We start from the raw sequence: 230,686 nt of genomic DNA on the forward strand, positions 1-230,686 counted from the left end.
GGTCGACCGCGCCGACCGGCGCCGGTCGCGCCCACCCCGCTGAGCGAACTTCCCGCTAGGAGCTGCTGTGCACACTCTCGACGACCTGCTCGCGGCCGGAGTGGCCGGCCGTACCGTGCTGGTCCGGGCCGACCTCAACGTGCCCCTCGACGGCTCGGTCATCACCGACGACGGGCGCATCCGCGCGTCGCTGCCCACCCTGCAGGCGCTGCGCCAGGCCGGTGCCCGCGTCGTCGTCACCGCCCACCTCGGTCGCCCGAAGGGCGCCCCGGAGGCCAAGTACTCGCTCGCCCCGGCGGCCGAGCGGCTCGCTGAGCTGCTCGAAATCGACGTCCCGCTCGCCGACGACCTGGTGGGCCCGTCCGCCCGGTCCACCGTGGCCGCGCTGCAGGACGGCGACATCGCGCTGCTGGAGAACGTCCGCTTCGACGCCCGCGAGACCAGCAAGGACGCGGCCGAGCGTGCCGCCCTGGCCGATGACCTCGTCGCCGTGGTCGGGGCGGATGCCGCGTTCGTCTCGGACGGGTTCGGCGTGGTCCACCGCAAGCAGGCCTCGGTCTACGAGATCGCGCAGAAGCTCCCGCACTTCGCCGGCTACCTGGTCTCCAACGAGACCGCCGTCCTGAAGAAGCTGACCGTCGACCCCGAGCGGCCCTACGTGGTGATCCTCGGCGGGTCCAAGGTCTCCGACAAGCTCGGTGTCATCACCTCGCTGCTGCCGCAGGTCGACCAGCTGCTCATCGGCGGCGGCATGGCCTACACCTTTCTGGCCGCCCAGGGCCACGACGTGGGGCAGTCGCTGCTGCAGGAAGACCAAATCCCGACCTGCCGCGATCTGCTGGCCGAACATGGCGACAAGATCGTGCTGCCCAGCGATTTCGTGGTGGCCGACAAGTTCGCCGCCGACGCGGAGACCAAGATCGTGTCCGCCGACGCCATTCCGTCCGAGTGGATGGGCCTGGACGTCGGACCGGACACCGCGGCCCGGTTCGCCGAGATCGCCGCGGGAGCGGCCACCGTGTTCTGGAACGGTCCGGTGGGCGTCTTCGAGATGACGGCGTTCGCCAACGGAACCCGTACGGTCGCCGAAGGCATCGCGGGTGCGTCCTCGTTCTCCGTGGTCGGTGGCGGTGATTCCGCCGCGGCCGTCCGGACGCTGGGCGTCGACGAAGCCGGTTTCACCCACATCTCGACCGGTGGAGGTGCCTCCCTCGAATACCTCGAGGGCAAGGAGCTCCCCGGCCTGGCCGTCCTGGAGGACTGACCGATCATGTCGCGTACGCCGCTCATCGCCGGCAACTGGAAGATGAACCTGAACCATCTGGAGGGCATCGCGCTCGTCCAGAAGATCGCGTTCACCCTGCCGGAGAAGTACTACTCCCACGTCGAGGTGGCGGTCTTCCCACCGTTCACCGCGCTGCGTTCGGTGCAGACCCTCATTGAGGGCGACAAGTTGGCCGTCAAGCACGGCGCCCAGGACCTGTCGCCCGAGGCGTCCGGTGCCTACACCGGTGACATCGCGGGCTCCATGCTGGCCAAGCTCGGCTGCACCTACGTGCTGGTCGGCCACTCCGAGCGGCGCGAGTACCACGGCGAGACCGACGAGCTGCTGTCCCGCAAGGTGGCGGCGGCGTTCGCCAACGGCATCATCCCGATGCTCTGCGTCGGCGAGGGCCTGGAGGTCCGCGAGGCCGGCAATCAGGTCCAGCACACCGTCGACCAGGTGCTGGCGGGCATGTCCACCGTCACCCCGGAGCAGGCCGAGACCATCGTGCTGGCCTACGAGCCGGTGTGGGCCATCGGTACCGGACGGGTCGCCACCCCGGCCGACGCCCAGGAGGTCTGCGGGGCGATCCGCGCCGCGCTGGCCGGCAAGTACGGCCAGGAGACGGCCGACAAGATCCGCATCCTCTACGGCGGCTCGGTGAAGTCGGGCAACGTCGCGGAGATCTGCGGCCAGCCGGACGTCGACGGTGCGCTGGTCGGTGGCGCGTCCCTGGACGGCACCGAATTCGCGACCCTGGCTGCCAACGCGGTCGGCGTCCTGCCGTAACGACGCCGTTCGTGAGCCGGGCTGGCTCGATCACGGTCGGCGTCCTGCCGTAACCACGCCGTTCGTGGGCCCGTCGGCCCGGTCACGTCAGGGGCGCACCGCCGCTGCTGACCGGGTCCGGCGGAGCCTACGGGGTAGACTCGCCGGGCCCGACGGACCGCCGAACATCCAAGGTTGACATGACTCTCGTTCTCCAGATCCTGCTGCTGATCACCAGCCTGGCCCTGATGGCGTTGATCCTGCTGCACCGGGGCAAGGGTGGCGGTCTGTCGTCGCTGTTCGGCGGAACGATGCAGTCGTCCTTGTCCGGCTCGTCGGTCGTGGAGAAGAATCTCGATCGGCTCACCCTGTTCGTCGCGGCGATCTGGGTCATCTCCATCGTTGGTGTCGGTCTGCTCATCAAGGTCGGCGCCTGATCGAACGGGAGCGGCGGCCGTCCACCGCCGGCTCCCGGTGCACGTATCCACCCCAGTGACGAGGTAGGTCAGCATGGCGGGCGGCAATCCGATTCGCGGTACCCGGGTGGGGGCCGGACGTATGGGCGAGGCCGAACGGGGTGAGTCGGCTCCCCGGGTTCGTCTGCAGTTCTTCTGCGGCAACGCGCACACGACGACCCTGGCCTTCGCAAGTGACGCCGAGATCCCCGAGACCTGGGACTGCCCCCGGTGCGGTCTGCCGGCGGGCCGCGATCGTGACGAGCCGCCACCACCGATCCGTAACGAACCGTTCAAGTCGCACCTGGCCTACGTCAAGGAGCGGCGCAGCGACGCCGACGGCGAGGCACTGCTGGCCGAGGCGCTCGAACGCATCCATGCGCGGCGGAGCCCGTCGGCCGCCGAGAGCGACTGACTCGCCGCTGCCGGCCGGGGCGGCCGGGCTCCACGTCCTGAGTACTGTGATCTGCCGTGACCCCACAGCCGACCGAACAGTCGCCGACGACTCCGTCGTCGGCCGATCGCCTTCCGCCCACCGTCGCCGCGCCGACGGTGCGACGGGCCCGGGTCACCGATGTCCGTGCCATCAAGCGCGTCGTCGACGTCTACGCGGGTCCGATCCTGCTGGAAAAGACCCTGGCCAACCTGTTCGAGGACGTCACCGAGTTCTGGGTGGCCGAGGTGGACGGCCGGGTGGTCGGGTGCGGGGCCCTGCACGTCCTCTGGGAGGACCTCGGCGAGATCCGCACCATCGCCGCCCTCCCCGAGGTCCGCGGGCAGGGGGTGGGCGCCGCGGTCTGCCGCCGTTTGATCGCCGAGGCCCGCGACCTGGGTCTGCAGCGGCTGTTCTGCCTGACCTTCGAGGTGGACTTCTTCGCCTCGCTCGGTTTCCAGGCCGTGCAGGAGCTCAATCTGGGCCCCGAGGCCTACGCCGAGCTGCGCCGGTCCTACGACCGTGGGGTGGCCGAGTTCCTGGACCTGCCGTACGTCAAACCCAACACCCTGGGCAACACCCGAATGCTGCTGCCGCTGTGAGCGCGCTGGCGGTGGCTTCGGGGACCCGTCCGCGGGCATTACTGTGAGGAGCGTGTCAACGGTGGCGAACGCGGTCAAGGTCACCGTGACGACGTTGGGTTGTGCCCGCAACGAGGTCGACTCCTCGGAGATCGCGGCCCGCCTGTCGACGGGCGGTTACGAGCTGGTCGCAGACCAGCAGGACGCCGACGTCGTCGTGGTGAACACCTGCGCGTTCGTCGCGGACGCCAAGAAGGACTCCATCGACACCCTGCTCGCCGCCGCCGAGACGGGGGCGAAGGTCGTCGCGGTCGGTTGTCTGGCCGAGCGGTACGGCCAGGAGCTGGCCGAGGCCCTGCCCGAGGCGGACGCCGTCCTCGGTTTCGACGCCTACCCCGACCTGGCCGGGCTGGTCGGTTCCGTCGTCCACGGTGAGCGGCCCGCCGCCCACGTCCCGGTCGACCGCCGCACACTGCTGCCCATCAGCCCGGTGTCCCGCGGGGTGGCGGCCGGGGCGGTCTCGGTCCCCGGGCATTCCCAGGTCGGAGCGGCCGGCGTCCCCGGAGCCTCCGAGATCGCCCAGGGACCGGTGCTGCTGCGGCGCCTGCTGCAGACCGGCCCGGTGGCCCCCCTGAAGATCGCCTCCGGGTGCGATCGCCGCTGCACGTTCTGTGCGATCCCGTCGTTCCGGGGGGCGTTCGTCTCCCGGTCGCCCGAGGAGATCGTGGCCGAGGCGGCCTGGCTCGCCGAGCAGGGCATCCGGGAGATCGTGCTGGTCAGCGAGAACTCGACGTCCTACGGCAAGGACCTGGCCGGTCGCGACCCGCTCGAGCGGTTGATGGCGCAGCTGTCCGGTCTGACCACCACCCGGCCCGACGGTGCCCCGGGGCGCCTCGTCCGGGTCCGGCTGTCCTACCTGCAGCCCGCCGAGACGCGGCCGACCCTGGTCACTGCGATCGCGAACCTGCCCGGTGTGGCCGACTATTACGACATGTCGTTCCAGCACGCCTCCGAGCCGGTTCTGCGGCGGATGAAGCGGTTCGGCTCGCGCGAGTCCTTCCTGGCGCTGACCGATCAGATCCGCGCCGCTGCACCGGAGGCCGGTATCCGCTCGAACGTCATCGTCGGTTTCCCGGGGGAGACCGAGCACGACATCGCCGAGCTGGAGGCGTTCCTCGTCGGTGCACGGATGGACGCGGTCGGTGTGTTCGGCTATTCCGACGAGGACGGCACCGCAGCCGCCGACCTGGACGGCAAGCTGGACGACGATGAGATCGCCGCCCGGGTCGCCCGGATCACCGATCTGGTCGAGGAGTTGACCGCGCAGCGGGCCGAGGATCGCATCGGCACCGAGGTGCTCGTCCTCGTCGACGAACAGGACCCCGAGGACATCGCGGCGGGCCGGACGCAGACCGAGCTGGTCGGCCGGGCCGAGCACCAGGCTCCCGAGGTCGACGGCGTCACCACCCTGACCGGCGCCGGTGGGCTGCGGCCCGGTGACCTGGTCCGGGCCCGGGTCGTCGGGACCGAGGGCATCGACCTGAGGGCCGATGTCCTCGAGGTGGTCGACCCCGCCGGGTCGCGATGAACGGGTACCCGCGATGACCGATCGGCCGGCGCCGGTGCCGCTGATGAACCTGCCCAACGCCCTGACGGTGTTGCGGCTGATCCTGGTCCCGGTCTTCCTGCTCACGCTCTTCGCCGAGGGTGGTCACGATCCGACGTGGCGCTGGGTGGCGTTCGTGATCTTCGCGCTGGCCGCCCTGACCGATCGGTACGACGGGCACATCGCCCGCAAACGCGGCCAGATCACCGACTTCGGCAAGATCGCCGACCCGATCGCCGACAAGGCGCTGACCGGCTCGGCCCTGGTCGCCCTGTCGATGCTCGGTGACCTGGCCTGGTGGATCACCCTGGTCATCCTGGTCCGCGAGATCGGCATCACGCTGCTGCGGTTCGCGGTCATCCGGTACGGCGTCATCGCCGCCAGCCCGGGTGGCAAGGCCAAGACCCTGCTGCAGATCTTCGCGATCGGCCTTTACCTCATGCCGCTGCCGGACGCCATCGACTGGGTACGGGTGGTCGTGATGGCCGGCGCGGTGGTGCTGACGGTGGGCACCGGCGTGGACTACGTGATCCGCGCCGCGGGCCTGGTCGGCCGGGCCCGGTCCCGCCCCCTGTCGTGACGGACCCCGGCACGAAGCCCGGCTCACTGGCCGCCCTGGTCGGGACGTCGGTGGCCGACGTCCGGCGCGTCGTCGTCGGATTGACCGAACGCGGCTGGACGGTCGCGGCGGCCGAATCCCTCACCGGCGGGTTGCTGACCGCCGTGCTCACCGAGGTCCCCGGCTCCAGCGCCGTCGTGCGCGGCGGGTTCGTCGTCTACGCCACCGATCTCAAGCACGCCCTGGCCGGGGTCGACGCGTCGCTGCTGGCCGCCGAGGGGGCCGTCCATCCCCGGGTGGCCGCCGAGCTGGCCGTCGGCGCCCGGGAACGCTGCGGCGCCGTCCTGGGACTCGGCCTGACCGGTGTGGCCGGCCCGGACCCGCAGGACGGTCGACCGCCGGGCACGTTCCACGTCGCCCTCGCGGGCCCGGACCCCGAAGCGGCCCCGGTCGTGGTCACCGGCGTCGCCGACGCGTCCGCTCCAGTCGACGACGACCCGGTGGTCTCACGCGCGCGTGTCCGGGCCCGCGCGGTGCGCGCCGCCCTGGATCTGCTCGCCGCCGCGATGGGTGCCGATCCGGTCGTTGGTCCGATTCGATCCTGACCGGTGGGGCGATCGTCGACGGGACGAGCTTCGCAACCAGCCCGTCATCGGACGGGAACCCGTCGGCAACGCCGATCGCGGAACATCGGGACCAGCATCGACGTTGGACACGTCGGTGGCACTGCCCGGGTGGGAAATGGGTCCGCACAGCTTGGCCGGGTAGCGTTGTCGAACCGGGGCCCGTCGCCCACCAGCAGACCCCCCGGTGAGGTCCACGACCGGCCGGGTGCACCCCACCATCAACGGGGAACCCACCCGGTGGTGATACCGATGGAACAACGGTCGGTGGCTGAAACGAAACGCTGTCGGTGCTGCGGAGCAGAATCGGGAACGTAGGCCACGACGGACGGGAGGAGGTGCGACGTGCTGTTGCGAAATGCTGTGGGGGAAACGCTGCGCGACGCGCGGACCAGACAGAACCGCACACTGCGGGACGTGTCCACTGCGGCCAACGTCTCGCTGGGGTATCTGTCCGAGGTCGAGCGTGGTCGCAAGGAAGCGTCCAGCGAGTTGCTCGCCTCCATCTGTGACGCCCTCGAGCTCGAGGTGTCGGACCTGCTGGACACCGTGAGCCGGACCATGCGGGTCGAGCAGACCGCCGGCAAGGGCGTGCTGGCCAACGCCACCAAGAACGGACTGCCGGCCACGGCGGCGGGCAACCGTTCGGCGAAGCTGGACATCGACCCGAGCCTGCGGATCGTCGTGCCCTACACCCGGGCCCCGGTGGGTTGATCGTCCGCCGGCCCGGGGAGACCCGGGCCGGCCCCGTCAGGCCCGTCGTTCGTACCGAACGTAGCGGCAGCCGTCGCCCGCCTCGTCCGACACTCGCGCCCAGTCTCGCCCGTCGATGGCCGGAAACGTGGTGTCCCCGGCGACCTCCAGGTCGATCTCGGTGATCTCGAGTGCCGCTGCGTCCCCGATCGTCTGCCGGTAGATCTCTCCGCCACCGACCACGCTGACCCGCTCGGCCCCGGCCAGCAGCGCCAGCGCGTCGGCGACCGAGTGTGTGACCTCCACGCCGTCGGCCCCCCACAGCGGGTCCCGGGTGATGACCACGGTGCGACGGCCCGGCAGCGGTCGGCCGATCGCATCGAAGGTCCGACGCCCCATGATCATCGGCGCGCCCATCGTCAACCGCTTGAACCGGCGCAGATCGTCCGGCAGGTGCCACGGCATCCCGCCGTCCGCGCCGATGACGCCGTTGCGGGCGACGGCGGCGACGAGGGTCATCGGAGGCAGCGGGCCCGCGGCCGCGCCGACCATCTCGTGCTTGCTCATACGGCGATCGGCGCCTTGATGCCCGGGTGCGACACGTAGTCGCGGATCACGATGTCCTCGTAGCGGAAACCGTCGATCTCGTGGACGTCCGGGTTCAGTTCTAGCCGGGGGAGCGGCAGCGGTGTCCGGGTCAGCTGGAGGCGGGCCTGTTCGAAGTGGTTGGAGTACAGGTGCGCGTCACCCAGGGTGTGGACGAAATCACCCGGCCGCAGCCCGACGACCTGGGCCATCATCTGCGTCAGCAGCGCATAGGAGGCGATGTTGAACGGCACCCCGAGGAAGACGTCGGCGGACCGCTGGTACAGCTGGCAGCTCAGGCGCCCGTCGGCGACGTAGAACTGGAACAGGGCGTGGCACGGCGGCAACGCCATGTCGCCCACCTCGGCGACGTTCCAGGCCGAGACGATGTGCCGCCGCGAATCCGGGTTATCCCGCAGCGACCGCACCACGGCGGCGATCTGGTCGATGTGCCGGCCGTCGGGGGTGGGCCAGGAGCGCCACTGGTGCCCGTAGACCGGGCCCAGGTCGCCGTCGGGACCGGCCCACTCGTCCCAGATGGTGACGCCGCGTTCCTGCAGCCACCGCACGTTTGTCGACCCCTGGAGGAACCACAGCAGTTCGACCACGATCGACCGCAGATGCAGCTTCTTCGTGGTCACCACCGGGAAGCCGTCGGCCAGGTCGAAACGCATCTGGTGACCGAAGACGCTGCGGGTGCCCGTCCCGGTGCGGTCGGACTTGTCGGAGCCGGTGGCCAGGATGCGCTCGAGGAGCTCGTGATACTGCTGCACCCGAACAGGCTAGGCCCCGGGGAACCGGCGGGGTACCGCCACGCCGGGGGCCGCGGACCGCGCGCGACACGGCGCTGACTACCGTGGGTCCCATGGCCGACCTCGCACCGACCACCGTGCAGACCCGTCCCGACCAGTCCGACACCGAACTCGCCGAGTATCTCGTCCGCACCGCCGGTGATCTAGCCGCGCGGATGCGGACGGCGGGGCTGACCGTCGACCAGAAGACCAGCATCAGCGACGTCGTCTCGGACGCCGACAAGGCGGCCGAGGCGATGATCGTCGCCGAGCTCGCCCACTCCCGGCCGGCCGACGGGCTGCTCGGTGAGGAGGGCGCGTCGGCGCCCGGCGACCGCACCTGGGTGATCGACCCGGTGGACGGCACCTTCAACTTCGTGTCGAACCTGCCGGCCTGGTGTTCGGCCCTGGCGCTGGTCGACGACGAGGTCCCGCTGCTCGGGGCCATCTACCAGCCCAACACCGACGAGATGTGGATCGGCGGGGTCGATCACCCGACGACCCTGAACGGGGTCCCGATCCCGCAGCTGGTCGACCGTCCACTGCACGAGCTGGCGATCTCCACCTACCTCAGCCCGGAACGTCTGCACGAACCGGAGCTGCGCGAGAGCCTGCTGCGGGCCATCACCGGGTCCGCGTCGATCCGCATCATCGGCTCGGGGTCCATCGAGCTGGCCGCCGTGGCCTCCGGCCGGCTGGGCGTCTGGTTGCACGCCGACACGCTGCCGTGGGACTGGATGCCCGGTCGAGCGATCATCGAGGCGGCCGGCGGGGTGACCGAGGTCTTCGAGCACGGCGGCCACCGCTGGCACGTCGCCGGCCCGCCCACCGCGGTGGCGCAGGCCAAGCAGACGGTCGTCGGCGCCGGCTGACTCGTCCGTCCGCGTCGGCGGGCGGCTCCCGTCCGCTGGCAGCGGACATCGTGGGTCCGGGGGCGTCCGGTGAGGGACGATGCGGGCATGTCCGCCATCTCCGTCGCGCTCACCGTCGTCGCACTGGTGGCCGTGGGCACCGCGGTGAGCGTCCTGGCCCGCCGGGTGAACGTGCCGGCCCCGCTGCTGCTGGTGGCGATCGGTATCGGGGCGTCGTACCTGCCGTTCGTCCCGGCCATCGAGCTCACTCCTGAACTGGTGCTGCTGGGGTTGTTGCCGCCGCTGTTGTACTCGGCGGCCATCCGCACCCCGTTAACCGATCTGCGGGCCAACCGTCGGGTGATCGGGCTGCTCGCCGTCGGGTTGGTGCTGTTCACGACACTCGTCGTCGGTCTGGTGACCTGGTGGATCCTGCCGGTCCCGTTCGCCGCCGCCCTGGCGTTCGGGGCCGTCGTCGCCCCGCCCGACGCGGTGGCGGCCACCGCCGTGGCCCGGCGGATCGGTCTGCCCCGCCGGATCGTGACGGTCCTGGAGGGCGAGTCGCTGCTGAACGACGCCACGGCACTGGTCGCGTTGCGGACGGCGATCGCGGCCGTCGGCGGCACGGTGAGCGTGTGGAGCAGCGGGCTGGACTTCGCTTGGGCGGCCGCCGGCGGGGTGCTCATCGGCCTGGTGATCGCGGCCGTGGTGGCGTTCGTGCGGCGGCGCATCCAGGACTCGGTCGTGGACACCGCAGTCTCGCTGCTGGCCCCGTTCCTGGCCTATCTGCCGGCCGAGGAGGTCCACGCGTCCGGGGTGCTGGCCGTCGTGACCACCGGGCTGGTGCTGGGGCACAAGGCGCCGGTGCTGCAGAACGCGACGTCGCGGATGAACGAGCGCATCAACTGGTCGACCATCGAGTTCCTGCTGGAGAACGCGGTCTTCCTGCTCATCGGTCTGCAGGTGCATGCCATCGCCGACGGCCTGCGGGAGTCCGACCTGAGCCCCCTGGTGATCGCCGGGTTCTGTCTGGCCGCGCTGGTCGCGGTGATCGTGTCCCGGCCGCTGTGGGTGTTCCCGGTCCGCTATCTGCTGCTGCGTCCCCGGATGGCCGACGGGACCGCGGTGCCGTGGGCCAACACGGCGATCGTGGCGTGGGCCGGGATGCGGGGGGTCGTGACCCTGGCGGCCGCGTTCGTGTTGCCGAGCACCCTGCCCGAGGTGCAGGTGCTGATCCTCGGCGCATTCGTGGTCACGGCGGGAACGTTGTTGCTGCAGGGGTTGTCGTTGCCGTGGTTGGCCCGCCGGTTGCGGGTCCGCGGTCCCGACCCCCGACAGGACGCGTTGGCCGAGGCCGACATCACGGCGGCGGCGACGACGGCCGGGCTCGCCGAGTTGGATCGGCTGGCCCGCGAGGAGGACGACCCGGAGCTGCTGGCCAAACTGCGTCGCCGCTCGGAGGCCCGGGCCAACGCGGTGTGGGAACGGCTGGGACGCCCGGAGGCGGGGGAGACGCCCAGTGAGGCCCACCGCCGGTTGCGGCTGGGCATGCTGGCCGCCGAACGGGCCGCGGTGCTCAAGATCCGGGACACCGGCGGTGTGGACAGTGAGGTGCTCTCGTCCGTGCTGGCCGACCTGGACGTCGAGGAATCGATGATCGAGCAGGCCACCGAACGGGCCCCGTCGTGGGCGGACAAGCCGCTCACCACGCCGCTGCGGGCCACCTCCTCGTGCGCGGAACTGGACGCCGCGGGTGACTGGGCCGAGCCGCAGACCACCCAGGGGTGTGTGGACTGCCTGGTCGAGGGCACGCGCTGGGTGCATCTGCGGCTGTGTCTGCGGTGCGGGTTCGTCGGCTGCTGCGACTCGTCGGTCGGCCGACACGCCGAGCGTCACTTCCACCGCACCGGGCATCCGGTCATCCGCAGCTTCGAGCCGGGGGAAGCGTGGCGCTGGTGCTACGTGCACGACCTGCTGGGCTGAGCCGCCGGCCCGGTCAGTTCGTGCTGTAGGGCAGTCGACCCAGCTCCACCGCCGGGCGGGTGGCCAGCGTGCTGAGCTGCGCCGATTCCCGTCGGAGCAGCTCCATCTCCCGCTCCAGGCGGTTGCCCGCCGTCTCCGCGGTGAGCAGCCGCTGCTTGTCCGGCAGGTCCACCACGACGGCCGCTGCCACCAGGTAGGACAGCAGCACCGGGTCGGCGGGCAGGTCGGACGCCGGTTCGGCAACCTGGCCCTGCGCCCGGTACATGGCGTCCCGGTAGTCCAGGAACTGGCGGGTGACCTGCGGAGCCAGATCGGCGGCGTGGGCCGAGGTCAGCTCCGGCAGGAGTTCCAGGGTGCCGGTGAGCGGTTCGTCCGGGTCGTCGACCGGGTCGACGTCGACCAGGCGGAAGCGCCGGGTGCCGGCGACCACGATGTCCCAGCGGCCGTCGGCGTAGGACTGCGCGGCGCGCAGGCCCGCCAGGCAACCGACGGAGTACAGCGTCGGCCCCGTCTCGTCGGCGTCGGCGGCGGTCCGGGCGGCGACCTCGCGCCCGGCCCGGATGGCCACCACGCCGAACTGGCGTTGGTCGGGAGCCCGTTCCTGCAGGCCGGCGACCAGGCGCCGGTAGCGGGTCTCGAAGATGTGGAGCGGGAGCAGGGCACCGGGGAAGAGCACCGTTCCGAGCGGGAACAGTGGAACACCGGTGAGCAGTCCGGTCATGCCGACGAATCTACGGATTCTCCGGCCGGGCGGTCGGGCTCGACCCGCGCAACGTGCGATCAGGTCTGCCGACGACGCGCCCGAAACGCGGCGACGTTGGTGCGGTTGGAGCAACCGGTGCTGCAGAACCGGCGGGACCGGTTCTTGGTGAGATCGACGAGCACGTCGTCGCAGTCGTCGGCCGCGCACACCTGCAACCGGGCGATCTCGTCAGCGCGGATGACGTCGACCATCGCCATGGCCGCTTCGACGGCCATCCGGTCGGCGAGCGGCGCGTCCGGAGGCGTGGCGTGCAGGTGGTAGTCCCATCCGTCGTGCCGGATCAGCTGAGGCAGGGCGTGGGTGCGGCGCAGCACGTCGTTGACCCGGTCGACGAGTTCGTCGCGGTCGCACCGCCACCACGCCTCGAGTTCCGGTCGCAGTCGGCGGACGGCGGCGAGTTCGGCGTCGTCGCCGGTGACCGCGCCGCTCCACTGCCATTCGCGGACGAAGTCGGCCAGCCCGTCGGCGGCGGCGAGCTGGTCGTCGCCGTGCGCGGTGTTGACCAGGGCGGCGGCCGAGGCCAGGGCGACCTCGGTGTCATGAGCAAAGACCACGTTGACTCCTTACGGGCCGCCGATTAGGCTCGGGCTGTCGGTAATGACTGTAGCTTGTTTAGCTCATGACAGATCGGGGTGTGTGATGTCGCGTTCGGCAGGGACGACGATCGGCGGTGGACGGGGCCTGACGACGGCCCTGCTGTCGGCGTTGTTCTTCGGCACCTCCGGCACCCTCGCCGCCGCGTTGCTGACGTCCGGCTGGTCGGCCGGGGCCGCGGTGACCCTGCGGGTCGGCGGCGCCGCGCTGGTGTTGACCCCGTTCGCCCTCTGGCAGCTGCGCGGCCGCTGGGGCCTGCTGCGGCGGAACCTGCCGATGATCGTGGTCTTCGGACTGCTGGCCGTGGCCGGTTGTCAGTGGTTCTACTTCAACGCGGTCGCCCGACTCTCGGTCGGCGTGGCCCTGCTGCTGGAGTACCTGGGCATCCTGGTCGTCGTGGCCTGGATGTGGCTGCGGCACCACCAGCGGCCCCGCCGACTGACCGTGGGCGGGGCCGTCGCCGCCCTGCTGGGCCTGGTCCTCGTGCTCGACGTGACCGGGTCGGCGCGCATCGACATCGTCGGCGTGCTCTGGGGTCTCGCGGCCGCCGTCGGACTCGCCGCCTACTTCGTGCTCTCCGCCCGCACCGAGGACACGCTGCCCCCGCTGGTCACCGCGTGGGGAGCCATGGTCACCGGGGCCGTGGGGCTCGGCGTGCTGGGGGCCACCGGACTGGTGCCCTTCGACCTGCGGACCGACGCGGTCCGGCTGCTCGGCACCGAGATGCCCTGGTACGTGGCCATCGCCGCCCTGGTGTTCGTCTCGACGGTGCTGGCCTACGTCACCGGCATCGCCGCGGCGCGCGCACTCGGAGCCCGGATGGCGTCCTTCGTCGGTCTGACCGAGGTGCTGTTCGCGGTCCTGTTCGCCGCCGTGCTGCTCGGTCAGGTCCCGGGCGGCATGCAACTGGCCGGCGGTCTGCTCATCCTGCTGGGAGTCACCGCCGTCCGCGTCGACGAGCTGAGCGGTGACCGGTCGTCCCCGGCGGGCGCACCCGATCCCGGCACGGTGATCGGCGCCGACCCGGTCGTCCCCGGTTCCCCGGGCGCGCCCGCGGGTGTCCGAACGTCGACGACCGGCCGTTGACCGACCGGGTCACCCGTGCTGCGGTCGGCGGTCTGCCCCGGGCAGGAGGGCGGATAACCCCCCTACCCGACCACGTCCCCGCCGGAAACACTGCGTGCGCATGGTTCGGACGGCCACGATCACCCGCTGATCGCGGTGCCCGACGACTCCCTCGCCGCACAAGCTCTCCACCGCTTTCAGTCGGCGCTCGGTGATCGTTCAGTCGCCCGGGTTGTGCTGTACGTGGCACGACAGCCGGTCGATCCCAGGTGGGATCGACCGGCCCGACGGAAGCGGAGAACCCGATGAGCACCCCGATGACCACCCGCGGCTGGAGCACCACCGAGCTGACCCTGGCCTTGCGGGCCACCGTGCGCGGCGACGTCGTCACCGCCGAGGACCCGAGCTTCGCCGCGGCCGCGTTCGGGGTCGACACCACCCCGGGTCGGGCTCCCGAGGTCGTCGTCGTCGCCGCCGACGCCCAGGATGTCGCCGCGGTGGCCCGGCTGGCCCCGGCCATCGGCCGCCGGGTCCGGACGCTGGCCAGTGCAACGGTCGGCCGACACGCGGCCGGACCCCTCGCCGTGCCGCCGGGCACCATCCTGGTCGTCACCCGGCTGCTCACCCGCGTGAACGTGGACTCGACCCGCCGCGAGGTCACCGCCGGGGTCGGCGCCGGCTGGCGCGAGGTGGTCCGCGCCCTGGCGCCGCTCGGCCTGCAGGTGGCCGTCGACGCCGACCGCCCGGCCGGTACCGCGGTCGTCCCGGATCCGACCCGCTCGGGCATCGTCGGGGTCGAGGTGGTGACCGCCGAGGGGTCCTTGCGGCGACTGCGGTCCGGCGAGGGGCCGACCGACGACCGGGACCGGTTCGCGGCCCTGATCGCCGGAGCGACCTGCTTCGGGGTGGTCACCGCCATCACCCTGCGGCTGGCCCCGCTGGCGCCCGCCGCGCCGGTCCGGCCGTTCGTCGACGCCCGCCCTAGAAACGGCCGGGCACTGGAACTCTGCGCGGCGGAACCGACCCGGGCCTGACGGATCCCCGGCGGGTCCTACCCTGGCTTCATGACCGACCTGTGGGACGACGCCCGCCGCCATCTCATCCGCTACGGCGGGACCTTCACGCCGGAGATCATCGCCGGCGCCGAGGGCAGCTACGTGATCACCGAGGACGGCCGGCGCATCCTCGATTTCACCTCCGGCCAGATGAGCTCGATCCTCGGCCACGCCCACCCGGACGTGGTGGCCACGGTGCAGCGGCAGGTCGCAACCCTGGACCACCTGTTCAGCGGGATGCTGTCCCGCCCGGTCATCGACCTCGCCCGCCGGCTGGCCGAATCACTGCCCGACCCGCTCGAGCGGGCGCTGCTGCTGACCACCGGTGCCGAGTCCAACGAGGCGGCGCTCCGGTTGGCCAAGCTCGTCACCGGCGGCCATGAGGTCGTCTCGTTCGCCCGGTCCTGGCACGGCATGACGCAGGGCGCGGCGGCCGCCACCTACAGCGCGGGCCGCAAGGGGTACGGTCCGGCGCCATCGGGGTCCTTCGCCATTCCGGTCCCCAACGCCTACCGTCCCGACATCGTCGACGGCGACGGGGATCTCGACTGGCGTCGGCAGCTCGACCTGGCCTTCGACCTGATCGACGCCCAGTCGGTCGGCGCGCTGGCCGCCTGCCTCGTCGAGCCGATCCTGTCCTCCGGCGGCATCATCGACCTGCCCCCGGGCTACCTCGCGGCCCTGCGGGTCAAGTGCGACGAGCGCGGCATGCTCCTCATCCTCGACGAGGCGCAGACGGGGCTCTGTCGCACCGGAACCTGGTACGCGTTCGAACGGGACGGGGTGGTCCCGGACATCCTGACGCTGTCCAAGACCCTCGGCGCGGGGCTGCCGCTGGCCGCCGTGATCACCAGCGCCGAGATCGAGGAACGCGCCCACGAACGCGGTTTCCTGTTCTTCACCACCCATGTCTCGGACCCGCTGGTCGCGGCCGTCGGCAACACCGTGCTGGACGTGGCGCAGCGGGAGCACCTCGACGAGCGGGCCACCCACCTGGGGGGTCTGCTGCGCAAGGGTTTCGACGAGCTCGCGCTTCGGTATCCGGTGATCGGGGACGTCCGGGGCCGGGGGTTGCTGCAGGGTCTGGAACTGGTGGCCGACCCGGTGACCAAGGAACCGTCGGATGCTCTGGGGGCGGCGGTGACCCGACGCTGCTTCGAGCTCGGCCTGCACATGAACGTCGTACAGATGCCCGGGATGGGCGGCACCTTCCGTATCGCCCCGCCGCTGACCATCGCCGAGGCCGATCTCGACCGCGGTCTGGCCATCCTCGACCAGGCCCTGCAGGACGTGACCGCCGGACGGCCGGCGGTCTGATGCACGGCGGGGACCCGGCGCCCGAGGCGTCGGGACCGGTCGCCCGGCCGCGGCGGCCGGGTCGGGCCGAGCAGCAGATCCGCGACGCCATCGCCCGGGGCGAATTCGACGATCTGCCGGGCGCCGGGAAACCTCTGCCGGCCGAGTTGCTCTCGCGGGACGAGCACTGGTGGATCCGCCAGTTCGCCGAACGGGAGCAGACGCCGGGGTCGGCGTTCCTGCCGGCCGCGCTGCAGATCCGCAAGGAGGTGCAGACGCTGGCCGAGCGGGTGGCGGTGATGACCACCGAGGCCTCGGTGCGCCGCACCGTGCTCGACCTGAACGCCCGCATCCGGGCTGAGATCCTGCTACCCACCTCGTCGATCGTGCTCGGCGTCGGGGAACAGGACGAGCAGGATGTGGTCGACGGGTGGCATCGGGCGGTCGCCGCCCGCCGCGCGGCCACCGTCCGCGAGGCCGCCGACCGCGCCGCCGCGGTCCCGGCACCGCGGCGCGGCTGGCGTCGGTGGTTGTGGGGGCCGGGTCAGGGGTGAGGACGCGACCCGGCCGACGGCTCCGCTCCGTCCGGCCGACTCGCGGCCGACCCGTGCGGGTCGGCGTCCGGTGCGTCCCGCAGCGGATGGGCCCGCTCGTCGGCCCCGAGTCGGGCCACCGCCAGGGTCACCACGGCGACCACGGCGGGAGCCAGGCCGGCGACGAGGAACGTCGGCGCCAGACCGATGGCCTCACCCACCGGCCCGGCCAACGCCATCGACACCGGCATCAGCGCCAGCGAGACGAAGAAGTCCAGGCTGGACACCCGGCCGAGCATGGCCGGCGGGACCCGTCGCTGCAGCAACGTGCCCCAGACGACCTGCGCACTGGAGAAGCAGAACCCGGCCACGAACAGGGCCACGGCCATCAGCCACAGCTGCGACGTCAGCCCGATGACCGCGATCGGCACGCTGCCCACGCCCCAGCCCAGCAGCATGAAGGTCAGATAGCGCCGGGGGAGCGGCACCGAGGCGACGACCAACGACCCGATGGCTCCGCCGGCGCCGAAGACGGCCAGCGCCAGCGCGAAGGCCCCGGCCCCGCCACCGGTCTGGTTCTTCACCGCGAACGGGAGCAGCACCTCCACGGGACCCATCACCGCCAGCACGGCGAGGACGGCGAACAGCAGGGTCGCGAGCAGCCACCGGGTCCGCACCATGTAGGCGAAGCCGTCCCGGATGTCGGCCACCGCGGCCCGCAGCGGGTGGCGCGACCGGTCCACCTCCCGACGCACCGGCGTGCTGCGCATCCCGGCCACCACGACCACGGCCGCGACCTGGACGGCGGCGATGACGGCGAAGGCCAGTCCGGTCGGGCCCACGGCGATGAGCAGACTGGCCAGCGCCGGCCCGGCGGCCTGCATCACGGTCGGCCGCAGCATGCCCTCCAACCCGTTGGCGGCCAGCAGTTCCTCGGGTGCGAGCAGGGAGGGCAACCAGGCCGAGTACGCCGGGAAGAAGAACCCGTCGGCCATGCCGAGCACGAGGGCCAGTGCCGCGAGCTGCCAGACCTGGATGAGGCCGGTCAGGGACAGGGCCGCGGCGGTGGCGTAGCAGGCGGCCCGCAGACTCTCGACGACGAGCAGGATCGACCGCTGAGGGACGCGGTCCGCGACGGCGCCACCGACCAGGACGGTGGACACCAGGCCGACGGCCGCGGCGGTGGCCACCAGGGACAGATCGCTCGGGTCGCCCCCCAGTTGCACGACCTGCCACACCGATGCCACGAGCCAGACCCCGACGCTGAGCAGCGAGGCGACCAGGGCGCCGGCCAGCCGCCGGAACTGGTCGTCGACCAGGGGCCGCAGGGCGCGCGGCACGCCGCGCCGGGCTTGCGCGGGCTGCGCGGAGGAGGACATGACCGGGACGCTCCGACGGGCCGACGATGGAAAAGGGACCTCAGCCTGCAATGTCGCACGCCCCACCGACAACGCATTTCCGACCGGCGGAGTCCCGCGATCTCCGGCGACGGGGAACAGGTTCCGGCCGTGGCGGGTTGTAGCGAAGGCCGGTGATCGCGCCGGCTGTCGAGCAGTGCAGGAGTGCCGATCGTGTCAGCCGCCCCGTCGTTCGCCCCGCCACACCCCGCCCCGTCCACCGCGTCGAACGGCACCACGTCCGGGGTCGGTCCGTTGACCCTGACCCGTCCGACGGACGGCGGCCGGGTTCGGTTGTCGGTGCTCGACCTGGCCGGCGTCGGCGACGGGGTGACCGTCAGTGAGGCGCTGGCGGCCACCACCGAGTTGGCCGTCACCACGGAACGTCTGGGCTACCACCGGTTCTGGGTCGCCGAGCACCACGGCATGCCTGCGGTGGCGTCGGCCGCCCCGCCCGTGCTGCTGGCCCACCTGGCCGCGCACACCACCTCGATCCGGCTGGGCTCGGGCGGGGTGATGCTCCCCAACCACGCACCGCTCGCGGTGGCCGAGCAGTTCGGCACCCTCGCCGCGTTGCACCCGGGCCGCATCGATCTCGGACTGGGGCGGGCCCCCGGCAGCGACCAGCTGACCGCTCATGCCTTGCGCCGCCGGATGGCCGGCACCGACGGCGACGACTTCGCCGCCCAGGTCGCCGAGCTCCGCCACTTCCTGCAGGACTCGTTCCCGCCGTCGCACCCCTACGCCCGCATCCTGACCACCCCACGGGCCGACGTGCCGCTGTACATCCTGGGCTCGTCGGATTACGGGGCACGGCTCGCGGCCAAGCTCGGCCTGCCCTATGCCTTCGCCTACCACTTCGCGGGGGCGAACGGCGGCGCCGAACTCGCGCTCGAGCTCTACCGTTCGCAGTTCCGTCCGTCGGCGACCCTGGCCGAGCCGTACTCGATGATCGGCGTCACCGCTCTGGCGGCCGAGACCGACGAGCAGGCCCAGTACGAGGCACGGGCCGGGGCGCTGTCGATGCTCCTGCTGCGCTCCGGTCGCCTGCAGGCCATCCCCACCCCCGAGCAGGCCGCCGAGTACCCCTACCGCCCCGAGGAGCTGCAGCTGCTGGCGGCGATGAGCGGTACCGAGATCGTCGGCACGGCCGACACGGTCGCCGACGAGCTGGCCGACGTCGCCGGCCGGCTCGGAGCCGACGAACTGCTGATCACCAGCCGGGTACACGGAGCGGCGACCCGGCGGCGCTCGTTCGAGCTGTTGGCCGCGCAGGTCCGCGCCGGGAGCTGACCGACCGGCGGCGGACAGAGTGGCGCGGTCGGGGTGCCCGAAAGCGGGCACAATCCGCGTCGATGAGTACGCCGCCTGGTCCCGACCCTTCCCCGACCCCCGCGCTCCCGGTCGTGCCCCGCCGGTCCCGGGCGGCGGTCAGCCTGCTCTTCGCCCTGATGGGCGTGACCATGGGCAGCTGGGCGGCGCGCATCCCCGGCGTCCGCGCCCAGGTCGGGGTGGACGACGTCCAATGGGGCCTCATCATCCTGGCCGCGCCGGCCGGGAGCCTGATCACCCTGCTGATCGTGACCCGGTTGATCGGGACCGTCGGGGCCCGCCGCCTCGTGCTCCCGGGAGCGGTGGCGGTGCTGGTGGTGGTTCCGGTGACCGCGGCATCGGGTCGGATCGACGTTCTGCTGGTCGCGGTGTTCCTCCAGGGGGCGGCCACCGGGTTGCTGGCCACCCCGATGAACGCGCTGGCCGTGCTCGTGGAACGGGACTACCGGCGACCGATCATGTCCGGTTTCCACGCCGTGTTCAGCCTGGGCCAGCTCACCGGTGGTCTGGCCGGTGCGGTGGCGGCCGACCTGGGGATCTCGCCGGCCCGCCAGTTGTCCGGTTCCGGGGTGCTGCTCGGTGCTGCGCTGCTGGCCGTGGCGCGCTGGGTGCCGAGGGACCATCCGGCCCTGACGGGGCCGTCCTCGCCGGCGGCGAAGGGGGAGACCCGTCGGGGACGCCGGGTCATCACCCCGCAACTGTTGCTGCTGGCCGCCATCGCCCTGCTGTCGTCGATCAACGAGGGCGCGGCCGTGCAGTGGAGCGCGCAGTACGGCGCGGTCGCCGGCGCGGCCGGGGCCAGTGTCGGCGCCCTGGTGTTCTCCACGTTCTCGGTGGCGATGACGGCGGCCCGGTTGCGGGGTGACCGGCTGGCCGGACGCTGGGGGCGGGTGCGGTTCGTCCGACTGTCGGCGCTGCTGGCCGGGGTGGGGATGGCGGCGGGCCTGGTCTGGGGTGGCACCGCGGGCGCGTTCCTGGCCTTCGCCCTGCTCGGGGTGGGAAGCGGTTGCATCATCCCGACGGTGATGGCACTGGCCGGCAACCAGCCGGGGATCGCCGCGGGCCAGGGCGTCGCGGTGGCCTCGCTGGGGCAGTGGCCTGCCTTCCTGCTCGGCCCGCCAGTCATCGGGGCGCTGGCCGGGGTCGTCGGTCTGCGGTGGGGCCTGGGCCTGGTGGTGGTCAGCGCCCTGCTCATCTCCGCCCTGGCCGGTCGCCTGCGGGACCCGGGGCAACCGGAACGCCAGGTGCTCCGCACCCCCTGAGACGCCGTTCGGGCGGCGTCCCAGGGCGAGCGGGCGGCGTCCGGTCAGAAATCGGGTCGCTGGGCCCGCGCCTCCGCGGGCGATCCGGCGTCCGCCGGTCCGGTGTCGTCGCCGTGTTCGACCGGACCCTTGATCGCGGGATCGGTCGCGCCGTCCGGGTCGGTCAGGGGGGAGGACTGCCAGGACTCGGTGACGTCGGCCATCCGGTCGGTGGAGTCGGTGGTGGCCTCGTCGTCCGGGGGTGGGGTGGCAGCGGTCATGGCGTCCTCCTGAGCGGATGGCGGATCTGTGCCGAACTGTTTACCCAGCCCTGACGCCCACGACACCCACCGGACCATGCCGACCGGAGCCAGATTCTACCCGCGGCCCGCCGTCGAGACCGCTTCCGGCGGACCGATTTCGCGCTCCGCGCAGCGACGGTCCCGGTGTCGGTGCCGCGGCGTACGTTGACCGCCATGAGCGAGAGTGCCGTCCCCGTCGTCCCCGAACAGCCGGCCGGTCTGCCGACCACGGTCGGTGAGCTGCGCGCCTCGGGGGCCGTCGCCCGGAGCGTGAAGACCGAGCTGCGGGACAACCTGCTGGACGCCCTGCGGTCGGGGCGCGACCCGTGGCCCGGCATCGTCGGTTTCGACGCGACCGTGCTGCCCCAACTGGAACGCGCGATCATCGCCGGCCATGACCTGGTGCTGTTGGGGGAACGCGGCCAGGGCAAGACCAGACTGTTGCGCACCCTGGTTGGACTGCTCGACGAATGGTCGCCGGTGATCGTCGGGTCCGAGATCGGCGAGCATCCGCTCGACCCCGTGACCGTCGGGTCCCGCCGGGCGGCGGCCGAGCAGGGTGACGCGTTGCCCGTCGGGTGGCGGCACCGCAGCGAGCGGTACACCGAGAAGCTCGCCACCCCGGACACCGCGGTCGCCGACCTGATCGGCGACATCGACCCGGTCAAGGTGGCCGAGGGCCGGTCGCTGGGCGATCCGGAGACCATCCACTTCGGTCTGGTGCCGCGGGCCCACCGCGGCATCATGGCCATCAACGAGCTCCCCGATCTGGCCGAGCGGATCCAGGTCTCGTTGCTGAACGTCATGGAGGAACGGGACATCCAGGTCCGCGGCTACAGCGTGCGGCTCCCGCTGGACGTGCTGCTGGTCGCCTCGGCCAACCCGGAGGACTACACCAACCGCGGCCGCATCATCACCCCGCTCAAGGACCGCTTCGGGGCCGAGATCCGCACCCACTACCCGCTGGAGCTGGCCGACGAGGTGGCGGTCATCGAGCAGGAGGCGCAGCTGCCGGCCGCGGTACCGGCCCACCTGCTGGAGATCATCGCGCGGTTCGTGCGTCATCTGCGGGAGTCCTCGGCCATCGACCAGGGTTCCGGGGTGTCGGCGCGGTTCGCGGTGGCCGCCGCCGAGACGGTCGCCGCCGCTGCCCTCCGCCGGGCCGCCCTGACCGGCGAGGAGGGCGCCACCGCCCGCCCGGTCGATCTGGAGTCGGTGTTGCCCGTGCTCCGGGGGAAGCTGGAGTTCGCCACCGGCCAGGAGGGTCGCGAGAGCGAACTGCTCGAGCATCTGCTGCGCCGGGCGACCGCCGAGACCGCCCGGCACCGGCTGCGCGGACTCGACCTGTCGCCGCTGGTCGACGCCGTGACCTCGCATCCGCTGCGGACCGGCGACCGGGTCCCGGCGGCCGCGGTGGTCGACGCTGCCCCGAACCTGGAGGTCGTCGGGCAGCTCGCCGAACGGCTCGGGGCGGCGGGGACCGAGGACCCGGGGCCGTTCGCCGCGGCGGTCGAGCTGGCGCTGGAGCTCCTGTTCCTGACGCGCAAGATCACCAAGGAACCCGACGCGGACGACGCCACCGGCACGGCGGTCAGCTATGGCTAGGGCCGGGTCTTCTGCGGCGCACGGGGGGCGCGACCGATGAGTTCCGCTGACGACACGGCCAACGAGGCCGGACGCCGCGCCCGGGCCGCCCGCCGCCGCCAGTGGTCGTACGGCGCCTACCGGGAAGGGCCGGACCCGTTGGCGCCGCCGTTCGACATCGACGCAGCGATCGACCGGATCGGCCGGGACGTCATGGAGGGGAGTTCGCCCCGCCAGGCGATGCGAGAGCTGTTGCGGCAGGGCATGTCCGGCCGCAGTGGTCTGGACGAGCTGACCCGTCGGCTGCGGGAGCGGCGGCGGGAGCTGCAACGGGACAACCGCATCGACGGCACCCTGCAGGAGGTGCGGGAGCTGCTCGACAAGGCCCTGACCGCCGAACGGCAGACATTGGCCCGGCAGGACTCCGAGGACGCCCGGTTCCGTGAGATGGACCTGGACACGTTGCCGGACAACACCGGTCGCGCGGTGCGGGCGTTGCAGCCGTACCAGTGGCAGTCGCCGGAGGCGCGTGCTGCGTACGAGGAGATCCAGAACCTGCTCGGCCGGGAGATGCTCGACCAGCGCTTCGCCGGCATGAAGGAGGCGCTGCAGCAGGCGACTCCGCAGGACGCCGAGGACGTCCGACGGATGCTCGACGATCTGAACAAGCTGCTGGACGCGCACGCCGCCGCGCCGGACAGCCCGTCGGTGCAGGCCCAGTTCGATCAGTTCATGGCCGAGCACGGGCGCTTCTTCCCGGAGCAGCCCGAGTCGGTCGACGAGCTGGTCGACCTGCTGGCCGCGCGGTCGGCCGCGGCGCAGCGGATGATGCAGTCGCTCTCGCCCCAGCAGCGTGCCGAATTGGCCGAGCTGAGTCAGCAGGCGTTCGGCGATCCGCGGCTGGCCCAGTCGCTGGCCGAACTGGACGGCCGGTTGCAGGGCCTGCGACCGGGGGAGGACTGGTCCGGGCCGGGCCAGGGCCGGCAACCCCGGTTCCGGGGCGACAACCCCATGGGCCTGGGGGAGGCGACCCGGGCCATGGAGGAACTGGGTCGCATCGACGAGCTCACCGACCGCCTCGGCCAGAGTTACCCGGGGGCCGAGCTGGCGGATATCGATCCCGACGAGCTGGCCGCCGCACTGGGCGAGGATGCCCGCGTCGATCTGCAGGCGCTGCGCGACCTGGAACGCGAACTACAGGAGCAGGGTGTCTTCGAGCGAGCCCCGGACGGGTCGCTGCAGCTGTCGCCGCGAGCGTTGCGCCGGCTGGGGGAGTCGGCCCTTCGAGAAGTGGTCGACCGGATCGCCGGGCGCCGGGGCGAGCGGGCGACCCGCCGTTCCGGGGCGGCCGGTGAGCCGACCGGGGCCAGTCGGCCGTGGGCGTTCGGCGACACCGAGGCCTGGAACGTGCCCCGGACGCTGCTGAACGCCCAGCTCCGCCGGGCCGCCGGGGACGATCGCCCGCTCGACGTGGCCGACGTCGAGGTGGTCGACACCGAACGGCGCCGGCAGGCCGCGGTCGCGTTGTGCGTCGACACGTCGTGGTCGATGGTGCAGGACGGCCGGTGGGTGCCGATGAAACGCACCGCACTGGCCCTGCACCACCTCATCTCGACCCGCTTCCGGACGGACGCACTGCAGCTGGTGACGTTCGGCCGGGCGGCGTCGAAGGTCGGGCTGGGCGAGCTGGTCGAGTTGGAGGGCGCCTGGGTGCAGGGCACCAACCTGCACCACGCCCTGCTGCTGGCCGGCGAACATCTGCGCCGCCACCCGGACGCCATCCCGGTGGTGCTGGTGGTCACCGACGGCGAACCGACCGCCCACCTGGAACCCGATGGGCATCCGGTGTTCTCGTACCCGCCCACCGAGCTGACCCTGGGATTGACGATCGCCGAGCTGGACCGGTTGACCGTCCGGCGCGCGGCGGTCACCTTCTTCGTCCTGGGTGACGACCCGGGGCTGGCCCACCTGGTCGACTCGCTGGCCCGCCGGTGCGGTGGACGGGTGGTGGCCCCGGACCTGGACGGGTTGGGGGCCGAGGTGGTGGCCGACTACCTGCGGACGCGTCGTTGAGCAGGCGACCGGCGTTCGGCCATGACCGGACGGGACGTCGTTCCGTGGCTGCACCGGCGTGAGTCGGCAGCCGGTCGGGAACTCAGCTGCCATGACGATGACCCCGCAGTCCCCCGAGAACGCCGGCGATCAGCCCGATATCGCCCCAGCCGCTCCCACCACCCCCACCCCGGACGCGCAGGACAAGCCGGCCCAGGTCCAGGAGGACAACGACCCGGACGTGCAGGTCGCCCGCGGCGACGACGCGGAAGGCGCCGTCGGCCAGGGCTGAGGTCGACCATATCGGTCACCAGGGACGACTGCGGGGCCCGGGCGGTGTGCCCGGGCCCCGCAGTCGTGCGGCCGTGACGCCGGCCCGAAGCCTGGTCAGTGGCCGCGGCGCGCGTTCTGCTCGCTCTCGGCGTCGCTGCGCCCACTGGCGCCGCCGTGGCGGCGGTCCACGATGATCCCGGCGATGAGCACGACGACCGCCAGCGCGACCGACAGCAGCAGCTGCACCCGCTGATCGGGCAGCGTGATCATGACGATCATGACGAACACGATGAAGGCGATGGCCAGGTAGGTCAGCCACGGGTAGAGCCACATGCGGACCGCGGGGCGGGCGCCCTCGGCGTCGAGTTTGCGGCGGGACACCAGCTGGCTCAGGGCGATGACCAGGTAGACGAACAGCGCGACGGCGCCGGTGGTCGCCAGCAGGTAGCCGAAGAGGTCCTCGGGCAGCACGTAGTTGCCGACGATGCCCGCGAAGCCCAGCACCATCGACGCCAGGACGGCGTTGCGGGGGACACCGCTCGGGGTGATCCGACGCAGCGCCCGGGGCGCGTCACCGCGGACGGACAGCGAGAAGATCATGCGCGACGCGGTGTAGAGGCCGGAGTTCAGGCACGAGGCCACCGCGGTCAGCACCACCACGTTCATGATCTGGTCCGCGTGCGGGATTCCCATGACCTGCAGGGCCGACTGGTAGCTGCCGACCGCCGGGTCCAGGGTGTTCCACGGCACCAGGCAGACGACGATGAAGATCGACCCCAGGTAGAACAGGCCGATCCGCCAGATCACCGAGTTGGTGGCGCGGGTGATGCCCTTCTCCGGGTTGGCCGACTCGGCCGCCGCGATGGTCACGATCTCGGTCCCCATGAACGAGAACATCGTGGTCAGCATGGCGGCGATGACGGCCCCGAAACCCAGTGGCATGAAGCCACCCTCGGCGGTCAGCAGGGAGATGCCGGACTGCTCCGAACTGGGCAGCCAGCCCAGGATGGCGGCCAGACCCAGGGCGATGAACGCGACGATGGCGACGACCTTGATGAGCGCGAACCAGAACTCGAACTCGCCGTAGTTGCCGACGCTGATGAGGTTGGTCGCCGTCAGCAACAACGTGATCACGGCGGCCCAGATCCACTGCTCGCCGCCGAGCCAGTTGTGCAGGATGAGCGCGCCGGCGGTGGCCTCGACCGGGATGACGAGCACCCAGAACCACCAGTAGAGCCAGCCGACGGAGAATCCGGCCCAGCGTCCGAGGGACCGGTCGGCGTAGGTGGAGAACGAGCCGGTGTCCGGATGGGCGGTGGCCATCTCGCCGAGCATGCGCATCACCAGGACGACGAGTGTCCCGGCGAACAGGTAGGACAGCAGCACCGCCGGTCCGGCCAGGTTGATCGCCGTGGCGGACCCGACGAACAGCCCGGCGCCGATGACCCCGGCGATCGAGATCATGGTGACGTGACGCGGTTTCAGACTCGTACCGAGGCCGTGTCCGGCGGACTGCTCCGGACCGGCCGGCGATCGATCGATGGTGGCCAAGAGGGACCTCCTGAGGTTGGGCCCGGGCGGCGACTGACCGGACGCCGGGAACTGCGGATCGATCATGCTCCGGCTCCGTTCGCACGGCGAAGCGAAACGCCCATTTGCCGCAGGGGTGGCGAAGTGCCGGTTCGTGCCGAAGGCCGGGGGGCCGCGAGTCGCGGTGCGTATCGTGCAGGGCAGGGGTCGCGCAGGGCAGGGGTCTGCGGCGCAGGCGGCACCCGAGGAGGTCCGATGGTGGAACCCAGCGATGGCCGCCGCCGCGTCCGGGCCGGGCACGGGGACCGGGAACGGGCCGTTCGCCTGCTGGCCGACCATTTCACCGAGGGGCGGCTCGATCCCGAGGAATTCGACCGCCGCGCCACCGACGCGTACGCGGCGGTCTACGTCGATCAATTGCGGGTCCTGTTCGACGACCTACCAGGCTTCGGTGCCGTGTTCGGGCCGGACGTCGTCGACGGGACACCGGCCACGGGTGGCGGCGACGCCCGTCGCCCGGGACCGGTGCCGGCCTACCGCGCCGACACCCGGTGGGCGCCGCCCCCGACCTCGCACAGCCGGTACCGGGCGCCCGCGACCGGGCCGACGCCCACCCCGGCGGTCGCGGGCGTCGTCCTCACCGTGGCGATCGTGATCCTCGTGGCCGTCCTGGTCGTCGTCACCAGGGGGATCGCGGTCCTGCCGCTGATCTTCATCGCCCTGCCGTTCTTCGTCGGCGGAGCCCGCCGCCGCCGTCCGCCCGGCTGAGCGTCCACCTCGGCACCGATCCACCCGGCGACCCCGGTGGGCCCGGGCCCGACCCGTTGGCGGGACATGTCCGGTGTTCCCCTGGGCGCGGGCCGGGCGGGTCCTAGGGTTCAGCCATGACACAGGCGGCGCCGCACGATCATCTGGGGGTGGCGTTCGCGCCCGAGCACGTCGGTCCCGGCCGCGCCGACCGCCGCCTGGTCGGACGCAAGGCCCTCGGGCACTGGGATCCGGCCACCCGCGGTCACGATCCGCTGCAGACCATCCTCGGTCAGGAGAACGTCCGGCTGCCCGGCCTGCTGCCCCTGCGCCACGGCCGCATGGCGTCCTCGCCGTGGGCCTACTACCGGGGCGCGGCGGCGGTGATGGCGGCCGACCTGGCCTCGACCCCGCACACCGAGATCATGGTCCAGCTCTGCGGTGACGCCCATGTCCTGAACTTCGGTCTCTGGAACACCCCGGAGCGCACCCTGGCGTTCGACCTCCGCGACTTCGACGAGACCCTGCCCGGGCCGTTCGAATGGGATCTGAAGCGTTTCCTGGCCAGCGTGCCCGTGCTCGCCCGGGAGAACGGGGTGAGCCAGGAGCTGGCCGTGCAGGCCGTCCGATCGGGATACCGGGAGTACCGGGGATGGATGCGCCGGTACGCGACCTCGACGATCCTGCAGGTCTGGTCGGACACCGTCGACGCCGCATCCCTGGTGCACTTCCTCTCCGGCGCGGAGGACAGCGGCCTGGACCAGCTCATCGAGAAGCAGGCCCGCAAGCGGACCAGCCGGGGGGCGGCCAGGAAGTTGGTGATGGTCTCCGACGGCCGGCGACGCATCTCCGAGGATCCGCCCTACCGCTCGCACGACCTGCGCCAGTTCGCCGGGACCCTGCAGGAGGCCATCGACAACTACCTGCACTCGGTGCCGGCCCAATTGTCCAGCCTGCTGTCCCGGTTCGACATCGTCGACGTCGTCCAGCAGGTCGTCGGGGTGGGCAGTGTCGGCATGCGGATCGGTCTGATGCTGGCCGAGGAGCGCGCGTCGGGCGACCCGCTCTTCTTCCAGATCAAGGAAGCGACGGCGTCGGTGTACGAGCCGTTCCTGGCGCCGGCCAGGCAGGACAACCACGGCGCCCGGGTGGTCCAGGGCCAGCGACTCATCCAGTCGGCCGGTGACATGTTCCTGGGGTGGACGTCAGTGGGGGTCGGCGACGACCGGACGGATTTTTACGTGCGCCAGTTCCGCGACGGCAAGGTGATCCCGCGGGGCGACGTCATCGCTCCGTACCTCGGCCAGTTCGCCGGCGCGTGTGGCCGCGTCCTGGCCCGGGCCCACGCCCGCAGTGGCGACGCCGCCGCGATCGCCGACTACCTCGGCACGAACGACAAGGCCGAGGAGGCGCTGGTGCGTTTCGCACTGGCCTACGCCGATCAGACCGAACGGGACCACGCCCAGCTCGCCGCCGCGGCGGCGGACGGCACCATCTCCTCGACCGAGGGGTGGCCGGGCAAGTCCTGACCCGGTGCGGCCCCGGGCCCGGCGACCGCGATACTGGGGCGCGACGTCGTCGTCACCCCGGAGGTCTGCCTGTGTCCACCCTGCTCGCCCGTCACGCCACCGTCCTGGTCACCATGGACGAACAGCGCCGGGAGATCCCCGACGGCGGTCTCTTCGTCCGCGACGGCGTCATCGAGCAGGTCGGGCCCACTACGGAGCTTCCCGAGACCGCCGACCAGGTCATCGATCTCACCGATCAGCTGCTGCTGCCCGGGCTGGTCAACGGGCATCACCACCTCGACCAGGTGCTGACCCGCAACCTGCCCGCCGGGCAGAACACCAATCTCTTCCCGTGGTTGCGGGCCCACTACGAGATCTGGGGTTCCCGCACCCCGGAGGCTGCCCGGACCGCCACCCTCGTCGGCGGTGCGGAGCTCGCCCTGTCCGGGTGCACCACGCTGTTCGACCACGCCTACGTCTTCCAGAACGGCTGCCGGGTCGACGACCAGATCGGCGCGGCCGCCGAGCTGGGTATCCGGTTCGCGGTGTCCCGCGGGAGCATGTCGCTGGGGGAGTCGCAGGGCGGCCTGCCGCCGGACTCCTGCGTGGAGGACGAGGACGCGATCCTGGCCGACTGCGAACGGGTCATCGCCGCGCACCACGACCCGCGGCCGGGGTCGATGACGCAGATCGTGCTGGCCCCGTGCTCGCCGTTCTCGGTGACCTCGCAGCTGATGCGGGACTCGGCCGAGCTCGCCCGCCGGCACGGGGTGCGGCTGCACACCCACCTGGCCGAGACCCTCGACGAGGAACTGTTCACCCTGCAGCACCACGGCCTGCGGCCGGTGGCCTACATGCAGGAGCTCGACTGGGTGGGCGACGACGTCTGGTACGCGCATGCCATCCACGTCGACGACACCGAGATCGCCCTGTTCGCGGCGACCGGGACGGGCGCCTGCCACTGCCCGTCGTCCAACATGCGGCTCGCGTCGGGCATCGCGCCGGTGAAGAAGTACCTGGACGCCGGAGTGCCGGTCGGCCTGGGCGTCGACGGTTCGGCCAGCAACGACAGTTCCAACATGCTGGCCGAAGTGCGGCAGGCCATGTTGCTGGCGCGGCTGCGGATGGGTCTGCGCCCACCGGAGGGCCCGGCGAGTCTGCTGCCCACCTCGCACCCGCTGCGGGCGCACGAATGGGTCACCGCCCGGCAGGTGCTCGAACTGGGGACGCTGGGCGGTGCGCGACTGCTGGGACGCACCGACATCGGCGCCCTGACGGTCGGCAAGCGGGCCGACTTCTTCACGCTCGACCTGAACACCATCGACTTCGCCGGTGGCCTGGCCGACCCGGTGGCCGCCGCGGTGTTCTGCGCGCCCCAGCGGGCGAACTGGACGGTGGTCGACGGCCGGGTGCTGGTGCAGGAGGGCCGGGTGGTCACCGTCGACATGGAGCCGGTCGTGGCCGAGCACAACCGGCACGCCGCGCGCATGGCCGGGATCGGCTGAGCCGAAGAGGGCGGCGCTGCCCGAGAGTGCTCCACCGCCCGGCAGGGAAGGTCATGGACCCAAAGCCAGCGCCTGGGATGCAGATACCCGCGGCAGGGCGGGCGAAACACCACGGCGTGCAGACCCTCTCGGTATATCGATGATCATCCGGTCACTCGGTCGATGAGGGCGGGCGTATTCCCGCCGGCCGTCCACCACCCGAGGCGAGATGTCGGTCAGCGTGGTCTGTCTCACGCTGACGGGGGCCACAGATGTTTGACCGCATCGCAGCGGTGATCTACCTTGATCGCAGGTCACGAGTTCCAGCGCACAGCCCCGGCTTGTTGGACGGCAACCCTCCCATCGCGGCGGGGTGCTCCGGGTGAGGACCTGGTCGGCATCGACGAGATGCCGGCAAGCGCGCGGCCCGTTCCACCGGGCCCCTCAGGGAAGAACCGAACGCATGACGACCACGAACGACCAGCCGGCGCAGCGCCGGGTCGTGTCCGTGCTGTCCGTGCAGCGACGTCACGTCGATCTGCAGCGCGTCTCCAGCGCGCTCTGTTGTCGCTGACCACGACCTCGGTTCCCGGCACCCACTGATCCGTCGCCGCCCGGCCGCTGTCGGCCGCTGACGGTCCCTCCCGCGTCCCCGACGGTGGTCCGCTCCGCGGATCGCTGATCAACGCGCGGCCCGGTCGGCATCGACGTCCCCTCGCGCAGAGTGCGTCCCCGGCGCACATCGCCGCCGCGGCCGGCCATCTGGGCGGGGCGGCCGCATCCGGGACGCCGCGCACCTCCGGTCCGACCTTCCCGCAGGACCGTCACCGTCGACGGACCACCGCACCGGCCATCGCCGTCGGTGTTTTCCCCTCGCCTCGGCGACGCCCGAGCACCTCGACCCTCGGGCGACAATTCTTCGAAAGGCCCTCCCATGACCAGACGCTCGCTCCGGCGGCGCCTCGCCTCCACCACCGCGGCCACCGCCGCCGCACTGGGTCTGGTGATGACCCTGGCCGCCTGCGGTGGCGGCAGCATTGCCGCGACGGGATCGACCACGTCGGCTCCGTCGGCGACCGTCGCCGGCACGGGCACCGACCTGTCCGCGGTCACGCTGCGGGTCGGGGAGACCGGCTGGAAGCAGCAGGAGCTGCTGCTGCAGAGCGCCGGACTGGCCGACACCCCGTATCGCACCGAGTTCAGCCTGTTCCAGGGCGGCAACCTGCAGTTGGAGGCGCTGGGGGCCGACGCCATCGATCTGGCCAGCGCCAGCGAGATCCCGCCGATCTTCGCCGCCCAGTCCGGTGGTCCCGGCTCGCTGACCATCTCGGCCGTGCGGCAGGGCAACACCCTGACCCAGGAGGTGGTGGTTCCCGAGGGGAGCACCATCGCCTCGGTCGAGCAGCTCAAGGGCCGCAAGGTCGCGTACGTCCAGAACACCACCGCGCACTACTTCCTGTACCAGTCGGTCGCCGCCGCCGGGCTGCAGTGGTCGGACATCGAGGCCGTCCCGCTGTCCACCAGCGACGGTCTGGCCGCGCTGCTGTCCGGGCAGGTCGATGCGCTCGCCTCCTACGGCAACGCGGTCATCACGGCCCACGCCAAGGGCGCCACCACGCTGGTCGACGCGCGCGACATCCTGTCCGGCAACTTCCTGTACGTCACCCGGCCGGCCACCAACGCCGACCCGGCGACCAAGGCGGCGATCCTGGACTTCTACGACCGACTCGAGAAGGGCTTCGCCTGGGCCCGGTCCCACCCTGACGACTGGGCCGCGGTGATCGCCCGGGAGACCAAGCAGCCCGTCGAGCAGGCTCGGCAGGTCTTCGTGGACGGGGAACAGCAACGCCCCAGCCACTTCGTCCCGACCTCGGCGCAGGCCATCGCCTCCCAGCGGAAGATCGTCGACACCTTCGTACAGGCCGGCATTCTCACCGCCACCGTCGACATCGGCCAGTACTGGACCACCGAGTACGACCAGGGCCTTCAGGCGATTCAGGCGGCCTCCGATGCCGGCTGACGCGATTGTGCGGCCGGTCACCGGACAGGTCGGCGCCGGTGTCATCACCGCGCAACGGCCGGCCGAGCCGGCTTCCGGGCCGGCACGGACGGTGGCCACCACGGTGGTCGCCGGCCACACCCGTCGCCGGGGCGGCCGCCCCGCCGTGCCGCGCTGGGTGGTCAAGACGATCAGCCCCCTGGTGCTGGTGATCGGCTGGGCGGTGGCCAGTGCGTCCGGCCTGCTGCCGCGGACCACCCTGGCCGCACCGCAGGACGTGCTGGTCAAGGCCCGCGAGCTGTGGTCCTCCGGCGAGCTGCCCCGGGCCATCGCCGCGTCGGCCGAACGGGTCGGACTGGGACTGGCCATCGGCGTCACCGCCGCCGTCGTCATCGCCCTGCTGTCGGGCCTGTTCCGGCTGGGTGAGGACATTCTCGACGCCCCGATCCAGATGCTCCGCACCGTCCCGGTCATCGGGCTCATCCCGCTGCTGATCATCTGGTTCGGCATCGGCGACGAACCGAAACTGATCCTCATCGCTCTCGGTGTGTTCTTCCCGCTCTACCTCAACCTGTTCGCTGGGATCCGCGGCACCGACCCCGCCCTCATCGAGGCGGGCCGCACCGTCGGGCTGCGCCGCTTCGGCCTGATCCGGCACGTCATCCTGCCGTCCGCGGTGCCGTCCGGCCTGGTCGGTCTGCGGTATTCGATCGGGGTGTCCTGGCTGATCCTCGTCTTCGCCGAGACCATCAACGCCACCACGGGTATCGGCTTCCTCATCAACAACGCCCGCGAGTTCTTCGAGACCGACACCATCGTGCTGTGCCTCGTGCTGTACGCGGTCCTCGGGCTGCTCGCGGACGTCTTCGTCCGCCTTCTGGAAAGGGTGTTGCTGGCATGGCGACCGACCTTCACCGGAGCCTGAGCGCCGCCCGGGTCACCGGCCTGACCAAGACGTTCGGTGACCGCCGGGTGATCGACGACCTGCACCTGGACATCGCGCCGGGGGAGTTCGTCGCCCTGCTGGGGGCCAGCGGCTGCGGCAAGAGCACCCTGCTGCGGGTGCTGGCCGGCCTGGACACCGAGATCAGCGGTCGAGTCGAGGTCGCGGACCGGCGGGCCGTCGCGTTCCAGGCGCCCCGGCTGCTGCCGTGGAAGAAGGTCTGGCGCAACGTCGTCCTCGGCCTGCCCGGCCGGCCGGACCGCGCCCGGGCTGAGGCGGCCCTGGCCGAGGTCGGTCTGAGCCACCGCAGCGACGTCTGGCCCAAGGTGCTGTCCGGGGGTGAGGCGCAGCGGGCGTCACTGGCCCGCGCGCTGGTCCGCGAACCCGACCTGCTGCTGCTCGACGAACCGTTCTCGGCGCTCGACGCCCTGACCCGGCTCACCGCCCAGGCGCTGGTCGCCGACCTGTGGACCGTTCACCGCTGCGCCGTGCTGCTGGTCACGCACGACGTCGAGGAGTCGGTCCGGCTCGCCGACCGGGTCCTGGTGATGCGGGACGGCGTCATCGCCCATGAGGTCGTCGTCGACCTCCCCCGCCCGCGGGACGTGGCCGACCCCCGGGTCGTCGCGCTGCGGGCCGAACTGCTGGCCCACTTGGGGGTGCATTCCTGATGAGCGTGTCCATCCTGGATCACCGGTCGTCGGCCCGGCCCGCCGACCGTGACGCCCACCGGGCGCACCTGTTGACCCGGCTGCGCGACGAGCTGTCCGACGGTGAGGTCTTCACCGGCGACGATGATCTCGATCGCGTCGCCACCGACCGGTCCGGTCACCGATTGCCCGGCCGGCCACTCGCCCTGGTCCGACCGTGGACGACCGCCGGCGTCGCCGCGACCCTGCGGCTCGCGTCGGCCACCGGCACCGTGGTGGTGCCCCGGGGCGCCGGCACCGGCCTCTCCGGAGGGGCCAGCGCACCCGACGGCTCCCTCGTGCTGTCCACCGAGCGGTTGAACCGGATCCTGCAGATCGACCCGGCCGACCAGGTCGCGGTCGTGCAGGCCGGGGTGGTGACCGCCGACCTGGACGCCGCCGCGGCCGAGCACGGGCTGACCTACGCCCCCGACCCGGCCAGCTGGCGGCAATCGACCATCGGCGGCAACATCGCGACCAACGCCGGCGGTCTGCACTGCGTGAAGTACGGCGTGACCCGCGAGTCGGTGCTGGCCCTGACGGCGGTCCTGGCCGACGGCACCGTGCTGCCGGTCGGTCACCGCACCATCAAGGGCGTGGCCGGCTTCGATCTGACCGGGCTGTTCGTCGGCTCGGAGGGCACCCTCGGCGTGGTCGTCGAGGCCACCGTGCGGCTGCGTCCCCGGCCCGCCCGCACCCGCACGCTGGCCGCCTGGTTCCCGTCCGCCGCGGCGGCCGCCGCGGGTGTGCTCGTCGCCCTGGCCCAGGGCGTCACGCCGAGCGTGCTCGAACTGCTGGACGCCGGCACGCTGCGAGCCATCGACGAGGGCCAGGGCACCGACCTGGCCGAGTACGGATCGGCGCTGCTGCTGGTGCAGACCGACGGCCTCGGTGCCGATGCCGAGATCGCCGCGCTGGCCGGGGCTCTCGTCGACCTGGGCGCCGATGTCGACCTGCCCGAGGGGGCCGAGGCCGATCGGTACTTCGAGCTGCGCCGCAGCGGACGGGTGCTGGACGAGCGGTTGTGGTTCGTCGGCGAGGACGTCGCCGTGCCCCGATCGGCGATGGGCCCGTTGCTCGAGCGGATCGAACGGATCGGCGCCGCGCACGGCGTGAGCACGTCGGTCGTCGCGCACGCCGGCGACGGGAACCTGCACCCGGCGTTCACGCTGCCCCGCGTCACGGGGGAGTCCGAGCCGCCACTCGCGCTGGAGCGGGCCGCGGACGACCTGGTCCGCGCGGCCCTGGCCCTGGGCGGCACCATCACCGGCGAACACGGGGTCGGCATCACCAAACGCCGCTGGCTGGAACAGGAACTCGGGGCGCCGGTGGTGGACCTGCAGCGACGTCTCAAATCCGTCTTCGACCCGGCCGGTGTGCTGAACCCGCACACGTGGCTCGCAAAGGAGCCATCGTGGCCCGCATCCTGAGCATCTCCGCCAGCCCGCAACCCGGCTCGAGCACGTTCGCCGTCCTGAGCACGGTCAACCGCCGGCTGACCGGCGCCGGGCACCGGGTCGACACGCTCCGGTTGCGTGATCTGCCGCCGTCGGCGCTGCTGGCCGCGGACGTCACCGACCCGGCCATCTCCGTCGCGCTGGAACAGGTCCGGGAGGCCGACGCGTTGGTGGTGGCCACGCCGATCTACCAGGCGTCGTACGCCGGCTTGCTCAAGGTGTTCCTCGATGTCGTCCCGCAGTTCGGGCTGCGGGGCAAGGCGGTGTTGCCGATCGCCACCGGCGGGTCCACGGCGCACGTGCTGTCGGTCGACTACGCGCTGCGGCCGGTGCTGTCGGTGCTCGGCGCGTCGGTGGCTCCGGGCTGGTTCGTGCCATCGCCCCATGTCCGCCACTGGCCGGACGGGGGAGTGCTGGTCGACGCGGCGTCCGCCGGCCCTCTGGCCCAGGTCGTCACCGAGTTCCTGGCCACGCTCACACCACCAGCCGGGGGGCCGGCCCTGGCGGCCGAGGTGCCCATCCGGGTGGATCGACCGGCCGGGCCGCCGGTGTCGCCGGTGGCCGGATCGGGTGACCTGACGGTCCTGACCCTGGATCCCGACGATCCCCGGCTCGCCCCGCTGCTGACCGACCTGCGCGTCGAGTACGGCTCCCGTTACGGCCGGGACACCCCGAACTCGTTGCTCACCGAGGTGCCGGTCAGCGACTTCCGTTCGCCCCACGGCGCTTTCCTGCTGTTGCTGGAGAACGGTGTCCCGGTCGCCGGTGGGGCGCTGCGCCGCCGCGACGCCGACACCGCCGAGGTCAAGCGCATGTGGACCGCCTCCGGGCACCGACGGCGCGGACTGGGCCGGCGGGTCCTCGCCGAACTGGACCGTACCGCCGGATCGCTCGGCTACCGGCAGCTCTACCTGACGACGGGACCCCGCCAGCCGGAGGCCCGCGCGCTCTACCTGGCCGCCGGCTTCACCCCGTTGTTCGACGTCGCCGCCGACCCCGAGACCATCGGCCCGCTGCCGTTCGTCAAGCCGGTCCGCGACGTGCCGGCCCGGCCGGTGGCCGACCTGGCGCCGGTGACGGTGGCCGTCGGCCCGGGCGAGGCATGCGAGCGTGAAACGACTCTCGTCGGCTGCCGTCAGGGTGGCCCGGACCGCTCCCGCGACCTGGCGGTGGCCCAGGTGCGACGTCAGGTGCACAGCCGACTGATCGACCAGAGCGGACCGACGCCATGACGGTGCGCTCCGACGCGGCCCGGATCGACCGTCGAGGCGGCCGGCCCGCCGATGCCACCCCCCGCCACCGCCGCCTCGTCGTCGTCGGCGGCGGGCCGCGGGCGTTCGGAGTGCTCGAGCGGATCGCGGCCAACGCCCAGAGGTGGCCTGCGGCGGCCGAGCTGGAGATCGTGGTCGTCGACCCGCACCCGGCGGGAGCCGGCCGGATCTGGCGCGACGACCAGTCCGGTCTGCTGTGGATGAACTCGGTGGCCCGGGACGTCACGGTTTTCCCCGACACCTCGGTGACCATGGCCGGACCGGTGGTCGCCGGACCCGCACTGCACGAATGGATGGCCGGTGAGGGCCGACCCGGGCTCGCCGCCGCGGGACTGCTGGATGAGGCCGACGTGACCGGTCCGGACGGGTTCGCCTCCCGCCGCATCCAGTCCCGGTACCTGGACTGGGCGTGGCGGCGGGTGCTGGCCGCCCTGCCGCCCGCGATCCGGGTGACCCAGCACACCACCACCGCGCTCGCGGTCACCGACACCGGATCCGCCCGTCAGCAGGTCGATCTGGCCGACGGGACCACGCTGACCGCCGATGCGGTGGTGCTGGCCCAGGGCTATCTGGATCGCAGCCTGTCGGACGCGGACCAGGCGTTCGCGCGAGCCGCCGAACGTCATGCTCTGACCTACATCCCGCCCGGTCCCACCGCCGACCTCGACCTGTCGGCGCTGGGCGCCGGCGAATCCGTCGTCGTCCGGGGGATGGGCCTGGCCTTCGTCGACCTCGTCGTGCTGCTCACCCAGGGACGGGGCGGACGGTTCCACGAAGAGGACGGACGACTGCGCTACGAGGCGTCGGGGGCCGAGCCCGTGCTGTACGTCGGTTCGCGCCGCGGGGTTCCTTACCACGCCAAGCTCGGTTACCGGCGGTCGGTCACCGGGCCGGCGACCACCCGCTACCTGACTGCAGCGGCCGTCGCGGCGCTGCCACGCAACGACCGGGGACACCTCGACTTCCGCAAGGATGTGTGGCCGCTGGTGGTCCGCGAGCTGGCGGTCGCCCACTACGAGGAGTTGTTCTCGCGGCACCCGGACCGCACGACGGTGCCGTGGAGCGAGTTCCTCCACCGGTTCGAGAACGGCTTTGTCGTCGACACTCTCGAGCACTCGTCGTTCGGTCGCTACCTGACCGCAGCCGTCCCGGCGGCGGCCGACCACTTCGATCTGCCCCGCATCGACCGCCCGTTCGCCGGCCATCGGTTCGCCGACGCGCACGCGGTGGACCGCGCGGTGGCCGATCACGTCGCCGAGGATCTCCGCCGCCGCGCCGACCCGTCCTTCTCGCCCGACGCCGCCGTGTTCGACGCGCTGCTGGCCGTTTTCGGTGCCCTGGCCGGGGCCCTGCGTTCCGGATCGATCGGCCCGGCGGACCGGGTCCGGTGGGTGGAGAACCGCTTCCACGGGCTGTTCTCGTTCCTCGCCAGCGGGCCGCCCCCTCGTCGGCTGGTCGAGCTGCTGGCCCTGCAGGAGGCCGGCCTCGTCCACTTCCTCGGGCCGGACATCACCGTGCAGCTTCGCGGCGGCCGGTTCGTCGCGTCCTCACCGGCCGCTCCCGGGACGGTCACCACCCGGGCCCTGGTGGACGCCCGGCTGACCCGGCCCGACGTCCTGGCGGCCACCGACCCGATCATCCGTGGGCTGCTGGCGACCGGCCAACTGGCGGCCGAGGACATCGTCGACGACGACGGAGTCGCGCTCGGCGGCGGACAGCTGCTGGCCGACGCGTCCGGTCGGGCGATCCGGGCCGACGGCTCGGTGCATCTCCGGCGCTTCCTGCTCGGCCCGTCGGTCTCCGGCTCGGCCGGGTCGGCCGGTTTCGCCCGGCCCGGCTTCAACGGTCCGGGTTTCCGGCAGAACGACGCGGTGGCCCGCGACCTGCTGGAGCTGCTGAGCGCCGACGTCCACAGTGGCTCAGCCGCCGGACCCCACACCCGCGACCCGCGGCGCCCGACTCTGCCCGCCGACCACCCACCGGGGCACCGCGCCACCGTCGACCACCACCTGCCCTCCGATCGAAAGGTCGCCGTTCGATGACGCTCACGACCACCCACCCACGAGGCCATTCCGGACCGGTCGCACCGCCGGCCGAACCCGGGGCCGGATCCGAGGAGGCGATCGCGTCCTGGCGGGCCTGGCGGGCCACCCGGTCCGCCGAGTTGCGCCGCCCGCACGGTTGGCTCAGCCTGGCCGGCTTCGCCTGGTTGACCCCGGACGCGATCGACGTGCCCGGGCTGCCGGGACGCTGGTCCGCGGACGACGAGACGGTCACCCTCGCCGCCCGCACCTCCGACGCGCTGTACCCGGTCGGCGAATCGCGGCGCACCGACACCGTCGATGTGCCGGCCGATCCCTTCGCCGTCCCGTCGAGCGGGTCGCTGGCCGGAACCGTGCGGTTTCCGGTGCCGGACGGCGCGTCGGTGCTGGCGGTCCGGCACGGCGACCGCCAGGTCGAGCTGCTGCGCCGGGCCGGCCGGCCGGCCCTGCGCATCCGGGACCCGCACGCCGCCACCCGAACCGGGTTCCGGGGCATCCCCACCTTCGACTGGACCGACACGTGGCTGCTCACGGCCCGTTTCGTCCCGACGCCGGAGCCCGTGGCCGAGGTGGTGCTGACCGCCCGTCCCGACCTGCTCACCACCGCGGTCACCCACGGCCGGGTCGATTTCTCGGTGGCGGGGACCCCGGTGTCGTTGGCCGCGACGGTCGGCGGCGACGGGGGACTGACCGTCGCCTTCCGCGACCTCACCAACGGCGTCCTGACGGCGCCGTGGCGCGTGCTGAGCACGGCGGCACCGGACGAGCGGCATCAGGTGCTGCTGGACTTCAACCGGGCGGTCAACCCGCCGTTCGCGTTCACGGCCCACGGCACCTGCCCGGCCCCCGTCGCCGCCAACCGAGTCCCGGTGGCCGTCACCGCCGGCGAACAGGCTCCGCTGGTCCCGGGGAGCGCGCGATGACCGCCATCGTCGCCGTCCGCGACCCGCGGGTCGTCGTGCTGGTCGGCAACCCCAAAGCCGGGTCGAGGACCCGCCAGCTCGCCGAGCGCACCGCGGACGCCATCGTCCCGGGGGCCGACGCGACGACCGTCGACATCGCCACGCTGGCCGGGGGGCTGCTCGTCCCGTGGCAGCTGTCGGCCGAAGCTGCGGCCGCCGTCGACGCGGTACTCGCCGCCGATCTGGTCGTGCTGGGAACCCCGACCTACAAGGCGTCCTACCCCGGGGTCCTCAAGCTGTTCCTCGACGCGTTCGCCGCCGGCTCGCTGACGCGCACGATCGTCCAGCCGGTGATCACGGCCGGAGGTGAGGTGCATCGACACCTGGTCGACATCCACCTTCGCCCGGTGCTCACCGAGCTCGGCGCGCTGACACCGGTGCCCTCCCTGATCATCACCGAGTCCGAGATCGGCCGGTTCTCCGAGCTGCTGGACGAGCACGTCCTTCAGCACGGCCCCGCCCTGCGTGCCGTCCTCGATGCGGTGGCCGGTCGACCCACCACCACCCCCACTGCGGAGGCTCTGCGATGACCACCACGCCCCTGTTGATCGGCGTCGCCCTGGACGGAGCCGGCTGGCACCCCGCCGCCTGGCGGGAGCCGACCGCCCATCCGGCCGCCCTCTTCGCCAGCCGCACGTGGGTCGAACTGGCCCGGACCGCGGACACCGGCGGGCTCGACTTCCTCACCCTCGAGGACGTCTTCGCCCCGGCGGCCGACGGGAGTGCCCCGGTCCGGCTGGACGCCACGCTGCTGGCCGCCCGGCTCGCCCCGGTCACCACCGCGATCGGTCTGCTGCCCTCGGTCGCGGCCCAGCAGACCGAGCCGTTCCACGCGGCCAAGGCCATCGCCACCCTCGACTACGCGGCGACCGGACGGGCCGGCGTCCTGGTGCGCGCGTCCACCTCGCCCGCCGAATACGCCCACCTCGGTCGTCGTACCGGACCGGCCCCGGCGGCCGAACGCTACGGCGAGGTGGCCGACTACGTCGAGGTGCTGCGACGGCTGTGGGACAGCTGGGAGGACGACGCCGAGATCCGCGACGCCGCGACCGGCCGGTTCGTCGACATCGACAAGCTGCACTACATCGACTTCGCCGGGCCGCACTTCTCGGTCAAGGGGCCGTCCATCACGCCCCGTCCGCCGCAGGGGCAGCCGCCGGTCGCGGTGACGGTCGACGCGTCCGCCCTCACCGACCCGACGGCGCTGCGGGCCGCGGTGCGTGGGGCCGACCTGGTGCTGGCGCCGGCGGCCGACGTCGGGGAATTCGGGGTCGCTGCGGACCGCATCCGCGCGAGCGCTCCGACGCCGGACCAGGGTCCGGCGATCGTCGCCGAGATCGCTGTCGCGCTGGACCGTCCCGGGGATCCGGCCGATCGGCGTCTGGCCCGGCTGGACGGCCGGCAGTCCTGGTCGTCCCCGACCGCGGTCGTCGGCGGTTCGGCCGACGCGGTCGCCGACACCATCGGGCGCTGGCAGGCGGCCGGGGCGGACGGTGTCCGGCTGCGCCCGGCGGTCCTGCCCGACGACCTGCACGCCATCACCGACGACCTGCTGCCCGCCCTGCGCGCCCGTGGGCTGACCCGCCCGGCCGAGAACGCGGCCGCCACCTTCCGGGACAGGCTGGGTCTGGCCCGTCCCGAGAACCGTTACGCCACCTCAGGAGTCAGCGCATGACCAGCCCCCGTCCCCGCAAGCAGGTCCACCTCGCCGCGCACTTCCCGGGGGTCAACAACACCACGGTGTGGAGCGACCCCCGGTCGGGCAGCCACATCGAGTTCGACTCCTTCGTGCGTTTCGCGCAGATCGCCGAACGGGCCAAGTTCGACTTCCTGTTCCTGGCCGAGGGGCTGCGGCTGCGCGAACAGAACGGCCGGATCTACGACCTCGACGTCGTCGGCCGCCCGGACACGTTCACCGTGCTGGCCGCCCTGGCCGCGGTCACCGACCGGCTGGGTCTGACCGGCACCATCAACTCGACGTTCAACGAGCCGTTCGAGGTGGCCAGCCAGTTCGCCTCCCTCGACCATCTGTCGGACGGCCGGGCCGCCTGGAACGTCGTCACTTCCTGGGACGCGTTCACCGGTGAGAACTTCCGCCGCGGCGGGTATCTCCCGGAGTCGGACCGGTACGAGAGGGCGCAGGCGTTCCTCGACGCGGCCACCACGCTGTTCGACTCCTGGGACGGGGTCGACGTGGTCGCCGACGCCGAGTCCGGCCGGCTGTTCTCCGCCGACGAACCCGGCACCTACGCGATCCGCGACGACTTCTTCGACATCGCCGGACGTTTCCCGGTGCCGACCAGCCCCCAGGGCCGGCCGGTGATCTTCCAGGCCGGCGATTCCAAGCGCGGCCGGGAGTTCGCGGCCGCGTCGGCCGACGCGATCTTCACCCGGCACGGGACGCTCGACGCCGGCCAGGCGTTCTACGCCGACGTCAAGGGGCGCCTGTCCCGCTACGGACGCACGCACGACGAACTGCTGGTCCTGCCGGCCGCGACGTTCGCGCTGGCCGACACCGACGAGCAGGCGGCGGAACTCGCGGCCGAGATCCGCCGCCAGCAGGTCAGCCCGCAGACCGCCCTGCGGTTCGCCGAGCAACTGTGGAACCGCAACCTCTCCGACTACGACCCGGACGGCCCGGTCCCGGAGTTCGACCCGGTCGAGGGCGAGCACACCATCGCGCGGGGCCGGGCCAGCGTCCGCCAGCACGGCGACCGGCTCACCGAAGCCCAGCGGTGGCGCCGGCTGGGCGCCGAGAAGGGCCTGTCCCTGCGGGAGGTGGTCATCGAGGTCACCGGCCGGCAGAACTTCATCGGCTCCCCGGAGACGATCGCCGCCACCATCGACCGGTACGTGCAGGCCGACGCCAGCGACGGCTTCATCCTCGTCCCGCACATCACCCCGGACGGGTTGGCCGAGTTCGCCGACCGGGTGGTGCCGCTCCTGCAGGAGCGGGGCGTGTTCCGGACCGAGTACACCGGGACCACCCTGCGGGACCACCTCGGCCTGCGGGTGCCGACCCCACGGTCGCTGGCCGGCGCCCGATGACCGGCACGCTGCCCGTCCCGGATCTCGGCCTGCCCGCCGATCCGACTCTCGGCGACCCGGTGCTGGACCAGCCGGTCTGGGCCTCACTGCTCGGCGTGCACGGTCGGCTGGCCGAGCGGCACCGCCGGGCCGCCCGCTACCACCCCGACGTCGCCGGTTTCGTGGCCCTGTCGGACCCCGACGACCCGGCAGCCTGGGCCGATCTGGCCGCCCTGGTCGGGCCGGGGGTCACCGTGGCGCTGTCCGGCGTTACCGCGCCACCGCCACCCGGCTGGCGGATCGGCGAGGACCTGCCCGGCGTACAGATGGTCGACGTCTCCGTGGACAAACGACCCGACCCGGAGGCGATACGGCTGACCCGGGAGGACGTCCCGGAAATCCTGGACCTCGTCGACCGGACCCGGCCGGGCCCGTTCCGCCCGGGGACCATCGAGCTCGGCACCTACCTGGGCATCCGGCGGGGTGGACGACTGGTCGCAATGGCCGGCGAGCGTCTGCACCCACCGGGATGGACCGAGATCAGCGCCGTGTGCACCGATCCCGGATACCGGGGCCAGGGTCTGGCGACCCGCTTGGTGTCCGCGGTCGGCGCCGGTATCGCGGCCCGCGGCGAACGGGCGCTGCTGCACGCCTGGGCCGGCAACGTCTCGGCCATCCGGCTGTACGAATCGCTGGGCTTCCGACTGCGCCGCACGACCCGGTTCGCCCAGTACACGACCCCGGAGGATGCCTCATGACGGCGGTGCTCGGGGCGGTCGAGCCGACGGGCCTGGCCCGGCCGACGGTGAGTCTCGAGACCGCCCGTCGGCTCACCGCTCTCACCGCCGGGTTCCCGCTGCAACCGGTGGGACCGGGCAGCATCCCGTTGAGTGGTGGGATTCCCGCCCCGGACGTCCTGCCGGTGGCCGAACTGGCCGAGAGTTTCGCGACCGTCCTGACCGACCCGGCCGCCGCCACCGTGTCCCTGCCCTACGCGCGGCCCGAGGGCGTGGCCGAGCTCAGGGCGTGGCTGGCCGACCGGGAGGGCGTCGCCGACCCGGACCGCATCCAGGTGACCGACGGGGCGCTGCACGCCATCTCGCTGATCATGCAGGCCGTGCTGGATCCCGGTGACCTGGTGCTGGTCGAGAGCCCCACCTTCCCGCTGGCCCTGCGCCTGCTGCAGTATCACGGGGCCCGGTGGGAACCGGTGCCGGTCGACGCGCACGGACTGGACGTCGACGAACTGGAACGGCGGCTGCGGGCCGGGGTGCGCCCCCGAATGCTCTACCTGATCCCGGACTTCCAGAACCCGACCGCGGTGACCCTCTCGGCCCAGCGCCGCACCCGGTTGGTCGAGCTGGCCGAGCGGTACGGTTTCGTCGTCCTGGCCGACAACCCCTACCAGGAGCTGACTTTCGGTGGTAATCCGCTGCCCGGGTTGGACGTCGGCTCCGATCGGGTCGTCCGGGCGAACACGTTCTCCAAGACGCTGGGCCCGGGGTTGCGGACCGGCTGGCTGGTGCTGCCCCGGTGGTTGCGGGAACCGGTCACGGTGGTCAGGGCCAACACCGACCAGTTCACCTCCCTGGTCACCCAGCGGGCCATCGCCGACCTGGTGACCCGGCCGGGCCGATTCGAGCAGATCGTGCAGCGGGCGCGGGTCGCGTACGCCCGCCGGGCCGCGACCCTGCGCGCCGCTCTGCTGGCCGAGACCGACGGGGCCCTGGCGGTTCCCGACGTCGACGGCGGCATCTTCCTGTGGGCCCGGATCACCCGGCCCGGTCTGGACGCCGATCAGGTCCTGGAACGGGCGCTGCTGGAGGGGACGAACTTCCAGCCGGGTCGGCACTTCGACGCGGCCAGCAGCGACGGCTCCGGCCCGGCGTACCGCCGGCACCTGCGGCTGGGGTTCTCCGCAGTCGCCGAGGACGACCTCGTCGAGGCGGCCCGACGGTTGGGCCGTGCGGTCCGTGCGCAGTAGCCGCTAGCGGCTGCTGAGAGCGAGCTTCACGCCGAATCCGGCGATGACGGTGCCCGTCACTCCATCCATGACCCGCCGCGTCCTCGGGCGCTGCAGGATCGATCGGACTCGGCGGGCGACGAGCACGAGGGCCGCTGACCACACCACGCCCAGGGCGACATGGACGCCGGCCAGCAGCACGCCGAAGGGCAACGGCGAGGCACCGGCGGGGATGAACTGGGGGAGCAGGGCGACGTAGAAGGCGCCCATCTTGGGGTTCAGCAGATTGGTGGCGGCACCGCGCCGCCAGCCAGCGCGAAAGGCGCCCCGTTCGTCGCCTTTGTCGACCTCCACGCCGTCAGTGCCAGCCGGGGACACCGGGCTCCCCTGCGGTGCGCCACCCGCATCGCGGCGCGCGGCCCACAGCATCCTCAGGCCCATCCAGACCAGGTACGCCGCGCCGGTCCAGCGCAGCACCTCGTAGGCCAGGGTGGAGGCGGTGACCACGGCGGTGATGCCCAGCGATGTAGCGACCCCCCAGATCAGGGTGCCGGTCTGAATGCCGGTGACGACGCCCCAGGCGCGCCGCGGGTGTCCGGTTGCCGCCGTGCGCACGATCAGGGCGGTGTCCAACCCTGGGGTGACGGTCAGCAGGCCCACAACGAGGATGAACGACCACACGGCACTCAGTGTTGTCACCCGCGGCAAACTACCCGGCGCTGGTTCGTTCCGGAAGCAACCGCCGACACCGCCGACCCGGCCCGCGAGGGGCTGGACCGGCGGTGTCCTTGCACGGCGCCTGGGGGTTCAGCCGGTCTTGGGCAGACCCGGCGGGTTGATCTCGGACTTGTCGACGGCCTCGCTGCCGAGCTGCCAACGGTCGAGAACCTGCTGATAGGTCCCGTTCTCGATGGTGTGGTTGATCGCGGCGGCGTACGCCTGCGCCAGCCCGTTGCCCTTGAGGGACAGCACGGCGATCTCGCCCTGCAGGGCGTCTCCGGCACCGGAGAAGGTGCCGATCACCGTGGTCTCGCCGGTGCTGGCCGCGTGGAACTGCGCGGTCGGGTTCGGCCCGAGATACCCGTCGATGCGGCCCGACGACAGGGCCAGGTAGTAGTCGGTCGAGTTCTGGAAGTACTTGATGTCGATCGGCGCGAGACCGTCCGCCACGTTCGCCTCGTTCCAGTCGACCAGCAGCTTCTCCTGGTTGGTGCCCGATCCGACGGCGATCACCTTGCCGGCGAGGTCCTTGCGACCGGACACCGTCCACGGATCGTCCGCGCGGCTTTCCAGACCGAGGGTGTCCTGCCGGTAGGTGGCGAAGTCGTACTTCTCCTTGCGTTCCTCGGTGACGGTGACATTGGAGATGAAGGCGTCCGCCTCACCGGAGTCGATGCGGACGAAGTTCTGCGCCCAGTCGGCGGTCCCTTCCTCCACCTGCAGGCCCAGGACGTCGGAGAACAATTCGGCCAAGTCGACCTCGGAGCCGATCAGGGTGGTGTCGTCGTCGGCGTAGAAACGCAGGGGCGGAGCGGTTCCGGCCGATCCGGTGATGCGGATCGTGCCCCGGTCCCGGATCTCCTGGGGGACGAGAGCGGCGATGGCGTCGACCTTCTCGGTGCGGATGCGGTTCTGGTCCGGCGTCAGGTTGAACGTCGCCGCCGAGCCGGTCTGCGCGGCGGCCGGCGACGCGGTGCCGTCACTGGTGCTCGCGGCCGGGGAAGTCGACGAGCCGCCGCCGCAGGCGGCCAGCATCAGAGCCGCGGCCATGACGGCCGAGGTCACAGCGGCGCCGCGACGGAGTCGGGTGAGCATGGTGGATCCTTTCGTTGGGGTGGAGCGGCGGGTGACAGGGATTGCCGAGGACCGGGGGCGGCGCAGGTGCGCGCCCCCGGGTGCGGGAGAGGAAGTCGAGAGGGGGCGCCGGGCTGGCGCCCGGATCAAAGGACGGCCTGCAGGAAGGCGCGGGTCCGGTCCTGGGCGGGACGGTCGAGAACCTGGGCGGGCGGCCCTTCCTCGACGACGACACCCTGATCCATGAAGACGATCCGGTCGGCGGTCTCCCGGGCGAAGGCGATCTCGTGGGTGACGATGACCAGGGTCCGGCCCTGGGCGGCGAGATCCCGGATCACGGCGAGGACCTCGCCGACCAGTTCCGGATCCAGGGCCGAGGTCGGTTCGTCGAAGAGCAGGACCTCGGGCTCCAGAGCCAGCGCCCGGGCGATGGCCACCCGCTGCTGCTGGCCGCCGGACAGCTGCCGGGGATAGGCGTCGGCCTTGTCGGCCACCCCCACCGCGGCGAGCAACTCCCTGGCCCGGTCGAGCACCTCCTCCCGGGGACGGCGTTGCGCGGAGCCCGGCGCCTCGACGACGTTCTGCAGCACCGTCAGATGCGGGAAGAGGTTGAAGTTCTGGAACACGAAGCCCACTTTGACGCGTTGACGCAGGATGTCCCGCTCGGAGAGTTCGTGCAGCCGGGTGCCCTGCAGGCGGTAGCCGATGGGTTCGGCACCCACCAGGATCAGACCCTGGTCGACCTTCTCGAGGTGGTTGATACAGCGGAGCAGGGTGGACTTGCCCGAGCCGGACGGTCCGATGATGGCGACCACCTCGCCCCGTCGAACCCGCAAGTCGATGCCGTCCAGCACGGTGAGCTTGCCGTAGGACTTGTGCACACCGAAGATCTCCAGGGCGTCCGCCGAGTCGGCCGGTGCCGGGGCTCCGGAGCGGCGGCCGCGCAGCCGGTCGAACAGGCCGCTCATCGGGCGTCTCCGTTCACCCGAGCGCGCAGGCGCTGCCAGGGAGTCGGCGGCAGGGTGCGCACGGCCCCCTTGGCGTAGTGCCGCTCCACGTAGTACTGGACGACCGACAGGGCCGTGGTCAGCACGATGTACCAGACGGTGGCGACCATGAGCAGCGGGACGACCCGCCCGTTGCGGCCGTAGATGACCTGCACCTGGTAGAAGAGCTCGGCGATCGCCATGGTGGAGACGATGGACGTGCCCTTGAACAGGCTGATCACCTCGTTGGCGGCGTTCGGCAGGATGCCGCGCATGGCCTGGGGCAGCACGATGCGGAAGAACTGCCGCCGGCGGGGCAGGCCCAACGCGGCCGCCGCCTCCAGTTGACCGGGGTCGACCGAGAGGATGCCGCCGCGGATGATCTCGGCGGAGTAGGCGGCCTGGTGCAGCCCGAGACCGATGACGGCGGCGGCCATCCCACTGATCGTGGAGTTGACGTCGACGCTGAACAGGCCGGGTCCGAACGGCACCCCGATCGAGATGCTCTGGTAGAGGTAGGCGATGTTGAACCAGAACAGCAGTTGCACGATCAACGGGATCGAGCGGAAGGCCCAGACGTAGGTCCACGAGATCGTCTGCAGCACCGGGTTCTTCGACAGGCGGGCGGCTGCCAGTGCGATACCGAGCGCGAAACCGAGCACGGTGCCGTAGATGGTGAGCTGCACCGTCAGCCACAGGGCCCGCAGCACCGCGGGAGCGGTGAAGTAGTCGGCGAACGCGGGCCAGTCCCAGCCGGGGTTGGTGATGAGACCGTTGACGAACTGGGCGACCAGGACGAGCGCGCCGGCGGCCGCGGCCCACCGCCAGGGGTGGCGGGACCGGACGACGGTCAGGCTCGACGGGTCGAGGGACGATGAGCGCGGGTCGGCATCGGGATGCGACGCCCCCGGATGCTCGATGAGCGAAGAGGACATGACGGCTTTCGGGCCGGGCCCCGTAAGGGGTGCGACGGACAGGCATCGGGTCGGGTGGCGGACGCGATGACCGGGACACGGGTCGCTGCCGTGGTGGTCGCCGGCGACGACCACCACGGGAGGACGCAAGATCAGCGCGCCGAGAAGACCGGCAGCGCAACAGAAGTGGTCGCCGAAGGGACCGGTTCAGCGCAGAGCTGGGTCAGCCGGCCGGACACAGGGCGCTGGACACGCGCTGCAGGTCGATGTGCCGGCGGCAGGAGCGGTCGCTGGCCGCGGCCAGGAAGCAGGCGCACAGGCCGGCGAACACGCGTGGTGTCGCGTCGATACGCGTCATGGTGGATTGAGCCCTCCCGTCGTCCGGTAGGGGCTCCGTCGCGGAGCCCGTGCTTGCCGGCATCATTCGACCGGCCAGGTCCTCACCCGGAGCACCCCACCACGGACGGAGGGTTGCCGATCAGCAAGCCGGGGCTGTGCGCTGATACTCGTGACCTGCCGCGACCATAAGACATGGCGGCGGGTCGGTCAACCTGGTGCTCGAAGCTCGAAGCATGACGACCGCCACCGTCAGACGCATTCCGTCGCAACGATTTCCGGCCAGCCGCCTGATCCGCGACGGTCGGGGGTGGTGTTGCCCACGATCTGCTGTCCGGAGTTGAACATCGGTCAAATCAGCCCGTACCGTCGCCGGGTGCGTGCTGGTGCCCCGATCGACCGACCCCGTGAACCACGGGTGTCGCAGTTGACGCCGCCGGCCCTGTTCTCCCACGCCGTGACGCCCGGCCGGCTCTGTACCGGCGACTGAACAGGCGCACTGCACTTCCGCGACGGACATCAGCGGCGACCAGTCTTCCGCACCCCTCGGGTGTGTCGGAGATGACGTGGTGACGCCCGCAGTCAGTCGAACTCGCCGCTTCCCATCCTGACCCGACCGGGCGATCGCGCCCGGCGCTCCCGAGAGGTACCCGCATGTCCACCGGATCCGACACCCCCGACCAGCCCTCACTCCCGCCGCGGCTGCCTGATCGCCGTCAGTCCCGTCGCGGCCTGCTCGTCGGCGCCGCCGTCTCAGCGGTGGCCGTCGTCGTCGCCGCCACCCTGCTGATCGTCAACCTCACCAAGTCGGGCGACGACAAGGCGGTGGTGCGCGTCGGCACCACCGAGGCCAGCGCCGACTACTGGCCGATCCTGAAGAACCTGGCCAGCCAGAACGGCATCGACCTGCAGACCGTGAATTTCGGCGACTACACCCAGGCCAACCCGGCGCTCGCCCAGGGGCAGATCGACCTGAACCTGTTCCAGCACCTGCTGTTCCTCGCCAACTACAACGTCTCGGCCGGTCAGACCCTCACCCCGATCGGTTCGACCGTCGTCGTGCCCCTGGGGCTGTACTCGAACCGATACACCGCGCTTGACCAGATCCCGGCCGGGGGTCAGGTGGCCATCCCTAACGACCCGACCAACCAGGCCCGGGCGCTGCTCGTGCTCCAGCAGGCCGGTCTCATCTCGCTGACCGGGGGCGGCACCGTGCTGTCGACCCCGGCCGACGTCGACACCGCCGCCTCCAAGGTGACGGTGGTCCCGGTGGACGCCCAGCAGACGGTGACCTCGTTGTCCTCGGTCGACGCCGCGGTCGTCAACAACAACTTCGCGCTGGACGCCAAGCTCGATCCGTCCAAGGCGCTGTACAACGACGATCCGTCCAAGCCGGCCGCGGAGCCATACATCAACGCGTTCGTCGCCCGCGACGCGGACAAGGCCAACCCCACGTACCTCAAGCTCGTCGAGCTCTACCACGACCCATCGGTGACCGATGCCGTCGTGAAGGCCTCGCAGGGCACGGCCGTGATCGTCGATCGTCCCGAGGCCGACCTGCAGACCATCCTGGGCCAGCTCCAGGACACCGTCCGCAGCGCGCAGTGACCCGGCTCTCGGCAGACGGGGAGGCACCATGACCACAACACCACTGATCCAGTTCCGCGACGTGGGCAAGACCTTCGGCACCGGTCCGGCAACTGTCACTGCCCTGCAATCCATCTCGCTCGACATCGACGCCGGCGAGATCTTCGCCATCATCGGCGGATCGGGCGCCGGCAAGAGCACGCTGGTGCGGCTGATCAACGCCCTGGAGAAGGTCACGTCGGGTTCGCTGCAGGTGCAGGGAACGGACATCACCACGTTGTCCGAACGCGAACTGCGAACGGTCCGCTCCGGCATGGGCATGGTCTTCCAGCAGTTCAACCTGCTGCGCTCGCGCACCGTCTTCGGGAACGTCGCCTATCCGCTGAAGGTCGCCGGGTGGTCGAAGGAGAGGCAGAAGGAGCGGGTGACCGAGCTCCTGCATTTCGTCGGCCTCCTCGAGAAGGCCTGGGCCTACCCGGACCAGCTCTCCGGTGGCCAGAAGCAACGGGTCGGCATCGCCCGCGCGCTGGCCACCAACCCGGCCATTCTGCTGGCCGACGAGGCCACCAGCGCGCTGGACCCGGAGACCACCCAGGACGTGCTCCGGCTCCTGGCCCGGGTCAATTCCGAGCTGGGGATCACCGTCGTGGTCATCACCCACGAGATGGACGTGGTGCGCGCGATCGCCGACCGCGTCGCCGTGCTCGAGAAGGGCCGACTCATCGAGGTGGGCACCGTGTACGACGTGTTCTCCGCGCCGAAAGCGGCGACCACCCGGGCGTTCGTGGAATCGGCCCTGCGGGATCGTCCGCAACCCGAGGACATCGAGCGCCTCCGGCAGAGCTACCCCGGCCGGCTGGTGTCGGTCGACGTCACCGCCGGCGACCAGCTGGGCCGGGTGCTGACCGCCCGGGCCAGGGTCAGCGACCTCGAGTTCGACGTCGTCTTCGGCGGCATCACATCCTTGCGGGACGGCTCGTTCGGCAACATCACGCTGGCGTTGTCGGGATCGGACGCCGCGGTCGACGCGACGGTGGCCGAGCTGCGGACCGTCACCACCGTGGAGGAGGTGACCGGATGAACGAGGACTGGAGCGTCCTCGGACCGGTCTTTGCGACGTCCATCGTCCAGACCCTGGTGATGGTCACCGTCACCATGCTGCTGGGCGGGTTCTTCGGCCTGGTGCTCGGCGTCCTGCTGTACACCACCCGACGGGGCGGCCTGCTGGCCAACCGGCCCGCGTCCGCCATCCTGAACGTGCTGGTCAACATCGTCCGGCCGATCCCGTTCATCATCTTCATCACCGCGGTGGGGCCGCTGACGCTGGCCGCGATGGGGACGACGATCGGCACGGCGGCGGCGATCTTCCCGCTCACGCTGGCCGCCTCGTTCGGCATCTCCCGGATCGTCGAGCAGAACCTGGTGACCATCGACCCGGGCGTGATCGAAGCGGCCCGGGCCATGGGCGCCGGTCCGTGGCGGATCATCACCACCCTGCTCATCCCGGAGGCCCTCGGGCCGCTGATCCTCGGCTACACGTTCGTCTTCGTGGCCGTGGTCGACATGACGGCGGTGGCCGGCGCGGTCGGCGGCGGGGGCCTGGGCAACTTCGCCATCACCTACGGCTACCAGCGCTTCAACTGGGTGGTCACCTGGATCGCGGTGCTGGCCATCATCGTGCTGGTCCAGCTGGCCCAGTTCCTCGGCAACGCGCTGGCCGCCCGGGCGTTGCGTCGTTGAACCGGCGCGAGGGTGACCCGGCGGGTCAGTCCGCCGGGTGTCCCTCGCGCAGTTCCCGGACCAACGCGGCGACGACGGCCTTGAGGCTGCCCTCGTTGGCGCGGGCCACGGCCAGCTGCCGCTGGTAGCTGGCTCCGTGTTCGACGATGTGCAGGATGTCCTGCAGCTCGTTCACGCAGTCCAGGTCGGCGGCGACCGGTTCCAGCACGCCGATCAGCCGGCGCAGGTCGTCACCGACAAGAAGCTCGTCGCCGGAACGGTTCTGGATGATGATGGCGTCCATCCCGTACCGGGCGGCGCGCCACTTGTTCTCCCGGACGAACCACGGGGGCAGGGTCGGGATCTCGCGACCGGCGTCCAGTTCGCGGGACAGGTACTCGACCAGGCACTGGGTGAGCGCGGCGATCGACCCGATCTCGCTGGCCGTCGAGATGCCGTCGAAGGTACGGATCTCGATCGTGCCCCACTTCGGGGACGGGCGGATGTCGAACCGCAGCTCGCTGAACACGTCGATGACCCCGGTGTGCAGCAGGTCGTCCACCATCGCCTCGTACTGGGTCCAGTCCGACAGTTGCGGGGGGAGTCCGGCGGTCGGCAACTGCTGGAACATCAGCGCGCGGTTCGAGGCGTAGCCGGTGGTCTCGCCGGACCAGAACGGGCTCGAGGCGCTGAGGGCCTGGAAGTGCGGGACGTAGGTGAGCAGTCCGTCGATGATCGGCAGCACCTTGTCGCGGTCCTCGATACCGACGTGCACGTGCACGCCCCAGATCATCATCTGCCGGCCCCACCAGCGGGTCCGGTCGATGAGGGTGTCGTAACGGTGGTTGCCCGGGGTGACCTGCTGGCCGAACCACTGACTGAACGGGTGGGTGCCCGAGGACATGAGCTGCACCCCCATCGGCTCGGCGAACCGGTAGACCCGGTCGACCATGGCGGTCAGGTCGGCCACCGCGTGGCCGACGCGGTGGTGCGGGGCGCTGACGATCTCGACGGTGTTGGTGAGCAGCTCGCCGGTGACGTGCGGAAAACCCTCCGCCGCACCGAGCCGGGCGAGCAGTTCGGGGGCGGCGGGGGAGAGTTCGCCACTGCGCCGGTCGACGCAGGCGATCTCCCACTCGAGACCGACCCGGGACCGCTCGGACGCGGCGAAATCGATGGTGCCCATGGGCCAATCCAAACAGCCCGGGCGGGCACCTTCCGCACCGCATCGGTGCCGGGCTTCGCCGTCCGTCCGCACGGCGGAAGATTGACCGGTCGTCGGCCCCGATTCCTCCGGCCGTTCGGTGGCGACGTCGGCCCACCGCTGTTCCTCCCGCTTGCGATCCGCGGCACGTTCCCTCAGCCGCGCCCCTAGACCCACCGAACAGGTCAGGCCCAGACCCGGGGCCGGCATCGCCGGGTATCGCGGGAGGGTCGGCCCCGTGGGCTCCCGGATCGGCTTGTCAGGGCCGTGGCGCACGCCGGAGCGGGGGAAGATGAAGCGTGACCACCACCGGGATGGACAGTTGGGACCGCGTTCTGGGCCGCACCAAGCCGGCCAAGGGGGAGCGCGCGGCGACCGCGCAGTACGTCGGCGGCGACGAGAGCGTGGTGTCCCGGTCGACCGCCGGCCGGGTCCGGCAATCCGACGACGACCGTGAGGTGATGGCCGGGAACGTGACCGCCCTGGTCACCGACCGGCGCCTGATCCTGCTGCACAGCACCGGTGGCTTTCGGCCCAAGTGGAGCGCGATCACCCTGCCGTTCGGTCACCTCGAACCGGTCGGCGCCGCGGCTGCGGGCGCGCCGGTCGACGTTCTGGTGCCGACGTCCGGGCGCCGCGGGTACCTGGTGACCCTGGACACCGCCGAGGCGGCGGAGGGATTGCGGGCCGCGCTGTTCGGGGCGTTGACCGCCTACCGACGAGACCGCATGGGCCTGCCGGACTGATCGCGACCGGCCCGTCCGCGTCCAGGTCCCCGGGGGTGACCAGGCGGATCGATACGATGACGGTCGGGGGTTCTTCCCCGTCCGGGGCCTGCTGACACCCCGGGGTCCGTCGAGGTGGGGAGCCGGAGATTTCGCGCGAGAGGGGCCATTCGACGCCGTCCGGTGTCGTTCGCCGTCGTCTCTGGCTCGTGGCGGTTTTCGCCGTCGTCTCCGTCCTGCTCCTGCTGCCCGTGACGGGGCCGTCGGGTGGCGGTGGGGAACCGGCCGAGGTGTCGACCGTGGCGCTGCTCGACCCGTCTGCGGTCATGGACGAGCGGCCCATCCCTGGCCGTGACGAGGCTCCGCTTCCCGCCTCGCCGCCCGCGGTGCTGGTGGTCGTTCTCGTCGCCGTGGGCCTGGTGCGGCGGTCAGCCCGGACCGATCAGCATCGGATCCCGGTCGGCCGGCCGGGGCGGATACCGCAACCGCTTTCGACCCTCGGATGGGGCGCGACACCGGGTCTGCTGCGCGTGTAGCCCGGCCCGGGCTGCCTCGACCCCTCCTGCGCGGACCCGTCGTGGTCCGCACTCCCGACGAAAGGCCCTGGCGTCATGCGCCTGTCCACACCACTCTGCGCTGCACCGTCCGCGGACGGAGGAACCAGCCGTGCGTAAATACCTGCTCGTCGGGCTGGCCGTCGTGCTGGCCGCCACCACCGGCGTCCTCATCTACCAGGGCAGCAGCGGCGGCCCGGGCGCTGCTGCCGGTGCTGACGTGACGGTCACCCAGACCACCACGGTCGGCGGTGGCCCGGCCTCCTCCGACCCGGCGTCCTCCTCGGACCCGGCCGGCTCGTCGAGCCCGTCCGGTCCGCCGCCCACCATCGAGGGTCGGGCCGCCACCAACATCCCGATGACCAAGCTGGCCCCTGGCGAGAAGGCCCCGCAGTTCGTCATCTTCTCGTTCGACGGTGCCGGTTCGCACACCAAGTGGCAGGAGTTCATGGCGGCCGCGCAGCCGACGAACTCCCGCATCAACGGCTTCCTGACCGGTCTGTACCTGCTGGCCGACGAGAACAAGAGCAAGTACACCGGCCCCGGTCACTCGCCCGGGAAGTCGTCCGTCGGTTTCGGCGGCACCACCGACGAGATCGCCACCTTGATCGGCGACCTCAACGCCGCCTACGCCGCCGGCCACGAGATCGGCACCCACTACAACGGCCACTTCTGCGCCGGGTCCGAGCCGAGCGGCAACAACTGGACGACCGCGGACTGGTCGAACGAGCTGGACCAGTTCTTCGGGTTCCTGGAGAACTACCAGGCCAACAACCCGGGAGCGAACCTGCCCACGCTGAACGTGCCGGCCGATGCCATCAAGGGCGGCCGCACGCAGTGCCTGGAAGGCACCCTGCCCACCCTCGTCCCGGCCTGGAAGGAGCACGGCCTGACCTACGACTCGTCCATGCCGGCCCCGGCCAAGGGCGTGTACTGGCCGCAGAAGGTCGACGGGATCTGGGAGTTCTACATGCCGTTCGTCTACTCGCCGGCCTTCGAGGGGTCGGTCATGTTGATGGACTACAACATGTGGATCAAGTTCAACAAGGGGGAGAACCAGCCGGAGACCGCGCCGCAGTTGCGGCAGATCGTGTACGACACGTACACGCACCTGTACGACGAGGCGCTGAGCGGGAACCGGGCGCCGCTGCTGATCGCGAACCACTTCAACAACTGGAACGGGAACTCGTTCAACGAGCCCACGCTGCGGTTCATGACCGACTACTGCGGCAAGCCCGACACCTACTGCGCGACCTACCAGGACGTCATCGCGTGGATGGAAATGCAGGACCCGGCCGTGCTGCAGCAGCTGCTGGACCAGGCGCCGGTGGCGGCGGCCTGACCGGCTGGACCGCCGTGGGTTCGCTGACCGGGGCTCCCGGGTCGGTCCGGCTGCCGCTGCGTTCCGCGCCGATCCCGGCAACGACGACGCACAGCAGCCCGACCGCCGGGAGCACCCCGGGCACCTGACCGAGCAGCACCAGCCCGATCACCAGGGCCAGCGCCGGTTCGAGGCTCATGAGCGTGCCGAATGCGGCTGCGGTCAACCGGCGCAGGGCCAGCATCTCGAGGGCGAACGGAACGACCGGCACCAGCAGTGCGAGGCCGATCCCGATGACCAGCAGCTCCGGGGTGAGGCGCGGGAGCGTCACGGGTCCGGCGACCAGCGTCGCGACGACACCCGCCACGGGCATCGAGACGGCGAGTCCGCGGATTCCGCTGACCCGGTCGCCGACGCGCTGGGTGAGCAGGATGTAGGCCGCCCAGCAGGCCGCCGCGCCCAGCGCGTACAGGACGCCGACCGCGTCGGTGGTGCCCCGCCAGGGTTCGGTCAGCAGCAGCACCCCGGCCGCGGCTGGCAGCACCCAGATCCGGGCCGGACCGCGTCCCCGCCAGGCGGCCACCAACAGTGGGCCGAGGAACTCCAGAGCGCTGGCCGTCCCGAGCGGTAGCCGACTGGCCGCCGCCATGAAGAGCATGGTCAGTGCGGCGGTGACGACTCCCAGCACGACGCAGGTCAGCAGGTCGGAGCGGGTGTACCAGGACCGGCGAGGGCGAACGAAGACCAGCAGGAGCACGCCGGCCCAGGCCAGCCGGAGCCAGGCGGCGCCCTCGGCTCCCAGGCGGTCGAACAGTCCGACGGACGCGGCCAGACCCAACTGGATCAGGGCCATCGAGGCGACGGCCAGGACGACGCCCTGGCGGGCGGGTGCGAGGTTCACGTACCCGATCAGACCAGCCGTCGACCGTTCACGTCCACGTGGCGATCTCGAACAAACTGTTCACTGTGGATGATGAGTGGTCCATACTGGGCGGGTGGACCCCCGCCGGTTGCGGCTACTACGTGAGCTGGCCCGGCTCGGCTCCATGCAACTGGTCGCCGACGAACTCGGCGTGACCACCTCGACCGTCTCCCAGCAGATCGCCGCGTTGGCCAAGGACGTCGGGCTCGCGCTCATCGAGCCGGACGGTCGTCGGGTGCGGTTGACGCCGGCCGGCCGCCGACTGGCCGACCACGCCGCGACGATCCTCGCCGCGATCGACACCGCGCGGGCCGACCTGCAGCCCGGCGACCCGGCGGGCACCGTCCGGGTCGCCGGGTTCGCCACCGCCATCCGCCGGGCCCTGCTGCCGGCCATCCGCGACCTGTCCCGCGACCATCCGAGGATCACCCTGCGGGTCCGGGAACACGAGCCACCGGAGGCGCTTGACCTGTTGGCCGCCGGCGCCGTCGACCTGGCCCTGGTCTACGACTTCACGGTCGCGCCCCGGGTGCTGGACGAGTCCCTCGAGGTGCTGCCGCTCTGGACGGCGTCGTGGTCGATGGGGGTCCCGGACGATCCGGGGATCGGCCGGTGCGGGGCGGACGCCGAGGGTCTGACCGCCCCCGAAGTGTTGGGCCGCCTCCGAGAGCGGTTGTGCATCGTCAACTCCCGGGACACCGCCGACGAGACCGTGCTGCGTCTGCTGGGTTCGCTGGCCGGTTTCACGCCGCTCATCGCCCATCGGGCCGACAGTCTCGAGCTGGTCGTCGATCTCATCACCGGCGGGCAGGGTGTCGGCCTGCTGCCACAGGCCTGGCCGCCGACCCCCGGCGTCAGACTGCTCCCGCTGCACGATCCGGACGTGGTGCAACGGGCCTTCGTGGTGACCCGACGCGGCCATACGCAGTGGGCTCCGCTGGGCATCGTGCGCCGACTGCTGACCGACCGGGCATCCGCCGACACCGGCGTCCGCGCCACCGCCGCGGACCGGTGACTCGATCAGTCGTCGGGGAGCCGCCCACCGCGCTGCTTCTTCAGTTGTCCCCGCTGCTTCTTGGCGCTGATCCGTCGTTCCTGCGACCCGCGCGTGGGCCTGGTCCTCCTGCGCGGCGGGGCGGGCAAGGCGATCGCCTGCCGGATCGCCGTGGCCAGCCGGGCGCGGGCCGCTTCCCGGTTGCGCAGCTGCTGACGGAATTCGCTGGCCGCGATCGTCAGGACGCCGTCGACCAGCCGCGGACCGAGCCGCTCGGCCAGCCGAGCCCGCTGGAGGCCGGTCAGTCCCGGGATCTCCAGCACCCGCACCGACAGCTCGGCCCGGCTGTCCGCGGTGTTGACGCCCTGGCCGCCGGGTCCGGAGGAGCGGCTGAACCGCCAGTCGAGCATCGCCGCGGGCACGACGAGCCGGTCGGTGACCGGCAGATCGCCGGACGGGTCGTCGGTGGGCACCGGCGGAGTGTGCCGCACCCCGGCGCGCTCAGGCGCGTTCGGCGCGGTAGCGATGGGCCCAGGCCGCGACCTCGCCGCTCTCGATCGCGCACGCCAGGAGATCGGGGAAGGCGTCCGGGGTGCAGGCGAACGCCGGCACCCCGATGGCTTCCAGAGCGGCGGCATGGTCCCGGTCGTAGGCGGGCGCGCCGTTGTCGGAGAGCGCCAACAGGGCCACGACCTGCACGCCGGCCAGTTTCATCGCGTTCATCCGGCGGATGAGCTCGCCGTGGATACCGCCCTCGTACAGGTCGGAGATCAGCACGAAGATGCTGTCGTTCGGAGCGGTGATGAGCTCCTGGCAGTGCGCGACGGCCTTGTTGATGTCGGTGCCACCACCGAGTTGCACCCCGAACAGCACATCCACCGGGTCGGTCAGCTGGTCGGTGAGGTCCACGACGCGGGTGTCGAAGACGACCAGCGACGTCCGCAACGACTTCAGCGAGGCCAGCACCGCGCCGAAAACCGCGGCGTACACGACCGACTCGGCCATGGAACCGGATTGGTCGATGGCGACGACGACGTGCCGCTGCACCTGGTTCTCACGCCGCCCGTAACCGATCAACCGCTCCGGGACGACCGTTCGCCGTTCCGGGATCCAGTGCCGCAGGTTGGCGGCAATCGTCCGCGGCCAGTCGATGTCGGCGGTCCGGCGGGGCCGGCGGCTACGGGACGACCGTTGCAGCGCCCCGCGGATCGACGAGCGGGTCCGCTCGGCCAGCCGCTCCTCGATCTGCCGCACCACCCGACCGACCACCAACCGGGCGGTGGCCCGGGACGTCTCCGGCAGCAACCGGCTCAGCCCCATGATGGTCGCCACCAGTTCGACATCCGGTTCCACCGCCTCGAGCAGTTCCGGTTCGAGCAACAACTGGTGCAGTTGCAGCCGCTCCACCGCATCCCGCTGCAGCACCTGCACCACCGAGGACGGGAAGTAGGTGCGGATGTCTTCGAGCCAACCGACCACCCGCGGCGCGGAGGAACCCAGGCCGGCGCTGCGCTTGCCGCCGCCGGTACCGCCCGGTCCGGTCCGGTCGTAGACCGCACCCAACGCACCGTCCACCCGACGGTCATCGGCGGACAGCGAGACGCCGCTGTCCGCATCGTCCGCGGGCGGCCCGACGAGCAGCCGCCACCGTCGCATCCGTTCGGTCTCGTCGGTCATCGGCCGCGCACCTCGCCCAGGAGAAGCCGGGCGGTGGCGAGCACCGGGGCCGCGACCCGCAGGTCAACCCCGGCGAGCGCGCCTGGATCGGCCACCCGGGCCGAGTCGGAACCGCCCAGAGCACGGGCGGCGGTGAGCAGGTTGCCCCGTTCGGCCGGTTCGAACTGGCCGAACCCCCGACGCAGCAGCGGCGCCACGAGCAGGAACTCGTCGGCGTCCAGGCCGGCCACCCAGCGGTCCAGCACGGACAGCAACGCCCGGTCGTGGATGAGCAGCAGCGCACCGCCGGCGGTGAAACCCTCCACCCACCATGCCTTATCGGTGGTGTCGCGGCCGACGGACAGGGCGGCGTGCAGCCGGTCGGCCGCGGCTTGCCGGTCCATCCGATCGGCGTCCATGAGCAGGCGGACCAGGCGACCACCCAGCAGAGCCGGCAGGTCCCGGCGGTCGGCGGCTTCGGCGAGCGCGCCGTACCACCCATCGCGGGCGGCGCCGGCCGGCAGCAGCGGCACGGCCTCGTGTGCGGCCTCCAGGTGGGGTCGCAGGTCCCGGGCGGCGTCGTCGTTCAGTCCGCCGATCGCCGCCGGCAGTCCGGCGCACAGGCGGGTCAGCACGGCCTGCGCGACATCGGCCAGCGCCCCGGTGTCCACCCCGCGGACCGACCCGTACCGCTGAGCCCGGACCAGCGCGGGCAGGGCCTGCAGCAGGCCGGTGATGTCCGCGCTCGCGGCGGCGAAACGGTCCAGCCGACCGGTCAGATCCCCCAGGACATCGGGGAGTTCGGCGGTGATGGCATCGGCGATGGCGCTGGCGCAGCCGGCCAGGCTGTCCGCGCCATCGACCAGGCGGTGGCCGGCGGCGGACGCCACCGTGGTGCCCCACAGGGACGCCTCGACCAGGCGGACCTCCAGCTCCGGTCGCCAGGCGACGGTCCAGCCCTCCTTGAACGTGCCGGTGCCCGTCACCTGTTCTGGGCGGGCCCAGTCGACCCGCAGGATCCGCAGCCGCCACCACAGCTGCGAGCGGCGCCGGTCGTTGCGGGTGCGCAGGTCCAGCACCACCTCCCGGGGCTTGGGGTCGAACTTGATGCGCAACGACCGGGCGGTGGCCCGGACGTCCGCGGTGAGCGGGACGGTCGGCGCGGCGTCGGGCACACTGCCCAGCTGTTCGCCGACGACCGCCTCGCGCACGACGAACCCGAGGGACAGATCGCTGCCGTCGCACAGCACGGCCCGGGTGGCGTCGAGCACCTCGGTCAGTCCCGGTTCGGGTCGCTCGCGCACGGCGGCCAAGGTGCGGGCCAGGCGGACGGCCTCGATGACGTTCGCCGTGGAAGTGGGAAGGTCGTGGTCTCGCAGTACCCGCGCGGTCGCAGACAGCCAGTGTTCCAACGGGTGGTCGGTGGCGGTGAACAGGTGCCCGTACCAGCCGGGGGAATCCACGCCGGCGCCGTATCCGGACGAGGAAGCCAGCCGGGAGTGGGTCCAAGGCACCCAGGTCGCGGTCACCTTCGCCGCCTGGGTCGTGGCGGTCAGCTGCCGCAGGACGGCGTTGTCGGCGGTCGCCGTGGGGGGTTTGCCGGGTAGCGTGCCGGCCAGTGCGGGGGCATGCCAGGCGCCGCAGACCACCGCGACCCGCTCGGCCCCGGCCTTGACGGCGGCCCGCAGCTGTTTGCGCATCTGCGCCTCGCGCTGCAGGGTGCGCTCGTCGTGCTCGGGATGGGCGGTGCGGACGGCGGTCATCGCCTCGGTGACGGCGTCGAAGGAATCGAGAGGGTCATCCGGGGAACGGTTCTCGACGACGTCCTCCCACCAGCGTTCCGGGTCGTCGTGTCCGGCGGCGCCGGCCAGCAACGCGATCGGGTCGGTCCGCAGCCGCGTCGCCGCGTCATCGGTGTCCGTCGCCGCCTCGGCTTCCGTGTCCGTGTCCGTGTCCGTGTCGGTATGCGGCTCGGTGGGCGCCTGCTCAGCGGGGTCGTCGTCCTTGGGGCGGCCGAGGACCAGGGCCGCCGGCAGATCCATGAACGAGACCGGCACGTCGCGCTCGACGGCCCAGTGCAGGGCCTGCCACTCTGGTGAGAACACAGCGAACGGCCAGAACGCGGCCGCCGCCGGGTCGTCGTTGCGGTAGGCGAGCACGGCGACGGGCGGCCGGAGCTCCGGTTCGGCGACGAGGCCGACCAGCGCGTCGGCCTCCGGAGGCCCCTCGATGAGCAGACGGTCCGGGGAGTACCGCTCCAGGGCGGCGCGGACGGCGCGGGCCGACCCGGGACCGTGGTGCCGCACCCCGAACACCCGGGTGGTGCTCACTCGATGACCTGCCGGCAGGCCCGGTAGAAGTCGCGCCAGTCGCTGCGCTGCCGGACCACGGTCTCCAGGTACTCGGTCCAGGCGACCCGGTCGGCGACGGGGTCCTTGACGACCGCGCCCGTGATGCCGCCGGCGACGTCGGCGGCGCGCAGCACCCCGTCACCGAAGTGGGCGGCCAACGCCCAGCCGCCGGTGACGACCGAGATCGCCTCCGCGGTGGACAGGCTGCCGCTCGGCACCTTCAGCGCGGTCCGACCGTCGGTGGTCACCCCTGCGCGGAGCTCGCGGAAAACGGTGACCACGCGGCGGATCTCGTCGCTCGCCTCCGTGGTGGGCAGGTCCAGGGTGCGGCCCAGTTCGGCGACCCGGGTGGCGACGCTGCCGACTTCCTCCTCGATGCCGGCCGGCAGCGGGAGCACCACGGTGTTGAAGCGGCGCCGTAGCGCCGCGGACAGGTCGTTGACCCCGCGGTCGCGGTCGTTGGCGGTGGCGATGACGTTGAACCCCCGGCGGGCGGCCACCTCGGTCCCGATCTCCGGGATGGGCAGCGTCTTCTCGCTGAGCACCGTGATCAACGCGTCCTGCACGTCCGACGGCATCCGGGTCAGTTCCTCGATGCGGGCGATGGCGCCGGTCCGCATCGCGGTGAGCACGGGCGACGGGACCAGCGCGGCCTCGCTCGGGCCCTCGGCGAGCAGTCGCGCGTAGTTCCACCCGTACCGGATCGACTCCTCACCGGTGCCGGCGGTGCCCTGGATGAGCAGCGTGGAGTCCCCACTGATGGCCGCGGCCAGATGCTCGGACACCCACGATTTCGCGGTCCCCGGCACACCGAGTAACAGCAGGGCACGATCGGTGGCGACGGTGGCCACAGCCACTTCCATCAGCCGCCGCGACCCGACGTACTTGGGACTGATGACCGTGTCGCCGGCGGTCCCACCCAGCAGGTAGGTGACCACCGCCCACGGTGACAGACGCCAGCTCTCCGGGCGGGGCCGGTCATCCACGGCCGCCAGCGCTGTCAGTTCAGTGGCGAACTGCTGCTCGGCGTGGGGCCGCAGGATGGTGGGGGCATCGGTCACTGCGTCGGTCACTGCGTCGGTCATCGAGAACCTTCCGGGCGGGGGAGCGCACCGTGCAGGACGGCCCGCAGGGTGAGGATTCGGACGGCGGGGGAGGCGCGGGAGACCAGGGCGCTGGCGTTCTCACCGGACGCGCGCTCGATGATCTGCCGGGCCAGGCCGGCGATCTCGGGGCAGTCGGCGAGGGCGGTGCGTTCGGCCCAGGCGTCCCACAGTGGTCGCGCGGCCGGGATGCCGACGGCGCCGGAGGTGGCGAGCCAGGGGCCCAGCCGGCGGCTCACCCCGATCGGCCAGGGCCGCTCGAGCGCGTCCAGCAGCGGGCTGAGATGGCCGGGCCGCACCCGCGGGTCGGCCAGCAGCCGTTCGAAACAGGCCGTCAGCGCGTCCGGGGCCAGGACCGCCCACAGGCCGGCATCGACGACGGGGGTGGGCCCGGCGTCCGCGGCGACGTCGAGTTGCTGGCGGACCAGGACGAAGGCCAGGTCGGCGTGGCGGAAGGTCACGGCGGCGCGCCGGAAACCGGGGCGCAGCGGCCGTAGTTCGGGCGCGCCGACCAGCGGCAGGAGATCGGCGCCGAAGACGGTCGGCCAGTCGACGGGGTCGATGCGGCTCAGGACCGTGGTCCACGGGTCGTGGTCGGGGGCCGGCCAGGGGGCGAACTCCTGGGGCGTCGGGTCGGTCAGGGTGATCACCGGCGGGCGCAGCAGCCGACGGCGCACCACGAGGTGCCGGGCGGCCAGGGTCTGCATGTCGCGGCGGAGCGGCGACTGCGGGATCCGGGTGAGCAGATCGAGCGCGGCCATGACGACGGCGCGGCTCCGGTCGCCGACCGCGGCCAGCAGCAGGTCCTGGTCGGCCGGGCCGAGGTTGACGGACAGGGCGGCCAGCAGCTCCACCCGGCTCGCCGCCGGTTCCCGGGTGAAACCGTCCGCCAGCAGCGCCCGAGCTCCGTCCGGATCGACGCGGCGGCGGGCCCGCAGCCAGCGGGTGCGATCGAGCAACGTGCCGTCGTCCCAGACCCGCGGGTCGTCCGGATCGGGGCCGCCGGCCGCGGCCCAGCGCGGGTTCAGGACCGTCAGCAGGCCACCGATCGCTCCGCCGACCGGCCCGGCCGCGGCCGACCGCACGGCCGTGCGCGGGTCGTCCAGCAGCACCGGGACCAGGTCGGGCGGCAGTCGCAGCCCGGCCCGGTCGATCGCGGTGATGGCTTCGACGAGAACCGCCTCGTGTGTGCGCATGCGGACCAGTTCCTGGCGGACGGCGTCCGGTATCTCGGGCCGGGTCTCCGCGGGGGCGGTAGCCGCCGCGGACGGATCCGCTGGGGACGACGGTCGGGGGGTGCACCGTCGGGCGACGGCCGACAGGGCGGCGGCATCGAGGAGCGCGACCGCCGGCTCGTCGGCCGGCCCGGCCGGGCGCAGTTCGTCGGGGAGTCGGTCGAGGTCGAGTCCGCGACGGGCGGTGCCGACCGTGGCGGCGACGACGAGATCGCCGGTCACCAGACCGCTCCCAGCCGGGTGATGGCACCGTCGCGGGTCACGGCGGCGGGCCGGAGACCGTCGGGGTTCCATTCCCCGGCGATGTCGACGACGGTGCCGGCGGTCATCGCGAACAGTCGCCACAGTTCGAGGTCCTCACCGACGAGGGTGACCGTCCGGCCGGTGGGGTCGGTGAGCACCCATCCGGCGGGCAGCGGGTCCACCCGGCCACGGATGACGACGGCGATCTGCCGTTGCCAGGGGTCGGCCGCCAGCGCGGTGGTCCACCGGGTAGCCGCCTCCTCGACGGTGTCCACCGGCGGTCGCCACCCGGTCACGGGCACGGGGTCGGTGTGCACGGCGCCGACGGCGGCGCGCAGGCCGGCCCGCCCGGGATAGAAGTGCAGGTCGGCGTCGATGACGGTGCCCGGGATCAGTGAGGTGTCGGGGGCGGCGTTGCCCGTGGTGAAGAACAGCACCTGCGCCCAACGGCCCCGGTCCCGTCCGTGCAACCACACCCGGCGGGTGCTGACGGTCTCACTGTCGAGGTCGCGCAGGGCGACGACCGTCCAGGTGTCCCGCTCCGCCGGTCGGGCCAGGACGTCGGCCTTGGGCACCGTGAAACCGATGTGTTCGCGGACGGTGTCGACCAGGTCGGGCGGTAGATCGGATCGGCCGGCCCACCCCCGGTTCAGCAGGTGCAGCAGGGCCAGTTCGTCCAGCAGCCGGGCCGGCCAGTCGGGGCCGCCGGCGCTGACCAACGGCGGGAGCCGCCGCAGCCACGCCGCCACCCCCGGGGCCTGGGCGTCCACCATCCGGGCGGCGGTCGGTTCGGCCCATGCCCACGGATCGGCAGCCACCCGGGCCAGGCCGGCGGCGACCTGATCGGCCAGCCAGCGGTCCAGCTCGGCCAGGCCGTCGTCGACCCGGCGCTCCCGTTCGGCGGCGCGGTCGGCGGTGGCGGCCAGCTGCGCCGCGGTGCGTTCGGGCGGGGCGTCCGTGGCAGCAGCGGCCTTGGTCCGCGCGCCGGCAGCGAAAGCCGCCGCCCTGGCGGTGATCTCACCGGACTCACCGATCGCACCCGCCGCCCACAGGAACAGCAGACCGAGGGCGTGCTTGCAGGGGAACTTCCGGGATGGGCACGAACACTGGTAGCGGCGGCCGGCGGTGTCGACAGTGACTTCGTAGGGGGTGCGTCCGCTGCCCTGGCACTGACCCCACACCAGCCCCTCGGCCGACCCCACCGACGACCACGGCCCGGGGGTGGCCAGCCGCCGGCCGGCGACCTGCGCGGCCGAGTCCGGCGCAGCCGCCATCACCTGCTCGACACTCCACCTCGTCCCGACCACCCGGTCACTGTAGGCAGCCATGATCGGGGCGCGGACCCAGGCCTGACCGGCGCCGGTCGACGGCGCAGGACCGACCGGCTCCGTCGCGCATGTTCCTCGAAGCCTTGACCAGTCCGAGTGTGGCGTTCACTCTCGGGTCGCCCATCCGACGCGACTGTCGAGTTCTTCCTCGTCCGGCCTCTCCTCGGCCGCCGACGAGCACGTCTAGCGGCTCACCATCACCAGCTCACCGGTCGAGCGGGTCATGGCGACGTACCGGTCGACGGCCCGGGCCCGGTGATGCTCGGGGTCGGCGACCAGTGGCTCGTCGGGATCGACCAGGACGACGAGATCGAACTCCAGGCCCTTGACGGTGAGCGGGTCGAGCGACCGCACCCGGGTCGAAGGTGGTGAGTAGTCGGCCGCACCGATGACACAGGCCACCCCGTCGTCGTTCTCGCGCAGCCAGTCCCGGACGACCTGGTCGAGCTCAGCCAGCCGAGCGCAGTGGACCGGCCGCCCACTGCGGCGGACGGACACGGGGACGGTCGCATCCGGGACGGCGGCGAGGATGACCGGGGCGGCCATCTCCATCACTTCCTCCGGGGTGCGGTAGTTGATGGTCAGGGTGTGTTCCCGGACCTGTCGGAACCCGGCCGCCGTCAGCCGGTGGGTCCACGGGCCATCGGTGTCGACCCGCGATTGCGCCCGGTCACCGGCGATGGTGAAACTCTGACTGGGGCAGCGGGCCAGCAGCATCTGCCACTCGGCGCGGGTGAGTTCCTGGGCCTCGTCGACGACGACGTGGGCGAAGGGCCCGGCGAACCGGTCCCGCGGGCTGTCGTCGGGGTCGTCCTCGATGAGCGCCGCACGCATGTCGTCGATCCGGAACATCGACATCACCTGCAGTTCCGTGTCGTCCGACGCCATCAGATGGTCGACCACATCGCTCATCGCTCGTTCGCGCGATTGTTCGTCCGCGGCTCGTCGTCGACGCCGGTCCGCGATCTGACTGTCGCCGAGGCGGCGGCAGGCCGCGTCCAGCCACGGCAGGTCGGCGACCGTCCATGCGGTCGGTTCCCGTCGCTGCAGGGCGTCGACACGAGCGTTGTCCCAGTCGGGGGCGCAGCGCCGCAGGTAGGCCCGAACGGTCCACAGGTCGCCGATCAGGTCGGTGGCTTCGATCATCGGCCAGGCGCGGTGCAGCGTCGCGCGCAGGTCCCGGTGCCGACGGAGAGCTCGCCGCTGCTCGCCGACCTCCACGTCCCCGCCGTCGACATCGTCCTTCGGTAAGAGGATGTCGACGATCTCGTTGAGGATCGGTTCCCGAGCCTCGTTGTGCGGCACCCCGGTCTCTCGGACAGCCGCGGAGGCGGCGGCCCAGTCGGCAGCGGTGACGACGTGGTCCCGCCAGTCGGTCTCGATCACCAGGTCGTCGGTGGGCGGGTCCTCGTGGAATCGCACCGCCGCGTCCACGATGGCGCTCACGTCGGCGTCCCCCTTCCAGCGGGCCACCTGCGGGTCGGTCTCGGCCTGCGCGCGGACGCCCTCGGGGACGAGGTCGCGCAGGGTCGTGGTCAGCACCCCTTCCTCCCCGAGACTGGGCAGGACGTCACCGACGTAGGACAGGTACTGGCGGTGCGGGCCGATGAACAGCACGCCACCCCGGCGGTGCCCCAGGCGGGGATCGGCGTAGAGCAGGTATGCGGTGCGGTGCAGGGCGACCACCGTCTTGCCGGTGCCGGGTCCACCGTCGACGACCAGCGCGCCGGCGGAGTCGGCCCGGATGATCGCGTCCTGGTCGGCGGCGATGGTGCCCAGCACGTCCCGCATCTTGTCGGTCCGGCTTGCGCCGAGGCTGGCCAAGAATGCCGATTGATCATCAAAGGCAGCCTGTTCTGCCTGCTGACCGGAGGCCGAGTCCAGCAACTCCCGGTCGAACACCTCGTCCCAGTAGTCAGTGATGCGCCCGGCCGTCCAGTGATAGCGACGACGACTGCGCAGACCACGCGGATCGCCGTGGGTGGCGGCGAAGAAGGGCTCGGCGCCGGGGGAGCGCCAGTCGACCAGCAGGGTGCGGCCGTCAGCGGTCGAGACGCCGCGACGGCCGATGTACCGCGGCGCACCGCCACCGAGCGGGATGACGCGGCCCAGGCACAGGTCGAGGCCGTAGCGCTGCAGGTCCCGGTGCCGGGCGGTGAGCCGGTGGATCTCCTGGTCGCGTTCCATCGCCACCGGGCCCTCTCTGTCCAGCACATCCCGGCCCTGTTGGCCGGCCTCCCGCCGGGTGGTCGCCAGACGGCTGTCCACGGCGGCCATCTCGGCGGCCAGGCACTCCCGCAGCTCGGTGAAGAACCGTTCGTCCTCCGCGACCAGGACCGCGGCGGCCTTGGCCGACCGGCAGGCCGGCAACGCGAACACGGTGGCGCGGGGGTCGGTCGGCGGATGGGTCGATGACACGTCGGCAGCTCCAGACCGGCGCACTCCCGAGGAGTTTCCCCAGGTGGGCACCTACGGCTGACGAGTGTGCGACCGACCCGGGGTCTTGCCGCAAGACCGGGGGTGCGCTATAGCTTGGAGTGGGAGAGAAGACCATTCGGCGTGATCGGGACGGATGGCCGACCTCATGGCACTGGCCTGCTGCCCCGTGCCTACGGAGTTCCAAGACGAAGTCGCATTTGAGACCTTCGCGGCGATGCGAGTGCTCGGCCGATCGTGCGCGTGGGGCCGCAAGGCCAGCCGACGCTCACGTGCTGAGCGCGGTTGCCGGGCCCGCGCGGGAACCCTTCGCCCGGATCCGTGTCCGGTTCGCGCGACATGTCGCGACTACTGGCAACGGTGCGTGAACCGAGGGTCGCCCGGCTGGGTGAGGTCACGAAAAGGTCACAGCAACATCTCGACAAGATCACAGCGAGGGGTAGCGTCTTCCGTCAGTTGCGTGTCCCGATCCAATGAGGAGGACCCCCGCATGACGAACATCAAGACCCGCATCGCTGCCGGAATCGGCGCCCTAGGCATCGCTCTCGGCGCCGCCGTCGCCCTGCCCGGTACCGCGTCCGCCGCCGCGGACTGCCAGGGCAGCAGCTACTCCGGCCACTGCGTCGACACGACGAACGTGGTGAGCGGCGAGATCATTCTCGACACCGTTCCACTGCAGAACAACTCGCCCTACACCGCGACCATGACCTGTTCGTTCGGACAGGCGGCCACCGCCGAACTATCGGCCACCGCGACGATCTCGGGTGAGGTCTCCGGACAGATCGTCGGCGCCGTCAAGGCCACCGCGGGCGTTTCGGCGTCGGTTTCGGTGACGGCGTCGGCATCGGCGAGCACCGAGGCCGCCGGTTCCATCGAACTCGGACCCGGCCAGTCGGTCGTCTGCCAGCGGTTCGCCAGCGTCTACACGACCGACGTCCACGAGTACGACTACTCGCCGTCCGGTACGTCCAACGAACGGAACTACTCGGCCACCGTGCCGTCCACGATCGGCGCCCGCATCTCCTGACGGACGACCGACCCGAACCACGGTGGTCGGGTGGCGCCCCGCCGCCCGGCCACCGTCAGTCGGCCTGACACGACGGACACCAGAACAGGTTCCGCGCCACCATCACCTCGGTCCGCACCGCAGTGCCACAGATCCGGCAAGGCAACCCGGCCCGGCGGTAGACGTAATGGGCGTCCAGTCGCCGGGCCTGGCCGGTGCGACGCGCCCGGTCCTCGGGGCGGGTGGTCACGATCCGCCCGGCCCGCACACCCGCCTTCATCAGCGTGACGGTGTCCTCCCATAGCGGTTCCCACTCGTCGACGGTGATCGCCTTGCCCGGCCGGAACGGCGAGATCCTTTGCCGGAACAGCACTTCCGCCCGGTAGACGTTGCCGATACCGGCCAGCACGGACTGATCCATCAACAGCGCCCCGATCGACGTCCGGGACCGGGAGATCCGGGCGAACGCCCGCTCCGAATCGGCCCGCCCCGCGGCGCCGCGCTTGGCGCGCAACGGGTCCGGGCCGAGCCGGTCGAGGATGCTCTGCACCTCACCGTCGTCCAGCAACTCGCAGGCGGTCGCCCCGCGCAGGTCGGTCCACACCCCCGCACCGTCCTCACCAGGACCCTCCCAGCGCATGCGCAGCGCACCCCGCGGCTCCGGCGGCTCACCGGTACCCGTCGTGTACTTGCCGTACAGGCCCAGGTGCACGTGCACGGTGTCCGCGCCGAAGTGCGCGAACAGGTGCTTGCCGTAGGAGGTGACGTCGTCCAGGACCCGGCCGTCGATCAGGGCGGCCTCGCGGGCGAACCGGCCCTGCGGGCTGGAGACGCGCACCTCCCGCCCGGCGAAGGCGGCGTCCTGCTCACGAGCGAGGCGGAAGAGGGTATGTCCTTCGGGCACCGAGCCATTGTTCCCAGCGGGAAGATCGCTGACGCGACGTGCGGTTCGTTGCGCACGCTCTGGCCAGGTCGCAGTGAGGGGTGCGGCGGGCGACGGTGCGAAGAGGTCAGGCTCTAGTGTTCGGCGTGATCGAGAGGCCACGTCGGGGGACAGATGATCACTGAGCAGGCCAGCCGGACGCCGGTCGGATCGTGGACGGTCCATGCGGTGACCGTGAGCCCGGAAGCGGGAGCGCCGGAAGGGCGTCCCACGGTGGTCATGGTCCACGGGCTGGGCATGTCCGCCCGGTCGCTACTGCCGACCGCCCGCCTGCTGGCCCGGGACTTCCGGGTGGTCCTTCCCGAACTGCCCGGCAACGGCCGGAGCACACGGCCGGCTGACGTCCTCGACGTCCCCGCCCTGGCCGACGCACTGGTCGATTGGATGGACAGGGTCGGTTTGCCGTCAGCCGTGCTCGTCGGACATTCGCTGGGCTCGCAGGTGGCCGTGCATGCCGCCGGTCGTCATCCGGACCGGGTCACCGCCCTGGTCCTGGTCAGCCCGAGCCGCGACCCGCTCATCAACACCCCCTGGAAGAAGGCCTTGCGACTCCTGCTCGACGGGCCCCGCGAGTCCCCGAAGCTCCTGCCGGTCGCCGTCGTCGACTACCTCCGAGCCGGCCCCATCCGCATGTGGCGCACCCTACGGGCCTCGCTGGAGACCGATCCAATCCGCACCCTCGGCCGCGTCCGGCAACCCACCCTGGTGGTACGCGGGGACCGGGACCTGCTGGTCTCCCCGTGGTGGGCGCGGACCATCTGCGCGGTGGTCGGTGACGGGCGCGTCGCCACCGTGACCGATGGCCCGCACGGTCTGCCGTTCAGCACTCCAGCAGATCTCACGCGGGCGATCATGCCCTTCCTCCGCGACTACCCCGGCCTTTTGTCATAGACCTCGGGCGACGACCCCGGCTTCCCTGTGGCGAGTCATCGGAGTCCGTCCGGACCGCCGGGAAGCGGCCCGAGATCGCCGAGTCGATACCCGTCGGGATAGACGTCACCCGCGGGTTGTCCCGGGACGAACCAGGGACCGGTCGACGGCCGCCGCCACCGGATCGCGAGGTTCCGCAATCGATAGCAGACATCCACCAGGCAACAGGCCATCCGACCGACCCGGGGGAGTCCCAGCGCCTCGGAGAGCGGCGGCTCCCCCAGCAGAGCGCTGATCGCCCACGGTGTCCTTCGACGCAGCACACGGGGAAGACGCCCGGCGACGACGCGATGGGTGGCCGACATCAGCTGGCCCGCAGCCGGACTCGGAGCGCGGTGACGGGCCTCGAAGGCGTCGAGCATCTCCGCCGCCTCGGCGTAGGAGCGCGGCAGGTGCCGGATACCCATCCGTCGACCCAGCTCGCGATAGAACCGCGCGCCCGCCTCCCGCTCCGCCGGCAGCAGCGGTCGCCATCCCCGCCGTTCGATCCACCGCATCGGAACCACGATGAAAGCGCACAGCACGTAGGTGAAATCCTCCTGGGCAATCGGCCAGGGCCGGTGCACCTCCCCGAGGAACCGCACCATCTCGCGACCACGTGGATGGTCGAAACCCTGGGCGATCAGCTCGGAGATGACCAGACCGGTGTCGTAGGCCCGCTTGACGGGCCGTCCGGTCATCTCACCGGTGCCCACCAACAGATCGGCGATACGGGGGATCGAGAACACCCGGTAGAACGCCATATTCGCCCCGAGCTTGGCGTCGGCCGGGAAGTCGTACAGCATCGTGAACTGGTGGATGCGTAGATAGTCGGATTGTGGATCCAGGACGTGGATCTCCCCACGGTGGTCCCCACGGCCCGGCTGCGGACGACCACGTTTCACCGTTCCATTCTTGCGCGACAAGGAGTGCGATGACCCGCTACGCCACCATCGGCACCAGTTCCATCGTCGACCGTTGCCTGCAGGCCGGCGCACAGGTGCCCGGCTTCGAGCACACCGTCGTCTACTCCCGCGACGCCGGCCGGGGGCGTGAGTTCGCCGCGCGGCACGGGTCGGCCCGGGTGGTGACCAGCCTCGACGCCCTGGCGGCCGCGCCGGACGTCGACGTCGTCTACCTCGCCAGCCCGAACACGTTCCACCACCAGCAGGCCGCCCGGATGCTGGATGCCGGCAAACACGTGCTCGTCGAGAAAGCGGCCACCGCGACCGCGGCCGAGTTCGCCGACCTGCGGGCCAGGGCCGTCGCGAACGGACGGGTCGTCGTCGAGTCGATCCGCAGCCTGTTCGACCCCAGCCGCGCCGTGATCGAGAGCCTGCTGCCGAAGCTCGGCACCATCCGCCGGGTCAGCTTCCGTTACTGCCAGCGCTCCAGCCGGTACGACCGTTTCCGGGCGGGGGAGACGGTCAACATCTTCGATCCCCGCATGGCGGCCGGCGCGTTGATGGACATCGGGACGTACTGCGTGAACCCGCTGATCGCCTGGTTCGGCGAACCCCGGTCGGTGCAGTCGTCCTCGGTCCTGCTCGACAACGGGATCGACGGCGCCGGAACGATCGTTGCCGACTATCCGGGCATGATCGCCGAGATCGTCTACAGCAAGATCACCGGCAGCGACACGCCCAGTGAGATCCAGGGTGAGCAGGCCACTCTCGTCATCGACGTCGTGCACAACCCGCGGCGTCTGCGACTGCTGCACGCCGACGGTTCGCAAGAGGACTTCACTGTCGACAAGCCCCGGCCGCAACAGGCTGACGTCCTGCAGGCCATGGACCGACTGATCGCCGAACCCGCGTTGGCCACCCCCTACAACGACACCTCGCTGGCGGCTCTGCGGCTCATGGACGCCGTCCGGCTATCTGCTGGGGTGCGTTTCCCGAACGACGGTTGATTGTTGCCGCGACGGGGGGATGATCGCGGCGTGACCGGCGGGGAGATGAGGAGGTGGGGGATGGCCGCGCGCGATGATCGGCAGGAGGCCGCCGACACCGACCCCCGCGCGACCGCCCGGTGGAGAGCGAGCTGCGCGAGCAGATTCGTTCTCGCTGGCAGACCTCGTGGCCGGCCGGGCCCCTCACGACGACATCCGTCGGTGGGCCCGGCGGCAGTTGGAAGGGTCGGTCGCCGACAACGAACTCGACATCCATCTCACCGAGGATGACGTCACCCTGGTCCTGCACTCGGTGACGAAATGACGAAAAGGCGGCGAAAGACACCGCAGGAGAAGGAGCAGCTCAGTCTCGAACGGGACCGGCGTAACTCCTACGGCGAGAACGACAAAGCGTCCCGCAAGAACATCCCGCGGGCCAAGGCACGGGCCCGCCGAGCCAATCGCCACGCTGCGACAACGGCGTTGAGTCGCACTGTGGGGGAACCCGACGCAGATCTCAATACGGCGGTCGACGACGTCGTCATGGGCCGTCGGGACAAGACGTGGGACAAGCGGCCGGATCAACCGTTGGCACAACACCTGGCGAAGCGTCGAATCCGACCCGTTGGTCCCGAAACGTCACAGTGACGTATCGGGACCAACGGGCGGCGCCGAACAGTGGCAGCCCGTGTGGGGTCTACTCGGTCGGGAAGTCCTCGACGTCTTCCTTGACCTCTTCGGGTTCGACCGGCAGCTTGTCGTCGATCAGCGCCTCCTTGTGGTCCTCGGAGACGGCAGTGGTCGTGGTGTCGTCGCTCATGGGATGTCCTCCGTGCGGTGTGGGCTCAAAGACGTGTGGTGGACCTTCGGGTACCCACATGCAGGGCGAGACAGTCAGTGTGGCCACTCCGGGGAGGGTCGATCTTCGATCTAGTCGACATAATGTTCCTTATCGGCGATACGTCGTGTGCGGGAAAGAGGGGCCAAACGTGCACCGCTGGTCGCCCTGTTACCTCCCCGCGGCGATCGCTCGGTCACGACCGCGCTGGACTCCCGCCCGGTCCGACGCACACCTGGCAATCCACGAGCGTCGACCTCCCGAATGGCCGACACCTGTGCCGAGCGCGACGGCGTGGCGTGGTTGTCGGCGCCGTTCCAAGCCGTACGCCGATGGTGATGCGAGAGAGCTTTGCCGCCCCGCCTCGCGGGCGTGTCTTTCGTCACCCGTGACGCATCACCCACCGAGTTCGAGGATCGGTGACCTCAGCCTCGTCGTAGAACCTGTGGTGTGGCCGCGAACCCTCTTTCGTCACGCGTGACGTTAATGTGTGGTGGTGCCGCAGACCTGGTCATCGCCGGCCGATGTATCCAGCCAGGTGCTGACCGGTCAGAGTCGTGGCGTCGGCCACCAGTTCGGCCGGAGTGCCCTGGAAGACGACCAACCCGCCGTCGTGACCGGCTCCCGGCCCGAGGTCGATGATCCAGTCGGCGTGCGCCATCACCGCCTGGTGGTGCTCGATGACGACGACCGATTTCCCGGAATCGACGAGACGGTCCAGTAACGCCAAGAGGTTCTCGACATCGGCCAGATGCAGACCGGTGGTGGGCTCGTCGAGCACGAAGATCCCGCCCTTCTCCCCCAGGTGCGTCGCCAGCTTCAGGCGCTGCCGCTCTCCGCCCGACAGGGTGGTCAACGGTTGCCCGAGCGTTACGTAACCGAGCCCCACGTCCTCCAGGGCCGACAGGATCCGATGGGCGGCCGGCAGTTTCGCCTCCCCGGCAGCAAAGAACTCGGCTGCCTCGGTGACCGGCATGCCGAGCACCTCGCTGATGTCGCGGCCACCGAAGGTGTAGTCGAGAACGGCCGCCTGGAAACGCTTGCCCTCACACACCTCGCACGGGATGGCCGTCCCGGCCACCACCCCGAGGTCGCTGTAGATCACCCCGGCGCCCTTGCAGTTCGGGCAGGCACCTTCGGAGTTGGCGCTGAACAGTGCGGGTTTCACCCCGTTCGCCTTGGCGAACGCCTTGCGGATCGGTTCGAGCAGACCGGTGTAGGTGGCCGGGTTGCTGCGCCGCGATCCCTTGATGGCTCCCTGATCGACCGTCACCACGCCGTCCCGACGAGCCAGCGCGCCGTGGATCAGTGAGCTCTTGCCCGATCCGGCGACGCCGGTGACGACGACGAGCTGACCGAGTGGGATGTCGACGTCGACGTTGCGTAGGTTGTTGGTGTCCGCGCTGCGGATCTCGACGGCGCCGGTGGGCGGGCGGGTGGTGGGCTTCAGTTCGGCCCGGTCGTCCAGGTGTCGACCGGTCAGGGTGCCGCTGGTGCGCAATTCCGCGACCGTGCCCTCGAACATGATCCGCCCGCCGGCCGATCCGGCGCCCGGTCCGAGATCGACCACGTGGTCGGCGATTTCGATCGTCTCCGGTTTGTGTTCGACGACCAGCACGGTGTTGCCCTTGTCGCAAAGCTGCTGCAGCAGGGTGTTCATGCGGCGGATGTCGTGGGGGTGCAGTCCGATGGTCGGTTCGTCGAAGACGTAGGTGACGTCCGTCAGGGCCGAGGCGAGATGACGGATCATCTTCGTACGCTGCGACTCGCCGCCGGACAGGGTGCCGGACGGACGGTCCAGGGACAGGTACCCGAGCCCGATGTCGACGAAGGAGTCCAGGGTCTCCCCCAGCGCCGTCAGCAACGGCGCCACGGACGGTTCGTCGAGCTCGTCGACCCAGGCGGCGAGGTCGCTGATTTGCAGGGCGCACAGATCGGCGATGTTGCGGCCCCGGATACGGGACGACCGGGCGCCCTCGTTGAGCCGGGTGCCGTCGCAGTCGGGACAGACGGTGAAGGTGACGACCCGTTCGACGAACGCCCGGATGTGCGGTTGCATTGCCTCGACGTCCTTGGAAAGGAACGACTTCTGGATTTGCGGGATGACGCCGCTGTAGGTGAGGTTGATGCCGTCGACCTTGATCTTGACCGGGTCGCGGTATAGCAGGTCGTGCAGTTCCTTCTTGCTGTAGTCCTTGATGGGTTTGTCGGGGGCGAAGAAGCCGCAGCCGCGGAAGATCCGGCCGTACCAGCCGTCCATGCTGTAGCCGGGGAGGATGAGGGCCCCCTCGTTCAGCGACTTCTCCGCGTCGTAGAGCGCGGTCAGGTCGAAGTCGTTGATTTTGCCCATGCCCTCGCAGCGCGGGCACATGCCGCCGGTGATGGAGAACTCGCGGCGTTCCTTCGTGGTCTGGCCGCCGCGTTCCATGGTGACCGCGCCGGCGCCGCTGATCGACGCGACGTTGAACGAGAACGCCTGGGGTGAGCCGATCCGGGGTTGACCGAGGCGGCTGAAGAGGATGCGCAGCAGCGCGTTGGCATCGGTCGCCGTCCCGACGGTGGAGCGCGGATTGGCGCCCATCCGTTCCTGGTCGACGATGATGGCCGTCGTCAGTCCCTCGAGGATGTCGACGTCGGGGCGGGCCTGGTTGGGCATGAAACCCTGCAGGAACGCCGGGTAGGTCTCGTTGATCAGGCGCTGGGACTCAGCGGCGATGGTGCCGAAGACCAGCGAGCTCTTGCCTGATCCCGACACCCCGGTGAAGACCGTGAGCCGGCGCTTCGGCAGGTCGACGGTGACGTCCTGCAGATTGTTCTCGCGGGCCCCGCGGACGCGGATCAGATCGTGGGTGTCGGCGCTGTGCATGCGGCGGGCCTTCCTTCGACGGGTCCGATGACCGGTGGTGCGGCGCGCGACCCGTCGGCCGGGTCAGACGGCCTGGTTGATGCGGAGCAGATTGCCGGTGGGGTCCCGGACGGCGCAGTCGCGGACACCGTAGAACTGATCGGCCGGTTCCTGCACGATGTCGACGCCGGCCGCCACGAGGCGATCGAACAGTCCGTCCAGGTCGGTCGTGGACAAGGTGAGCATGCCGTAGCTGCCTTTGGCGATCAGTTCGAGGACGACCCGACGCTCGTCGTCGGTCAGACCGGGGTCGACCGCCGGTGGGCTCAGCACGATCGACGTCGATTGGCCGGGCGGTGCGACGGTCAGCCAGCGGAGGCCGTGGTGGCCGACGTCGTTGCGGACCTCGAAACCGAGCAGGTCACGGTAGAAGCCGAGCGCCGCTTCCGGGTCGGTCTGCGGGAGGAACGCCGAAGAGATCGTGATGTCCATGGCGGTCACGCTAGATGCCGTCCCCGGACGGCGACTTCTCGATTTCTGACCGGTGGAGCGTCGACCGGTGGCTCGGGGCGGTGCGGCGGATCGGCCGGGTGACCAGCTTGGTGACGCACGTGGGCAACTCGGCTCCGGCCGTCCGGGCGAGGTCCCGGTAGGCGCCCGGTGACATGCCGACGAGCTCGGTGAAGCGGGTGGTGAAGGTCCCCAGCGACGAGGCGCCGACGGTGAAGCAGACGTCGGTGACCGACAGCTCTGCGCGGCGCAGCAGGGCCATCGCACGTTCGATGCGGCGGGTCATCAGGTACGAGTAGGGCGATTCGCCGTAGGCCCGCTTGAACTCGCGGCTGAGGTGGCCGGACGACCAGTGCACTCCGCGGGCGAGCGCCTCGACATCGAGCGGCCGGGCGAACTCGCGGTCGATCCGGTCGCGGACCCTGCGCAACCGCGCGAGGTCGTCCAACCGCTGGATCTGCCGCTCGTCCACGCCCGCATCGTGGCACGCTCGCCGCGCGGAATGCGCGACGGGAGGTACCGGGCCCCACTGGTCGGGACCCGGTACGTCCTGGGTCAGCCGGCAGCGAGTAGGCCCTGCATCTCGGCGATCTCGGCCGTCTGGTTGTCGATGATGTCCTGGGCCAGGGCGAGGGCCTGGGGATTGCGTCCGGCGGACAGCTGCGTGCGGGACATGTCCACGGCGCCCTCGTGGTGGACGATCATCATCTCGAGGAAGATCCGGTCGAAGTCCGCGCCCCGGGCAGCGGTCAACGTCGCCATCTCCCCCGCCGACATCATGCCCATCGCCGTGTGCTCGACGCTTGCGGAGTCCGGTGACGCGGTGGCGGCGGTACCCGTGTCCCCGGACATCGAGTGACCGGACATGTCGTGGGCGGTGGCGGTCGTCGACGACGACGCCGGGTCGGCTCCCGGGATCGACCAGGTCTGCAGCCAACCGGTCATCCGGTCGATCTCGGGCTGTTGGGCCGCGCTGATGCGAGCGGCCAATCCTCGGACGGCGTCGCTGCCCGCCCGGTCGGCCGCCAACGCCGCCATCTCCACGGCGCCGCGGTGGTGAACGATCATGCCGTCGGCGAACGCGACGTCGGCGTCGTTGTGGTCGATGTCCGCCGTGAGCGAGGACGACGGCGAGGCGGACGGGGCGGTGGAAGCGGTGGCCGATCCACCCTCGGCGTGGCCGGCGCCGTGACCGCCGCCGGAACTGCAGGCGGTCGCGACCAGGGTGAGGGTGACCGTCGCGGCGATGACGGCGGCAGTGCGGGCCGTCGTGCGGTGACCGGGCGCGGGCACGGTGGGACGAAGGGGCAGGTTCATGAATGGGCTCCAGTGACGGGTCTGGGGGTGAGGAGAACCGGGTGGGCTCCGCGCTTCGTGGTGCGCGCGAAGTGACCAGCGGGTCGACCTACACCTGCAGGACCGTCAATTGGTGGAGCCGTTGTCGGCCGTGCGGCGCCCGGGGCGCCCGCCCCGGGCCTGGCATCCTGCGGGAGACGGCCGCCGTGTCGGCCGCCGCACGCCGGAACCGCAGCAGACCGATCACCAGGATGAGGCCCGCGGACAGCAGCAGCCAGCACATCAACATCTCGGCCGCGGTGATCGGGGTCGGGGCGCCCATCGAGACGGGTGCGACCAGGGCGCCGGGTGGCTGGCTCGTGATCGAGCCGGGATTCCCCGGAGGTGAGTCAGGAGCTGGTGGGGAGTCGCTGATGGTGTGGACCGGCGCAGCGTGATGAGCGCCGCCGTGTGAGGTCGAGAGCCCCAGTGCGGCGCTCAGTGATGTCGGCCCCTGGTGATGCGAGGAACCGTGCGCGGTCACCACGTGGAGGGTGAAGAGGCCGAACAGGACGACGAGGGCGAGCAGACGGACGCCCATGCCCCGTGTCCTGCTGCTCCCCATCGGCTCAGCTTGGCATGACGGCCGTCGAGGACGGGGATGCCGGCCGGATCCGCTGACGAATCGGCCGGCATCCACCCGGGTGGGGCTGGTCAGCTGCCCGACTCACCCCGACCGGTGGACTGCTGCAGTCGGTCGATGTGTTCGGAGGCCTGTGCCTTGGTCAGGTCGGCCGGGAGTTCCTCGCCGGCCTCGCGAGCGAGGGTGTCGAGGTAGCTGCGCTGGGGGCCGGTCATCGGTTCGTCGCCGGTCACCCAGTCGGCCGGGTCCTTGCTGGCGGAGTTGTCCGGGTCGGGGCCGGCGCCGCCGATGACGTCGTCGGAGTGGGAACCCTTGGCATCGGGAGAAGAGGTGCTCATGGCTCGGATCGTAGGGGCGGGCTCCGACAACGGGTTTCCCGTCGCTACGCGCAGCGGCTTGCCGATGCCGGGTGGGTGCACCCGTCCGGCTCGCTGCTGAACCGGACGGGCGGGGCACGGGCGGATGTCGCAGCCGCGGTCGGCCTCCGTGCAGCAGCGGGCCGACCGCGACTGCGTACCGCCTCACCCGTGCGGTCTGTACCCGGTCCGCGGGGGTAGATGCATCTCGAATCGGTGGGGTTCACCATCGTTCGACGGTCCTGTGAGGTGACACCCGGCGTCGTGAGGCAGAGATGAGGGCTGGGTCGGGACGGAGCGACACGTCCTGTGACCGACGATGAGCCATACGGCGGAGGTGGACAACCTATCGAGTACTTGTCGGCGAAAATTCGTCACCGACGGTTGAAATGCCCGACTTTGGCTGCCTAGGCTGATTCGGTATAGCGCCGGACGGCGCCGGATGCTCCCGGGGGCCGGCATGGAATCCAGTGAACGCCGAAGGACCGCTCGGCTCATCGACGAGCTCATCGATGGCGCTCATCGACGATGTTCGAACCACCCCTTCCGGTTGCTGCTGCCCACCGGCGAGGTCATGAACATCCCTCCGCACGACCCACTGGTGCGCTGCGCGACGCTGGGACACGCCGGCTACTTCCTCACTCAGGTGGCTCCCTCCCTGGGGGCCTGGCCCGTGCCGACGCCGGCGCCGCCGCACGCCGACCTGCGGTGCTGGATGTCCCCGATGCCCGAGTGGACGGTGTTCACCACCGCTGACGGCGCGAGGAAACCCGTTCCGCGGCCCCACTCGTGCACCCCGCTGTGGGCCGACCTCGCTCCCGACCGTCCGCGCCGTGCGGCCGGGCTGCCGTGGTCCCGGCTGACCAGGGACTGAGCGATCGGCGTCCCCCGTCCGCGACCCGGCAGTCCCGCCTCCGGCGGCAGCCACCCGTGAGTTCGACGGCCCGCCGTCACCGTCCGACCGACGGCGCCCGGTCGGTACATTGCGCCCATCAACCCTGATCGACCGATCACGGCGAAGGGCGGAACGCGGTCATGACGGCCATCGACCGGCTGCATTCCTGGTTCGACGCCCACGACCCGGGTGGCGTAGCGCGGGCCAAGGGCGTCAAGGCCGCGGTCGTCGTCACCGTCGGGTTGGCCACCGGTATCCTGCTCGACCAGACCGACATCGCCACGTTCGCCGCCTTCGGCGGTATCGCGCTGCTGCTGCTCACCGACCTCCCGGGCAACCGGTCCGCCCGGCTCGGTTCCTACCTTCTCCTCGCTGCGGTCGGGACGGTGTTGATCACCGTCGGCACCCTGGCCTCGACCACCGGTTGGCTGGCCGTCGTCAGCATGCTGGTCGTGGGCTTCGGTGTCCTGTTCAGCGGCGTGGTCAGTGCGGCCATCAACGGGGCCGGGCGAGCCGCCCTGCTGACCTACATCCTGCCGGTGTGCCTGACCGCCCCGCCGTCGGCCATCGGAGGGCGATTGACCGGTTGGGCACTGGCGGCGGCCCTGGCCATCCCGGCGGCCGTCTTCTGGTGGCCGCCCCGACAGCACGAGGCGCTGCGGACGGCGGCGGCCGACGCCTGCCGCGACCTGGGTCGCCGCATCCTGCGGACCGCGGGCGGCGGGAGCGGACCCGCCCCGTCCGCTCCCCCGTTCGCCGCGCCGGGAACGGAGCGGGACGAGCCGGACCCGGCGGCAGCGATCCGCCGTCTGCGGGAGACCTTCGGCCGCTCCGAGTCCCGGCCGGTCGGCCTGACCACGGGAAGTCGACTGCTCGGCCTGCTCGTCGACCGTCTGGCCTGGTTGAACACCGTGGTGGCAAGCCTGCCCGCGGATGTCGCACCGGGGAACCGTCCCGAGTGGGCGCGCCGCCTGGAACGGCGCTGTGGACAGGTCCTCCTGGCCTGCGACGACACCCTGGTCGCGGCGGGTACGCCCCGGGGCCCGGACGCCGTGGCCGCGCTGGACGCGGCCATCGAGAGCCTGGAGCAGGATCGGGTGGCCGCGGCGGCGTCCCGGCAGCTCCTGGCGATCGCCGCGCGTACCACGGAACGGTCGCCGGCCCTGCTGCACGAGCTCGCCCACACCTGCCTGCTGGCCGGGGCCACGGTGGCGGCGGCGGGTCGCGCCGATGCGCGCCCGACGTGGGACCGCATCCTCGGGCGCAACAATCCGCCGGCGACCCTCACCCGGCGGGAGGCGGCTGGTCATCTGGCCCGGGGCCATCTCAGCGTCCGGTCGGTGTGGTTCCAGAACAGCCTGCGCGGTGCCCTCGGCCTGGCGCTGGCCGTGCTGCTGGCCGAGGTCACCCATGTCTCACACGGCTTCTGGGTCGTGCTCGGAGCGTTGACCGTGCTGCGGACGACCGCGGTCAACACCGGCTCGACGGCCGTGCGCGCCCTGGGGGGCACGGTCCTGGGCTTCCTGCTGGGCACCGCGGTGCTGGTGGTGATCGGGAGCCATCCGGTGGGCCTGTGGATCCTGTTGCCGGTCACCATCGCCCTCGCCGGGTGCCTGCCCACCATGGTGTCGTTCGTCGCTGGCCAGACCGCGTTCACGGTGCTGGTGATGGTGCTGTTCAACATCGTGGTGCCGGTCGGGTGGTCGATCGGTCTGGTCCGCATCGAGGACGTGCTGATCGGCGCGGCCGCGGCGGTGGTCTGCGCACTTCTGTGGCCGCACGGCGCCGCGGGTGAAGTGCGTCGGTCGCTCGCCGACGCCTATCGCACGGCGGCGGCGGCCCTGATGGCGGCGGTGCAGACGATGGGGGCGCCGCCCGACCTGGCGCGGACCGTTCGGAACGGGTCGATCGCGCCGGTGCCGTGGACACCCGAGCAGACGCTGGCGGCGGAAGCGGCTGCGCGCCTGGACGACGCCGTCCGCCAGTACCTCGGCGACCACGGTGCGCGACGTCTGCCGGTCGAGCAGGTCACCCTGGCGGCCAACGCCGCCAACCGGTTGCGGTTGACCGCCGGCGCGATCCTCAGCGGAGCCGATCATCCGGGCGTGCGGCCCCTGCCGGAGGTCGTCCGCCCCCTGTGGGCCACCCTCCGGGACATCGCCGACAGCCAGCGTCAGTGGTTCGAGGACCGGGCGGCGGACATCGCGGGGGGCCCGCACGCGCGTCGGACAGCGGCCGGGGACGCTCTGCCACCCGTGGCCGACGCGATGCCGGCCCGGGCCGAACGGACGGTGCTGTCGGCGGTCCGTCGTCATCCCGCCCTGCTGGACGACGAGACGCTGTGGCGCCCGGTGTGTGGGTTGTGGTGGACGGCGCTGTTCCTGGACGACGCATCGCGCCTGCAGGACAGGCTCGGGGGGAACCGGCCGGGGCTCGTCAGCTCCGACGGATCCGTTCGGCGGCCCGCGCCGCAGCGATGAGTTCCCCGACCAGCAGATGCATCTCGGACACCGATGCCTTCTCCGCGAGGGCGGTGGCTACATCCTCGGCGGCACACCGCACCTGGAAGAGCCGGTCGGCCAGGTCGTCGCGTTCGGCCGCGCTCAGGACCACGGCGTCGGTCGGCAGACCACCCCGCTGCAACGCCGACCGGTGCTCGTAGGCGCGTTGCCGGCAGGACTGCGCGCAGTACATGCGGGGCCGCCCCACGCCGCCGTGGCCGTTGCCGAGTTCCCGGCCGCACCACTGGCACCGGACCGGGGCACGGCCGTTCACACCGGTGCGGGTCACCGGCCCGCCGTCGGCCGTCACCCCGGTGGGGGCCGGGGGGCTGATCGTGGCGGTCTGGGCCATGGCCGGACCCTAACGTGTACGGCCGATCGAGGGGCGGGGGCACGCCGACCCCGTCCGGGAGAGGCGGGCAACGGTGGTCGCGGTCGGTCATCGGCGCTCTGGCAGACTGCGCCGCAGGAGCGCGGGACGCAGTGGCGTCCTGTCGGGGAGCGGGGGACGTCCGTGAAGTACCTGGAGGGACATCGTCCCCGGGCCATCGCGCACCGGGGTTGGCACATCGGTGACCTCGCGGGCCGGGAGAACACCCTGGCCGCGTTCCAGCGGGCTTGGGACGAGGGCTACCGCTACCTGGAGACCGACGTCCACGCCACCGCGGACGGCGTCCTGGTGGCCTTCCACGACGCCACCCTGGACCGGGTCACCGACGGGTCGGGGCCGATCGCCCGACGCCGTTTCGACGAGCTCCGCGACGTGCGGGTGCGGGGCGTGGACCCGTTGCCGCGGATGGACGAGCTGCTGGCGGCGTTGCCGGACGCGCGGTTCCTCATCGACGCGAAGGCGCCCGGGGCGGTGGGGCCGCTGCTGGACCTCCTCCGCGACGCCGACGCCGGGTCGCGGGTGTGCGTCGGCTCGTTCTCCGATCGGCGGCTCGCCGCCCTGCGGGCCGCCCTCGGCCCGGACGTCGCCAGCTGCCTGTCCCCGCGGGAGGTCTTCGCGCTCGCCCGGGCCGCGGCGGTCGGGCGCTCGATCAGCACCCTGGCGGTGTCCGCGCAGGTGCCGCCGTCGGTGCGGGGCATCCCGGTGATCACCCCACGGTTCGTGGAAGCCGCGCACGCCGGCGGTCTCGAGGTGCACGCGTGGACGATCGACGACCCGGCGGCGATGGGCAACCTGCTGGACATCGGCGTGGACGGCATCATGACCGACCGTCCGGAGGTGTTGCGGGATCTGCTGCAACAGCGGGGCAGCTGGCGGTGACCGTCGCGGTGGTGCGTCGCGGATGACGAGGCGGCGACGGGGGGACGGGTCGGTCCGGTTCTTCCACGGACCGATGAACTGCGGCAAGTCGACGATGGCCCTACAGGTGGACTACAACCAGCGACTCCAGGGCCGGCGGGGGGTGCTGCTGACCCGGCTGGACCGGTCCGGTGGCCCGCAGGTGACCTCGCGGCTGGGTCTGGACCGCCCCGCGGTGGAGGTCGGCGACGACGACGACCTGCGGCAGCTCGTCCCCGACGTCGTGCGGCGTGAGGGCCCCGGCTCGGGGACGGGGGGACCCGACGGTGCGGACTACGTGGTGGTCGACGAAGCCCAGTTCTTCTCCCCCGCGCACATCGACCAGCTCGCCGAGCTGGCCGACCGGCACGGCACCGACTGCCACGTCTTCGGTCTGGCGACCGATTTCCGGGGTCTGCTGTTCCCGGCGTCGGCGCGGCTGTTCGAGATCGCCGACGCGGTGACCGCCATCCCGGTCGAGGTGTTGTGCTGGTGCGGTCGCCCGGCCCGGTTCAATGCGCGTGTCGTTGATCACCGTCGGGTGTTGACCGGCAGCACCGTCGTCCTGGGCGACACCACGGACGAGCCGGCCGATGCCGGGCTCTTCGACGGCGAGGACGTGTCCGGTCCGGTGGCGTCCGGGGGCCACTACCAGGTGCTCTGCCGTCGTCACCACCGCGACGGGCGTCTCGGACCCGACGCCGACCCACCGACCTGACCTTCACGCACGGGAGACCGGGGCGGCGCCGGCCCTGCATCCACCCGGCCGGGTGGCGCGGTACCGCAGACGTGTTCGGACCTGTCACACTACGAGCGGTGCCGCACAGGGGTGGGGAGCGGCATCCGGACCCTGCTTGTCGGGACCGCGGACGGGGAACTTCTCGGTGGAGGCCACCAGAGCCTCACTCGTGCGTCTGTTCTGCTGCGTCGCCGGGCCTGCGCTCCTCCCGGGGAGCGGACAGGCCGGGCCGTCGCCGGGAACGAATGGCATGGTCCCAGCGTTACTCACCGGTAGCGGTACCTACGGTTCCGCGCGCCGGTCGGCATCAGACCGGCATCACCCGCTTCGTGCGGGATGTACCGCAACAGAGGAAGGAACGACATGGCTGACCGTGTCCTGCGCGGCAGCCGCCTCGGCGCCACCAGCTACGAGGCGGATCGCAATCATGACCTGGCGCCCCGCCGGTCCGCGACCTACCGCTGCCCGCGTGATCATGAATTCGTCGTGCCGATGGCGGACGACGCCGAGGTGCCCGCGGTGTGGGATTGCCGTATGCATGGCCAGCAGTCGACGCTCGTCGACGGTTCCGCGCCCGAGGGCAAGGCGGTCAAGCCGCCGCGCACGCACTGGGACATGCTGCTCGAGCGTCGCTCCATCGAGGAACTCGAGGAGATCCTCAATGAGCGGCTGAACGAGCTCAAGAGCCGCCGCACCGCCAGCTGACACCAGCTGCTCGGCCCGCGAACAACGACCGCCCCCGGACCCGTCAGGGTTCCGGGGGCGGCGGCGTTCATGGGCCGTTTCGATCAGTGGGTGGCGGACCGCTGGTCGCTGTCCGGAGCCGCGATCGGCTGCGAGCGACGGCCGACCAGCGAGCGCATCTGGCTCCACCGCTTCTGCGCACCCCAGACCGTGACCTTCAGCAGCGCCTCGCGCACGATGTTGCCGCTCATCTTCGAGGTGCCGATCTCGCGCTCGGTGAACGTGATGGGGACCTCGACGACCCGGAAGCCCTTGTTCAAGGCCCGCCAGGCCAGGTCGACCTGGAAGCAGTAGCCGTGCGATTCGACTGCGGCCAGGTCGAAGCTGCGGAGCACCTCGGCGCGGAAAGCGCGGTATCCACCGGTGATGTCGTGCACGTGGACGCCCAGGGCCAGCCGCGAGTAGATGTTGCCGCCGCGGGAGAGCACCTCACGATGCTTGGGCCAGTTGACGACCGACCCGCCGGGGACGTACCGCGATCCGAGGACGAGGTCGGCGTGGTCCAGGGCCCCGAGCAGGCGGGGCAGCTGCTCGGGGGCGTGCGAGCCGTCGGCGTCCATCTCGACCAGGACGTCGTAGCCGCGCTCCAGCCCCCAGCCGAAGCCGGCCACGTAGGCCGCGCCCAGCCCGGCCTTCTCGGTGCGGTGCAGCACGTGGATGCGCTCGTCGGCGGCGGAGCGTTCGTCGGCGTAGGCACCGGTGCCGTCCGGGCTGCCGTCGTCGACGACGAGGACCGAGGTGGTGGGCACGGCGGCGAGGAGCCGGTCCAGGATCCGGGGCAGGTTCTCGCGCTCCTGGTAGGTCGGGATGATCACCAGGACCTTGCGGTCCGCGGCGGTGTCGGCGGACCGACCCGCGGTGTGCTCGGACGTCACTACTGCTCCTTCGTCGTTCTCGCGGCATCCGTCGTCGTCACGGCGCTCGTCGTCCGGTCACCGGTCGACTGCTTCCGTGCGGAGGACGGTGTCCTCCCGGCGGGACGGGCGGCGGACCGCGCCATCGCGAATCCGAGCAACAGAACCACCGCGGCGCTGACGGTCAGGCTCCACTCCACCCCGTTCCCGAGCACCGTACCGGGTGTGGTGCGGGTCAGTAACGGAACGGTGGGTGTGAGATAACCGGGTGTGAACAGACCGATGGTGGATTCGACCGATCCGTCCGGTCTGATGACGGCCGATACCCCACTCGTGGCGACGACGAGCACTTCGCGTCCATGTTCGACGGCGCGGATCCGGCTCATCGCCTGCTGCTGGTAGGTCTCGTCGGTGTAGCCGAAGGTCGCGTTGTTGGTCTGCACGACGAGCACCTGGGCGCCGCCGTCGACGACGTCGCGGACGAGGTCGTCGTAGACCACCTCGAAGCAGATGACGTCCCCGACCGGGACGCCGGCGACGTCGAGGTTGCCGGGCCGGTCCCCCGGCAGGAAGTAGCCGGCCCGGTCGACCCAGGCGCTGAAGATGCGGAAGAACGAGCGGTACGGCATGTACTCGGCGAACGGCACGGGATGCCGCTTGTCGTAGAAGGCGCCGGGACCGGTCACCGGGTCCCAGACGATGCCGCGGTTGTAAAAACCGTCGGTCGCCTTGGTCCCATTCTGCACCACCGCGCCGACCAGGATCGGCACACCGATGTCGCGGGCGGCCGAGGAGATCATCTCCGCGGCGATCGGGTCGCGGTAGGGATCGATGTCGGAGGAGTTCTCGGGCCACAGGACGAGCCGCGGCGCCGGTGACGTGCCGGCCCGGACGGCGGCGGCCAGTTCGTGGGTGCGTTCGGCGTGCATGCTCGTGACCTGCCGGCGGGTCGCGTTGAAGTCCAGGCCCGGCTCGGGGACGTTGCCCTGGACGACGGCGATGACGTCCTGCGGGGCAGCGGCGATCTCGGCGGCGTCGACCATCGTCAGCCGTCCGGCCAGACCCACCGACCCGACCAGCACCAGCAGCACCGATCCGGCGACGACGCGCCGGCGCAGCAGGCACCAGGCCGCCGAACGATCGACGCCCGGCCCGAACAGCGCGGACGCGGCGACCAGGGGAACGGTCAGCGCGAAACCGGCCAGCGCGGTCAGGAAGGCCAGGCCGGCCGATCCGAGCAGGGACGCCGACGGCAGCAGCGGGCCATCGGCCTGCGTGAACGCCAGCCCGGCCCAGGGGAAACCACCGAACGGGAACCGGCCCCGCAGCGTCTCACCGGCCACCCACAGCGCGGCCGCGAGCACCGGGTACAGCCAGGCCCGTAGTGGCCCCGGCGTCAGGGGGCCCACCGGGTCCAGGACGCGCCGGGACAGGTGCAGCCGGGACGCGACGGCCAGCGCGCCACCGACCAGCGCCGTCAGCAGCGCCTCGGCGATCGACAGGGCGTAGGAGATGGGTCCGACGTAGACCCCGGTCCACGACAGCAGCGGCACGTAGAAGAACAACCCGAAGACCAGACCCAGCCCTAGCCCCGGTCCGAGCCGGCGACCCCAGGTGACCAGCCCGAACAGCGCCAAGCCCAGGGGGGCCAGCCACCACCGGGTGGACGGGGCGAAGGCGTCGTTGACGGCGTACCCGCCGACCGCCGCGCCGAGGATGCGCAGTCCTCCGCTGCCCCGCAGCGCCCGCGCCCGGTCCGCCCATCGGGTACGTCGCGGCCGCCGGGTCCCATCGGAGACGGGCGGAACGGCATCACCGGCGACCGGCGGCGGGGACGAGAGGACCACCGGACCAGGGTAGGTGGCGGACGGGCGGGCACCGTCCGGTCCGCCGCCGGCGGGCCGATCTACGGGGCGCCGTCCGCCCCGCCCAGCAGGCCCCGGTCGTGCACGACCCGCCCGGCGACCATGGTCAGCACGGTCTCGGGCTCGACGAAGCCGTCCCCGAGGTCGGGCAGCAGCGGGATCCGGGACCGTGGATCGGTCGACCAGCGCTGCACCGAACTGTCGGCCTGCGGACGCACCAGCGCGCCGGCCCGGACCACGGCCAGTGACGCCGTCGCCCCCGGGGTCAGGGTCCCGACCGCGCGGTCCAGCCGGCCGGCGGCCCGGTGCCCACCCCGGGTGTGGGCGGTGAAGGCAGCGCGCGGGGACAGCCCGGCCCCCGCGGTGTGGTGCGCGACGGCGGCCCGGACCGCCAGCCACGGGCGGGCCGGGGTGACCGGGGCGTCCGAACCCAGGGCCAACCCGACCCCGGCCTTGGCCAACGCGGCGAACGGGTTGAGCCCGGCCGCCCGTCCGGCGCCCAGGCGCTGGGCGTACATCCCGTCCCGCCCGCCCCACCGGGCGTCGAAGAGCGGTTGCACGCTGGCGATCACGCCGCAGCGGAAAAAGGTGTCGATGGCCGCTGCGTCGGGCATCTCGGCGTGCTCCACCCGATGGGCCCGGGCCGCCAGCCGGACGGTCCCCGGCGGGCCGCCGTCGCCCCGGGCGTCGCGGTCGAGCCGTTCCGCGGCGTGCCGGAACGCCTCGGCCACGGCGGAGACGGCGTCGTCGCCGATGGCGTGGAAACCGGCCTGCACCCCGGCCCGGGTGCACGCCACGAGATGGTCGGTGATCTGCTCGGTGGTCAGGTACCGCGACCCGTAGGTGCCGGGGTCGTCGGCGTACGGCGACGACAGGGCCGCGGTCCGGGACCCCAGGGCGCCGTCGACCACCAGGTCACCGCCGAGGGCGGCGGCGCCGGTGTCGGCCAGCAGCGCCGGGGCCTGGGCGGGGTCGGTGATCGGCGCGGCGAGGTATCCGCGCACCGCAACGCCGATGTCCGACTGGGCGGTCAGCAGAGCCGAGAGATCGGCGCGCCCGGCCGCGTCGCCGGCGGCGCACTCGTGCACCTCGACGATGCCCTGCGCGGCGCAGTGCCGCAGGAAAGCGGCCTGGGCCGCCGATCGCTGCTTCGGCGGCAGGGCGGTCCGGGCGAACGCACGGACTGCCGCGTGGGCGGCGCGGCGGACCGGGGCGGCCTCACTCCACCCGTCCAGGCCCGGTCCTTCGGGGACCGCGGCGGCCAGCGTCGAGCTGATCACCGCGGAGTGCACGTCGATGCGGGTCACGAAGGCGGCCCGGTCCGGCCCGACCGCTCGGTCGAACTCGGCGCGGGTCGGGGGCCGCCCTTCCGGCCAGCGGGTCTCGTCCCAGCCGTGACCCCACAGCACTCCCGACGGGTGGCGGCGGGCGTGCGCGGCGACGGCGTCCAGGGCGGCGGACAGGGACGGGGCGTCCGTCAGGTCCAGCCCGGAGAGGGCCAGTCCGGCGTCGGTGGTGTGCACGTGCGCGTCGACGAACCCGGGGATGACCAGCGCGCCGTCCAGGTCGACGACGCGGTCGGGGTCGGTGACGACGGAGACGGCGTGTTCGCCGCCCACCCAACTGACGACCCCGTCGGTGACGGCCAGGGCGGTCGCTTCCGGGTCGGCGGGGGTGTGGACGCGGCCGTTGCGGAACAGGATGGTGCTCACCGGTGCCAGTCAAGCAAACTCGCGGCCCGGCCGGTCACGGCGCCGTGGCGGCTCCCGGCCCGGGGGTCAACCACACTCACCTGTTCGGGCAGGACATCTGACCGGGGCGCAACCCCATCTGTCACAGTGGGCCGGTGAGCATGACGCCCGATTCGACCAGTGCCGTCCTGACCGGAACGGCACCGACCGACCCCGCGATCGGGTTGACGGCCGCCCAGGTGGCCGAACGGCAGGCCCGCGGACAGGTCAACGCGACGAGTCAGGCGTCGTCCCGGTCGCTGTGGGCGATCGTCCAGGCCAACGTGTTCACCCGGTTCAACGCCATTCTGGGTGCTCTGTTCGTCCTGATCCTGATCACCGGTTCGCTGGCCGACGGTCTGTTCGGGGTCGTGCTGGTCGTGAACTCGGCGATCGGCATCGTGCAGGAATACCTGGCGAAGCGGAAACTGGACCGGCTCGCCCTGCTCAACTCCCCCACCACGGTGGTCGTCCGGGACGGTGAACCGGTCGAGATCGCCACCACCGCCGTCGTTCTCGACGACCTGATCGAACTGCGCACCGGCGACCAGGTGCCCGCCGACGGCCGGATGCTGTCGACCGCCGGCCTGGAGATCGACGAGTCGAACCTCACCGGCGAGGCCGACGCCATCCCGAAGGCGCCGGGTGACGAGGTGCGGTCGGGGACCACCGTGGTCGCCGGGACCGGCCGTTTCGTGGCCGCCGCGGTCGGCCCGGACGCCTACATCAACAAGATCGCCGCCGAGGCCAAGAAGTTCACCCGGACCCGCTCGGAGATCCAGGAGTCGGTCAACAAGCTGCTCAAGTACATCACCTGGATCATCGCCCTGGCCCTGCCGCTGCAGCTGTGGTCGCAGTGGCGGGCGATCGGCGAGCAGGGCTGGCAACAGGTGGTCATCCGATCCACCGGCGGCCTGGTCGGGCTGGTCCCCGAGGGCCTGGTGCTGCTGACGTCGGTGGCGTTCCTGCTGGCCGCCGTGCAGTTGACCCGCCAGCAGGTGCTGGTGCAGGAACTGCCCGCCGTCGAAGGCCTGGCCCGCGTCGACGTCGTCTGCCTGGACAAGACCGGAACGCTCACCGTCGGCGAGATCGCCTACGAGGGCGTCGAACCGGTCGGTCCGGACGGTGACCGGTGGACGACCGAGCAGGTGTGCCAGGCGCTGGGGGCGCTGGCCGACGACGGCAACGCCAACGGCACCCTCAAAGCCCTCGGGAGCGCCCTGCCCGCTCCGCAGGGGTGGGAGCGCACGGAGACGGTCGCCTTCAACTCCGCTCGCAAGTGGAGCTGCGCGGCGTTCGCCGGGCGCGGCACCATCGTGTTCGGGGCGCCGGACGTGCTGCTCGACGCCGGCGACCCGCTGCGCGACCGGGTCGCCGAGCTGGCCACCACCGGCCGCCGGGTGCTGCTGCTGGCCCACACCGACGCCGCCCCGAACGGGGCGACACTGCCCGACGGGGTGCGCCCCCGGTCGCTGATCACCCTCACCGAGCAGGTCCGCCCGGACGCGCAGGAGACGCTGGACTACTTCAAGGACCAAGGCGTCGCCATCAAGATCATCTCCGGCGACAACCCGACCACCGTCGCCGCCATCGCCCGCCGCGTCGGCCTGGACGTGCCGCCGGACACTGTCGTCGACGCCCGCACCATCGGCGACGACCCGGAGGAGCTCCGCGAGATCGCCGAGCGCACCACGGTGTTCGGCCGGGTGTCGCCCGAGCAGAAGCGGGCCCTGGTGCAGGCGTTGCAGCGCAACGGGCACGTGGCGGCGATGACCGGCGACGGCGTCAACGACGCGCTGGCCCTCAAGGACGCCGACATCGGCGTCGCCATGGGCAACGGCGCGCAGGCCACCAAAGCGGTCGCGCAACTGGTGCTGCTGGACGGACGCTTCTCGCACATGCCCTCGGTGCTGGCCGAAGGCCGGCGGGTGATCGGCAACGTCGAACGGGTCGCCAACCTGTTCGTGGCCAAGAACGTGATGAGCCTCATCGCCATCGTCACGGCCGCCCTCTTCACCCTGCCGTTCCCGTTCCTGCCCCGGCACCTGACCCTGGTCTCCGCCGTGACCATCGGCATCCCTGCGTTCTTCCTCGCGCTCGGCCCGAACAAGCGACGTTACGTCCCGGGGTTCCTGCGGCGGGTGCTGCGGTTCGCCGTGCCGGCCGGTGCGGTCGCCGGCCTCGTCGTGATCGTGTCGTATCTGCTGGCCCGGACCACCGTCGTCGCTCCCCCGGCCGCGCAGTGCGCGGTGCGGACCCGCGGCGGCAGCGAGATCCCGGTCGACGTGGCGTGTTTCCTGCCGTCCAGTGCCGCCACGCTGGCCCTGCTCATCACGGCGTTCTGGATCCTGGTGGTGCTGGCCCGACCGTTCCGGCCCTGGAAGGCCGCGCTGGTCGGCTCGATGGTGGCGCTGGCCGCGCTGGCGTTCATCGTGCCGCTGGCCCGCGACTTCTTCGACTTCTCCCTGACCCCCACGCTGCTGTGGCAGTCCGCGCTCGTCGGGGCGGTCGGTGCGGCTGCGGTCGAGATCATCTACCGGACGGCGCCGGACCTGAAGGCCGCCGCAGCGCGCTGACCGACCCCACCCCGGGCGGGAGCATGATGGGTCGGTGATCGACCCGCAGACCCCACCCGCCTGGACCGATTTGGCCACCGAGTGGCGGATCGACTGGGTGACCCTGGCGGTCACCTTGCTCGTCGCGGTCGGGTATCTGCGGGCCCGACGCCGGGGCCGGTCCGTCGGGCTGCCCTGGCCCGTACGACACGACATGTTCGTGGCGCTCGGGCTCGCCGCGGCGATCTGGACCAGCTGCGGGTTCCTGCAGGCCCGGTCCGGACAGCTGATGTGGGTGTGGACCACCCAACAGCTCCTGCTGCTCCTGGTGATCCCGATCATCGTGCTGGCCGGTCAACCGCTGGCCCTGCTCCGGCGGACGTCCGGGGAGCAGAGCAAGGCCCTGCGGATGCTCCGCAGCCGCCCCGTACGGATTCTCGGCCACCCCCTGGTCGGGCCGCTGCTGGTCCCGATCCTGGCCGCGCTGCTGTTCTTCGGCGGCCTGGGGGCGTTCGCCCTGCAGTCACCGGGGGCCGGCTGGGCCCTGCACCTGCTGCTGCTGGGCCTGGGGGCGCTCATCGCGCTGCCGCTCGTCGACCGCGACGACCGCCGATCGGCCATGGCCGTCGGACTGGCCCTCGGCGTGGGGGTCATCGAACTCCTCCTCGATGCGTTCCCGGGCGCCGCGTTGACCTTCGACCCGCATCTCACGCTCACCCACTTCGCCGCCAGCCACCCGACCTGGGCGCCGGCCGCCCTGGACGACCAGCACACCGCCGGAGCGATCCTGTGGGCGGTGGCGGAGGCTCTCGACCTGCCGTTCCTCGTCCTGGTGACCACGCGGTGGATGCGGGCCGACGCCGCCGAGGCCGCGCTCATCGACGCCGATCTCGACGCCCGCGACGCTGCCCTCGCCGCTGCGCTGACCTCCGGGGACGCAGAAGCCGACCCCACCACCGTCGGGCGCAGCCATCCGGATGCGCCGGCGATGACCGCGCCCTGGTGGCTGGACGACGATCAGCTGCGCGGCCGCTACCGCTCCTGACCCGTGATGGAGGGGCGGCCACCAGCAAGCCGTGACCGCCCCGTCCGGGGGCTCAGCTGGTCGGCGCCGCACTGGTCGCCGAGGAGGACGACCCTCGACCGGCCCCGACCGTGCTGGCCAGCACGTCACAACCGGGAGCCTGGGCCACGACGGCCTTCTCGATCGCCGGGTCCAGCTTGACGCCGGCACCGAGCGAGTTGAAGTTCGCGGCCGCCGCCTGGAAGTCCTGCGCGAACTGTGTGGCCGCGGCCTGATCGCCGGCCGGCAGCGCCGACGCGCGCTGACCGAATTCGGTGAGAGTCGCCCCGAAGGTGCCGAGCGCCTTGTCGGCCTGCGCCGCGAACGCCTCACCACCGTCGAAGGTCGGCGCCGGCTTGGCGGCCAACGCGGCGTTGGTCTGGTTGATCGCGTCACCGGTCGACGTGAGCAGGGTGCCCAGTTGCGCCGTCGAGGTGACGCTGCCGGTCCCCTGCAGCTGGTTCAGGGACGTCAGCCCCGAGCACAGGGTGGTGAACCAGGAGATCGTCTGACCGTCGAGCTGCACGTCCCCGCCCGCCGAGGACGACGGCGCCGCCGACGCGCTGGTGGTGCTCACCGCCGACGTGGTCAGCGGCGCACCGGCCGATGTCGTCGCGGCCGTACCGCCACCGGAGCCGCACGCCGCCAGCAGCAACGCTCCCGCCGCCATGACTCCGGTCAGTCCGGTCGTCCGTGCCTTCACGTGACACCACTCCTGTTCCCGGCGTCCTCGAAGCCGTCACCGCGGGTCGCCGCCGACGCGGCCACCCGTCCCGCGGGTCTCGCGGGCCGACCAGTTGATCACGAGTCGAGCGGCCGTGGGCACACGCCGCCCTCCGGGGTGGCGGCACCAGCGACGTCGCGACCGTAGGACCGCGACCGGACCGCGAACACACCAGGGGCGGGACATCGTCGTGATGTCCCGCCCCCGATACGAGCCGGCAAAGTGCCGGCCGGTGTCACACCGATCAGCTGCTCGGCGCCGCGGAAGCCCCCGCGCTCGAGCCGGATCCCAGCTTGGCCAGGGTCGCGCACTCGGGCACCTGCTTCTCGGCCGCCGCCTTGACGCTGTCGCTGAGCTGGATGTTCTGGACATCCTTCAGGCTGCTCAGCTGCTGCTGGAAGTCGGTGCCGAACTTCTGCAGGGCCGCCTGGTCGTTCTGGTCGATCGTGGCCGCCTGCTGACCGAACTCGGTGAACGCCGGTCCGACCTTGTTGAAGACCTCCTGCGAGGTGGCCGCGAGCTGATCGCCGCCCTCGAAGGTGGGCGGCGGCACGCTCTGCAGCTTCTGGCCGGTCTCGGTGAAGGCCTGACCCAGGGTGCCGAGCAGCTCGCCGGCCTGCGCCGGGGTGGAGATGCTCTGCGCCTTGGTCTCCAGATCGGCCAGGCCGCTGAAGCCACCACAGAACGTCTGGAACCAGGTCACCGACTGGGCGTCGAGCTCGGTCACGTCCCCACCCACGGTCGTGGCCGTCCCCGTCGGCGAGATCTGGGTCGACATCGTCATGTCCTCGGACATGCTGCTCGAGGGCGACGACATCATCGAGCTGCTCGTCGCGGCCGTCGTGGCCGGCGTCGAGGTGCTGCTGGCGGCGGTTCCCCCCGACGATCCGCATCCGGCCAGGAACAACGCTCCTGCGGCGGCCGCTCCGACAAGTCCGATCGTGCTGCGCTTCACCGACACTCCTCCCCAGACGCGCGTCCGCGCCTGACATCGACCGACGTCGCCATCGCCGACGACGCCCCACTGGGCCGCGGTACGACACCCGCCCGGGCCCAGTCGACCACACCGTCAGACCAGAAACTGGATGTTCAGGTCACGATTCGACAGCATTCGACTGCCCAGCGCCCCCCTGAGCCACACGAGCGGCCGCCAGGCTGACCCGGATGCCCCAGCCCTACCACCCGAACAGGTGAAGCCGAAGAACGAAGATCGCGAAACGAGTGGATCAGCCGGTCGCCGCCGGGTCCGATGCAACCTCATGGGACTCGGTGTCGGGCCGACCCCCCGGCAGGAGCAGCACCGCGGCCGCCATCACCACCGACAGGACTGCCCCGGCGATGAACACGCCGTGGGTGGCCGCCGCCAGTTCCGGACCGGTCGGGGTTGCCCCGATGCCGGCGTTGACGATCGCGCCGAACGCCGCCACCCCCACCGCACTGCCGATCGAGCGCGCGAACATCGACGTCGCCGTGACGACCCCCCGATCGCCCCACCCGACGCTGCTCTGGGCAGCGATGAGCGACGGGCTCGCCACCAGGCCCATGCCCAGACCGACCACGAAGCAACCGAGAGCCAGCGACCAGAGCGAGGTCCCGACCCCCCACGTGATGCTGACGGCCGACCCGGCGACGACCAGGACACTGCCGATGATCGCGGTGACGCGGAACCCGCAGCGCAGGTAGAGCCGCCCGGACAGGGACGCCGCGATCGGCCAACCGATCGTCAGGGTGGCCAGGGCGAACCCGGCGACCACCGGGGTGGCGCCCAGCACGTCCTGCGCGAACGTCGGCACGTAGGTGGTCAGGCCGAACAGCACCGCCCCGACCAGCAGCGACACCAGGGAGGCGGCCACCAGGATCCGACGCCGCAGCACCCACAGCGGCAACACCGGCTCGGCGGCCCTCTTCTCGAGGAGCACGAACGCGACGATGGCCAGCACCCCGACGGTGAGCACCACGATGCTGATCGGCGACGTCCACGCCCACGCCTGCCCGCCTTCCAGCAGGCCCAGGATGAGCAGCGCTGACCCGACCGTCAGGGTGGTGGCGCCGGCGTAGTCGATGGACCGCCGGACCCGGGTCACGTTCTCGTGGAACCGCCGCCAGAGCATCCAGCCGGCCAGCACGCACAGCGGGATGTTGATCCAGAAGATCCACCGCCAGGACAGATGTTCGGCGAACAACCCGCCCAGGGCGGGGCCGACGACCGCGGACATCCCCCAGACACTGGCCAGGTAGGCCTGGCTGCGGGCCCGCTCGGTGAGCGTGTAGATGTCGCCGGCGATGGTGATGCTCATCGGCTGCACGGCGCCGGCGCCGAGGCCCTGGATCGCGCGGAACACGATGAGCGCCGTCATGTTCCAAGCCAGGCCGCACAGGATCGAGCCGGCGAGGAACAGCGCGATGCCCAGCAGCATGATCGGTTTGCGGCCGACCACGTCGGCCAGCTTGCCGTAGATCGGCACCGAGACCGCCTGCGCCAGCAGGTAGATCGAGAACAACCACGGGAACTGCGTGAACCCGCCGAGGTCGTCGACGGTGGACGGGATCGCCGTGGCGATGATGGTGGAGTCCAGCGCGACGAGCGACGTCGACAGCATGAGCGACAGCAGGATGGGACCGCGCTCGGACCGCAGACCGATGCCCGTCGACCGGGACGGCGCGACCGGGGGTGCGGAAGAGGTCATGCGGGAATCCGTTCCTGTCTCCGGTCGGGTCATTACCGGCGCTAACCTCCCGCCTGCGTCGACTATTCCCCGTGGCCGCGCCGTCACGCCGCAACGCGGCCACGGGACCGCGGGGCGGCTACCCCCTCGGCACCAGACCGGTGTACTCGGCGGCGAACGCCAACTGATCGGCGTGCTCCTCGGCCAGCGCCGACACCGGCTTACCGGCGCCGTGCCCGGCCCGGGTGTCGATGCGCAGCAGTACCGGACCCGGTCCGGCCTGGCAGCGCTGCAGCTCGGCGCCGAACTTCAGGGAGTGCGCCGGCACCACCCGGTCGTCGTGATCACCCGTGCAGATGAGGGTCGCCGGGTACCGGGTGCCCTCGCGGAGCCGGTGCAGCGGGGAGTAGGCGTGCAGGACGGCGAAATCGTCCGGGTCGTCCGGTGAGCCGTACTCGCTCATCCAGGCCCACCCGATGGTGAACAGGTGGAACCGGAGCATGTCCAGGACACCGACGGTCGGCAGGGCCACGGCGAACAGCTCCGGGCGTTGGGTCATCGCCGCCCCGACCAGCAGTCCGCCGTTGGACCGGCCGTGCACGGCGAGCTGCTCCGGCGTGGTGGTGCCGTCGGCGATGAGCGCCTCGGCGCAGGCGTACAGGTCGTCGAACACCCGCTGCTTGTGGTGGAGCATGCCGGCGGTGTGCCAGTCCGCGCCGAACTCGCCGCCGCCCCGCAGGTTCGCGACGGCCAGGGTGCCGCCGGCCGCCACCCAGGCGCCGAAGAGGGCCGAAAAGCCCGGCAGGATGGGCACGTCGAACCCGCCGTAGCCGTAGAGCAGGGTCGGTGACGGGCCGGCCGGCAGGTCGGCCCGGCGGATCACCGTCATGGGGACGGCAGTGCCGTCGGCCGACCGTCCCGACCGTCGCTGGACCACCGTCTCCGGCAGGTCCGGTCGATCGCCGGGCGGGGCCAGCAACTCCGGCTGGTAGCCAGTCGTGGCGTCCAACCGGTACTGACGGGAGAACGCCGTGAACGAGCCCAGCCCGACGAAGATCTCCGGGCTGTTCGCGCGGGTGTTGACGGCCAGCACGGCGACCGGTGCGGGCAGGTCGGGCCAGGTCAGAGACGCGCCGTCCCGGTCGACGAGCTCGATGCGGTGGGCGGCGTCGCTGGACCAGGTCAGGACGAAGGCCTCGGCGGTCGGTGAGGCGTCGACCAGGACGTCCTGCTCGTGCTGGTCCACCAGCCCGGTCCAGGGGGCGTCGGGGTCGGCGAGGTCGACGCGGACCAGCCGGCCGCGGGGGGCGTCCCGTTCGGTGCGCAGGAACAACTGGTCGCCGTCGCTGCCGACGACGGTGTGCGCGTCGGCCAGCTCCCCGACCACCACGACCGGGGACGGGTCGATGGCCACGGGCGTGCCGTCGGGTGGGGTGGTCAGGCGGTGGGCGGAGATCGTCGTCCGGGAGTCGGTGCCCGGGCTGGTGGTCAGCACGAGCCAGCGACCGTCCGGCGCCACCCAGGGGCCGGCCATCCATTCCGGGTGCTCGGGATCGGACCACACCAGCGTGTCGGCGTCCTGGTCGTCCCCGAGCCGGTGGTGCACGAGTTCACCGGCGGGCATCGCCTCGGTCAGCGCCGCCGACCCCACGGCACCGTCGTTCGCGGCGGTGGCGGGCGCCGGGTACCGCCAGTACAGGAACCCCGAGGAGTCCGGGAGCCAGGTCGGGGCCACCCATTTCGCCCACGTCAGCCGGTCGGGCCGGTCCAGCCCGGTCGCGATGTCGCGGACGGCGATCGACTGCCAGTCCGAACCACCCTCGGACAGCGCGTAGGCCAGCAGGGCGCCGTCCGGGCTGACCCGGGCCGCGGTCAACGCCACGGTGCCGTCGGTGGAGAGCGTGTTCGGGTCGAGCAGCAGCCGCGGGGCGGTCAGCAGATCGTCCAGCGAGTCGGCGGTGAACAGCTGGTCCTGGTCGAGGTCCCCGGGGTTGGCGACGACGAAGTACCGGCCACCCCGTTCCCACGGCACCCCCCGCCGCGGCGCGGTCAGCAGCGTGGTCGTCAGCTGCCGGAACGCCGGCCCGGCGGCCAACCCGGCCAGGTGCGGGCGGCTCACGGCGTTCTGGGCCTGCACGAACGCCTGCGTGCGCGGGTCGTCCGGGTCCTCGAGATAGCGGTAGGGGTCGGCGATCTCGACGCCGTGCAGGACGTCGACGATCCGGTCGCGGTCGGCGGGTGCGTGCTCGGTCACCCGCCGATCACATCACGCCGACCTCAGCTGCCGGTCGTCCCCGGTGGGCACGGCACGGCGCGCTGCTCGTACGGGGTGGACAGCACCACCGTCGTCCGGGTCGACACCCCGGCCGTGGTGCGGATGGTGGCCAGCAGGGCCTCCAACTCGGTCGGCGAGCCGACCCGCACCTTGACGATGTAGGACTCGACCCCGGCCACCGAGTAGCACGACTCGATCTCGGGCAGGACGGCCAGCAGCTGCGGGTAGTCGTCCGGGGCCGCCGGGTCGATGGGGGTCAACGACACGAACGCCGTCAAGGGCCGCCCCAGCTGTTCGTGGTCCAGGACGGCGGTGTACCGCTGGATGACGCCCCGCTTCTCCAGCCGACGCACCCGCTGGTGCACCGCCGACACCGACAGTCCCACCTTCTCGGCGAGATCGGTGAAGCTGCACCGGCCGTCCGCGGCCAGGACCTCGGCGATCCGGGCGTCGAGCTCCTCCAACATGTGCTGTCCTCTCACGGCTGACGCAGGCCTAGGCGGGGAGTTCGACGAGCTCGGTCGGTGCGTTGTTCATCAGCACCGGACCGTCGGCGCCGACCACGACGATGTCCTCGATGCGGACCCCGAACCGGCCGGGCAGGTAGATGCCCGGTTCGACGGAGAAGGCCATGCCCGGCTCCAGCGGCCGGACGTTGCCGGCGACCATGTACGGGTGCTCGTGCACCTCCAGGCCGATGCCGTGGCCGGTGCGGGTGATGAAGTACTCGCCGTACCCGGCCTCGGTGATGACCGCGCGGGAGGCGGCGTCGATCGACTCCGCCGTCGCCCCCGGCCGCACCGCCGCGACCCCGGCGGCCTGCGCGGCGCGGACGATCTCGTAGACGGCCACCGCCTCCGGGTCGGCGTCGGCCCGCGACCCCACCAGATAGGTGCGGGTGCAGTCGGAGAAGTAGCCGGTCGGCAACGGGCCGCCGATGTCGACGACGACCAGGTCACCGGCCTGCACGACCCGGTCCGAGGCCTCGTGGTGGGGGCTGGCGCCGTTGGGACCGGAACCGACGATGACGAAGTCGGGCCGGGCGTGGCCCTCGGCGACGATTGCGGCGGCGATGTCCGCGGCGATCTCGTTCTCGGTGCGCCCCGGCCGGAGCCACTCACCGACCCGGCGCTGCACCCGGTCGATGGCGGCGCCGGCGGCGGCCAGTTGGTCGACCTCGTCGGGGCCCTTGCGCATCCGCAGCTCGCCGATCGCCTCCCCCGCCAGTACCAGTTCGGCGCCGGGGACCGCGTCGCGGACGTTCACCGCGTGCACCGCCGGCATGTGGTCGTCGACGGCGATGACCCGGGTGCCGTCCCGGAACAGCTCGACCAGGGTGCGATAGGGGTCGGCCCCGTCCGTCCACGTGCCGATGGGCACGCCCATCGCCTCGATCGGGGAGCCGGTCCACCCCGGGCGTTCCAGGGTGGGAACCAGCAGCGCGGGTTCACCGTCGGCCGGGACGACCAGGCAGGTCAGCCGCTCGTGCGAGCCGACCGAGTGGCCGGCGAAGTAGTGCAGATCGGCCCCGGGGGCCACGAGGACGACGTCGGCGCCGATGACCCGGGCCTGCCCGGCCAGCCGGGCGAGCCGATCCGCCAGCGTCGCCGGTCCGGGCTCGCGGCTCGCGCTGACGTCCTGCTCGGCGACGGCACCGGTCTGCTGATCGGAAAGCATGTCGGGAGCCTAGACGGCGGCCGGGCGGTCCCGCCGCTCGGATCCTGCGGTCGGACGGCCGCCGGACAACAGCACGTGTCGTGATCAACCGTGTCCAGCCGCAGGCTCTCCGGCCTGGCCGCTCCGGACGGTCAGATCGAACCGCCAAAGGCCAGCGACCAGAACTCACCGAACACCGGCGGCGGCTGTGGCGAGGACCACAGGAGGTTGGTGGCCAGCACGCCGATGCGCCCGGTGGTCGGGTCGACCCACCACGAGGCCCCCATCCCGCCGTCCCAGCCGAAGCTGCCGGCCGATCGACCGTCCGGCGTCGCACTGTGCCGGACCCCCATCCCCAGCCCCCAGCCGGCGCCGTCCTGGTCGATGGGACCGATCCGGCTGCGGGTCGCCGCGGCGACCACGCCGGTGGAGAGCACCCGTCGCCCGTCCGGGGTGACCCCGCCGGCCAGCAGGGTCCGGGCCAGGGCGGCCAGGTCGTCCACCGGGCCGACCAGTCCGTCACCGGCGTCCGGGAACGCGGGCGGCCGCGACCACTGCCCGTCGGCCGGGTCGTAGCAGGCCAGGGCCGGTGTCCGGGGGTCGGGGCCGGCAGCCGGAGCCCAGTGCGGGCCGAGCCGGTCGGCGTCGGCCCAGAACGCGGTCCCCGTCATCCCGACCGGGCCCAGGACACGCCGCTGCAGCAGCTCCGGCAGCGGAGCGCCGCCGGCCCGGGCGAGCAGCACCCCCAGGACGCTGGCCCCCGTGTGATACCGCCACTGCTCCCCCGGCTGGCGGGCCAGCGGGAAACGGCCGAGCCGCCGCAGCCACTCGTCCGGTTCGGGGTTGACCTGCGGGGCGGGGGGTCCGGCGGCCAGCCCGGCCCCGGCCATCGCGACCAGGAGCGGATCGGGCCAGGGACCGGTGAAGTCCATCCCCCAGCCGAGCCGGAACTCCAGCACGTCGCGGACCAGGATGGGCCGCCGGGCCGGCACGGTACCCGCGGTGGCCACGTCGGTGTCCGGGGTCAGGGGCTCGCTGAGCACCCGCCGGTCGGCCAACTCCGGCAGCCACCGGTCGACCGGGGCGTCGAGCGTCAGGGTGCCTTCGTCCAGCAGGGCCAACGCGAGCGCAGCGACCACCGGCTTGGTCACCGACGACCACCGGAACGGCGTGTGGACGCTGATCGACGCGTCCCGCCGATCGGTGCCCTGCCGGCCGACGGCCCCCCGGCTCAGCGGACCGTCGACCCCGCCCACCCACCACGCCGACCCGGGGGCGACCCCGCGGGCCGCCGCGCCAGGTGCGTCCGGGTCGAGCAGGGCACCCAGCCGGTGGTCCCAGTCGGCGCTCGTCAGGGGCGGGTGGTCGGGGCGGACAGCGGACACGGGAACCTCCGGGCGATGCGTCGACGGGCTGGTCAGGGGGATGGACCGGCCCGGGCCCGTCGACTCATCGGTGTCGACTCATCGATGTCGACTCATCGGTGTCGACCGTGGGCTCGCTCAGCCCAGGGTGACCAGCTTCCGCGGGTCGTCGTTCGGCAGGTCACCCTCGACGACGGCGGTGACGGTGGACTGCCCGAAGACGATGCCACCACCGAGGGCGTCGGTGAAAGCGGTGTCCGCGGCGTCCCGACCGGTGGCGATGCGCAGCAGGGTCGAGCGCGGGGCCAGCAGGGTCCCGTCGACCACGTGCCAACCGCCGTCGACGTAGGCCTCGGCGACCGCGTGGAAGTCCATCGGCGACAGGCCGGGCGCGTAGACCGCGACCAGGCGGGCCGGCACGCTGCGGGCCCGCAGCAGGGCGATGACCAGGTGCGCGTAGTCGCGGCAGACGCCCTGCCCGAGCAGATAGGTGTCGACGGCGCCGTCGATCGGGTCGCTGCTGCCCGACACGTAGGACAGGTGGCCGCCGACCCAGGCAGCGACGGCGCCGAGCAGTTCGGCCGGGTCCTCGATCGACCCGAACTCGCGCTGGGCGACGGCGGCCAGGGTGTCGGACTCGGCGTAACGGCTGGGACGGGCGTACTCGATCAGCTCGTGGTCCAGGACCTCCGGGGCCTCGGCGCGGCCCTGCACGGTGGCGCTGTAGGACAGGGCCAGGGCGCCGACCGGCGGCTGCTCCAGGACATGGAAGCGGGTTCCGGTGCGGCCGACGATCTCGGTGGGGGTGACCGGGGCGTCGTCGACGGTGATGGTGAGGGTCTCGTCGACGGACAGGCCGGGGGCGTGGGCGACGGCGACCTGGAAGACGATGCGGCCGGGCTGCTGGACATCCAGGGTGATGTCGGCGGTGACGGTGCGGGTGGGGGTTGCGCTCATGATCGACAATTCTCGCAGCGCCGGACGGACAAAACGGACGAGCACCGGGATCCGCGACGAACCGGCCGGCGAGAACAATCACGTTTGACCGGGCGGCGGGTAGCGTCCGGCCCATGCTGCAGCTGTTCGACCTGGCCGGCATCTACTTCCGGGCGTTCTACGCCGTCCCGTCGTCGGTGAAAGCCCCCGACGGACGGCCGGTCAACGCGATCCGCGGCACCCTCGACATCCTCGCCCGGGTCATCGGCGACGCCCGTCCCACCCGCGCGGTCGCCTGCCTGGACCTGGACTGGCGGCCCGCCTGGCGGGTCGAGCTCATCCCCACCTACAAGACCCACCGGGTGCTCGACCCGGCCGAGCTGTCCCCCGAGGCCCTGGCCGACGCGCCCGTGGGCGCCGGGGTCGCGGTCGTCGGTCTGGATGTCGAAGACGCCCCGGACGACCTGAGTGCGCAGGTGCCGGTGCTGCTCGAGGTGCTGGCCGCGATCGGTCTGGCCACGGCCGGCGCGCCGCACCACGAGGCCGACGACGTCATCGGCGCGCTGGCCGCCCGGGAGCAGCAGGACCCGGTCGAGGTCGTCACCGGCGATCGTGACCTGTTCCAGGTCGCCACCGACGGCCCACCCCCGGTGGCCGTCCGCTACATCGGGGCCGGGATGAGCAAGGCCGCCGTCTACACGCCCGCCGACGTCGCCGCCCGCTACGGCATCCCGCCCGGCTGCTACGCCGACTTCGCCGCCCTGCGCGGCGACCCGTCCGACGGTCTGCCCGGCGTCCCCGGCGTCGGCGAGAAGACCGCCGCCACCCTGATCGGTCGCTTCGGGTCCCTCGAGGCCCTGGTCGCCGCCCTGGATTCCGACGATCCCCGGCTGACCAGACCGCAGCGGGCCAAGCTGGCCCCGGCCCGCGCCTACCTGCAGGTCGCCGGCCAGGTCACCCGGGTCGCCGTGGACGCCCCCGTCGAACTGGACCGGGACGACCGGCTCCCCGCCGCCCCGGCCGACCCGGACCGACTCGCGGCACTGGTCGCCGAGTTCGGCATCGGCGGAGCCGTCGGTCGGCTGACCGACATGCTGGACCGGGTGACCGGCTGACCCTGGCGTCGACGTTTCGCGTCGCGAGACCGCTGTCAGGCCAACATTTCCCGCAGCGCCGCCGCTGTGGCGTCGGCCAGCACCTGCACCTCGGGGACCACCACCGGATCGGCGCAGAAGCCGATGGTGAGGGCGTCGTGGCAGGAGATCGCCGCCACCCGCAGACCGTGCCGCTCGCCGATCTCCGCCAGCGTCGTCAGACCGGTGACCGGGTGACCCAGCACCGTCACCGGCTGGCGGGGACCGGGGATGTTGGACACGGCCAGCGCGAACCGCCGGGGGTCGGTGCGCCACCCGTCGACGAACCGACCGAGGGTCGCGTCGAACCGTTCGAGGGACCGGGTCATCGCATCCTCCCGCCGCGCGTCCTGCGCATGCTTGCGCACCGACGTCTGGCCCGCGACGATCCGCAGCCGTTCAGCCGGATCGCTCAGATGCACGGGCAGGGCGATCGTGAAAAAGGAGTCGGCGTTGCCGGCGTCGACGCAGCCCGAGCCGGGCTCGGGATGCAGGCTGACCGGCACCCGGACCGGCAGGTCGGTCGCGGCGCGACCGTGCCCGGTGAGCCAGTACCGCAGGCCCCCCGCCACCGCGGCCAGCAGCGCGTCGTTCACCGTGGCCCCGGGGATGCGGTGGGCGGCGGCCTTGAGTGTGGCCAGCGGCACCCGGACCCAGCCGACCCCCCGGTTCGCCGACACCGGCCCGTCGAACGGTGAGGGCGCCCCACCGACCGGTACCTCCCGAGCCAGGAAGCCGACCAGCGACGCGCCGGTCGCCGCGGCCGTGCCCGCCCAGTGGCCCACCGTGTCCGTCCGGCGCGGGGGTCGCGGGCTGCCGGCCGCTTCCGGGACCGGCCGGTCGGTCCACGATGCGGTCCCCGATGCCGACTCCGGGGCGGGCGGGGGGTCGTCCCAGAACAGGTGAGCGGCCCACCGCACGGCGGTCATCCCGTCGGCCAGAGCGTGGTGCAGCCGCCAGATCAGCGCGGTGCGGCCGCCGGACAACGGGGCCACCGCCACGTGCCACAGCGGGCGGGACCGGTCCAGTCGACGTACGAACAGCTCGGCCACCTGCGAGCGGAGCCGGTGCTCGTCCCACCCGTCCGACCCGTCCATCGGCGCGACCGCGGTCACCTGGGTGTCCACGTCCGCCCCGGGATCCGGGGTCCAGCGCGGCGCATCGGGCCACCCGGTCAGTCGGGTGGCCAGCGACGGGGCACCCGGCAGTCGGTCCCGAATCCGTCCGGCCACCTCGGCCGCCGTCACCCGGCCGCCCAGCTCCACGATCTTGACCGTGTGCCCGACGACGGCGCCGGTCTCCAGCGCCAGGATCGACCGGTCGGCCGGGCTGAGCGGCCGCCCCGTCCCGGGCCGAGTCGGATCCGACACCGCACCCCCACCCGCGCCCCACCGACCGCCTGACCACGATCTGATGGACGCAGTGTGTCCGTCACGCGGTCGGTCCCCCCGGGCCGGACCGGTGACCTCACGCCAACGAGACCCCGGCGCCCGCCCGAGCCGGACTGCGCGCCCGGCTTCGTCCACCGGCCCTCCCCGGGGGATCGACCCGGACACCGGCGTCGCGGCCCGACCGTCGCCGCTCGCCGGACGACCGGGCCGCCCCACGCTCCGCCTATCCTGGGCAATCGTGTCTGCCGACAGCGCATCGTCCGCGCGCCTCTCCGCCGGGACCCGGCGCGCCCCCGACGGTGCCCCGACCCCGTCCCGGGCCGCCGGCGTCGACGACGCTCTCGTGGTCGATGGTCTCGTCCGGCGCTACGGCTCGACCGTCGCCGTCGACGGTCTGTCCTTCTCGGTCGCCCGCGGTTCGCTGCTCGCGCTCCTCGGCCCGAACGGGGCCGGCAAGACCAGCACGCTCGACGTCTGCACCGGGTTCGCCCGACCCGACGGCGGCACCGTCCGGGTGCTCGGCCTGGACCCGGTCCGGCAGGCGGCCGCCCTGCGTCCCCGCATCGGGGTGATGCTGCAGGCCGGCGGCGCGCACCTGTCCGCCCGCACCGGCGAGATGCTGCGACTGGTCGCCCGCTGTTCGGCCGATCCCCACGACCCGGCCTGGCTGCTCGATCTGCTGGGCCTGTCGGACGTGACCCGGGTGCCGGTCCGGCGGCTGTCCGGCGGTCAGGTGCAACGGCTCAGCCTGGCCATGGCCCTCATCGGGCGACCGGAGCTGCTGTTCCTCGACGAGCCGACCGCCGGGCTCGATCCGCAGGCGCGTCGCCTGGTGTGGGACCTGCTCGGCGCGGTCCGCCGGGACGGCGTCACCGTGGTGCTGACGACGCATCTGCTGGACGAGGCCGAACTGCTGGCCGACCGGGTGGTGATCGTCGACCACGGCCGGGTCCTCGCCGAGGGCACCCCCACGGAGCTGACCGCCGGCGGCGCCGGCCTCGTCCGGTTCACCGCCAGCCCCGGCCTCGACCTGCCGCTGCTGCTGAGCGCACTGCCCGACGGATTCACCGCGCAGGAACCCTCGCCCGGCCGCTACGTCGTCGAGGGCGTCCTGGACGGGCCCGTCGGACCGACCGTGATCGCGACCCTGTCCTCGTTCTGCGCCCGGGTCGGGGTGATGCCCGACAACCTGCAGGTCGGCCGGCGCACCCTGGACGATGTCTACCTCGAACTCACCGGACGGCAGGTGCGGCGATGACCGCGGCAGAGCAGACCACGGCCGACGGGCCGACGTTCGCCCCGGGCACCTTCACGCCCCGGCCACGGCCGGCCGGGACGGTCGCCAAGATCACCGCAGCCGCGGCGTTCGAGTTGCGGATCGTGCTGCGCAACGGCGAGCAGCTGCTGCTGGCCCTGGTGCTGCCGCTGGCCGCGCTGTTCGGCGGCGTCTACGTCACCGTCGTCGCCCTGCCGGAGCCGCGGATCAACGCCGTGCTCCCCGGGGTGCTGGCGCTGGCCACCCTGTCCACCGCGTTCACCTCGCAGGCCATCGTCACCGGTTTCGACCGTCGGTACGGGGTGCTGCGGCGGCTGGCCGCGGCCGGGTGGAGTCGCTGGCAGCTCCTCGGCGGCAAGACGCTGGCCTCCGCGGCGGTCGTGGCCGGTCAGTACGTGATCCTCGGCGGGGTGGCCCTGGCGCTGGGCTGGCGACCGCTGGGCAGCCCGTTCTGGGTGCTGCTGGCGACGGTCCTCGGGCTGGCCGCGCTGCTCGGGCTGGCCCTGCTGGTCGGCGGCACCCTGCGCGCCGAGGCCACCCTCGCGGTGGCCAACCTGGGCTGGCTCGTCCTCATCGCGCTCGGCGGGCTGATCGTGCCGCTGTACGCCAGCCCGGGCTGGCTGGCCGCCGTGGGCGCACTGACACCCTCCGGCGCGCTGTGCGAGGGTCTGCGCGACGTCCTGCAGCACGGCACGGCCCCGTCGCCGATGTCACTGCTCGTTCTGACCGCCTGGACCGTCCTGGGCTGGGCCGCGACCGTACGGTGGTTCCGATGGCTGTGATCCCGACTTCCCCCGCGACCGACACCGCACCGTCGACCGGTCGGTCCCGGTGGACCCCGTCGCTGCGGCTGCAGCGGGCCTTCGCCTGGGCGGCGGCCGTCACCAACGGCGGGATCGCCGTCACCGGCGCCACCGTGCGGGTCACCGGCTCCGGCCTGGGCTGCCCGACCTGGCCCGAATGTCACGAAGGCTCGTTCGTCCCCATCCAACGGGAGGACCTGTCGGCGTTCCACCAGGCCATCGAGTTCGGCAACCGCACGCTCACCGGCGTCGTCCTGATCGCCTCGCTCGGCACGTTCCTGCTGGTCTGGCTGGCGCGGCCGCGGCGCACCCCGGTCGTCTGGCTGGCCCTGGCCGGGCCCGTCGGCGTGGTGTTCCAGGCGGTCTGGGGCGGCATCGTCGTGCTCACCGGGTTGAGCTGGTGGACCGTCGCGCCGCACTTCCTGGTCTCGCTGCTGCTGCTGTTCTTCGCCATCGCCGTCCTCACCCGCCTCTACGAGACGGACGCGCCGCCGCGCTGGGTCGTGCCCCGGCCGCTGGTCGGGCTGACCTGGGCGACCGTGGTCGTCCTCGGTGCGCTGTGCGTCGCCGGCACCCTGGTCACCGCGGCCGGGCCGCACGGCGGGGACGACCGCACGCCCCGGTTGGACGTGCCGGTGCGGGCCCTGGCCCAGGTGCACGCCGACCTGATGTTCGCCTACCTCGGTCTGCTGGTCGCCACCACCGTCGCGTTCCTGGCCGTCAAGGCGCCGGCCCGGCTCGTCCGCCGGGCCTGGATCCTGGTCGCCGTCACCGCCGGACAGGGGCTGATCGGTCTCGTCCAGTACGCCACCGGGGTGCCGGAGGCGCTGGTCGTCGCGCACGTGCTGGGCGCCGTGCTGCTCACCGCGGCCGCGGCCGCGGTCGTCTTCGCCCTGCGGGTCCGCGAGCCCCAGCAATCGTGAGCTCCTCCCCGGGGCGCACGACATCCGGTTGGCACCAGATCCGGGACGCCGTCGGCAGCCGACTGTGGCCGTTGCCCGTGCTCGGGATCCTGGTCGCGCTCGGTCTCGGCGTCGCCGTCCCCGAGCTGGACAACGCGCTGTCCACCGGCGGCGGCGAGGCGTCCCGGCGGTTCGCGCAGTGGCTCGCGCAGTGGACGTTCAGCGGGGGCGCCGACGCCGCCCGTGACGTCCTGGCCGCGATCGCCGGATCGGTCGTCACCGTCACCTCGCTGACGTTCTCGCTGACGGTGGTGACCCTGCAGCTGGCCAGCAGCCAGTTCTCCCCCCGCCTGCTGCGGACCTTCAGTGCGGACCGGTTCGTGCAGGTCACGCTGGCGGCGTTCCTCGGCACCTTCGTCTACACGCTGACGGTGCTGCGGACGGTGCGGGTGGAGACCGACACCGCCCCGGCCGTCGTCCCGCACGCCTCGATCACGCTGGCCTACCTGGCCGCCGTCGTCGACGTCGTCCTGCTGGTCGCGTTCCTGGCCCACCTGGCCCGCGAGATCCGCGTCGAACCCATGCTGGCCCGGGTGCACCGCAGCGCGGAGGCGACCCTGCTCGCCGGCACCGTGGCCCGCGACCCCGACGGCGGGACCCGCGACGTACCCGCCGTCTTCGACACCGACGACGACACCTGGCAGCCGCTGCCGGCCGGTGGTTCCGGCTTCGTCACCGGCATCGACCATGACGCCCTGGTCCGGTTGGCCGACGAGCACGACCTGCTGCTGGACGTGCACTGCGACGCCGGTTCCACCGTCGCGGCCGGGGCCCCGCTCGGCCGCTGGCGACCGACCGACCCGAACGTCCGGCCGGGCCAGGACAGCGGGGACGCGGTCCGCGACGTCACCGCCCGGGCGATCCGCACCGGGGTGGAGCGGACGTCGGCGCAGGACGTCGGCTACGGCCTGCGGCAGCTGGTCGACGTCGCTCTCAAGGCCCTGTCGTCCGGTATCAACGACCCGACCACCGCGGTGCACGCCATCGGCCACGTCGGCACCCTGCTCGGCCAGTACGCCGGCCGCACCTGGGGCCCGATGGTCCTGGACGGCGCCGAGGACCGCCCCCGGGTGGTCATCCGACGGGCGACGTTCCCGCAGTTGCTGGATGTCGGGGTATCGGGCTGTCTGCACTACGGGGATTCCGACCCGGACGTGCTGGTGCGGATCGCCGAACTGCTCGGTGAGGTCGGATGGACGCTGCCGGCCCCGGAACGCCCGGCCGTGGAGGCCCAACTGGATCGGCTCGACGCTCGGCTCGCGGCGGCGGATTTCGATGCCGCGGAACGGGACCGGGTGCAGCACGCCGTCGACGGTGCCCGCGAGCGCCTCACCGGGCGCGTCGGGCCCTACCGGCCGGTCCCGATCCCCCGCTGACGGGGACCGAGGGTCAGCGGCCGGTGCCGGCCATCCGCCGACGGTCGGCGTCGGAGACGGTGACCCGCCCGGACAGCTCGCGGGTCCAGTGGTCTGCCACGGTGATGCCGGCGGCCGAGCACACGGCCACGGCGTCGGGCACCGAGGCCACCACCGCATCAGCCCAGGCGCCGTCGGACTCCGCGACCACGACGATCCGGGCGCCCCGCCGACCGACCGACGAGACCACCGCGGTGCCGACCCCGCCGTGCGCGTCGAGGAACGAGCGCAGCCGCGGAGCCACCGGCCCGCCGTCCAGGCCCCGGACGGATCCGCCGTCCAGCGCGCCCGGCGTCGGATCGGCGGAGGTCACCACGGCCAGCCGAGAGCCGGCAACCCGACGACGGAGTCGACCGCCCAGGCCACCGACACCAGGGTCAGGTAGAGGTTGGAGATGTGGAACAGGGTCATCGGCTTGGCCGCTTCCCCACGCAGCACGCGGACGTGCAGCAGGTGGGCCAGGGCCAGGAACCACAGGCCGGCCGGCACGGCGACGGCCGCGTAGATCCACGACGAGGCCGGAATCAGCAGCAGCGAGCAGGCCACCATCGCCCAGCTGTAGAGGACGATCTGCCGGACGACGACCCGCTCGGTCTGCACGACCGGCAGCATGGGCACGCCGGCGGCCGCGTAGTCCTCGCGGTACCGCATGGCCAGCGCCCACGTGTGCGGGGGCGTCCAGAAGAAGATGACCCCGAAGAACACCCACGCGGGCCACCCGATGTCCCCGGTGACCGCCGACCAGCCGATGACGACCGGCATGCACCCGGCCAGGCCGCCCCAGACGATGTTCTGGGAGGTGCGGCGCTTGAGCAGCATCGAGTAGACGAAGACGTAGAACAGGATGGCGGTCACCGCCAGGCCGGCGGCCGCCCAGGTGGTGAACACGCCGAGCACCGCGGTGGCCACGATGCCGAGGACGATCCCGAAGACCAGGGCGGCGCGGGTGCTGACGGCGTGCCGGGCCAGCGGCCGGGACCGGGTGCGGCGCATCTTGGCGTCGATGTCGGCGTCGACCACGCAGTTGAGGGCGTTGGCGCTGCCGGCGGCCAGGGTCCCGCCGACCATGGTCGCCACGATCAACCCGAACGACGGCACGGACCGCTGCGCGGCGAACAACGCCGGGATGGTCGTGATCAGCAGCAGTTCGATGATCCGCGGCTTGGTGAGGGCGACGTAGGCGCCGACCTTCGCCCGCCACGTCGGACCGGCGGTGTCCAGGCCCAGGGTGTCCAACCGGGTGCGGTTGCCCGCTCCACCGACCGGGTCCGGGACGACGGTGCCGACCCGACCGGGCTCGGCAGACGCCGAGGACTGCTCCGGACGCGGCTGCTGGCCTCCGGACGGGGACACCCCCACGCGAACTCCTTCGGACGGGCACGGGCCGGCCACTGCGACTCGGAGGAATCCCAGCGGCCGACGGAACGGCGGTCGACGGCCCTCCGCGAGTGTGCACAGATGATGAGGAACCGGCCTGATCATCCTAAGGGCCGCCGACAGCCGGTGCCGGACCCACGCCGCCGAACGGCTGTCCGCCCCGCCCGGTCACCGCGCCGACACGCAGACCTCACCGTCCGTTTCATCCGTGTGCGCACCTGGGCATCCGCCCGTGATGCGCGGGGTACTAGGGTCGACATCACACTGGCCGTCGGCAGCGGCGTGCGCTAGAAGCGGTGCGCCTGCCTGCCCTATACAAGTACATACCAGTTGCCTAGACTCGGTCCCGGCCCGCCGCTGCACCGATCGCGGCGCGCCGTTCCCGGACGTCACCCGTCAGCCGTTCTCCCAAGGAGGTCAGCACCAGTGACCAGTTCTGCCGCCACCGCCGACATCGAGGCCCTCACGGTCGCTTCGGTCCCCGACGACTGGACCGACACCGACAAGCGGGCCGTCGACACGGCGCGGATCCTGGCCGCCGACGCGGTCCAGAAGGTCGGCAACGGCCACCCGGGTACGGCCATGTCGCTGGCTCCCCTGGCCTACACGCTGTTCCAGCGTGCGATGCGTCACGACCCCGCCGACACCGACTGGCCCGGTCGGGACCGGTTCGTGCTCTCCGCCGGTCACTCGTCGCTGACCCTGTACGTCCAGCTGTACCTGGGCGGCTTCGGGCTGGAGATCGAGGACATCGAGGCCCTGCGGACCTGGGGCTCGAAGACGCCGGGTCACCCGGAGTTCCACCACACCAAGGGCGTCGAGATCACCACCGGGCCGCTCGGCCAGGGGTTGGCCTCCGCCGTGGGCATGGCGATGGCCGCCCGCCGCGAGCGTGGCCTGTTCGACCCGGACGCCGCCCCGGGTGAGTCCCCGTTCGACCACTTCATCTACGTCATCTGCTCCGACGGCGACATCCAGGAGGGCGTCACCTCCGAGGCCTGCTCCATCGCCGGTCGCCAGCAGCTGGGCAACCTCATCGTCTTCTACGACCACAACGACATCTCGATCGAGGACGACACCAACATCGCCCTGTCCGAGGACGTCGCCGCCCGCTACGAGGCCTACGGCTGGCACGTGCAGGACGTCGTCGGCGGCGAGAACGTCACCGGCATCCTCGAGGCCATCGAGAAGGCCAAGGCCGTCACCGACAAGCCGTCCTTCATCCGGCTGCGCACGATCATCGGTTACCCGGCGCCGAACCTGATGAACACCGGCAAGGCGCACGGCGCCGCGCTGGGCGACAAGGAGATCGCCGCGACCAAGGAGATCCTCGGGTTCGACCCGGAGGTCAAGTTCCCGGTCGAGGACGTCGTCATCAAGCACACCCGGGGTCTGCTGGACCGCGGCGCGGACGCCAAGGCCGCCTGGCAGAAGTCTTTCGACGAGTGGGCGAAGGCGAACCCGGAGCGCAAGGCGCTGTTCGACCGGTTGACCGCCCGCGAACTGCCCGAAGGCTGGGACGCGAACCTGCCGTCCTGGGACGTCGACCCCAAGGGGATCGCGACCCGCGCCGCGTCCGGCAAGGTGCTCAACGCCATCGCCGACGCGCTGCCCGAGCTGTGGGGCGGTTCGGCCGACCTGGCCGAGTCGAACAACACCACGATGGAGGGTTCGCCCTCCTTCGGCCCGGCCGACGCCGCCACCAAGCACTGGAAGGCCGAGCCCTACGGCCGGACGCTGCACTTCGGCATCCGCGAGCACGGCATGGGCGCGATCCTGACCGGGATCGTCATGCACGGCCCGACCCGCCCGTACGGCGGGACGTTCCTGCAGTTCTCGGACTACATGCGCGGTGCGGTCCGCCTCGCCGCCCTGATGGGCGCCCCGGCGATCTACGTCTGGACCCATGACTCCATCGGTCTGGGTGAGGACGGCCCGACCCACCAGCCGGTCGAGCACCTGGCCGCGCTGCGGGCCATCCCCGGCCTGTCGATCGTCCGGCCGGGTGATCCGAACGAGACCTCGTTCGCCTGGAAGGCCGTGCTGGAGCGTCAGCACGACTGGTTCTCCGGCCCGGTCGGCATGATCCTGACCCGCCAGGCCGTCCCGGTCCTGGAGGGCACCAGCGCCGAGGGCGTGGCCAAGGGCGGCTACGTGCTGGCCGACTGGGACGCCGACGCGGCGGCCGACAAGAAGGTCATCCTGATCGCCACCGGGTCCGAGCTGTCGCTGGCCGTGCAGGCCAAGGAGCAGCTGGCCGCCGAGGGCATCAGCGCCCGCGTCGTGTCGGTGCCGTGCCTGGACTGGTTCGAGGCCCAGGACAGCGCCTACATCGAGTCGGTGCTGCCGTCCGACGTGACCGCCCGGGTGTCCATCGAGGCCGCCATCGCCCAGCCGTGGTGGCGCTGGCTCGGCGCGCACGGCCGTCCGGTGTCGCTGGAGCACTATGGAGCCAGCGCCGACGCCAAGACGCTGTTCACCAAGTTCGGGATCACCGCCGAGGCGGCGGTTTCCGCGGCCAAGGAGTCCCTGGCCGCCAGCTCCGGCACCGCGGCGCCGAGCACGGCCAGCAAGCCCGAGCCCGACAAGCAGTAGCAGTCCGGGGCCGGCCGGCCCGAACGGCCGGCCGGCCCCGCTTTTTCCTCTGACCACCCACCAACCCGTCACCGGGGAAGGAAGTCGACCGTCATGACCGGAGATCCGCTCGCCGACCTGTCGGCCCAGGGCGTCTCGCTCTGGCTGGACGATCTGTCCCGTCAGCGCCTGCACTCGGGCAACCTGAAGGAACTGATCGACACCCAGCACATCGTCGGGGTCACCACGAACCCGTCGATCTTCCAGGCCGCCCTCAAGGACGGCGCGTCCTACCAGAAGCAGCTCGACGAGCTGGCCGCCCGTGGCGCCAGCGTGGACGACACCGTCCGCGAGGTCACCACCGACGACGTCCGCGACGCCTGCGACCTGTTCACCTCGATCTTCGAGAAGTCCGGACACGTCGACGGCCGGGTATCGATCGAGGTCGACCCGCGGCTGGCCCACGACACCCAGGGCACGATCGACCAGGCGCTCGAGCTGGCCAAGATCGTCGACCGGCCCAACGTCCTCATCAAGATCCCGGCCACCGTCGCCGGCCTGCCGGCCATCACCAAGGTGCTGGCCGAGGGCGTCAGCGTCAACGTCACGCTGATCTTCTCGCTCGACCGCTACAAGGCGGTCATGGAGGCCTACATCGAGGGCCTGGAGCAGGCCAAGGAGGCCGGCCACAACATCGCGGAGATCCATTCCGTGGCGTCGTTCTTCGTCTCCCGGGTCGACTCGGAGATTGATAAGAGATTGCAAGCGATCAACAGCCCCGAGGCGCGGGCGCTGGAGGGCGAGGCGGCCATCGCCAACGCCCGCCTGGCGTTCCAGGCCTACGAGGAGACCTTCGCCGGCGAGCGCTGGGAGGCCCTGGCCGCGGCCGGCGCCAACAAGCAGCGTCCACTGTGGGCGTCCACCGGCGTCAAGGATCCCAAGTACGACGACACCCGGTACGTCGTCGAGCTGGTCGCCCCGGGCACCGTCAACACGGCCCCGGAGAAGACCATCGAGGCCGTCGCCGATCACGGCGTCATCCGCGGCAACACCATCGACGGCACCTACGGCCAGGCGTCGTCGGTGTTCTCCTCGTTGGAGGCGCTGGGCATCGACCTCGACGACGTGTTCGCGGTCCTGGAGACCGAGGGCGTGCAGAAGTTCGAGCAGGCCTGGGGCGAGCTGCTGGAGTCCGTGCAGGCCGAACTCGACAAGCACAAGAAGTGAGCTGACGGTACCGATCCGTCCGTCAGCTGATCGCGTCGGCAGCCCTCCACCCGTCCCCTCCCGGACGGGCGGGGGGCTGTTCGCATCCCCCGCTCGTTCCTCCCAGCCCGAAGGACACCCCGTGAGCGACACCGAGATCCGCCTGCACGCCGACGAGACCGAGCTGGCCGCCGCCACCGCGGCCCGGCTGATCACCACCCTGGCCGACCTGCAGGCCGACGGCCGCGTCCCCGTCGTCGCGCTGACCGGCGGTGGGGTGGGCACCGAGATGCTGCGCCAGGTCGCGCAGTCCGCCGCCCGCGGCACCGTCGACTGGCGCCGGGTCGAGATCTTCTGGGGCGATGAGCGTTTCGTCCCCGGCGATTCCGACGACCGGAACGCCAAGGGGGCCTACGAGGCGCTGCTGGACCGGGTGGACGTCGACCCGACCCGGGTGCACGAGATGGCTCCGTCGGACGGCGACTTCGGTGATGACCCGGACGCTGCGGCCGCCGCCTACGCCGAGATCGTCGCCGGCATCGACGCTTTCGACATCGTCATGCTCGGCATGGGCGGGGAGGGCCACGTCGCGTCGGTGTTCCCCGACTCCCCCGCCGTGCACGACACCCGCTCGGTGGTGGCGGTGCGGGACTGCCCGAAGCCGCCGCCGACCCGCATCTCGCTGACCCTTCCGACCATCCGCACCGCCGACCAGGTCTGGATGATCGTCAGCGGCGCGGCCAAGGCGGAGGCCGTCGGCCGGGCCGTCGGCGGGGCGTCCGAGGTGGACGTGCCCGCGGCCGGCGCGACCGGCCGGGTCCGCACCCTGTGGCTGTTGGACCGGGCCGCCGCGGCGGAACTTCCCGGGGAGGCTGCGTCCTGAAGGTGGCGATGCTCGGTCCGGTGGCCTGGCGGACCCCGCCCCGGCATTACGGCCCCTGGGAGCAGGTCACCGGTCTGCTCACCGAGGGGCTGGTCGCGGCCGGGGTGGACGTCACCCTGTTCGCCACCCTGGACTCGCTGACCACCGCGGAGCTGGACGGCGTCTGCCCCCGCGGGTACGCCGAGGACCCGTCGGTCGACGGGCGGATCGCCGAGGCCCGGCACACCGCCCACGCCCTGGCCCGGGCCGGCGAGTTCGACCTGGTGCACAATCAGATGGACTGGTTGCCGCTGACCTTCGCCGGCCTGATCACCCCGCCGATGGTGACTACCATCCACGGCTTCTCCGGCCCGGCGATCCTGCCGGCCTACCAGGCGTCGACGTCGGCGTACGTGTCGATCTCGGACGCCGACCGGTCCCCGGATCTGGACTACCTGGCGACCGTCCACCACGGCCTCGATCTGACCGCCCTGCCGGTCGACCTGGCCGGTGGGGACGACCTGGTGGTGTTCGGTCGCATCCACCCGGACAAGGGGGTGGCCGAGGCCATCGCCATCGCGCGGGCCGCCGGCCGGCGACTGACCATCTGCGGGATCGTGCAGGATCAGCGGTACTTCGAGGAGCAGGTCGCTCCGCACGTCGACGGCGACCGGGTCCGCTACCTGGGGTCGGTCGGGCCTGACCGGCGGGCCGAGATCCTCGGCGGGGCCGGCGTACTGCTGCACCCGATCGCGTTCGCCGAACCCTTCGGCCTGTCGGTGGCCGAGTCGATGGCCTGCGGTACCCCCGTCGTCGCGTTCCGGCGCGGGTCGATGCCCGAGGTGGTCGACGACGGGGTGACCGGGTTCCTGGTCGACGACGTCGCCGGGGCGGTCGCGGCGGTGCCGGCCGCCGCGGCCCTGGACCGCCGCGCGGTGGCCGCGCGCGCCCGGGAACGGTTCAGCGCGCAGCGGATGGTGGCGGACTACCTGCGGGTCTACGAGCGGTTGCTTTCCGGTTCGTCCGGCTGACCGTCGCCGGTGAGGGCGGCCAGCAACCCGGCCAGATCCACCCAGGCGACGCCGATCCGGGCGTCGCCGATGCCGTACGGGATCCACAGCCGGCCGTCGTGGACGATGCCGCCGCAGGAGTAGACGACGTTCGGCACGTAGCCGTCCCGTTCGTCCGCGTCCGGGCGCAGCAGGGGTTCACGGAGCCGGCCGATCACCCGGGTCGGGTCGTCAAGGTCGAGCAGGATCGCGCCCATGACGTACGTGCGCATCGGGCCGACCCCGTGGGTGAGCACGAGCCAGCCCGGCCCGGTCTCGATCGGCGGCCCGCAGTTGCCGACCTGGATCACTTCCCAGGGCTCGACCGGCGCGTGCGCGGTGACCGGGGACGACCAGCGGAACCCGTCGGCGGAACGGGCCAGGCTGATGGTCTCCCCGTCGGTGCGGCACAGGGCCAGGTGCTCGCCGCCGACGCGGCGTGGGAACAGTGCCATCCCCTTGTTGGTGGCGGCCGGCCCGACCAAGGGCCCGGCCGCTAACCGCCGCAGGTCGGGGCTGGTCAGCAGGCGGGGGGCGATGTCCCGTCCGTCGTAGGCGGTGTAGGTCGCCCGGTACTCGACGCGGCGGTCGTCGTCGGTGAACCGGGTGAGTCGGGCGTCCTCCATCCCGTTGCTCTCCTGCGCCGCGTGCGGGAACAGCAGCCGCTGGCTCAGGTCGCTGTCGGTCGGGAACTCGATGGAGTACGCCGAGACCAGGGTCCGCCGGATGAGGTCGATGGTCGCCGGCGCCCCCGGCTGGGTGCGCAGCCGGGCCGGGATACCGGCCAGCGTGTGCTCGAAGTCCTGATCGGTGAACAGATCTGGTAGCGCGCCGAGGACCGCCGCGGTGACGGCGTCGACACCGTCGTGTTCGGCCAGCGAGGTGCGCAACCGGGCGCGTGACCAGATGGCCTCGGCGGTGCGACCGGACACGACTGGGCGGCGCCGGGGCCCGAACGTCCAGCGGGGGCCCGGTCCGACGATCGCGTCGACGAAGGCGATCGAGGAGATATGCCCCTCGCCGATGGCGCGCAGGCTCACCGCGACCCGCAGCTGCCCCGGGAGGAGTCCGTCCTGGTCGGGATGGGCGACGGCGCTCGGATTGCACAGGGCCGCGGCCTCGGTGGCGTACTCGGCGGTCAGCGCGGCGCCCAGCAGGACCGTGCGGGCCGCGCTGAGCGGGGCTCCCCCACCGACCTGCCCGGCGACGAGCGCCGCATTGGCCCGCACCGCGCCGGCCAGGTCGTGACCGCGTCCGGCGAACTCGACGATCACCCTGGCCGCGAGCCGGTCCACCTCGGGTTCGTCGATGGCCATCACCCGGTCGGCGATGGCCTGCAGCCGGGATCGCCCCGGGGTGGCCGATCCTCCGGGGGCGAACAGCCGGGTCAGCACCCGGGACGGGTCGGGCCGCAGACCCGCGTCGACCCGGTGCGCCCGGACCGCGGTCACGGCGTCACCGGCAGTGCGCAGGCCTGCTGGACGATCACCAGAGCGGCCACGGTGGACTCCGCCCCCTGGTTCTCGTTCCGTCCCGTGCGGGTCAGGCCGTCGAAACCGCCGCCGGTGTCCGGGTCGAGCATGATCGTCCGGGAGTCGTTGTCGCCCCACAGCCACCGCCGGGCGAGCTCGACCCCGACCAGCCAGCTCGCGTCTCCGGTGACCCGATGGGCGCTCGCGCAGGCGTCGGCCAGGGCGGCCACCTCCAACGGTTGCTGGTCGAACGCCGGTCCGACCTCACCCGGGCCGCGACCGCCGACCGGCGTCACGGAGAGCAGCCGGGCGCCGGTCCCAGCTCCGACCCGGTCGACCCGGCTCTCCACCCGCAACAGGAAATCGAGCAGGTCGCAGCCGCGAGCCGTGCCTGCGTCGTCGCCCAGGGCGTGCGCGGCGACGATGAGTGCCTCGGCGATGGCGGCGTTGGCGTACCCGAGTCGCGGTTCCGGCCAGGCCCACTGCGGGCCGGTCGGCGCCCATCGGCGTGACCATTCGAGGTAGTCGGTGAGCAACCCGCGGGCCGCCGCCTCGTCCGGGCGGGCGGTCAGCAACTCGGCCGCTCCCAGCGTGGCGAACGCGGTGGCCCGCAGGTCGGGCGATCGGCGGGCGGCGGCGCGGCGGAAGGCGTCGGCGGCCCGGTCACGGTCCGCGGGGTCCGGCAGGCGGGCGGCGGCGAACCCCAGGCCCCACAGCGCCCGACCCCACCAGTCGCCCAGACCCGGCTGGTCGGTCCACCGGCCGGTCACGTCCATCCGGTTGTGGCAGCGGCCGTCGTCGGCCACGGCCGCAACCGTGAATCCGAGATAGCGCCGGTGCAGTCCGATCAGCCTGGCGTCGGGCGCCGGTTCCCGGGCGGTGACCACCAACGCCCGGGCGACGTCGTCCACGCAGTAGCCGTGCTCGGGCCGGGGAACGGCGTACCGGGCGTGCTCGAACAGCCCGCGAGCGTCGGTCAACGCCGACAGATGGTCGAACACCGGACGCGCCCGGCGTTCCGGTGACCCGCAGGCCGCGGTGGGGACGGAGCGTCCGTGGTCGGCGACTGCCACGAAACCGGGCAGCGTCACGCGGCCACCGTTTCCGCTGACGCGAGCAGACGCATCGCCACCTGCCGGTACTCGTCGGCCACGGCCGACCAGCGCAGACCGGGTGCGGCCGCGGCCGCCGTGCGGGCCATGGCCGCCGCGGCCGGGCGGTCGGTCAGCACGCGACGCAGGGCCGCGGCGATGTTCGCCGGGTCCCGTTGCGGGACCAGCACTCCCGCCCCGGTCGCGAGCAGTTCGATGGCATGGGGGAAGCGGGTGGCGACGACCGGTTTGCCGGCGGCGACGGCCTCGATGAGTACCCCGGAGGTGACCTGTTCGGTGGAGTCGTAGGGCAGCAGGACCACATCGGCGGAGCTGACCACCGCGGCCAGGGACGGGCCGTCCAGGTACCGGCCGTCCAGCTCGACGGTGTCACTCAGGTGCAGGTCGGCGGCCAGGTCGATCAGGCCCCGCCGGTAGACCTCGCCCTGGTGCGCCAGCACCTTTGGGTGGGTCTGCCCGACCACCAGGTACCGCGGTGCCGGACGCAGGTCGCGCAGCTCGGCCATGGCCCGGACGGCCCACTCGATGCCCTTGCCCGGCCCCAGCAGGCCCCAGGTCAGCACGGTGGGTCGGTGGGAGGGTCCCGGCCGAGCGGTGGGCCGCCCGCCGGCCGCCAGCAGGTCCGGCGCGCCGTGGGCGATGACGCTGACCTTGTCGGGAACGACCCGGTAGCCGGCGAGGAGCCGACGGTGGGCGGTGTCGGTCATGCACACCACCGACCCGGCGATCTCGACCACAGCCTCCAGGACCTCCCGCTGGTGCGCGGAGGGGTCGGTCAGGACGGTGTGCAGGACCACGATGCTCGGCACGGTCAGGCCGGCCAGCAGAGTCAGCACCTCGTCACCGTCCGGGCCGCCGAAGATGCCGAACTCGTGCTGGACGACCACGACGTCGCAGGCGTTCAGCCGGGGCAGGGAACGGGCCAGCGACACGGGGTCACCGGCGACGACGTCGCCGACCACGTCGGGTCCGGCCGGGGGCTGCGGGCTCTCGAGGAGGCGGACCACTTGGGCGACGTCGCTGCCGGAGGCGGTCAAGGCGGACGACAGGGACGCGGTGAACGTGGCCAGACCGCACTGGGTGGGCGGGTAGGTGCTGACAAAACCGAAGCGCAGGGACATACCGGACGACGCCTTTCTCACCGCCGCCGTCCGGGCGGACGACGGGGCCGCCACCGGACCGAGACGGCCAGGGGTCGGCGGGAAGGGGCCCAGGATCTGGTCGCGCGCTGTTGGACGGCCGCGATGACATGCACGTTCACGGAGAGTCATCGATCACGGGTGCTAGCACCACGAGGTGCTGATATGACCAGAGTAGTCGGGTTTGTGGTGACGATCGGTGTCACGTCCGAGATTTCGTCCGGTGTGAGCGGCGGGGGTGAGCGGAGCCACAGACCTGTTGCTGTCGGTCGGGGTGGTTGCGCCCTCCTGCCGCGGCTCGATCTGGAAAGCTCGCCGGAGAGTCTGTCGCTGTTCACCCGGAAACTCGAAGAGGAGTGGTCGCATGACGAAGTCGCCCGTGAAGGTGACGGTGACCGGAGCCGCCGGTCAGATCGGGTACGCCCTGCTGTTCCGCATCGCGTCCGGAGCGATGCTGGGCCCGGACACTCCGGTCTCGCTGAGCCTGCTGGAGATCACCCCGGCCCTGAAGGCGGCCGAGGGCACCGCCATGGAGCTCGACGACTGCGCCTTCCCCCTGCTCAAGGGCATCGAGATCACCGATGACGCGAACAAGGCCTTCTCCGGAACCTCGGTCGCGCTGCTGGTCGGTGCTCGTCCCCGCGGACCGGGCATGGAGCGGGCCGATCTGCTGCAGGCCAACGGCGGCATCTTCAAGCCGCAGGGCGAGGCCCTCAACGCCGGCGCCGCCGACGACATCCGCGTGCTGGTGGTCGGCAACCCGGCCAACACCAACGCGTTGATCGCCCACTCGCACGCCCCGGACATCCCGGCCGAGCGGTTCAGCGCCATGATGCGGCTCGACCACAACCGCGCCCTGACCCAGGTGGCCAAGAAGCTGGGCGTCGGGGTCGACGAGGTCACGAAGATGACCATCTGGGGCAACCACTCGGCCAGCCAGTACCCCGACCTGTTCCACGCCCAGGTCGGCGGGAAGTCGGTCGCCGAGCAGGTCGACCAGACGTGGCTGTCCGACACCTTCATCCCGACCGTGGCCAAGCGCGGCGCGGCCATCATCGACGCGCGCGGTGCCTCGTCGGCGGCGTCGGCGGCCAACGCGGCGATCGACCACGTCCGCTCCTGGGTGCACGGCACCCCGGCCGACGACTGGGTCAGCGCCGCCATCCCGTCCACGGGCGAGTACGGCGTCCCCGAGGGCCTGATCTCCGGCTTCCCCGTCACCTCCGACGGCGGCGACTGGAAGGTCGTCGAGGGCCTGGACATCGACGAGTTCTCCCGCGCCCGCATCGACGCCTCGGTCAAGGAGCTGACCGAGGAGCGCGACGCGGTCAAGGGCCTCGGCCTGATCTGATCGGTCCCCTCCGCACCATCGACTGCAGGCGACACGCCGTCACGGATCCTTCGTGGCGGCGTGTCGCCTGCAGTCGATCGGGGGACGGTCAGTCCCCGCTGCCGGCGATCTGCTCGTCGTGGGCGTCGTCCCGGCCGGCCCGGTCCAGGTGCGGCAGCTGGCCCCAGATCGCCGCGACGAAGACGGCGGATCCACCGAGGGCGAACCACAGGGGCGCGGTCACCCCGTAGTGCTGGGCCAGCACACCGCCCACCGTCGAACCGACGACCAGCCCGCCGAACACCGCGGTGCGGTAGACGCCGCCGACCCGGCCCTGCAGCTCCTGCGGGACGGCCCGCTGCCGGATGGTGGTCGACGTGGTGCCCCAGACGAACTCGTGCACCCCGAGGGCGAACATCGTCGGGGCGGCCACCCACGGCGACGACGTCAGTGCCAGGACCAGGTGGAACACCGTCTCGATCACCAGCCCCACCCGCATCAGGACGCCGAGGGCGATCCGCCGGGCCAGCGCGCCGTAGACGGCGATCCCGACCAGGCCGCCGATGGCCTGCACCGTGGTCAGCAAGCCGAACCCGAGGGGGCCCAGTCCGAGCCGCTGGGTGGCGTAGAGGACCAGGATCGACCAGGTCGCCCCGAAGGTCACGTTGAAGATGAGGATGGTCAGGATCAGCGTGCGGACGGCCGGGTGCCGCATCGACCAGCGGAAGCCGGCGGCGATGTCGTGGTGCAGCCGCCTCGTCGTTGCCGGGGTGGGCAGCGGCGGCAGCCGCAGCCGGACCAGGACGACCGTGCCGACCGCGACCAGTACCACCTGGGTGACGAACGGCCACCCGACGGCCACCGCGAACAGGCCCGCCCCGATCGCGGGTCCGGCGAGCTGGTTGCCGACCAGGAAACCGCCCTGCAGGCGGGCGTTGGCCGTCGGCAGGGCGGACCGGTCGACCAGCATCGGCAGCAAGGTCGCGGACGTGGTGTCGGCGAACACCTCGGCGACGGCCAGGAGGAACAGCAGGACGAGCGCGACGGCGATGGTCATCACCCCGGCGACCACCCCGGCGGCGAGGCCCAGCAGAATGCCCACCCGGATCGTGTTCACCAGCAACAGGTGTCGACGGCGGTCCACCCGGTCGGCGACCCCGCCGGCGAGCAGGCCGAGCAGCAGCTGGGGCAGCCACTGCACGGTCGCGGCCAGCGCGACGAGGAACGGGTCGGACGTTAGGGAAGCGACGAGCAGCGGCCCGGCTGCGACGGCCAGGCCGTCGGCCAGGTTGGTCGTCCAGGTCGAGGCCAGTAGTCGCCGGAAGTCCGTTCCCCATGCCGCTGGCGCGACCAGCTCCCCGATGCGACCCACTGGCTCCACGCTAGGTGTCGGAAGGCTCCTGTCCAACCCCGGAGACCGTCGATACGCGGTCCGGCGGACCGGGGCCGCCGCTCGATCGGGGGGAAGGTGGTTGGGCGGCGGACCCCGGGGTAGGGGCCCGACTGATGCGAACGGCCCACCCGGCCGTGGAGCGATCGGCGGACCAGGGAGTGCAGTCGCATCAGCGACAGTCGAACCGTCCACTTCATGTGCGCGCGGTGACCGGTGCATACCGTCAGTAACGCGTCGCAGGCGGTGTGACGCGTTCCCGGCCGCGCATGCGGCCAGGAAACCGTCGGGCGTGGTCGGGGCCGGGATACCCCGCATCACGCCCGACGGTGACCGTCGCCGGCGCACCAGGCGGCGTCAGGTCCGGTGACGCTGCCCGGTGATGGACGGTAGGTGTTCCGTGATGGCCTGCTCGAGTCGGGCGTCGTCGGCGACGGCGAAGAACTCTTCGTCGAGCTCATCCCACAGTGCGGCGTCCGATGGGCTCAGTTCCTCGTACCCGGTGGGCCGGAAGCGGGCATACGCATCGCGGGCTCGGGTGACGAGGTCGGCGACATCGTGCAGCTCCAGCCGACGAAAGCCAGCGATGGCGTCATCCACGGCCGTGGCGCGGTGGTGTCGTCGGTCTGGTAGGCGTGGATGGCGACGGCGTTCAGCTCAGTGATCCAGGGGGTCGCAGTCATCGCGCCTTGCTCTGGAATCAGATCTCGTCGGGCACCGGCGCCGGGGCCCCGACCAGGGTGGCCAGCACCTCGTCCAACTCCTCCGGCCGGATCAGCACCTCGCGGGCCTTGGAACCCTGCGAGGGGCCGACGATGCCGCGGGTCTCCATGAGGTCCATCAGCCGACCGGCCTTGGCGAACCCGACCCGCTGCTTGCGCTGCAGCATCGACGTGGAGCCGAGCTGCGACTCGACGACCAAGGTGATGGCCTCGATGAGCAGGTCGAGGTCTCCCCCGATGTCCGGGTCGACGTCCTTGGTCGGATCGGCCTTGGGCGTGGTGACGTTCTCGGCGTACTCGGGTTCGGCCTGGCTCTTGGCGAAGTCGACGACGGCGGCGATCTCCGCATCGGAGACGTAGGCGCCCTGCATGCGCAGCGGCTTGGACGCGCCCATCGGCAGGTACAGGCCGTCGCCCATGCCGATGAGCTTCTCGGCGCCGGGCTGGTCGAGGATGACCCGCGAGTCGGTGAGCGACGAGGTCGCGAACGCCAGCCGGGACGGCACGTTGGTCTTGATGAGACCGGTGACCACGTCGACGGACGGCCGCTGGGTCGCGAGCACCAGGTGGATGCCGGCGGCACGGGCCTTCTGGGTGATGCGGACGATGGCGTCCTCGACGTCCCGGGGCGCGGTCATCATCAGGTCGGCGAGCTCGTCGATGATCCCGAGGATGTAGGGGTAGGGGCGGTAGACGCGTTCCGAGCCGGGCGGGGTGACGATCTCCCCGGCCCGCACCTTGCGGTTGAACTCGTCGACGTGCCGGACCCCGTGGGCCAGCATGTCCTGGTACCGCTGCTCCATCTCCTCGACCAGCCAGGCCAGCGCGGCGGCGGCCTTCTTGGGCTGGGTGATGATCGGCGTGATGAGGTGCGGGATCCCCTCGTACGGGGTCAGCTCGACCATCTTCGGGTCGATGAGCACCATCCGGACCTCGTCCGGGGTGGCCCGCTGCAGCAGGGAGACCAGCATCGAGTTGACGAAGCTGGACTTACCGGACCCGGTGGCGCCGGCCACCAGCAGATGCGGCGTCTTGGCCAGGTTCGCGGTGACGAACGTGCCTTCGACGTCCTTGCCCAGGCCGACGACCAGCGGGTGCTGATCGGTGCGGGCCTCAGGGGCGGCGAGGACGTCCCCGAGCCGCACCATCTCGCGGTCGGCGTTGGGCACCTCGATCCCGACGGCCGACTTGCCCGGGATGGGGGCGAGCAGCCGGACGTTCTCGGTAGCCGCCGCATAGGCGATGTTGCGGGTCAGCGCGGTGATCTTCTCGACCTTGACGCCCGGGCCGAGGGTGACCTCGTAGCGGGTGACCGTCGGGCCGCGGGTGAAGCCGGTGACGGCGGCGTCGACGTTGAACTGCTCGAGGACGCCGCTGATCCGCTCGATCATCTCGTCGTTGGCCGACGACCGCTGCTTGGGCGGGGCGCCGAGCTTGAGCAGACCGCCGGGGGGCAGCTGGTAACCCTCGCCCTTGACCGAGTCCAGCGACAGTTGGGTGCCGGCCGGCGCGGCCGGCGCCGCCGCCTGCGGGTCGGGGACGGCGGGCCGCAGCGGGCGGCGCGGGGCCTCGGCCGCCGGCTCGGCCGCTGGGGCCGGCACGACGGGGATCTGCTCGGTGGCGGCGGCGGACAGGTCGGCGACCGGCACCCGACGTCCCGGACGAGGCTGCGCCGGCAACACCTGGGTCGGGCGCTCCGCCGCGGAGTCGATGTCGTCCAGAGCGGGTTCGACGTCGGTCCCGCCGTCGTGGCCCTGCCGCCGACGCGACGACCGGCGCAGTCGCACGGTGCGCGGGTCGGTGGCGTCCAGGTCGACGGGGTCGCCGTCGAGGTAGCTGTCGCCGTCCTGTACGTCCTCGTCGGGGGCGGCGCGACGGCGGCGCGGCCGGTCCGGCGCGGCGTCGGTCGCCTCGTCGGGATCGGCGCCGCGCATGCCGGACAACCGGTCCCAGGCGTCGCGGGCGCGGTCCGGCAGTTCGGCGACCGGGATCCCGGTGACCAGGAGCAGCCCGAACAGGGCCAGCAGGACGAGCAGGATGACGGCGGGGACCGCGGTCACCCCGATGTACAGCGGCTGCCCGAACAGCCAGCCCATGGTGCCGCCGGCGGACATCCGCGAGGCCACCGTGTCGGTCACACCGTCCGGCAGGCCGGAGACGTGGACCACCTGCAGGACACCGGTGATGCCGAGCAGGGCGGCGATGGTGCCGGCCACCCGCCGCGGGCGGTGATCGGGGTCGGGTTCGGTGCGCATGAGGATCACCGCGACGACGACCAGCAGCACCGGGAAGACGACGGCCAGCGACCCGATCCAGACCCGGACCACGTCGTCGGCCAGCCCGCCGACCGGCCCGGCGGCCCCCAGCCAGGTACCGAACGCGCAGACCAGCGCGATGGCGATCAGCCCGAGAGCCAGCCCGTCCCGGCGATGCGCCGGGTGGATGTCGTGGGTGCGGGCGATGCTGCGGACGATCCGGCCCACGCCCCGAGCCCCGAGCTGCCACGTGGCGGCCACGCCGCGGCCGAGCCGACGGGCCAGCACGATCAGTGCCGGGGGGCCGGACGGCCGCGGGGCCGGCGGCCGACGGGTCGCGGCCCGGGTGGTCGTGCGGCCGGACGAGGAACCACTGCGGGCGGCGGGCCGCTTGGCCCCGGTGCCCGACGCGGCGCGGCCACTGGCCTTGGCCCCAGCCGACTTGGCGGCCGGGCCGCCCGAGCGGGAACCGGCGCCGCGCGTTCCGTTGGCCGCCCCGGAACGGGAGCGGCTGGGCGCGTCCGCCGCGCTCCCCGATCGGGAGCGGGCGCGCGGGGTCGCAGGGGTCTGTCCGGCCATGCCGCCACGCTATCCGCGGCCGCTGTCCCACCGGGGGTGCCACACCGGCCCGGGGCGGTGACGGCCACCTCGGATGCACCGGGCCCCGGTCCGACCCGACGGTCCAAGATCACCGGCTGCGTCGGGCAGGTCCTGACGGGGTATGCAACCCACATGCCGGAGACGACCGAAGCCGCCGTGGTGGACCTGCTCTCGCGCGTCGATCGCCTGTGGGCGCCGATCGTGCGCTGGCTGGGCCGTGCCCCCGAGGAGCTGCCGTCCGGCAAGCGGGCGAAGTGGTGGGCCGACACCGTCAGCCGGTACGCCGCGGCCGTGTCGGCCACGCCGCGGTTCGCCGGGAAGCTGGCCGATCTGATCCCGCTGCAGGACACCGTCGGGGTGGCCGTGCAGTCGCTGGTGGTGCTCGGCGTCGCCCGGGAGAACGGTCTGACCGACGCCGACGGCGACCACCGGGCCGAGCGCATCGCCCTGCTCAGCCGGGTGCTGCTGAACCGGCCGCTGACCGCCGCGGCCGTGCAGCCGCTGCTCGACCGGGGCGTCGGGGTCTACGTCGACGACGTGCTGGGGTCGGCCGAGGAACGGTCGGGCAAGGCCGGGGTCATCAAGGTACTGCTGCGGGTCGCAGGGACGTTCGGCCGGATCGACGAGCTGGTGGGCGCCCGACCCAAGGGCGGCCGGTTCATGCGGCTGGTCTCGATGATCCCGGTGGTCGGGGTGGTCGGCGGGTACTTCTCGGAGCAGAAGGCGTTGCACAAGGCCGCCGCCGCCGCGCAGAAGGATCTGCTCGGCCGCCGCTGATCCCGGTCCGGTCGGCCCGTCACCGCCCGGTCGGCTCATCAACTCCAGGAGGACACGTGCGGGTCGTCGTCATCGGCGGAACCGGTCACATCGGCTCGTTCCTGGTGCCCCGCCTGGTGCGGGCCGGGCACGAGGTGGTCAGCCTCAGCCGGGGCACGGCCACCCCGTACGTCGACCAACCCGAGTGGGAGCACGTCGAGCAGGTGGTCGTCGACCGCGAGATGGGCGACGGGGACGGCACTTTCCCCTCGCGGATCGGCCGACTCGGCGCGGACACGGTCATCGACCTGCTGTGCTTCACCCCCGCGTCGGCCGCGGCGCTGATCCGGCAGCTCCGTGGGCGGGGCGTGCACCTGATCACCTGCGGTTCCGTCTGGCGGGCCGGCCCCAGTGTCGGCGCGCCCATCACGGAGGACACTGCACCGCCGCCCGCCGGTGAGTACGGCACCGCCAAGGACGCCATCGCCCGGCTCCTGGCCGCCGAGAGCCAGGCGGGTGAGCTGCTGACCACGTCCCTGCACCCGGGGCACATCAGCGGTCCGGGGTGGGCGCCGGTCGGCCCCACCGGCAACGTCGACCCGACCGTGTGGTGGGCGTTGTCGGCCGGCGAGCCGCTGACCATCCCCGGGATCGGTGCCGAGACGATGGTGCACGTGCACGCCGACGACGTCGCCCAGGCCTTCGCGCTGGCGGTCGCCGCGCGGGAGACGGTGAGCGGGGAGGACTTCTTCGTCACCGCCGCCGACGCGCTGAACGTCCGCGGCTACGCCGAGCTCGGGGCGTCCTGGTTCGGGCGGACGGCCACGCTGGAGACCGTGACCTGGCCGCAGTTCTGGGAGCTGACCGACACCGACCACGCACAGGCCAGCTGGGAGCACCTGTGGCGCAGCCACGTCTGCTCCATCGACAAGGCCCGGCGGATGCTCGGCTACACGCCCGAGTACACCGCCGGCGAGACGGTGCTGGCGGCCGTGCGGGCCTGGGTGGACAGCGGCGGGTTGGCCGTCGCCGGGCCGATGGTGGTCTGACCCGCCGGGCCGGCTCACCGGCGTCAGCGGTCCAGCGGGCCGTCGAGATAGCGCTGGACGGTCGGCGCCACCAGCCGGAAGACCTTCTCGTCGGGCAGTTCCGACAGCGGCGGGATGCGCCAGACGTACCGGGTCATGAACAGGCCGACGATCTGGCTGGCCACCAGACCGGCCCGGACGGCCCGCTCCTCTCCCCCCGGACCGTCGGCACCGTTCAGTGACCCGGCGACCACCCCGATCAGGGCGGTACGGAACACCGACTGCAGCTGTTGCAGGGCCAGCGGTTCGTGGGCCGCGGTGAGGATGACCGAGCGCAGCACCACGGCGCTGGCCGGGTCGTTCCAGTTGGCCAGCATGGCCTCGAGCAGGGCCGCCCCCCGCCGGTCCAGCGGGGCGGACGCCGCGGCGGCGACCCGCTCGGCGAAGCCGGGCGGGGGCTGCAGGCAGGCCTGTAGCAGGGCGGTCTTGTCGGCGAAGTAGTAGCTGACCAGGCGGGCGTCGACCCCGGCGGCGCGGGCGACGCCCCGCAGCGACGTCCCCGCCCAGCCCTGCTCGGCGAAACAGGCCCGGGCGGCGACGACGATGCGCTCGACGGTGACGCCCCGTTCCTCTTTGGGTCCCCGACGCGGTGCGTCCATCGGTCCACCTCCGGCCCGGTGCAGCGATCTCCCGCAGCCCCCTTGTCGTCGCCCGGGAGTCTGCCAGATACTTTCCCCACTCAGGGAAACTCCCCGGGGCGCCGACGTACCAGGGGTGGCAGATGACTCGGGTGACATCGGCCGGACCGGGTCCCGGCGAGCGGCGTCTGAACGGGCCGCAGACCACCGGCCGCTCCTACCGGGACCTGTCCGAGCCGGTGCACGAGTCGACCACCGACGAGGACGTCGAGGTCCGCCTGCGGGACGGCGCCCGGCTGCTGGCCGACGTTCACCGTCCGGACGCCGACGGCCGATTCCCGGCCCTGATCGCAGCGTCGCCCTACCCCCGGGAGATCCAGAACCTGGGCGCCCCCCTGGGTTTCGTGGAGGCCGGGGCCACCGACTTTTTCGTCCCCCGCGGCTACGTCCACGTCATCGCGAACCTGCGCTCGACCGGCGGATCGGACGGCACCTTCGGTTTCTTCGACGCATCGGAACGCCGCGACCTGTACGACCTGGTCGAGTGGACGGCCGCCCAGCCGTGGTGCGACGGCCGGGTCGGGATGATCGGCATCAGCTACTTCGCGATGGCTCAGGTCGAGGCTGCGGTCGAGCGGCCCCCGCACCTGCAGGCCATCTTCCCGCTCGCCTGCACCCCGGACCTGTACGAGTCCGGCTGGCACCACGGCCTGCTCAACGCCGCCTTCCTGGGGCCGTTCCTGACCGCCATGGGCGTCACCGCCCACCGGTCCGAGAAGTTCTGGCGCGGTCATCTTCTCGAGGCCGCCCGGCACATCCTGGCCACGCCGGCGCTGCACGCGAAGTTCGGTCGGATGAACGGCGAGGCCGCCATCGCCGGTCTGCAGAAGGTGCTGCGCGGTGAGTACGACGCCCATCCGTGGGACGAGCTGTGGCAGCAGATCGCGGTGGAACACCCGCTGCGGGACGGGTTCTGGGACGACCGCACGGTGCTGCCGGGTCTGGCCGACGTCGACATCCCGGTCTACCTGGGCTGCGACTGGCAGAACGTCCCTCTTCACCTGCCCGGCACGTTCACCGCCTGGCGGGCCCTGGAGCACAACCCGCACGTCCGCATGGGCATGCTCGACGAGTTCGGCCTGACCTGGCCGTGGGAGAGCCTGCACGTCGAGGCGTTGGCCTGGTTCGATCACTGGCTCAAGGACCGGGACACCCAGATCATGGACGGCCCGCCGATCCGGTATGCGCTACCGGGTGCGGACGAGTGGCGGACGGCCGACGCCTGGCCGCCGCCGGAGGCCACGCTGCAGCCGTGGACCCTGGCGGCCGACGGCACCCTCGACCCGGCGGGAGCCGGCGCCGCTCAGGGTGCGGGCGTGGCCGGGCGCGACTATCTCTGCCTGGGAACGGGTCTGGGCCGGCCGAAGCATGCCCACCCGCTGTCCCTGCCTGCGCTGCTGACCTGGGACAGTTCCCCGCTGGCCGGTGATCTCGACGTCGTCGGTGACATCGAGGCCGAGCTGGTGGCCAGCACGACGGCGCCGGACACCGCCTGGATCCTCACGCTGCAGGACGTCGCGCCGGATGGCACCGTGGTCGACGTGACCGCCGGCTACCTACGGGCCAGCCTGCGCACCGTCGACGGGCAGGCCAGTCGACCCGGTGCGCCGGTGCTGCCGTGCCGCGAGTTCGCGCCGGTACCGACGGGTGAGCCGGTGACCTACCGGATCCCGCTGGTACCGAACGCGCGCCGGTTCGCCGCCGGCCACGTCCTCCGCGCGGTGCTCACCAGCGACGACCAGGACCCGTCGACCCCGGCCATCATGGAGTTCCGGCACGCTCCGGTCGGGACAACTTCCCGCAACACCGTCTTCGGGTCGTCCCGGCTGCTGCTTCCGGTGCTGCCGGCGTGAGCCCCGGCGCCGTCCGGTGGTCCCGCGCCTGGCACGCGGTCATCCTGGTCGACGTCCTCATCGCGCTCGGTCTGCAGCTGTGGTTGGTGTTCACCGGCGGTCCCGATCCGAACACCGGCGACACCGCCGCCTCGGTCGGGATCGGCACCCGGCTGATCCAGACGATCAGCTTCTTCACCATCCAGAGCAACCTGCTGGTGCTGGCCGTGGCGATCGGCCTGGTGCTCGACCCGGCCCGGGACGGCCGCTTCTGGCGGGTCCTGCGGCTGGACGCCCTGCTCGGGATCGTCATCACCGGGCTGGTCTTCGACACCATCCTCATCCACTACGTGCACCCGTCCGGCTGGCAGCTGGTCGCCACGATCGGACTGCACTACCTGGCGCCCTGGCTGACCCTGCTCGGCTGGCTGCTGCTCGGGCCGCGCCCCCGGTTCGACCGGGCGACCCTGGTCTGGTCGCTGCTGTGGCCGGCCGCCTGGATCGCCTACACCTTCATCCGCGGGGCCGTCGTCGACTGGTACCCGTACCCCTTCCTGGACGTGCAGGAGATCGGTCTCGGGGCGGCGATCCGCAACACCGGCATCGTGCTGGTCGTCGCCGGCGTGGTGCTGGCGATCCTGCTGCTCATCGACCGGCGGTGGCCGACCGGTCAGTCCCGGTGGCGGGCCCACCAGCGCAGCGTGGACAGCACGACCAGCGCGGTCGACCCGAGGACGACGAACAGGTAGCAGAAGGCCAGCAGCACGCCGGTGCCCAGGTTCGCGGTCGGCGGGCGCTCCGGGTAGAGCCACACCGGCAGCCAGATCGAGACCGCTCCCAGCGCCCCGACCACGACGAAGGCGGCCGCCGTGAGCAGCCACCGACGATCCTGCGACCACTGCCGGAACCCTGACGTCACCGGCCCACTGTGCCCGAGAAGCGCGCAACCGTGTCCGACCCGCACTCTCGGAACCGCCCCGACGGGATCGGTCCACTTCGCCCCGCTGGAACCCCACCCCGGAGCGGGGGAACGTCAGGGCTCCTGGTCGAGCGCGCCGAGCAGGTCCTTCAACCCCAGCCCACCCAGGCGCAGCGCCTCGAACTCGAGCGTGGTCCCGGTCGAGGTGTCGGTAGGCGACTGGGACGAGATCGCTCCATTCCTTCAGGATCATCGCGTCCTGCGGGAGCCCGACGATCGAGCCTTGACCCACCCCGACGACCGCGGACTGGGTCAGCCCGCCCCCGGCGACCCCGGCCGCCAACCCCGGATTCAGGCCGAGGATCGCGGCGACCGCGAGGACGACGGCGAAGCCCACCACCGAGAGCACGGCCGCGAACACGGCCTGCGGTGCGCCGGACCCCTTGAGTCCGGCGACGAACTGTGGGCCCAACCGGATACCCAACGCGAACAGGAACAACAGGAAGAACAGCGACCGGGCCGGACCGTCGACGTGAGGGTGCGCACGCTGCTATCCGCGCCTTCCACGGCGACGACCGCGCCGAGCGCCACCCCCACCATCAGGGTCCCGGTGACAGTGCCCAGCGTCAGCGACCGGAACCGGGCCCGGCCGAGCCCCGCACCGAGGCCGACCGCGAGCGGGACGGCGATCTCCGGATGGGCGATGAGCGACCGGGCCAGCCACTCCACCTACCGATCCGTCCGATCGGCGGCGGGCGCAGTCATGCGATCACCGTACGGTCCGGAATCTCCCTCCCGTACCGCTCTCGTCCCGAGGGTCCAGTGCGCGAAGCACCGTTCGTGTCGATCTGTCCGGTCCGGGAACCTTCATCCTCGACGTGAGAGTGAGGTGTCGAAATGAGCACGGCCACGATCGTCACCATCTACCTGAGCTTGACGGTCATCATCGTGCTGCTGGTGATCATGCTCGTGCACTGGCGCCGGTTCCGGTACGAGACGGACCGACTCAAGGCGTGGCAGGCCGTCTACGGGCGCACCGGCGGAAAGGTGGCGATCGCGGTCGGCATCGTCGCGCTGGCCGTGCTGGTCGGGGCGTTCGCGGCCGCGACGGCCGGCCCGCCCTGATGTTCGCCGAACGGCTGGCACCGTCCGGCACCCTGGACGGGGTGACGTCCTCCCCCTTCGCCGCCGGTGACTTCCCGGCCGGCTTCTTCAGCCGCGAGGACCCGTCGCCGGACGCCGATTTCTACGACCCGCCGCGACTGGTCACCCACATCGACGACGGCGCGATCGCCGCGGTCGGCGACCTCTACGCCGAACTCGGCCTGGACGGCGACGCCCACGGGCCGCGCCGGGTGCTGGACCTCATGTCGTCCTGGGTGTCGCATCTGCGGTCCGCCCCGGCCGAGCTGGTGGTGCTCGGCATGAACGCGGCCGAGCTCGACGCCAACCCCGTGGCCACCGAACGGGTCGTGCAGGATCTCAACTCCGATCCCACGCTGCCGCTGCCCGACGCCTCCGTCGACGGGGTGCTGTGCTGCGTGTCGATCGATTACCTCGTCCGACCGGTGGAGGTGCTGGCCGAGGTCGCGCGGGTGTTGCGCCCCGGCGGCCCGGTGGCGATCACGTTCTCGAACCGCTGCTTCCCGACCAAGGCGATCCGCGGCTGGCTCCTCACCGACGACGCCCAGCACTGCGCCATCGTGGCCGAGTACCTGCGGCTGGCCGGCGGCTTCACCGAGCCCGAGGCCTCGCTCCGCACGCCGTCGGGCCGCTACCACGGCGATCCGTTGTACGCGGTGGTGGCCCGACGCGAGGCTGACTGACGCGGGCGCCTGACGCCGACCATTTCCGCTGACGCTGGTCGACCGCGCTCGAGCTGCTCAACCGCGCCGACGCTGTTCAGCGGCACTGACGCTGAGGTTTGACCGGTGGGGCGCTCCACGACGCCGGTTCGGCATTGATGGTCAGCGCCGGCCACCGTCCAACCCCGCCCCGGACAGCACGCACCACTCAGCCCCGTCGCGGCTCCCCGCGGCGCGGCAGCCAGTAGCCGAGCCACCCGGCGCCGAGCAGGCCGACCACGCCCATGGCGCCGATGCCGACGCCGACGGTGGCCACCGCGGTGACCCCGGCGATGACGAACGGGCCGACCCCGCCGCCGGTGTCCGCGAACACCCGCCAGACCCCGAGGAACACGGCGCGCCGGTCGGGTGGGGCGAGGTCGGCGCCCAGGGTCATGACGATGCCCGCACTCAGCCCGTTCCCGATGCCCAGGACCAGGCCGACGATGATCATCGAGGCCACACCGGTGGTGAACGGCAGGGCCAGCAACGCGACCCCGAGCACCAGCATCGACGGCACCCCGACCCAGGTGCGGCCGCGGCGGTCCATGATCGACCCGGCCGGGTAGAAGAGCAGCATGTCGATGGCGCCGGAGATCCCGAAGATCACCGAGATGGTCGCCGGGGACAGTCCGAGCTGCTGCCCCCACAGCGGCAGCGCCACCTGACGGGCCGCCCGCACCGCGCTGACGATGAGCACACCGACGCCGAGAGTGGCCAGCACCGGACGGTTGTCGCGGACGGTGCCGACCAGCGACGGCCGCTGAGTGATCGCACCTGCGGCCACCGGCTCACTGAGGTCCCGGGCGCACAGCAGCACCCCGACAGCCAGCACCGCCGCGACGATGTGCACCCAGTACGCACCGTCGGTACCGAAGAGCGCGATGGCGCCGCCGCCGATGAAAGGCCCGACGAAGAGCCCGATCCGGAACACCCCACCGAGGGTCGACATCGCCCGGGCCCGCAGCCGGAACGGCACCACCGCCGTCAGGTAGGCCTGCCGGGCCAGCAGCCAGACCGCGGTGCCGACGCCGGTGAGGAAGATGGCGACCGTGAACAGTCCCAGGCTCGGCGCCACGATGCAGCCGAACAACGCTAGGATCGTCAGGCCGGCGGCGGCGACCATGGTGCGGCGTTCCCCGAAGCGGTGCACGATCGCCCCGGCCGGCACGTCGGCCACGATCTGCCCGAGCCCGGCCGAGGCCACCACCAGCGCGGCGGCAGCCGGACTGGCACCGAGTTGCGCGGCCGACACCACCACCACCGGGGCGATGGCGCCCTGCCCGACGGCGAACACGGCCGGCGGGATGAAGGCCCCCGGGGCCAGCGACCACAGCGACAGGTCCGGGTCGGGGCCCTGCGGATCGGGATGCGCCGACACCTACAGGTACTCGCACAGTCGCTCGGCCAGCTCGACCGGCCGGCTGAGCGCGACCAGGTGCCCGCCGGGCATCTCGTCGACCGTCACCCCGAGCGGCCCGAGTCGTTCGGCGACCACCCGGCGCTGGAACTCCAGCGGGAAGAACCGGTCGTCCCGGCCCTGCAGGAACCGGGTGGGCACGTCCGGCCAGCGGTCCAGCGGGAACGGATCGGCGAACGGACGGTCGGACTGTGCCAACTCACCCCGGGCGAAGGCGGCCGCGGTGACCGCCGCCGGGACGTCGTGGAAGAAGGCATTGCCGATCCAGTCGTCGGCCTCCGGGTCCCATCGCGCCGCCCGGGCGGCGGCGACGTAGGCCTGCCGGTGTCCGGTTGCCGACCACCACTGACCGCCGGTCTCCCCCGGCCGCGGGGTCATCGCGTTGAGCAGCACCAGCAGTCGCACCGGGAGCCGGTCGCAGAGCAACGGTGCGGTCAGCCCGCCCATCGATTGCCCGACCACCACCACATCCGACCGATCCACTTCGGAGCGGTCGACCGCGGCGACCGCAGCATCGACAGAGACGTCCAGACCGGCCTTCTCGTCATCGGCCGGCAGGTCGACCGGCACGACGCGGTGGCCCCGGGCGCGCAGCTCGGGGACCACCAGGTGCCAGTACCAGGCGTCTCCCCCGGCTCCGGGGATCAGGACGACGGTGCTCACCGACCCGACGCTAGCCGCTCGTTCGTGCGATGCCGACCGCCGGTGATCCGTACTCTTCGGACATGCATCGCATCTTCACCACCAGCGTCGCATCGGTGTATCCCCACTACGTGGCCAAGGCGGAACGCAAGGGCCGCACCCGGGCCGAGGTCGACGAGGTCATCGAGTGGCTGACCGGGTTCGACCATGTCACGCTGGACCGGCATCTCGACGACGGCACGACTTTCCAGGACTTCTTCGCCGCCGCCGAGCTGTATCCGGCCGCCGAGCTGATCACCGGCTCGGTGTGCGGGGTCAAGGTGCAGGAGGTCGAAGACCCGCTGATGCGCCGGATCCGCTACCTGGACAAGCTGGTCGACGAGCTGGCCAAGGGCCGGCCGATGAGCAAGGTGCTGCGCACCCCGGTCGCCGGGCCGGCCCCGACCGGCTGATCAGGAAGCGACGGCCGAGACGGCGTCCTCCGCCGGGGCGGCCGCGACGGCGGTCTTCTTCGGGACGCCGAGCCCGTCGCGGGCCCGGAACACGGTGCCGGTCCCGCTGATCCACACGCGCCCAGGAGTGGCCGGGATGAACACCGACGAACCCGGCTTGAGGGTGAGGGTGCCGTCCCTGAGGTCGGAAACGGTGATCTCGCCCTCGGTGGCCAGCAGCACCTGCGGCCCCGAATGTTCGATCATCTGCTCGTCGCCGGACTTCAGCGTCAGCCGGGACAGGGCGAATTCACTGGTGGGCGTGCGGAAGTCGACTTCCAGCGGGCCGACGCGCGACGGCTTGACCCGCTGCATCCCGCCGGGGGTGTAGTCCAGGGTGCGGGTGAGCTCGTCGATGTCGACGTGCTTGGGCGTCAGGCCGCCCCGCAGGACGTTGTCCGAGCAGGCCATGATCTCGACGCCGAGGCCGGAGAGGTAGGCGTGCATGTTGCCGGCGCCCAGGTAGATGGCCTCACCGGGCTGCAGGACGACCCGGTTGAGCAGCAGCACGACGATGACCCCGGCGTCCGTCGGGTATCGCTCGGCGATGTCGACCACGGTGCGGTATTCGGCGGCGAACTCGCCGTCCTGGCCCGCCGCGGTCCGGCAGGCACCGACGATCGCGTCCAGCGCAGCGGTCAGCTTTTCGGCGGGCATCGCCAGGATCGAAGGGACCAGTTCGGCCAGGCCGTCGGCCCCAGGCTGCTTCCGCAGAGTGTCGGCCAGCGCGGTCGCCGCGGGCACGTCGAGGGCGTTGAGCAGCCGGACCGTCTCGGCGGTGTCGCGGAAGCCGGCGAGCGCCACGAACTCGGTGAGCGCCACGATCATCTCGGGCTTGGGGAACGGATCCTTGTAGTTGCGGTGGCCGGCGTCGACCGGGATCCCGCGGGCCTCCTCGTCGGCGAACCCGGCGCGGGCCTGCTCGGCGGTCGGATGCACCTGCAGGGACAGCGGCGCGTCGGCGGCCAGCAGCTTGAGCAGGAAGGGCAGTACCTCTCCGAACTCGGCGGCGACGGCGCCACCGACCGCACGGCTCGGGTTCTGCTGGATGTAGTCGAGCAGCGATGTGGGCGCCGCGGACGGGTCGCCGACCCCGGTGTGCAGATGGGACGGATCGCCCGGGTGGGCGCCCACCCACATCTCGGCCTGCGGCTCGTCGGAGGCGGGCTCGCCCAGCAGGGTGGCGATGGCGGTCCGCGAACCCCACGGGTAGGGGCGGATCGCGTTCTGCATCAGGTACATGGGTCACTCCTGTTCTGTCTTCCCCGACCGGCGGACCGTCGACGGGCGGCGGACCCGCGACGAAGCGGGACCGTCGACCACCGGGTCGGCCGTCGGCAACCGCCATCGACGGGTAATCGGCGATCCGACGGAGGGCGAACGGTGACGCTCCGTGCCGGTGGATCGACTGATGGCTGGCTGCCGCGGGTGGAGCCTAACGCGCGGGGCTCCATGATCAGCGGAGTGCACAGCGGGCCCGGCGTGATGTGAGGAGCGACTCGCAGGTCGTCGTTCAGCCGCGGGCGAGGGCGGCGACGGCCCCGATGACCACCACGGCCGGGGAGGCCAGTCCCGCGGCCCTGACGTCCGCGGGCAGGGTGGACACCGTCCCGACGACGGTCTGCTGCTGCGGGGTCCAGCCGTTCGCGATCGCTGCGGCCGGGGTGTCGGGCGCCAGCCCCGCCCCGATCAGACCGGCCGTGACCTCCGGCAGCAGGGCCATGCCCATGAGGACGACGAGGGTGGCGTCCGGGTCGACCAGCCGGGCCCAGTCGGTCCCGGCGCGGGCGTCGGTAACCACCGCGTCGTGCCCGGAGAGCACGGTCACCTGGCGGGACAGACCCCGGTGGGTGACCGGGATGCCGGCGGCGGCCGGAACGGAGATGGCGCTGGTGACGCCCGGGACGACGGTGACGTCGACCCCGGCCTCCCGGCAGGCCAGGACCTCCTCGCCGCCGCGTCCGAACAGGAACGGGTCGCCGCCCTTGAGCCGGACGACCCGGCGGCCGGCCTGGGCGTGCTCGACCAGCAGCCGGTTGATCTCCGGCTGGGGTACCGGGTGCCGGCCGGGGGTCTTGCCCACGTCGATCAGCAGCACCTCGGGCCGCAGTTCGGCCAGGACGCCCACCGGACCGAGACGGTCGTGCACGACGACCTCGGCGGCGGCCAGTTCCCGACGCCCCCGGACGGTCAGCAGGTCGGGGTCGCCCGGACCGCCGCCGACCAGGACGACCCGTCCGGGGCCGGGGCGGTGCCGGTGCAGCGGCAGGTCGCCGCGGTCCAGGGCCTGGGCGAGCGCGTCACGTAGGTGGGCGGCCCGCCGCGGGTCGGCCCCGGCGGTGGCACCGATGCTGATCTGCAGTCCGTCGCGGACGACGCTGGCGGTGCTGCGGGCGGTCCCGGCGGTGGCGTCGTCGGCCCGGACGCAGAACGTCCGGTCGGCGGTGGCCGCCGCCTCGACCGCCTCGTCGGTGTCCCGGTCACCGGTGGCCGCGAACACCAGCCAGGCGCCGTCCAGGTCGCCGGCCTGGTACTCGCGGGCCGTCCAGATGAGGGCGCCGGAGCCAGCCAGGTCGGTGATCTCCTCGCACGCCCACGGGGCGACGACGGTGACGAGCGCGGCCGCGGCCAGCGCCGACCGCACCTTGCGGGCGGCCACCGGGCCGCCCCCGACGACCACGACCCGCCGTCCGGTCAGGGACAGCTGCAACGCGAGCGGCGTGGTCATCGGGGATCCTGTCTGCTGGGGGCTCCGGCCGGCGGCGAGGCGGATGGTGGCGCGGGTCTCAGGGTGCCAGGTCAGACACCCTCGAGGCGACGCGCGTGCGGCCGCAGGTACACGTACCAGGTGACGGCGAAGCAGACCGCGTAGAAGGCGATGAACGCGATGTACGCCGAGTCGGCCGACTTGGTGGCCAGGAACGACTGGCGGAAGGCCAGGTTGACCAGCACTCCACCGAACGCGCCGATGGCCCCGGCGATGCCGATGAGCGCCCCGGCGTACCGCTGGGCCTTGGCCATGGAGGCGGCCGGTTCGGCGCCACCCTGGGTGATCTCCAGGCCGGACTTGGCCTTGAAGATGGCCGGGATCATCTTGTACACCGAGCCGTTGCCGAGCCCGCTGAAGGTGAACAGCAGGATGAAGCCGACCAGGTAGAGCGGGAGCGAGTGCATGAGCGAGGCGGCAAGGACGATGCCGGCGCCGATGGCCATGGCCACGAAGTTCACGAACGACACGCGGGCACCGCCGAGCTTGTCGGCGAGCATGCCGCCGACCGGGCGGATGAGCGAGCCGATGAGCGGGCCGATGAAGGTCAGGTAGGCGGCCTTGATCGGGGTGGAGAAGATGTCGGCGAACTGGACCTGCAGCACCTGACCGAAGGCGAAGCTGAAACCGATGAAGGATCCGAAGGTGCCGATGTAGAGCAGCGAGATGATCCACGTGTTGCGGTCCTTGGCGACATCGCGCATGGCCCGCTTGGCGTTCTTCATCTCGGCCAGGTTGTTCATCGTGAACCAGGCGCCGACGGCGGCCGCGATGATCAGCGGGATGTAGATGATGGGCAGCAGCCGCGGGTGGGTCGCGCCCACGGTGGCCAGGATGAGCAGGCCGATGAGCTGCACGACCGGCACACCGATGTTGCCACCACCGGCGTTGATGCCGAGCGCCCAGCCCTTGCGGTGGTTGGGGTAGAACGCGTTGATGTTCGTCATCGACGAGGCGAAGTTGCCGCCACCGACGCCGGCCAGGCAGGCCACGAACAGCAGGGTGCCGTAGCTGACCCCGGGTTCGAGGACGACGATGATCGCGATCGTGGGAACCAGTAGCAGCAGGGCGCTGACCACGGTCCAGTTGCGGCCGCCGAAGGTCGCCACCGCGAACGTGTACGGCAGACGCAGGATCGCGCCGAGCAGGGTGGGCAGCGCGGTGAGCAGGAACTTGCCGGCCGGGTCGATGCCGTAGTCCGGCCCGAGGAACAGGACCAGGACCGACCACATCGACCAGACGGAGAAGCCGATGTGCTCGGAGATCACCGAGAACAGCAGGTTCTTCTTGGCGACGTACTTGCCGGTGGACTCCCAGAACTCCGGGTCCTCCGGGCGCCAGTCGGTGATCCAGTGCTTGCCCTGGTGCTTGACGGTGGTCGGGGCGGCGGTGTCGGTCGCCTGGGCGGACGTACCCGGGGTTGTGGTCATCAAGTCCTCGCTCGGGGCGGGTCGGTGCGCTGCCGGACGGCCGGGAACGCGGGAGAGGTGCGCAGCCCCGTCGATGCGCGAGAGGTCAAGCGGTGGTGCCAGAACTCAGACGGTGACGACGACGTCTCCGGAGTCGGTGATCTCGACCGGGTAGGACCGCAGCGACGGCAGCCCGTTGCGCGAGCAGCCGGTGGCCAGCTCGAAGGCGTTCAGGTGCAGCGGGCAGACGACGACGGCGCCGTCGATCTGGCCGTCGGCCAGCGGTCCGCCCTTGTGCGGGCACACCGCGGAGACGGCGTGCACCTTGCCGGTGCGCAGGTGGAAGACGGCGACCTGCTGCCCGTCGACGGCGAACGCACGGCCCTCCCCCGCCGGGATCTGGCTCAACGGGCCCAGGTCGAACTGACGACCGGTGGCCGGCACGGTGGCGGTCATGCCCGCACCCCCACCTTCGGCAGGACCTCGAGCGGCAGAGAGGTGCGGAACTGGCCGGGGGTGGCCGGTGCGGCGCCTTCCTTCCACGGGTCCTTGTAGGCGTCGACGGCCTGTTGCATGCGGGCGTCGAGATCGGCGGCGATGCCCAGGGAGTCCTCGACGATGACCTCGCGGAGGAAGTCGAGGCCGACCCGCGGCACGAACGCGTAGGTGCGCTCCAGCCACTTGGCGTTCTCCCGGTAGTACTGCATGAACCGGCCGGTGAGCAGGTTCGCGGTCTCCGGGTCGTCGACCGTGGCCAGCAGGTCGCCCTTGCGGATGTGGGCGCCGGCCGCGCCGCCGATGTAGATCTCCCAGCGGCCGCCCTCGATGGCGACGATGCCGACGTCCTTGACCAGCGACTCCGCACAGTTGCGCGGGCAACCGGACACCGCCAGCTTCATCTTGGCCGGCGACTCGAGGCCCTGGTAGCGGGACTCCAGGTCGATGCCGAGCTGGGTCGAGTCACCGGTGCCGAACCGGCAGAACTCCTGTCCCACACAGGTCTTCACCGTGCGGAAGCTCTTGCCGTAGGCGTAGCCGGACGGCATGTCCAGGTCGGCCCAGACCTTGGGCAGGTCCTCCTTGCGGATGCCGAGCAGGTCGATGCGCTGCCCGCCGGTGACCTTGACCAGCTTGACGTCGTACTTGTCGGCGACGTCGGCGATGCGGCGCAGCTGGTCGGGGGTGGTGACCCCGCCCTTCATCTGCGGGACGACGGAGAACGTGCCGTCCTTCTGGATGTTGGCGTGGACGCGGTCGTTGATGAACTTCGCGTCCTTCTCGTCGATGTAGTCGTCGGCCCACATCATCTTCAGCAGCGAGGCCAGACCCATCTTGGACTTGGCGTCCTCGGCGCCCTCCGGGGCCAGCGCCGCGAACACGCTGGAGACGCTGCGCAGCTGCTGATCCAGGATGGCCTTCATCAGCTCGGGCTTGTCCATGGGGATACCCGGGACGTACCAGTTGGCCGACGGGTCCTCCTGCACGGCGCCGCCGGCGGCCCACTCGACGACCTGGCAGACCATGTTCTTGCAGGAGCCGCAGCCCTTGCCGGCCCGGGTCTTCTCCATGACGCCGGCGACCGACTTGACGCCGCTTTCGACGCAGGCGACGAGGGCGCCCTTGGAGACGCCGTTGCAGTTGCAGACCTGGGCGTCGTCGGCGAGTTCGGCGATGCCGACCTCCTCGGCCGGGGTGCCCAGGTTGAACAGCATCTCCAGGCGTTCCTCGGGCAGCGGCAGCCCCTGGTCGAACGCCTGGATGAGGAACGCGACCTTGGAGGTGTCGCCGAGCATGGTGGCGCCGATGAGCTTCTCGTCGCGGATGATCAGCGACTTGTAGACGCCGCGCTTGGGCTCGGAGAAGACGATGACCTCGTCGGTGTCCCGCTCGGGACCCTGCACACCCATCGCGGCGACGTCGACGCCGGCCACCTTGAGCTTGGTCGCCGTCCGCGAGCCGTGGTAGGCCGCGGTCGGGTCGGTGCCGGTGAGGTGGTCGGCCAGCACCGCGGCCTGTTCCCAGAGCGGCTGGACCAGGCCGTAGACCTCGCCGCGGTGCTGCACGCACTCGCCGACCGCGTAGACGTCCGGGTCGTCGACGGTGCGCATCTGGTCGTCGACCACGATGGCCCGCTCGACGGTGAACCCGCTGGTGACGGCGAGGTCGATGTTGGGACGGATGCCGGCGGCGACCACGACCATGTCGCACTCCAGGAGCGGGTGGTCGAGAAGGTAGACACCCTGGACCTTCTCGTCGCCCATGATCGCGGTAGTGCGGGCCTTGAGGTGCACCTCGATGCCGAGTTCCTCGACGCTCTTGCGCAGGATGTCGCCGCCGGCCGGGCCGATCTGGGCGTTCATCAGATGGGATCCGGCGTGCACGACGTCGACCTGGAGACCGTAGGCCTGCAGACCGCGGGCGGCTTCGAGACCGAGCAGCCCGCCGCCGATGACGACGGCGCGGCGGTGGTCGTCGTGTTCGGCGTACTCGACCATGCCACGGGTGTCGTCGATGGTGCGGAAGGCGAAGACGCCCGGCTTGAGCGAGCCGTCGTCCATCCGCAGGCCCTCGATGCTGGGCATGAACGAACGACTGCCGGTGGCGATGATGAGGACGTCGTAGGGCGACTCGTAGGTGGTGCCGTCGACGGTCGACTGCGCGTACACGATCTTGCTGAACCGGTCGACGCGGGTGGCCCGCACGCCGGCGTGCAGCGTGATGTCGTTCTCCTCGTACCAGGCGATGCTGTTGAGGAAGATGTCGGCGTCGGTCTCCTCGCCGGACAGCACGTGCGACAGCATGATCCGGTTGTAGTTGCCGTAGGGCTCGTCGCCGAACATCGTGACGGTGAACTGCTCGGCCCCGCCGCGCTGCAGGATCTCCTCGACCGCGCGAGCGCCGGCCATCCCGTTGCCGATGACGACCAGTCGGCGGCGGGTCTCGAAGTCCTCGTCGTCCAGGACGACATCGGGCACGGTGCCGGTCATCTCGTCGTCCGCCTGTCCGAGAAGCTCACTGTGGTGCGAGGTGTGGTCGATGGACATCAGACGACCACCAGTCCGATGTCCAGGATCACGGTGCCGGTCAGGCCGTCGGGGGCGGCCAGCTGCAGTTCGACGGTGGTGCCGCCCTCCAGGTCCTCGACGACCCGCAGCGGCACGTGCACGTCCGACTTGGCGCCGATCGGGAAGTACCGCATCGGCACCCCGTCGCGCAGCATGACGAGGGTGATCAGCTCGTCGGTGGTGTTGCCGCCGCGGAAGTACAGGGCCTGGGCGACCGAACCGTCCGGTACGAGGTAGCTGAGCGAGGCATCCAGCGGGACGGGCTGGTCGATGCCCTTGCCGGTGAATCCGAAGACGCCTTGCAGGAACTTGTTCCGGGTGTGCATCGCGTTGTCCTTTGTCCTGGAAAATGCGGCGGGGCGGGACGGTGGAGCGGATCCGGCGACGCTGCGGGATCGGGATCGGGGGGCCTGGGCGGCCCGGTCGGGTCCGAAGGCGGACCGCTGGGGAGCGGGCTGGGCCGGGACGCGGGCGAGCAGGTGGGTGTCGTCGGGGTCGCCGACCCGGACGACGTCGACGGCGCACACCTTGAACTCGGGCATCTTCGACAGCGGGTCCAGGGCCGGGTCGGTGAGCACGTTGGCGTTGCTCGCCCCGCCCCAGTGGAACGGGGTGAACACGGTGTCGGCCCGGATCGCGGTGGTGACGTCGGCCCGGAACACGGCCGCCCCGCGCCGGGTGCGCAGCTCGACCATGTCGGCGTTCTCGATGCTCAGCCGGCGGGCCAGGTCCGGGTGCAGCTGCACCGTGGGGTCGGGGACCATCGTGCCGCCGAGCCGCCGGGTCTGGGTGCCGCTCTGGTACTGGGTGAGCAGTCGACCGGTGGTCAGTGTGTACGGGTAGCTGCGGTCCGGGCTCTCCACCGGCTTGCGGTGGTGCACCGGGAAGAACCGGGCCCGCCCGTCGGCGGTGGCGAACCGGTCGGCGAACAGTCGCGGCGTCCCCGGGTGGTCGGCGGTCGGGCACGGCCAGAACACGCCCTGTTCGGCCTCGATGCGCTCGTAGGTGATGCCGGCGTAGTCGGCCAGTCCCCCGGCGCTGGCCCGGCGCAACTCGTCGAACACCTGCGCCGGCTCGTCGGAGAAGAACCGGCCCCGGCCGAGCGCATCGGCCAGCCGGCGCATGACCTGCAGGTCGGTGAGCACGCTCTTCGGCGGCACGACGGCGCGGCGGCGGCGGATGACCCGGCCCTCGACGTTGGTCATCGTCCCCTCCTCCTCGGCCCACTGGGCGGTCGGCAGGACGACGTCGGCGAGCTGGGCGGTCTCGGACAGGAAGATGTCCGAGACGACCAGGGTGTCCAGCGCCTGCAGGCGGCGGCGGACCCGGTTCGCGTCGGGGGCCGAGACGATGACGTTGGACGCGAAGACCAGCAGGGTGCGGACGCCGCCGTCGGTGCCCAGGCGGTCGAGCATCTCGAAGGCCGACTTGCCGGGGGCGGGCAGTTCGTCGGGGTGGATCCCCCACACGCCGGCGACGTGGGCGCGGGCCGCCGGGTCGTCCAGGCGGCGGTAGCCGGGCAGCTGATCGGCCTTCTGACCGTGTTCGCGGCCGCCCTGGCCGTTGCCCTGGCCGGTGATGGTGCCGTAGCCGGAGGCCCACTTGCCGGGCAGCCCCAGGGCGAGCGCCAGGTTGATCCAGGCGTGCGTGGTGTCGGTGCCCTTGCTGTGCTGTTCGGCGCCGCGGGCGGTGAGGATCATCGCCGACGGGGCCGCGGCCAGCGTGCGGACGGTCTGCTCCAGATCGGCGACCGCGACACCGGTGATGCGTTCGACCCGATCCGGCCAGTAGGCGGCGACGGCGGCCTTCACGGCGGCGAAGTTGGTGGTGCGGGCGGCGATGTAGTCGATGTCGACGAGGTTCTCGCGGATCGCGATGTGCAGCAGGCCGTTGGCCAGGGCCAGGTCGGTGCCGGGCCGGAGCGCGAGGTGCAGGCCGGCGCCGGCGGCGGTGTTGGTGAGCCGGGGATCGACCACGATGTGCCGCGCCCCCTTGGCCCGGCCCTCGTCGAAGTACTGCATGGCCGGCGGCATGGTGTCGGCCGGGTTGCCCCCGACCAGCAGCACGGCCGCCGCCTCGGCGATGTCGGCCAGCGGGAACGGCAGGCCCCGGTCGATCCCGAACGCCCGGTTCCCGGCGGTGGCGGCCGACGACATGCAGAACCGGCCGTTGTAGTCGATCATCGCCGTCCGCAGCGCCACCCGGGCGAACTTGCCGAGCGCGTAGGCCTTCTCGTTGGTCAGCCCGCCGCCGCCGAAGATGCCGACCGCGTCCGGGCCGTGGGTCTGCTGGCTGTGGGTGACGGCGGCGACGATGCGGGCCAGCGCCTCGGCCCACGACGCCGGCCGGAGCGGGCTGGTGCGGTCGCCGTCCACCGTCCGCACCAGCGGGGTCAGCAACCGTTCCTTGTGGTCCAGCAGTTCGGCGGCGGTGAAGCCCTTGGCGCACAGGCCGCCCCGGTTGGTCGGGAAGTCCAGAGGTTCCAGGACGATGGGTCGAATGCCGCCGGCGGGCTTGCGGGTCAGGGAGATGCCGCACTGCAGCGAGCAGTACGGGCAGTGGGTCTCCGTGGCCCCGGCAGGGGTGGAAGACGCGGCGGCGGTCGCGATCACGGTTTCCAGAGTCGTTCGGCGATGTTTCGTTCGCAGCCGAGCGGCGTTACGGAACAATTTTCTTGTTCTCACAGCCGCAGGTCAGGCCTGTGGGGGTGGTTCGGCCGGCGTGACCTCGGCGGGACGGACCGGCCCCGGACGGGTGGTTCCGCCGGGGTGTGGAACTTCGGGCCCCATCCGGTCGACACTCTCGGGGTGACCGGGACACCACCAGCGTGCCAGCAGTGTCGGGAGTCGCTGTCCGCGGGGTGGGACGGTGAGCCCGCGGAGCTGTCCGACGCCCAACTGGACGAGCACCTCAGCGGGTGTGCGGCCTGCCGTGACTGGCAGGAGCGCACGTCGACCGTCAGCCGGCTTCTCAAGGTGCGGTCCGTGGACGACGTGCCCGATCTGTCCGGCGCCATCGGGGCCGCGGCGGCGGCGACCGGGCTCGTCCGGTCGGTTCCCGCGACGGGTGCGGGGTCCCGTCGCGGACCGGCCTGGTGGTGGTCGACCGACACCTGGCGGGTCGCCCTCGCGGTCATCGCCGTCGCGCAACTGCTGCTCGGGACGGCGCAGCTCTTCGGGATCTCGCTGTTCGGGATGGCCGGCCACGCCGACCACATGGCGATGGCCGGCCCGCCGGACGATCACCTGTTCAACGAGAGCTCGGCCTGGAACATCGCGATCGGCGCCGGGTTCGTGGCCGCGACGGTCATGCCCCGGCGGGCGGCCGGCTTGCTACCGATGCTGCTGGTCTTCCTCGGCGTCCTGACCGCCGTGTCGGTCTCGGACCTGGCGCGGGGGGAGGTCACCACGGCTCGGGTGGTCTCCCACCTGCTCGTGGTGATCGGGGTCCTTGTGCTGTGGCGGGTCGACCGTTCCTACCGGCGGTCGCCGCTACCCGGTCACCGGCAGGCCGGCTGGGACGCCGTCCTGCACCGGGGTGCGGACGCCGGGGAGGGGGCCGACGGGGTGGCCGGCACGGAGGAGACGGGACGGCGGGGCCGCTGGCTGCGCCCGGCCGGTCGCCGCGCGGCCTGAAACGCACCGGTCCACCCGCGGTCCGGGGCCGGCCGACGCGGTCAGCGCCGCCCGGCCAGCCACCGGCGGACGGGCGGTTCGACGTTCCAGCGCACGGCCCCGAGCAGGTCCTTGCCCCGTTCCAGCGGCGTGTTGTCACCCCGCCGGGCCAGTTCGACCGTCGCGAGGTCGAGGTCGTCGCCCTGGTGGTGCAGCACGGTGTCGAAGTCACGCCGCACCGGGGCGTGCAGGTCGAACCCGTTGCGGCGGTGCAGCGTCGGGAACAGGGGTTTGAACAACCGGGCCCGGTCGTGCAGGCCGGAGGAGTAGGACATGCCGGACTTCGGGCGGGTGCGGATGTGGTCGGGCAGGATGTCGGCGAACGCCTCCCGGACCAGCCACTTCTCCTGCGGCCCACCGATCTTCATGGCGAGCGGGATGCGCCGGGCCAGGGTCACCATCTCCCGGTCCAGGAACGGCACCCGGGCCTCGACGCCCTGACTCATGGCCGCCCGGTCGACCCGGTGCAGTTCGGTGCGACCGAGGTTGGCGAGCTTGTGGACGAACAGGCGCTCCCCCTGGGCGGCGTCGATGTCGTGGTACATCCGGTACCCGCCGAACAGCTCGTCCGATCCGTCACCGGTGAGGACGACCTTGATGCCGAGGTCGTGGAAACGCCGGAACAACGGGATCGAGACGGCGGCGTTGATGATGTCGCCGTACTCGGTGAGTTCCCCCACCCGGACGGCCTGCGCCATCTGCCGCCAGCCGAGGTCCGCGGGCCGCAGGTCGACCACCTCGTGGCGGACCCCGAGTTCGGCGGTGAGGCGACGGGCGTGTTCGAGGTCCTTGCTCCCGGGGGCGCCGATGGTGACGGCGACGCAGTCCGGGTGCATGCGGTGCACGTGGTGCAGCACGACGGAGCTGTCCAACCCGCCGGAGAGCACGACGCCGACGGTCAGGTCGGTCCGCAGCCGGATGGCGATGGACTCCGACAGTGTCCGCCGCACCAGGTCCACCGCCTCCCGGGGGTCGGTCACCTGTTCCTCGACGGGCACCGTCGACCGGATGTCGTAGTGCGGCAGCAGGTGTGGTCCGGAGCCTCGCCGGGCCCAGCCGTGATGGCCGGGCGGCACCTCGGTGATGGCCGCACCGACACCGACCAGGGCCTTGATCTCGGAGGCGACGTGCAGACGGCCGTGCCGCCAGGAGAAGTAGAGGGGTTTGACCCCGAGTGGGTCACGCACCAGGTAGGTGTCGTCGGTGTGGAGATCGACGACGGCGAAGGCGAACTCGCCCCGGAGCCGGTCGACCGCGGCCTCGCCCCATTCGAGGAAGGCCGTCATGACGACCTCGGTGTCGGATTCGGTGCCGAAGGTGTGCCCGGCGGCGGCCAGTTCCGCCCGCAGCTCGTCGTGGTTGAAGACCTCGCCGTTGTAGCAGAGCAGCCATCGGCCGTCCGGCGACTGCCACGGTTGGACGGCGTGCTCCCGGTCGACGATGCGCAGGCGCTGCGTCCCGGCCTGCACCGTCGGGGTGTGTCGACGCTCGTCGAGCTCGCCCCGGCCGGCGATGGCGGCCATCATCGGGTCGAGATCGGACGGCTGACCGCCAGGACCGATGACCAGTGCGATACCGCACATGTCAGTTCACCCCGCCCTCGGCGTCGAAGCGGGCGCGCAGGCGCGGTATCTCCGCCGGTGCCAGACAGGTGTGCCACACCCGCCCGGAACGGATCACGTTGAGCTCCCCGGCGTTCTGGCGGCGCTGCAGGATGTCGTTCAGGGCAGCTGCGATCGCTTCGTCGTCACCCCGTCGGGCGGGGTGACGCACCGTGATGTCGGCGGCGTAACCGGTGCAGTGCGAACTGGGATCCAGGGCCGAGTAACCCAGACTGCGGAGATGGTCCTGGTGGGACTGGCTGCGGACCGCGCTGTTCAGCCACAGGGCCCCCCGCGCATCCCCGTGCTCCTGGGTGAGCTGCTGGGCGAGCTCGTTCAACAGGCTGACGATCTCGGGCCGGGCGCGGCAGTACCGCAGGCCGGCGCCCGGTGCGGCGCCGGGGCGAAGACGGCGTTCGACGGCGCGGGCGACCCGGACAGGCAGCCCGGTCGCCTGCCGGCGGTACCGGAAGGCGATCCGCCCGCGGGCGCGGAGCGGATCGAGGTCGACGAGCGCCGGCGAACGGGCCACGTCGGGGGAGGTGGGGAACGGGGGCTCGGTCCCCCCACCACAGCACGTCGATCTGGTGCAGGAGGTGGACCCGGAGCAGGTCGCCGACGGAGTCGCGGCGGGTGCCGTCCTGGACGGTCAGGGTGCCGGCGATGGCGTCCACGACATGTCCGGCCCCGAGCGGATGTCGATCCAGCACCGCCAGCAGCACCGGATCCGTCGCGACCTCGGCCAGGGCGCCGTCCACCCCGTCCCGGGCGGGGGAGGCGGCCAGACCCTCGGCGGCGAGGGTGACATGCGAACGATATGCCGCTAGATCGACAGACACGTCCGGGAGCCTGGCACACAGAGTGACGGAACTTCACGACCGGGCGATGCGAGTCGGGTGACAATTTCGGCTCTCACCTCGGCACGTCACGCACCGGCGTCCCTATGGTCACCTTTCGATGGAGAGAGCGGAATGACGCCCGGATCGTGCGCCGGACGCCGCCGCACGGTCAGCGAGCAGCCGCGGAGGGACCTTCCTGTCCCCCGCCCGCGGCGAGCATCGTCGCCAGTTCCTCCCGAGCCCGGGCCACCCGGGAACGGACGGTGCCCACCGGGCAGCCGATCACGTCGGCGGCCTCGGCGTAGCCCAGACCGACCAGCTGGGTGAGCACCAGGGCTTCCCGCCGCTCGACCGGTAGCCGGTCGAGCAGGTCCGTGACCTCGGTGGCTGCGCCGGAACTGCGGCTGCTCGGCCGCCACCGGGCCGCGGCCCGCTCGGCGGGCACCGTCCAGTCGTCGAGGTCGGCGGTCCGCGGACGGGACGCCTGCCGGCGCAGGTGGTCGACGACGGTGCGGCGGGCGATCACCAGCAGCCAGGTCCGCAACCCGGATCGACCCTCGAACCCACCCAGCGCCCGGAGCGCCCGCAGATAGGTCTCCTGTGTCAGATCGTCGGCCTCGCCCCGCCCGGCCAGCGAGGCGATGAACCGCCAGACGTCGGCCTGGGTGCAACGGATCAGCTGGTCGACGGCCGTCGGATCGCCGGCGACCGCGGCGGGCACCCACCGTTCCGCCTGCGCCCATGAACCGTCCGTCGACACCCGCCCACGCTAGCAAGCCGGCCTGCGATGACCGTCCTTCCGCGGCCCGATCGCGAATGCGGTTCCGACGACTGGGACACACAACCGGACCACGCGGGGCACCAGGAACCCAGCGAAGACCGGGGATGCCGCGGGAACCCACCGGGCCGGTGGAACGACTACCTGCCTGTCGATCGCGAATTCCACCGACGTGGGCACCGGTCGATCACTGCACAGCACCGCACCCCTGATCGGAGAACACCTGTGAGCCCGACTCTGTCCCACCCGGTGATCCGGGCCTGCCAGCTCGCGGTGGCAACCGCTGCTGCGGCCGTGCTGCTCAGCGCGTGTGGTGCATCGCAGCCGGCCGCCGGCGGGTCCGCCACGTCGACCGCCGCAGCCGCATCGACGGCCGCGTCCTCGGCCGCGTCGTCGGCGGCCGCGGGTGAGTTGTCGATCACCGATGCCTGGGTGAAGGCGACCGACGGTGCGGAGGACCCGTCGATGACGGCGGCGTTCGGCGTCATCAGGAACACCACCGACAAGCCGTTGACCATCGTGTCGGCCACCAACTCGGCGTCCGTGCACACCGAGCTGCACGAGATGGCGATGGACAACGGCGCCATGGTGATGCGGCCCGTCGCCGGCGGCATCCCGGTCCCCGCCGAGGGGACCACCACGTTGGAACCCGGCGGCCTGCACGTGATGATCATGGACGTGACGCAGCCGATCAAGGCCGGGGACGACGTCACCGTGACGCTCACCGCGGACGACGGTTCCACGCTCCAATTCACCGCGCTGGCCAAGGATTTCGCCGGAGCGAACGAGTCCTACAGCCCGTCGACCGGCGCGATGGCCGGGATGTCGGGCATGGACATGCCGAGCTCCTCGGGCATGTCCATGCCGGCCGGGTCGGCCAGCCCGTCCGCCGGTGGCTGACGCCGGGCGGCCACGACCCGGGCGGGGTGGGATCTCCCGGCGACGGGCCCTGTTCGGTGGCGCCGCGCTGGTCGGCGGGACCGCCGCGGCCACGGTGTGGCCGGCCACCGGGGCCGCAGCCGAGGACGCCGATGCCCGGTCCGGCGACGACGCCACGGTGGGCAGCGACACGGTGCCGTTCGAGGGTGTGCACCAGGCCGGGGTGGTCACGGCGGCGCAGGCGTTCTCGACGTTCGCCGCCTACGACCTGACGGTCACCGAGCCCCGGCGGGTCGTCGGCCTGCTGCGCATCCTGACCGACGACATCCGCCGGATGACGGCCGGTCGCGCGGCCCTGGCCGACACCGCCCCCGAGCTGGCCGCGACCCCGGCCCGGCTGACCGTCACCCTGGGGTTCGGGCCCGGCCTGTTCACCACCACCGGCCTCACCGACCGACAGCCCACCGGGTTGACGGAGCTGCCGGCGTTCCCCGCCATCGACCGCCTCGACCCGGCCTGGTCCGGTGGGGACCTGCTGATCAAGATCAGCGCTGACGACCCGATGATCGTCGCGCACGCACACCGCATGCTGCACAAGGACACTCGCCCGTTCACGCGGCTGCGCTGGACCCAACGCGGTTTCCTCAACGCCCGCGGCGCGATCGCTGCCGGCGCGACCGGCCGCAATCTGATGGGCCAGCTCGATGGCACGGTCAACCCCAGCACGGACGCCGAACTCGATTCCCGGGTGTGGGCCGGCGCGGACGCCGGCTGGTTCGCCGGCGGCACCACGCTGGTGCTGCGGCGCATCCGGATGGACCTCGACAGGTGGGACGAGCTGGACCCCGCGGCCATGGATGCGACCATCGGGCGCCGGCAGCGCGACGGGTCGCCGCTGTCCGGTACCCGGGAGTACGACGAGCCCGACTTCACCGTTCCGGACGCCACCGGGCTGCCGGCCATCGCCGATTTCGCCCACATCAAGGTGGCCCGTGGCGATGGTCCGGCCCGGCAGATCCTGCGTCGCCCCTACAACTACGACGACACCCCCACCGCCGACGGCGGGTCGGACTCGGGTCAGATCTTCTGCAGCTACCAGGCCGACATCGCCGCCCAATTCGTGCCCATCCAGCAACGGCTGGCCGAACGGGACCTGTTCAACCAGTGGACCACCCCGATCGGGTCCGCGGTGTTCGCGATCCCCCCCGGGTCCCCCGCCGACGGATACCTCGGCCAGGGACTTTTCGCGTGACCGGCCCCCGGGCGATGCCGCGGACCCTCGCCGCGGTGGTGTCGGTCGTCGCGGCCGTGGTCCTGCTGCTGGCCGGCGCGCTACCGGCCGCCGCGCACAACACCCTGACCGGCAGCGACCCGGCCGCCGGCGGGGTGGTGGCCGCGCTACCCGGCACCTTCACCCTGACCTTCAACGACCAGGTCAAGGACCAGTTCGTCACCGTCGTCTTGACTCCGGACGGGGCGGGCCCGATCACCCTGTCCCCCACGGTCGACGGAGCCACCGTCACCGCGACCCTGCCGGCCACCGCCACCCCCGCGGCAGAGCCGGGCGGCGACCGCGCCTACCGGCTCGGCTACCGGGTCATCTCCGCCGATGACCACCCCATCAGCGGGTCGATCGACTTCACCGTCGGAACCACGGCGACGGTCTTCGGACCGGGCACCCCGGTCACCGCCGCCGCCGCCGGACCGACCGCCGCCGACGCGGTCGCCGACGACGGCACCGCAACCAGCTGGTGGATGGTGGCCGCCGCTGTGGTCGTCGCGGCGGGCGTCGCCGGGCTCGTCATCACCCGACGTCGCTCCCACCGCGACGACGCGGACACGGCACCGGCCGGGGCCCCGCCCCGGTAGTCCCCCGACCACCACACCCTCCCCTCGACCGCCGTCCCGGACGCCACCCGTCCGGTCACCGCGGCCCGCTGTGCGCTGCGTCGCGCCCCCACCGAAGGAACCCGGACCCGATGAGCACCTCCGAACAGGCCCCCGCGGCCGACACGCCACCCACCGGCACGGCACCCGAGGCGACGCCGGATCACCGCCCGACGCCCGCACCGACCCGCCGGGGCTGGTGGACCCAGCTGCGCCCTCTGGCGCTGCGCCTGCACTTCTACGCCGGCGTGCTGATCGGACCCTTCATCCTGGTTGCCGCGGTGACCGGGCTGCTCTACACGATCACGCCGCAGCTGGAGAATCTGGTCTACAGGGACGAGCTCACCGTCCCGGTCGGCACCACCCAGGTTCCGCTCAGCGAACAGGTCACCGCCGCCCGCGCCGCACACCCCGACGGAGACATCCTCTCCGTCACCCCGCCGGTCGCCGACGACAGCAGCACCCGGGTCGTGTTCAGCGACGCCACGGTCCCGGCCGACTACGCCATGACCGTGTTCGTCGATCCCTACACCGGTCAGACCCTGGGCCAGGTTCAGTCGTTCGGCCAGTGGCTCGGGGTGCGGGCCTGGCTGGACGAGCTGCACCGCACCCTGCACCTGGGTGCCGTGGGCCGGTTCTACAGCGAGATCGCCGCGAGCTGGCTGTGGGTGGTGGTCCTGGGCGGTCTGGCACTGTGGATCGGTCGTCGTCGCAGCCGCCGCCGGACCCTGCTCGTCCCGGATGGCACCCTGACCGGACGGGCAAAGACCCGGTCCTGGCACGCCGTCACCGGCACCTGGGTGGCCATCGGACTGCTCGCCCTGGCCGCCAGCGGTCTGACCTGGTCGAAGTACGCCGGCGAGCGCATCGGCGATGTCCGCTCTGCGCTGGACTGGCGGACCCCGTCGGTCAGCACCGATCTGGCCGCCGGCATCGGCGCCGACCCCGCCGGCAACCCCGACGGGCACGACCACCACGGCGGCATGACCATGGCCACCGGTGACACCGTCTTTCTCGCCGGTGCGGGCGGGGTCGGAATCGACGGCGTCTACGCGGCGGCCACCGCGCAGGGCCTGCAAGCGCCACTGGACATCACCCCACCGGCCGACACGAACGCGGCCTGGACGGTCAGCGAGAACAAGAGGTCCGCACCGACCCGCTACGACGCCATCTCGGTCGACCCGATGACCGGGCAGGTCGTGGACCGGGTCGACTTCGCCGACTGGCCGTTCATGGCGAAGATGACCGACTGGGTCATCGGCGCCCACATGGGCATCCTGTTCGGCATCGTCAATCAACTGCTGCTGGCCGCCCTGGCCGTCGGGCTACTCACCGTGATGATCCTGGGCTACCGCATGTGGTGGCAGCGCCGCCCCACCGGCGCCGCCGTCGGCCGCGCCTATCCCCGTGGGGCGCTGCGGCGGTTGAGTCCGGGGGCGCTGCTGCTGGTCGGCGGGGTCACCGCGGTGAGCACCTGGTTCGTGCCGCTGCTGGGCATCAGCCTGGCCGTGTTCCTGGCGGTCGACGTGGTGCTCGGAGCCCGTCAGCGGGCCAGCACGACCGCACCGGTGAACGCCGGCCGTGAACGCTGACCACCGGTCAGCGCGGCCGCGGACCGGCCCAGTGCCAGCCGCCGTCTCGCCGCTCCAGGGGAACGACGTCGACCACGGCCGCGACCGGTAGCGGGCCGTAGATGTGCGGGAACAGCTCGTTCACCCCGGGGCCGGGGCTCTCGGCGATGACCTCGACGTCCAGGCGCGCCGGGTCGATGACCAGGAGCAGTAGCGGGTCCTCGAGGTCGGCGTAGAACCGGTCGAGCACCCCCTGTACCTGGCTGGCGTAGCTCGCGTGCAGGAAACCTTCGTCCTCCAGGGAGCGACCTCGGGTCGACACCCGGTACTCGCCAACGGTTGTCGCCTCGGCCCAATCCGTGGCGGTGGCACAGTGGTACAGGTGGTGCGGCATGTCGCCTCCTCGTCGCGGCTGTCCACCGTAGCGGAAGACGGATGCGGCGCCCTCCCGCGGGGCCGGATGGCCGATGGGGTGAATGGCCGGTGTTTCACCCGCTGGGGCCGGGGCAGCGTCGATCGCGATGCATGATCGACGGGGGCAGGTCGGTATTCCTGTGTACCGAACCCTGCGGATACCTCGGGTCGCCCTCTCGGGTCCTCTCGCTCGGAAGTCGATCCGATGGCGTGACGGCGTGGGCGTGCGCCGGGTCCGTCGATGCTGATGCGCCGGCATGCGGGTGGCCTAGCGTCCGCGCGAGAGGTCCGGCGCACGCCGGGCCGCCATCGGGGGGACGACCATGAACGACGACCGACGCTATCGGCGTCACGGCACTGTTCGATCACCAGGACGCCGGATCGCTGCGCTGGCCGCCGCCGCCGCGCTGGCCGCCGGCGTGACCGTCGCCCTGCCGGGTGCCGCTGCCGCCGCGCCGGCGGCACTGGTGGGCCTGTCCACCAAGGTCTTCGGTCTCGCGACGGACACCACTGCGGCCGGGTCGCCGCTGGCCTACGACGTGGCGACCACCGTCGGCGGGGAAACGCCCACCGGGCGCATCACCACGACGCTCACGACCCCCACCGGGGTCCGTCTGCTCGGCGCGGCCGGGACCGGGTGGGCCTGCAGCGCCGCCCGCCTGCAGGCGGTGTCCTGCGTCAGCAACCAGGTTCCGGACGCGGGCGCCGTCCTCGGCGACCTCACCATCACCGCCGTGACCACCACCCCCGTCGCCTCCACGGCCATCGCCGGCGCGACCATCCAGGCCACCGACGGCACGCAGACCGTCACTGCCCCGACCGCGACCACCGCTGCCACTCCCAGCGCCCCGACCGTGACCTCGGTGGAACCCGCCATCGGACCGCGCGCCGGTCACACCCCGCTCACCATCACCGGCACCGGACTGGCGACGGCCACCGCCGTCCAGATCGGCACCACCAGCCAACTCGCGGCCGGCACCGGGACCACCCTCGTCAAGTGCGACACCATCGCCGCCCCTCAGTGCTTCACCGAGAAGGACGGCGTGCTGTCGATCTCGTCGATGCCCGTGGGCGGCGGTGACGTCGCCATCCGCGTCCTGGCCCGCAACGCCTTCGGCGCCGGGAGCTACCGTTACGCCGACATCCCCGACGCCCCGGTCGTCACCGCCACACCGACCACCGAGGGGGTCGACCTCACCTGGACCACCCCCGCCGCCGGCACCACCTCCCTCACCGGCTACACCGTCACCGCCACCCGGGACGGGGCGGCGGTCGGTGCCTTGACAAGGACGCTCCCACCGGGAACGACCACCACCCAGTTCACCGGGCTGGCGGTCGGTTCCGTCTACCAGTTCGCCGTCCGCGCGGACTCGGCCAACGGAAGCAGCCAACCCGGCACCAGCGCGACAGCGGCGCCGTTCACCGTGCCGACCGAGCCGTTCGCGGTCAACGCCCAGCCCGGAGAAACGCTGGGTGACGGCGTGGTCGAGCTCAGCTGGTTCGCTCCCACCGACGACGGTTCGAGCCCGGTGACCGGCTACCGGATCACGCCGATCCGGGACGGCGTGGAGCAGGCTCCGGTCGACAGGGACGCCTATGACACCCGACAGCTCGTGACCGGGCTCGACGTGGGCCACACCTACGAGTTCTCGGTGGCGGCGCTCAACGCCGCCGGGTCGAGCTCGCGGTCGGCCCCCTCCCCCGCCCTCGACATCCCCGCCGCGTCGACCAGCTCGGGCGCCGTCCCCGACCTGCTGGCCCTGACCCCGCCGGCCGGGCAAACCAGCAGCACCTACTCATGGCAGCCACGCGTCGTCGGGGGGCGCGCCCCCTACACCTGGACCCTTGCCGGCGGAGCGCTCCCGGGCGGTCTGACGTTGGCGGCCGATCGAGGAACGATCCGTGGCACCCCCGCCGTCGCCGGTACGTTCGCTGCCACCATCCAGGTTCAGGACGCCGACGGCGGCACCAGCCGGATGTCGGTGACGATCCCCGTCCGGGACAGTGTTCTGACCACGTTGCGACCCGTGTCCCACATGACCTTCGGTACCGCCACCACGCTCACCGCGGACGTCACGAGTGTCGACGGTGGCGCCATCACCACCGGCTTCGTGCGGTTCTACGGGGCCGATGATTCCGGCACGGTCGTCGTGCTCGGCAACGCGCCGGTGACGAACGGTACAGCCACCATCACCGCGATCCTGCCGAACTTCGGCTTGTGGACCCTCCGCACCGGCTACCTCGATCCCGGCTCCACGGCGGCTTCGGAGACCGGAGCCATCAACGTGAATGTTGCCCCCGTCATCGGGTCCGTGGCTTTCACCGGATTCCGCGCGTCCGGGCCCAACGGCTCGACCGACCAGTACGTGGAGCTCACCAACCTCAGCGGTGTGCCGGTCCCGCTGGGTGAACTCACGGTGTATGCCGCGCCCGGCAGCATGATTCCCCTTCCCGACACCACCCTCCTGCCCGGTCGTTCCTTCCTCCTCGCTGGTCCCGGCTACACCCCGACGACGAACTCGACACCCGATCTCGTCTTTGCTGACGGCCTCGGCACGGGGGACCTGGTGCTCGTCAACCTGTACAGCCAGACGTACATCGATTCGGTCGGTCCGGATGGCTTCGGGCTGATGCGTCCAGGCCCCCTCCCCGACCTCGGCCAACCCACCCGCGACTACGCCTGGGTCCGCCCGCAACAGAACGGCTTCTACCGCAACACCGGCGACAACACCGTCGACTTCGCGCTCCTGTCGGCCGACGGCAATCCCGTCTCCGGGGTGACCGCGATGGCCGGCTCGGCCTCCCCGCAAAGCTCGACCAGCCCGTGGTTCCACGCCGGGGACCTGGAGTCCACGCTGCTGAACCCGTTGGCCTCCGAGTCGGTCACGCCGAACCGGACCATCACCACACAGGGCGGGCAGCCGGGCGGCACCATCGTCAGCCGGCGGGTCATCACCAACCGCACGGCCCAGACGATGGACAAGGTGCAGCTGCGGCTCATCGACCTCAGCCAGGCCAACGGTCTGCCCGGGTTGACCCTGCCCAACGGGGCCACGACCGCGGCTCTGCGCGGTATCGCCCCGCCGACCCCGACGGCCAACTTCACGATCAACGGCCAGCCGGTCACCGCCCAGCAGCTGACCCCGTCCGGCAGCGGGCTCAACGCCGTCTACCCGGTGCCGCTGCCGCAGGATGGTCTGGCCCCCGGTCAGTCGGTCGCGGTCACCCTGACCTTCCAGGCCGACACCGGCGGGCAGTTCCGCTTCCGGTACCTGGCCGAAGGCCAACCCGCCAGCTGAGCGGCGCCGGACAGACCGACGGCCCGGTGGCGGAGCACTCCGCCACCGGGCCGTCGGCCGTCGTCACGCCATCAAGCCGTCACACGGCCAGCACCGTCGGCACGATCATCGGCCGACGCCGGTAGGTGTCGCCCACCCAGCGGCCCACGACCCGGCGGACGGCCTGCGCCACGCGGTGGGTGTCGGTGATGCCGTCGGCCTCGGTCTGCGCAAGTTCCGCCTCGACCAGCGGCACCACGGCGTCCAACGCCTTCGGGTCGTCGGAGAACCCGCGGCCGGAGATCGTCGGCGAGGCCACCGCACGGCCGGTGTGCGAATCGATGACCACGGTGATCGCGATGAACCCGTCCTCACCGAGGATGAGGCGGTCCGACAGGGTCGAATCGCCGACATCGCCGACCGCGTTGCCGTCCACATAGACCATGCCGACCTCGATGTGGCCGACCACCCGCGCCTTGCCGTCGACCAGGTCGACGACCGTGCCGTTCGGCGCCTGCACCACCCGCTCCGGCGGGACACCGGTCGCCATGGCGAGTTTCGCCTGCGCCCGCAGGTGCCGCCATTCGCCGTGCACCGGGATCACGTTGCGGGGCCGCACCGCGTTGTAGAGGAACAGCAGCTCACCGGCGGACGCGTGCCCGGAGACGTGGACCTTGGCCAGACCCTGGTGGACGACGGTCACCCCGATCCGTGACAGCTCGTTGATGACGGTGAAGACGCTGGTCTCGTTCCCCGGAATCATCGACGAGGCCAGGATGACAGTGTCGCCCTCCTGCAGGTTCACCTGCCGGTGCTCCCCCCGGGACATCCGCGACAGCGCCGACAGCGGCTCACCCTGCGACCCGGTCGAGATGAGCAGCACCTTGTTCGGCGGCAGATCCAGCACCTTGTCCAGCGAACGGACCAGCCCGTCGGGAACCGTCAGCAGCCCCAGCTCCTGAGCGATCTGCATGTTGCGGACCATCGACCGGCCGACGAACGCGACCTTGCGGCCGTGGGCCTGGGCCGAGTCCAGCATCTGCTGCACGCGGTGCACATGGGAGGCGAACGAGGCGACGATGACCCGCTGATTGGCCTTGGCGATGTAGGAGTCCATCACCGGGCCGATCTCCCGCTCGGGGGCCACGAACCCGGGCACCTCGGCGTTGGTGGAGTCGACGCAGAACAGGTCGACCCCCTCGGCGCCCAGCTGACCGAAACCGGCCAGGTCGGTCAGCCGACCGTCCAGCGGCAGCTGGTCGAGCTTGATGTCGCCGGTGTGCAGCACGGTGCCCGCGGGGGTGCGGATGCCGACGGCCAGCGCGTCGGGGATCGAATGGTTGACCGCGTAGAACTGCAGGTCCCACGACCCGACGCGGCGCCGCTCACCCTCGGCGACGACCTCCAGCTTCGGCGTCAACCGGTGTTCCTTGGACTTCGCCGCGATGAGGGCCAGCGAGAAGCGGGCCCCGATGATCGGGATGTCCGACCGGAGCCGCAGCAGCCACGGCAGAGCCCCGATGTGGTCCTCGTGCCCGTGGGTGATGACGACGGCGTCGATGTCGTCCAGCCGGTCCTCGATGAGGCGCAGATCGGGCAGGATCAGATCCACGCCGGGCTGTAGATCCTCGGGGAACAGCACCCCGCAGTCGACGACGAGCAGTCGTCCCTCGTACTCGTAGACGGTCATGTTGCGGCCGATCTCGGTGATACCGCCGAGCGCGACCACCCGCAGCGCCCCGCGACGCAGCGGCGGCGGGGGCTCCAGAGCCGGAGGCCGTGCCGGTGGGGCGGACCGCCCGCCGCCCTGGCCGCCACCGCGGCCGTTGTTCTGCTGCCCCCCGCGTCCGCCCTGGCTCACCGCAACGGTCCGATCTCGTCGAGGTCCCGGGCGATCTGCTCGGTCTGGGTCGACGTCGCCGGGATCTGCGGCAGCCGCGGATCGCCGACACCGAAGCCCTGCAGGCGCAGCGCGGCCTTGGCGAAGACCAGACCGGACCCGCCGCCGGTGCGGGACATCGCCCGGTGGACCGGCAGGAGCGCCTCGTGGATGGAGCGGGCGGTCACATAGTCGCCGCCGGCGGCGGCGTCGACCATGGCCCGCACGTGCGGACCGACGATGTGGGACACGATGCTCACCACGCCGACCGCGCCGACACTCATCCAGGGCAGAGTGAGTGGGTCGTCGCCGCTGTAATAGGCCAGGTCGGACTGTGCGATGACCTGGGAACCGAGGTACAGGTCGCCCTTGGCGTCCTTGACCGCGGTGATCCGCGGGTGCTCGGCCAGCCGCAGCAGGGTGTCCGGGTTGATCGGCACGACCGAGCGGGGCGGGATGTCGTACAGCATCACGGGCAGGTCGGTGGCGTCCGCGACGGCCGCGAAGTGGGCCAGCAGACCCTCCTGCTGGGGGCGCGAGTAGTAGGGCGTGACCACCAGGGTGCCGTGCGCGCCGGCCTTCTCGGCCGCCTTCGCGGCGGCGATCGAGTGCGCGGTGTCGAAGGTGCCGACGCCGGCGACGACGGTGATGCGGTCACCCACGGCCTCGACGACGGCGCGGACGATGGCTTCCTTCTCGGCGTCGGTGGTGGTCGGCGACTCGCCGGTGGTGCCGTTGACCACGAGCCCGTCGTGACCGTTGTCGGCCAGCCGGACGGCCAGCGCGGCCGCGGCGTCCAGGTCGAGCGCCCCGGTCGCGGTGAAGGGGGTGACCATGGCCGCCAGGACGGTGCCGAACGGCCGCCCGGGTCGGCCGGCAGGTCCGGCGGTGAGGGTCGTCATGACATCGAAACCTACCGGTCGGCGGCCCTCCCGGGTGACAGCCAGGGCCGGGCGGCGGCTGTCGTCACATGGACCGGACCGCTGCGCGAAGACGGGTGACGGCATCGGCCGGACCGTCGAACGACAGCTGCACCTTCTCCCGGCCGGCCAGCCACAAGATGAACTCCCCCGGCTCCCCCACCACTTCGACCTGGGGATCGCCCGAACGCACCGTGGTCCGGGATCCGTCCGGCAGCACGGCGACCACACCCACCGGGAGTCGACGGGCCAGCAGCTTGACGAATCCGGACCGCAGGGCGGCGCGCAACTGGTCCTCGGTGGCCGCATCCAGCACCCGGGGTTCCCAGTCGTCACCACCGCGGCGGACGTCCTCGTGGTGGATGAAGAACTCCAGACCGTTCACGCGGGCGTCGACCGGGCCCCAGGAGAACGGGTGCCACATCGGCGGTCCGGATCGCAGCTCGGCGACGAGCGACGACCACGGACGGGCGGCGTACTCGGCGACCGCGCGATCGGTCAGCCCGTGCAGTGGCGGGACGAATTGACCGACGGACGCCAGCGGGTTGCGTTCGCGGACCAGCAGGTGGTGCAGCAGGTCGCGGCTGTTCCATCCCTCGCACAGGGTGGGTGCGTCCGGGCCGACCCGCTGGAACAGGGTGGCCAGGGCGGCGCGTTCGGTGCGGGCCAGGGTCGGATCGCTCATATCCGGCAACGTACCCAGTGAACGGCCGCCCTACCCGACACCGAGGATTCCGATGTATCGAGCCCCGGTGGCTCAGCGGGTGATGCCCGTGTGGCCGATGGAGTAGCGGCCCGGCTGCGGCACCAGAGCCAGACCGTGCGGGCCGTTGCCGACCGGGATCTTCTGCAGCAGGCTGCCGTCCTTCGTGCTCAGGACGTACACGACGTTGTCGTACCGGCCGGAGAGCCACAACTGGCTGCCGTCGGCGCTGACGTTGCCCATGTCCGGGCTGCCGCCGCCGGGGATCCGCCACTTGGTGATCGGATCGCCGGTACGGGCGTCGAGCACGCTGATCGACCCCTCGTGCCGGTTGGTCACATACAGCTGGGTCGCGTCCCGGCTGAAGTACAGGCCGTGCGCGCCGTCGCCGGTGTCGATGTGCCGGGTGACGGTCTGCAGGTCGGCGTCCAGCACCCAGACCCCGTCGGAATCGCTGTCGGCGATGAAGAACTTCGACCCGTCCGGCGCGATGCGCAGGTCCTGCGGGCCCATGGTCGTGTTGCGCACCGGGAGGTCGATCATCCGGATGAGCTGGTGGGTCTGCATGTCGATGACGGCGAGCCGTCCGTCGAACTCGCAGCTGAAGACCGCGATCTTCCCGTCCGGGGTGAAGTCGCCGTGGTCGATGCCCTTGCAGTCCTCGTAACGGACCCGGTCGGTCTCCTGCCAGGTGGTCGGGTCGTACCACACCAGGGAGCGGTAGGCCTCGGCCACGGAGACCGCCGACTTCCCGTCCGGGGTGAAGTACATGTTGTAGGGGTCGAAGACGTCGATCGTCTCGCCCGGCTCGCCGGTGAGGGGGTCGATCCGCCGGACCACGTTGCCCAGGTCGTCGGTGGCGTACAGCGCCGTCATGTCCCAGCTCGGCACCACGTGCTGGACCTCGGTGCCGACCGAGAACTTGTTCACCACCTGAAATGTCGTGGTGTCGATGACCCAGACCTCACCGGACTTGGTGTGCGGGACGTAGGCGTACGGCTTGGACCGCCGGGCGATGTCGCTGAGCATGTTCGCGCCGGCGTCGCCGTAGATGTTCGCCGGGTCGGTGACCGGCGGCATCCCGGGCAGGACATCGACGGCCCCGGACGACGGAGCCGCGCTCGCGGGGGCCGACGAAGATCCCGACGGCGCCGAGCTGGACGGCGCCGACGGCTCGTCCGGGCCGGACATGGTGCTGTGGTCCATCGACTCGTGCGGGTCGGCCGGTCGGGTGTCCGGGGCGATCACCGAACCGGCAGTGGCCTCGACCGTGGCCCCGGGGGCGCCGGCCGGGGTGGAGGAACACCCGGCCAGCAGCACGGCCGCCAGCAGCCCCACCGACATCCGCCGCACACCACGCTGCACCGCACACCCCTGTCGCCGTGGACCCGTCACCGGAACCGGGGACGGCACAGCAGTACACCGTAATCGACTCGCAACTCTCCGCATACGCCAACAGGCCGGGACGTGATCACGTCCCGGCCTGTCGCCCCCGCCCGGAGGCGGCGTGCGGGCGGTCAGCCCGCCTTGGCCACCTCGACCAGGGTGCCGGTGAGATCCGGGTACTGGACCCAGCCCACGTAGGCCTTGCTGGGATCGGGCACGGTGGTGGTGGCGGTCACCGTGAACGCCTGACCGGCGGTCGCGTTCGGATTCGACGGCGACACGCTGATGCCCTTGCCGACCTCGTTGGTGACGATCGCCGACCGCAGGATGAACGGCGTGCTGCTCTGGCCGGGCGGATCGGTGTACCCGAGGACGGCGACCACGTAGTCACCGGCCGGCGGGTTGGCCAGCTCGATCTTCTCGTTCGCGCTGCCGGACGCCGACGCCGCGACCTGCTGGAACTTGCCGTCGACCTTGCGGTACAGGTACAGGTCGATGTCGGCTCCGGCCGCGGCGACCACCGTCTGGAAACGGGCCAGATGGCTCCCGCTCGGGACGGTGAACGCGTACTGCTTGGACTGCGTCACCGAGACCTCGTCGGGCGTCTCGTTGACCGGGGCCAGACCGTAGGCGGTGATCGGGAAGGCGCCGGAGAACGCGGACGTCACCTGCCAGCTCGCCGACCCCGACCCGGTGATGTCGACCTTGTTGGACGTGCTGGCCACGGTCGTGCTGCGCAGCGCCACCGGAGCGCGCACGGTCTTGCCCGCTCCCTGCCACGTCACCGAGCCCATGGCGTAGGTGCTCAGCGGCGCGGTGGTGCGGGTGAACGTCGCGGTGAAGCTCAGCGACTTGCCCGCCGTGTCGAAGTTCAGGATCGACGGGGTGATCTTCACCGTGTAGCCCGGGACCGACGCCGTCGCCCGGTACAGGCCCGGCGTGGTAGCGGTGACCGTGCGGGTCAGGGTCTGGCTGCCGGCGAGCTGGCCGACGGCGAAGGACGGGGCGTTGTAGTCGCTCGGGTCCTTGGCCGTGACGCCGGTGCCGAGGTTGGTGCCCAGGCCCTCCAGGTAGGCGAGCCAGTCGTTGTCCGACGAGTCGTAGACCAGGCCGGGCGAGAGCATCGAGGACGGGTTCGCGTTGCCCGCACCCTGGGCGAACACGTCGGTGTTCGCCGCCCCCGTCCGCGTCTTGGTGTCGGTCGCCGTCGTCATCAGGGCCGACTTGACCGCCATCGGCGACCAGGTCGGGTTCTTGGCCCGGATGATCGCGGCCAGACCCGCGACGTGGGGCGCGGCCATCGAGGTGCCCGAGTAGCGGGCGAACGACTTGCCGTCGTTGCTCGGCGGGGCGACCGCCGCCAGGATGTCGACGCCCGGGGCAGCGAGATCCGGCTTGAGCACGTCCTGGTTGGTGGCCAGAGCCGGTCCGCGGGACGAGAAGCCGATGATCTGCGGGTACGGGATGGTCGACGAGGAGCTGGGCACCAGGGTGGCGGTGGCTGCGCTGGTCAGCGCGTAGTCCTTGACCTTCTGACCGTCCGGGATGTCGATCTCGATCGACGGCACCGAGTGGCTGTCGCCGATCGGACCGAGATCCTGCAGGTCGGTCAGCACCATGCCGACGCCACCGGCCCGCTTGACCTCGGCGGACTTCTCCAGCCGCGCGTTGCCGCCGCGGTCGCACTGGACGATCTTGCCGGCCACCTTCGCCGGGTCGAGTACGCCGGTGTAGCACCGGGCGGCCGCGTCGGTCGGCGTGCCGGAGACGGCCGAGTTCTGGGCCGCGACGAACGGCTTGGGCCCGACGGTCGCACCGACGGTGGTGCTGACGCCGGTGTAGGTGACCCCGTTGCCGAGCTTGGCTTTGGCCTCGTATCGCTGGACGGTGCTGGCCGCGACCGTCGTCACCCAGGGCTGGGTGTTGTCCAGGGTGGACGCACCGGCACCGCTGTTGCCGGCCGAGGCGGAGACGAAGATGCCGGCCGAGGCGGCGGACAGGAACGCCAGGGCCACCGGGTCGGTGGCCGGGGACTCCGTGGGCGCACCCACCGAGTAGTTGATGACGTCGACGCCGTCCGCGACGGCCTGGTCGATGGCCGCGACCAGGTCGGAGGTGAAACCGCCGGACAGGGTCGGGTCCTTGGCCTCCCACAGCGCCTTGTAGACGGCGATGGAGGCGCCGGGGGCGACACCGGAGATGCGACCGCTCTGGGCCCCGACGTAGACGTCGTTGTTTCCGGCCGCGGTGCCCGCCGTGTGCGAGCCGTGTCCGGCCCCGTCCCGGGGGGACTTGAAGTCCGCCAGCGGAGTCTTGGAGCCGAGGTAGGCGTCACCGAAGTACCGGGCGCTGATGATCTTGGTGTTGCACAGGCTGGCGCTGAACTGTTCGCCGGTCTGGCAGGTGCCGGTGAACGTGCCCCCGTTGACCTTCTTGGCGATGATGGTGTCGCCCTGTCGGTAGGCCTTGTACGGATTGTTCGCGTCCGGCGCCGTTCCCAGGGCATCGCCCTTGAACGAGGGGTTCTCCGGCCAGATGCCCGTGTCGATCACGCCGATGACGACGCCCTTGCCGGCCTGGTTCGGCCCGCCCAGCGTGCTCCACAGCCCGGTGGACCCGGACAACTTGAGGAAATCGGTCGACCGGTGGTCGTCGGTGGTCACCCGCAGGGTGTCCTTGGTGACGGAGACGACGGCCGGGTCCTTCTGGAGCGCGGCGACCTGCTCGCCGGTCAGATCGGCCGCGAAACCGTTGAACGCCGTGGTGTACGACTTCTCCGGCGCGGCCCCCACCGAGGCGGCCACCTCCTGGTGCTCGGTGTTGAGCACCGCGGAATAGCGCTGGGCGTTCTCGGCGGTGACGTCGACCTTGGCCCCGGGCTGGGGCTTGGTTGCCGGGATGTCCTGCTCGCCGCCGGTGTAGGTGGCCACGGGAGCCTTGGCCAACGCCACCACGTAGCGGCCGGAGGTCACCGTGCCCGGCAACGCCGGCGTGGAGGACCCCGCCGTCGGTGCGGGAACGGACGGACCGTCCGGATCACCGGGACTGGCCGGGGCCGCGCCGGCGGCCGTGGCCGACAACGTGAGCCCACAGACGGTCAGGACGGACAGGGCAACCGTGAAGGCCCCTCGTCTCGTCCTCCCTGCAACACGACGCATCACAACCCCCAGCGGAGTAGGCAGCCGACCAACGATGCGGTGACAGCGACGTCGACGCATCGTCACGAACCGTAAGCCCACGGTGGGCGCGGTGACCACCCCGGGGGGTCATGATGCGAACGGCGATTCACCTTCGCCCCGGACGGACCGGTGCGGCCAGAGCCGAGGGAGAGCGTCACATGCGACAGATCCACCGGACGGGGCGTCCGCACGGGTGCCCGGCGACCATCCGGCGTTCCGGCGTCGGTCTCGCCCTGTACATGGTGCTCGCGTCCGCCGCCTGCGGCGCCGAGCCCGCGTCCCCCGCGCCGGGCCCGCAGACTGGGACCGGTCGATCGGACGCGAGCTCCGCACCGGCCGTCGACCCACCACTCACCAACCCCGGAGGGACCATGTCCGATCCGACGACCGACCCCGGCGTCCCCACCCCGATCACGACCGACCTGCCCGGTGTCGGCGCGGTGACCCTGACCGGCACGGTCACCGAGGGCGTGGAACGCGGCTGCGTCGTCCTGGCCGACGACGCCGGCACGGCCCTGGCCAGCCTGCTGGGCTTCGACACCGGCGCCCACCCGTTCGGCAGTGCCGTCACGGTGACGGGCCGATGGGCCCAGGACCGGGTCTCCATCTGTCAGCAGGGTCCACTGCTCGAGGTGCAGTCCGTGGGTGCCTGACGGAACGTCGCCGGGTCAGGCGTCGCGGACGAGAGGTGAAGCGGCCAGGGCGGTCCCGTCCGGCAGCGCGCTGATGCGGAAGTCGGCGAAGGAGTGCGGGGCCAGCTGCTGCAGCTCCCGCAGGATGGTGACGGCCAACGTCCGGATGGCCACGTCGGCCGGATCGGTGGCCCGCATGCCGACGAAATGCCGCCAGCTGCGGTAGTTCCCGGTCACCACCAGGTCGGTGGCCGTGGCCAGCGGCAGGACCGAACGGGCGGCTTCCCGAGCCTGCTTACCCGACAACGGGTTTCGCACCCCGGGTCGACCTCCGGCCCCGGCCGGGTCGAGCACCTCCAGCAGGGCCGCGTAGGCGGCGGCCGCGTCGTCGACGGCCTGCTGGAACCGCGCGTGCAGGCCCGGATCGGCCGCCACCGCAGCCGGTTCGACGATCTCCGGCCCGGCCTCGGCCTGGTGACGCGGGGACAGCTGTGAGACCGAGAAGTGGCGGTGCCGTACCACTTCCGCGGCCACCGAGAGCGGAACCCCGGTCAGGTAGAAGGTCGCGGTGCTGTGCTCCAGCACGGCCAGGTGACCCACCTGCAGGATGTGGTCGAGATAGCCGGCGTTGTCGGCGGTCTCGGGAATCGGCCGCGACCACGACCGGTAGCAGGCCCGGCCGGCGAACTCGGCCAGCGCGTCCCCGTCCGCGGCGTCGGTCGTCCAGGTCCCCTCGAAGCCGGGCACGTCGACCGGCGGCGTGAAGACGGAGTGACCGACCAGGCGGACCCGGGGGCCGGGGGCGGTGACCCGCTCCCCCGCCCCTGCCGACCCGACAGCTTCCGACACCCCGGTCATCGATCGCTCACAGGGCGCCGCCGGCGGCTTCCGGGGCCGACGGGTCGGCGCCGGCGTCACCGACCTGCTCCTGGGCCAGGAACGTCTCGATCTGGAACCAGTCCGACCCGGCTCGCTTGGCCACCGTGACCAACGTGTTCATCGACGCCACCTCCTCGACCTGCTCGGCCAGGAACCACAGCATGAACTGTTCGCCGAGGAAATCGTTCTCGGCTCGCGCGGTGGCGAAGAGGTTCTCGATCTGGGCGGTCACGCCCTTCTCCTGTTGCAGCGCCAGCTCGATCGGCTCCACGACGTCGGTGAAGTCCACCCGCACGTCAGGGACACCGGGGATGACGACGGTCAGGTCCCGGTCGAGCATCCACCGCACGATCATCATGGCGTGGTTCCGCTCTTCGACGGCCTGACGGTAGAAGTGGGCCGCGAGGCGGGGAAGGTCGTGCGCATCGAACCAGACGGCGATGGCGATGTACTGCTGGCTGGCCGCGAACTCGTGCCCCACCTGCTCGGTGAGCAGGGCGGCGAAACGGCTGGGGGCAGCGGAGGTCTGTGGTGTCGTCACGGGCAACGATTTTAGGTTCCTGTTTGGTCGCTGCCAGGGATGGGTATCTGCAGGAGTTAATCATCACCCGGAATCAGCTGCCGACTGGCGTGAGTGTGACGTCACTCTGACGTCATTGCGTCCCTTGCATGGTGTCACTTGTGGTGTCACCATGGCGTCATGGACCTCACTCCGTACGTGAACCAGCTCCGCAACGACCTGCTGACCGCGGCGTCGGTCGGATCGGACGAGACCCGACGGGCGGCCGCCCTGCTCGCCGGCGCCCTGGAACCGGCGGCCCGGCTGGCGATGATGAACGCCCTGTCCGATCTGGCCGCCGAGATCACCACCCAGCTCCGCGACACCAGCGTCGACCTCCGCCTCGACGGCGGCCAGGTCCGCCTGGCCGTCCAGCGGCACACCCCGGCCGACACCGGCCGGCCCGAGAACCCCGGCCGCTTCTCCTTCGACAAGCCCGCGACATCGGCTGCGCCGGACCAGCCGACGTCGCCCGGCGACGGGACGCCGACGCCCGAGGACCTGCGCCGTGCCGTGCAGGACGCCGGCGGTGAGCTCTCCCGCACCACGGTCCGCCTGTTCAACGAGCTCAAGACCCAGGCCGAACGGGCCGCGGCCGAGCAGGGCATGTCCCTGAACACCTATATCTCCCGCGCCGTCGCCGACTCCGTCCGCACCGCCGTCCCCCACAAGGGCGGCCACCACGGAGGACCCGACGAGCCCGGCGGGGAATCCGACGGCCCGGGCGGCCGTCGCACCGTCACCGGTTTCGTACAGGCCTGAGAGGACGACCACCATGCACCGCGAATTCCTCACCCCCGAGCCCGTCACCATCGAGATCCGCAACGCCGCCGGTGATGTCGACATCGAACTGGTCGACGCGCAGCAGGCCGGCGACCTCGGCGCCACGCACCGGACCACCGTCGAGGTGCAGACCGGCAACGGCCAGCCCATGGGCTTCCTCGACGACGTCCTCAAAGCCGTCAACTCCGGCCGGATCGGCGACGAACTGCGCAACGCGTTCGGCCGCCGGGACTCCGGCGACGGAGCGGCCGGCGGCCCGGCCGCCTGGTTCAGCTCCTTCGGAACGGGCGCGGACAACGGATCCGACCCCGACCCGACCGACCGGGTGCGCATCGAGCACACCGAGCCGCGCGCGGACGGCCGACGGGCCATCGTCGTCGTCGACACCGACCCGGCCCGCAGCGGCTGGCGCTCCTCCTTCACCATCCGCGTTCGCGCGCCCCGGGGCTCCGGGGTGCGGGCGCAGACCCAGTCCGCCGACGTCACCGTCGTCGGAGTGGCCGACCGCCTCGAGATCCGCACCGCCTCCGGAGCGGTGTCCGTCGACCGGGTCACTGAGAAGGCCGTCGTGCAGACCGCGTCGGGATCGGTGACTCTCACCGAGACCGCGGACGCCGACCTGCGCACCGCGTCCGGGCGCGTCGGCGTGCACCAGGTCGACGGTCGACTCGTCGTGCACTCGACCTCCGGTGACGTCCGGGTCGACCGGTCCAGCGGTGAGAGCAGCGTGCGCACCGTCTCCGGTGAACTGCGGCTGGCCGAGGTCGGCCCCGGGCGCCTGGAAGCCGTCTCCGTCTCCGGGCCGGTGGACGTCGCCCTCCGGCCCGGAACGTCGGCCGCGGTCGACCTGTCCTCCGTCGCCGGGACGACGGACAGCGACCTGCCGGTGACCGACCGGCTCGGCGACACCGGCGACACCGACCCGGCCACCCCGGACCTGGAGCTGCGGGTCAGCACGACGTCCGGCGACATCCACCTCCGCCGGGCCGTGACGGTCTGACCCCGCGGTCGCCCCGGCCGGCAACGGGCGGGGCGACCGCGGCGACGGCGCAGTGCGGCTCAGCGCTCGACGAGTTCGATCCCGATACGGGCGGAGTCGCCGATGTCCAACCGCTCGGCGTCCCGCACCGCCCGCTTGAGCGGCAGCACGTACGGTCCGTCCGTGGCTTCCGGGAAGATCGACGTCCGCCAGTGGGAACGGCCGACCGTCACGGCGACCTTGACCGCCCCGAACCCGGCCCGTAGGCGCGGCACCGCCGCGATCTCGGCGGACATCTCGGCCGGCAGCCGCACGAACACCCACTCGTCCGAGCGAGCCGCCCAGCGCCACAGCTCCGCGGTGAACCAGTAACGGACTCCGTCCGTGCGAGCATCTGCGTCCATGGGGCCTTCCGTCACCTCCCGGTTGCTGGCCGAGACCGACCCGGCGACCACCGGCATCGTGCCCGACGGCTGGCACGACTTCTTCGTCGCCCAGGCCGGGGCCACCGCCGCGCTGGCCGGGCTGGTCTTCGTCGCCGTCTCCATCAACCTCGAACGGATCCTGTCGTTCCCCCGGCTGCCGCACCGGGCGGCCGTGACCGTCGCCCTGTTCGCCGGGATCCTGCTCCAGGCGCCGTTGGCGTTGATGGGCGACGTCACCCTTGTCGCCTTCGGTGCGCTGGTGCTCGGCATCGCCGGGGGCATCGAGGCGTTCGTGGTGATCAGCGGTCTTCGGATGGGCCGCGACCGGGCCAACGGCCGCAAGGAACTGCAACTGGCCGCCATGTACCAGCTCGCCCTGCTCCCCCAGCTGGTCGGCGGTGTCCTACTGGTCGCCGGCAGCGGCGCGGGACTGTACTGGGTGGCCGCCGGGTACGCCGTGTCGACGCTGGTCGCGCTGACCAACGCCTGGGTGCTGCTGGTCGAGATCCTGCGCTGACCGGCCGGCCGACCTCAGCTCTCGAGACGCGACGCCAGTCCACCCCGACGGGGTCGGCGGTGACAGTGCACTACCGGTCCCGGCCGACCTCAGCTCTCGAGACGCAACGCCAGTCCTCCGCGGCGGGGGTCGGCCGCAGGACCCTGCCGGGTCACCACTGCGACCCCACCGAAGAACGGCCGCTGTTCGGGCCACTGCATCACCCGGTGGCCGGCGTCGATGAGACCCTGGACCACCTCGGGAGCCATTCCGGGCTCGGCGTGCACCAGGTCGTCGGTGATGGCCAACCGGGAGGCTGCGACCGCCTCGGCGGGGGCCCGGCCGTCGACCAGGATGCCGGTCAGCACCTGCAGCAGCGCCGGCCGGATGCGGCTGCCGCCCGCCGCGCCCCCGGCCAGGAGGAACGCCCCGTCGTCGTCCAGCACGATCGACGGCACCATCATCGACGGCATCCGCTCGCCGGGTCGCAGGTCGCCGCGGAGCAATTCCCCCTCGCCCAGCATCGAGTTCCCGTGCACGCCGGCCGACCAGATGCCCGAGCCCAGGCCGAGCGAGTGGGTGGCCGCGCAGGCGTTGCCGTCGGCGTCCACGGCGGCCAGGGTGGTCGTCTCGGCCCGACGGGCCGGGGCGCGCAGGGCGTCGACGAACAGCTGGGCCCGCTGCACCGGGTCGGCCGTGGCCAGGCCGACGTCATAGGTGGCGGCGGTGTCGGCGAACCGGTCCAGATCGTTGCCGCGCACACAGAGGGTGGCACCGCCGAAACGGACCCGTTGCACCGGCAGGGTGCGGACCCGGTAGGCGGCCATGTCCTGCATGGACAGCGCCCCGCCGTCGGCCCGGACCGCCTCCACCAGGGCCTGACCCCGCGCACCGGTGACCAGCACGTCCGGACCCTGCACGGCCAGATCGTCGAGCGTGTCCGCGAGGCCATCGTGATGCAGCAGCTCGCCCTCGCCGAGCATCCGCCGGCCTCCGGCGTCGTCGGGACGGGAGTAGACCGCGATCCCGGCGCCGAGCACCATGGCCGCGGCGATGTCGGGGAGCAGGCGTGCGTGGGCAGCGGTGAACGGCACGCCGTCGTGCGCGAGATCCCTTGCGGGGTTGACGATATCGGACCACGGCAGGCGTCCGGCCGTGGCGTGCAGGGCCTGGACGCCCTGCGGGGTGCCGGGAACGGCGACGCTCGGCCCACCCACCGCGTACGGGACTTCGACCTCACCGAACGCGACCCGGATGGCCCGCGCCGGTCCGGGCACGGTGCCGTCCAGGCCGGGCACGGCGACGAAGAAGTCCAGGCACCGGACCTCCCCGGTGGCCGCGTCGTAGAGGGTGGCGAAACCGCCGCCGCCGAGCCCGGTGAAGATGGTCTCGGCGACACAACCGGCCAGGATCATGGCGGCGACGGCGTCCGCTGCGCTGCCGCCCCGGGCGAGGATGTCGCGGCCGACGCTGGCGGTGGCCGGGTGGCCCGCGGCGACACAGGGGGACGGAGACGGGGCCTTCACCGGGGGGAGGTTACCGGGCCGGTCCGCCCAGCACGCCGCGCAGGTCCTGCGCCCAGGTGCCGGTCTCGGCGACCACGATCTCGCCCAGGCCGAGCCAGTCCGCGAGCGACCGCAGCACCCCGGCGGCCCGGACGGTCAGGTCCGGCCCCGTCGGCACCCCGGGCTCCCGCCACGCGGCCGGGACCAGCAGCCGCCCGGTGGCCCGATCGGCCTTCAGATCGAAACGCCCCACGATCCGGTCGCCGATCAACAACGGCAGGACGTAGTAGCCGTGCACGCGCTTGGCCGCCGGGGTGTAGATCTCGATGCGGTAGTGGAAGTCCAAGAGCCGCTCGTCGCGGGGCCGGAACCAGACCAGCGGGTCGAACGGCGAGACGAGGGCGGCGCCGTCGACCGCGCGGGGCAGCCGGGCGTCGCGGTGCCGATAGGCGGGCTCCCGCCAGCCGTCCACCGCGACCGGCTGGAGTTCGCCGGCCTCGACCAGTTCGGCCACCGCCCGCCGGGCCCCGGCGACCGGCAGCCGGAAATAGTCGGCCAGGTCGGTCGCGGTGGCGATGCCGAACGCGGTGGCCGCGTGGGCGACCAGTGCGCGGTGGGCGTCGGCCGGGTCGAGTGTCGGGGTGGCGATGATCTCCGGCGGGAGCACCCGCTCGGACAGGTCGTAGAGCCGCTCGAAGCCCCGCCGCCGGGCCACCGCGAAGACCCCGGTCCCGAACAGGAACTCGCAGGCCTGCTTGGTGGCCGACCACTCCCACCAGCCGGCCTGGCCCCGCCGCGGCTGGTGCGCCCGCTCCTGGAGTTCGGCCTCGATCTCCCCGGCCGACCGGGGACCGAGATCGCGCACGATGTCGACGATCTCCTCGATGACGCCCGGGTGCTGGGCGCGCAGGCGGCGCGCATGCCGTTCCCAGCGGGTGGCCAGCTGCTGCTGTTTCCACCGGAGCAGGGGCATCGTCTCCACCGGCACGAGCGACGCCTCGTGGGCCCACGTCTCGACCAGGGCGCGGTGCCGCTCACCGCGGGATGTGGCCGGCCAGGCCACCCGGTCGAGCAGCGCGGTGTCGTACGACCCGAGCCGGCTGAACACCGGCATCAGATGGGCCCGGGCGAGCACGTTGACCGAGTCGATCTGCAGCAGACCCAGCCGACGCACCAGCTTGACCAGGGCCGCTGCGGTCACCGACCCGCCGGTCGACGCCGGCGGGCGGTGCAGGCCCTGCGCGGCGATGGCGATGCGCCGAGCCTGGGCGATCGTCAACGACGGACCGGCCGGCGGCGGCACCGCGGACTTCGGGGACGTCATGGGGATCGATGGTGTCATTCCACCCCGACAGTCAGCGGATTGACAACGCCGGGACGAAGATCAGGACGTCGATGACGTCTCCTCGTCGTTGCGGTCTGCGAGGGGCGGCTCGTCGGGTGTGCCCAGTGACCGCACGACGGACCGCAGGGCATCGAGCATCCGGGTCTGGTCCCCGGCCGACAGCCCGCCCAGCATGCGGACCTCGACCGCCCGGACCGCTTCGCTCGCTTCGCGCAACGCCGCGTGCCCGCTCGCGGTCAGCTGCACCGGCAGCACCTTGCCGACGGAGGGCTGGGCCGGGCGGGTCACCAGACCCTCCTTTTGAAGAGCCTGCAGCAGCACGTTCATCGACTGCCGCGTGACGAACGCCCCCCGCGCCAGAGCGCTGTTGGACAGGCCGGGCCGTTGGGCCAGCAACTCCAGGCAGGAGTAGCGGGTGACGGTCATGCCGAGCGGGCGCAGCACGTCTTCCATCGCGATCCGCAGCGCGGCCGAGGCCTGTTTGAGCAGATAGCCCACTGACACCTCGAGATCGATCACGCCGCCGTCTTGACTCATGTCAGCATCCTGACATAGCTTCTTCGTGTCAGATAACTGACACACACGAGCGAGGAGCCATCCCATGACGGTCACCGGTCCCGACTTCATCTCCCTGCAGGTGCGCGATCTGGCGGCATCCCAGGCGTTCTACGAGCGCTACCTCGGCCTGACGCGCACCCCGGCCGGGCCGCCGCACGCCGTCGTCTTCGACACCCGGCCGGTGGCCTTCGCCGTGCGCGACCTCGCTCCGGGGACCGACCTGTCCGGCGTCGCCCAGCCCGGCGTCGGCATCGGCGTCTGGCTGCACGCCGAGCAGACGCAGTCCATCCACGACGCGCTGGCCGCCGACGGTCACCCCATCGTCACCGCCCCGTTCGACGGGCCCTTCGGCCGGACGTTCACCTTCGCCGACCCCGACGGCTACCAGATCACCCTGCACGACCGGGGCTGACCGCCATCCTCGGACGGGGGGCTGGGGCTGATGTGCCGTCGTCCCGTCCCCGCCGTCGGGGTCAAGTGTGCGAGGGTGCACCACGGCCGGTCGTGACCCGGCCGCGAGGGAGGTCCAGGTGGCGACGCCACTGGTGGTCAGTGCAGTCGTCCTGCGGGACGCGGCCGGACGGGTGTTGACCGTGCGCAAGACCGGGACCAGCCGGTTGATGTTGCCCGGCGGCAAGCTCGAACCGGGCGAAAGCCCGGCCGCGGCCGCCATCCGGGAGTCCCGGGAGGAGATCGGAGCCGAACTCGACGAAGGACTGCTCCGCCCGCTCGGGGTCTTCGACGCCGCCGCGGCCAACGAACCCGGCCGGACCGTCACCGCGACCGTCTTCGAGCATCCGCTGGTCCCGATCGGAGCCCCGGCGGCGGAGATCGAGGAGGCCACCTGGGTCGAACTGGACGACCCGCGGCTGGCCCCGCTGCTGGCGGAGGCGATCTTCCCGGTGCTGCGCGGACGCGGCCCGTTCCGGCTGGCGATCTTCACCGGGTCGGCCGCCGGTGACTCCCCCGCCTTCGCCGACGCCGCCGCCAGACTGGCCCGGGCGCTGGGCGACGCCGATGTCGGCGTGGTCTACGGCGGCGGCCGGGTCGGCCTGATGGGGGTCGTCGCCGACACCACGCTCGCCGCGGGCGGCACGGTGGTCGGCGTCATCCCGCAGGGGCTGGTCGACCGGGAACTGGCCCACCGCGACCTCACCCGGCTGGAGGTGGTGCCCGACATGCACGCCCGCAAGCTGCGGATGGCTGAACTGGCCGATGGTTTCGTCGCGCTGCCCGGTGGTGCGGGCACCCTCGAGGAGCTGTTCGAGGTGTGGACGTGGCAGCAACTCGGCATCCACGGCAAGCCGGTCGCGCTGTACGACGTCGACGGGTACTGGCAGCCGCTGCTCCACGCCCTGGACACGATGACCGCCCGCGGGTTCCTCTCACAACGGTTCCGGGACGGGCTGATCGTCGTGGACAACCCGGCCGACCTCCTGGATGCCGTGCGGTCGTGGACGCCGCAACCGTCGAAATGGCAGGGCGATCCGGCGCGCGGTTGACCGGACCGGCGGGGTGGCTTCGATGTCCAGGCCTCGCGCGCCGCAGCATCCGCCGGGGTGATGCCGCAACATCCGGACGGCGAACCGTCTGGGCGGGTCGATACCGGGCACTGTTCCTCCGTTCCGGCGGATGCACCGTGCCCCGCTCCCCATCCCAGTCAGGACCGTTCCTTGGAAGTGGTGCTCGCCGTCGTCGGTTTGGTGATCGGCGTGCTCGTCGTCACCGGTCTGGCGGACCGGTTCTCCCTGCCGGGGCCGATCCTGCTGCTGGTGACCGGCTTCGCGGTGTCGTTCGTCCCGGGGGTGCCGGGTTATGAGCTCACTCCCGACCTGGTGCTGTTCCTGCTGCTGCCGCCCCTGTTGTTCGCGGCGGCGCTGGAATCCTCGGCCGTGGCCATCCGCCAGCTGGTCCGGCCGATCGTGCAGCTCTCGGTCGGGCTGGTGCTGCTGACCGCATTCACCGTCGCCGTCGTGGTCACCGCGGTCGACCCCGGTGTCCCCTTCGCCGCCGCGCTCGCGCTGGGGGCGATCGTGGCCCCGCCGGACGCGGTCGCCGCGGTGGCCGTCGCCCGTCGGGTAGGGTTGCCGCGACGGCTGGTCACCGTGCTGGAGGGGGAATCGCTGTTCAACGACGCCACCTCACTGGTGACGTTGAAGGTGGCCATCGCCGCGATCGGCACGACGGCGGTCGGCTGGGGATCGGCCATCGGCGAATTCGCCTGGGCGGCGGTCGGCGGGGTGGCCCTGGGAGCGGGACTGGGCTGGCTGCTGTCGCTGATCCGTCGCCGGGTGCTGCACGCCGGGTTGGGTCCGGCCGGGACGTCGGCCCTGACGATCACGTCGTTGTCGCTGCTGTCCCCTTTCCTGGCCTATGCGCTCGGTGAGCTGGTGCACGCCTCGGGGATCCTGGTCGTCGTGGTGTCCGGGCTGGTGCTCGGTTTCCGGTCCCCCAGCGAGGTCCCGGCGGCGGTTCGGCTCACCGAGAACGCGACCTGGGCCGCGCTGCGGTTCGTCCTCGAGGGCGCCGTCTTCGCGCTCATCGGTCTGCAACTGCGCGGCATCCTCGGCGCCCTGGGCGAGGGCGAGTCGTCCGACCAGTCGACGTATCTGGTGATCGGGGCCGTGCTGCTCACCGTCATCGCGAGCCGGCCGATCTGGATCGCCCTGATCCACCTCGTCTCCCGACTCAGTTCCCGCCGCACCCCCATCACCTGGCCCGGGGTCGCCGCGGTGTCCTGGGCCGGGATGCGCGGGGTCGTCTCCCTCGCGGCCGCCCAGACCCTGCCGATGGACACCCCACACCGCGCCGTCCTGCTCGCGGCGACGGTCGCCGTGATCATCGGCACCCTGGTCCTGCAGGGCCTCAGCCTGCCGTGGGTGATCGGGCGGCTGGGGCTCTCGCGGGACTACAGCTCCGACGACGAACGGCAACGGGCCCAGGCGCACGCCCGGGCCAGCGCGGCCATGATGCAGCGCCTGGACGAGGTGTGCCGGGACGAGCACCTGTCTCCGCACCAGATCGATGCGCTCCGCCAGTGGGCCGCGGCCCGCGATTGGCGGAGTGGGGACGGCAGCGATCAGGACGATATCGAACGGTCCCGCGAGTTCGGGCGGCGGGTCGGCGAGCACACCGACTGGCGTCGGGCGCTGCTGGCGGTGGAACGCGCCGAGATCGTCGCCATGCGCAACGAGGGCGAACTGTCCGAGCCCGTGCTGCAGACCATGCAGTACGACCTGGACCTGGAAGAGACGTTGCTGGAGCGGCGCACCGAGGCCATCGACGGACACCTGGCCGAGCTGCCGTCCGAGCAGGACCCGGACCCGGACGCCGGTGTCCGGTCGGCCACCACCGGACGGACGGGCGCTCCCGAACGGCCGGTGACGGCGGCCGCGGAGGGCCTGACGGATTCCACGTCCGGATCGGTCCGCCAGAACCTTCCGGACGACGGCCCGTCCGACGCCGACCTGCAGGGCCGGACGCCGGACGAACCGTCGACCACGGTCAGGAGGTCATGGCCAGGTAGCTGAACCAGAACTTGCCCGGCCGGTCCACCGCGAATGTCAGCTGGACGGCCACCGTCGCGCCGGGCGCCAGCCCCTCCTCCGGCAGCGGCACCGTCAGCATCGACCCCAACCCCGCCCCGGTTCCCGAGGCGACCGACAGCCGCTGCACCGTCACCGGCTGACCGTTGACGACGATCTGCTGGGTCGGCGAGGACGGGTTGACCGGCCGCAGCCACGCCGTCTGACCGGTCACGCCGGACGGTACGGGAGCGTTCGGCTGGCTGAGCGTGTTGATCTGCAACGCCATCCGGTTCACCTGCCGCCCGGTGTTGTTCGTGATCACGCGGTTCACCACCAGCCGGGTGGCTCCCGACTGCTGCACGACGACGCGGTTCGGTTCCGCCGCAGCGCTCTTGGACGGGTCGAGCAATCCCGACGGCGCCGTCCGCGCACTCAGCAGCAGCGGGTTCGCGGTACCCACCGGCTGGGCGTTCCCGGCCACTGCCGGCAGCCCACCCACGGTGCCCCCGTCGGCCGAGACCAGCTGGAAGTCGCCGGCGTTCTGGCCGGTGTTCACCGGGCCGGCGAACGTGACGTTCCGGACCCACGCCGAAGCGGTCGGCACGTCGGCCGACATGTACGCCGGCAATGCCGTGCCCGAATGCGGGCCGGCGGCGGTCCCCACGGCGTCAAGAGTGGTGGCCGGGGTCTGGTTGTAGCCGTCGGCTGCCGTCAGGCTGACCCCTGGCCCGGACGCGAGGTTCACCGTCTGGTCGGCGACGGCCGCGTAGGCGCCTCCCTGACCAGCCACGACGAAACGTCGGCCCGGCTCGACCGAACCGGCCAATGCGGCGGTGGTGCCGCCCAGGGACAGCCGGACGGTGGAGACCGGGATGGCGGTCGACGTCGTGTTGGTGAACTCGACGAACCAGTCGGCGTTCTCCGCCGCGGACGGGTGGAACTTCGTGACGGTCAGCTGACCCGGGGTGGCCCGGGACTGGATGACTTGGGTGTACCTGTCGGACGCTGAGTACCGATCTGTCGACGACGGTAAATAGACCGCAGACAACTGGAACCCACCGAAACCGGGGAGAGTCCCCGTCCACGTCGCCGATCCGGACGACGACAGCGTGGAAGTGCCCAGGTCCGTTCGGGGAGTGCCATCGGTCGGATATGCGTACCAATGGATCTGGCCCGCAGCGCTGACCGGGTCGATCGTCGCGGTCAGGGTGACGGGCTGGCCGAAGGGTAGCTCGGTGCCCGCCGACGACTGCAGAGCCAGCGACGTGGGGATGCGCTCGACCAGCAGCTGATAGACCGCGTCCACCGACACTCCGGCCGAATCCGTCACCCGCAGGGCCACGTTCGGAACCTGCGAGGCGTTGGCCGTCGTCGGTCGGCCCGAGATGATGCCGGTCGACGCGTTCAGCGACAGGCCGGCCGGCAGCGTCCCCGACGCCACACTCCACGAATAGGGCGACTGACCGCCGGTGACCCCCAGCGTGACGGCGTAGTCGACGTCGACCCGGGCACGCGGCAGACTCGACGTCGTGATCGCGAGCGGGTTCCAGCGGGTGAGATCACTGTGCTGGTAGGTGCTACCGGCCAGAACGGTACCGTTCGACAGCACACCGAGACTGGTCGGGCCGGACGCGGGCGCCGCCATCGCCAGCGAGCCAGTCACCGTCAGGGACGCGGGCACACCCGGGACCACCGCGATCTTGTCCGGTGAGTACTGCGCGACGTAGAGCGTTCCCCCCGCGGACATCGCCAGGGCGGACGCCTTGACGGTGTTCGCCATCGGAATACTGCGCTCGTTGTCGAGGGTCGAGTCGTAGACCTTGACTCCGCTGCTCACGACATTGTTCGGGTCGTACCAGTACGCGACGTAGACCGTCCCGTCGGGACCGGCCAGGATGTCCCGTGGACCGGAACCGGTGGCGATGGTTTTGGTCACCGACGTACTCCCCGGGGCGATCATGGAGATGGTGTCCGGGCTGAAGTTGGACGTGTAGACGGTGTTGTCCGGTCCCACGGCGATGGCATTGGGGTTGGCGTCGGTGGGCAGTGGGATCGTCCGGGTGACGCTCCTGGCGTTCGGTGCGATGACCGACACCGTGGACTTGCCCTTGTTGACCACGTAGGCCGTGCCGTCGCTACCGAAGGCGATGTCGTAGGGCACGGCGTCGATAGGAAGCACGATCCGCTTGGTCCGCGTCAGAGTCGTCGTGTCGTAGACCGAGACGGTGCCGGCGTCGCCATTGGTCACCCACAGTTTGCCGTCGGGAGCGAATCCGATTCCCTGGGCTCCGGCGCCGACAGACACGATGCGCCCGAGCGTGGAGCCGTTCCCGGTGACCTCCTGGGCGAGCGAGCCGGAGGTGAACCAGGCAGTGTCACCGCTCGTGGCGATCGCTTTCGGGGCATTCGGCAGGGTGATCGAGCTGCCGACCTGATCGGCGGCGAACGCGGCGGGGGCGGCCACCACCGTCACGGCGAGCGCAGTGACGACGGCGGTCAGGGCGGCGGCCGCCCGCCGCCAGGGGGTGGGCCGGACGCGCCGGCGGGTCGACGACAGGATCAGCACAGGGTTCTCTCCCAGGATTCGCAGGTGGCGACTACTGAGAGTAGTTGCATACTTACGTTCCGGTATATCCTCCGCCGGCCTGATCGTCCGGACCCTTTCGCGAGCGCCGGAAGGCCGAACCCGACCCTGGGTGAGGAATCCACGCACCGACGGACCGTCGTTCCGTCGAACCCGGGTGAAAGTGCTTTTTCGCGACGATCAGCGACCGGAAGTGTGCTGTGTCCCGATCAGGGTCGGCCCGGCATGTCCATGTCCACCAGATCCGGGTAGAAGGCCACCAACCCGGCGATGGCCGCGACGGCCGGGTACGGATCGCGGTAGGTCCACACGGCGTTGGCGTGCACCTGCCCGTCCGGGAGGACCAGGTCGTAGTAGCTGGCGTCACCCTTGTACGGGCAGTGGGTGGTGTGCTCGGAGACGCGCAGCCGCGCCGGGTCGACGTCGGCCACCGGGATGTACGGCACGGCCGGGTAGTTCGACTCCTGCAGAACGACGGCACCGTCCGTGTCGGCGACGGGCACGTCCCCCGCAGTGACGACGACCCGGCCGCCGGCCGGGTGCAGGGTGATGGGGTGATCTGGTCCGGGGGTGAGCATGAGACCACGGTAGGCCGGTGACCGCCCGGGACGACAGTCAGCCGGTGGCCAGCTCGATGGCCTTGCGCATGGAGGACCGGGCCCGCTTGCGGTCCCCGGACAGGTCGTAGGCCTGGGCCAGCCGGTACCAGCCGCGCCAGTCCCCCGGCGCCGACTCGACCTTGATCTTCACGGTCTCGAAATACGCATCCGCCGCGTCCCGCTCGACCCGGCCGGACGGCCGCTTGGGCAGCTCCGGCGCCGCCGGCCACTCCGCGCCGTCACCCTCGGCGAGCCGGCGACCGAGCTGCTGGGTCTGCCAGCCGAACCGCAACTCCCAGGCGACCAGCACCACGCCGATGAGCGGCAGCAGCAGCACGCCGATGCCCAGCGCGACCCCCGCGGCCGACCCGGACCCGATGAGGGTGAAGGCCCGGTCCGCCAGCAGCACGAAGTAGAAAACGAGGACGGCGACCAGCACCGCCACGATGACGCGGACCCGCATCACTCCAGCCCGAGGACGGCGTCCAGGCCGACGGTCAGCCCTGGCCGGGACGGGACGGCGCGCACCGCAGCCAGCACGCCCGGCATGAACGACGAGCGGTGCAGCGAATCGTGACGAATGGTCAGCGTCTCGCCGGTGGTGCCGAACAGCACCTCCTGGTGGGCGACCAGGCCGGGCAGCCGAACGGAATGCACGTGCACGCCGTCGATCTGGGCCCCGCGGGCGCCGTCGGTCTCGTGGGTGGTGGCGTCGGGGACGTCACCGAGCCCGGCCTCGGTGCGGGCGGCACCGATGGCCCGGGCGGTCGCGACCGCCGTCCCGGACGGCGCGTCGGCCTTGCCGGCGTGGTGCAGCTCGACGATCTCCACCGACTCGAAGAAGCGGGCCGCCTCCCGGGCGAACCGGCCCAGCAGCACGGCCCCGATGGCGAAGTTCGGGGCCACGATGACGCCGAGCTCGGGCTTGGCCGCAAGCCAGTCCGTGATGGTGTCCAGCCGTTCGGCCGTCACCCCGGACGTGCCGACGACGACGTGGATGCCCTGGTCGAGGCAGAAGCGGACGTTGTCCATCACCACGTCGGGATGCGTCAGGTCCACGGCCACCTGCGCGCCGGCATCGGCCAGGGGGAACAACCATTCACCCCGGCCGCCGATGGCGGCGACGAGATCCAGATCGGCGGCGCCGTCGACCGCGGCGCACGCCTCGGTTCCCATCCGACCCCGCGCGCCGATCACCCCGACGCGCAGTGGCTCCTCGCTCATCCCACTTCCTCCAGTCCGTACTCAGATGTATGCCGGGCCCAGTGTGCGGGCGCCGTCAGGATGCGGTGGGACCGGGTCCGGACCGGTCAGCCGACCAGGCGGGTTACCTCGGGGGGCAGGTCCCGCGCTGCGGCGAACGGGCCGACGACGGCGGCCGATCGCGGACCCGACAGCAACCGGCCGGCCACGGCCCGCACCTGGTCGGCCGTGACCGCCGAGATCTCCGCCAGCTCGTCGTCGACCGACCGATAATCGCTGCGCACCAACAGGTTCTTGCCGATGCGACTCATCCGCGATTCGGTGTCCTCCAGGGCCAGGATCAGCGAGCCGGTCAACTGACCCTGCACGCGGCGCAGCTCGGTGTCGCTGACGCCGTGCTCCGCGACCTGCTCCAGCTCGGCCCCTATCAGGGTCGCCACGTCCCCCAGGTGCTCGGGCTGACACCCTGCGTAGACCGAGAACGACCCGACGTCGGCATAGGTGGACGTCCCCGCGTAGACCGAGTACGCCAGGCCCCGTTCTTCTCGGATCGATCGGAACAGTCGGGAACTCATCCCGCCGCCGAGCGCACCGGTCAGCACCGCCAGGGCCGCGCGGTCGTCGGCCCCCCGCGGGCCCGACCGCACCCCGACGGACAGGTGGACCTGCTCGATGTCACGTTCGAGCATGGCCAGCCGCGGGCCCGCTCCCGCTCCCGCTGACCGGCGGCGCACCGGCGAACCCGCACGGGGCGGGGCGGGGCGGATCAGATCGGCGCGGCCGTCGGCGATCGAGCGGTCCCGGGGAAGACCGGCCGCCGGGAACCGGCCGAGTGCGGCGCGGGCCCACCGGACGACGTCACCGTGCTCGACTCCACCGGCCACGGCCAGGACCATTTTGTCCGGCGTGTAGCGACGGCGGTAATACCCCGCGACCTGGGCGCGGGACATGGCGGCGATCGTCTCGTTGGTGCCGATCACCGGGTCCGCCACCGGATGCCCGGCGAACACGACGGCGGCGAACGCGTCGGCCAGGGTGTCCTCGGGATCGTCGTCGCGCATGGCGATCTCTTCGAGGATGACGCTGCGCTCGGTGTCGACGTCGACGGTCGCGATGACCGCGTCGAGCACCACCTCACTGACCAGCGACACCGCCATCTCGGCCTGCTGGGCCAGGACGCGGGCGTAGTAGCAGGTGTACTCGTGGGCGGTGAACGCGTTGAACTCACCGCCCACCGCGTCGAAGGCGTCGGCGATCTCGTACCCGGTGTGCGCGTGGGTGCCCTTGAACAGCAGGTGCTCCAGATAGTGCGAGGCACCGGCCAGCCGGGCGGTCTCGTCGACCGACCCGACGCCGACCCACACCCCCACCGACGCACTGCGGGCGCCGGGCACCGACTCGGTGACCACCCGCAGGCCGTTCGGCAGTTCGCTGACGGTCACCGCAGAGCCGTCGACCCCCCGTTCCAGCACGCGGGCACGCCGTGCCCCGCCGGCGGACCGGCGGGTGGAACGAGGGGTCGTCGTCACCATGACCTCAGAACGCGATCAGCTCAGGCGTCGGCCGCAGCGGTATCGGCGGCGCCGTTGCCGGCGGCCGCATCGTCGGCCTGGACCGGGACGAGGCTGATCTTGCCGCGGGCGTCGATCTCGACGATCTCGACCTGCAGCTTGCTGCCGACGTTGACGACGTCCTCGACCTTGGCGATCCGCTTGCCGCCACCGAGCTTGCTGATGTGCACCAGGCCGTCACGGCCGGGCAGCAGGGAGACGAACGCGCCGAACGCGGTGGTCTTGACCACGGTGCCCAGGAAGCGCTCGCCGACCTTCGGCAGCTGCGGGTTGGCGATGGCGTTGACCTTGTCGATCGCCGCCTGCACCGACGCACCGTCGGAACCGGAGACGAAGATCGTCCCGTCGTCCTCGATGGCGATGTCGGCACCGGTCTCCTCGGTGATCGAGTTGATCATCTTGCCCTTCGGCCCGATGACCTCGCCGATCTTGTCGACCGGGACCTTGATGGTGGTGATCCGCGGAGCGAACTCGCTCATCGGGTCCGGGGCGTCGATGGCCTCGTTCATCACCTCGAGGATGGCGAACCGGGCGTCCCGCGCCTGGACCAGCGCACCCCGCAGAACCTCGGAGGGGATGCCGTCGAGCTTGGTGTCCAGCTGCAGAGCGGTGACGAACTGCTTGGTGCCGGCGACCTTGAAGTCCATGTCGCCGAACGCGTCCTCGGCGCCCAGGATGTCAGTCAGCGCGACGTACTGGACGGCGTCGCCGTCGGTGCCCGTGGAGCCGGAGATCAGGCCCATGGCGATACCCGCGACCGGGGCCTTCAGCGGCACACCGGCGTTGAGCAGCGACAGGGTCGAGGCGCAGACCGACCCCATGGAGGTCGAGCCGTTGGAGCCGAGGGCCTCGGACACCTGGCGGATCGCGTAGGGGAACTCCTCGCGGTTCGGCAGCACGGGCAGCAGGGCCCGCTCGGCGAGAGCGCCGTGGCCGATCTCGCGCCGCTTCGGCGAACCGACCCGGCCGGTCTCACCGGTGGAGTACGGCGGGAAGTTGTAGTTGTGCATGTAGCGCTTGCGGTTGTCCGGGGACAGCGTGTCCAGCTGCTGCTCCATGCGGAGCATGTTCAGCGTGGTGACGCCCAGGATCTGGGTCTCGCCCCGCTCGAACAGCGCCGACCCGTGCACGCGCGGCAGGTAGCCGACCTCGGCACCCAGGGTGCGGATGTCGGTCAGGCCGCGGCCGTCGATGCGGACCTTGTCGGCCAGCACGCGCTGGCGGACCAGCTTCTTGGTGACCGAACGGAACGCGTTGCCGATCTCCGAGCCGCGCCCGGCGAACTGCTCGCCCAGCTGCTCGTAGACGGCGGCCTTGATCTCGTCCAGCTTGGACTCGCGCTCGGTCTTGCCGGCGATGGTCAGCGCCTCGGCGAGGCCGGCGGCCTTCGCGGCACTCTCGACAGCGTCGAACGCGTCGGCCTCGTACGGCGGGAACAGCGGGAACTCGGCGACCGGCTTGGCCGCGCGGGTGGCCAGCTCGGACTGGGCCTCGCACAGGGTGCGCAGGAACGGCTTGGCCGCCTCCAGCCCCTCGGCCACGATCTCCTCGGTCGGCGCGGTGCCGCCGCCGGCGACGAGCTCGAACGTCTTCTCGGTGGCCTCGGCCTCGACCATCATGATCGCGACGTCGTCACCGGCGATGCGGCCGGCCACGACCATGTCGAACGACGCGCGCTCGAGTTCGGAGTGCCGGGGGAAGGCCACCCACTGGTTGTCGATCAGCGCGACACGCACGCCGGCGACCGGGCCGGAGAACGGCAGCCCGGAGATCTGGGTGGACGCCGACGCGGCGTTGATCGCCAGCACGTCGTACAGGTCGTCCGGGTTCAGGGCCATGACGGTGATGACGACCTGGACCTCGTTGCGGAGCCCGTTGGTGAAGGTCGGGCGCAGCGGCCGGTCGATGAGCCGGCAGGTCAGGATGGCGTCCTCGGACGGACGACCCTCCCGACGGAAGAACGAACCGGGGATGCGCCCGGCGGCGTACATCCGCTCCTCGACGTCGATCGTGAGGGGGAAGAAGTCGAACTGCTCCTTCGGGTGCTTGCCGACGGAGGTGGCCGACAACAGCATCGTGTCGTCGTCCAGGTAGGCCGCGACGGACCCGGCGGCCTGCTGGGCCAGCCGACCGGTCTCGAAGCGGATGGTGCGGGTGCCGAACGCGCCGTTGTCCAGGACAGCGGTCGTGCTCGTGGCGGTGGGATCGGACATGGATCTCCTCTTGTGATGCTCGTTCGGTGCGCGCCGGTCGTCCTCGTGACGACGGCGCGGAGCAGCCCGGACACCGGGGCGAAGCGGGCCGCGGCGACCGGAATCAGGTTCTCGGGGGGCGTGGCCGGCCATCGATCGAAGCCGCCGGAACTGCCGACCCGTCCGGTGGACGGGGGGGTGTTCCGGGGGCCACTACCGAGGACCGGCCCGGGCTGCCGATTCCGGGTGGTCGCGAGGCGCGGGGCGCCGGTGCTGGACTGCAGGTGGTGCGGATGGTGCTGACTGCGCGGGACCGGTGGTGTCCCGCCCCCGTGATGGTCCCTGGTCCGGGGGCGGTTGGCTGACGAGGTTGCCTCGGCGAGTCGTGACCCGCCGGCGGCGCACGAAGGGCCGGACCCCCGGAGGGATCCGGCCCCAGGTACTAGCGGCGCAGGCCGAGCCGCTCGATCAACGCACGGTAGCGGTTGATGTCGACGGTCTGCAGGTAGCGCAGCAGGCGACGACGCTTGCCGACGAGGCCGAGCAGGCCACGGCGGGTGTGGTGGTCGTGCTTGTGCTGCTTGAGGTGCTCGGTGAGGTCCGAGATCCTCTTGCTGAGCATGGCGATCTGCGCCTCGGCCGAACCGGTGTCGGTCTCGTGCAGGCCGTACTCGCTCAGGATTTCTTTCTTCTGCTCAGTGGTCAGCGCCACAGGTGTTGCTCCTCGATGTGTCTGTCACGTGCACGTCCCGCTCCGCGCGAATTGCCGGGGGGAAGACGGTCACGGCCGCCACGGACTGCAGCCGGACCCAACGACGTAGCTTACCAGCGACACCCCGTGACCGGGACGGCGCGGGTCTAGCGGCCCCGGGGGTGCCGCAGGAAGGCCAGCACCGTGACGCCGATCCCGACGATCAGCGCGACCAGCACCCACAGCACGACGAGCACGTCGACCCAGGACCCCGCCGGCGGGTTCCCGGGGAAGAAGTTCCGTAGGGGCACGGTCGCGAACAACATGGCCGCCGCGTAGCTGAGGAAACCGGCCTCGAAGAGCCGTTCCTCCCGGTAGAGCGGAATGGCGACGGCCAGCAGCAGCACCGGCATCAGCACCATCACGAGCACGAGGACGCCGGCGAACAGCTTGATGGCCAGCGCCCGGGCGAAATGCAGGTGCACTCCGTCGGCCGCGGCGGCGGGGCTCAGCACGTCGCGGCTGATCGTCCCACCCTCCCCGCTCCACCCCTGGACGACGCCGTCGACCACCACCGCCATCACCGGGTACTCCGTCGCGCCACCGGCTGCGGCCGTGGCCTGCGCGGCGACGATCACGTCGGTGTCGTAGGCATCGAACGGCCAGTTCTCGATGTCCCCGGTGAGGGGCACCGTGACGGTGCGGCTGTCCGGCAGGCGGCCGGCCGAGAAGGTCAGCGACGCACCCCCGGCCGGCAGCACCTCGATCTCCAGATCCCGCCCCAGGACGCCCTTGTCGTTCAGCAGGGCGGTGTCGACCACATCGACCTCGACCTGCAGGGTCATCCGGGGCGTCGCCGCGTCCACGGCCAGCGGGGTGAGGGTGACCACCACGTCCGCGCCCTGGACCCGGGGGGAGCTGTAGTTGGCGTCGATCGCCCGGCTGTCGGCGGCGTAGGCGACCGAGACGAGCACGTAGGCCACGACGGCGACCGCCGCCCCGACCCCCCACCACACCCGCCAGCGGCGGGCCAACGGCAACCGGCGCAAAGGGTCGGGGGCCGCTGGTGCGTCGACTGGGGGGCCGTCCGTGGCGGTCGCAACGGGCTGCTGGTCGGTCACGCTCCGTATTCTGGTCGACCGGGTCCGTCCCTGGTGCGGAATGCCCCGATCCGATGAACGGCGGGCACCGGCCGACGTCAGGACTCGGCGGCGAGAATGGCCCGGCTGCGGGCCACGTCCTTGTCGATCTGGGCGATGAGCGCCTCGACCGAGTCGTACCGTTCGTTGCCGCGCAGGCGCTCGACGAACTCGAAACCCACCCGGCGGCCGTAGAAGTTGCCGCCCTCGTCCATCACGAACGCCTCCACCGTGCGCACCTTCCCCGAGAACGTCGGGTTGGTGCCGATGGAAATGGCCGCCGGCGACCGCCGGGTGCCCAGGACGAACCAGCCGGCGTAGATGCCGTCGGCCGGGATGGCCGCGTACGGCTCGGCGTCCAGGTTGGCCGTCGGGTAGCCGAGTTCACTGCCCCCACGCCCCTCGCCGTGGACGACGAACCCCTCCACCCGGTGCGGCCGGCCGAGTGCGGCCGTCGCCGCCCGCATGTCCCCCGCCGCGACGCACGACCGCACGTAGGTCGAGGAGATGGCCACGTCCGGCGCCGTCCCCGATCCCGGCACGATGCCGACACCGTGCGCGCTGAACCCGAAACGCGGCCCCAGCTGCCGCAGCAGCTCCACCGAGCCGCTGCCCCGGTGCCCGAAGCGGAAGTTCTCCCCCACCACCACGGCGTCGGCGTGCAACCGGTCGACGATGACGTCGTGCACGAACTCCTCGGCCGAGATCTGCGAGACGGCCGGCGTGAACGGCAGGACCAGGAACGCGTCGACGCCGAGCTCGGCGACCAGATCGGCCCGGCGGCGCAGGGTGGTGAGCATCGCCGGGTGACTCCCGGGCCGGACGACCTCGGCCGGGTGCGGGTCGAAGGTCATCAGCACGGTCGGCACGTCCCGTTCCCGGGCCAGCTCGATGGCCTCCCGGATCAGCGCCTGATGACCGCGGTGCACCCCGTCGAAGACGCCGATCGTCAGCACGCAGCGACCCCAACCGGGGGGTATCTCGTCCAGGCCGCGCCAGCGTTCCACTGCACACTCCGGGGTCGTCGGGATCCGCCGGTGCGGATCGCTCCGCGCCCAGACTGCCACGTCCGGGGTGATGGTCCGCCCCGCACCCGGGGCCGGGCCCCGACCGGCCGGGTTCAGGCGCCGGCCGCCCAGCCGAGGACCGGGCGGGTCCGCCCGGTGCGGTCGGTGAGCAGGGCGATGAGCTCACCGGCGGGTCCGAGCCCGGCGTAGACCTCGGCGCGGTCGCCCGAGGTCGCCGAGCGGGCCGGGATCGAACGACCGTGCCGGACGTGCTCGCACTCCCCGGCGTCCAGGGACCGCACCGGGAAGGCGGCGCGGACGGCGTCGACGGCGGGCACGATGCGGTCGGCGACCGCGGCTGCGAACTCCTCCGTGACGGGGGCGTGCCGGTCCGGGCCGCCGAAGACGTCGATCCCGTCGTCCACGGTGAACGGGCCGACGGCCGTGCGGCGCAGCGCCGTCAGATGCCCGCCGACCCCCAGCCCGGCTCCGAGATCGCGGGCCAGGGCCCGGATGTAGGTACCGCTGGAGCAGTCGACGGCGACCTCCAGGTCGATCACCGCCACCTCGTCGACCCTCGTCCGGCGCGGCGCGGCCAGCAGCTCGAACCGACTGACCGTCACCGGGCGGGCGGCCAGCTGCACGGCCTGGCCGGCCCGGGCCAGCTCGTAGGCCCGCCGTCCGTTGACCTTGATCGCCGAGACGGCGGTCGGCACCTGCTGGATGTCACCGGTCAGCGCGGCGATGCCGTCCGTGATGGCGGAGTCCGACACCGCGGTCACCGCCTCCGGCGACGCGGTGGCCGTGACCGTTCCTTCGGCGTCGTCGGTGTCGGTCGCCACGCCGAGCCGGATGGTGGCGGTGTAGGTCTTCGTCGTCAGGGCGAGGTGTCCCAGCAGTTTGGTCGATCGGTCGACGGCGACCACCAGCAGCCCGGTGGCCATCGGGTCCAGGGTGCCGGCGTGCCCGATGCGGCGGGTCTGCAGCACCCGCCGCAGGCGGCCCACCACGTCGTGGGATGTGCACCCGGCCGGCTTGTCGACCAGCAGCAGGCCACCCCCGTCCGGGCGGTGGGGCGGCGGCGGTCGGTCGGCGGTGGTCACGAATGGTCCGTTCCGCCCGGGGTCCCGGGCTCGGTGGAGGGGTTCGCGCCGGTGGGGCCCGAACCGGCCAGCCGGCGGACCGCGTGCTGCCGGTCCCGTTCGGCCGCGATCAGCTCCGGGTCCAGGGCGTGCACCCGGTCCCAGCGGTGCGGGGTGATCGGGACGGGGATGTCCTCGCCGCGAGCCATGGCGACGAGCAGGCCGGCCCGGGTCCGTCGGAGCCAGACGAGCATACGGAAGAGGCCGAAGGCGGTGACGAGGGCGACGGCGGCGAACGCCCAGCGATAGGCGTGCGCGGAATGGGTTCCGGCCCCGGGCTCGACCACGTCGAGGATCTGCCCGATGGCGAGCACCATGATCACCGCGCCGGTGAACCCGCCGACGTTGACCATGCCGGTGGCGGTGGAGATCCGGTGCGCCGGGTTGTAGTCCCGGGCGACCAGGAAGCCGACCCCCGAGATCGGGCCGCCGACGCCGAAGATCACGATGACGACAACGACCACGGCGACCGGTGGGGTGCCACCCGGCCAGGCGATGAGAGTGACCCAGCCCAGCAGGCACACGGCGGCAATCGACGCGGCCAGGCCGCCGCGGATCTGCGGACGACGGGCCAGCAGCGGTCCCTGGCCGAGGCTGGCGCAGACCCCGACCAACACGTAGATCAGCAGCATCGAGGACGCCACCCCGGGCGTGTAGCCCAGGGCCTGGGTCAGGTACGGAAAGCCCCACAGTGCGGCGAACGCGGTCGGGCCGGCCATCGTGCACAGGTGGGTCCACAGGGCCATGCGCTCGGCCGGCAACCGCCAGGTGGCGACGACATCGGACCGGACCTGCCGGGCCGACGGTCGGGGCCGGGGCGCCCCGGTCGGGCGGTAGGGCGCGGGACCCGCGGGCCGGAGCAGCAGGACCGAGAACCCGAGGGTGACCGCACCGGCCGCCGCGAACGTCGCCGTCCAACCCAGGTGCTCCAGCAGGAACGTCAGCGGAACGGTGGAGACCAGGTTGCCGAGCATGCCGATGAGACCGGTCAGCGCGGCCATCACCGGATAGCGGCGGGGCGGGAACCATCCGGTGGCCAACCGGAGGACCGACACGTAGGTCATGGCGTCGCCGCAGCCGAGCAGGCCGCGGGCCACCAGAGCGGTCGGATAGTTGTGGGCCAGTGACAGCAGGACCTGCGCGGAACCCATGATCAGCGCCGCGGTGAGCAGCATGCGTCGCGGCCCGTACCGGTCGATCAGCACACCGGACGGGACCTGCATCGCGGCGTACACCCCGAGCTGCAGCATGACGAAGGTGCCCAGGGCGGCCGCGCTGAGGTCCAGCCGGGTGGTGGCCAGCGGACCGGCCACTCCCAGCGACATGCGGTGGAAGACGGCCAGCAGGTAGACCCCGGCCCCGACGGCCCAGACGGCCCATGGGTTGCGACGCAGCAGGTCGAGCCGGCGCCGCCTGGACCCGGTGGGCACCGGCGGGGTGCCGGCGGCCGCGGCGGTGACGTCCAGCGCGGTCGGACGCTCGGGACGAGCGGGGGTGGCGGTCATGCCGACCGCCGATCCGCGCACCGCAGCAGCCGATCGGCGCGATCCAGGTGGGCCACGGTCAGCTGGTCGACCAGCGCGGCATCCCCGTCGGCCAGGGCGCGGGCGATGGCGGTGTGCTCGTCGACGGTGACCCGCATGCGGTCCTGATCGATCAGCCCGGGCTCGGACAGCCGGATGGTGGCGGCCCCCATCCGCAGCTGCCGGTCCCGCAACGTGGCATAGAGCCGATCGAGGATCGCGTTGCCGGCGGCCGCGACGATGGTGGCGTGGAAGTCGCGGTCGGCGGCGACGTATCCGGCGAGGTCGCCGGCATCGGCCGCGGCCACCAGCCGCTGGAGATGGACCTGCAACCGCCCGGCCAACGCCGGTCCCTGTCCGGCGGCCAGGGCGGCCGTGGCCCCGTGGCGTTCGACGAGCCGGCGGGTGTCCAGCACGTCGCTCCACTCCCCGGCGGTCACCGGGAGGACCAGCGCGCCCCGCTTGGGGATCAGCCGCACCATGCCCTGGGCTTCGAGCCGCAGCAGGGCCTCGCGAACCGGGGTGCGGGACACCCCGGTCGCCTCGGCCAGGGACCCCTCGCTGACGATCTCGTGGTCGGCCAGGCGCCCGTCGAGGATCGCAGCGCGCGCGTAGTCGTACACCCGGTCGGCCGCCGAGGGTGCGGCGGCGGATCCGGCAGCGGGAATCTCGTCGGTATTCATGCGGTATCTATGATGCCGTTCGCATCGGCCGTCCGCCAACCGTTCGCCACATTCGACAGTGTCGATCCGCTCACCTCCGCGCCCGAAGACCCGGCCCGGCCGGGGCGCCTTCCGCCGTGTCCCGCCGCAGGGGCAGGACACGCTTCAGTCGGAGGACCCGAGGGCGGCCACACGGGCGGCCCAGTCACGCCCGTCGAGTTCACGTCGGAGCCCGGCGATCGCCGACTCGGGTGCCCCCCGGTGGGTAAAACCGGCAGCGCGGACATGCCCGCCACCGCCGAGCGCGGTGGCCACCTCGGCCACGTCGACCGGGGGTCGGGACCGCAGGGAGACCTGCCAGGTGTCCGCGTCGACCTGCTTGAGGACGGCGGCCACCCCGGCTTCCTGGGTGGTGCGGACGATGTCGATGACGGAGTCCAGCTCCTCCGAGCGCAGACCCGACGACGTGTCCTCGTCGATGACCGTCCACACCAGGCCGTGGCCCTGGGCGACGTCCGGTTCGAGCACGGCGCCCCCGAGGACCTGCGAGAGCATGTCGAGCCAGCCGAACGGGTGGGTGTCGCTGATCGGCCGCATCAATTCGTCCGGCGCGACCCCCACGTCGATCAGCCGCGCCGCCAACCGGTGCGCATCGGCCCCGGCGAACCGGAAGTTCGCCGTGTCGGTGGCCAGACCGGCGTAGATGTTCTCGGCGATGTCGCCGTCGATGGGGATGCCCATGCGCTGCAGCATGCGGGCCACCACCACGACGGTGGCCTCGGCCGACGCGTCGATGAGGTGGTTCTCGCCGAAGTGGGTGTTCGAGGGATGGTGGTCGACGACCAGGCTGTGCCGGGCCCCCTCCAGCACGGCGACCAGCGATCCGAGCCGGCTGGCCGAGTTGACGTCCAGGCTGACGGCGAGATCGGGCCGGGCCGGCACCTGGTCGGGCGGCACGATGAGGTGCTGTCCGGGGAGCGATCGCAGCGACTCGGGCACCTCGACGGGATCGGCGAACGTCACCATCACGTGCACGCCGCGCCGCTCCAGGCCGAGGCCCAGGGCGAGCGCGCTGCCCAGCGCGTCGGCGTCCGGGCTGATGTGGGCGATGAGCACGACCGTGCGGGCTCGCAGCACGAGTCCGCACGCCCGGTCGAGCGCTGAGATGTCGGCCGATGCGACCGGCCGCGGGGTGACGTCGGCGGGAACGCCGGCTCGCGGGGTAGACGCCGCGGCCGACCCGCGGCGGGCACGCGCCTGCCAGAGGTCGGTGACCGCTCGAGCCTCGCTCACAGCGCCTCCCGGGCGGCCACGACGACTGGGACGGACCGCCCGCTGGTGCACGGCGGGCGGAGAACGGTGCCCGCCGTCCGGTCTGGCCCGGCGGTCGGCACCAGAAGCGATCGTGTCATCGTTCGGCGGCCGCGTCGAGTCTTGGAGATGCGCCGTCATCGACACCGTCGCGTTCGGTCTGCTCGTCGTCATCGGCCTCGGCCACGCGGGGAGCCTTGTACGGGTCCGCCTCGCCGGCGTAGGTCGCGCCGGCGGCCCGTTCGGCCACCTCGGCATCCGCACGACGGGCCGCGGCGAGCAGCTCGTCGATGTGGTGCGCGGTGTCCGGCACCGTGTCGATCGCGAACGACAGGGTCGGGGTGAACTTGATGCCGGTCTGCGCCCCGACGGCGGAGCGCAGCACACCGGTCGCGCTGGCCAGCGCGGTGGCCGTCCCGGCCACCTCGTCGGCGTCCCCGTAGACCGTGTAGTAGACGGTGGCGTCCCGTAGATCGGGGGTGACGGTCACCGCGGTGATCGTCACCATGGCCAGCCTCGGATCCTTGACCTGGTGCTGCAGCTCGGTGGCCACGATCGTCATGATGCGTTTGGCCAGTCGTCGGGCCCGGGCCGAGTCGACCATCGGGATCTCCCCTCTCGCGGTTCTCGCCGTGCCCCGCACGGCGATCGTGATCAGTCGTCCGGGCCGACGATGCGGCGCCGGGTCGACAGCAGTTCCAGTTCCACCTCGCCGGCCACCTGACGCTCACAGGTGTCCAGGACGCGGTGCACGTGCCCGACGTCCGCCGCGACCATAGCCACCGCCAACAGGGCACGGCGGTGGCGGTCCGGGTCACCGGCCTCGGCGGCGGCGACATCGAGTCGTCGAAGCCGCGCCAGGACCGGTCGGATGATCGCCCGCTTGTGCTTGAGCGACTCGACCGCCCCCAGCAGGACGTCACATTCGAGGATGCCGACGTAGACCGCGTCGGCGTCGGGTCGAGCGAAGGAGTTCATTCCGAAGAGCCCGCACGGAAGGAGACGGACCGTCGGACGGGGTGGGCGGGCCCCCGGAGGGCGCCCCGTCGACGGGAGCGGGCGGACGGCCCGCGAGCCGCACTCCGGGCCCCGACCGGGACACGAAGAGCGGTGGACACCCCGGCGTCAGGCATTCCCCAGCGGAGAACGCCCATCCCGGTGCGGACCACGGACGCCGGCCCGTTCCGAGGGAACGGGCCGGCGACCAGTGGCAACGATCAGCTACGCGGCTTCTCGCGGACCTCGTAGGTCTCGATGGTGTCCTCGACCTCGATGTTGTTCCACGAGCCCAGGCCGATACCGCACTCGAAGCCCTCGCGGACCTCGACCACGTCGTCCTTGAACCGCCGCAGCGAGTCGATGGCGAGGTTGTCGTTGATGACGACGCCCCCACGCAGCAGACGGGCCTTGGCGTTCCGCCGGATCTCGCCGTCGCGGACGATGGCGCCCGCGATGTTGCCGAACTTCGACGACCGGAAAATCTCCCGGATCTCCGCCGAACCGGTCCGGACCTCTTCGAACTCGGGCTTGAGCAGACCCTTCAGGGCTGCCTCGACCTCGTCGATGGCCTGGTAGATGACCGTGTAGTAGCGGATGTCGACACCTTCGCGGTCGGCCAGCTCCTGCACCCCTCGCACCGGCTTGACGTTGAAGCCGATGACGATGGCGTCGGTGGTGGCCGCCAGGTTGATGTCGTCCTGGGTGATGCCGCCGACGCCGCGGTGCACCACCCGCAGGTCGACCTCCTCGCCCACGTCCAGCTTGAGCAGCGAGTCCTCGAGGGCCTCGACGGTGCCGGAGTTGTCACCCTTGATGATCAGGGTGAGCTGCTGCACCTTCTGCTCGGCCAGCGCCTTGCCGAAGTCCTCCAGCGAGATGCGGCGACGGTTGCCGATCTGCGCCTTGCGGGCCCGGGCCTGACGACGCTCGGCGATCTGCCGGGCGACGCGGTCCTCCTCGACGACCATGAACGAGTCACCGGCACCGGGCACCGAGGTGAACCCGAGGACCTGGACCGGACGCGACGGGTAGGCCTCGGTGACGTTCTCGCCGTGGTCGCCGAGCATGGCCCGGACGCGACCGTAGGCGTTGCCGGCCACGATCGAGTCACCGACCCGCAGGGTTCCGCGCTGGACCAGGACGGTCGCGACGGCGCCGCGACCACGGTCCAGGTGGGCCTCGATGGCGACACCCTCGGCCTCCTGGACCGGGTTGGCCCGCAGGTCGAGCGCGGCGTCGGCGGTCAGCAGGACCGCCTCCAGGACGCCCTCGATGTTGATCCGCTGACGCGCCGAGACCTCGACGAACATGGTGTCGCCGCCGTACTCCTCGGCGACCAGCCCGTACTCGGTGAGCTGCTGGCGGATCTTGTCGGGGTTCGCCCCCTCCTTGTCGATCTTGTTCACCGCCACCACGATCGGCACGTCGGCCGCCTTGGCGTGGTTGATCGCCTCGACCGTCTGCGGCATGACGCCGTCGTCGGCCGCGACCACCAGCACCACGATGTCGGTGGACTGCGAACCACGGGCCCGCATGGCGGTGAACGCCTCGTGACCCGGGGTGTCGATGAAGGTGATCAGCCGCTCTTCGTCGCCCAGCGTGGTCGCCACCTGGTAGGCGCCGATGTGCTGGGTGATGCCGCCGGCTTCCTTGTCCATGACGTTGGTGTGCCGGATGGCGTCGAGCAGGCGGGTCTTGCCGTGGTCGACGTGACCCATGACGGTGACGACCGGCGGCCGGATGACCAGGTCGTCCTCGCCGCCCTCGTCCTCGCCGTAGGTGAGGTCGAACGAGTCGAGCAGCTCGCGGTCCTCGTCCTCCGGGGACACGATCTGGACCTCGTAGCCCATCTCCGAGCCGAGCAGCTCGAGGATGTCGTCGGAGACCGACTGGGTCGCGGTGACCATCTCGCCCAGGTGGAAGAGCGCCTGGACCATCGACGCCGGGTTGGCGTCGATCTTGTCGGCGAAGTCCGACAGCGAGGAGCCGCGGGCGAGCCGGACGACCGACCCGTTACCACGGGGCAGGGCCACGCCGCCGATCGACGGCGCCTGCATGTTGTCGAATTCCTGCCGACGCTGCTTCTTGGACTTGCGCCCCTTGCGCGCCGGACCGCCCTGGCGACCGAACGCGCCCGCGGCACCGCCGCGGCCACGACCGCCACCACCGGGACGGGCGCCACCGCCACCGCCACCACCGGGGCCGCCGCGGTAGCCACCGCCACCGCCGCCACCGGGGGCACCGGCGCCGGCCGGGCGGTAACCGCCCGGGGCACCGGGACGACCGCCGGGCATACCCGGACGACCGCCCGGGGTTCCGGGCCGGGGACCGCCGCCGGGGACACCGGGACGAGCCCCACCGGGAGCGCCGCCCGGACGACCGGGAGCACCGGTTCCGGGGGCTCCGCCGGGGCGACCGGCGGCCGGGCGGGGAGCGCCGGGCACGCCGCCGGGACGGGGCGCCTGGGTGCGCGGGGTGTTGACGCCGAACGGGTTGTTGCCCATCCGCGGCGGGCGCGGGGCACCGGGGACACCGCCGGCCGGACGAGCCGGACGCGGGATGCCCGGGGTTCCCCCCTCGGAGCGGGTGGCCGGGGCCGGGTTGCCGGTCCGTGCCGCCGGGGCCTGAGCCCCGGAAGCAGCGGCGGCGGGCCGGGACTGCTGGCCCGGAGCGGCCGCCGGACGGGACTGCTGACCGGGGGTCGCTGCCGGACGGGACTGCTGGGCCGGAGCCGCAGCCGCCGGGCGAGCCGGCTGGGCCGGAGCCGCAGCCGCGGGACGAGCCTGCTGACCCGGAGTCGCGGCCGGACGTGAGGCGCTACCGGGAGCCGCGCTGAAGGCCGGCGAACCGGCGTTCGGGGCGGACGTCGCCGGGGCGCTGGCCGCGGCAGGACGAGCACCGGGGGTACCCGTGGACGGACGCGCCGTACCGCCGGCGGCCGGAGCCGGGGCGCTACTGGCGGGGGTCGCCGCAGGTGCGGGGGCCGGCGACGCGGCCGCGGGCGCGGGGCTCGCGGGCGTCGGAGCACCCGGACGAGGCCGGGCGCCGGGGCTGCCGGGACGGACGGACGGAGCACCGGGGGTGCCGTTCGAACCGTTGGTCGCCGGGGTGGTGGACGACTTGGCCGCACCACCGGCCGGGAACGCATCCCGGAGTTTGCGGACGACGGGGGCCTCGATGGTCGAGGAAGGGGACTTGACGAACTCACCCATCTCGGTGAGCTTCGTCATGACCTCCTTGGAGGTCTTGCCGAGCTCTTTCGCCAGCTCGTGAACGCGGGCCTTGCCTGCCACTGCTCTCCTTGTCGGTGAGGGCGGCGGGCCGAGAGAGGCCGCACGCCCTCTAGTTGGTGTGCTCGGTGCTCATTGCTGCTTCACGGCGTGCTCATGTGGTGTCGACCTGCTCTCGATCGGTCGGGTTCTGGCGCCGACCCGCGGGTTGCGGATCGGTCCCGGGTGGTGATCACTGCGGGGCGACCGTATCGGCCGGCCCCCGCAGATGGTCACGGACCCCACTGCTGTCGAGCGTTCCTACGACCCGGAGGGACCGCGGGAAAGCCCGTCTGCGCTCCGCGGCGTCGAGACATCCGATGTCCGGATGCAACCACGCCCCCCGACCGGGGAGGCGGCGTCGCGGATCCGGGATGAGACTCCCGGCCGCGGCGACGATGCGGAGCAGCACTTCGGCGGGTTCACGGCGACGGCAACCGACGCAGGTCCGCACGGGCCCGGAGACATCTCCGGGACCAGGGGTTCTACGAGGGGCAGCCGACACCGATGATCGAGCCGACACGTCAGTCTACCCCTCTCGGGTGCGAATGGGAGCGTCGCAGCGGCGAGTCCGGGCGGTACCCGCTCGGACCCGCCGCCCGAGCGGTGGATCAGGAGTCGGCGGGCGGCGGCGCGGTGTCGCTGCGGATGTCGATGCGCCACCCGGTGAGACGGGCGGCCAGCCGGGCATTCTGCCCTTCCTTACCGATGGCCAGGGACAGCTGGAAATCGGGCACGATCACCCGCGCCGCCTTCGTGACCGGGTCGACCACCGTCACCGACAGCGCCCGGGCCGGCGACAGCGCGTTCCCCACGAACGTCGCCGGGTCCTCGTCCCAGTCGATGATGTCGATCTTCTCGCCGTTCAGCTCGCTCATGACCGCCCGCACGCGGGCGCCCATCGGGCCGATGCAGGCGCCCTTCGCGTTGACGCCGGACACCATCGGCCGCACGGCGATCTTGGAGCGGTGACCGGCCTCGCGGGCGACCGCGGTGATCTCCACGGACCCGTCGGCGATCTCCGGCACCTCGCGGGCGAACAGCTTGCGCACGAGGTTCGGGTGGGTGCGGGACAGCGTGATCTGCGGGCCGCGCATGCCGCGGGTGACCGAGACCACGTAACAGCGCAGCCGCTGCCCGTGCTGGTACGTCTCTCCCGGCGCCTGCTCGGCGGCCGGGATGACACCCTCGACGTCGCCCAGGCTGACGACGATCACACCGCGCGCGTTGACCCGCGCGTCGGCGGTCACCGTGCCGGTGATCAGGTCCTGCTCCCGGCCGGCGAAGTCACCGAAGGTGCGCTCGTTCTCCACGTCGCGCAGCCGCTGCAGGATGACCTGCCGGGCGGTCGTGGCCGCGATACGGCCGAAATCGTCCGGGGTGTCGTCCCATTCGCGGACGACCTGGTCGTCGTCCCCGATCTCCTGGGCGAGTACCCGGATATGCCCCGTCCGGCGATCCACCTCGACCCGGGCACGCCCGGCGTGGCCCTCCGTGTGCTTGTACGCGGACAGCAGGGCGGTCTCGAGAGTGTCGATCAGCGAACCGAACTCGATGCCCTTCTCCTTCTCGACCGCGCGCAGTGCGGCGATGTCGACATTCATCGGTGTGCTCCCTCGTCCTGTCCACCCGGGACGTCGGTGGTCCCGTCCCCGGGGTGCTCATCGGTCTCGTCATCGGTGTCGTCCAGCTCGTCGACATCCAGCTCATCGGCCTCGACGTCGTCGTCCGGCTCGTCGTCGGAATCGTCGTCGGGTTCGTCGTCGTCCAGGGCGATCGGGGCGGCGGGGGCGACGGGGCCGAGTTCGGCGTCCAACCGGTCGCGGACGGCCGCGGGCGCCGACGAGAACTCGACCTCGACGCGGGCCCGGACGACGTCGTCCCAGCCCAGAAGCTGTTCCTCGGCCTTCGGCCCGACCAGCAGGGTGATGCCGGCCGGCGCGCCGTCCGGTCCGGGCTCGACGACCCTGAGGAGGTGCCCGGTGACGGTCCGCCCGTCGGCGGTGGTCACGACGAGCAGTCGCCGCCGGGACCGGCGGAAGTGCCGGGGCGCGGAGAGCGGACGGCCCACCCCCGGGCTGGTGACCTCCAGCACGTACGCCGCGGCCCCCAGCACGGCGTCGTCGGTGTCGAGTTCGGCGGAAATCGCCCGGCTCAGCGCGGCGGCGCGGTCCAGATCCACCCCCTCGTCGGAATCGACGATCACCTTCACGACGCGCCGGCGACCGGCGGTCTGCACGGTGAGGGCCTCCAGGTCGAACCCGGCTCCGGTCACCAGGGGCTCGATCACCTGGCGAAGCCGTCGTTCGTCCGCTGCGGGCATGCCGCGACCTCCTGTTCAGTTGTGCCGCTGCGGTGTCGCGGACACCGGCGGCTGGTTCTGGGTGGACCACTGGTCCGACGGAACACTCTAGCCCGGTGGGCCCGCCCGGCTCCTGCGTCACCCGGCGGCACCCACCGCGCCATCTGTACCAACGGCGGCCTCGCGCGCTCGACCGACCAGCCCGGTGGGCCCGCCCGGCTCCTGCGTCACCCGGCGGCGCCCACCGCGCCGTCTGTACCCACGGCGGCCTCGCACGCTCGACCGACCAGCCCGGCGGGCCCGCCCGGCTCCTGCGTCACCCGGCGGCGCCCACCGCGCCGTCTGTACCCACGGCGGCCTCGCACGCTCGACCGACCAGCCCGGTGAGCCCGACACGCGCCGGGCGCCGGTCGGGCACACCACCGGAGGCACCGGGGCGGCCTGACAGAATGGCGCGGTGCCTTCCGTCAACGATCCGGCGGCTGGGATCGCGGCCGCGGCCGGCGACCAGCCGGTGCCGCCCCCGCTCCGACGGGCCGACCGGCCCCTGCGTCGCCGCACCCTGCTGACCGGCCTGGGTGGGCTCGCGGTCGCCGCGGCGGTCCCCGGACTCGCCGGCTGCAGCCTGTTCTCCGGCCTGTCGGACGTCCCGACCACCGCGGCCGCCCCGGAGCTGACGGATCCGATCAGCAGCCTGTTGGCGACCACCCGGCTGCACCTGCTCCGGCTCGATGCCGCCATCGCCGCCGCGCCCGACCAGGCCGCGCTGCTGACACCGTTGCGCGCCGACCGGCAGGCCCACCTCGACGCCCTGCAGGCCGAGTTCGACCGGCTCCACCCGGCCGGTTCGGGGTCCGCCGCCGCGCCGACCACAGCCGCTCCCACCTCGGCCACCGTGGCCGCTCCCGACACCCCGGAGGCCGTCATCGCCAGTGTCCGCGGCGATGCCGCCACCGCCCAGGTGCAGTTCACCGACGCGATCAGCTCCGCCTCGCGGTACCGCGCGGCGCTGTTCGGAACCATCGCCGCCTGTCTGGCCAGTCACCGGGCGGTGCTGGCATGACCAGCCCCGACCCGACCGCCACCGGCGCCCCGTCCTCGACCGCTGACGGTTCCGTCGTCCAGTCCCCCACCGGCACGCCGTCGTCGACCCCGCTCCCGGCCGAGACCGTCACCGCGCTGCAGACCGCGCTGTCCGCCGAACAGGCGGCCGTCTGGGCGTACGGCCTGGTCGCGGCCTACGACAAGGACGACGCGGCGATGGTCGAGCAGGACCGGTCCGGTCATCTGCTGCGCCGCGATGCCACCGCCGCACGGCTGGTGGCCGGCGGCGCCGCGGTCACCGAGCCGGCGCCGGCGTACTCGACGCCCGTCGTCCCGACCGACGCCGCGTCCGCCCGGCAGCTGGCGCAGGCCATCGAGGCCGACGCCGCCGCCGGATGGCGGCTGGTGCTGGGTTCCACCGACGACGCCGAACTGCGCGGCTTCGCGCTCACCGGCCTGTCGGACGCCGCCGTGCGGATGGCCATGTGGAAGAAGGCGGCCGGGGCCTCACCGGTGACGGTGCCCTTCCCCGGGCAGGGCTGAGCGGGCGCGCCCCGACCCAGGTGAGCCGGGGCGCGTTCACCGCGTCAGCGACGGCGGATCGCCGCTCCGAGCTGCTCAGCCACCTCGACCAGCGGCACCTCGACCTTGCTGCCGGTCGCCCGATCGCGGACCTCGACCACCCCCGAGGCCACACCCCGCCCGACCACGCAGATGGTGGGGACGCCGATGAGTTCGGCGTCGGCGAACTTGACCCCAACGGAGGCGTTGCGGTCGTCCAGCAACACCGAATGCCCGGCGATCTGCAGGGCGGTCGCGATCTCCTCCGCGGCGTTCTTGATCTCGTCGGTCTTGCCGGCGACGACCAGATGCACGTCGTACGGGCTGAGCTCCCGCGGCCAGGCCAGACCCTTGTCGTCGCAGGTGTTCTCGGCGACGGCAGCGACCGCGCGGGACACCCCGATGCCGTACGAGCCCATGGTCACCGTGGCCAGCGAACCGTTCTCGTCGAGCACCTGCAGGCCCAGGGCCTCGGCGTACTTGCGGCCGAGCTGGAAGATGTGACCCATCTCGATTCCGCGGGCCAACGACAGCGGTCCGGACCCGTCCGGCGCCGGATCACCGGCCCGCACCTCGGCGGCCTCGACCACGCCGTCGGCGGTGAAGTCGCGGCCGGCGACGAGGTCGAAGACGTGACGGCCCTTCTCGTTGGCGCCGGTGATCCAGCGGGTGCCGGGGACGACCCGCGGGTCGAGCAGGTAGCGGATGCCGGTCTTGCTCTCCGTGCCGAGAACACCCGGGCCGAGGTAGCCCTTGACGACGTCCGGGTACTTGGCGAACTGGGCCTCGTCGAACGCCTCGACCTCGGCCGGTGACACCTGCGCCTCGAGCCGCTTGATGTCGACCTCACGGTCGCCGGGCAGACCGATGGCCAGGGGTTCGCGGGTGCCGTCCGGGTGGCGCAGCAGGACGATCACGTTCTTGAGGGTGTCGGCCCCGTTCCAGGGCCGGTCGTCCCGGGGGAAGGCGGCGTTGCTGTGGGCGACCAGGGTGTCGATGGTCGGCGTGTCGGGGGTGTCCTCGACGTGCGCCTCGGGCAGTCCGTCGAAGGGGATCGGGTCGGGCACCACGGTGGTGACGGCCTCGACGTTCGCGGCGTACCCACCGGGTGAGCGGACGTAGGTGTCCTCGCCGACGGCCGCGTCGGCCAGGAACTCCTCGGACGCCGAACCACCCATGGCCCCGCTGGTGGCGGCGACGATGACGTAATTCAGACCCAGCCGGTCGAAGATGCGGACGTACGCCTCGCGGTGGGCGTCGTAGGACGCCTGCAGACCGGCGTCGGTGAGGTCGAACGAGTACGAGTCCTTCATGACGAACTCGCGACCGCGCAGCAGACCGGCGCGAGGCCGCGCCTCGTCCCGGTACTTGGTCTGGATCTGGTACAGCGACAGCGGCAGCCCCTTGTAGGACGGCACGATGTCCTTGACCAGGAGGGTGAACATCTCCTCGTGGGTGGGTCCGAGCAGGTAGTCGGCCTGCTTGCGGTCCTTGACCCGGAACAGGTTGTCGCCGTACTCGGTCCAGCGGCCGGTGGCCTCGTAGGGCTCACGGGGCAGCAGCGCCGGGAAGTGGACCTCCTGGGCGCCGATGGCGTCCATCTCCTCGCGGATGATGCGTTCGACGTTGCGCAGCACCCGCCAGCCCAGCGGCAGCCAGGTGTAGATGCCGGGGCCCGCGCGCCGGATGTACCCGGCCCGGACCAGCAGTCGATGGCTCGGAACTTCGGCGTCGGCCGGGTCCTCGCGCAGGGTCCGCAGGAACAGGGTGGACATCCGCGTGATCACAAGCACTCCTTCAGACCGGCACCGAAACGGACCGCCGACGACGCCGCGCGGCCGCGCAGTGAGCCTAGTCGGCTGAGCTTGCGAGGCCGCCATGGATACAGGTGGAGGGCGGACGGTGCCGGGCGACGAAGGAGTTCGGCGGCTCTGCCCTCCGGTCGGACTCGCTTGCGAGGCCGCCATGGATACAGGCGGAGGGCGGACGCTGCCGGGCGACGAAGGAGTTCGGCGGCCCTGCCCTCCGGTCGGCTGAGCTTGCGAGGCCGCCATGGGGATCGGTCGGCCGATCGACGGCAGGCAATACGCCGGCACGCCCGCCGACCCGGGCGACGGCGTGTTGCCGGCAGTCGGTGGATCGGCCGGGCCCTATGCGGCGTGGGTGGTCCCGTCGGCGGCGAGGGTCAGCAGGTCGTGTTCGAGGACGGCGGACTGGTCGAGGACGCGGTAGCCGTGGTCGTCGAACAGCACGGTGAGTCGTCCGTCCTCGGTGTCGAGGACCTGCCCGGGCCCGAACTCGGGATGGACGACCCGGCTGCCCGGCGGGAACGGGCTGTCCGGGTCGGCGGCCGGACTGTCGTGGGCCGACTCGGCGTCCCGGGCGCAGTTGTCGCAGTGTCCGCACGGGCCGCCGGGGTCGTCGCCGAAGTAGGCCAGGAGTCGGCGGCCGCGGCAGTCGCCGGCCTCGGCGTAGGCCCGCATCATCTCAATGCGGGTCCGGTCGATCTCCTCGCGTCGTTCGATCAGTCCGGTGGCCGCATCGACCGCGTCCTTGGCCGACGGCGATCCGACGAGGGCGATGCGGCGTCCGGTGCGGCGCACGATGCCGGCGTCCTGCAGCAGGGAGACCGCCCGGGTGATGCGGCGTTCCGGTTGTCCGACGGCTTTCGCCAGGTCGCGCACCGACTCGACCGGGCCGTCCGCGGACAGCCGGCGGTGGATGGCCCGCCAGGTCTTCTCGTCGGCTCCGGCGGCGGCGAAGAACCGCCGCAGCCCCAGATCGGCGGCACGATAGTGCAACCGCACGGTGGCGGGCTGACCGTCCCGGCCGGCCCGCCCGATCTCCTGGTAGTACGCGTCCGGCGAGTCGGCGACGGCGGCGTGCAGGACGTAGCGGATGTCAGGTTTGTCGACGCCCATACCGAACGCGACCGTCGCGACCAGGACGTCGACATCGCCTGCGTGGAAAGCCTTCTCGACGGCGCCGCGCTCCTTGGCGGACTTGCCGGCGTGGTACACGGCCACGCGTCGCCCGGTGTCCCGGAGCCGTTCCCCCAGCTCGTCGGCGGTCCGCCGGGTGGCGGTGTAGACGATGCCGGGTCCGTCCAGTTCGCGGACGTCGGCGACGACGGCGTCGTCCCGGTCGTCGGCCTCGACGTGCTGCGCGACGGACAGCTGGAGATTGGGACGGTCGAACCCGCCGACCTCGATGACGGGTTCGCGCAGGCCCAGCCGCTCGATGATCTCGCGGCGGACGGGCGGCGAGGCGGTGGCGGTGAGCGCGAGGACCGGGGGCCGACCGAGGCGTTCGGCGACCTCACCGAGCCGCAGGTAGTCCGGCCGGAAGTCGTGGCCCCAGGACGCCACGCAGTGCGCCTCGTCGACGACGAATAGGACGGGTCGGGCGTCGGCGAGGCGGGTGACGATCTCGTCGTCGGCCAGCTGCTCGGGCGCGACGAAGAGGTACTCGAGGGGATCGCCCTGACCGGCGAGCCGGTCGAGCAGGGTACGGCGGGCCCGCGCGGACAGCCGACTGTTGAGGGCGGCCGCCGGCAGGTCGCGTTCGGTCAGGCTGCCCACCTGGTCCTGCTGCAGGGCCAGGAGCGGGCTGACGATGACGGTCAGACCCGACCGGAGCTGGCCGGCGATCTGGTATATCGCCGACTTGCCGGCCCCGGTCGGCAGGACGACGACCGTGTCCGCCCCGGCGACGACGGCCTCGACGGCCGCGGCCTGACCGGGTCGCAGGTCGCTCCAGCCGAAGACTTCCCGGGCGACGGCGATGGGGTTGTCCTCGGGCAGCGCGGCGTCGGGGACGGCCGCCGGCGCGGAACCAGGTACCTCGTCGACCGACCGGTCGGCGGCGGGGACGGAGATGGCGGCGGCAGTCATACCGTTCGGGGTACCCCGCTGACGCCGGGTCTCATCCGGCCCTGCCACCGAACGAAACAGGCCGGTGCGCCCGGGTTTGATCAGTGGGGCAGCGGGCGGATGAGCATGCGGTGCCGGTCGGCCGCGACGAAGCCCAGCCGGCCGTAGAGCCGACCGGCCCCGGTCGGGGACTCGGAGTCGACGTCCAGTTCGGCGGCCTGGCAACCACTCTCGCGCAGCGCGGTGAGTACCCGGACGATGAGCACGCTGGCGATCCCCCGCCCGCGGGCGGCCCGGAGGGTGCCGACCCGCGACACGTAACCGGTTCGCCGCCCGCGCCGGGCGGAATCTGCGTCGTACTCGGCGGCCAGGGCGAATCCGACGATCCGACCGTCCTCCTCGGCGACGAACGAGGCGCCCGGCCGGAACGAATGCGCGCCGCTGACGTCGGCCGCCCACGCTGCCGGGTCGCGGGGCACCGAACCGAAGTGGTCGGCGAAGGCCGCGTTGGACACCTGCCGGACCGGCTCGTCGTCCTCGGGTCGCCAGGGACGGACACGGACACCCGCCGGGTCGTCCGCGGTGGGGGGCAGCGCGACGGTGAGGTCACGGGTCATCCGTTCGAACCAGCGCCGGGTCACGAAGCCGGCGTCCGTGAGCAGGCGCAGCTCCCGGGGACGGGTATCGCCCGTGGTGGCGCGCAGTTCGGCGGGGCGGTCGGCCGCCTCGGTGGACCGTCGGTGGTGGGCGACGTCCATCTGGCGGTCCAGGACCCATCGACCGATCCCCCGTCCCCACCAGTCGGGGTCGACGGCGCCGTCACAGAACGCCACCCACTCGGGTTCCCGGGCGATCACGTGCAGCAGGCCGTACCCGACCAGCCGGTCGTCGGCCAGGACGGCGACACCGCCACCGTCCAGCACGGCCGTGGGCCCGGTGAACTCCTCCTCGATGTCCGACAGGTCGTACGCCTGGCCGCTCGGTTCGACGTCCTCCCAGCGGGACAACAGTGCGGTCACCGCCGGTGCATCCGCGAGGGTCAGGGGACGCGCGTCCAGACCGGTAGGCAGCGACAGGTGCTCCGACATGCCGATGACCGTAACCAGAGCGGTCCGGTCGGGCCTGCGAATAAACCGGTGGCGTCACCCGAGCGGGCCGGGCCATGCTGACCGGGCAACCGACCGTGAGGCCCGCACGCAGCGCGGGCCGCTGACCGATGCGAAGGAGGACCAGTGAACGCCGTCGTCGCGCCCGGTGGTGTGTCCACCGCTCCGCGTCCCCAGCCCGCCTCCGGTCGCTGACATCCCGGCCCCGGAGGCATCGTCTCCAGGAGCCCCGCTGTGCCTCGCATCTCCCCGCACGACCTCTTCGACCTTTCCGACAGCGCTGACACCCCCGACGCGTCGCGCTCGTCGTCCGCGCACGACCGCTACGACGTCCTCCACGACGACGGACGTGACCGATCCCGTCGCCGGCCGGGACGCCGGACCGGCCCCACTGTCCGGGTCCAGGGCCGGTCCGGTCGTTTCGACCTCGATGTGGACCGACCCGATCCCGAGGGCGTCTCCGACCCCGACACCGAGGAACCGACCAGTCGGCTGGCGGGTGCGGCGGATCCGCTCCTGCTGGCCCCGCTGACCAGCTACGACGTCGCCACCCACGGCCCCGAGCCGGCACCGGATTGGCTGGTCACCTCTTTGGCGGCCCGGGATGTCCCCCTCGGCGGGCTGAAGTCCGGCAAGGAGGCCGACGTCGCCCTGCTGCGTCGGGGCGTCGCGGACGGACCCGACTGCCTCCTGGCGGTCAAGACCTACCGGTCGGCCGAGCACCGCATGTTCCACCGCGACTCGGGCTACCTGCAGGGGCGGCGGGTCCGGCGGTCCCGGGAGACCCGGGCCCTGGCGCGGCGCAGCACGTTCGGTCGGGAACTGCTGGCCGGGCAGTGGGCGGCGGCCGAGTTCGCCGCACTGACCCGGTCGTGGGAGCTCGGCGTCCGGGTGCCCTACCCGGTGCAGCTGCTCGGGTCCGAGGTGATGATGCAGTTCGTCGGCACCCCGGACGGGGCGGCGGCGGCGCGACTGGCCGCCGCCGGCGGCGGTCCCGAGGAGATGGCCGCCCTGTGGGACGACCTGCGGGGCAGCCTCGATCGTCTGGCCGAGGCCGGCTACACGCACGGCGACCTGTCGCCCTACAACGTCCTGGTCGAGCCGGCCGGCGACGGACCGCGGGCCGTGCTGATCGATCTGCCGCAACTGGTCGACGTGGTCGCCAACCCGCAGGGCCGGTCGTTCCTCGATCGCGACGCGCGCACCATCGCCGCCTTCTTCACCCGACGCGGGGTGCCGGTCGACCCGGAGCTGCTGGCCCTGCGGTGGTGGTCCCTCGCCCAGGGGTGAGCACCGGTGCGGCCCCGGCGGTCAGCGCTGGTCGGCCGTGCGGGAACGGCGCAGGAAACGCGACCGGCGGACCCGCTTGTCGTACCGGTCCCGCCGGCCGTTCAACGGGCGGCCGAGGTACTCGCCCAGGGTGACGCCGGCGGCCAGGGCCAGACCGACCGCCAGCGCGCCGACGAGTGCGGTCAGTCCGCCGTTGATGTCGTTGTTGACCACCACCGTGAACAGGCCGCCGTACACCGCCAGACCCGGCAGCAGCGGGATGATCCCGCAGACGACGAGCAGTTGCGGCGGTAGGCGCAGCGGGCGGGTCAGGGCCTCGGCGGCGAATCCGAGGACCACGGCCGCCGCGCCACTGGCCAGCACCGGACCGGCGCCCAGCAGCCCGGTGAGCGAGAAGACGGTCCAGGCCAGCGCTCCGGCGACCGCGGCCAGCCCGACGGCCCGCGGCCGGGCGTGCGACACGACCGCCCAGAAGCCGGCGATCCCGGCCGAAGCGGTCAACGCCACCGGCACCGGGACCGGGGCGGCGACGGTGCTGACGACCTCCAGCGGCACCTGTGAGCGGCGGGCCAGGTCCAGGACGCCGGCGATGCCCACGACGATCCCGGTGGTCAGGGTGACCACCTCGAACGCCCGGCCACCGGCCGTGACCGGGAACCCGTCGATGGCGTCCTGGGTGGCGCTGACCAGCGACAATCCGGCCAGCAGGACGACGATCCCGGCCGCGACGACCAGCGAACTGCGGACGTTCACGTCGAGGGCGACCAGCAGGACGGCGACCCCGGTGGCCAGGGCCGCCCCGGCGGCCTGCTGGAAGAACGGCGGCAGCAGCCAACGGTTGAGGATGCGCAGCATCTGCTCGACCGCCGCGGTGGTCACTGCGGCCAGCAGCGCCTCCCACCAGCCGCCGCCGAGCAGGAACGCGAAACAGCCGGCCACCCCGGCCCAGCCGAGCGCGTAGATGCTGCGGCGGTAGGTCGCCGGGGCCGAGGTCACCGCATCGAGCCGCCGGTGCGCCTCCTCGATGTCCAGACGCTCGTCGACGACGGCCTGGGCGACCGCGGTGACGCCCTGCAATCGGGTGTAGTCGGCCTGGCTGACGCGGACGACGCGCACCGCGGTCAGCGGGACCGCGCCCAGCCGGTCGTAGCTCACGGTGATGGATGTGTAGGTGACGTCGACGTGGCAGTCGAAAAGGCGCAGCGCGTCCGCGACCCGCTGCACCGTCGCGATGACGTCGGCCGCCGGGGCCCCGACGGCCAGCATCAGTTCCCCGATCCGCAGCGCCAGGCCGACGGCCGCGTTGACGGCGGTCTCGTCCATCTCGCTGCGCAGGGGGCGCATCGCGATCGGCACCGTCGGCGGTCCGCTCCCACCGATCGCGCGCCACGCCCGCCGCGGGATCTCCATCGAAGCCGTGCCTTCTTCCTGCGGTCTGTCGTCCGACGGGTGCTCCGCACCCCACCCCGCGAGCCCTGGTCGCGGCCCGTCGGCGCCCGTGATTGTGCAACGCCGTACCCCGTTGGTGGCGGGGCGACACCGCGGGGCCGGGCCGCGAATCCCGGTCGGGCGTCGTCGCCGGGGGCCCGTCGGTATCCCGTTAGCCTGGGCTCATGTCGCACTTCGACCTGGTGATCATCGGTACTGGTTCGGGCAACACGATCGTCAACCGGCAGTTCGCCGACTGGTCCGTCGCCATCGTCGAGTCGGGGCCCTTCGGCGGGACCTGCCTGAACGTGGGCTGCATCCCGACCAAGATGTACGTCTACCCGTCCGACGTCGTCACCGCCGCCGCGGACGCCGATCGGCTCGGGGTCTCCCTGGCCCTGGAGAAGGTGGACTGGCCGGGGATGCGGGACCGCATCTTCGGGCGCATCGACGGCAACGCCGCCCACGCTCAGGCCGCGCGGGAGAGCGAGGTCTGGCCCAACGTCTCGGTGCTCACCGGCACCGGCCGGTTCGTCGACGACAAGCGGCTGGCGGTCACCGCGCCGGACGGCAGCGTGCAGGAGATCACCGCGGACCGGTTCGTCATCGCCGCCGGGGGCCGGCCGGTCATCCCCGACGTGCCCGGTCTGGACGAGGGTTCCATCGGCCGCAACGGCATCCACACCTCCGACACGGTGATGCGCATCGACGAGCTCCCCCGCCGCATCGTGGTGGTCGGCGGCGGCTACATCGCCGCCGAGTTCGCCCACGTGTTCTCCGCCCTGGGCAGCACCGTCATTCAGCTCGTCCGCGGGGACCGCCTCCTGCGCTCGCACGACGACGAGGTGGCCGCCGCCTACACCGAGGTGGCCGCGGGCAAGTACGACCTGCGCCGCAACACCGAACTCTGCGGGGTCGGCCCCACTGCGGACGGCAACGGGGTCGCCGTCAGCGTCGAGGGGCCGTACGGCGAGGAGACCATCCCGGCCGATGTCGTCCTGCTGGCTACCGGACGGCAGCCCAACTCCGACCTGTTGGACGTCCGGGCCACCGGCGTGGCCGTGGGCGACGACGGGCTGGTGCAGGTCGATGATCAGCAGCGCACCAGCGTTGACGGGATCTGGGCGCTCGGCGACATCTGCTCCCCCTGGCAGCTCAAGCACGTGGCCAACCACGAGGCGAAGGTGGTGCGGCACAACCTGTTGCATCCGGACGAGCCGATCGCCAGCGATCACCGGTTCGTGCCGGCCGCCGTGTTCACCGACCCGCAGATCGCTTCCGTGGGGCTGACGGAGCAGGACGCCATCGCCCGCGGCGTGACCTACGCGGTGGGCCGGCGGGACTACGGCGACACCGCCGCCGGCTGGGCCCGTGAGGATCACACCGGCTTCGTCAAGGTGCTGGTGGACCCGGAGACCGGGCTGCTGCTCGGCGCGCACGCCATCGGGCCCGAGGCGGCCACCGTCATCCAGCCGCTCATCCAGGCCATGTCGTTCGGGCAGACCGCCGATCAGGTCGCGCGGGGGCAGTACTGGATCCACCCGGCGTTGCCCGAGGTCGTCGAGAACGCCCTGCTGGAGGCCGCCCGCAACAGCCGCCGATCGGCACGCCGGGCCTAGGCCGATCGGAGAGGCTGAGCGACCGTCCTCGTCGGCGCGTTCCTCTCAGCAGGGATTTGACCTGGACCGTGGTTCAGGAGCGAGGTTGAGGCAGTGACTGGAGCGGGCGAGACGTTCGGCATCGCCGAGGTAGCGGCAATGACCGGTGTGGAGCCCGACACGTTGCGGTACTTCGAGCGCCGGAAGGTCATACCGTCTCCGCGACGCGATTCCGCGGGACGCCGTCAGTACTCGAGGGCCGACGTCCAGGTGATCGGCGTGCTGCTGCGACTGCGGGACACGGGCATGCCCCTGGCTGACATCACGCAGTTCACAGGGGCCGATGACACCGGGGCTGACCTGGACAGGCGGAGACTGGACCTGCTCAAGGCCCATCTCCGTCGCGTCCAGGCCGAGCGCGAGGAACTGGACCGGGCGCTCACCGTGATCACGCGAAAGATCACGGACTTCGATGATCGACTGACCGGTCCGGTCGACGTGCTCGACCGGGAGGACTGCACGATCGCCTTCGGCGTCCAGGGGGCAGGTCCGCTGCTGTTCCTGGTCGGTGCGCCGGCCGGGCGGGCCGCGTTCGCAGCGCTGGCGAACGAGCTCGCCGACCGTTTCACCGTCGTCACCTACGACCCTCGGGGTATCGGGGCCAGCTGCGCAGTGCCCGGGATGGCTGTGCCGACGCCCGAGGTGCTGGCCGAGGATCTCGCTGCGCTGGTCGACCGGTTCACCGTGGGGCCGGCCCTGTTCTTCGGTACCAGTGGCGGTGCTGTGACGCTGCTGGAACTGGCCAGGCAGCGTCCGGACCGGGTCAGCCGGGCCGTGGTGCATGAGCCGCCCCTCGTGTCCCTGCTGAAGGACCGAGGACTCGCCGACCGAGCCGCAGCAGCGTTCGCCTCCGCGGAGGCTGATCCTGCGCGGGCAGTGCAGGAGTTCTTCGATCTCAGCGGCGCTGCCCACCACACGGGACGCGATCAGGTGCCCCCCGCCCACCTTCCGCTGCCCGAACTGCCGGCCGAGGAGCTCGACACGAACCGCTACTTCCTGGGGCGGATGGCCGGGCCAGCGGTCTTCTACGTTCCGGACCTGGCCGCCGTTCGACGCGTTGCGGTGACGCTGTGCGCCGGCTCCCTGAGTCATCAGCAATTGGCCCGCCGGGCCACCGAGGCGCTCGCTGAACACCTGGGCCTGTCACTCGTCGACATGCCCGGCAATCACCTGGGCGCCAGCGCAGAACCACGGGCATTCGCCCACGCGCTCGCGCGCCTGCTCGGACCGTGACAACGCCCGGAACCCATCCGCCGCGGCGCGGATCCACGATCCGGTGACCCTCTCGGTGCGGGGTCGGATCAGACACCACCCAGCAGGCAGTGGTCGGAGGCGTAGTACTCGTAGCCACCGGTTCCGTCGGCGAAGTACTGGACGTACTCATCGACGTACTCGCCGCTGATCTGCCAGTCGGTGCCGTCCCACTGGGCGTAGGAGACGTACACCCAGTAGTAGTCCTCGCCGAAGGACAGGTCGGCGAGGTGATAGCCGGCGGTGGAGCTGGCGCCGACCCAGTTGCCGTCGGTCTCCCATTCGCCGCTGGTCGGGTCCCACACCCAGATCTGGGCGAAGCTGTCCTGGCCCGTCGTGGAGGTGGCCGCGAACAACAGTCCCTCACTGCCGCACTCGACGATCGAGGAAAAGGTCTCCCCGGCGACGACCTCGTCGGCCGTGGCGGCATTCACCCCCAGGCCGAGGGTCAGGGCGCCGGTGGTGGCGAGCACCGTCGCGGCCCGGCGCCACCGACCCCGGCCGGTGGCGGCATCGGCGGCGTCGTGGGTGGGGGCGGTGCGGGTGGTGATCATCGTCGGTCCTCCGGGTCGGTTCCTGCTGACGGCGACGACGATCGCCCGGGGCGCTGAAGGCCCACTGAACGGAAGCTCAAGGCGGCCGCGACCGCGCTCGACCGGCCGGGGAGACGTGGGTCCACGATCAGGACCGCTCCCGAGGTGGCCGGGGTCCCGGCGGCGGTGGTGTGTCAGAGTGGGCCGGTGACCCAGCTCAGCCGCGGGGCCAACGCTCCGGTGTCCGCCACCCGCCTGTCGATCTCCGTCCGTGGAGCCCGCCCGGGAGCCGTCGACCTGATGGCCTTCCAGGTCACCGCGGACAGAAAGGTCAGGTCCGATGCGGACCTCGTCTTCTTCAACCAGCCGGCCTCGCCGGAGGGGGCCGTCCGCCTCACCGGCGCCGACGCGCTCGAGGTGGACCTGACGGCCGTCCCGGACGTCATCGAGACCATCGCGGTGACCGTGGCCCTGGACGATGCCCAGCCCGGTGCGCTGTCCGACATCGCCGACCTGGCCGTCACTCTCGGGCCGGATGGCGTCGAGGTGCCGGCCGCCGGGCTGACCAGCGAACGGGCCGCGATCCTGGCCGAGGTCTACCGACGTGCGGGCGCCTGGAAGGTCCGGTCGGTGTCCGCCGGATGGACCGAGGGGCTGGCTGCGCTGCTGCGCGAGCACGGCGTCCAGGTGGACGACGAGCCGGCCACACCCGCCCCGCCGCCGGCCGCACCGACTCCCCCGCCCGTGGCCTCCGGTCCCTGGGTGCCGACCACCGGCGCACCACCGGCGCCGCCCGCGCCCAGCGGTCCGCTGGCCTGGGCGCCCGGAACTCCGCCACCGGGCCCGTCCGGCGGCTGGCCGGCACCCACGCCGGCGGCCCCGGTCGCCGGCTCCGCGGTCCCGACGGCAGCACCACCCGCGCCGCCTGCGCCCTCCGCACCGCCGGCCGGCCCGGGCCTGCAGACCGACCCGGCCGCCGGGCCCCGTTCCGTGCCCGGCGAGGAGCGCCTGTCGCTGCAGAAGCGGCAGACCCTGAACCTGCGCAAGGAGCAGGTGCACCGGGTGCTGCTGACCAAGGGTGCGACCGGTGAACGGGCCCGTGTGGTCCTGGTGATCGACAAGACCGGCTCGATGTCCCAGGAGTTCGCCAGCGGACTGGTGCATCGCGTCGTGGAGCGGATGGTGCCGGTCGCCACGCAGATCGACACCGACGGCTCCCTCGAGACCTACCTGTACGCGACGAAGTTCGCGCGCTTGCCCGACCTGCGGGTCGGTGACATGGAGGCGTGGACGTCGGAGTTCCTCCACATGGGCGGCACCCACGGCGGGATCAACTACCGCAAGCTCGGCGCGGTCAACGACGAGATCCCGATCCTCACCGAACTCACCGGCACCGCCCGCCGCGGTGATCCGCCGACCCTGGTGCTGTTCTTCACCGACGGCGGGTTCTCCAAGAAGCGGGAGATCACCCGCATCATGAAGGACGCCGCCGGGTTGCCGATCTTCTGGGAGTTCGTGGGCCTGGGCGCCAACAACTACGGCCTGCTGGAGAAACTGGACGACATGGGCGGCCGGGAGGTCGACAACGTCGACTTCTTCGCCGTCGACGACATCGACCGGGTCGACGACGCCGAGCTGTACCGGCGTCTGCTCACCGAGTTCCCCGGCTGGCTCACCGCCGCCCGTGCGCGCGGCATCGTGGCGCCTCGCTGACCGCCCCCTACCGACGAGACCGGAGACCCGCGATGAGCTTTCGAGTGATGCACTATCTGGGCAGTCGGGAGGACCTGCTGGCCCAGGCCCGCCGCTCGGCCGAGGAGATGCGGCACCTCGACGACAGCGAGGACTTCGACGAGGACGAGTGGGACCAGGCGGTCGACGACCTGGCGGCGGGGCGGATCACCGACACCGCAGCCGCCAAGTTCCTGCTGATCGAGATGATCGGAAACACCTACCCGCCCGTCTCGATGGACTTCGGTCTGCACTCCTACCACGCCCTTTCCCGCGCGGTCGGCGGTCGGCTCGCGGAGTACATGGTCATGTTCATGGAGGGGCGTGATTTCGGCACCGGGGTGTCCGGTTTCGGCGAGGACGCCACCTGTGGCTACCTCGACCCGGCGGAGGTGACCGAGCTCAGGGACCTGCTCCGCGCCGCCGGGCCGCAGTCCGAGGCGGCTGGGCTGGAGGGATTCGTCACCAGCCTGAGCGGCACCTTCGACCAGTTGGCCGAGGGCGGTCGGGGCAGCCTGTTCGTGATGACCTGACCGGACCCGATCAGGGGCCGGGATCGACCTCCAGGCGCAACTCGACGCCACCGATACGCAGCACATCGCCGTCACGCAGCTGCTGGTCACCGTCGATCCGTCGCCCGTTGACGTGCACCCCGTTGGTGGAACGCAGATCGACCACCCGGTAACCGCCGCCGGCGGGACGGATCTCGGCGTGGTGCCGGCTGACCTTCTCACCGGTGACCACCAGATCGTTGTCCGGCATCCGACCGATGCGCAGACCGGCCGGCCGCACGGTCGCCGCGCGCCCGGCGGTGGGGCCGGTCAGCACGACGACCCGGGCGCCGCCGGAGACGAGCGCCGTCTCGGCGACCGTGGGGGCGGACGCGACCCCGGTCACCGAGGCTCCGCGCCCGGCACCGGCCGCGGCGAGGTGGGCGGCGGTCAGCGGCGGCCGCGTCCGACCGGCGGGGGCCGGCAACGGTTCCTGGGCCAGTACGACCCGTTCCAACCGCCGCAACGCGGCCCCCGGGTCGATACCGAGTTCGTCGGCGAGGATCTCGCGAACCGCGCGCAGTGCGGCCAGCGCCTCGGCCTGCCGGCCCAACCGGTACAGCGCCGTGACCAGCTGCGCCCAGAACGGTTCCCGGAGCGGGTGTTCCGTCGTCAACCGGCGGAGCTCTGCGATCACGGCGGCGTTCTCGTCGCAGGCCAGATCGGCGTCCACCCGGGCCTGCACGGCCAGCAACCGGTCCTCCTCGACCGCGACGGCGTACTCGTCGGCGAACCGGCGACCGCGCAGATCGGCCAGGGCGGGGCCCCGCCATTCCGCCAGCCCCGTGCGCAGTTCGTCCGCCGCCGGCGCATACCGTTCGGACCGCAACAGCTCGCTGCCCACCAGCGTCGCCCGGGCGAAGCGTCCGGCGTCGACGAGCGCGTCGTCGATCTGCAGGCGGTAGCCGGGGGCCTGGGTGACCAGAGTGAGCATCGGCTCGACCTCGGCCGCGCGCAACGCCCGGCGCAACGACGAGACGAACACCTGCAGGCTGGCCGTCCAGTTGACCGGCGGTTCGCCGTCCCAGATGGCGTCGGCCAGCCCGTCCGAGGACACCACCCGATTGCGGTTGACGGTCAGCACCGCCAGCAGCGCCCGCGGTTTGCCCCCGGGTAACGCCACCGGCGTCCCGTCCCGGCGCAGCTCCAGCGGGCCGAGCACCCGCAGGTCGACGACAGCCGGGGTCATCGAACCGCCCCGGACCACCCGCTCATGGCAGCGTAAGGATCTCGGCGCCGGTGTCGGTCACCACCAGTGTGTGCTCGAACTGGGCGGTCCAGGACCTGTCGCGGGTGGTGACGGTCCAGCCGTCGTCCCACTGGTCCCAGGCGATCCCGCCCAGGGTGATCATCGGTTCGATGGTGAACGTCATGCCTTTCTCGATGATCGTCGTCACCGAGGGGTCGTCGTAGTGCAGCACCACCAGGCCGGAGTGGAAGGTCCGCCCGATGCCGTGGCCGGTGTAGTCGCGGACCACCCCGTAGCCGAAGCGCTTGGCGTAGGACTCGATGACGCGGCCGATGACGTTCAGCTGCCGGCCCGGGGCGACCGCCTTGATCGCCCGCCGCAGGCATTCCTCGGTGCGCTCGACCAGCAGCCGGTTCTCCTCGGACACGTCGCCGGCCAGGTACGTCGCGTTGGTGTCGCCGTGGACCCCGTCGAGGTAGGCGGTGACGTCGATGTTGACGATGTCGCCGTCCTCGATGACGGTGGTGTCCGGGATGCCGTGGCAGATCACCTCGTTGATCGACGTGCAGCACGACTTCGGGAAGCCCCGGTAGCCCAGCGTCGACGGATAGGCGCCGTGGTCGCAGAGGTACTCGTGGACGATGCGGTCGACCTCGTCGGTGGTCGTTCCCGGGACGACGGCCTTGCTGCCCTCGGCCATCGCCCGGGCGGCCAACCGGCTCGCGACCCGCATCTTCTCGATGATCTCCGGGGTCTGCACCCACGGATCGGTGCTCGGGGTCGGGCCCGGTTTGCCCACGTACTCGGGGCGGACGATGTCGGCCGGGACCGGGCGGATCGGGGTCGGTCGGCCGGGTTGCAGTGCGGTGCGGAGCATGGGTGCCAGCCTACGAGCCGTGAGCGGCCGATCAGGCGGGGATCTGCCGGAGGAACTGATCGAGCAGCTGCACCGAGCGTGAGGATTCTCCGCCGCCGGCGATGAACACCACGAACGCGAGGTCGCCGCGGTAGCCGGTGACCCAGGCGTGACTGCCGGGGGTGCCGTCCTCTCCGACGTACTCGGCGGTGCCGGTCTTGGCGTACACGTCACCCAGCGACGGGTCCAGCGTGCCGGTGCCCTCGGCGACCACCGCCCGCATCAGCGTGCGGATACCGGTCTGGACCGCGGGGCTGCGGTCGGCCGGCGCCTGGTCGACCGTGGTGGCCGCCCCACCGCGGATGAGCACCGGGGTGGGCGCCGCACCGCGGGCGGCGGTGGCGGCCATCAGGAGCTCCCCGAACGGGGTCACCAGCACCTGGCCCTGACCGAAACCGTTCTCGGCCTTCTGCACCTGGGACGTCGCCGCCGGGACCGCCCCGGTCAGGGTGGTGACGCCGTCCACGACGTAGTCCGGTCCGATGCCGTAGGCCGCGGCCATCGAGGTCAGGGCATCCGCCGGCAACTGGGTCGCCACCTGGGCGAAGGTGGTGTTGCAGGAGTAGGCGAACGCCTCGGTCACCGCGACGTCACCGAGGTCGAACTCGTCGTGGTTGCGGATGAGCCGCCCGTCGACCGTCCAGGTCCCCGGGCACGGCACGACCTTCTCGGGCGTCAGCAGACCGGACGACAGACCGGCACTGGCGGTGACGATCTTGAACGTCGACCCCGGGGGGTAGCGCCCGGTGAGCCCGATGCTGCCGAGCGCATCGGCGGCCGGGTTCTGAGCGATGGTGAGGATCTCGCCGGTCGACGGCTGCATCGTCAGCAGCACGGCCGGTTCACTGACTCCGGCCAGCACCTGCTCGGCGCTCTTCTGCAGGCCGATGTCCAGGGTCAGCTGCACCCGTTGGCCGGCGGCCGCCGGCTGGTCGAACAGGGTCTCGAGGACGCCGCCGGTCGCGTCGACGGTGAAGACGGTCCACCCGGAGGTCCCCTTCAACCGCGGCGCGACCGCCTCGTTCACCGAGGCCAGCGTGGTGCGGGCGAAATCGCGGGTGGGCGGCAGGTTGCGCTGCTGGGACGGGAAGATCAACCCCGGGATGGCGTCGAGTTGCGGCTTGACCTGCTGATAGTCGCTCTCCCGCAAATTGACGACCGTGTACTGCACCGGACGGGCCGTGCCGTCGGCCCCACCTTCCGGGGCCGCACTCGCCGGTGCGGACGGGGAAGCCGGGGATGCGGAAGGGGAACCCCCACCGGCCTCGGAGGTGGCCTGGCCGACGCCAGCCGTGATGCTGTCCGGGGTGATCGACGGGTCGAAGGGCGCCAGGACCGGGGCCAGGGCGGCGGCGGTGGCCGCGAGGTCAGGGGTCTGCGACGGCACGACGACGACCGAGAACACCCGGGTCGGGCTGACCAGCTGGGTGCCCGTCCGGTCGACGACGACGCCCGGTTCGGCGGCGGTCGCGCGGGCGGCGATCGTCTGCCGTTCCCCCAGCTGCGGGTGCACCACGGTCGGGGTCCAGACCAGGTCCCACCCGTCGGCCCCGCCGCCGGTGTGCCGCCACGTCCAGGTCACCGGGTACGTCCAGGTGTCGTCGTCCACCGTCCAACTCATGGTGGCGGTGCTCGTGGCCGTGTCGCCGTTGCGGGTCACCGGCCCGGCGGCGATCCGCAGGGTGTCCGCCCCCAGGTTCGCGGTGACGGCATCCAGCACCTGGGCGGCCTCGGGCGGGTTGTCGGTGAGGCCGGCCGCGGCGTCCGGGTCGAAGGACTGCCAGGCGGCCGTGAAGGCGGCGATCCGGTCCTCAGGCCCGGCCGTCGTGTCGGTCGCCGACGTGCAGGCGGCGACCAGGGCCGCGGTCACGGCCAACCCGGCGGCCGACCACCGCCGGCGACCGGGGCGGGGACGAACGACCGACAGGCGCATGCCGGTCAGTATCCCCGGGGCGCCGGCCGGATCAGCGGACCCGCCGCCGTCGGCTCCCGCCGCGCCGGGCCGCGACGGTCAGAGCCAGCTCGACACCCGCACGACCGTGCCGTCCGGGTTCGACCGGACCTGTACCAGGTCACAGCAGTCGTCGGCCCGCGCCACCGCCGAACCGAGCGGGCTGTCGGGGGCCAGTAGTTCGTGCGGGGCCAGCGGCGTCGTCCGCCCACCGTCGGCGTCCCGTGGGTCGGCGGCCGTCAGCTGACCCACCAGGGCATGCCCGTCCTGCCACAGCAGCAGGACGGCGGCGTCCACGCCTCCTTCGGCCAGGCAGGCCTGACCGAGTTGGCGGAGGGCACCGGCCAGCCGCCCCGCCCGGACGTGGCCCAGGCCCCAGCCGGTCGCCCAGCGGCGGACCCAGTCACCCACCTCGGCGCCGTTCCCGGGGCGGACGACGAGCCGGCGAACCGGTTCGACGGGCGTCGACAACGCCCGCTCGAACACGGCGGCGACGTGGTGGGCCCCGGTGTAGGTGGTGGTCCCGGTCGACGTCGAGGTGTCCAGCACCAGGGAATGGCTGCGGAACGTCTCGTCCAGAACGTCCCCCGGTACCGCGTCGACGTCGTACCCGCAGGCCAGCCACAGCGGAACGGTGGCCGGCACCGCCAGGTTGAGCATCGCCTCGGCCAGCAGGCATTCCTCCCGCTCGGCCTGCCGGCGGGTGCACCACATCGGTTCGGTGACCCCCCGGACGGGCCGCCCGTCCCAGTGCTGGGCGAAGCGTTGCCACGACGGCACGAGCCGACCGGCGGCAGCACCGGTCAGCGCCCAGGTCAGTGCCGATCCGTCGGCGGTCACGGAACGGTCCGGCCCGGACGGGACCTGCTGGACCTCTGGAAACGCTTCCCGCAGGAGCGCCAACCGCTCGGGGGGCAGCGCGAGGATGACGGTCTCGCCGTTGTCGATGCCCTCCTGCAGGAACGGGCCGACGGCGGTGAGGAACCCGTCGGACCCGCGGAACAGCAGTGCTTCGTGCCGATACCCACCCGAGGGTTCGGAGGGACCCGAGGCCGTGGTGGCCGACGCCACCGACCGAGCGTCGGGGCCGTCGCTGGCCCGTGTCCGCGTGAAAGGCGTTGCCGTCATCGCCGCATCCCGCTCCCCCAGAACGCCGACCGGACCAGCAGGCCCGGCAGGTGCCGGCCGCGCTCGCTGTCGAGCCCGGTCGCCGAGCCGACCACTCCCCGATGTGGCGGCGCTCACCTCTGCCCATCTTAAACCGGACGAACCGTTCGGAGCGGGAAGTCGTGACCGAACCGACGCCGAACTCCGCTCCGGGGACGGGAGACCGGCACCGTGCGCCACGAAGGCCGAACGCACACCCCGAGCGACGCGCGCGAAACAGTTTCGAGGGTGAAGGCGGTCACATCACGTAGGGTCCGGTGGGCCCGACCGATGGAACCTGCCCACCACCCGTCCAGGCCAGGGAGACAGCGTGTCGCGACCGCCGGTCCTGTCCCGTCGCCGCGTTCTGCAGCTGGGCGCCGGCGTGCTCGCCGGCGCACCACTGCTGGCGGCCTGCTCCGCGGCGGACCCGTCCGGGACGGTCACCAGCACCGCCGGCCCGACCAGCGCCGCCCCGTCCGGAACGGTCCCCTTGCGGTCGACCACCGTCACCCGCAGTCAGGGCGGCGAGCTCGTGACCACCCTCACCCCGCGGCCGGCCCAGGTCGACATCGGCGCTCCCCGCCCCATCACCACCTGGGCCTACGACGGTCTGATCCCCGGCCCGACCTGGGAGATCGTCCCGGGTGACGTGTTGCGGGTGGAGCTGGCCAACGAGCTGCCCGCACTGGCGTCCACCACCTCGTCGTCGGCTTCGACCCCGTCCGGCGGAACCGACGAGCACGCCGGCCATGCGGGCGGTGAGATGCCGATGGACCGCCCGCACCAGTGGACGACGACGAATCTGCACTACCACGGGATGCACATCTCGCCCGAGGGCAACGGTGACGACGTCTTCCTCACCGTCCAGCCCGGCGAGCGGTACTCGTACGAGATCGAGGTGCCGGGCGACCATCCCGGCGGCCTGTTCTGGTACCACCCGCATCGGCACGGCGGCGTGACCCAGCAGATCCGTGGGAGGCATGGCCGGGGCGATTATCGTGCGCGGCGCGATCGACGAGGTCCCCGAGGTGGCCGCGGCGACCGAACAGCTGATGGTCATCCAGGCCATCGAGGTGGACGAGAACTACGCGGTGCCGGCACCCATCCCCGATCCCACCTCGAGCGAGGCGTTCTTCCCCCGCAACCAGATCCTGTATCCGATCAACGGCGGTTTGTCGCCGACGCTGACCATGCGGCCGGGCGAGGTGGCCCGTTGGCGCATCCTGAACGCCGCCGAGGGTAAGTTCCTCAACCTCGTCGCCGAGGGCCTGAAATTCCACGTGATCGCCTGGGACGGCCTGACTCTCGCCGAACCGGAACTGGTGCCGAACCTGTTCTTGTCGGCCGGCAACCGGGTCGAGGTCCTGGTGCGGGCGACCACCGCCGGGACGGTGACGCTGAACTGCACGCCGAGTTCCAGCCAGAAGCCGGGCACCCAGGGCGTTCCCGGCTCCACCGAGGGCCTACCCCCGGAACTCGTCACCCGGCCCATCGCGACCGTCGAGGTGTCCGGCGAACCGGTCTCCATGGCCCTTCCGGCCACCCTGCCGGCCTTCGAGCAGGACATCCTGCCGATCGCCCGGACCCGCGAGGTCACCTACTCGGTCGAACGCGACGGCACCGAGTTCGAGGACTTCGGCGTCGACGGCCAGCAGTTCACCCCGGGAGAGTCCGCGTACCAGGTGAAGCTCGGCACCGCCGAGGAGTGGACGGTGACCAACGGTCTGGACGGCAAGTACCCCCAGCACGCGCACGTGTTCCACATCCACGTCAACCCGTTCAAGATCGTCAAGATCAACGGGCAGGTGCTCGACAAGCCGCTCTGGCGGGACACTTTCATCCTCACCGGCACCAACGGCGACTCGTTCACGTTCCAGACCAACTTCCTGGACTTCACCGGGAAGTTCGTCGACCACTGCCACATCGTCAGTCACGAGGACCTGGGAATGATGGAGACGATCGAGGTGGTCCGATGACCCCGCCGCCCGGCGCACTCTCCCGCCGCCAGGCTCTGCAGGTCGGGGCGGGAGCGGCCGTCACCGGCCTGCTGGCCGCGTGTACGTCGACCGACACGCCGGCGGCGACCAGCGGCCCGACATCGACTGCCGGAGCCGGAGTCTCGAGCAGCGGCTCGACCCCGTCGTCGGCGTCCCCGGGTTCGGTCACCCCGTCGGCCGACCCGGAGTGGGTGCCCGGGACTCCACTGACGACCCCGGCGTCCACCCCGCCGGCGGACGTGCCCGCCGCCGCGATCCAGGACCTGCGGAGCCGGCTGTCCGGCAACGTGCTGTCCCCGCTGGACGCCAGCTACCCGTTCACGGCCCTGTCGTCCAACACCCGTTACCTCGACCTGCGGCCCGCCGTCATCGCCCGCTGCAAGAACGAGGCCGACGTCGTCACCGCGGTGAACTGGGCCCGCGTCAACGGCGTCACCATCGCGCCGTACGGCGGCGGGCACAGCTACGCCGGCCTGTCGTCCACGTCCGGACTGCTGCTCGACATCAGAGCGATGAACGACGTGACCGTCGACCTGGCGGCCGCTACTGCGACCGTGGCCGCCGCCGCACTCAACGGCGATGTACTCGACAAGACGGTCAACACCCCGTTCCTGCTGCCCGGCGGCACCTGCCTCGGCGTCGGCACCGGCGGTCTGGTGCTCGGGGGTGGCATCGGCTACAACACCCACTGGGCCGGGCTGACCTGCGATCACCTGACCTCGACCCGGGTCGTGTTGGCCTCCGGCGAGGTCGTCGAAGCCGACGCCGGCCAGCACGCCGACCTCTTCTGGGCCTGCCGCGGCGGGACCGGCGGGAACTTCGGACTCAACACCTCGTTCCGGTTCCAACTGGTCCAGGCGCCGCAGACCGTCGTCTACTTCCGCTACGACTACCGCGGCGCCGACGCGGCCACGGCGATGCTCGCCGCCGTGGACTCCCTCGCGCAGACGGCGCCCGCCGGCCTGAATCTCAGTTCCTGCGCCCAGGCCACCCCTGTCGGCAGCGGCGGCCCCCGAGAGGCGATCGACGCGTTCGTCCGCGGCCAGTACGTGGGCACACTCGACGAGGCCCGCGACCTGCTGGCACCGTTCGTTGCTCTGTCCCCGGCGAAGTCCGCCCTGGCGGAACGGCCCTTCTGGGAGGTGCAGCAGCAGGTGTGGCCGTCGGCCAACCCCACCCCGCACTCGTGGGGCGACTGGTCGCGCTACACCCGCGAGGCAATGCCGCAGGACCGGGTGGCCAAGATGGTCGACCTGCTGTCCGAGTGCCCCGTCCGCACCGACAACAGCAACGGCGCGCTGTGGTTCCTCGGCTGGGTCGGCGGGGACGTGGTCGGCAAAATCGGCCGCACCGACACCGCCTACGTGCACCGCGGCTCGCCGTTGCTGCTCCGTCCGACCCCGGTCTGGGAGACAAGCGACCCGTCATCGGTCGGCCAGGACCTGCTCGACTGGACGGCCGCGCAGATCGCGATCGTCGCCGACATCACGCCGGACGAGAGCTACCAGAACTTCCCGAACCGGCTCATCCCGAATCCGCTACAGCAGTACTTCGGGGAAAACCTCGACCGCCTGATCGGCGTCAAGACCACCTACGACCCGGACAACCTGTTCACCAACGAGCAGGGCATCCCCGTCCGGAGCTGACCTGGTCGCGGTCAGAAGAGGATCGAGGCGAACCGGCCGACCTGGTGGAAGCCCACCCGTTCGTACGCGCGCCGGGCCGCGGTGTTGTAGTTGTTCACGTACAGGCAGGGCACCCGGTGGAGCCGGTGCTGGATGTCGCGCACCATCGCGGCCATGCCCGGCGCGGCCACCCCACGTCCCCGATGATCCGGATGCACCCACACCCCCTGAATCAGCGCGACATGCTGTGACAGTGAACCGATCTCGGCCTTGAAGACAACCTGGTCGCCGTCGAAGCGGGCGTAGGCCCGCTGCCCGTTGATGAGCTGGTCGATGCGGGCCCGGTAGCCGACTCCCCCGTCGCCCAAGCGCGGGTCGACGCCGACCTCCTCGGTGAACATCGCCACGGCCGCCGGGAAATAGGTGTCCAGCTCGTCGGGCCGGACCAGCCGGACACCCGGGTCGACGGGCCCGACCGGGTCGGTTGCGCACACCATCAACGGCTGGTCGGGACGCACGTCGCGGGCGGGGCCCCACTTGGGTTCCAACCGTTCCCAGAACGGCATCACGAGATCCGCCGGGCCCAGGATCGTCGCGCACCGGCGCCCGCGGCGGGCCGCCATCGACGAGAACGGACGCATGCCGCCCGGAGTCCCGGCCAACGGCACCATGGACGCCCCCGCGAAGAGCAGTCCCTCGCGGCCCCCGGCGACCCCCCAGAACTGACCGCCCAGCGCGGTCTCGTCCATGCCGACCTGCTCGAAGCGGGCCGCCACCATGCAGGACACCACCGGGTCGGACGCCAGGACGCGGGAGACCTGGGCGATGTGGCCGGGCCCCAGAACGCGGGCGAAGGCCGTCGTCAGCACACGCTCCCCCGGTTCCGACCCGTCACTGGACGACGCACGGACCCCACCGGTGCCCCGCCGCTGGCGGGAGCGCCGCGGCGGACCGGGCGGACCGGGCCGAGCGGCCCGGTGTCCGCATCACACCAGACTGACCGTCGGTTCACCACTGGTTGCGCCGTCAGCGCGCATCTCGTCCGCCAAACGCATGGCTTCCTCGATGAGCGTTTCGACGATCTGCGATTCCGGCACGGTCTTGATGACCTCGCCCTTGACGAAGATCTGGCCCTTGCCGTTGCCGGACGCCACCCCCAGGTCGGCCTCCCGCGCCTCGCCGGGGCCGTTGACGACGCACCCCATGACGGCCACGCGCAGCGGCACGTCCATGCCCTCCAGGCCAGCAGTCACCTGCTCGGCCAACGTGTAGACGTCGACCTGGGCACGCCCGCACGACGGACACGAGACGATCTCCAGCCCGCGCTCGCGCAGGTTCAGCGATTCCAGGATCTGCAGGCCGACCTTGACCTCCTCGGCCGGCGGTGCCGACAGCGAGACCCGGATGGTGTCGCCGATGCCCTGGGACAGCAGGGCACCGAAGGCGACGGAGGACTTGATGGTGCCCTGGAACGCCGGCCCCGCCTCGGTCACCCCGAGGTGCAGCGGATAGTCGCACTGCTGGGCCAGCAGTTCGTAGGCGCGGACCATGATCACCGGGTCGTTGTGCTTGACCGAGATCTTGATGTCGCGGAAGTCGTGCTCCTCGAACAGCGAGCACTCCCACAACGCCGACTCGACCAGCGCCTCGGGCGTGGCCTTGCCGTACTTGGCCAGCAGCCGCTTGTCCAGCGAACCGGCATTGACGCCGATCCGGATGGGCGTACCGGCCGCCGCAGCGGCGCGGGCGATCTCGCCGACCTTGTCGTCGAACTTACGGATGTTGCCGGGGTTGACCCGCACGGCGGCGCAACCCGCGTCGATGGCCGCGAAGACGTACCGGGGCTGGAAATGGATGTCGGCGATCACCGGGATCTTGGACTTCTTCGCAATGATCGGCAGCGCCTCGGCATCGTCGGTGTCGGGAACCGCGACGCGCACGATCTGGCAGCCCGACGCCGTCAGCTCGGCGATCTGCTGCAGGGTGGCGTTGATGTCGGCGGTCTTGGTCGTCGTCATCGACTGCACGGACACCGGGAAGTCGCTGCCCACCCCGACCCCACCGACGTTCAACTGCCGGGTCTTGCGCCGCGGGGCCAGCACGGGCACCTCGCGCTCGGCCGGCAGGCTGGGCATGCCGAGCCCGACGGAGCGGCCCCCCGGTGAGGCGGTCGCAGGCGTGCTCGGTACTGAGACGGACATGTGGATCCCTTCTTCCGTGCTCGATTATCCCGCGCACGGCGGTGTCACACCGGTGACGGCCGACACCACGTCAGTTGAACAGTTTGACCGGGTTGACGATGTCGGCGGCCAGCGTGAGCACCGTCAGACCGATGAAGAGGATGGCGACGACGTAGCCGACCGGCATCAGCTTGGCCACGTCGAACGGACCGGGCGCCTTCTTGCCGCGGACCTTGGCCCAGCCGCGCCGGACCCACTCGATGACCGCCCCGAGGATGTGCCCACCGTCCAGCGGAAGCAGCGGCAGCATGTTGAGCAGGAAGAGCGCCATGTTGAAGCCGGCGATCAGGTTGAGGAACGTGACCAGCTTGTCCTTGGCGTCCAGGTCCGCGGTCTCCAGGATCTCCCCGCCGACCCGTCCGGCACCGACGACGCCCATCGGTGAATCGAGACCGCGGGGTGCTCCGTTGAAGACCGAGTCCCACAGCGCCGGGATGCGGGCCGGGATGTTGATGATCCCCTGCGCCGCGGCCGAGATGAACTCGCCGGTGCGGTCGATGGCCGCACCAGGCCCCTGCTGAACGTACGGGGTCGTCGGCTGGACGCCCAGGAAACCGGCCTGTCGGGTGCCGGTCAGCTGGCCGTTCTCGTTGTAGATCGGCCGCTCGTTCTCGACCGGGGTCGCCGGGATCTGCAGCTGTTGTCCGCCCCGGTCGACGGTCAGCGTGACGGTGGTGTTGGGACTGCCCTGGATGAGCGATGTCAGCTGGGCCCACCCGGTGACGGGGTTTCCGTCGAAGGCGACGATGGTGTCGCCCGCCTGCAGCCCGGCCTGCGCAGCCGGGGTCGGCGCGTCGTTCGGCCCGCACTCGGTACCAGTCGCGGTGGCCGGCAGCACGCACTTGTTGACCTCGGCCAGGGTGGTCGACGCGGTCGGGACACCGATACCGACCAGCACGATGGCGAACACCCCGACCGCGATGAGCAGGTTCATCAGGGGACCGGCAGCCATGATGACGATCCGCTTGAACGGGTGCAGCTGATAGAACTGCCGGCCCTCGTCGGCCAGGGTGACCTGGGCGCGGTCGCCCTCGCGGGTCTCCTCGATGATGTTGCGGATGATGCCGGCCGGCCCGAAGGCCGTGGTGCCGGTCCGGGCACTGCCGTCGGGTCCGGGCGGGACCATGCCGACCATTCGGATGTAGCCCCCGAGCGGGATGGCCTTGATGCCGTACTCGGTCTCCCCGACCTGCTTGGACCACAGGGTCTTGCCGAATCCGACCATGTACTGGGTGGTGCGGACCCGGAACAGCTTGGCGAACGACAGGTGGCCGAGTTCGTGCAGCGCGATGGACAGCAGCAGCGCCACGAAGAACAGGACGAACCCGATCACGGTCCACATCAGTGCGCGACTCCTGTGCTCGGTACGGCGGATCCACTGCCGGCGGTGACCGGCCGCCGACGACCGGCGATGATCTCCCGGGCCCGGGCCCGGGCCCAGTCCTCGGTGTCCTGGACGTCGGCGAGATCCCGGGGGTTGCCCCGGCGGTCGTCCGCCTCGTCCAGGATGCTCGTCAGAACGTGCGGGATGCCCGCGAACTCGAGGTGAGTTCGCCGGAAAGCGTCCACCGCCTCCTCGTTGGCCGCGTTGAAGGCGGCCGGGACCGTGCCGCCGGCCCGGCCGGCGGCGTAGGCCAGACCGAGCGCCGGGAACGCCGCGTCGTCGACCGGTTCGAACGTCCACGCCTCCGGCCGGTCGAAGGCGCAGGCCGGGGCGACGTCGGCGAGCCGATCCGGCCACGCCAGGGCCAGGGCGATCGGGATGAGCATGCTCGGCGGGCTGGCCTGCGCGATGGTCGCTCCGTCGGTGAACGTCACCATCGAGTGGACGATCGACTGCGGATGCACGGTGACGTCGATCCGGTCGTACGGAACCCCGAACAGCAGGTGGGCCTCGATGACCTCCAAGCCCTTGTTCACCAGGGTCGCCGAGTTGATCGTCACCACCGGGCCCATCGCCCAGGTCGGGTGGGCCAGGGCGTCGGCAACGGTGACATCCGCCATCTGCGCGGCCGTGCGCCCCCGGAACGGCCCCCCGGACGCGGTCACCACCAACCGGGCCACCTCCCGCGGAGCGCCGCCCCGCAGGGCCTGGGCCAGGGCGCTGTGCTCGGAGTCGACCGGGGTGATCTGACCCGGCGCGGCGGCGTCGAGCACCAGTGGTCCCCCGGCGACCAGCGACTCCTTGTTGGCCAGGGCCAGCATCCGGCCGGCCCGCAGCGCCGTCAGAGTGGGAGCCAGCCCGATCGAACCGGTGATGCCGTTCAGGACGACGTCGGCGTCGACCGCCTCGAGCAGATCGCAGGCCGCCCGTGGTCCGACCAGGGTGTCCGCCCGTTCGCCCTCGATCCGTCCCGTCGGGTCGGCGCAGACCGCCAACCGGGCCGCCGGATGAGCCGCGGCCTGACCGAGCAGCACGTCGGGGCGGGTGCCGCCGGCGGCGAGTCCGACGACCTCGAAACGATCCGGGTGCTGCGCGATCACCTGCAACGCCTGGGTACCGACCGACCCGGTGGATCCGAGGACGATCACCCGGCGCCGGTGGACCGACGGGAGGACGAAACCGGGGGCGGCGGACGGGACGTCCGGGGAGTCGGCAGCGAAAGCGTTGGTCACCGGGACATTGTCCCGGCCCGGCACCACCGTTCGCCGCAAGCGGGACGCACGGCGACCACCACAGCCGGGCCGGGGTCCCGCCGGGCAATACTGGGCCCATGGCCCGGCGTAGCGCGATCAGCCCCCGGTGGCTCGTCGTCGTGCTGGTCACCGCCCTGACCTGCTCGGCGGTGGTGGTCTGGGCACTGGTCCGCATCACCGGGCGGGCGGGCGGCGATGCGGCCGCGGACCCGACGAGCGTCGCGGCCAGCGGCCCGGTGTCCGAGCCGCCGACCACGTCCGAGACCAACCCCGGTCCGTCGACCGCCCCGCCGTCGTCCACCCCGACGGCAGCCGACGAGCCGAGTTCGTCCCGGGCGACGCGGTCCGACGGCGTGACCGGTGCCGTTCGGCCACCGCCCGTGCTGCCCGGTTCCGGTCTGTCGGTGCCGGCGGCCTGGACGGGCACGGCCGAACTCACCATCACCGTCGAGGGCGACTGCGCCGCCACCGGGGGCACGTCCACCTACTCGGGACTGACCACCGACCTCGCCCTGCAGGCGCCGGTGACCGGCAGCGATCCTTTCGGTGATCCCAACCTCGTCTCCATGACCCTCGGTGTCACCCCGGCGGCCATCCCCGGACTGGCGCTCTACTCTGCCGCGCTCGACGACCAGGGTGCGGTGCGACGGACCTGGTGGCTGGCCGTCGGGACGGACCCGAGCGCCCCCGATCGGACGGTGCTCAGCGGCGCCCTCATCGCCGACCGTCCGGTCGAGGGGGATCTGCCCCCGAACCTGCTTGTGGACAACGAAACCGATCTGCTGCCCTGTCAGAGCGGACGAGCGACCGGCGTCAGCCGCACGCTGGGCGCCGGGTCCTCGTTGACCGGGTGGGTGAGCGCGACATCCGCCGTCATCGACGTCACCGGCTCCACCACCGACGGGGAACGCGCCGTCCGGATGCACGCCGAACTGCAACGACTGCCCACCCGCCCCTGATCACCGGCACGGCCCGGCCTGGCCCTGCCCGGCAGAACGAACCCCGGCCGGGGTCGGTCGGGCGACGGCGTCGGTGGGCGTGTCAAGATACGGGGAGACCTATCGATTCTTGTGGTGTCCGCTTCGCCGCAGGACCGCACTCCCGGGAGGACCCGTGGCCGGCAACTCGGTCGAACCGCACCCCACCGACCACGAGCCGTCGCCGACCGGATCGGGCGAGCTCGCCCACACCTCGCACGGCGTCGTCCGATACAACCCCGAGGCCCCCAGCGAGGAGTGGGGCTGGCACGGTTCCTGGCGCGAGGGCATCGCCCCCCGCGGGTCGCGGATCCTGCTCGGGCTCGGCGTCGTGGGCCTGCTGCTGCTCGCCTTCTTCGGCAATCACGTGTCCCACACCGAGGACTACTGG

The 230,686-nt window shown here is 72.0% G+C and carries 205 protein-coding genes, 2 pseudogenes and 2 riboswitches (1 of these 209 only partly in view); of the genes and pseudogenes, 98 read left to right on the top strand and 109 right to left on the bottom strand.

Features of this window, described 5'->3' with window-relative positions; translation table 11 throughout:
- Window positions 1–67: 67 nt before the first annotated feature.
- From FDO65_RS03875 to FDO65_RS03915, 9 genes are all read left to right on the top strand, one after another.
- Window positions 68–1,264, top strand: a complete 1,197-nt coding sequence (locus tag FDO65_RS03875; protein ID WP_137448117.1) for a phosphoglycerate kinase — start codon at window positions 68–70, stop codon at window positions 1,262–1,264.
- Between the two features lie 6 nt (window positions 1,265–1,270).
- Window positions 1,271–2,053 carry a triose-phosphate isomerase gene (tpiA, locus tag FDO65_RS03880; protein WP_137448118.1) on the top strand — a complete coding sequence of 261 codons (783 nt, stop codon included), beginning with the start codon at window positions 1,271–1,273 and terminating at the stop codon, window positions 2,051–2,053.
- A 179-nt stretch (window positions 2,054–2,232) separates the two neighbouring features.
- Entirely contained in the window at window positions 2,233–2,469 is a 237-nt protein-coding gene (gene secG / locus FDO65_RS03885; protein WP_137448119.1) for a preprotein translocase subunit SecG, read from the top strand.
- A 73-nt stretch (window positions 2,470–2,542) separates the two neighbouring features.
- Complete coding sequence (locus tag FDO65_RS03890) at window positions 2,543–2,902, top strand: RNA polymerase-binding protein RbpA (RefSeq protein WP_137448120.1); 360 nt, start codon at window positions 2,543–2,545, stop codon at window positions 2,900–2,902.
- A gap of 56 nt (window positions 2,903–2,958) precedes the next feature.
- Window positions 2,959–3,522, top strand: coding sequence for an amino-acid N-acetyltransferase (locus FDO65_RS03895; protein WP_137448121.1), 564 nt, complete (start codon window positions 2,959–2,961; stop codon window positions 3,520–3,522).
- A gap of 52 nt (window positions 3,523–3,574) precedes the next feature.
- Entirely contained in the window at window positions 3,575–5,089 is a 1,515-nt protein-coding gene (gene rimO, locus FDO65_RS03900; RefSeq protein WP_137448122.1) for a 30S ribosomal protein S12 methylthiotransferase RimO, read from the top strand.
- Window positions 5,090–5,102: 13 nt separating this feature from the next.
- On the top strand, window positions 5,103–5,687 hold the full coding sequence (gene pgsA / locus FDO65_RS03905) for a CDP-diacylglycerol--glycerol-3-phosphate 3-phosphatidyltransferase (RefSeq protein ID WP_137448123.1): 585 nt from the start codon (window positions 5,103–5,105) through the stop codon (window positions 5,685–5,687).
- Window positions 5,688–5,737: 50 nt separating this feature from the next.
- On the top strand, window positions 5,738–6,271 hold the full coding sequence (locus tag FDO65_RS03910) for a CinA family protein (protein ID WP_137449440.1): 534 nt from the start codon (window positions 5,738–5,740) through the stop codon (window positions 6,269–6,271).
- A gap of 363 nt (window positions 6,272–6,634) precedes the next feature.
- On the top strand, window positions 6,635–7,003 hold the full coding sequence (locus FDO65_RS03915) for a helix-turn-helix domain-containing protein (RefSeq protein WP_137448124.1): 369 nt from the start codon (window positions 6,635–6,637) through the stop codon (window positions 7,001–7,003).
- Between the two features lie 36 nt (window positions 7,004–7,039).
- On the opposite strand, the gene FDO65_RS03920 is transcribed toward FDO65_RS03915, so the two are convergent.
- On the bottom strand, window positions 7,040–7,549 hold the full coding sequence (locus FDO65_RS03920; protein WP_205849770.1) for a dihydrofolate reductase: 510 nt from the start codon (window positions 7,547–7,549) through the stop codon (window positions 7,040–7,042).
- Complete coding sequence (locus FDO65_RS03925) at window positions 7,546–8,340, bottom strand: thymidylate synthase (RefSeq protein ID WP_137448125.1); 795 nt, start codon at window positions 8,338–8,340, stop codon at window positions 7,546–7,548. Before FDO65_RS03925 ends, FDO65_RS03920 begins: the two co-directional genes overlap by 4 nt.
- A 92-nt stretch (window positions 8,341–8,432) precedes the next feature.
- Here FDO65_RS03925 and FDO65_RS03930 point away from each other — a divergent pair, with 92 nt between their 5' ends.
- Window positions 8,433–9,230, top strand: a complete 798-nt coding sequence (locus FDO65_RS03930) for an inositol monophosphatase family protein (RefSeq protein WP_137448126.1) — start codon at window positions 8,433–8,435, stop codon at window positions 9,228–9,230.
- A gap of 87 nt (window positions 9,231–9,317) precedes the next feature.
- A complete protein-coding gene (locus FDO65_RS03935; RefSeq protein WP_205849771.1) occupies window positions 9,318–11,192 on the top strand; it encodes a Na+/H+ antiporter in 1,875 nt (624 codons plus the stop codon).
- Window positions 11,193–11,205: 13 nt separating this feature from the next.
- Here the strand turns inward: FDO65_RS03935 and FDO65_RS03940 are convergent, their stop codons facing one another.
- Window positions 11,206–11,913: an LON peptidase substrate-binding domain-containing protein gene (locus tag FDO65_RS03940; RefSeq protein ID WP_137448127.1), complete on the bottom strand. Its 708-nt coding sequence runs from the start codon at window positions 11,911–11,913 to the stop codon at window positions 11,206–11,208.
- Window positions 11,914–11,972: 59 nt separating this feature from the next.
- Window positions 11,973–12,509 (bottom strand): CGNR zinc finger domain-containing protein, encoded by a 537-nt coding sequence (locus FDO65_RS03945; protein ID WP_137448128.1) that lies wholly within the window; start codon window positions 12,507–12,509, stop codon window positions 11,973–11,975.
- 85 nt (window positions 12,510–12,594) lie between these two features.
- On the opposite strand from FDO65_RS03945, the gene FDO65_RS03950 reads away from it, so the two are divergent.
- The 4 genes from FDO65_RS03950 to FDO65_RS03965 all read left to right on the top strand — a co-directional run bounded on the left by FDO65_RS03950 (window position 12,595) and on the right by FDO65_RS03965 (window position 16,519).
- A complete protein-coding gene (locus tag FDO65_RS03950; RefSeq protein WP_137448129.1) occupies window positions 12,595–13,635 on the top strand; it encodes an EamA family transporter in 1,041 nt (346 codons plus the stop codon).
- 284 nt (window positions 13,636–13,919) lie between these two features.
- A complete protein-coding gene (locus FDO65_RS03955; RefSeq protein WP_137448130.1) occupies window positions 13,920–14,648 on the top strand; it encodes an FAD-binding protein in 729 nt (242 codons plus the stop codon).
- Window positions 14,649–14,678: 30 nt separating this feature from the next.
- Window positions 14,679–15,986, top strand: a complete 1,308-nt coding sequence (locus FDO65_RS03960; RefSeq protein WP_137448131.1) for an aspartate aminotransferase family protein — start codon at window positions 14,679–14,681, stop codon at window positions 15,984–15,986.
- Window positions 15,986–16,519 (top strand): DnaJ family domain-containing protein, encoded by a 534-nt coding sequence (locus FDO65_RS03965; protein WP_137448132.1) that lies wholly within the window; start codon window positions 15,986–15,988, stop codon window positions 16,517–16,519. Before FDO65_RS03960 ends, FDO65_RS03965 begins: the two co-directional genes overlap by 1 nt.
- Here the strand turns inward: FDO65_RS03965 and FDO65_RS03970 are convergent.
- Window positions 16,510–17,877, bottom strand: coding sequence for an MFS transporter (locus FDO65_RS03970; protein WP_137448133.1), 1,368 nt, complete (start codon window positions 17,875–17,877; stop codon window positions 16,510–16,512). The two genes, FDO65_RS03965 and FDO65_RS03970, sit on opposite strands and share 10 nt — an antisense overlap.
- A 192-nt stretch (window positions 17,878–18,069) precedes the next feature.
- Between FDO65_RS03970 and FDO65_RS03975 the strand changes: the two genes are divergently transcribed.
- Both FDO65_RS03975 and FDO65_RS03980 read left to right on the top strand, forming a co-directional pair.
- Window positions 18,070–19,188, top strand: coding sequence for an LLM class flavin-dependent oxidoreductase (locus FDO65_RS03975; RefSeq protein ID WP_240757406.1), 1,119 nt, complete (start codon window positions 18,070–18,072; stop codon window positions 19,186–19,188).
- Between the two features lie 62 nt (window positions 19,189–19,250).
- On the top strand, window positions 19,251–20,489 hold the full coding sequence (locus FDO65_RS03980; protein ID WP_137448134.1) for an MFS transporter: 1,239 nt from the start codon (window positions 19,251–19,253) through the stop codon (window positions 20,487–20,489).
- A gap of 44 nt (window positions 20,490–20,533) precedes the next feature.
- On the opposite strand, the gene FDO65_RS03985 is transcribed toward FDO65_RS03980, so the two are convergent.
- A complete protein-coding gene (locus FDO65_RS03985) occupies window positions 20,534–20,749 on the bottom strand; it encodes a hypothetical protein (RefSeq protein ID WP_137448135.1) in 216 nt (71 codons plus the stop codon).
- 195 nt (window positions 20,750–20,944) lie between these two features.
- On the opposite strand from FDO65_RS03985, the gene FDO65_RS03990 reads away from it, so the two are divergent.
- From FDO65_RS03990 to FDO65_RS04000, 3 genes are all read left to right on the top strand, one after another.
- The gene (locus FDO65_RS03990; protein WP_137448136.1) at window positions 20,945–22,375 is read left to right on the top strand and encodes an ATP-binding protein; all 1,431 of its coding nucleotides are present in this window, start codon (window positions 20,945–20,947) and stop codon (window positions 22,373–22,375) included.
- Between the two features lie 36 nt (window positions 22,376–22,411).
- On the top strand, window positions 22,412–24,427 hold the full coding sequence (locus tag FDO65_RS03995) for a vWA domain-containing protein (protein ID WP_137448137.1): 2,016 nt from the start codon (window positions 22,412–22,414) through the stop codon (window positions 24,425–24,427).
- Window positions 24,428–24,518: 91 nt separating this feature from the next.
- The gene (locus FDO65_RS04000; RefSeq protein WP_137448138.1) at window positions 24,519–24,698 is read left to right on the top strand and encodes a hypothetical protein; all 180 of its coding nucleotides are present in this window, start codon (window positions 24,519–24,521) and stop codon (window positions 24,696–24,698) included.
- A 95-nt stretch (window positions 24,699–24,793) separates the two neighbouring features.
- On the opposite strand, the gene FDO65_RS04005 is transcribed toward FDO65_RS04000, so the two are convergent.
- The gene (locus tag FDO65_RS04005) at window positions 24,794–26,143 is read right to left on the bottom strand and encodes an amino acid permease (RefSeq protein WP_137449444.1); all 1,350 of its coding nucleotides are present in this window, start codon (window positions 26,141–26,143) and stop codon (window positions 24,794–24,796) included.
- 321 nt (window positions 26,144–26,464) lie between these two features.
- Between FDO65_RS04005 and FDO65_RS04010 the strand changes: the two genes are divergently transcribed.
- The 16 genes from FDO65_RS04010 to FDO65_RS04080 all read left to right on the top strand — a co-directional run bounded on the left by FDO65_RS04010 (window position 26,465) and on the right by FDO65_RS04080 (window position 44,322).
- A complete protein-coding gene (locus tag FDO65_RS04010; protein WP_137448139.1) occupies window positions 26,465–26,977 on the top strand; it encodes a DUF1707 SHOCT-like domain-containing protein in 513 nt (170 codons plus the stop codon).
- A 116-nt stretch (window positions 26,978–27,093) separates the two neighbouring features.
- Entirely contained in the window at window positions 27,094–28,485 is a 1,392-nt protein-coding gene (locus FDO65_RS04015; RefSeq protein WP_137448140.1) for a DUF2252 domain-containing protein, read from the top strand.
- 71 nt (window positions 28,486–28,556) lie between these two features.
- A complete protein-coding gene (locus FDO65_RS04020; protein WP_137448141.1) occupies window positions 28,557–29,969 on the top strand; it encodes an 8-oxoguanine deaminase in 1,413 nt (470 codons plus the stop codon).
- A gap of 291 nt (window positions 29,970–30,260) precedes the next feature.
- Window positions 30,261–30,375, top strand: a riboswitch (SAM riboswitch).
- A 36-nt stretch (window positions 30,376–30,411) separates the two neighbouring features.
- Window positions 30,412–30,522, top strand: a complete 111-nt coding sequence (locus tag FDO65_RS23215; RefSeq protein ID WP_338101034.1) for a putative leader peptide — start codon at window positions 30,412–30,414, stop codon at window positions 30,520–30,522.
- Window positions 30,523–30,882: 360 nt separating this feature from the next.
- Window positions 30,883–31,968, top strand: a complete 1,086-nt coding sequence (locus FDO65_RS04025) for an ABC transporter substrate-binding protein (protein ID WP_137448142.1) — start codon at window positions 30,883–30,885, stop codon at window positions 31,966–31,968.
- Window positions 31,958–32,872, top strand: coding sequence for an ABC transporter permease (locus tag FDO65_RS04030; protein WP_137448143.1), 915 nt, complete (start codon window positions 31,958–31,960; stop codon window positions 32,870–32,872). Before FDO65_RS04025 ends, FDO65_RS04030 begins: the two co-directional genes overlap by 11 nt.
- Window positions 32,845–33,561, top strand: coding sequence for an ABC transporter ATP-binding protein (locus FDO65_RS04035; protein WP_137448144.1), 717 nt, complete (start codon window positions 32,845–32,847; stop codon window positions 33,559–33,561). The genes FDO65_RS04030 and FDO65_RS04035 overlap by 28 nt, the downstream gene beginning before the upstream one ends.
- On the top strand, window positions 33,561–35,009 hold the full coding sequence (locus tag FDO65_RS04040; RefSeq protein WP_137448145.1) for an FAD-binding oxidoreductase: 1,449 nt from the start codon (window positions 33,561–33,563) through the stop codon (window positions 35,007–35,009). Before FDO65_RS04035 ends, FDO65_RS04040 begins: the two co-directional genes overlap by 1 nt.
- Window positions 34,994–36,268: an NADPH-dependent FMN reductase gene (ssuE, locus tag FDO65_RS04045; protein ID WP_137448146.1), complete on the top strand. Its 1,275-nt coding sequence runs from the start codon at window positions 34,994–34,996 to the stop codon at window positions 36,266–36,268. The genes FDO65_RS04040 and ssuE overlap by 16 nt, the downstream gene beginning before the upstream one ends.
- On the top strand, window positions 36,265–38,349 hold the full coding sequence (locus FDO65_RS04050; protein ID WP_137448147.1) for an FAD/NAD(P)-binding protein: 2,085 nt from the start codon (window positions 36,265–36,267) through the stop codon (window positions 38,347–38,349). The genes ssuE and FDO65_RS04050 overlap by 4 nt, the downstream gene beginning before the upstream one ends.
- The gene (locus FDO65_RS04055) at window positions 38,346–39,272 is read left to right on the top strand and encodes a DUF1684 domain-containing protein (protein WP_137448148.1); all 927 of its coding nucleotides are present in this window, start codon (window positions 38,346–38,348) and stop codon (window positions 39,270–39,272) included. The genes FDO65_RS04050 and FDO65_RS04055 overlap by 4 nt, the downstream gene beginning before the upstream one ends.
- On the top strand, window positions 39,269–39,841 hold the full coding sequence (locus tag FDO65_RS04060) for an NAD(P)H-dependent oxidoreductase (protein WP_137448149.1): 573 nt from the start codon (window positions 39,269–39,271) through the stop codon (window positions 39,839–39,841). Before FDO65_RS04055 ends, FDO65_RS04060 begins: the two co-directional genes overlap by 4 nt.
- Complete coding sequence (locus tag FDO65_RS04065) at window positions 39,838–40,986, top strand: LLM class flavin-dependent oxidoreductase (protein WP_137448150.1); 1,149 nt, start codon at window positions 39,838–39,840, stop codon at window positions 40,984–40,986. Before FDO65_RS04060 ends, FDO65_RS04065 begins: the two co-directional genes overlap by 4 nt.
- A complete protein-coding gene (locus FDO65_RS04070) occupies window positions 40,983–42,359 on the top strand; it encodes an NtaA/DmoA family FMN-dependent monooxygenase (protein WP_137448151.1) in 1,377 nt (458 codons plus the stop codon). The genes FDO65_RS04065 and FDO65_RS04070 overlap by 4 nt, the downstream gene beginning before the upstream one ends.
- Window positions 42,356–43,096 (top strand): GNAT family N-acetyltransferase, encoded by a 741-nt coding sequence (locus tag FDO65_RS04075; protein WP_137448152.1) that lies wholly within the window; start codon window positions 42,356–42,358, stop codon window positions 43,094–43,096. The genes FDO65_RS04070 and FDO65_RS04075 overlap by 4 nt, the downstream gene beginning before the upstream one ends.
- Window positions 43,093–44,322, top strand: coding sequence for an aminotransferase-like domain-containing protein (locus FDO65_RS04080; RefSeq protein ID WP_137448153.1), 1,230 nt, complete (start codon window positions 43,093–43,095; stop codon window positions 44,320–44,322). Before FDO65_RS04075 ends, FDO65_RS04080 begins: the two co-directional genes overlap by 4 nt.
- Window positions 44,323–44,325: 3 nt before the next feature.
- Here FDO65_RS04080 and FDO65_RS04085 read toward each other — a convergent pair whose 3' ends face one another.
- From FDO65_RS04085 to FDO65_RS23035, 5 genes are all read right to left on the bottom strand, one after another.
- Window positions 44,326–45,000: a LysE family translocator gene (locus tag FDO65_RS04085; RefSeq protein ID WP_137448154.1), complete on the bottom strand. Its 675-nt coding sequence runs from the start codon at window positions 44,998–45,000 to the stop codon at window positions 44,326–44,328.
- 108 nt (window positions 45,001–45,108) lie between these two features.
- Window positions 45,109–46,116 carry an ABC transporter substrate-binding protein gene (locus FDO65_RS04090; RefSeq protein ID WP_137448155.1) on the bottom strand — a complete coding sequence of 336 codons (1,008 nt, stop codon included), beginning with the start codon at window positions 46,114–46,116 and terminating at the stop codon, window positions 45,109–45,111.
- 125 nt (window positions 46,117–46,241) lie between these two features.
- On the bottom strand, window positions 46,242–47,063 hold the full coding sequence (locus tag FDO65_RS04095) for an amino acid ABC transporter ATP-binding protein (protein WP_137448156.1): 822 nt from the start codon (window positions 47,061–47,063) through the stop codon (window positions 46,242–46,244).
- Window positions 47,060–48,016 carry an amino acid ABC transporter permease gene (locus FDO65_RS04100; RefSeq protein ID WP_137448157.1) on the bottom strand — a complete coding sequence of 319 codons (957 nt, stop codon included), beginning with the start codon at window positions 48,014–48,016 and terminating at the stop codon, window positions 47,060–47,062. Before FDO65_RS04100 ends, FDO65_RS04095 begins: the two co-directional genes overlap by 4 nt.
- Before the next feature lie 202 nt (window positions 48,017–48,218).
- Complete coding sequence (locus FDO65_RS23035) at window positions 48,219–48,353, bottom strand: putative leader peptide (RefSeq protein ID WP_276606810.1); 135 nt, start codon at window positions 48,351–48,353, stop codon at window positions 48,219–48,221.
- Window positions 48,354–48,397: 44 nt separating this feature from the next.
- Window positions 48,398–48,509: riboswitch (SAM riboswitch) on the bottom strand.
- A gap of 476 nt (window positions 48,510–48,985) precedes the next feature.
- On the opposite strand from FDO65_RS23035, the gene FDO65_RS04105 reads away from it, so the two are divergent.
- From FDO65_RS04105 to FDO65_RS04115, 3 genes are read left to right on the top strand one after another with little or no spacing between them, the layout of a single operon-like run.
- Complete coding sequence (locus tag FDO65_RS04105; protein WP_137448158.1) at window positions 48,986–49,939, top strand: MetQ/NlpA family ABC transporter substrate-binding protein; 954 nt, start codon at window positions 48,986–48,988, stop codon at window positions 49,937–49,939.
- A 28-nt stretch (window positions 49,940–49,967) separates the two neighbouring features.
- Complete coding sequence (locus FDO65_RS04110) at window positions 49,968–50,999, top strand: methionine ABC transporter ATP-binding protein (protein ID WP_137448159.1); 1,032 nt, start codon at window positions 49,968–49,970, stop codon at window positions 50,997–50,999.
- On the top strand, window positions 50,996–51,658 hold the full coding sequence (locus FDO65_RS04115; RefSeq protein WP_137448160.1) for a methionine ABC transporter permease: 663 nt from the start codon (window positions 50,996–50,998) through the stop codon (window positions 51,656–51,658). Before FDO65_RS04110 ends, FDO65_RS04115 begins: the two co-directional genes overlap by 4 nt.
- 25 nt (window positions 51,659–51,683) lie before the next feature.
- Here the strand turns inward: FDO65_RS04115 and FDO65_RS04120 are convergent, their stop codons facing one another.
- Window positions 51,684–52,823 carry a glutamate--cysteine ligase gene (locus FDO65_RS04120; protein WP_137448161.1) on the bottom strand — a complete coding sequence of 380 codons (1,140 nt, stop codon included), beginning with the start codon at window positions 52,821–52,823 and terminating at the stop codon, window positions 51,684–51,686.
- A 317-nt stretch (window positions 52,824–53,140) separates the two neighbouring features.
- Between FDO65_RS04120 and FDO65_RS04125 the strand changes: the two genes are divergently transcribed.
- From FDO65_RS04125 to FDO65_RS04135, 3 genes are all read left to right on the top strand, one after another.
- The gene (locus FDO65_RS04125; RefSeq protein WP_137448162.1) at window positions 53,141–53,587 is read left to right on the top strand and encodes a hypothetical protein; all 447 of its coding nucleotides are present in this window, start codon (window positions 53,141–53,143) and stop codon (window positions 53,585–53,587) included.
- A 188-nt stretch (window positions 53,588–53,775) separates the two neighbouring features.
- Window positions 53,776–54,102 carry a hypothetical protein gene (locus tag FDO65_RS04130; protein WP_137448163.1) on the top strand — a complete coding sequence of 109 codons (327 nt, stop codon included), beginning with the start codon at window positions 53,776–53,778 and terminating at the stop codon, window positions 54,100–54,102.
- Between the two features lie 130 nt (window positions 54,103–54,232).
- On the top strand, window positions 54,233–55,462 hold the full coding sequence (locus tag FDO65_RS04135) for a polysaccharide deacetylase family protein (protein ID WP_137448164.1): 1,230 nt from the start codon (window positions 54,233–54,235) through the stop codon (window positions 55,460–55,462).
- Here the strand turns inward: FDO65_RS04135 and FDO65_RS04140 are convergent.
- The gene (locus FDO65_RS04140) at window positions 55,386–56,294 is read right to left on the bottom strand and encodes an EamA family transporter (protein ID WP_137449445.1); all 909 of its coding nucleotides are present in this window, start codon (window positions 56,292–56,294) and stop codon (window positions 55,386–55,388) included. The two genes, FDO65_RS04135 and FDO65_RS04140, sit on opposite strands and share 77 nt — an antisense overlap.
- 142 nt (window positions 56,295–56,436) lie before the next feature.
- On the opposite strand from FDO65_RS04140, the gene FDO65_RS04145 reads away from it, so the two are divergent.
- On the top strand, window positions 56,437–57,378 hold the full coding sequence (locus tag FDO65_RS04145; protein ID WP_137448165.1) for a LysR family transcriptional regulator: 942 nt from the start codon (window positions 56,437–56,439) through the stop codon (window positions 57,376–57,378).
- A gap of 5 nt (window positions 57,379–57,383) precedes the next feature.
- Here the strand turns inward: FDO65_RS04145 and arfB are convergent, their stop codons facing one another.
- The 7 genes from arfB to helR all read right to left on the bottom strand — a co-directional run bounded on the left by arfB (window position 57,384) and on the right by helR (window position 67,691).
- Complete coding sequence (arfB, locus tag FDO65_RS04150) at window positions 57,384–57,830, bottom strand: alternative ribosome rescue aminoacyl-tRNA hydrolase ArfB (RefSeq protein ID WP_137448166.1); 447 nt, start codon at window positions 57,828–57,830, stop codon at window positions 57,384–57,386.
- A gap of 28 nt (window positions 57,831–57,858) precedes the next feature.
- Window positions 57,859–59,034, bottom strand: coding sequence for a VWA domain-containing protein (locus FDO65_RS04155; RefSeq protein ID WP_137448167.1), 1,176 nt, complete (start codon window positions 59,032–59,034; stop codon window positions 57,859–57,861).
- The gene (locus FDO65_RS04160) at window positions 59,031–61,343 is read right to left on the bottom strand and encodes a DUF5682 family protein (RefSeq protein WP_166442021.1); all 2,313 of its coding nucleotides are present in this window, start codon (window positions 61,341–61,343) and stop codon (window positions 59,031–59,033) included. The genes FDO65_RS04155 and FDO65_RS04160 overlap by 4 nt, the downstream gene beginning before the upstream one ends.
- Complete coding sequence (locus tag FDO65_RS04165; protein WP_137448169.1) at window positions 61,340–62,449, bottom strand: ATP-binding protein; 1,110 nt, start codon at window positions 62,447–62,449, stop codon at window positions 61,340–61,342. The genes FDO65_RS04160 and FDO65_RS04165 overlap by 4 nt, the downstream gene beginning before the upstream one ends.
- The gene (locus tag FDO65_RS04170) at window positions 62,446–63,924 is read right to left on the bottom strand and encodes a DUF5691 domain-containing protein (protein WP_137448170.1); all 1,479 of its coding nucleotides are present in this window, start codon (window positions 63,922–63,924) and stop codon (window positions 62,446–62,448) included. The genes FDO65_RS04165 and FDO65_RS04170 overlap by 4 nt, the downstream gene beginning before the upstream one ends.
- Window positions 63,921–65,252: an SWIM zinc finger family protein gene (locus tag FDO65_RS04175; protein WP_137448171.1), complete on the bottom strand. Its 1,332-nt coding sequence runs from the start codon at window positions 65,250–65,252 to the stop codon at window positions 63,921–63,923. Before FDO65_RS04175 ends, FDO65_RS04170 begins: the two co-directional genes overlap by 4 nt.
- A 204-nt stretch (window positions 65,253–65,456) precedes the next feature.
- Window positions 65,457–67,691, bottom strand: coding sequence for an RNA polymerase recycling motor ATPase HelR (gene helR / locus FDO65_RS04180; RefSeq protein WP_137448172.1), 2,235 nt, complete (start codon window positions 67,689–67,691; stop codon window positions 65,457–65,459).
- Window positions 67,692–68,199: 508 nt separating this feature from the next.
- Between helR and FDO65_RS04185 the strand changes: the two genes are divergently transcribed.
- Window positions 68,200–68,736, top strand: a complete 537-nt coding sequence (locus FDO65_RS04185) for a hypothetical protein (protein WP_137448173.1) — start codon at window positions 68,200–68,202, stop codon at window positions 68,734–68,736.
- Window positions 68,737–68,791: 55 nt separating this feature from the next.
- Here the strand turns inward: FDO65_RS04185 and FDO65_RS04190 are convergent, their stop codons facing one another.
- Entirely contained in the window at window positions 68,792–69,619 is an 828-nt protein-coding gene (locus tag FDO65_RS04190) for an Fpg/Nei family DNA glycosylase (protein ID WP_137448174.1), read from the bottom strand.
- A gap of 207 nt (window positions 69,620–69,826) precedes the next feature.
- Here FDO65_RS04190 and FDO65_RS04195 point away from each other — a divergent pair, with 207 nt between their 5' ends.
- Window positions 69,827–70,549: an alpha/beta fold hydrolase gene (locus tag FDO65_RS04195; protein WP_166442022.1), complete on the top strand. Its 723-nt coding sequence runs from the start codon at window positions 69,827–69,829 to the stop codon at window positions 70,547–70,549.
- 35 nt (window positions 70,550–70,584) lie between these two features.
- Here FDO65_RS04195 and FDO65_RS04200 read toward each other — a convergent pair whose 3' ends face one another.
- Complete coding sequence (locus FDO65_RS04200; protein WP_137448176.1) at window positions 70,585–71,472, bottom strand: oxygenase MpaB family protein; 888 nt, start codon at window positions 71,470–71,472, stop codon at window positions 70,585–70,587.
- Window positions 71,473–71,501: 29 nt separating this feature from the next.
- Here FDO65_RS04200 and FDO65_RS04205 point away from each other — a divergent pair, with 29 nt between their 5' ends.
- Both FDO65_RS04205 and FDO65_RS22015 read left to right on the top strand, forming a co-directional pair.
- On the top strand, window positions 71,502–72,479 hold the full coding sequence (locus FDO65_RS04205; protein ID WP_137448177.1) for a Gfo/Idh/MocA family protein: 978 nt from the start codon (window positions 71,502–71,504) through the stop codon (window positions 72,477–72,479).
- A 166-nt stretch (window positions 72,480–72,645) separates the two neighbouring features.
- Entirely contained in the window at window positions 72,646–72,783 is a 138-nt protein-coding gene (locus FDO65_RS22015; protein ID WP_166442023.1) for a hypothetical protein, read from the top strand.
- A gap of 372 nt (window positions 72,784–73,155) precedes the next feature.
- Here FDO65_RS22015 and FDO65_RS23040 read toward each other — a convergent pair whose 3' ends face one another.
- The 7 genes from FDO65_RS23040 to FDO65_RS04235 all read right to left on the bottom strand — a co-directional run bounded on the left by FDO65_RS23040 (window position 73,156) and on the right by FDO65_RS04235 (window position 78,907).
- On the bottom strand, window positions 73,156–73,278 hold the full coding sequence (locus FDO65_RS23040) for a hypothetical protein (protein ID WP_276606811.1): 123 nt from the start codon (window positions 73,276–73,278) through the stop codon (window positions 73,156–73,158).
- A gap of 529 nt (window positions 73,279–73,807) precedes the next feature.
- A complete protein-coding gene (locus FDO65_RS04210) occupies window positions 73,808–76,162 on the bottom strand; it encodes an ATP-binding cassette domain-containing protein (protein ID WP_137448178.1) in 2,355 nt (784 codons plus the stop codon).
- A 63-nt stretch (window positions 76,163–76,225) separates the two neighbouring features.
- Window positions 76,226–76,633, bottom strand: coding sequence for a VOC family protein (locus FDO65_RS04215; protein ID WP_137448179.1), 408 nt, complete (start codon window positions 76,631–76,633; stop codon window positions 76,226–76,228).
- Between the two features lie 10 nt (window positions 76,634–76,643).
- Window positions 76,644–77,123: a helix-turn-helix transcriptional regulator gene (locus FDO65_RS04220; protein WP_137448180.1), complete on the bottom strand. Its 480-nt coding sequence runs from the start codon at window positions 77,121–77,123 to the stop codon at window positions 76,644–76,646.
- Between the two features lie 83 nt (window positions 77,124–77,206).
- The gene (locus FDO65_RS04225; protein WP_137448181.1) at window positions 77,207–77,968 is read right to left on the bottom strand and encodes a DUF305 domain-containing protein; all 762 of its coding nucleotides are present in this window, start codon (window positions 77,966–77,968) and stop codon (window positions 77,207–77,209) included.
- 88 nt (window positions 77,969–78,056) lie between these two features.
- Window positions 78,057–78,527 carry a hypothetical protein gene (locus FDO65_RS04230; protein WP_137448182.1) on the bottom strand — a complete coding sequence of 157 codons (471 nt, stop codon included), beginning with the start codon at window positions 78,525–78,527 and terminating at the stop codon, window positions 78,057–78,059.
- A gap of 113 nt (window positions 78,528–78,640) precedes the next feature.
- Complete coding sequence (locus FDO65_RS04235) at window positions 78,641–78,907, bottom strand: DUF3072 domain-containing protein (protein ID WP_137448183.1); 267 nt, start codon at window positions 78,905–78,907, stop codon at window positions 78,641–78,643.
- A 568-nt stretch (window positions 78,908–79,475) separates the two neighbouring features.
- Here FDO65_RS04235 and FDO65_RS04240 point away from each other — a divergent pair.
- Both FDO65_RS04240 and FDO65_RS04245 read left to right on the top strand, forming a co-directional pair.
- Window positions 79,476–79,799 carry a hypothetical protein gene (locus tag FDO65_RS04240; RefSeq protein WP_137448184.1) on the top strand — a complete coding sequence of 108 codons (324 nt, stop codon included), beginning with the start codon at window positions 79,476–79,478 and terminating at the stop codon, window positions 79,797–79,799.
- 161 nt (window positions 79,800–79,960) lie between these two features.
- Entirely contained in the window at window positions 79,961–82,300 is a 2,340-nt protein-coding gene (locus FDO65_RS04245) for an FUSC family protein (RefSeq protein WP_137448185.1), read from the top strand.
- Here FDO65_RS04245 and FDO65_RS22700 read toward each other — a convergent pair.
- A complete protein-coding gene (locus FDO65_RS22700; RefSeq protein ID WP_240757409.1) occupies window positions 82,257–82,673 on the bottom strand; it encodes a hypothetical protein in 417 nt (138 codons plus the stop codon). The genes FDO65_RS04245 and FDO65_RS22700 overlap by 44 nt on opposite strands.
- A 162-nt stretch (window positions 82,674–82,835) precedes the next feature.
- Here FDO65_RS22700 and FDO65_RS22705 point away from each other — a divergent pair, with 162 nt between their 5' ends.
- From FDO65_RS22705 to FDO65_RS04265, 3 genes are all read left to right on the top strand, one after another.
- Window positions 82,836–83,591, top strand: a complete 756-nt coding sequence (locus tag FDO65_RS22705; RefSeq protein WP_137448186.1) for a glycerophosphodiester phosphodiesterase family protein — start codon at window positions 82,836–82,838, stop codon at window positions 83,589–83,591.
- A gap of 22 nt (window positions 83,592–83,613) precedes the next feature.
- A complete protein-coding gene (locus FDO65_RS04260) occupies window positions 83,614–84,327 on the top strand; it encodes a thymidine kinase (protein WP_137448187.1) in 714 nt (237 codons plus the stop codon).
- Between the two features lie 384 nt (window positions 84,328–84,711).
- Window positions 84,712–85,053, top strand: coding sequence for an RNA polymerase-binding protein RbpA (locus tag FDO65_RS04265; RefSeq protein ID WP_137448188.1), 342 nt, complete (start codon window positions 84,712–84,714; stop codon window positions 85,051–85,053).
- An 83-nt stretch (window positions 85,054–85,136) separates the two neighbouring features.
- On the opposite strand, the gene FDO65_RS04270 is transcribed toward FDO65_RS04265, so the two are convergent.
- The 3 genes from FDO65_RS04270 to FDO65_RS04280 are packed head-to-tail and all read right to left on the bottom strand — an operon-like array spanning window position 85,137 to window position 89,523.
- Entirely contained in the window at window positions 85,137–85,967 is an 831-nt protein-coding gene (locus FDO65_RS04270) for a polyprenol monophosphomannose synthase (protein ID WP_205849775.1), read from the bottom strand.
- Complete coding sequence (lnt, locus tag FDO65_RS04275) at window positions 85,967–87,793, bottom strand: apolipoprotein N-acyltransferase (protein WP_137448189.1); 1,827 nt, start codon at window positions 87,791–87,793, stop codon at window positions 85,967–85,969. The genes FDO65_RS04270 and lnt overlap by 1 nt, the downstream gene beginning before the upstream one ends.
- A 59-nt stretch (window positions 87,794–87,852) precedes the next feature.
- Window positions 87,853–89,523 carry an amidohydrolase gene (locus FDO65_RS04280; protein ID WP_137448190.1) on the bottom strand — a complete coding sequence of 557 codons (1,671 nt, stop codon included), beginning with the start codon at window positions 89,521–89,523 and terminating at the stop codon, window positions 87,853–87,855.
- Window positions 89,524–89,663: 140 nt separating this feature from the next.
- On the opposite strand from FDO65_RS04280, the gene FDO65_RS04285 reads away from it, so the two are divergent.
- Together FDO65_RS04285 and FDO65_RS04290 are read left to right on the top strand one after the other, a co-directional pair.
- Window positions 89,664–92,117, top strand: coding sequence for an HAD-IC family P-type ATPase (locus FDO65_RS04285; RefSeq protein WP_137449448.1), 2,454 nt, complete (start codon window positions 89,664–89,666; stop codon window positions 92,115–92,117).
- Between the two features lie 34 nt (window positions 92,118–92,151).
- On the top strand, window positions 92,152–93,141 hold the full coding sequence (locus tag FDO65_RS04290; RefSeq protein WP_137448191.1) for a cytochrome c oxidase assembly protein: 990 nt from the start codon (window positions 92,152–92,154) through the stop codon (window positions 93,139–93,141).
- Window positions 93,142–93,193: 52 nt separating this feature from the next.
- Here FDO65_RS04290 and FDO65_RS04295 read toward each other — a convergent pair whose 3' ends face one another.
- Entirely contained in the window at window positions 93,194–93,862 is a 669-nt protein-coding gene (locus FDO65_RS04295; protein ID WP_137448192.1) for a hypothetical protein, read from the bottom strand.
- Between the two features lie 265 nt (window positions 93,863–94,127).
- Complete coding sequence (locus FDO65_RS04300; RefSeq protein ID WP_137448193.1) at window positions 94,128–94,610, bottom strand: hypothetical protein; 483 nt, start codon at window positions 94,608–94,610, stop codon at window positions 94,128–94,130.
- Between the two features lie 16 nt (window positions 94,611–94,626).
- Here FDO65_RS04300 and FDO65_RS04305 point away from each other — a divergent pair, with 16 nt between their 5' ends.
- Window positions 94,627–94,872, top strand: a complete 246-nt coding sequence (locus tag FDO65_RS04305) for a hypothetical protein (RefSeq protein ID WP_137448194.1) — start codon at window positions 94,627–94,629, stop codon at window positions 94,870–94,872.
- 237 nt (window positions 94,873–95,109) lie between these two features.
- Here FDO65_RS04305 and FDO65_RS04310 read toward each other — a convergent pair whose 3' ends face one another.
- The 6 genes from FDO65_RS04310 to FDO65_RS04335 all read right to left on the bottom strand — a co-directional run bounded on the left by FDO65_RS04310 (window position 95,110) and on the right by FDO65_RS04335 (window position 102,801).
- A complete protein-coding gene (locus FDO65_RS04310; RefSeq protein WP_137448195.1) occupies window positions 95,110–96,570 on the bottom strand; it encodes an MDR family MFS transporter in 1,461 nt (486 codons plus the stop codon).
- Between the two features lie 118 nt (window positions 96,571–96,688).
- On the bottom strand, window positions 96,689–98,803 hold the full coding sequence (locus FDO65_RS04315) for a prolyl oligopeptidase family serine peptidase (protein ID WP_137448196.1): 2,115 nt from the start codon (window positions 98,801–98,803) through the stop codon (window positions 96,689–96,691).
- Between the two features lie 23 nt (window positions 98,804–98,826).
- Complete coding sequence (locus FDO65_RS04320) at window positions 98,827–99,291, bottom strand: Lrp/AsnC family transcriptional regulator (protein ID WP_137448197.1); 465 nt, start codon at window positions 99,289–99,291, stop codon at window positions 98,827–98,829.
- 28 nt (window positions 99,292–99,319) lie between these two features.
- Entirely contained in the window at window positions 99,320–100,501 is a 1,182-nt protein-coding gene (locus FDO65_RS04325; RefSeq protein WP_137448198.1) for a M24 family metallopeptidase, read from the bottom strand.
- A gap of 131 nt (window positions 100,502–100,632) precedes the next feature.
- The gene (locus FDO65_RS04330) at window positions 100,633–101,865 is read right to left on the bottom strand and encodes a serine hydrolase domain-containing protein (RefSeq protein WP_166442024.1); all 1,233 of its coding nucleotides are present in this window, start codon (window positions 101,863–101,865) and stop codon (window positions 100,633–100,635) included.
- A 117-nt stretch (window positions 101,866–101,982) separates the two neighbouring features.
- Window positions 101,983–102,801, bottom strand: coding sequence for a transglutaminase-like domain-containing protein (locus FDO65_RS04335; protein WP_137448200.1), 819 nt, complete (start codon window positions 102,799–102,801; stop codon window positions 101,983–101,985).
- A gap of 113 nt (window positions 102,802–102,914) precedes the next feature.
- Here FDO65_RS04335 and FDO65_RS04340 point away from each other — a divergent pair, with 113 nt between their 5' ends.
- On the top strand, window positions 102,915–103,895 hold the full coding sequence (locus tag FDO65_RS04340) for a 5'-3' exonuclease (RefSeq protein WP_137448201.1): 981 nt from the start codon (window positions 102,915–102,917) through the stop codon (window positions 103,893–103,895).
- 35 nt (window positions 103,896–103,930) lie between these two features.
- Here FDO65_RS04340 and FDO65_RS04345 read toward each other — a convergent pair whose 3' ends face one another.
- Window positions 103,931–105,283 (bottom strand): WS/DGAT domain-containing protein, encoded by a 1,353-nt coding sequence (locus FDO65_RS04345; protein ID WP_137448202.1) that lies wholly within the window; start codon window positions 105,281–105,283, stop codon window positions 103,931–103,933.
- Window positions 105,284–105,647: 364 nt separating this feature from the next.
- On the opposite strand from FDO65_RS04345, the gene FDO65_RS04350 reads away from it, so the two are divergent.
- Genes FDO65_RS04350 through FDO65_RS04365 form a run of 4 tightly spaced genes read left to right on the top strand, consistent with a single transcriptional unit; the run spans window position 105,648 to window position 109,721 of the window.
- The gene (locus FDO65_RS04350) at window positions 105,648–106,562 is read left to right on the top strand and encodes an ABC transporter ATP-binding protein (RefSeq protein ID WP_420847516.1); all 915 of its coding nucleotides are present in this window, start codon (window positions 105,648–105,650) and stop codon (window positions 106,560–106,562) included.
- A complete protein-coding gene (locus FDO65_RS04355; protein ID WP_137448204.1) occupies window positions 106,559–107,362 on the top strand; it encodes an ABC transporter permease in 804 nt (267 codons plus the stop codon). Before FDO65_RS04350 ends, FDO65_RS04355 begins: the two co-directional genes overlap by 4 nt.
- On the top strand, window positions 107,353–108,306 hold the full coding sequence (locus FDO65_RS04360) for a COX15/CtaA family protein (RefSeq protein WP_137448205.1): 954 nt from the start codon (window positions 107,353–107,355) through the stop codon (window positions 108,304–108,306). The genes FDO65_RS04355 and FDO65_RS04360 overlap by 10 nt, the downstream gene beginning before the upstream one ends.
- Window positions 108,303–109,721 carry a DUF2254 domain-containing protein gene (locus FDO65_RS04365; RefSeq protein WP_137448206.1) on the top strand — a complete coding sequence of 473 codons (1,419 nt, stop codon included), beginning with the start codon at window positions 108,303–108,305 and terminating at the stop codon, window positions 109,719–109,721. Before FDO65_RS04360 ends, FDO65_RS04365 begins: the two co-directional genes overlap by 4 nt.
- A gap of 13 nt (window positions 109,722–109,734) precedes the next feature.
- Here the strand turns inward: FDO65_RS04365 and FDO65_RS04370 are convergent, their stop codons facing one another.
- Window positions 109,735–110,073, bottom strand: coding sequence for a hypothetical protein (locus FDO65_RS04370; protein WP_137448207.1), 339 nt, complete (start codon window positions 110,071–110,073; stop codon window positions 109,735–109,737).
- Window positions 110,070–110,996, bottom strand: a complete 927-nt coding sequence (locus FDO65_RS04375; RefSeq protein ID WP_137449449.1) for a heme o synthase — start codon at window positions 110,994–110,996, stop codon at window positions 110,070–110,072. Before FDO65_RS04375 ends, FDO65_RS04370 begins: the two co-directional genes overlap by 4 nt.
- 567 nt (window positions 110,997–111,563) lie before the next feature.
- On the opposite strand from FDO65_RS04375, the gene tkt reads away from it, so the two are divergent.
- From tkt to FDO65_RS04395, 4 genes are all read left to right on the top strand, one after another.
- The gene (gene tkt, locus FDO65_RS04380) at window positions 111,564–113,732 is read left to right on the top strand and encodes a transketolase (protein ID WP_240757412.1); all 2,169 of its coding nucleotides are present in this window, start codon (window positions 111,564–111,566) and stop codon (window positions 113,730–113,732) included.
- Window positions 113,733–113,825: 93 nt separating this feature from the next.
- Complete coding sequence (tal, locus tag FDO65_RS04385) at window positions 113,826–114,938, top strand: transaldolase (protein ID WP_137448208.1); 1,113 nt, start codon at window positions 113,826–113,828, stop codon at window positions 114,936–114,938.
- A 121-nt stretch (window positions 114,939–115,059) separates the two neighbouring features.
- Window positions 115,060–115,800 carry a 6-phosphogluconolactonase gene (pgl, locus tag FDO65_RS04390; RefSeq protein ID WP_137448209.1) on the top strand — a complete coding sequence of 247 codons (741 nt, stop codon included), beginning with the start codon at window positions 115,060–115,062 and terminating at the stop codon, window positions 115,798–115,800.
- Window positions 115,801–115,808: 8 nt separating this feature from the next.
- Window positions 115,809–116,810 (top strand): glycosyltransferase family 4 protein, encoded by a 1,002-nt coding sequence (locus tag FDO65_RS04395; protein WP_137448210.1) that lies wholly within the window; start codon window positions 115,809–115,811, stop codon window positions 116,808–116,810.
- Here the strand turns inward: FDO65_RS04395 and FDO65_RS04400 are convergent.
- From FDO65_RS04400 to FDO65_RS04410, 3 genes are read right to left on the bottom strand one after another with little or no spacing between them, the layout of a single operon-like run.
- On the bottom strand, window positions 116,777–118,279 hold the full coding sequence (locus FDO65_RS04400) for a glycoside hydrolase family 130 protein (protein WP_137448211.1): 1,503 nt from the start codon (window positions 118,277–118,279) through the stop codon (window positions 116,777–116,779). The two genes, FDO65_RS04395 and FDO65_RS04400, sit on opposite strands and share 34 nt — an antisense overlap.
- Window positions 118,276–119,391 (bottom strand): glycosyltransferase, encoded by a 1,116-nt coding sequence (locus FDO65_RS04405; RefSeq protein ID WP_240757413.1) that lies wholly within the window; start codon window positions 119,389–119,391, stop codon window positions 118,276–118,278. Before FDO65_RS04405 ends, FDO65_RS04400 begins: the two co-directional genes overlap by 4 nt.
- A complete protein-coding gene (locus tag FDO65_RS04410) occupies window positions 119,388–120,533 on the bottom strand; it encodes a glycosyltransferase (RefSeq protein ID WP_137448212.1) in 1,146 nt (381 codons plus the stop codon). Before FDO65_RS04410 ends, FDO65_RS04405 begins: the two co-directional genes overlap by 4 nt.
- 382 nt (window positions 120,534–120,915) lie before the next feature.
- Between FDO65_RS04410 and FDO65_RS04415 the strand changes: the two genes are divergently transcribed.
- Complete coding sequence (locus tag FDO65_RS04415) at window positions 120,916–121,902, top strand: malate dehydrogenase (RefSeq protein ID WP_137448213.1); 987 nt, start codon at window positions 120,916–120,918, stop codon at window positions 121,900–121,902.
- 88 nt (window positions 121,903–121,990) lie between these two features.
- Here FDO65_RS04415 and FDO65_RS04420 read toward each other — a convergent pair whose 3' ends face one another.
- The 3 genes from FDO65_RS04420 to FDO65_RS04430 all read right to left on the bottom strand — a co-directional run bounded on the left by FDO65_RS04420 (window position 121,991) and on the right by FDO65_RS04430 (window position 126,827).
- Window positions 121,991–123,253 (bottom strand): MFS transporter, encoded by a 1,263-nt coding sequence (locus tag FDO65_RS04420; protein ID WP_137448214.1) that lies wholly within the window; start codon window positions 123,251–123,253, stop codon window positions 121,991–121,993.
- A gap of 375 nt (window positions 123,254–123,628) precedes the next feature.
- Window positions 123,629–123,871 (bottom strand): DMP19 family protein, encoded by a 243-nt coding sequence (locus FDO65_RS04425; protein WP_137448215.1) that lies wholly within the window; start codon window positions 123,869–123,871, stop codon window positions 123,629–123,631.
- A gap of 100 nt (window positions 123,872–123,971) precedes the next feature.
- Window positions 123,972–126,827: a DNA translocase FtsK gene (locus FDO65_RS04430; RefSeq protein WP_137448216.1), complete on the bottom strand. Its 2,856-nt coding sequence runs from the start codon at window positions 126,825–126,827 to the stop codon at window positions 123,972–123,974.
- Between the two features lie 153 nt (window positions 126,828–126,980).
- Between FDO65_RS04430 and FDO65_RS04435 the strand changes: the two genes are divergently transcribed.
- Both FDO65_RS04435 and FDO65_RS04440 read left to right on the top strand, forming a co-directional pair.
- Window positions 126,981–127,625 (top strand): hypothetical protein, encoded by a 645-nt coding sequence (locus tag FDO65_RS04435; RefSeq protein ID WP_137448217.1) that lies wholly within the window; start codon window positions 126,981–126,983, stop codon window positions 127,623–127,625.
- Between the two features lie 56 nt (window positions 127,626–127,681).
- Window positions 127,682–128,653, top strand: a complete 972-nt coding sequence (locus FDO65_RS04440; protein WP_137448218.1) for an NAD-dependent epimerase/dehydratase family protein — start codon at window positions 127,682–127,684, stop codon at window positions 128,651–128,653.
- Between the two features lie 23 nt (window positions 128,654–128,676).
- Here the strand turns inward: FDO65_RS04440 and FDO65_RS04445 are convergent, their stop codons facing one another.
- Window positions 128,677–129,291, bottom strand: coding sequence for a TetR/AcrR family transcriptional regulator (locus FDO65_RS04445; RefSeq protein WP_166442025.1), 615 nt, complete (start codon window positions 129,289–129,291; stop codon window positions 128,677–128,679).
- A gap of 122 nt (window positions 129,292–129,413) precedes the next feature.
- Between FDO65_RS04445 and FDO65_RS04450 the strand changes: the two genes are divergently transcribed.
- Both FDO65_RS04450 and FDO65_RS04455 read left to right on the top strand, forming a co-directional pair.
- Window positions 129,414–131,183 (top strand): CocE/NonD family hydrolase, encoded by a 1,770-nt coding sequence (locus FDO65_RS04450; RefSeq protein ID WP_137448220.1) that lies wholly within the window; start codon window positions 129,414–129,416, stop codon window positions 131,181–131,183.
- Window positions 131,180–131,911: a Pr6Pr family membrane protein gene (locus FDO65_RS04455; protein WP_166442026.1), complete on the top strand. Its 732-nt coding sequence runs from the start codon at window positions 131,180–131,182 to the stop codon at window positions 131,909–131,911. Before FDO65_RS04450 ends, FDO65_RS04455 begins: the two co-directional genes overlap by 4 nt.
- Here the strand turns inward: FDO65_RS04455 and FDO65_RS04460 are convergent.
- Both FDO65_RS04460 and FDO65_RS23275 read right to left on the bottom strand, forming a co-directional pair.
- Window positions 131,833–132,081, bottom strand: coding sequence for a hypothetical protein (locus tag FDO65_RS04460; RefSeq protein ID WP_137448221.1), 249 nt, complete (start codon window positions 132,079–132,081; stop codon window positions 131,833–131,835). The genes FDO65_RS04455 and FDO65_RS04460 overlap by 79 nt on opposite strands.
- 277 nt (window positions 132,082–132,358) lie before the next feature.
- Window positions 132,359–132,610, bottom strand: a pseudogene (locus FDO65_RS23275) (aspartate-alanine antiporter-like transporter); the annotation flags it as partial.
- A gap of 368 nt (window positions 132,611–132,978) precedes the next feature.
- On the opposite strand from FDO65_RS23275, the gene FDO65_RS04470 reads away from it, so the two are divergent.
- Together FDO65_RS04470 and FDO65_RS04475 are read left to right on the top strand one after the other, a co-directional pair.
- Window positions 132,979–133,206, top strand: coding sequence for a hypothetical protein (locus FDO65_RS04470; RefSeq protein WP_137448222.1), 228 nt, complete (start codon window positions 132,979–132,981; stop codon window positions 133,204–133,206).
- 41 nt (window positions 133,207–133,247) lie between these two features.
- Window positions 133,248–133,907 (top strand): class I SAM-dependent methyltransferase, encoded by a 660-nt coding sequence (locus FDO65_RS04475; protein ID WP_205849776.1) that lies wholly within the window; start codon window positions 133,248–133,250, stop codon window positions 133,905–133,907.
- Window positions 133,908–134,094: 187 nt separating this feature from the next.
- Here the strand turns inward: FDO65_RS04475 and FDO65_RS04480 are convergent, their stop codons facing one another.
- Together FDO65_RS04480 and FDO65_RS04485 are read right to left on the bottom strand one after the other, a co-directional pair.
- On the bottom strand, window positions 134,095–135,306 hold the full coding sequence (locus FDO65_RS04480; RefSeq protein WP_137448224.1) for an MFS transporter: 1,212 nt from the start codon (window positions 135,304–135,306) through the stop codon (window positions 134,095–134,097).
- Entirely contained in the window at window positions 135,307–136,008 is a 702-nt protein-coding gene (locus tag FDO65_RS04485) for an alpha/beta fold hydrolase (RefSeq protein WP_137448225.1), read from the bottom strand. It lies immediately after the preceding gene.
- Between the two features lie 62 nt (window positions 136,009–136,070).
- Between FDO65_RS04485 and FDO65_RS04490 the strand changes: the two genes are divergently transcribed.
- The gene (locus FDO65_RS04490) at window positions 136,071–136,439 is read left to right on the top strand and encodes a DUF2200 domain-containing protein (RefSeq protein ID WP_137448226.1); all 369 of its coding nucleotides are present in this window, start codon (window positions 136,071–136,073) and stop codon (window positions 136,437–136,439) included.
- Here the strand turns inward: FDO65_RS04490 and manA are convergent, their stop codons facing one another.
- The 6 genes from manA to FDO65_RS04520 all read right to left on the bottom strand — a co-directional run bounded on the left by manA (window position 136,440) and on the right by FDO65_RS04520 (window position 146,331).
- On the bottom strand, window positions 136,440–137,720 hold the full coding sequence (manA, locus tag FDO65_RS04495) for a mannose-6-phosphate isomerase, class I (RefSeq protein WP_137448227.1): 1,281 nt from the start codon (window positions 137,718–137,720) through the stop codon (window positions 136,440–136,442).
- A gap of 271 nt (window positions 137,721–137,991) precedes the next feature.
- Complete coding sequence (cobA, locus tag FDO65_RS04500) at window positions 137,992–139,206, bottom strand: uroporphyrinogen-III C-methyltransferase (RefSeq protein WP_137448228.1); 1,215 nt, start codon at window positions 139,204–139,206, stop codon at window positions 137,992–137,994.
- Window positions 139,207–139,277: 71 nt separating this feature from the next.
- Window positions 139,278–140,675: an MFS transporter gene (locus FDO65_RS04505; RefSeq protein ID WP_137448229.1), complete on the bottom strand. Its 1,398-nt coding sequence runs from the start codon at window positions 140,673–140,675 to the stop codon at window positions 139,278–139,280.
- Window positions 140,676–140,780: 105 nt separating this feature from the next.
- A complete protein-coding gene (locus FDO65_RS04510) occupies window positions 140,781–141,110 on the bottom strand; it encodes a Rieske (2Fe-2S) protein (protein ID WP_137448230.1) in 330 nt (109 codons plus the stop codon).
- Window positions 141,107–143,641 (bottom strand): nitrite reductase large subunit NirB, encoded by a 2,535-nt coding sequence (gene nirB, locus FDO65_RS04515; protein WP_137449452.1) that lies wholly within the window; start codon window positions 143,639–143,641, stop codon window positions 141,107–141,109. The genes FDO65_RS04510 and nirB overlap by 4 nt, the downstream gene beginning before the upstream one ends.
- A 56-nt stretch (window positions 143,642–143,697) precedes the next feature.
- Entirely contained in the window at window positions 143,698–146,331 is a 2,634-nt protein-coding gene (locus FDO65_RS04520; protein ID WP_240757416.1) for a molybdopterin oxidoreductase family protein, read from the bottom strand.
- Between the two features lie 195 nt (window positions 146,332–146,526).
- Here FDO65_RS04520 and FDO65_RS04525 point away from each other — a divergent pair, with 195 nt between their 5' ends.
- Window positions 146,527–147,354 (top strand): zf-HC2 domain-containing protein, encoded by an 828-nt coding sequence (locus FDO65_RS04525; RefSeq protein ID WP_166442027.1) that lies wholly within the window; start codon window positions 146,527–146,529, stop codon window positions 147,352–147,354.
- A gap of 41 nt (window positions 147,355–147,395) precedes the next feature.
- On the opposite strand, the gene FDO65_RS04530 is transcribed toward FDO65_RS04525, so the two are convergent.
- Both FDO65_RS04530 and FDO65_RS04535 read right to left on the bottom strand, forming a co-directional pair.
- Window positions 147,396–148,976 carry an asparagine synthetase B family protein gene (locus FDO65_RS04530; RefSeq protein ID WP_137448232.1) on the bottom strand — a complete coding sequence of 527 codons (1,581 nt, stop codon included), beginning with the start codon at window positions 148,974–148,976 and terminating at the stop codon, window positions 147,396–147,398.
- Window position 148,977: 1 nt separating this feature from the next.
- The gene (locus FDO65_RS04535; protein ID WP_137448233.1) at window positions 148,978–149,526 is read right to left on the bottom strand and encodes a DUF5715 family protein; all 549 of its coding nucleotides are present in this window, start codon (window positions 149,524–149,526) and stop codon (window positions 148,978–148,980) included.
- 55 nt (window positions 149,527–149,581) lie between these two features.
- Between FDO65_RS04535 and FDO65_RS04540 the strand changes: the two genes are divergently transcribed.
- The gene (locus tag FDO65_RS04540) at window positions 149,582–149,821 is read left to right on the top strand and encodes a hypothetical protein (protein ID WP_137448234.1); all 240 of its coding nucleotides are present in this window, start codon (window positions 149,582–149,584) and stop codon (window positions 149,819–149,821) included.
- Between the two features lie 181 nt (window positions 149,822–150,002).
- Here FDO65_RS04540 and FDO65_RS04545 read toward each other — a convergent pair whose 3' ends face one another.
- Window positions 150,003–150,593: a sigma-70 family RNA polymerase sigma factor gene (locus FDO65_RS04545; RefSeq protein ID WP_137448235.1), complete on the bottom strand. Its 591-nt coding sequence runs from the start codon at window positions 150,591–150,593 to the stop codon at window positions 150,003–150,005.
- A gap of 243 nt (window positions 150,594–150,836) precedes the next feature.
- On the opposite strand from FDO65_RS04545, the gene FDO65_RS04550 reads away from it, so the two are divergent.
- The 4 genes from FDO65_RS04550 (at window position 150,837) to FDO65_RS04565 (ending at window position 154,969) form a co-directional block, all read left to right on the top strand.
- Window positions 150,837–151,511 carry a copper chaperone PCu(A)C gene (locus tag FDO65_RS04550; protein ID WP_205849777.1) on the top strand — a complete coding sequence of 225 codons (675 nt, stop codon included), beginning with the start codon at window positions 150,837–150,839 and terminating at the stop codon, window positions 151,509–151,511.
- Window positions 151,504–152,742 (top strand): Dyp-type peroxidase, encoded by a 1,239-nt coding sequence (locus tag FDO65_RS04555; protein ID WP_205849778.1) that lies wholly within the window; start codon window positions 151,504–151,506, stop codon window positions 152,740–152,742. Before FDO65_RS04550 ends, FDO65_RS04555 begins: the two co-directional genes overlap by 8 nt.
- Window positions 152,739–153,359, top strand: coding sequence for a copper resistance CopC family protein (locus tag FDO65_RS04560; protein WP_137448237.1), 621 nt, complete (start codon window positions 152,739–152,741; stop codon window positions 153,357–153,359). The genes FDO65_RS04555 and FDO65_RS04560 overlap by 4 nt, the downstream gene beginning before the upstream one ends.
- Before the next feature lie 110 nt (window positions 153,360–153,469).
- A complete protein-coding gene (locus tag FDO65_RS04565; protein WP_137448238.1) occupies window positions 153,470–154,969 on the top strand; it encodes a PepSY-associated TM helix domain-containing protein in 1,500 nt (499 codons plus the stop codon).
- 7 nt (window positions 154,970–154,976) lie between these two features.
- On the opposite strand, the gene FDO65_RS04570 is transcribed toward FDO65_RS04565, so the two are convergent.
- Entirely contained in the window at window positions 154,977–155,342 is a 366-nt protein-coding gene (locus FDO65_RS04570; RefSeq protein ID WP_137448239.1) for a DUF952 domain-containing protein, read from the bottom strand.
- A 343-nt stretch (window positions 155,343–155,685) separates the two neighbouring features.
- On the opposite strand from FDO65_RS04570, the gene FDO65_RS04575 reads away from it, so the two are divergent.
- On the top strand, window positions 155,686–158,661 hold the full coding sequence (locus FDO65_RS04575; RefSeq protein ID WP_137448240.1) for a fibronectin type III domain-containing protein: 2,976 nt from the start codon (window positions 155,686–155,688) through the stop codon (window positions 158,659–158,661).
- 79 nt (window positions 158,662–158,740) lie between these two features.
- Here FDO65_RS04575 and FDO65_RS04580 read toward each other — a convergent pair whose 3' ends face one another.
- The 5 genes from FDO65_RS04580 to FDO65_RS04600 form a co-directional block, all read right to left on the bottom strand.
- Window positions 158,741–160,408, bottom strand: a complete 1,668-nt coding sequence (locus tag FDO65_RS04580) for a ribonuclease J (RefSeq protein WP_137449456.1) — start codon at window positions 160,406–160,408, stop codon at window positions 158,741–158,743.
- A gap of 89 nt (window positions 160,409–160,497) precedes the next feature.
- Window positions 160,498–161,421 (bottom strand): 4-hydroxy-tetrahydrodipicolinate synthase, encoded by a 924-nt coding sequence (gene dapA / locus FDO65_RS04585; RefSeq protein ID WP_137448241.1) that lies wholly within the window; start codon window positions 161,419–161,421, stop codon window positions 160,498–160,500.
- A 64-nt stretch (window positions 161,422–161,485) separates the two neighbouring features.
- Window positions 161,486–162,124, bottom strand: coding sequence for a TIGR03085 family metal-binding protein (locus FDO65_RS04590; protein ID WP_137448242.1), 639 nt, complete (start codon window positions 162,122–162,124; stop codon window positions 161,486–161,488).
- 72 nt (window positions 162,125–162,196) lie between these two features.
- Window positions 162,197–163,486, bottom strand: a complete 1,290-nt coding sequence (locus tag FDO65_RS04595; protein WP_205849779.1) for a YncE family protein — start codon at window positions 163,484–163,486, stop codon at window positions 162,197–162,199.
- Between the two features lie 173 nt (window positions 163,487–163,659).
- Window positions 163,660–166,608: a S8 family serine peptidase gene (locus tag FDO65_RS04600; protein ID WP_205849780.1), complete on the bottom strand. Its 2,949-nt coding sequence runs from the start codon at window positions 166,606–166,608 to the stop codon at window positions 163,660–163,662.
- A gap of 470 nt (window positions 166,609–167,078) precedes the next feature.
- Here FDO65_RS04600 and FDO65_RS04605 point away from each other — a divergent pair, with 470 nt between their 5' ends.
- Window positions 167,079–167,360 (top strand): hypothetical protein, encoded by a 282-nt coding sequence (locus FDO65_RS04605; RefSeq protein WP_137448244.1) that lies wholly within the window; start codon window positions 167,079–167,081, stop codon window positions 167,358–167,360.
- A 15-nt stretch (window positions 167,361–167,375) separates the two neighbouring features.
- On the opposite strand, the gene thyX is transcribed toward FDO65_RS04605, so the two are convergent.
- Both thyX and FDO65_RS04615 read right to left on the bottom strand, forming a co-directional pair.
- Window positions 167,376–168,197 (bottom strand): FAD-dependent thymidylate synthase, encoded by an 822-nt coding sequence (thyX, locus tag FDO65_RS04610; protein WP_137448245.1) that lies wholly within the window; start codon window positions 168,195–168,197, stop codon window positions 167,376–167,378.
- A 7-nt stretch (window positions 168,198–168,204) separates the two neighbouring features.
- Window positions 168,205–168,765, bottom strand: a complete 561-nt coding sequence (locus FDO65_RS04615; RefSeq protein ID WP_137448246.1) for a ferritin — start codon at window positions 168,763–168,765, stop codon at window positions 168,205–168,207.
- Window positions 168,766–168,918: 153 nt separating this feature from the next.
- Between FDO65_RS04615 and FDO65_RS04620 the strand changes: the two genes are divergently transcribed.
- Window positions 168,919–169,539: a toxin-antitoxin system HicB family antitoxin gene (locus FDO65_RS04620; RefSeq protein WP_137448247.1), complete on the top strand. Its 621-nt coding sequence runs from the start codon at window positions 168,919–168,921 to the stop codon at window positions 169,537–169,539.
- Window positions 169,540–169,552: 13 nt separating this feature from the next.
- Window positions 169,553–170,560 carry a DUF4097 family beta strand repeat-containing protein gene (locus tag FDO65_RS04625; RefSeq protein ID WP_137448248.1) on the top strand — a complete coding sequence of 336 codons (1,008 nt, stop codon included), beginning with the start codon at window positions 169,553–169,555 and terminating at the stop codon, window positions 170,558–170,560.
- 59 nt (window positions 170,561–170,619) lie between these two features.
- Here FDO65_RS04625 and FDO65_RS04630 read toward each other — a convergent pair whose 3' ends face one another.
- Entirely contained in the window at window positions 170,620–170,943 is a 324-nt protein-coding gene (locus FDO65_RS04630) for a DUF1905 domain-containing protein (protein ID WP_137448249.1), read from the bottom strand.
- On the opposite strand from FDO65_RS04630, the gene FDO65_RS04635 reads away from it, so the two are divergent.
- Window positions 170,942–171,481 (top strand): hypothetical protein, encoded by a 540-nt coding sequence (locus tag FDO65_RS04635; protein ID WP_137448250.1) that lies wholly within the window; start codon window positions 170,942–170,944, stop codon window positions 171,479–171,481. The genes FDO65_RS04630 and FDO65_RS04635 overlap by 2 nt on opposite strands.
- Before the next feature lie 89 nt (window positions 171,482–171,570).
- Here the strand turns inward: FDO65_RS04635 and FDO65_RS04640 are convergent, their stop codons facing one another.
- The 3 genes from FDO65_RS04640 to FDO65_RS04650 are packed head-to-tail and all read right to left on the bottom strand — an operon-like array spanning window position 171,571 to window position 174,847.
- Window positions 171,571–172,986 (bottom strand): gamma-glutamyltransferase, encoded by a 1,416-nt coding sequence (locus FDO65_RS04640; protein WP_137448251.1) that lies wholly within the window; start codon window positions 172,984–172,986, stop codon window positions 171,571–171,573.
- Window positions 172,987–172,996: 10 nt separating this feature from the next.
- Window positions 172,997–174,289, bottom strand: coding sequence for a winged helix-turn-helix domain-containing protein (locus FDO65_RS04645; RefSeq protein ID WP_166442028.1), 1,293 nt, complete (start codon window positions 174,287–174,289; stop codon window positions 172,997–172,999).
- Window positions 174,290–174,349: 60 nt separating this feature from the next.
- Window positions 174,350–174,847: a MarR family winged helix-turn-helix transcriptional regulator gene (locus FDO65_RS04650; protein ID WP_137448253.1), complete on the bottom strand. Its 498-nt coding sequence runs from the start codon at window positions 174,845–174,847 to the stop codon at window positions 174,350–174,352.
- Between the two features lie 64 nt (window positions 174,848–174,911).
- On the opposite strand from FDO65_RS04650, the gene FDO65_RS04655 reads away from it, so the two are divergent.
- From FDO65_RS04655 to FDO65_RS04665, 3 genes are all read left to right on the top strand, one after another.
- Window positions 174,912–175,280 (top strand): VOC family protein, encoded by a 369-nt coding sequence (locus FDO65_RS04655; protein WP_137448254.1) that lies wholly within the window; start codon window positions 174,912–174,914, stop codon window positions 175,278–175,280.
- Between the two features lie 118 nt (window positions 175,281–175,398).
- Entirely contained in the window at window positions 175,399–176,370 is a 972-nt protein-coding gene (locus FDO65_RS04660) for a TIGR00730 family Rossman fold protein (protein ID WP_205849782.1), read from the top strand.
- Between the two features lie 177 nt (window positions 176,371–176,547).
- A complete protein-coding gene (locus tag FDO65_RS04665; RefSeq protein WP_240757546.1) occupies window positions 176,548–178,398 on the top strand; it encodes a Na+/H+ antiporter in 1,851 nt (616 codons plus the stop codon).
- On the opposite strand, the gene FDO65_RS04670 is transcribed toward FDO65_RS04665, so the two are convergent.
- The 19 genes from FDO65_RS04670 to rimP all read right to left on the bottom strand — a co-directional run bounded on the left by FDO65_RS04670 (window position 178,373) and on the right by rimP (window position 200,610).
- Window positions 178,373–180,961, bottom strand: a complete 2,589-nt coding sequence (locus FDO65_RS04670) for a putative Ig domain-containing protein (RefSeq protein ID WP_137448256.1) — start codon at window positions 180,959–180,961, stop codon at window positions 178,373–178,375. The genes FDO65_RS04665 and FDO65_RS04670 overlap by 26 nt on opposite strands.
- 227 nt (window positions 180,962–181,188) lie before the next feature.
- Window positions 181,189–181,557: a DUF427 domain-containing protein gene (locus FDO65_RS04675; RefSeq protein ID WP_137448257.1), complete on the bottom strand. Its 369-nt coding sequence runs from the start codon at window positions 181,555–181,557 to the stop codon at window positions 181,189–181,191.
- 37 nt (window positions 181,558–181,594) lie between these two features.
- A complete protein-coding gene (locus FDO65_RS04680) occupies window positions 181,595–182,041 on the bottom strand; it encodes a tetratricopeptide repeat protein (RefSeq protein WP_137448258.1) in 447 nt (148 codons plus the stop codon).
- Window positions 182,041–182,802 (bottom strand): 4-hydroxy-tetrahydrodipicolinate reductase, encoded by a 762-nt coding sequence (dapB, locus tag FDO65_RS04685; RefSeq protein WP_137448259.1) that lies wholly within the window; start codon window positions 182,800–182,802, stop codon window positions 182,041–182,043. The genes FDO65_RS04680 and dapB overlap by 1 nt, the downstream gene beginning before the upstream one ends.
- Before the next feature lie 86 nt (window positions 182,803–182,888).
- Window positions 182,889–184,313 (bottom strand): M16 family metallopeptidase, encoded by a 1,425-nt coding sequence (locus tag FDO65_RS04690; RefSeq protein WP_137448260.1) that lies wholly within the window; start codon window positions 184,311–184,313, stop codon window positions 182,889–182,891.
- Between the two features lie 20 nt (window positions 184,314–184,333).
- Window positions 184,334–186,565 (bottom strand): polyribonucleotide nucleotidyltransferase, encoded by a 2,232-nt coding sequence (locus FDO65_RS04695; RefSeq protein ID WP_137448261.1) that lies wholly within the window; start codon window positions 186,563–186,565, stop codon window positions 184,334–184,336.
- Between the two features lie 421 nt (window positions 186,566–186,986).
- The gene (rpsO, locus tag FDO65_RS04700) at window positions 186,987–187,256 is read right to left on the bottom strand and encodes a 30S ribosomal protein S15 (RefSeq protein WP_137448262.1); all 270 of its coding nucleotides are present in this window, start codon (window positions 187,254–187,256) and stop codon (window positions 186,987–186,989) included.
- Window positions 187,257–187,402: 146 nt separating this feature from the next.
- Window positions 187,403–188,356 carry a DUF4436 family protein gene (locus FDO65_RS04705; protein WP_166442030.1) on the bottom strand — a complete coding sequence of 318 codons (954 nt, stop codon included), beginning with the start codon at window positions 188,354–188,356 and terminating at the stop codon, window positions 187,403–187,405.
- Window positions 188,357–188,433: 77 nt separating this feature from the next.
- Window positions 188,434–189,381, bottom strand: a complete 948-nt coding sequence (locus tag FDO65_RS04710) for a bifunctional riboflavin kinase/FAD synthetase (protein ID WP_137448264.1) — start codon at window positions 189,379–189,381, stop codon at window positions 188,434–188,436.
- Between the two features lie 113 nt (window positions 189,382–189,494).
- The gene (truB, locus tag FDO65_RS04715) at window positions 189,495–190,484 is read right to left on the bottom strand and encodes a tRNA pseudouridine(55) synthase TruB (RefSeq protein WP_137448265.1); all 990 of its coding nucleotides are present in this window, start codon (window positions 190,482–190,484) and stop codon (window positions 189,495–189,497) included.
- Window positions 190,481–192,028, bottom strand: coding sequence for an MFS transporter (locus FDO65_RS04720; RefSeq protein WP_137448266.1), 1,548 nt, complete (start codon window positions 192,026–192,028; stop codon window positions 190,481–190,483). Before FDO65_RS04720 ends, truB begins: the two co-directional genes overlap by 4 nt.
- Window positions 192,025–192,729: a GntR family transcriptional regulator gene (locus tag FDO65_RS04725; protein ID WP_137448267.1), complete on the bottom strand. Its 705-nt coding sequence runs from the start codon at window positions 192,727–192,729 to the stop codon at window positions 192,025–192,027. The genes FDO65_RS04720 and FDO65_RS04725 overlap by 4 nt, the downstream gene beginning before the upstream one ends.
- Window positions 192,730–192,873: 144 nt before the next feature.
- Complete coding sequence (locus tag FDO65_RS04730) at window positions 192,874–194,001, bottom strand: DHH family phosphoesterase (protein ID WP_240757418.1); 1,128 nt, start codon at window positions 193,999–194,001, stop codon at window positions 192,874–192,876.
- 115 nt (window positions 194,002–194,116) lie between these two features.
- The gene (gene rbfA / locus FDO65_RS04735; protein ID WP_137448269.1) at window positions 194,117–194,623 is read right to left on the bottom strand and encodes a 30S ribosome-binding factor RbfA; all 507 of its coding nucleotides are present in this window, start codon (window positions 194,621–194,623) and stop codon (window positions 194,117–194,119) included.
- A gap of 50 nt (window positions 194,624–194,673) precedes the next feature.
- Window positions 194,674–194,997 (bottom strand): DUF503 domain-containing protein, encoded by a 324-nt coding sequence (locus tag FDO65_RS04740; RefSeq protein ID WP_137448270.1) that lies wholly within the window; start codon window positions 194,995–194,997, stop codon window positions 194,674–194,676.
- A gap of 239 nt (window positions 194,998–195,236) precedes the next feature.
- Window positions 195,237–198,311, bottom strand: a complete 3,075-nt coding sequence (infB, locus tag FDO65_RS23045; RefSeq protein ID WP_137448271.1) for a translation initiation factor IF-2 — start codon at window positions 198,309–198,311, stop codon at window positions 195,237–195,239.
- Window positions 198,312–198,480: 169 nt separating this feature from the next.
- A complete protein-coding gene (locus FDO65_RS04750; protein ID WP_338101036.1) occupies window positions 198,481–198,810 on the bottom strand; it encodes a YlxR family protein in 330 nt (109 codons plus the stop codon).
- A gap of 88 nt (window positions 198,811–198,898) precedes the next feature.
- Window positions 198,899–199,891 carry a transcription termination factor NusA gene (gene nusA, locus FDO65_RS04755; protein WP_137448273.1) on the bottom strand — a complete coding sequence of 331 codons (993 nt, stop codon included), beginning with the start codon at window positions 199,889–199,891 and terminating at the stop codon, window positions 198,899–198,901.
- A complete protein-coding gene (gene rimP / locus FDO65_RS04760; RefSeq protein WP_137448274.1) occupies window positions 199,888–200,610 on the bottom strand; it encodes a ribosome maturation factor RimP in 723 nt (240 codons plus the stop codon). The genes nusA and rimP overlap by 4 nt, the downstream gene beginning before the upstream one ends.
- Before the next feature lie 436 nt (window positions 200,611–201,046).
- On the opposite strand from rimP, the gene FDO65_RS04765 reads away from it, so the two are divergent.
- Together FDO65_RS04765 and FDO65_RS04770 are read left to right on the top strand one after the other, a co-directional pair.
- Window positions 201,047–201,652 (top strand): hypothetical protein, encoded by a 606-nt coding sequence (locus FDO65_RS04765; RefSeq protein ID WP_137448275.1) that lies wholly within the window; start codon window positions 201,047–201,049, stop codon window positions 201,650–201,652.
- Complete coding sequence (locus FDO65_RS04770) at window positions 201,649–202,176, top strand: ferritin-like domain-containing protein (RefSeq protein WP_137448276.1); 528 nt, start codon at window positions 201,649–201,651, stop codon at window positions 202,174–202,176. Before FDO65_RS04765 ends, FDO65_RS04770 begins: the two co-directional genes overlap by 4 nt.
- 44 nt (window positions 202,177–202,220) lie before the next feature.
- On the opposite strand, the gene FDO65_RS04775 is transcribed toward FDO65_RS04770, so the two are convergent.
- The 3 genes from FDO65_RS04775 to FDO65_RS04785 all read right to left on the bottom strand — a co-directional run bounded on the left by FDO65_RS04775 (window position 202,221) and on the right by FDO65_RS04785 (window position 207,154).
- Window positions 202,221–203,969 carry a proline--tRNA ligase gene (locus tag FDO65_RS04775; protein ID WP_240757420.1) on the bottom strand — a complete coding sequence of 583 codons (1,749 nt, stop codon included), beginning with the start codon at window positions 203,967–203,969 and terminating at the stop codon, window positions 202,221–202,223.
- Between the two features lie 375 nt (window positions 203,970–204,344).
- Complete coding sequence (locus tag FDO65_RS04780; RefSeq protein WP_137448278.1) at window positions 204,345–206,087, bottom strand: RecQ family ATP-dependent DNA helicase; 1,743 nt, start codon at window positions 206,085–206,087, stop codon at window positions 204,345–204,347.
- An 80-nt stretch (window positions 206,088–206,167) separates the two neighbouring features.
- Complete coding sequence (locus FDO65_RS04785) at window positions 206,168–207,154, bottom strand: GNAT family N-acetyltransferase (RefSeq protein ID WP_137448279.1); 987 nt, start codon at window positions 207,152–207,154, stop codon at window positions 206,168–206,170.
- 450 nt (window positions 207,155–207,604) lie between these two features.
- Between FDO65_RS04785 and FDO65_RS04790 the strand changes: the two genes are divergently transcribed.
- Window positions 207,605–208,462, top strand: coding sequence for an RIO1 family regulatory kinase/ATPase domain-containing protein (locus tag FDO65_RS04790; RefSeq protein ID WP_137449459.1), 858 nt, complete (start codon window positions 207,605–207,607; stop codon window positions 208,460–208,462).
- Window positions 208,463–208,483: 21 nt separating this feature from the next.
- Here FDO65_RS04790 and FDO65_RS04795 read toward each other — a convergent pair whose 3' ends face one another.
- Window positions 208,484–209,872: a threonine/serine exporter family protein gene (locus tag FDO65_RS04795; protein WP_205849784.1), complete on the bottom strand. Its 1,389-nt coding sequence runs from the start codon at window positions 209,870–209,872 to the stop codon at window positions 208,484–208,486.
- Between the two features lie 203 nt (window positions 209,873–210,075).
- On the opposite strand from FDO65_RS04795, the gene FDO65_RS04800 reads away from it, so the two are divergent.
- Together FDO65_RS04800 and FDO65_RS04805 are read left to right on the top strand one after the other, a co-directional pair.
- Window positions 210,076–211,509, top strand: a complete 1,434-nt coding sequence (locus tag FDO65_RS04800) for a mycothione reductase (RefSeq protein ID WP_137448280.1) — start codon at window positions 210,076–210,078, stop codon at window positions 211,507–211,509.
- Window positions 211,510–211,602: 93 nt separating this feature from the next.
- The gene (locus FDO65_RS04805) at window positions 211,603–212,781 is read left to right on the top strand and encodes an alpha/beta fold hydrolase (protein ID WP_137448281.1); all 1,179 of its coding nucleotides are present in this window, start codon (window positions 211,603–211,605) and stop codon (window positions 212,779–212,781) included.
- A 68-nt stretch (window positions 212,782–212,849) separates the two neighbouring features.
- On the opposite strand, the gene FDO65_RS04810 is transcribed toward FDO65_RS04805, so the two are convergent.
- Window positions 212,850–213,353, bottom strand: coding sequence for a hypothetical protein (locus tag FDO65_RS04810; RefSeq protein WP_137448282.1), 504 nt, complete (start codon window positions 213,351–213,353; stop codon window positions 212,850–212,852).
- A gap of 186 nt (window positions 213,354–213,539) precedes the next feature.
- Here FDO65_RS04810 and FDO65_RS04815 point away from each other — a divergent pair, with 186 nt between their 5' ends.
- A complete protein-coding gene (locus tag FDO65_RS04815; RefSeq protein ID WP_240757423.1) occupies window positions 213,540–215,045 on the top strand; it encodes a vWA domain-containing protein in 1,506 nt (501 codons plus the stop codon).
- A gap of 32 nt (window positions 215,046–215,077) precedes the next feature.
- The gene (locus FDO65_RS04820) at window positions 215,078–215,596 is read left to right on the top strand and encodes a hypothetical protein (protein ID WP_137448283.1); all 519 of its coding nucleotides are present in this window, start codon (window positions 215,078–215,080) and stop codon (window positions 215,594–215,596) included.
- A gap of 10 nt (window positions 215,597–215,606) precedes the next feature.
- Here the strand turns inward: FDO65_RS04820 and FDO65_RS04825 are convergent, their stop codons facing one another.
- The 4 genes from FDO65_RS04825 to FDO65_RS04840 form a co-directional block, all read right to left on the bottom strand.
- Complete coding sequence (locus FDO65_RS04825; RefSeq protein ID WP_137448284.1) at window positions 215,607–216,803, bottom strand: BTAD domain-containing putative transcriptional regulator; 1,197 nt, start codon at window positions 216,801–216,803, stop codon at window positions 215,607–215,609.
- Window positions 216,804–216,825: 22 nt separating this feature from the next.
- Complete coding sequence (gene map / locus FDO65_RS04830; RefSeq protein WP_137448285.1) at window positions 216,826–217,680, bottom strand: type I methionyl aminopeptidase; 855 nt, start codon at window positions 217,678–217,680, stop codon at window positions 216,826–216,828.
- A 31-nt stretch (window positions 217,681–217,711) separates the two neighbouring features.
- Complete coding sequence (locus FDO65_RS04835; RefSeq protein WP_137448286.1) at window positions 217,712–219,652, bottom strand: penicillin-binding transpeptidase domain-containing protein; 1,941 nt, start codon at window positions 219,650–219,652, stop codon at window positions 217,712–217,714.
- 78 nt (window positions 219,653–219,730) lie between these two features.
- Window positions 219,731–220,741 (bottom strand): MEDS domain-containing protein, encoded by a 1,011-nt coding sequence (locus tag FDO65_RS04840; RefSeq protein WP_166442031.1) that lies wholly within the window; start codon window positions 220,739–220,741, stop codon window positions 219,731–219,733.
- A gap of 895 nt (window positions 220,742–221,636) precedes the next feature.
- Here FDO65_RS04840 and FDO65_RS23280 point away from each other — a divergent pair.
- The 3 genes and pseudogenes from FDO65_RS23280 to FDO65_RS04850 form a co-directional block, all read left to right on the top strand.
- Window positions 221,637–221,744, top strand: a pseudogene (locus FDO65_RS23280) (hypothetical protein); the annotation flags it as partial.
- A 55-nt stretch (window positions 221,745–221,799) separates the two neighbouring features.
- Window positions 221,800–222,795, top strand: coding sequence for a multicopper oxidase family protein (locus FDO65_RS22425; protein WP_240757424.1), 996 nt, complete (start codon window positions 221,800–221,802; stop codon window positions 222,793–222,795).
- On the top strand, window positions 222,792–224,462 hold the full coding sequence (locus FDO65_RS04850; RefSeq protein ID WP_137448288.1) for an FAD-binding oxidoreductase: 1,671 nt from the start codon (window positions 222,792–222,794) through the stop codon (window positions 224,460–224,462). The genes FDO65_RS22425 and FDO65_RS04850 overlap by 4 nt, the downstream gene beginning before the upstream one ends.
- Before the next feature lie 11 nt (window positions 224,463–224,473).
- On the opposite strand, the gene FDO65_RS04855 is transcribed toward FDO65_RS04850, so the two are convergent.
- The 4 genes from FDO65_RS04855 to dxr all read right to left on the bottom strand — a co-directional run bounded on the left by FDO65_RS04855 (window position 224,474) and on the right by dxr (window position 229,213).
- Window positions 224,474–225,310 carry a GNAT family N-acetyltransferase gene (locus FDO65_RS04855; RefSeq protein ID WP_240757425.1) on the bottom strand — a complete coding sequence of 279 codons (837 nt, stop codon included), beginning with the start codon at window positions 225,308–225,310 and terminating at the stop codon, window positions 224,474–224,476.
- 117 nt (window positions 225,311–225,427) lie between these two features.
- A complete protein-coding gene (gene ispG / locus FDO65_RS04860) occupies window positions 225,428–226,642 on the bottom strand; it encodes a flavodoxin-dependent (E)-4-hydroxy-3-methylbut-2-enyl-diphosphate synthase (RefSeq protein ID WP_240757426.1) in 1,215 nt (404 codons plus the stop codon).
- Window positions 226,643–226,712: 70 nt separating this feature from the next.
- On the bottom strand, window positions 226,713–228,023 hold the full coding sequence (locus tag FDO65_RS04865) for a M50 family metallopeptidase (RefSeq protein WP_137448289.1): 1,311 nt from the start codon (window positions 228,021–228,023) through the stop codon (window positions 226,713–226,715).
- On the bottom strand, window positions 228,023–229,213 hold the full coding sequence (gene dxr, locus FDO65_RS04870; protein WP_137449468.1) for a 1-deoxy-D-xylulose-5-phosphate reductoisomerase: 1,191 nt from the start codon (window positions 229,211–229,213) through the stop codon (window positions 228,023–228,025). Before dxr ends, FDO65_RS04865 begins: the two co-directional genes overlap by 1 nt.
- Before the next feature lie 182 nt (window positions 229,214–229,395).
- On the opposite strand from dxr, the gene FDO65_RS04875 reads away from it, so the two are divergent.
- Both FDO65_RS04875 and FDO65_RS04880 read left to right on the top strand, forming a co-directional pair.
- The gene (locus FDO65_RS04875; protein ID WP_137448290.1) at window positions 229,396–230,277 is read left to right on the top strand and encodes a hypothetical protein; all 882 of its coding nucleotides are present in this window, start codon (window positions 229,396–229,398) and stop codon (window positions 230,275–230,277) included.
- 154 nt (window positions 230,278–230,431) lie between these two features.
- On the top strand, window positions 230,432–230,686 hold the 5' portion of the coding sequence (locus tag FDO65_RS04880; RefSeq protein ID WP_166442032.1) for a DUF2631 domain-containing protein. Its footprint extends 84 nt past the window's final position; the window shows 255 of its 339 coding nt (coding positions 1–255); its start codon is at window positions 230,432–230,434; its stop codon lies off the right edge, out of view.

This window comes from Nakamurella flava (genome assembly GCF_005298075.1).
Lineage (GTDB): Bacteria > Actinomycetota > Actinomycetes > Mycobacteriales > Nakamurellaceae > Nakamurella > Nakamurella flava.

Coding starts and splice junctions, on each gene's coding strand:
- tpiA (WP_137448118.1), top strand. CDS start 1,271: ATGTCGCGTACGCCGCTCATCGCCGGCAACTGGAAGATGAACCTGAAC.
- secG (WP_137448119.1), top strand. CDS start 2,233: ATGACTCTCGTTCTCCAGATCCTGCTGCTGATCACCAGCCTGGCCCTG.
- FDO65_RS03890 (WP_137448120.1), top strand. CDS start 2,543: ATGGCGGGCGGCAATCCGATTCGCGGTACCCGGGTGGGGGCCGGACGT.
- pgsA (WP_137448123.1), top strand. CDS start 5,103: ATGACCGATCGGCCGGCGCCGGTGCCGCTGATGAACCTGCCCAACGCC.
- FDO65_RS03920 (WP_205849770.1), bottom strand. CDS start 7,549: ATGAGCAAGCACGAGATGGTCGGCGCGGCCGCGGGCCCGCTGCCTCCG.
- FDO65_RS03930 (WP_137448126.1), top strand. CDS start 8,433: ATGGCCGACCTCGCACCGACCACCGTGCAGACCCGTCCCGACCAGTCC.
- FDO65_RS03935 (WP_205849771.1), top strand. CDS start 9,318: ATGTCCGCCATCTCCGTCGCGCTCACCGTCGTCGCACTGGTGGCCGTG.
- FDO65_RS03940 (WP_137448127.1), bottom strand. CDS start 11,913: ATGACCGGACTGCTCACCGGTGTTCCACTGTTCCCGCTCGGAACGGTG.
- FDO65_RS03950 (WP_137448129.1), top strand. CDS start 12,595: ATGTCGCGTTCGGCAGGGACGACGATCGGCGGTGGACGGGGCCTGACG.
- FDO65_RS03955 (WP_137448130.1), top strand. CDS start 13,920: ATGAGCACCCCGATGACCACCCGCGGCTGGAGCACCACCGAGCTGACC.
- FDO65_RS03960 (WP_137448131.1), top strand. CDS start 14,679: ATGACCGACCTGTGGGACGACGCCCGCCGCCATCTCATCCGCTACGGC.
- FDO65_RS03965 (WP_137448132.1), top strand. CDS start 15,986: ATGCACGGCGGGGACCCGGCGCCCGAGGCGTCGGGACCGGTCGCCCGG.
- FDO65_RS03970 (WP_137448133.1), bottom strand. CDS start 17,877: ATGTCCTCCTCCGCGCAGCCCGCGCAAGCCCGGCGCGGCGTGCCGCGC.
- FDO65_RS03980 (WP_137448134.1), top strand. CDS start 19,251: ATGAGTACGCCGCCTGGTCCCGACCCTTCCCCGACCCCCGCGCTCCCG.
- FDO65_RS03985 (WP_137448135.1), bottom strand. CDS start 20,749: ATGACCGCTGCCACCCCACCCCCGGACGACGAGGCCACCACCGACTCC.
- FDO65_RS03990 (WP_137448136.1), top strand. CDS start 20,945: ATGAGCGAGAGTGCCGTCCCCGTCGTCCCCGAACAGCCGGCCGGTCTG.
- FDO65_RS03995 (WP_137448137.1), top strand. CDS start 22,412: ATGAGTTCCGCTGACGACACGGCCAACGAGGCCGGACGCCGCGCCCGG.
- FDO65_RS04000 (WP_137448138.1), top strand. CDS start 24,519: ATGACGATGACCCCGCAGTCCCCCGAGAACGCCGGCGATCAGCCCGAT.
- FDO65_RS04005 (WP_137449444.1), bottom strand. CDS start 26,143: ATGATCTCGATCGCCGGGGTCATCGGCGCCGGGCTGTTCGTCGGGTCC.
- FDO65_RS04010 (WP_137448139.1), top strand. CDS start 26,465: ATGGTGGAACCCAGCGATGGCCGCCGCCGCGTCCGGGCCGGGCACGGG.
- FDO65_RS04015 (WP_137448140.1), top strand. CDS start 27,094: ATGACACAGGCGGCGCCGCACGATCATCTGGGGGTGGCGTTCGCGCCC.
- FDO65_RS23215 (WP_338101034.1), top strand. CDS start 30,412: ATGACGACCACGAACGACCAGCCGGCGCAGCGCCGGGTCGTGTCCGTG.
- FDO65_RS04025 (WP_137448142.1), top strand. CDS start 30,883: ATGACCAGACGCTCGCTCCGGCGGCGCCTCGCCTCCACCACCGCGGCC.
- FDO65_RS04030 (WP_137448143.1), top strand. CDS start 31,958: ATGCCGGCTGACGCGATTGTGCGGCCGGTCACCGGACAGGTCGGCGCC.
- FDO65_RS04035 (WP_137448144.1), top strand. CDS start 32,845: ATGGCGACCGACCTTCACCGGAGCCTGAGCGCCGCCCGGGTCACCGGC.
- FDO65_RS04040 (WP_137448145.1), top strand. CDS start 33,561: ATGAGCGTGTCCATCCTGGATCACCGGTCGTCGGCCCGGCCCGCCGAC.
- FDO65_RS04050 (WP_137448147.1), top strand. CDS start 36,265: ATGACGGTGCGCTCCGACGCGGCCCGGATCGACCGTCGAGGCGGCCGG.
- FDO65_RS04055 (WP_137448148.1), top strand. CDS start 38,346: ATGACGCTCACGACCACCCACCCACGAGGCCATTCCGGACCGGTCGCA.
- FDO65_RS04060 (WP_137448149.1), top strand. CDS start 39,269: ATGACCGCCATCGTCGCCGTCCGCGACCCGCGGGTCGTCGTGCTGGTC.
- FDO65_RS04065 (WP_137448150.1), top strand. CDS start 39,838: ATGACCACCACGCCCCTGTTGATCGGCGTCGCCCTGGACGGAGCCGGC.
- FDO65_RS04070 (WP_137448151.1), top strand. CDS start 40,983: ATGACCAGCCCCCGTCCCCGCAAGCAGGTCCACCTCGCCGCGCACTTC.
- FDO65_RS04075 (WP_137448152.1), top strand. CDS start 42,356: ATGACCGGCACGCTGCCCGTCCCGGATCTCGGCCTGCCCGCCGATCCG.
- FDO65_RS04080 (WP_137448153.1), top strand. CDS start 43,093: ATGACGGCGGTGCTCGGGGCGGTCGAGCCGACGGGCCTGGCCCGGCCG.
- FDO65_RS04090 (WP_137448155.1), bottom strand. CDS start 46,116: ATGCTCACCCGACTCCGTCGCGGCGCCGCTGTGACCTCGGCCGTCATG.
- FDO65_RS04095 (WP_137448156.1), bottom strand. CDS start 47,063: ATGAGCGGCCTGTTCGACCGGCTGCGCGGCCGCCGCTCCGGAGCCCCG.
- FDO65_RS04100 (WP_137448157.1), bottom strand. CDS start 48,016: ATGTCCTCTTCGCTCATCGAGCATCCGGGGGCGTCGCATCCCGATGCC.
- FDO65_RS23035 (WP_276606810.1), bottom strand. CDS start 48,353: ATGACGCGTATCGACGCGACACCACGCGTGTTCGCCGGCCTGTGCGCC.
- FDO65_RS04105 (WP_137448158.1), top strand. CDS start 48,986: ATGTCCACCGGATCCGACACCCCCGACCAGCCCTCACTCCCGCCGCGG.
- FDO65_RS04110 (WP_137448159.1), top strand. CDS start 49,968: ATGACCACAACACCACTGATCCAGTTCCGCGACGTGGGCAAGACCTTC.
- FDO65_RS04115 (WP_137448160.1), top strand. CDS start 50,996: ATGAACGAGGACTGGAGCGTCCTCGGACCGGTCTTTGCGACGTCCATC.
- FDO65_RS04120 (WP_137448161.1), bottom strand. CDS start 52,823: ATGGGCACCATCGATTTCGCCGCGTCCGAGCGGTCCCGGGTCGGTCTC.
- FDO65_RS04140 (WP_137449445.1), bottom strand. CDS start 56,294: ATGGCCCTGATCCAGTTGGGTCTGGCCGCGTCCGTCGGACTGTTCGAC.
- FDO65_RS04155 (WP_137448167.1), bottom strand. CDS start 59,034: ATGACCGACGAGACCGAACGGATGCGACGGTGGCGGCTGCTCGTCGGG.
- FDO65_RS04165 (WP_137448169.1), bottom strand. CDS start 62,449: ATGACCGACGCAGTGACCGACGCAGTGACCGATGCCCCCACCATCCTG.
- FDO65_RS04185 (WP_137448173.1), top strand. CDS start 68,200: ATGACGAACATCAAGACCCGCATCGCTGCCGGAATCGGCGCCCTAGGC.
- FDO65_RS04205 (WP_137448177.1), top strand. CDS start 71,502: ATGACCCGCTACGCCACCATCGGCACCAGTTCCATCGTCGACCGTTGC.
- FDO65_RS23040 (WP_276606811.1), bottom strand. CDS start 73,278: ATGAGCGACGACACCACGACCACTGCCGTCTCCGAGGACCACAAGGAG.
- FDO65_RS04210 (WP_137448178.1), bottom strand. CDS start 76,162: ATGCACAGCGCCGACACCCACGATCTGATCCGCGTCCGCGGGGCCCGC.
- FDO65_RS04215 (WP_137448179.1), bottom strand. CDS start 76,633: ATGGACATCACGATCTCTTCGGCGTTCCTCCCGCAGACCGACCCGGAA.
- FDO65_RS04225 (WP_137448181.1), bottom strand. CDS start 77,968: ATGAACCTGCCCCTTCGTCCCACCGTGCCCGCGCCCGGTCACCGCACG.
- FDO65_RS04230 (WP_137448182.1), bottom strand. CDS start 78,527: ATGGGCGTCCGTCTGCTCGCCCTCGTCGTCCTGTTCGGCCTCTTCACC.
- FDO65_RS04235 (WP_137448183.1), bottom strand. CDS start 78,907: ATGAGCACCTCTTCTCCCGATGCCAAGGGTTCCCACTCCGACGACGTC.
- FDO65_RS04245 (WP_137448185.1), top strand. CDS start 79,961: ATGACGGCCATCGACCGGCTGCATTCCTGGTTCGACGCCCACGACCCG.
- FDO65_RS22700 (WP_240757409.1), bottom strand. CDS start 82,673: ATGGCCCAGACCGCCACGATCAGCCCCCCGGCCCCCACCGGGGTGACG.
- FDO65_RS04260 (WP_137448187.1), top strand. CDS start 83,614: ATGACGAGGCGGCGACGGGGGGACGGGTCGGTCCGGTTCTTCCACGGA.
- FDO65_RS04265 (WP_137448188.1), top strand. CDS start 84,712: ATGGCTGACCGTGTCCTGCGCGGCAGCCGCCTCGGCGCCACCAGCTAC.
- FDO65_RS04285 (WP_137449448.1), top strand. CDS start 89,664: ATGACGCCCGATTCGACCAGTGCCGTCCTGACCGGAACGGCACCGACC.
- FDO65_RS04310 (WP_137448195.1), bottom strand. CDS start 96,570: ATGACCTCTTCCGCACCCCCGGTCGCGCCGTCCCGGTCGACGGGCATC.
- FDO65_RS04320 (WP_137448197.1), bottom strand. CDS start 99,291: ATGTTGGAGGAGCTCGACGCCCGGATCGCCGAGGTCCTGGCCGCGGAC.
- FDO65_RS04325 (WP_137448198.1), bottom strand. CDS start 100,501: ATGCTTTCCGATCAGCAGACCGGTGCCGTCGCCGAGCAGGACGTCAGC.
- FDO65_RS04335 (WP_137448200.1), bottom strand. CDS start 102,801: ATGAGCGCAACCCCCACCCGCACCGTCACCGCCGACATCACCCTGGAT.
- FDO65_RS04340 (WP_137448201.1), top strand. CDS start 102,915: ATGCTGCAGCTGTTCGACCTGGCCGGCATCTACTTCCGGGCGTTCTAC.
- FDO65_RS04355 (WP_137448204.1), top strand. CDS start 106,559: ATGACCGCGGCAGAGCAGACCACGGCCGACGGGCCGACGTTCGCCCCG.
- FDO65_RS04360 (WP_137448205.1), top strand. CDS start 107,353: ATGGCTGTGATCCCGACTTCCCCCGCGACCGACACCGCACCGTCGACC.
- tal (WP_137448208.1), top strand. CDS start 113,826: ATGACCGGAGATCCGCTCGCCGACCTGTCGGCCCAGGGCGTCTCGCTC.
- FDO65_RS04395 (WP_137448210.1), top strand. CDS start 115,809: ATGCTCGGTCCGGTGGCCTGGCGGACCCCGCCCCGGCATTACGGCCCC.
- FDO65_RS04410 (WP_137448212.1), bottom strand. CDS start 120,533: ATGTCCCTGCGCTTCGGTTTTGTCAGCACCTACCCGCCCACCCAGTGC.
- FDO65_RS04415 (WP_137448213.1), top strand. CDS start 120,916: ATGACGAAGTCGCCCGTGAAGGTGACGGTGACCGGAGCCGCCGGTCAG.
- FDO65_RS04430 (WP_137448216.1), bottom strand. CDS start 126,827: ATGGCCGGACAGACCCCTGCGACCCCGCGCGCCCGCTCCCGATCGGGG.
- FDO65_RS04435 (WP_137448217.1), top strand. CDS start 126,981: ATGCCGGAGACGACCGAAGCCGCCGTGGTGGACCTGCTCTCGCGCGTC.
- FDO65_RS04445 (WP_166442025.1), bottom strand. CDS start 129,291: ATGGACGCACCGCGTCGGGGACCCAAAGAGGAACGGGGCGTCACCGTC.
- FDO65_RS04450 (WP_137448220.1), top strand. CDS start 129,414: ATGACTCGGGTGACATCGGCCGGACCGGGTCCCGGCGAGCGGCGTCTG.
- FDO65_RS04470 (WP_137448222.1), top strand. CDS start 132,979: ATGAGCACGGCCACGATCGTCACCATCTACCTGAGCTTGACGGTCATC.
- FDO65_RS04490 (WP_137448226.1), top strand. CDS start 136,071: ATGCATCGCATCTTCACCACCAGCGTCGCATCGGTGTATCCCCACTAC.
- manA (WP_137448227.1), bottom strand. CDS start 137,720: ATGTACCTGATGCAGAACGCGATCCGCCCCTACCCGTGGGGTTCGCGG.
- cobA (WP_137448228.1), bottom strand. CDS start 139,206: ATGACCACGCCGCTCGCGTTGCAGCTGTCCCTGACCGGACGGCGGGTC.
- FDO65_RS04505 (WP_137448229.1), bottom strand. CDS start 140,675: ATGACCACAACCCCGGGTACGTCCGCCCAGGCGACCGACACCGCCGCC.
- FDO65_RS04510 (WP_137448230.1), bottom strand. CDS start 141,110: ATGACCGCCACCGTGCCGGCCACCGGTCGTCAGTTCGACCTGGGCCCG.
- nirB (WP_137449452.1), bottom strand. CDS start 143,641: ATGACCGGCACCGTGCCCGATGTCGTCCTGGACGACGAGGACTTCGAG.
- FDO65_RS04530 (WP_137448232.1), bottom strand. CDS start 148,976: ATGTGCGGTATCGCACTGGTCATCGGTCCTGGCGGTCAGCCGTCCGAT.
- FDO65_RS04565 (WP_137448238.1), top strand. CDS start 153,470: ATGAGCACCTCCGAACAGGCCCCCGCGGCCGACACGCCACCCACCGGC.
- FDO65_RS04570 (WP_137448239.1), bottom strand. CDS start 155,342: ATGCCGCACCACCTGTACCACTGTGCCACCGCCACGGATTGGGCCGAG.
- FDO65_RS04575 (WP_137448240.1), top strand. CDS start 155,686: ATGAACGACGACCGACGCTATCGGCGTCACGGCACTGTTCGATCACCA.
- dapA (WP_137448241.1), bottom strand. CDS start 161,421: ATGACGACCCTCACCGCCGGACCTGCCGGCCGACCCGGGCGGCCGTTC.
- FDO65_RS04590 (WP_137448242.1), bottom strand. CDS start 162,124: ATGAGCGATCCGACCCTGGCCCGCACCGAACGCGCCGCCCTGGCCACC.
- FDO65_RS04595 (WP_205849779.1), bottom strand. CDS start 163,486: ATGTCGGTGGGGCTGCTGGCGGCCGTGCTGCTGGCCGGGTGTTCCTCC.
- FDO65_RS04605 (WP_137448244.1), top strand. CDS start 167,079: ATGTCCGATCCGACGACCGACCCCGGCGTCCCCACCCCGATCACGACC.
- thyX (WP_137448245.1), bottom strand. CDS start 168,197: ATGACCGGGGTGTCGGAAGCTGTCGGGTCGGCAGGGGCGGGGGAGCGG.
- FDO65_RS04620 (WP_137448247.1), top strand. CDS start 168,919: ATGGACCTCACTCCGTACGTGAACCAGCTCCGCAACGACCTGCTGACC.
- FDO65_RS04625 (WP_137448248.1), top strand. CDS start 169,553: ATGCACCGCGAATTCCTCACCCCCGAGCCCGTCACCATCGAGATCCGC.
- FDO65_RS04635 (WP_137448250.1), top strand. CDS start 170,942: ATGGGGCCTTCCGTCACCTCCCGGTTGCTGGCCGAGACCGACCCGGCG.
- FDO65_RS04630 (WP_137448249.1), bottom strand. CDS start 170,943: ATGGACGCAGATGCTCGCACGGACGGAGTCCGTTACTGGTTCACCGCG.
- FDO65_RS04645 (WP_166442028.1), bottom strand. CDS start 174,289: ATGACGTCCCCGAAGTCCGCGGTGCCGCCGCCGGCCGGTCCGTCGTTG.
- FDO65_RS04650 (WP_137448253.1), bottom strand. CDS start 174,847: ATGAGTCAAGACGGCGGCGTGATCGATCTCGAGGTGTCAGTGGGCTAT.
- FDO65_RS04655 (WP_137448254.1), top strand. CDS start 174,912: ATGACGGTCACCGGTCCCGACTTCATCTCCCTGCAGGTGCGCGATCTG.
- FDO65_RS04675 (WP_137448257.1), bottom strand. CDS start 181,557: ATGCTCACCCCCGGACCAGATCACCCCATCACCCTGCACCCGGCCGGC.
- FDO65_RS04680 (WP_137448258.1), bottom strand. CDS start 182,041: ATGCGGGTCCGCGTCATCGTGGCGGTGCTGGTCGCCGTCCTCGTTTTC.
- dapB (WP_137448259.1), bottom strand. CDS start 182,802: ATGAGCGAGGAGCCACTGCGCGTCGGGGTGATCGGCGCGCGGGGTCGG.
- FDO65_RS04690 (WP_137448260.1), bottom strand. CDS start 184,313: ATGGTGACGACGACCCCTCGTTCCACCCGCCGGTCCGCCGGCGGGGCA.
- FDO65_RS04695 (WP_137448261.1), bottom strand. CDS start 186,565: ATGTCCGATCCCACCGCCACGAGCACGACCGCTGTCCTGGACAACGGC.
- FDO65_RS04720 (WP_137448266.1), bottom strand. CDS start 192,028: ATGACCGCCACCCCCGCTCGTCCCGAGCGTCCGACCGCGCTGGACGTC.
- FDO65_RS04725 (WP_137448267.1), bottom strand. CDS start 192,729: ATGAATACCGACGAGATTCCCGCTGCCGGATCCGCCGCCGCACCCTCG.
- rbfA (WP_137448269.1), bottom strand. CDS start 194,623: ATGGTCGACTCGGCCCGGGCCCGACGACTGGCCAAACGCATCATGACG.
- FDO65_RS04740 (WP_137448270.1), bottom strand. CDS start 194,997: ATGAACTCCTTCGCTCGACCCGACGCCGACGCGGTCTACGTCGGCATC.
- nusA (WP_137448273.1), bottom strand. CDS start 199,891: ATGAATGTCGACATCGCCGCACTGCGCGCGGTCGAGAAGGAGAAGGGC.
- rimP (WP_137448274.1), bottom strand. CDS start 200,610: ATGCCCGCAGCGGACGAACGACGGCTTCGCCAGGTGATCGAGCCCCTG.
- FDO65_RS04770 (WP_137448276.1), top strand. CDS start 201,649: ATGACCAGCCCCGACCCGACCGCCACCGGCGCCCCGTCCTCGACCGCT.
- FDO65_RS04775 (WP_240757420.1), bottom strand. CDS start 203,969: ATGTCCACCCTGTTCCTGCGGACCCTGCGCGAGGACCCGGCCGACGCC.
- FDO65_RS04780 (WP_137448278.1), bottom strand. CDS start 206,087: ATGACTGCCGCCGCCATCTCCGTCCCCGCCGCCGACCGGTCGGTCGAC.
- FDO65_RS04785 (WP_137448279.1), bottom strand. CDS start 207,154: ATGTCGGAGCACCTGTCGCTGCCTACCGGTCTGGACGCGCGTCCCCTG.
- FDO65_RS04795 (WP_205849784.1), bottom strand. CDS start 209,872: ATGGAGATCCCGCGGCGGGCGTGGCGCGCGATCGGTGGGAGCGGACCG.
- FDO65_RS04800 (WP_137448280.1), top strand. CDS start 210,076: ATGTCGCACTTCGACCTGGTGATCATCGGTACTGGTTCGGGCAACACG.
- FDO65_RS04810 (WP_137448282.1), bottom strand. CDS start 213,353: ATGATCACCACCCGCACCGCCCCCACCCACGACGCCGCCGATGCCGCC.
- FDO65_RS04820 (WP_137448283.1), top strand. CDS start 215,078: ATGAGCTTTCGAGTGATGCACTATCTGGGCAGTCGGGAGGACCTGCTG.
- FDO65_RS04825 (WP_137448284.1), bottom strand. CDS start 216,803: ATGACCCCGGCTGTCGTCGACCTGCGGGTGCTCGGCCCGCTGGAGCTG.
- map (WP_137448285.1), bottom strand. CDS start 217,680: ATGCTCCGCACCGCACTGCAACCCGGCCGACCGACCCCGATCCGCCCG.
- FDO65_RS04835 (WP_137448286.1), bottom strand. CDS start 219,652: ATGCGCCTGTCGGTCGTTCGTCCCCGCCCCGGTCGCCGGCGGTGGTCG.
- FDO65_RS22425 (WP_240757424.1), top strand. CDS start 221,800: ATGGCCGGGGCGATTATCGTGCGCGGCGCGATCGACGAGGTCCCCGAG.
- FDO65_RS04850 (WP_137448288.1), top strand. CDS start 222,792: ATGACCCCGCCGCCCGGCGCACTCTCCCGCCGCCAGGCTCTGCAGGTC.
- ispG (WP_240757426.1), bottom strand. CDS start 226,642: ATGTCCGTCTCAGTACCGAGCACGCCTGCGACCGCCTCACCGGGGGGC.
- FDO65_RS04865 (WP_137448289.1), bottom strand. CDS start 228,023: ATGTGGACCGTGATCGGGTTCGTCCTGTTCTTCGTGGCGCTGCTGCTG.
- FDO65_RS04875 (WP_137448290.1), top strand. CDS start 229,396: ATGGCCCGGCGTAGCGCGATCAGCCCCCGGTGGCTCGTCGTCGTGCTG.